The organism is Bacillus sp. 95MFCvi2.1 (assembly GCF_000374965.1).
GTDB classification, from domain to species: Bacteria; Bacillota; Bacilli; order Bacillales; family Bacillaceae_G; genus Bacillus_A; species Bacillus_A pseudomycoides.
Genome location: NZ_KB895696.1, coordinates 1 through 230,191 on the forward strand (window position 1 = coordinate 1; position 230,191 = coordinate 230,191).

At 36.8% G+C, this 230,191-nt stretch carries 226 protein-coding genes, 2 tRNA genes, 2 pseudogenes and 7 other annotated features; of the genes and pseudogenes, 181 read left to right on the forward strand and 49 right to left on the reverse strand.

All coding sequences use genetic code 11. The annotated features are described in order from the left end of the window. Positions 1 to 232, forward strand: a 232-nt coding sequence (locus C568_RS0111420) for an IS3 family transposase (protein WP_018781582.1), incomplete at its 5' end; no start/stop codon positions are given. A gap of 67 nt (positions 233 to 299) precedes the next feature. On the opposite strand, the gene C568_RS0111425 is transcribed toward C568_RS0111420, so the two are convergent. The 5 genes from C568_RS0111425 to rpsD all read right to left on the reverse strand — a co-directional run bounded on the left by C568_RS0111425 (position 300) and on the right by rpsD (position 5,049). Beyond that, positions 300 to 521: a bacteriocin immunity protein gene (locus C568_RS0111425; protein WP_018781583.1), complete on the reverse strand. Its 222-nt coding sequence runs from the start codon at positions 519 to 521 to the stop codon at positions 300 to 302. Positions 522 to 543: 22 nt separating this feature from the next. Continuing rightward, entirely contained in the window at positions 544 to 2,220 is a 1,677-nt protein-coding gene (locus C568_RS0111430) for a T7SS effector LXG polymorphic toxin (RefSeq protein WP_018781584.1), read from the reverse strand. Positions 2,221 to 2,531: 311 nt separating this feature from the next. Next, a complete protein-coding gene (locus C568_RS0111435) occupies positions 2,532 to 3,362 on the reverse strand; it encodes a hypothetical protein (RefSeq protein WP_018781585.1) in 831 nt (276 codons plus the stop codon). A 447-nt stretch (positions 3,363 to 3,809) separates the two neighbouring features. Continuing rightward, a complete protein-coding gene (locus C568_RS0111445) occupies positions 3,810 to 4,238 on the reverse strand; it encodes a GNAT family N-acetyltransferase (protein WP_018781587.1) in 429 nt (142 codons plus the stop codon). 208 nt (positions 4,239 to 4,446) lie between these two features. Further along, a complete protein-coding gene (gene rpsD / locus C568_RS0111450; RefSeq protein ID WP_003201150.1) occupies positions 4,447 to 5,049 on the reverse strand; it encodes a 30S ribosomal protein S4 in 603 nt (200 codons plus the stop codon). 352 nt (positions 5,050 to 5,401) lie between these two features. Between rpsD and megL the strand changes: the two genes are divergently transcribed. After that, complete coding sequence (gene megL / locus C568_RS0111455; protein WP_018764507.1) at positions 5,402 to 6,592, forward strand: methionine gamma-lyase; 1,191 nt, start codon at positions 5,402 to 5,404, stop codon at positions 6,590 to 6,592. 43 nt (positions 6,593 to 6,635) lie between these two features. Here the strand turns inward: megL and C568_RS0111460 are convergent, their stop codons facing one another. Beyond that, positions 6,636 to 7,115, reverse strand: coding sequence for a GAF domain-containing protein (locus tag C568_RS0111460; RefSeq protein ID WP_018781588.1), 480 nt, complete (start codon positions 7,113 to 7,115; stop codon positions 6,636 to 6,638). 149 nt (positions 7,116 to 7,264) lie between these two features. Here C568_RS0111460 and refZ point away from each other — a divergent pair, with 149 nt between their 5' ends. Next, the gene (gene refZ / locus C568_RS0111465; RefSeq protein WP_018781589.1) at positions 7,265 to 7,903 is read left to right on the forward strand and encodes a forespore capture DNA-binding protein RefZ; all 639 of its coding nucleotides are present in this window, start codon (positions 7,265 to 7,267) and stop codon (positions 7,901 to 7,903) included. A 46-nt stretch (positions 7,904 to 7,949) separates the two neighbouring features. Here the strand turns inward: refZ and C568_RS0111470 are convergent, their stop codons facing one another. After that, positions 7,950 to 8,894, reverse strand: a complete 945-nt coding sequence (locus tag C568_RS0111470; RefSeq protein ID WP_018781590.1) for a DMT family transporter — start codon at positions 8,892 to 8,894, stop codon at positions 7,950 to 7,952. 141 nt (positions 8,895 to 9,035) lie between these two features. Here C568_RS0111470 and C568_RS0111475 point away from each other — a divergent pair, with 141 nt between their 5' ends. From C568_RS0111475 to C568_RS0111515, 8 genes are all read left to right on the forward strand, one after another. Beyond that, positions 9,036 to 9,866, forward strand: a complete 831-nt coding sequence (locus C568_RS0111475) for a LysR family transcriptional regulator (protein ID WP_018781591.1) — start codon at positions 9,036 to 9,038, stop codon at positions 9,864 to 9,866. A 243-nt stretch (positions 9,867 to 10,109) separates the two neighbouring features. Continuing rightward, complete coding sequence (gene ezrA, locus C568_RS0111485; RefSeq protein WP_018781592.1) at positions 10,110 to 11,819, forward strand: septation ring formation regulator EzrA; 1,710 nt, start codon at positions 10,110 to 10,112, stop codon at positions 11,817 to 11,819. A 210-nt stretch (positions 11,820 to 12,029) separates the two neighbouring features. After that, entirely contained in the window at positions 12,030 to 13,172 is a 1,143-nt protein-coding gene (locus C568_RS0111490; RefSeq protein ID WP_018781593.1) for a cysteine desulfurase family protein, read from the forward strand. 6 nt (positions 13,173 to 13,178) lie between these two features. After that, positions 13,179 to 14,390, forward strand: coding sequence for a tRNA uracil 4-sulfurtransferase ThiI (gene thiI / locus C568_RS0111495; RefSeq protein ID WP_006096130.1), 1,212 nt, complete (start codon positions 13,179 to 13,181; stop codon positions 14,388 to 14,390). Between the two features lie 79 nt (positions 14,391 to 14,469). Further along, complete coding sequence (locus C568_RS0111500; RefSeq protein ID WP_000168892.1) at positions 14,470 to 14,664, forward strand: small, acid-soluble spore protein, alpha/beta type; 195 nt, start codon at positions 14,470 to 14,472, stop codon at positions 14,662 to 14,664. A gap of 152 nt (positions 14,665 to 14,816) precedes the next feature. Next, positions 14,817 to 16,403 carry an acyl-CoA synthetase MbcS gene (mbcS, locus tag C568_RS0111505; RefSeq protein WP_018781594.1) on the forward strand — a complete coding sequence of 529 codons (1,587 nt, stop codon included), beginning with the start codon at positions 14,817 to 14,819 and terminating at the stop codon, positions 16,401 to 16,403. A 119-nt stretch (positions 16,404 to 16,522) separates the two neighbouring features. Continuing rightward, on the forward strand, positions 16,523 to 16,954 hold the full coding sequence (locus C568_RS0111510; protein WP_018781595.1) for a VOC family protein: 432 nt from the start codon (positions 16,523 to 16,525) through the stop codon (positions 16,952 to 16,954). An 86-nt stretch (positions 16,955 to 17,040) separates the two neighbouring features. Beyond that, entirely contained in the window at positions 17,041 to 18,603 is a 1,563-nt protein-coding gene (locus C568_RS0111515) for an amidohydrolase (RefSeq protein WP_018781596.1), read from the forward strand. Between the two features lie 97 nt (positions 18,604 to 18,700). Here C568_RS0111515 and C568_RS0111520 read toward each other — a convergent pair whose 3' ends face one another. After that, positions 18,701 to 19,504, reverse strand: coding sequence for an NAD kinase (locus C568_RS0111520; RefSeq protein ID WP_018781597.1), 804 nt, complete (start codon positions 19,502 to 19,504; stop codon positions 18,701 to 18,703). Between the two features lie 194 nt (positions 19,505 to 19,698). On the opposite strand from C568_RS0111520, the gene C568_RS0111525 reads away from it, so the two are divergent. From C568_RS0111525 to C568_RS0111545, 5 genes are all read left to right on the forward strand, one after another. Then, a complete protein-coding gene (locus tag C568_RS0111525) occupies positions 19,699 to 20,337 on the forward strand; it encodes a DUF2953 domain-containing protein (protein WP_006096134.1) in 639 nt (212 codons plus the stop codon). Between the two features lie 9 nt (positions 20,338 to 20,346). Then, positions 20,347 to 20,742, forward strand: a complete 396-nt coding sequence (gene ytfJ, locus C568_RS0111530; protein ID WP_018781598.1) for a GerW family sporulation protein — start codon at positions 20,347 to 20,349, stop codon at positions 20,740 to 20,742. A gap of 135 nt (positions 20,743 to 20,877) precedes the next feature. After that, positions 20,878 to 21,378 (forward strand): thiol peroxidase, encoded by a 501-nt coding sequence (gene tpx, locus C568_RS0111535; protein WP_003201032.1) that lies wholly within the window; start codon positions 20,878 to 20,880, stop codon positions 21,376 to 21,378. A 343-nt stretch (positions 21,379 to 21,721) separates the two neighbouring features. Next, positions 21,722 to 22,711: a class I SAM-dependent methyltransferase gene (locus C568_RS0111540; RefSeq protein WP_018781599.1), complete on the forward strand. Its 990-nt coding sequence runs from the start codon at positions 21,722 to 21,724 to the stop codon at positions 22,709 to 22,711. Positions 22,712 to 23,004: 293 nt separating this feature from the next. Further along, positions 23,005 to 24,198 carry an acetate kinase gene (locus tag C568_RS0111545; protein WP_018764497.1) on the forward strand — a complete coding sequence of 398 codons (1,194 nt, stop codon included), beginning with the start codon at positions 23,005 to 23,007 and terminating at the stop codon, positions 24,196 to 24,198. Between the two features lie 22 nt (positions 24,199 to 24,220). On the opposite strand, the gene C568_RS0111550 is transcribed toward C568_RS0111545, so the two are convergent. Further along, positions 24,221 to 24,658 carry an NUDIX hydrolase gene (locus tag C568_RS0111550; protein ID WP_018781600.1) on the reverse strand — a complete coding sequence of 146 codons (438 nt, stop codon included), beginning with the start codon at positions 24,656 to 24,658 and terminating at the stop codon, positions 24,221 to 24,223. 137 nt (positions 24,659 to 24,795) lie between these two features. On the opposite strand from C568_RS0111550, the gene C568_RS0111555 reads away from it, so the two are divergent. Beyond that, positions 24,796 to 25,629 carry an EcsC family protein gene (locus C568_RS0111555; protein ID WP_018781601.1) on the forward strand — a complete coding sequence of 278 codons (834 nt, stop codon included), beginning with the start codon at positions 24,796 to 24,798 and terminating at the stop codon, positions 25,627 to 25,629. 29 nt (positions 25,630 to 25,658) lie between these two features. Here C568_RS0111555 and C568_RS0111560 read toward each other — a convergent pair whose 3' ends face one another. Continuing rightward, positions 25,659 to 26,309 (reverse strand): YitT family protein, encoded by a 651-nt coding sequence (locus C568_RS0111560; RefSeq protein ID WP_018781602.1) that lies wholly within the window; start codon positions 26,307 to 26,309, stop codon positions 25,659 to 25,661. Between the two features lie 905 nt (positions 26,310 to 27,214). On the opposite strand from C568_RS0111560, the gene C568_RS0111570 reads away from it, so the two are divergent. From C568_RS0111570 to C568_RS0111585, 4 genes are all read left to right on the forward strand, one after another. Next, positions 27,215 to 27,409 carry a hypothetical protein gene (locus C568_RS0111570; protein ID WP_006096140.1) on the forward strand — a complete coding sequence of 65 codons (195 nt, stop codon included), beginning with the start codon at positions 27,215 to 27,217 and terminating at the stop codon, positions 27,407 to 27,409. 271 nt (positions 27,410 to 27,680) lie between these two features. Next, on the forward strand, positions 27,681 to 28,307 hold the full coding sequence (locus C568_RS0111575; RefSeq protein WP_018781604.1) for a DUF4247 domain-containing protein: 627 nt from the start codon (positions 27,681 to 27,683) through the stop codon (positions 28,305 to 28,307). Between the two features lie 13 nt (positions 28,308 to 28,320). After that, a complete protein-coding gene (locus C568_RS0111580; RefSeq protein WP_006096142.1) occupies positions 28,321 to 28,734 on the forward strand; it encodes a DUF350 domain-containing protein in 414 nt (137 codons plus the stop codon). 235 nt (positions 28,735 to 28,969) lie between these two features. After that, a complete protein-coding gene (locus C568_RS0111585; RefSeq protein ID WP_003201050.1) occupies positions 28,970 to 30,517 on the forward strand; it encodes a polyamine aminopropyltransferase in 1,548 nt (515 codons plus the stop codon). Positions 30,518 to 30,555: 38 nt separating this feature from the next. On the opposite strand, the gene C568_RS0111590 is transcribed toward C568_RS0111585, so the two are convergent. Then, entirely contained in the window at positions 30,556 to 30,873 is a 318-nt protein-coding gene (locus C568_RS0111590; RefSeq protein ID WP_018781605.1) for a radical SAM protein, read from the reverse strand. 167 nt (positions 30,874 to 31,040) lie between these two features. Here C568_RS0111590 and C568_RS0111595 point away from each other — a divergent pair, with 167 nt between their 5' ends. The 3 genes from C568_RS0111595 to C568_RS35330 all read left to right on the forward strand — a co-directional run bounded on the left by C568_RS0111595 (position 31,041) and on the right by C568_RS35330 (position 35,431). Further along, on the forward strand, positions 31,041 to 32,246 hold the full coding sequence (locus tag C568_RS0111595) for an argininosuccinate synthase (RefSeq protein ID WP_018781606.1): 1,206 nt from the start codon (positions 31,041 to 31,043) through the stop codon (positions 32,244 to 32,246). Further along, positions 32,243 to 33,631 carry an argininosuccinate lyase gene (gene argH, locus C568_RS0111600; protein ID WP_018781607.1) on the forward strand — a complete coding sequence of 463 codons (1,389 nt, stop codon included), beginning with the start codon at positions 32,243 to 32,245 and terminating at the stop codon, positions 33,629 to 33,631. The genes C568_RS0111595 and argH overlap by 4 nt, the downstream gene beginning before the upstream one ends. 216 nt (positions 33,632 to 33,847) lie before the next feature. Continuing rightward, positions 33,848 to 35,431, forward strand: a complete 1,584-nt coding sequence (locus C568_RS35330) for a serine hydrolase domain-containing protein (protein WP_018781608.1) — start codon at positions 33,848 to 33,850, stop codon at positions 35,429 to 35,431. A 50-nt stretch (positions 35,432 to 35,481) separates the two neighbouring features. On the opposite strand, the gene C568_RS0111610 is transcribed toward C568_RS35330, so the two are convergent. After that, positions 35,482 to 36,051, reverse strand: a complete 570-nt coding sequence (locus C568_RS0111610; RefSeq protein WP_018781609.1) for a DinB family protein — start codon at positions 36,049 to 36,051, stop codon at positions 35,482 to 35,484. A 433-nt stretch (positions 36,052 to 36,484) separates the two neighbouring features. Here C568_RS0111610 and C568_RS0111615 point away from each other — a divergent pair, with 433 nt between their 5' ends. Next, complete coding sequence (locus tag C568_RS0111615; protein ID WP_003201064.1) at positions 36,485 to 36,826, forward strand: zinc ribbon domain-containing protein YjdM; 342 nt, start codon at positions 36,485 to 36,487, stop codon at positions 36,824 to 36,826. A gap of 135 nt (positions 36,827 to 36,961) precedes the next feature. On the opposite strand, the gene C568_RS0111620 is transcribed toward C568_RS0111615, so the two are convergent. Beyond that, complete coding sequence (locus tag C568_RS0111620) at positions 36,962 to 37,141, reverse strand: hypothetical protein (protein ID WP_000502255.1); 180 nt, start codon at positions 37,139 to 37,141, stop codon at positions 36,962 to 36,964. 340 nt (positions 37,142 to 37,481) lie between these two features. On the opposite strand from C568_RS0111620, the gene C568_RS0111625 reads away from it, so the two are divergent. Continuing rightward, positions 37,482 to 37,952 (forward strand): hypothetical protein, encoded by a 471-nt coding sequence (locus tag C568_RS0111625; RefSeq protein WP_231398708.1) that lies wholly within the window; start codon positions 37,482 to 37,484, stop codon positions 37,950 to 37,952. 43 nt (positions 37,953 to 37,995) lie between these two features. Here the strand turns inward: C568_RS0111625 and C568_RS0111630 are convergent, their stop codons facing one another. Next, positions 37,996 to 38,454 carry a universal stress protein gene (locus C568_RS0111630; RefSeq protein WP_003201067.1) on the reverse strand — a complete coding sequence of 153 codons (459 nt, stop codon included), beginning with the start codon at positions 38,452 to 38,454 and terminating at the stop codon, positions 37,996 to 37,998. Between the two features lie 148 nt (positions 38,455 to 38,602). Here C568_RS0111630 and C568_RS0111635 point away from each other — a divergent pair, with 148 nt between their 5' ends. The 10 genes from C568_RS0111635 (at position 38,603) to C568_RS0111680 (ending at position 45,139) form a co-directional block, all read left to right on the forward strand. Continuing rightward, the gene (locus C568_RS0111635; protein WP_029427204.1) at positions 38,603 to 39,400 is read left to right on the forward strand and encodes an SDR family oxidoreductase; all 798 of its coding nucleotides are present in this window, start codon (positions 38,603 to 38,605) and stop codon (positions 39,398 to 39,400) included. Between the two features lie 276 nt (positions 39,401 to 39,676). Continuing rightward, a complete protein-coding gene (gene ald / locus C568_RS0111640; protein ID WP_003201075.1) occupies positions 39,677 to 40,810 on the forward strand; it encodes an alanine dehydrogenase in 1,134 nt (377 codons plus the stop codon). 145 nt (positions 40,811 to 40,955) lie between these two features. Further along, on the forward strand, positions 40,956 to 41,390 hold the full coding sequence (locus tag C568_RS0111645; RefSeq protein ID WP_006096153.1) for a hypothetical protein: 435 nt from the start codon (positions 40,956 to 40,958) through the stop codon (positions 41,388 to 41,390). A 40-nt stretch (positions 41,391 to 41,430) separates the two neighbouring features. Continuing rightward, on the forward strand, positions 41,431 to 41,727 hold the full coding sequence (locus C568_RS0111650) for a phosphodiesterase (RefSeq protein ID WP_231398710.1): 297 nt from the start codon (positions 41,431 to 41,433) through the stop codon (positions 41,725 to 41,727). A 26-nt stretch (positions 41,728 to 41,753) separates the two neighbouring features. Further along, positions 41,754 to 42,086, forward strand: a complete 333-nt coding sequence (locus C568_RS0111655) for a cupin domain-containing protein (protein ID WP_003201081.1) — start codon at positions 41,754 to 41,756, stop codon at positions 42,084 to 42,086. After that, on the forward strand, positions 42,083 to 42,877 hold the full coding sequence (locus C568_RS0111660; protein ID WP_018781611.1) for a GNAT family N-acetyltransferase: 795 nt from the start codon (positions 42,083 to 42,085) through the stop codon (positions 42,875 to 42,877). Before C568_RS0111655 ends, C568_RS0111660 begins: the two co-directional genes overlap by 4 nt. Before the next feature lie 3 nt (positions 42,878 to 42,880). After that, entirely contained in the window at positions 42,881 to 43,225 is a 345-nt protein-coding gene (locus tag C568_RS0111665; protein ID WP_018764482.1) for a DUF6176 family protein, read from the forward strand. Positions 43,226 to 43,358: 133 nt separating this feature from the next. Next, entirely contained in the window at positions 43,359 to 43,868 is a 510-nt protein-coding gene (locus tag C568_RS0111670) for an RNA polymerase sigma factor (RefSeq protein ID WP_018764481.1), read from the forward strand. Beyond that, complete coding sequence (locus C568_RS0111675; protein WP_018781612.1) at positions 43,849 to 44,868, forward strand: anti sigma factor C-terminal domain-containing protein; 1,020 nt, start codon at positions 43,849 to 43,851, stop codon at positions 44,866 to 44,868. Before C568_RS0111670 ends, C568_RS0111675 begins: the two co-directional genes overlap by 20 nt. Before the next feature lie 64 nt (positions 44,869 to 44,932). Continuing rightward, positions 44,933 to 45,139, forward strand: a complete 207-nt coding sequence (locus C568_RS0111680; protein WP_018781613.1) for a hypothetical protein — start codon at positions 44,933 to 44,935, stop codon at positions 45,137 to 45,139. Positions 45,140 to 45,152: 13 nt separating this feature from the next. On the opposite strand, the gene C568_RS0111685 is transcribed toward C568_RS0111680, so the two are convergent. Beyond that, complete coding sequence (locus C568_RS0111685) at positions 45,153 to 45,986, reverse strand: DUF2785 domain-containing protein (RefSeq protein ID WP_018781614.1); 834 nt, start codon at positions 45,984 to 45,986, stop codon at positions 45,153 to 45,155. Positions 45,987 to 46,176: 190 nt separating this feature from the next. Between C568_RS0111685 and C568_RS0111690 the strand changes: the two genes are divergently transcribed. Then, positions 46,177 to 46,581 (forward strand): DUF3221 domain-containing protein, encoded by a 405-nt coding sequence (locus C568_RS0111690; protein ID WP_018781615.1) that lies wholly within the window; start codon positions 46,177 to 46,179, stop codon positions 46,579 to 46,581. A gap of 29 nt (positions 46,582 to 46,610) precedes the next feature. On the opposite strand, the gene pepQ is transcribed toward C568_RS0111690, so the two are convergent. Continuing rightward, positions 46,611 to 47,708 carry a Xaa-Pro dipeptidase gene (gene pepQ, locus C568_RS0111695; protein ID WP_018781616.1) on the reverse strand — a complete coding sequence of 366 codons (1,098 nt, stop codon included), beginning with the start codon at positions 47,706 to 47,708 and terminating at the stop codon, positions 46,611 to 46,613. A 147-nt stretch (positions 47,709 to 47,855) separates the two neighbouring features. Here pepQ and C568_RS0111700 point away from each other — a divergent pair, with 147 nt between their 5' ends. Further along, positions 47,856 to 48,539 (forward strand): metal-dependent hydrolase, encoded by a 684-nt coding sequence (locus C568_RS0111700; protein ID WP_018781617.1) that lies wholly within the window; start codon positions 47,856 to 47,858, stop codon positions 48,537 to 48,539. A gap of 36 nt (positions 48,540 to 48,575) precedes the next feature. Here the strand turns inward: C568_RS0111700 and C568_RS34705 are convergent, their stop codons facing one another. Continuing rightward, the gene (locus tag C568_RS34705) at positions 48,576 to 48,734 is read right to left on the reverse strand and encodes a hypothetical protein (protein ID WP_018764474.1); all 159 of its coding nucleotides are present in this window, start codon (positions 48,732 to 48,734) and stop codon (positions 48,576 to 48,578) included. Between the two features lie 247 nt (positions 48,735 to 48,981). Here C568_RS34705 and C568_RS0111710 point away from each other — a divergent pair, with 247 nt between their 5' ends. Both C568_RS0111710 and C568_RS0111715 read left to right on the forward strand, forming a co-directional pair. Beyond that, the gene (locus tag C568_RS0111710) at positions 48,982 to 50,295 is read left to right on the forward strand and encodes a DRTGG domain-containing protein (protein ID WP_018781618.1); all 1,314 of its coding nucleotides are present in this window, start codon (positions 48,982 to 48,984) and stop codon (positions 50,293 to 50,295) included. 405 nt (positions 50,296 to 50,700) lie between these two features. Beyond that, on the forward strand, positions 50,701 to 50,967 hold the full coding sequence (locus C568_RS0111715) for a DUF3949 domain-containing protein (protein ID WP_018781619.1): 267 nt from the start codon (positions 50,701 to 50,703) through the stop codon (positions 50,965 to 50,967). Between the two features lie 6 nt (positions 50,968 to 50,973). On the opposite strand, the gene C568_RS0111720 is transcribed toward C568_RS0111715, so the two are convergent. Then, positions 50,974 to 51,279, reverse strand: a complete 306-nt coding sequence (locus tag C568_RS0111720) for a YtpI family protein (RefSeq protein WP_006096165.1) — start codon at positions 51,277 to 51,279, stop codon at positions 50,974 to 50,976. Positions 51,280 to 51,718: 439 nt separating this feature from the next. Here C568_RS0111720 and C568_RS0111725 point away from each other — a divergent pair, with 439 nt between their 5' ends. Then, a complete protein-coding gene (locus C568_RS0111725) occupies positions 51,719 to 52,651 on the forward strand; it encodes a DHH family phosphoesterase (RefSeq protein WP_018781620.1) in 933 nt (310 codons plus the stop codon). A gap of 48 nt (positions 52,652 to 52,699) precedes the next feature. Here the strand turns inward: C568_RS0111725 and ytrI are convergent, their stop codons facing one another. Further along, entirely contained in the window at positions 52,700 to 53,203 is a 504-nt protein-coding gene (gene ytrI, locus C568_RS0111730; RefSeq protein WP_018764469.1) for a sporulation membrane protein YtrI, read from the reverse strand. Next, on the reverse strand, positions 53,200 to 53,535 hold the full coding sequence (locus C568_RS0111735) for a YtrH family sporulation protein (protein ID WP_026008455.1): 336 nt from the start codon (positions 53,533 to 53,535) through the stop codon (positions 53,200 to 53,202). The genes ytrI and C568_RS0111735 overlap by 4 nt, the downstream gene beginning before the upstream one ends. Positions 53,536 to 53,652: 117 nt before the next feature. Here C568_RS0111735 and dnaE point away from each other — a divergent pair, with 117 nt between their 5' ends. The 8 genes from dnaE to C568_RS0111775 all read left to right on the forward strand — a co-directional run bounded on the left by dnaE (position 53,653) and on the right by C568_RS0111775 (position 64,587). Beyond that, positions 53,653 to 56,982 (forward strand): DNA polymerase III subunit alpha, encoded by a 3,330-nt coding sequence (gene dnaE / locus C568_RS0111740; RefSeq protein ID WP_018781621.1) that lies wholly within the window; start codon positions 53,653 to 53,655, stop codon positions 56,980 to 56,982. Positions 56,983 to 57,115: 133 nt separating this feature from the next. Next, a complete protein-coding gene (locus tag C568_RS0111745; RefSeq protein WP_162473037.1) occupies positions 57,116 to 58,324 on the forward strand; it encodes an NAD(P)-dependent malic enzyme in 1,209 nt (402 codons plus the stop codon). A gap of 14 nt (positions 58,325 to 58,338) precedes the next feature. Next, a complete protein-coding gene (locus C568_RS0111750) occupies positions 58,339 to 58,983 on the forward strand; it encodes a FadR/GntR family transcriptional regulator (protein ID WP_018781622.1) in 645 nt (214 codons plus the stop codon). A gap of 254 nt (positions 58,984 to 59,237) precedes the next feature. Beyond that, positions 59,238 to 60,107 (forward strand): acetyl-CoA carboxylase, carboxyltransferase subunit beta, encoded by an 870-nt coding sequence (accD, locus tag C568_RS0111755; protein ID WP_006096170.1) that lies wholly within the window; start codon positions 59,238 to 59,240, stop codon positions 60,105 to 60,107. Beyond that, a complete protein-coding gene (accA, locus tag C568_RS0111760; RefSeq protein WP_018781623.1) occupies positions 60,095 to 61,069 on the forward strand; it encodes an acetyl-CoA carboxylase carboxyl transferase subunit alpha in 975 nt (324 codons plus the stop codon). The genes accD and accA overlap by 13 nt, the downstream gene beginning before the upstream one ends. 128 nt (positions 61,070 to 61,197) lie before the next feature. Further along, positions 61,198 to 62,157 carry a 6-phosphofructokinase gene (pfkA, locus tag C568_RS0111765; RefSeq protein WP_006096172.1) on the forward strand — a complete coding sequence of 320 codons (960 nt, stop codon included), beginning with the start codon at positions 61,198 to 61,200 and terminating at the stop codon, positions 62,155 to 62,157. A gap of 53 nt (positions 62,158 to 62,210) precedes the next feature. Next, on the forward strand, positions 62,211 to 63,968 hold the full coding sequence (gene pyk, locus C568_RS0111770; RefSeq protein WP_006096173.1) for a pyruvate kinase: 1,758 nt from the start codon (positions 62,211 to 62,213) through the stop codon (positions 63,966 to 63,968). 229 nt (positions 63,969 to 64,197) lie between these two features. Then, complete coding sequence (locus C568_RS0111775; RefSeq protein WP_018781624.1) at positions 64,198 to 64,587, forward strand: FxsA family protein; 390 nt, start codon at positions 64,198 to 64,200, stop codon at positions 64,585 to 64,587. A 232-nt stretch (positions 64,588 to 64,819) separates the two neighbouring features. On the opposite strand, the gene ytvI is transcribed toward C568_RS0111775, so the two are convergent. Then, positions 64,820 to 65,938, reverse strand: coding sequence for a sporulation integral membrane protein YtvI (gene ytvI, locus C568_RS0111780; RefSeq protein WP_018764463.1), 1,119 nt, complete (start codon positions 65,936 to 65,938; stop codon positions 64,820 to 64,822). Between the two features lie 407 nt (positions 65,939 to 66,345). Here ytvI and C568_RS0111785 point away from each other — a divergent pair, with 407 nt between their 5' ends. From C568_RS0111785 to C568_RS0111805, 5 genes are all read left to right on the forward strand, one after another. Beyond that, entirely contained in the window at positions 66,346 to 66,807 is a 462-nt protein-coding gene (locus C568_RS0111785; protein WP_003200968.1) for a DUF441 domain-containing protein, read from the forward strand. 385 nt (positions 66,808 to 67,192) lie between these two features. Next, positions 67,193 to 68,341: a citrate synthase gene (citZ, locus tag C568_RS0111790; protein WP_003200970.1), complete on the forward strand. Its 1,149-nt coding sequence runs from the start codon at positions 67,193 to 67,195 to the stop codon at positions 68,339 to 68,341. Between the two features lie 161 nt (positions 68,342 to 68,502). Next, a complete protein-coding gene (icd, locus tag C568_RS0111795; RefSeq protein ID WP_018764461.1) occupies positions 68,503 to 69,795 on the forward strand; it encodes an NADP-dependent isocitrate dehydrogenase in 1,293 nt (430 codons plus the stop codon). Between the two features lie 20 nt (positions 69,796 to 69,815). Beyond that, complete coding sequence (gene mdh / locus C568_RS0111800) at positions 69,816 to 70,754, forward strand: malate dehydrogenase (RefSeq protein WP_003200975.1); 939 nt, start codon at positions 69,816 to 69,818, stop codon at positions 70,752 to 70,754. Between the two features lie 216 nt (positions 70,755 to 70,970). Further along, complete coding sequence (locus C568_RS0111805; protein WP_006096177.1) at positions 70,971 to 71,444, forward strand: MaoC/PaaZ C-terminal domain-containing protein; 474 nt, start codon at positions 70,971 to 70,973, stop codon at positions 71,442 to 71,444. A 246-nt stretch (positions 71,445 to 71,690) separates the two neighbouring features. On the opposite strand, the gene C568_RS34710 is transcribed toward C568_RS0111805, so the two are convergent. Together C568_RS34710 and C568_RS0111815 are read right to left on the reverse strand one after the other, a co-directional pair. Continuing rightward, positions 71,691 to 71,831 (reverse strand): hypothetical protein, encoded by a 141-nt coding sequence (locus tag C568_RS34710; protein ID WP_003200980.1) that lies wholly within the window; start codon positions 71,829 to 71,831, stop codon positions 71,691 to 71,693. 97 nt (positions 71,832 to 71,928) lie between these two features. Further along, positions 71,929 to 72,252: a YnfA family protein gene (locus C568_RS0111815; protein WP_006096178.1), complete on the reverse strand. Its 324-nt coding sequence runs from the start codon at positions 72,250 to 72,252 to the stop codon at positions 71,929 to 71,931. A gap of 171 nt (positions 72,253 to 72,423) precedes the next feature. Between C568_RS0111815 and C568_RS0111820 the strand changes: the two genes are divergently transcribed. The 19 genes from C568_RS0111820 (at position 72,424) to C568_RS0111915 (ending at position 93,845) form a co-directional block, all read left to right on the forward strand. Then, positions 72,424 to 73,140, forward strand: a complete 717-nt coding sequence (locus tag C568_RS0111820; RefSeq protein ID WP_003200984.1) for a response regulator transcription factor — start codon at positions 72,424 to 72,426, stop codon at positions 73,138 to 73,140. Continuing rightward, positions 73,133 to 74,896, forward strand: a complete 1,764-nt coding sequence (gene pnpS / locus C568_RS0111825) for a two-component system histidine kinase PnpS (RefSeq protein WP_018781625.1) — start codon at positions 73,133 to 73,135, stop codon at positions 74,894 to 74,896. The genes C568_RS0111820 and pnpS overlap by 8 nt, the downstream gene beginning before the upstream one ends. 951 nt (positions 74,897 to 75,847) lie before the next feature. Next, positions 75,848 to 78,481: a DNA polymerase I gene (gene polA / locus C568_RS0111835; protein WP_018781626.1), complete on the forward strand. Its 2,634-nt coding sequence runs from the start codon at positions 75,848 to 75,850 to the stop codon at positions 78,479 to 78,481. Positions 78,482 to 78,493: 12 nt separating this feature from the next. Next, complete coding sequence (gene mutM, locus C568_RS0111840) at positions 78,494 to 79,324, forward strand: DNA-formamidopyrimidine glycosylase (protein WP_018781627.1); 831 nt, start codon at positions 78,494 to 78,496, stop codon at positions 79,322 to 79,324. An 83-nt stretch (positions 79,325 to 79,407) separates the two neighbouring features. Further along, complete coding sequence (gene ytaF, locus C568_RS0111845) at positions 79,408 to 80,040, forward strand: sporulation membrane protein YtaF (protein ID WP_003200991.1); 633 nt, start codon at positions 79,408 to 79,410, stop codon at positions 80,038 to 80,040. Between the two features lie 52 nt (positions 80,041 to 80,092). Further along, entirely contained in the window at positions 80,093 to 80,695 is a 603-nt protein-coding gene (coaE, locus tag C568_RS0111850) for a dephospho-CoA kinase (protein ID WP_018781628.1), read from the forward strand. Positions 80,696 to 80,804: 109 nt separating this feature from the next. Beyond that, positions 80,805 to 81,833, forward strand: coding sequence for a glyceraldehyde-3-phosphate dehydrogenase (locus C568_RS0111855; protein WP_018764454.1), 1,029 nt, complete (start codon positions 80,805 to 80,807; stop codon positions 81,831 to 81,833). Positions 81,834 to 82,221: 388 nt separating this feature from the next. Next, positions 82,222 to 82,605: an adenosylmethionine decarboxylase gene (gene speD / locus C568_RS0111860; RefSeq protein WP_006096185.1), complete on the forward strand. Its 384-nt coding sequence runs from the start codon at positions 82,222 to 82,224 to the stop codon at positions 82,603 to 82,605. Between the two features lie 264 nt (positions 82,606 to 82,869). After that, a complete protein-coding gene (gene nrdR / locus C568_RS0111865; RefSeq protein WP_016116577.1) occupies positions 82,870 to 83,331 on the forward strand; it encodes a transcriptional regulator NrdR in 462 nt (153 codons plus the stop codon). A gap of 111 nt (positions 83,332 to 83,442) precedes the next feature. Next, positions 83,443 to 84,849: a replication initiation and membrane attachment family protein gene (locus C568_RS0111870; RefSeq protein ID WP_006096186.1), complete on the forward strand. Its 1,407-nt coding sequence runs from the start codon at positions 83,443 to 83,445 to the stop codon at positions 84,847 to 84,849. 33 nt (positions 84,850 to 84,882) lie between these two features. Then, complete coding sequence (dnaI, locus tag C568_RS0111875; RefSeq protein ID WP_003201005.1) at positions 84,883 to 85,821, forward strand: primosomal protein DnaI; 939 nt, start codon at positions 84,883 to 84,885, stop codon at positions 85,819 to 85,821. 232 nt (positions 85,822 to 86,053) lie between these two features. Continuing rightward, complete coding sequence (gene ytxC / locus C568_RS0111880) at positions 86,054 to 86,935, forward strand: putative sporulation protein YtxC (RefSeq protein ID WP_006096188.1); 882 nt, start codon at positions 86,054 to 86,056, stop codon at positions 86,933 to 86,935. Positions 86,936 to 86,966: 31 nt separating this feature from the next. Next, positions 86,967 to 87,195: a binding site (T-box leader), on the forward strand. A 47-nt stretch (positions 87,196 to 87,242) separates the two neighbouring features. Next, positions 87,243 to 89,174 (forward strand): threonine--tRNA ligase, encoded by a 1,932-nt coding sequence (gene thrS, locus C568_RS0111885; RefSeq protein WP_018781629.1) that lies wholly within the window; start codon positions 87,243 to 87,245, stop codon positions 89,172 to 89,174. A 206-nt stretch (positions 89,175 to 89,380) separates the two neighbouring features. Then, positions 89,381 to 89,502 (forward strand) — a sequence feature (ribosomal protein L20 leader region). A gap of 61 nt (positions 89,503 to 89,563) precedes the next feature. Continuing rightward, positions 89,564 to 90,067 carry a translation initiation factor IF-3 gene (infC, locus tag C568_RS0111890; protein ID WP_000973214.1) on the forward strand — a complete coding sequence of 168 codons (504 nt, stop codon included), beginning with the start codon at positions 89,564 to 89,566 and terminating at the stop codon, positions 90,065 to 90,067. Between the two features lie 21 nt (positions 90,068 to 90,088). Beyond that, positions 90,089 to 90,289, forward strand: a complete 201-nt coding sequence (gene rpmI / locus C568_RS0111895; RefSeq protein ID WP_001125945.1) for a 50S ribosomal protein L35 — start codon at positions 90,089 to 90,091, stop codon at positions 90,287 to 90,289. A gap of 37 nt (positions 90,290 to 90,326) precedes the next feature. After that, entirely contained in the window at positions 90,327 to 90,683 is a 357-nt protein-coding gene (gene rplT, locus C568_RS0111900; protein ID WP_003201011.1) for a 50S ribosomal protein L20, read from the forward strand. Between the two features lie 198 nt (positions 90,684 to 90,881). Next, positions 90,882 to 91,898: an alcohol dehydrogenase AdhP gene (gene adhP / locus C568_RS0111905; RefSeq protein ID WP_003201014.1), complete on the forward strand. Its 1,017-nt coding sequence runs from the start codon at positions 90,882 to 90,884 to the stop codon at positions 91,896 to 91,898. 300 nt (positions 91,899 to 92,198) lie between these two features. After that, positions 92,199 to 92,690 carry a dUTP diphosphatase gene (locus C568_RS0111910; protein ID WP_003200923.1) on the forward strand — a complete coding sequence of 164 codons (492 nt, stop codon included), beginning with the start codon at positions 92,199 to 92,201 and terminating at the stop codon, positions 92,688 to 92,690. A gap of 69 nt (positions 92,691 to 92,759) precedes the next feature. Further along, positions 92,760 to 93,845, forward strand: coding sequence for a M42 family metallopeptidase (locus C568_RS0111915; RefSeq protein WP_016116571.1), 1,086 nt, complete (start codon positions 92,760 to 92,762; stop codon positions 93,843 to 93,845). A 41-nt stretch (positions 93,846 to 93,886) separates the two neighbouring features. Here the strand turns inward: C568_RS0111915 and C568_RS0111920 are convergent, their stop codons facing one another. Further along, a complete protein-coding gene (locus C568_RS0111920) occupies positions 93,887 to 94,357 on the reverse strand; it encodes a DUF2691 family protein (protein ID WP_018781630.1) in 471 nt (156 codons plus the stop codon). 82 nt (positions 94,358 to 94,439) lie between these two features. Next, positions 94,440 to 95,057 (reverse strand): TetR/AcrR family transcriptional regulator, encoded by a 618-nt coding sequence (locus C568_RS0111925; protein WP_006096191.1) that lies wholly within the window; start codon positions 95,055 to 95,057, stop codon positions 94,440 to 94,442. Positions 95,058 to 95,352: 295 nt separating this feature from the next. Between C568_RS0111925 and C568_RS0111930 the strand changes: the two genes are divergently transcribed. Both C568_RS0111930 and C568_RS0111935 read left to right on the forward strand, forming a co-directional pair. Then, a complete protein-coding gene (locus tag C568_RS0111930) occupies positions 95,353 to 96,006 on the forward strand; it encodes an HlyD family secretion protein (RefSeq protein ID WP_018764448.1) in 654 nt (217 codons plus the stop codon). A 14-nt stretch (positions 96,007 to 96,020) separates the two neighbouring features. After that, positions 96,021 to 97,799 (forward strand): DHA2 family efflux MFS transporter permease subunit, encoded by a 1,779-nt coding sequence (locus C568_RS0111935; RefSeq protein ID WP_018781631.1) that lies wholly within the window; start codon positions 96,021 to 96,023, stop codon positions 97,797 to 97,799. A gap of 37 nt (positions 97,800 to 97,836) precedes the next feature. Here the strand turns inward: C568_RS0111935 and C568_RS0111940 are convergent, their stop codons facing one another. From C568_RS0111940 to C568_RS0111945, 3 genes and pseudogenes are all read right to left on the reverse strand, one after another. Then, positions 97,837 to 98,202 (reverse strand): hypothetical protein, encoded by a 366-nt coding sequence (locus tag C568_RS0111940; protein ID WP_018781632.1) that lies wholly within the window; start codon positions 98,200 to 98,202, stop codon positions 97,837 to 97,839. Positions 98,203 to 98,253: 51 nt separating this feature from the next. After that, positions 98,254 to 98,504, reverse strand: a pseudogene (locus C568_RS32855) (CPBP family intramembrane glutamic endopeptidase); the annotation flags it as partial. A 168-nt stretch (positions 98,505 to 98,672) separates the two neighbouring features. Further along, complete coding sequence (locus tag C568_RS0111945) at positions 98,673 to 99,386, reverse strand: CPBP family intramembrane glutamic endopeptidase (protein ID WP_018781633.1); 714 nt, start codon at positions 99,384 to 99,386, stop codon at positions 98,673 to 98,675. A 287-nt stretch (positions 99,387 to 99,673) separates the two neighbouring features. Between C568_RS0111945 and C568_RS36245 the strand changes: the two are divergent. Beyond that, positions 99,674 to 99,778: pseudogene (locus C568_RS36245) on the forward strand (sigma-70 family RNA polymerase sigma factor); the annotation flags it as partial. Positions 99,779 to 99,900: 122 nt separating this feature from the next. Here C568_RS36245 and C568_RS0111950 read toward each other — a convergent pair. Further along, positions 99,901 to 100,485, reverse strand: coding sequence for an HD domain-containing protein (locus C568_RS0111950; RefSeq protein WP_018781634.1), 585 nt, complete (start codon positions 100,483 to 100,485; stop codon positions 99,901 to 99,903). Positions 100,486 to 100,713: 228 nt separating this feature from the next. After that, positions 100,714 to 100,923 (reverse strand): small acid-soluble spore protein SspI, encoded by a 210-nt coding sequence (gene sspI / locus C568_RS0111955; RefSeq protein ID WP_017153966.1) that lies wholly within the window; start codon positions 100,921 to 100,923, stop codon positions 100,714 to 100,716. Between the two features lie 114 nt (positions 100,924 to 101,037). Between sspI and C568_RS0111960 the strand changes: the two genes are divergently transcribed. The 3 genes from C568_RS0111960 to pheT all read left to right on the forward strand — a co-directional run bounded on the left by C568_RS0111960 (position 101,038) and on the right by pheT (position 105,611). Then, positions 101,038 to 101,802 (forward strand): TrmH family RNA methyltransferase, encoded by a 765-nt coding sequence (locus C568_RS0111960; protein WP_018781635.1) that lies wholly within the window; start codon positions 101,038 to 101,040, stop codon positions 101,800 to 101,802. A 63-nt stretch (positions 101,803 to 101,865) separates the two neighbouring features. Then, positions 101,866 to 102,094: a binding site (T-box leader), on the forward strand. A gap of 43 nt (positions 102,095 to 102,137) precedes the next feature. Beyond that, positions 102,138 to 103,172: a phenylalanine--tRNA ligase subunit alpha gene (gene pheS / locus C568_RS0111965; protein WP_003200942.1), complete on the forward strand. Its 1,035-nt coding sequence runs from the start codon at positions 102,138 to 102,140 to the stop codon at positions 103,170 to 103,172. An 18-nt stretch (positions 103,173 to 103,190) separates the two neighbouring features. Further along, complete coding sequence (gene pheT / locus C568_RS0111970; RefSeq protein WP_006096200.1) at positions 103,191 to 105,611, forward strand: phenylalanine--tRNA ligase subunit beta; 2,421 nt, start codon at positions 103,191 to 103,193, stop codon at positions 105,609 to 105,611. A gap of 86 nt (positions 105,612 to 105,697) precedes the next feature. Here the strand turns inward: pheT and C568_RS0111975 are convergent, their stop codons facing one another. Next, positions 105,698 to 106,384, reverse strand: coding sequence for a hypothetical protein (locus C568_RS0111975; RefSeq protein WP_018781636.1), 687 nt, complete (start codon positions 106,382 to 106,384; stop codon positions 105,698 to 105,700). A gap of 41 nt (positions 106,385 to 106,425) precedes the next feature. Continuing rightward, positions 106,426 to 106,678, forward strand: a binding site (T-box leader). A gap of 52 nt (positions 106,679 to 106,730) precedes the next feature. Here C568_RS0111975 and asnS point away from each other — a divergent pair. The 3 genes from asnS to C568_RS32860 all read left to right on the forward strand — a co-directional run bounded on the left by asnS (position 106,731) and on the right by C568_RS32860 (position 109,476). Continuing rightward, positions 106,731 to 108,122, forward strand: coding sequence for an asparagine--tRNA ligase (gene asnS, locus C568_RS0111980; protein ID WP_006096202.1), 1,392 nt, complete (start codon positions 106,731 to 106,733; stop codon positions 108,120 to 108,122). A gap of 179 nt (positions 108,123 to 108,301) precedes the next feature. Next, positions 108,302 to 109,219 carry an SDR family oxidoreductase gene (locus C568_RS0111985; protein ID WP_018781637.1) on the forward strand — a complete coding sequence of 306 codons (918 nt, stop codon included), beginning with the start codon at positions 108,302 to 108,304 and terminating at the stop codon, positions 109,217 to 109,219. A gap of 122 nt (positions 109,220 to 109,341) precedes the next feature. After that, entirely contained in the window at positions 109,342 to 109,476 is a 135-nt protein-coding gene (locus C568_RS32860) for a YuzL family protein (RefSeq protein ID WP_006096204.1), read from the forward strand. A gap of 92 nt (positions 109,477 to 109,568) precedes the next feature. Here C568_RS32860 and rnhC read toward each other — a convergent pair whose 3' ends face one another. Next, positions 109,569 to 110,507, reverse strand: a complete 939-nt coding sequence (rnhC, locus tag C568_RS0111995; protein ID WP_018781638.1) for a ribonuclease HIII — start codon at positions 110,505 to 110,507, stop codon at positions 109,569 to 109,571. A 124-nt stretch (positions 110,508 to 110,631) separates the two neighbouring features. On the opposite strand from rnhC, the gene zapA reads away from it, so the two are divergent. The 8 genes from zapA to C568_RS0112040 all read left to right on the forward strand — a co-directional run bounded on the left by zapA (position 110,632) and on the right by C568_RS0112040 (position 120,825). After that, a complete protein-coding gene (gene zapA, locus C568_RS0112000; RefSeq protein ID WP_000082702.1) occupies positions 110,632 to 110,901 on the forward strand; it encodes a cell division protein ZapA in 270 nt (89 codons plus the stop codon). 3 nt (positions 110,902 to 110,904) lie between these two features. Next, on the forward strand, positions 110,905 to 111,444 hold the full coding sequence (locus tag C568_RS0112005) for a CvpA family protein (protein ID WP_003200894.1): 540 nt from the start codon (positions 110,905 to 110,907) through the stop codon (positions 111,442 to 111,444). Positions 111,445 to 111,498: 54 nt separating this feature from the next. Next, positions 111,499 to 113,217, forward strand: a complete 1,719-nt coding sequence (gene polX, locus C568_RS0112010; protein WP_006096206.1) for a DNA polymerase/3'-5' exonuclease PolX — start codon at positions 111,499 to 111,501, stop codon at positions 113,215 to 113,217. 21 nt (positions 113,218 to 113,238) lie between these two features. After that, positions 113,239 to 115,599, forward strand: coding sequence for an endonuclease MutS2 (locus tag C568_RS0112015; protein WP_018781639.1), 2,361 nt, complete (start codon positions 113,239 to 113,241; stop codon positions 115,597 to 115,599). A gap of 209 nt (positions 115,600 to 115,808) precedes the next feature. Next, entirely contained in the window at positions 115,809 to 116,498 is a 690-nt protein-coding gene (locus tag C568_RS0112025) for a 23S rRNA pseudouridine(2604) synthase RluF (protein ID WP_018781640.1), read from the forward strand. Between the two features lie 96 nt (positions 116,499 to 116,594). Beyond that, positions 116,595 to 116,846: a binding site (T-box leader), on the forward strand. 119 nt (positions 116,847 to 116,965) lie between these two features. Then, positions 116,966 to 118,291, forward strand: a complete 1,326-nt coding sequence (gene brnQ6, locus C568_RS0112030) for a branched-chain amino acid transport system II carrier protein BrnQ6 (protein WP_018781641.1) — start codon at positions 116,966 to 116,968, stop codon at positions 118,289 to 118,291. 318 nt (positions 118,292 to 118,609) lie between these two features. Continuing rightward, complete coding sequence (locus C568_RS0112035; RefSeq protein WP_018781642.1) at positions 118,610 to 119,197, forward strand: prolyl hydroxylase family protein; 588 nt, start codon at positions 118,610 to 118,612, stop codon at positions 119,195 to 119,197. A 428-nt stretch (positions 119,198 to 119,625) separates the two neighbouring features. Further along, entirely contained in the window at positions 119,626 to 120,825 is a 1,200-nt protein-coding gene (locus tag C568_RS0112040; protein WP_018781643.1) for a class I SAM-dependent rRNA methyltransferase, read from the forward strand. 93 nt (positions 120,826 to 120,918) lie between these two features. Here the strand turns inward: C568_RS0112040 and C568_RS0112045 are convergent, their stop codons facing one another. Both C568_RS0112045 and C568_RS34715 read right to left on the reverse strand, forming a co-directional pair. Further along, positions 120,919 to 121,113 carry a YwbE family protein gene (locus C568_RS0112045; protein ID WP_006096211.1) on the reverse strand — a complete coding sequence of 65 codons (195 nt, stop codon included), beginning with the start codon at positions 121,111 to 121,113 and terminating at the stop codon, positions 120,919 to 120,921. Continuing rightward, complete coding sequence (locus C568_RS34715) at positions 121,114 to 121,287, reverse strand: hypothetical protein (RefSeq protein WP_006096212.1); 174 nt, start codon at positions 121,285 to 121,287, stop codon at positions 121,114 to 121,116. It abuts the gene before it with no gap. A gap of 169 nt (positions 121,288 to 121,456) precedes the next feature. Between C568_RS34715 and C568_RS0112055 the strand changes: the two genes are divergently transcribed. The 8 genes from C568_RS0112055 (at position 121,457) to C568_RS0112090 (ending at position 127,264) form a co-directional block, all read left to right on the forward strand. Next, positions 121,457 to 122,149 (forward strand): response regulator transcription factor, encoded by a 693-nt coding sequence (locus C568_RS0112055; RefSeq protein WP_003200910.1) that lies wholly within the window; start codon positions 121,457 to 121,459, stop codon positions 122,147 to 122,149. Position 122,150: 1 nt separating this feature from the next. Further along, positions 122,151 to 123,086, forward strand: coding sequence for a sensor histidine kinase (locus C568_RS0112060; protein WP_006096213.1), 936 nt, complete (start codon positions 122,151 to 122,153; stop codon positions 123,084 to 123,086). A gap of 254 nt (positions 123,087 to 123,340) precedes the next feature. Beyond that, on the forward strand, positions 123,341 to 124,264 hold the full coding sequence (locus C568_RS0112065) for an ABC transporter ATP-binding protein (RefSeq protein WP_026008453.1): 924 nt from the start codon (positions 123,341 to 123,343) through the stop codon (positions 124,262 to 124,264). Then, a complete protein-coding gene (locus C568_RS0112070; protein WP_018781644.1) occupies positions 124,257 to 124,940 on the forward strand; it encodes an ABC transporter permease in 684 nt (227 codons plus the stop codon). The genes C568_RS0112065 and C568_RS0112070 overlap by 8 nt, the downstream gene beginning before the upstream one ends. A gap of 95 nt (positions 124,941 to 125,035) precedes the next feature. Next, positions 125,036 to 125,740, forward strand: coding sequence for an ABC transporter permease (locus C568_RS0112075; protein WP_018781645.1), 705 nt, complete (start codon positions 125,036 to 125,038; stop codon positions 125,738 to 125,740). Between the two features lie 55 nt (positions 125,741 to 125,795). Continuing rightward, complete coding sequence (locus C568_RS0112080; protein ID WP_018781646.1) at positions 125,796 to 126,137, forward strand: DUF4097 family beta strand repeat-containing protein; 342 nt, start codon at positions 125,796 to 125,798, stop codon at positions 126,135 to 126,137. A 65-nt stretch (positions 126,138 to 126,202) separates the two neighbouring features. Continuing rightward, positions 126,203 to 126,517: a hypothetical protein gene (locus C568_RS0112085; protein ID WP_231398715.1), complete on the forward strand. Its 315-nt coding sequence runs from the start codon at positions 126,203 to 126,205 to the stop codon at positions 126,515 to 126,517. Between the two features lie 54 nt (positions 126,518 to 126,571). Continuing rightward, positions 126,572 to 127,264 (forward strand): ABC transporter permease, encoded by a 693-nt coding sequence (locus C568_RS0112090; RefSeq protein WP_018781648.1) that lies wholly within the window; start codon positions 126,572 to 126,574, stop codon positions 127,262 to 127,264. A 65-nt stretch (positions 127,265 to 127,329) separates the two neighbouring features. On the opposite strand, the gene C568_RS0112095 is transcribed toward C568_RS0112090, so the two are convergent. Beyond that, positions 127,330 to 127,833 (reverse strand): DinB family protein, encoded by a 504-nt coding sequence (locus C568_RS0112095; protein ID WP_018781649.1) that lies wholly within the window; start codon positions 127,831 to 127,833, stop codon positions 127,330 to 127,332. Between the two features lie 122 nt (positions 127,834 to 127,955). Between C568_RS0112095 and C568_RS0112100 the strand changes: the two genes are divergently transcribed. From C568_RS0112100 to uvrC, 16 genes are all read left to right on the forward strand, one after another. Next, positions 127,956 to 128,258 (forward strand): RNA polymerase sigma factor, encoded by a 303-nt coding sequence (locus tag C568_RS0112100; protein ID WP_018781650.1) that lies wholly within the window; start codon positions 127,956 to 127,958, stop codon positions 128,256 to 128,258. 245 nt (positions 128,259 to 128,503) lie between these two features. Beyond that, on the forward strand, positions 128,504 to 130,189 hold the full coding sequence (locus C568_RS0112105) for a long-chain-fatty-acid--CoA ligase (protein WP_018781651.1): 1,686 nt from the start codon (positions 128,504 to 128,506) through the stop codon (positions 130,187 to 130,189). A gap of 115 nt (positions 130,190 to 130,304) precedes the next feature. Continuing rightward, positions 130,305 to 130,892, forward strand: a complete 588-nt coding sequence (locus C568_RS0112110; protein ID WP_018764425.1) for a TetR/AcrR family transcriptional regulator — start codon at positions 130,305 to 130,307, stop codon at positions 130,890 to 130,892. 11 nt (positions 130,893 to 130,903) lie between these two features. Further along, on the forward strand, positions 130,904 to 131,680 hold the full coding sequence (locus C568_RS0112115; protein WP_029427220.1) for an enoyl-CoA hydratase: 777 nt from the start codon (positions 130,904 to 130,906) through the stop codon (positions 131,678 to 131,680). Positions 131,681 to 131,759: 79 nt separating this feature from the next. Then, a complete protein-coding gene (etfB, locus tag C568_RS0112120; RefSeq protein ID WP_018764423.1) occupies positions 131,760 to 132,533 on the forward strand; it encodes an electron transfer flavoprotein subunit beta in 774 nt (257 codons plus the stop codon). 36 nt (positions 132,534 to 132,569) lie between these two features. After that, positions 132,570 to 133,547 (forward strand): electron transfer flavoprotein subunit alpha, encoded by a 978-nt coding sequence (gene etfA / locus C568_RS0112125; RefSeq protein ID WP_018764422.1) that lies wholly within the window; start codon positions 132,570 to 132,572, stop codon positions 133,545 to 133,547. A gap of 210 nt (positions 133,548 to 133,757) precedes the next feature. Continuing rightward, a complete protein-coding gene (gene trxA / locus C568_RS0112130; protein WP_003200692.1) occupies positions 133,758 to 134,072 on the forward strand; it encodes a thioredoxin in 315 nt (104 codons plus the stop codon). A 169-nt stretch (positions 134,073 to 134,241) separates the two neighbouring features. Beyond that, positions 134,242 to 135,414, forward strand: coding sequence for a hypothetical protein (locus C568_RS0112135; protein ID WP_018781653.1), 1,173 nt, complete (start codon positions 134,242 to 134,244; stop codon positions 135,412 to 135,414). Positions 135,415 to 135,501: 87 nt separating this feature from the next. Beyond that, on the forward strand, positions 135,502 to 136,449 hold the full coding sequence (locus tag C568_RS0112140) for an SDR family NAD(P)-dependent oxidoreductase (RefSeq protein WP_018781654.1): 948 nt from the start codon (positions 135,502 to 135,504) through the stop codon (positions 136,447 to 136,449). A gap of 16 nt (positions 136,450 to 136,465) precedes the next feature. Continuing rightward, positions 136,466 to 137,344: a lysylphosphatidylglycerol synthase transmembrane domain-containing protein gene (locus C568_RS0112145; protein WP_080740072.1), complete on the forward strand. Its 879-nt coding sequence runs from the start codon at positions 136,466 to 136,468 to the stop codon at positions 137,342 to 137,344. Next, positions 137,332 to 138,807 carry an alkaline phosphatase family protein gene (locus C568_RS0112150; RefSeq protein ID WP_018781656.1) on the forward strand — a complete coding sequence of 492 codons (1,476 nt, stop codon included), beginning with the start codon at positions 137,332 to 137,334 and terminating at the stop codon, positions 138,805 to 138,807. Before C568_RS0112145 ends, C568_RS0112150 begins: the two co-directional genes overlap by 13 nt. Beyond that, on the forward strand, positions 138,804 to 139,550 hold the full coding sequence (locus C568_RS0112155) for a glycosyltransferase family 2 protein (RefSeq protein WP_018781657.1): 747 nt from the start codon (positions 138,804 to 138,806) through the stop codon (positions 139,548 to 139,550). Before C568_RS0112150 ends, C568_RS0112155 begins: the two co-directional genes overlap by 4 nt. Positions 139,551 to 139,599: 49 nt before the next feature. Next, a complete protein-coding gene (locus C568_RS0112160; RefSeq protein ID WP_003200702.1) occupies positions 139,600 to 140,361 on the forward strand; it encodes a hypothetical protein in 762 nt (253 codons plus the stop codon). 18 nt (positions 140,362 to 140,379) lie between these two features. After that, positions 140,380 to 141,285, forward strand: a complete 906-nt coding sequence (locus C568_RS0112165) for an FTR1 family iron permease (RefSeq protein WP_018781658.1) — start codon at positions 140,380 to 140,382, stop codon at positions 141,283 to 141,285. A 47-nt stretch (positions 141,286 to 141,332) separates the two neighbouring features. Next, positions 141,333 to 142,742 (forward strand): hypothetical protein, encoded by a 1,410-nt coding sequence (locus tag C568_RS0112170; protein WP_029427226.1) that lies wholly within the window; start codon positions 141,333 to 141,335, stop codon positions 142,740 to 142,742. A 15-nt stretch (positions 142,743 to 142,757) separates the two neighbouring features. Further along, positions 142,758 to 144,542 (forward strand): excinuclease ABC subunit C, encoded by a 1,785-nt coding sequence (gene uvrC, locus C568_RS0112175; RefSeq protein WP_018781660.1) that lies wholly within the window; start codon positions 142,758 to 142,760, stop codon positions 144,540 to 144,542. 312 nt (positions 144,543 to 144,854) lie between these two features. On the opposite strand, the gene C568_RS0112180 is transcribed toward uvrC, so the two are convergent. Then, on the reverse strand, positions 144,855 to 145,304 hold the full coding sequence (locus C568_RS0112180) for a YslB family protein (RefSeq protein WP_006096224.1): 450 nt from the start codon (positions 145,302 to 145,304) through the stop codon (positions 144,855 to 144,857). 312 nt (positions 145,305 to 145,616) lie between these two features. Here C568_RS0112180 and C568_RS0112190 point away from each other — a divergent pair, with 312 nt between their 5' ends. The 4 genes from C568_RS0112190 (at position 145,617) to C568_RS0112205 (ending at position 149,549) form a co-directional block, all read left to right on the forward strand. Next, positions 145,617 to 146,243: a succinate dehydrogenase cytochrome b558 subunit gene (locus C568_RS0112190; RefSeq protein WP_003200710.1), complete on the forward strand. Its 627-nt coding sequence runs from the start codon at positions 145,617 to 145,619 to the stop codon at positions 146,241 to 146,243. A 13-nt stretch (positions 146,244 to 146,256) separates the two neighbouring features. Then, on the forward strand, positions 146,257 to 148,050 hold the full coding sequence (sdhA, locus tag C568_RS0112195; RefSeq protein WP_003200712.1) for a succinate dehydrogenase flavoprotein subunit: 1,794 nt from the start codon (positions 146,257 to 146,259) through the stop codon (positions 148,048 to 148,050). Beyond that, positions 148,043 to 148,804: a succinate dehydrogenase iron-sulfur subunit gene (sdhB, locus tag C568_RS0112200; RefSeq protein ID WP_016116528.1), complete on the forward strand. Its 762-nt coding sequence runs from the start codon at positions 148,043 to 148,045 to the stop codon at positions 148,802 to 148,804. Before sdhA ends, sdhB begins: the two co-directional genes overlap by 8 nt. 298 nt (positions 148,805 to 149,102) lie before the next feature. Further along, the gene (locus tag C568_RS0112205; RefSeq protein WP_018781661.1) at positions 149,103 to 149,549 is read left to right on the forward strand and encodes an acyl-CoA thioesterase; all 447 of its coding nucleotides are present in this window, start codon (positions 149,103 to 149,105) and stop codon (positions 149,547 to 149,549) included. Positions 149,550 to 149,583: 34 nt separating this feature from the next. Here the strand turns inward: C568_RS0112205 and C568_RS0112210 are convergent, their stop codons facing one another. Continuing rightward, complete coding sequence (locus tag C568_RS0112210; protein ID WP_018781662.1) at positions 149,584 to 150,363, reverse strand: M15 family metallopeptidase; 780 nt, start codon at positions 150,361 to 150,363, stop codon at positions 149,584 to 149,586. Positions 150,364 to 150,580: 217 nt separating this feature from the next. Continuing rightward, positions 150,581 to 151,408, reverse strand: coding sequence for a 5'-nucleotidase, lipoprotein e(P4) family (locus tag C568_RS0112215; RefSeq protein ID WP_006096094.1), 828 nt, complete (start codon positions 151,406 to 151,408; stop codon positions 150,581 to 150,583). Positions 151,409 to 151,759: 351 nt separating this feature from the next. Between C568_RS0112215 and C568_RS0112220 the strand changes: the two genes are divergently transcribed. The 3 genes from C568_RS0112220 to C568_RS0112230 all read left to right on the forward strand — a co-directional run bounded on the left by C568_RS0112220 (position 151,760) and on the right by C568_RS0112230 (position 154,422). Next, the gene (locus C568_RS0112220) at positions 151,760 to 152,644 is read left to right on the forward strand and encodes an ABC transporter ATP-binding protein (protein ID WP_018781663.1); all 885 of its coding nucleotides are present in this window, start codon (positions 151,760 to 151,762) and stop codon (positions 152,642 to 152,644) included. Between the two features lie 2 nt (positions 152,645 to 152,646). After that, complete coding sequence (locus C568_RS0112225; protein ID WP_018781664.1) at positions 152,647 to 153,873, forward strand: ABC transporter permease; 1,227 nt, start codon at positions 152,647 to 152,649, stop codon at positions 153,871 to 153,873. 117 nt (positions 153,874 to 153,990) lie between these two features. After that, positions 153,991 to 154,422: an Rrf2 family transcriptional regulator gene (locus C568_RS0112230; RefSeq protein WP_016116523.1), complete on the forward strand. Its 432-nt coding sequence runs from the start codon at positions 153,991 to 153,993 to the stop codon at positions 154,420 to 154,422. Between the two features lie 59 nt (positions 154,423 to 154,481). Here C568_RS0112230 and C568_RS0112235 read toward each other — a convergent pair whose 3' ends face one another. Next, positions 154,482 to 155,147 carry an aquaporin gene (locus C568_RS0112235; RefSeq protein WP_018781665.1) on the reverse strand — a complete coding sequence of 222 codons (666 nt, stop codon included), beginning with the start codon at positions 155,145 to 155,147 and terminating at the stop codon, positions 154,482 to 154,484. Positions 155,148 to 155,330: 183 nt separating this feature from the next. Next, the gene (locus C568_RS0112240; RefSeq protein WP_018781666.1) at positions 155,331 to 156,296 is read right to left on the reverse strand and encodes a DMT family transporter; all 966 of its coding nucleotides are present in this window, start codon (positions 156,294 to 156,296) and stop codon (positions 155,331 to 155,333) included. A gap of 105 nt (positions 156,297 to 156,401) precedes the next feature. On the opposite strand from C568_RS0112240, the gene C568_RS0112245 reads away from it, so the two are divergent. The 8 genes from C568_RS0112245 to C568_RS0112280 all read left to right on the forward strand — a co-directional run bounded on the left by C568_RS0112245 (position 156,402) and on the right by C568_RS0112280 (position 168,127). Further along, positions 156,402 to 156,974: a helix-turn-helix domain-containing protein gene (locus C568_RS0112245; protein ID WP_018781667.1), complete on the forward strand. Its 573-nt coding sequence runs from the start codon at positions 156,402 to 156,404 to the stop codon at positions 156,972 to 156,974. 116 nt (positions 156,975 to 157,090) lie between these two features. Further along, entirely contained in the window at positions 157,091 to 158,800 is a 1,710-nt protein-coding gene (locus C568_RS0112250) for a sensor histidine kinase (protein WP_051091455.1), read from the forward strand. Next, the gene (locus C568_RS0112255) at positions 158,797 to 159,963 is read left to right on the forward strand and encodes a response regulator transcription factor (RefSeq protein ID WP_018781669.1); all 1,167 of its coding nucleotides are present in this window, start codon (positions 158,797 to 158,799) and stop codon (positions 159,961 to 159,963) included. Before C568_RS0112250 ends, C568_RS0112255 begins: the two co-directional genes overlap by 4 nt. A 187-nt stretch (positions 159,964 to 160,150) precedes the next feature. Further along, positions 160,151 to 161,401 (forward strand): ABC transporter substrate-binding protein, encoded by a 1,251-nt coding sequence (locus tag C568_RS0112260; RefSeq protein ID WP_080740340.1) that lies wholly within the window; start codon positions 160,151 to 160,153, stop codon positions 161,399 to 161,401. Between the two features lie 22 nt (positions 161,402 to 161,423). Further along, a complete protein-coding gene (locus C568_RS0112265; RefSeq protein ID WP_018764406.1) occupies positions 161,424 to 162,368 on the forward strand; it encodes a carbohydrate ABC transporter permease in 945 nt (314 codons plus the stop codon). Between the two features lie 23 nt (positions 162,369 to 162,391). Then, positions 162,392 to 163,219: a carbohydrate ABC transporter permease gene (locus tag C568_RS0112270; protein ID WP_018764405.1), complete on the forward strand. Its 828-nt coding sequence runs from the start codon at positions 162,392 to 162,394 to the stop codon at positions 163,217 to 163,219. A 49-nt stretch (positions 163,220 to 163,268) separates the two neighbouring features. Further along, a complete protein-coding gene (locus C568_RS0112275; protein WP_018781671.1) occupies positions 163,269 to 166,355 on the forward strand; it encodes a glycoside hydrolase family 2 TIM barrel-domain containing protein in 3,087 nt (1,028 codons plus the stop codon). 50 nt (positions 166,356 to 166,405) lie between these two features. Beyond that, entirely contained in the window at positions 166,406 to 168,127 is a 1,722-nt protein-coding gene (locus tag C568_RS0112280) for an amylo-alpha-1,6-glucosidase (protein WP_018781672.1), read from the forward strand. 32 nt (positions 168,128 to 168,159) lie between these two features. On the opposite strand, the gene C568_RS0112285 is transcribed toward C568_RS0112280, so the two are convergent. Together C568_RS0112285 and C568_RS0112290 are read right to left on the reverse strand one after the other, a co-directional pair. Then, entirely contained in the window at positions 168,160 to 168,345 is a 186-nt protein-coding gene (locus tag C568_RS0112285; protein ID WP_003200751.1) for a PspC domain-containing protein, read from the reverse strand. A 203-nt stretch (positions 168,346 to 168,548) separates the two neighbouring features. Continuing rightward, positions 168,549 to 170,372: an APC family permease gene (locus tag C568_RS0112290; RefSeq protein ID WP_018764402.1), complete on the reverse strand. Its 1,824-nt coding sequence runs from the start codon at positions 170,370 to 170,372 to the stop codon at positions 168,549 to 168,551. A gap of 354 nt (positions 170,373 to 170,726) precedes the next feature. Between C568_RS0112290 and gerE the strand changes: the two genes are divergently transcribed. The 8 genes from gerE (at position 170,727) to C568_RS0112330 (ending at position 175,422) form a co-directional block, all read left to right on the forward strand. Beyond that, positions 170,727 to 170,951 carry a spore germination transcription factor GerE gene (gene gerE, locus C568_RS0112295; RefSeq protein WP_000659494.1) on the forward strand — a complete coding sequence of 75 codons (225 nt, stop codon included), beginning with the start codon at positions 170,727 to 170,729 and terminating at the stop codon, positions 170,949 to 170,951. A gap of 190 nt (positions 170,952 to 171,141) precedes the next feature. Continuing rightward, a complete protein-coding gene (gene racE, locus C568_RS0112300; RefSeq protein ID WP_003208646.1) occupies positions 171,142 to 171,957 on the forward strand; it encodes a glutamate racemase in 816 nt (271 codons plus the stop codon). 151 nt (positions 171,958 to 172,108) lie between these two features. After that, positions 172,109 to 173,155, forward strand: coding sequence for a GerMN domain-containing protein (locus tag C568_RS0112305; RefSeq protein WP_018781673.1), 1,047 nt, complete (start codon positions 172,109 to 172,111; stop codon positions 173,153 to 173,155). Positions 173,156 to 173,291: 136 nt separating this feature from the next. After that, positions 173,292 to 174,029, forward strand: coding sequence for a ribonuclease PH (rph, locus tag C568_RS0112310; protein WP_003200759.1), 738 nt, complete (start codon positions 173,292 to 173,294; stop codon positions 174,027 to 174,029). An 11-nt stretch (positions 174,030 to 174,040) separates the two neighbouring features. Beyond that, on the forward strand, positions 174,041 to 174,652 hold the full coding sequence (locus C568_RS0112315; RefSeq protein WP_018781674.1) for an XTP/dITP diphosphatase: 612 nt from the start codon (positions 174,041 to 174,043) through the stop codon (positions 174,650 to 174,652). A gap of 13 nt (positions 174,653 to 174,665) precedes the next feature. Then, positions 174,666 to 175,172 carry a metallophosphoesterase gene (locus C568_RS0112320; RefSeq protein WP_003200763.1) on the forward strand — a complete coding sequence of 169 codons (507 nt, stop codon included), beginning with the start codon at positions 174,666 to 174,668 and terminating at the stop codon, positions 175,170 to 175,172. A gap of 101 nt (positions 175,173 to 175,273) precedes the next feature. Next, positions 175,274 to 175,347 (forward strand) — tRNA-Gly (locus C568_RS0112325). Position 175,348: 1 nt separating this feature from the next. Continuing rightward, positions 175,349 to 175,422, forward strand: a tRNA-Arg gene (locus tag C568_RS0112330). A gap of 52 nt (positions 175,423 to 175,474) precedes the next feature. On the opposite strand, the gene C568_RS0112335 is transcribed toward C568_RS0112330, so the two are convergent. Next, positions 175,475 to 176,089 carry a PH domain-containing protein gene (locus tag C568_RS0112335; RefSeq protein WP_003200781.1) on the reverse strand — a complete coding sequence of 205 codons (615 nt, stop codon included), beginning with the start codon at positions 176,087 to 176,089 and terminating at the stop codon, positions 175,475 to 175,477. Positions 176,090 to 176,609: 520 nt separating this feature from the next. Here C568_RS0112335 and C568_RS0112345 point away from each other — a divergent pair. The 7 genes from C568_RS0112345 (at position 176,610) to ysxC (ending at position 186,264) form a co-directional block, all read left to right on the forward strand. Continuing rightward, positions 176,610 to 176,858, forward strand: coding sequence for a hypothetical protein (locus C568_RS0112345; RefSeq protein ID WP_018764400.1), 249 nt, complete (start codon positions 176,610 to 176,612; stop codon positions 176,856 to 176,858). 198 nt (positions 176,859 to 177,056) lie between these two features. Then, entirely contained in the window at positions 177,057 to 178,055 is a 999-nt protein-coding gene (locus C568_RS0112350) for a hypothetical protein (RefSeq protein ID WP_018781675.1), read from the forward strand. Between the two features lie 333 nt (positions 178,056 to 178,388). Further along, the gene (gene tig, locus C568_RS0112355) at positions 178,389 to 179,672 is read left to right on the forward strand and encodes a trigger factor (protein ID WP_003200787.1); all 1,284 of its coding nucleotides are present in this window, start codon (positions 178,389 to 178,391) and stop codon (positions 179,670 to 179,672) included. 269 nt (positions 179,673 to 179,941) lie between these two features. Then, positions 179,942 to 181,201: an ATP-dependent protease ATP-binding subunit ClpX gene (gene clpX / locus C568_RS0112360; RefSeq protein ID WP_018764399.1), complete on the forward strand. Its 1,260-nt coding sequence runs from the start codon at positions 179,942 to 179,944 to the stop codon at positions 181,199 to 181,201. A gap of 106 nt (positions 181,202 to 181,307) precedes the next feature. Then, positions 181,308 to 182,978 (forward strand): ATP-dependent protease LonB, encoded by a 1,671-nt coding sequence (gene lonB / locus C568_RS0112365; RefSeq protein ID WP_003200791.1) that lies wholly within the window; start codon positions 181,308 to 181,310, stop codon positions 182,976 to 182,978. Between the two features lie 362 nt (positions 182,979 to 183,340). Further along, the gene (gene lon / locus C568_RS0112370; protein ID WP_003200793.1) at positions 183,341 to 185,671 is read left to right on the forward strand and encodes an endopeptidase La; all 2,331 of its coding nucleotides are present in this window, start codon (positions 183,341 to 183,343) and stop codon (positions 185,669 to 185,671) included. Continuing rightward, positions 185,668 to 186,264: a ribosome biogenesis GTP-binding protein YsxC gene (ysxC, locus tag C568_RS0112375; RefSeq protein WP_018764396.1), complete on the forward strand. Its 597-nt coding sequence runs from the start codon at positions 185,668 to 185,670 to the stop codon at positions 186,262 to 186,264. The genes lon and ysxC overlap by 4 nt, the downstream gene beginning before the upstream one ends. 27 nt (positions 186,265 to 186,291) lie before the next feature. Here the strand turns inward: ysxC and C568_RS0112380 are convergent, their stop codons facing one another. Further along, positions 186,292 to 186,708: an organic hydroperoxide resistance protein gene (locus C568_RS0112380; protein ID WP_003200800.1), complete on the reverse strand. Its 417-nt coding sequence runs from the start codon at positions 186,706 to 186,708 to the stop codon at positions 186,292 to 186,294. A gap of 2 nt (positions 186,709 to 186,710) precedes the next feature. Beyond that, complete coding sequence (locus tag C568_RS0112385) at positions 186,711 to 187,163, reverse strand: MarR family winged helix-turn-helix transcriptional regulator (RefSeq protein ID WP_016116496.1); 453 nt, start codon at positions 187,161 to 187,163, stop codon at positions 186,711 to 186,713. A gap of 626 nt (positions 187,164 to 187,789) precedes the next feature. On the opposite strand from C568_RS0112385, the gene hemA reads away from it, so the two are divergent. From hemA to ysxE, 8 genes are all read left to right on the forward strand, one after another. Then, positions 187,790 to 189,127, forward strand: a complete 1,338-nt coding sequence (hemA, locus tag C568_RS0112390) for a glutamyl-tRNA reductase (RefSeq protein WP_018781676.1) — start codon at positions 187,790 to 187,792, stop codon at positions 189,125 to 189,127. 16 nt (positions 189,128 to 189,143) lie between these two features. Further along, positions 189,144 to 189,977, forward strand: a complete 834-nt coding sequence (locus C568_RS0112395) for a cytochrome c biogenesis protein (protein WP_018781677.1) — start codon at positions 189,144 to 189,146, stop codon at positions 189,975 to 189,977. 15 nt (positions 189,978 to 189,992) lie between these two features. After that, complete coding sequence (hemC, locus tag C568_RS0112400) at positions 189,993 to 190,922, forward strand: hydroxymethylbilane synthase (RefSeq protein WP_003200809.1); 930 nt, start codon at positions 189,993 to 189,995, stop codon at positions 190,920 to 190,922. Between the two features lie 2 nt (positions 190,923 to 190,924). Then, a complete protein-coding gene (hemD, locus tag C568_RS0112405; RefSeq protein ID WP_018781678.1) occupies positions 190,925 to 191,683 on the forward strand; it encodes a uroporphyrinogen-III synthase in 759 nt (252 codons plus the stop codon). A 31-nt stretch (positions 191,684 to 191,714) separates the two neighbouring features. After that, positions 191,715 to 192,704: a porphobilinogen synthase gene (gene hemB, locus C568_RS0112410; protein ID WP_006096072.1), complete on the forward strand. Its 990-nt coding sequence runs from the start codon at positions 191,715 to 191,717 to the stop codon at positions 192,702 to 192,704. Continuing rightward, positions 192,704 to 193,993, forward strand: coding sequence for a glutamate-1-semialdehyde 2,1-aminomutase (hemL, locus tag C568_RS0112415; RefSeq protein ID WP_003200815.1), 1,290 nt, complete (start codon positions 192,704 to 192,706; stop codon positions 193,991 to 193,993). The genes hemB and hemL overlap by 1 nt, the downstream gene beginning before the upstream one ends. A gap of 181 nt (positions 193,994 to 194,174) precedes the next feature. Then, positions 194,175 to 195,206, forward strand: a complete 1,032-nt coding sequence (gene spoVID, locus C568_RS0112420; RefSeq protein WP_080740069.1) for a stage VI sporulation protein D — start codon at positions 194,175 to 194,177, stop codon at positions 195,204 to 195,206. 78 nt (positions 195,207 to 195,284) lie between these two features. Then, positions 195,285 to 196,310, forward strand: coding sequence for a spore coat protein YsxE (gene ysxE, locus C568_RS0112425; protein ID WP_018781679.1), 1,026 nt, complete (start codon positions 195,285 to 195,287; stop codon positions 196,308 to 196,310). Positions 196,311 to 196,337: 27 nt separating this feature from the next. Here ysxE and C568_RS0112430 read toward each other — a convergent pair whose 3' ends face one another. Beyond that, positions 196,338 to 196,532, reverse strand: a complete 195-nt coding sequence (locus C568_RS0112430) for a hypothetical protein (protein ID WP_018764391.1) — start codon at positions 196,530 to 196,532, stop codon at positions 196,338 to 196,340. A gap of 278 nt (positions 196,533 to 196,810) precedes the next feature. Continuing rightward, positions 196,811 to 197,042 (forward strand) — a binding site (T-box leader). Positions 197,043 to 197,079: 37 nt separating this feature from the next. Between C568_RS0112430 and C568_RS0112435 the strand changes: the two genes are divergently transcribed. The 25 genes from C568_RS0112435 (at position 197,080) to pheA (ending at position 222,314) form a co-directional block, all read left to right on the forward strand. Further along, positions 197,080 to 199,725 carry a valine--tRNA ligase gene (locus C568_RS0112435; RefSeq protein WP_018781680.1) on the forward strand — a complete coding sequence of 882 codons (2,646 nt, stop codon included), beginning with the start codon at positions 197,080 to 197,082 and terminating at the stop codon, positions 199,723 to 199,725. Positions 199,726 to 199,840: 115 nt separating this feature from the next. Further along, a complete protein-coding gene (locus C568_RS0112440; protein WP_018781681.1) occupies positions 199,841 to 201,142 on the forward strand; it encodes a bifunctional folylpolyglutamate synthase/dihydrofolate synthase in 1,302 nt (433 codons plus the stop codon). A gap of 322 nt (positions 201,143 to 201,464) precedes the next feature. Next, positions 201,465 to 202,424 (forward strand): hypothetical protein, encoded by a 960-nt coding sequence (locus C568_RS0112445; protein ID WP_006096067.1) that lies wholly within the window; start codon positions 201,465 to 201,467, stop codon positions 202,422 to 202,424. 198 nt (positions 202,425 to 202,622) lie between these two features. Further along, positions 202,623 to 203,198, forward strand: a complete 576-nt coding sequence (locus C568_RS0112450; RefSeq protein ID WP_003208628.1) for a Maf family protein — start codon at positions 202,623 to 202,625, stop codon at positions 203,196 to 203,198. A 47-nt stretch (positions 203,199 to 203,245) separates the two neighbouring features. Further along, entirely contained in the window at positions 203,246 to 203,923 is a 678-nt protein-coding gene (gene radC / locus C568_RS0112455; RefSeq protein ID WP_018781683.1) for a RadC family protein, read from the forward strand. Between the two features lie 159 nt (positions 203,924 to 204,082). Continuing rightward, a complete protein-coding gene (mreB, locus tag C568_RS0112460) occupies positions 204,083 to 205,099 on the forward strand; it encodes a cell shape-determining protein MreB (RefSeq protein ID WP_003200832.1) in 1,017 nt (338 codons plus the stop codon). Between the two features lie 41 nt (positions 205,100 to 205,140). Further along, on the forward strand, positions 205,141 to 205,995 hold the full coding sequence (mreC, locus tag C568_RS0112465; RefSeq protein WP_018764385.1) for a rod shape-determining protein MreC: 855 nt from the start codon (positions 205,141 to 205,143) through the stop codon (positions 205,993 to 205,995). 12 nt (positions 205,996 to 206,007) lie between these two features. Next, positions 206,008 to 206,550 (forward strand): rod shape-determining protein MreD, encoded by a 543-nt coding sequence (gene mreD / locus C568_RS0112470; protein ID WP_003200835.1) that lies wholly within the window; start codon positions 206,008 to 206,010, stop codon positions 206,548 to 206,550. A gap of 35 nt (positions 206,551 to 206,585) precedes the next feature. Next, positions 206,586 to 207,272 carry a septum site-determining protein MinC gene (gene minC, locus C568_RS0112475; protein ID WP_003200837.1) on the forward strand — a complete coding sequence of 229 codons (687 nt, stop codon included), beginning with the start codon at positions 206,586 to 206,588 and terminating at the stop codon, positions 207,270 to 207,272. 2 nt (positions 207,273 to 207,274) lie between these two features. Continuing rightward, entirely contained in the window at positions 207,275 to 208,078 is an 804-nt protein-coding gene (minD, locus tag C568_RS0112480) for a septum site-determining protein MinD (protein ID WP_003200838.1), read from the forward strand. A gap of 209 nt (positions 208,079 to 208,287) precedes the next feature. After that, positions 208,288 to 209,031: a M23 family metallopeptidase gene (locus tag C568_RS0112485; protein ID WP_006096065.1), complete on the forward strand. Its 744-nt coding sequence runs from the start codon at positions 208,288 to 208,290 to the stop codon at positions 209,029 to 209,031. Next, complete coding sequence (locus C568_RS0112490; RefSeq protein ID WP_018781684.1) at positions 209,024 to 209,884, forward strand: M50 family metallopeptidase; 861 nt, start codon at positions 209,024 to 209,026, stop codon at positions 209,882 to 209,884. The genes C568_RS0112485 and C568_RS0112490 overlap by 8 nt, the downstream gene beginning before the upstream one ends. 67 nt (positions 209,885 to 209,951) lie before the next feature. Next, positions 209,952 to 211,343, forward strand: coding sequence for an Rne/Rng family ribonuclease (locus C568_RS0112495; protein WP_018781685.1), 1,392 nt, complete (start codon positions 209,952 to 209,954; stop codon positions 211,341 to 211,343). Positions 211,344 to 211,416: 73 nt separating this feature from the next. Further along, positions 211,417 to 211,494: a sequence feature (ribosomal protein L21 leader region), on the forward strand. A 14-nt stretch (positions 211,495 to 211,508) separates the two neighbouring features. Next, complete coding sequence (rplU, locus tag C568_RS0112500; RefSeq protein ID WP_003200848.1) at positions 211,509 to 211,817, forward strand: 50S ribosomal protein L21; 309 nt, start codon at positions 211,509 to 211,511, stop codon at positions 211,815 to 211,817. An 11-nt stretch (positions 211,818 to 211,828) separates the two neighbouring features. Then, positions 211,829 to 212,173, forward strand: coding sequence for a ribosomal-processing cysteine protease Prp (locus C568_RS0112505; protein ID WP_006096063.1), 345 nt, complete (start codon positions 211,829 to 211,831; stop codon positions 212,171 to 212,173). A 3-nt stretch (positions 212,174 to 212,176) separates the two neighbouring features. Continuing rightward, positions 212,177 to 212,467, forward strand: a complete 291-nt coding sequence (gene rpmA / locus C568_RS0112510; RefSeq protein WP_000944957.1) for a 50S ribosomal protein L27 — start codon at positions 212,177 to 212,179, stop codon at positions 212,465 to 212,467. 64 nt (positions 212,468 to 212,531) lie between these two features. Continuing rightward, positions 212,532 to 213,080: a sporulation initiation phosphotransferase B gene (locus C568_RS0112515; RefSeq protein WP_018781686.1), complete on the forward strand. Its 549-nt coding sequence runs from the start codon at positions 212,532 to 212,534 to the stop codon at positions 213,078 to 213,080. Continuing rightward, positions 213,080 to 214,366 (forward strand): GTPase ObgE, encoded by a 1,287-nt coding sequence (gene obgE, locus C568_RS0112520; RefSeq protein WP_003200852.1) that lies wholly within the window; start codon positions 213,080 to 213,082, stop codon positions 214,364 to 214,366. Before C568_RS0112515 ends, obgE begins: the two co-directional genes overlap by 1 nt. A gap of 497 nt (positions 214,367 to 214,863) precedes the next feature. Then, entirely contained in the window at positions 214,864 to 215,571 is a 708-nt protein-coding gene (locus C568_RS0112530) for a response regulator transcription factor (RefSeq protein ID WP_003200854.1), read from the forward strand. Then, the gene (locus tag C568_RS0112535; protein WP_018781687.1) at positions 215,561 to 216,643 is read left to right on the forward strand and encodes a HAMP domain-containing histidine kinase; all 1,083 of its coding nucleotides are present in this window, start codon (positions 215,561 to 215,563) and stop codon (positions 216,641 to 216,643) included. The genes C568_RS0112530 and C568_RS0112535 overlap by 11 nt, the downstream gene beginning before the upstream one ends. 94 nt (positions 216,644 to 216,737) lie before the next feature. Further along, complete coding sequence (locus C568_RS0112540) at positions 216,738 to 217,514, forward strand: ABC transporter ATP-binding protein (protein ID WP_006096061.1); 777 nt, start codon at positions 216,738 to 216,740, stop codon at positions 217,512 to 217,514. Then, positions 217,489 to 219,402, forward strand: coding sequence for an ABC transporter permease (locus tag C568_RS0112545; RefSeq protein ID WP_018781688.1), 1,914 nt, complete (start codon positions 217,489 to 217,491; stop codon positions 219,400 to 219,402). Before C568_RS0112540 ends, C568_RS0112545 begins: the two co-directional genes overlap by 26 nt. Before the next feature lie 49 nt (positions 219,403 to 219,451). Beyond that, the gene (locus C568_RS35335; protein WP_231398727.1) at positions 219,452 to 220,270 is read left to right on the forward strand and encodes an FtsX-like permease family protein; all 819 of its coding nucleotides are present in this window, start codon (positions 219,452 to 219,454) and stop codon (positions 220,268 to 220,270) included. Next, positions 220,254 to 221,366 (forward strand): ABC transporter permease, encoded by a 1,113-nt coding sequence (locus C568_RS35340; protein WP_231398729.1) that lies wholly within the window; start codon positions 220,254 to 220,256, stop codon positions 221,364 to 221,366. The genes C568_RS35335 and C568_RS35340 overlap by 17 nt, the downstream gene beginning before the upstream one ends. A 96-nt stretch (positions 221,367 to 221,462) precedes the next feature. Further along, a complete protein-coding gene (gene pheA / locus C568_RS0112555) occupies positions 221,463 to 222,314 on the forward strand; it encodes a prephenate dehydratase (protein ID WP_003200865.1) in 852 nt (283 codons plus the stop codon). A 34-nt stretch (positions 222,315 to 222,348) separates the two neighbouring features. Here pheA and C568_RS0112560 read toward each other — a convergent pair whose 3' ends face one another. From C568_RS0112560 to C568_RS0112570, 3 genes are all read right to left on the reverse strand, one after another. Beyond that, on the reverse strand, positions 222,349 to 222,996 hold the full coding sequence (locus tag C568_RS0112560) for an MOSC domain-containing protein (RefSeq protein WP_018781689.1): 648 nt from the start codon (positions 222,994 to 222,996) through the stop codon (positions 222,349 to 222,351). 88 nt (positions 222,997 to 223,084) lie between these two features. Further along, positions 223,085 to 223,627 carry a transcription repressor NadR gene (locus tag C568_RS0112565; RefSeq protein ID WP_003208602.1) on the reverse strand — a complete coding sequence of 181 codons (543 nt, stop codon included), beginning with the start codon at positions 223,625 to 223,627 and terminating at the stop codon, positions 223,085 to 223,087. Further along, positions 223,627 to 224,769 carry an IscS subfamily cysteine desulfurase gene (locus C568_RS0112570; protein WP_029427232.1) on the reverse strand — a complete coding sequence of 381 codons (1,143 nt, stop codon included), beginning with the start codon at positions 224,767 to 224,769 and terminating at the stop codon, positions 223,627 to 223,629. The genes C568_RS0112565 and C568_RS0112570 overlap by 1 nt, the downstream gene beginning before the upstream one ends. Before the next feature lie 366 nt (positions 224,770 to 225,135). On the opposite strand from C568_RS0112570, the gene nadB reads away from it, so the two are divergent. The 4 genes from nadB to safA form a co-directional block, all read left to right on the forward strand. After that, the gene (gene nadB / locus C568_RS0112575) at positions 225,136 to 226,662 is read left to right on the forward strand and encodes an L-aspartate oxidase (protein WP_018781690.1); all 1,527 of its coding nucleotides are present in this window, start codon (positions 225,136 to 225,138) and stop codon (positions 226,660 to 226,662) included. A 19-nt stretch (positions 226,663 to 226,681) separates the two neighbouring features. After that, positions 226,682 to 227,515 (forward strand): carboxylating nicotinate-nucleotide diphosphorylase, encoded by an 834-nt coding sequence (nadC, locus tag C568_RS0112580; RefSeq protein WP_018781691.1) that lies wholly within the window; start codon positions 226,682 to 226,684, stop codon positions 227,513 to 227,515. 29 nt (positions 227,516 to 227,544) lie between these two features. Next, complete coding sequence (gene nadA, locus C568_RS0112585; protein WP_018781692.1) at positions 227,545 to 228,651, forward strand: quinolinate synthase NadA; 1,107 nt, start codon at positions 227,545 to 227,547, stop codon at positions 228,649 to 228,651. A 204-nt stretch (positions 228,652 to 228,855) separates the two neighbouring features. Further along, positions 228,856 to 230,191, forward strand: a 1,336-nt coding sequence (safA, locus tag C568_RS0112590) for a SafA/ExsA family spore coat assembly protein (protein WP_018781693.1), incomplete at its 3' end; no start/stop codon positions are given.

The following is a 230,191-nucleotide window of genomic DNA, read 5'->3' on the forward strand; positions in this document are numbered from 1 at the left end:
CATTACACAAAGTATGTCTCGTAAAGGAAACTGTTACGATAACGCAGTGATTGAAAACTTCTTTGGCATCATGAAGTCAGAATTTCTGTATCGAAAAGAATTTAAGAGTATAGAACATTTTAAGAAAGAACTAGCAAAATATATAAAGTACTATAATCATAAAAGAATTAAGGCAAAACTAAAAGGCATGAGCCCGGTACAATACCGGACCCATGCCCAAAAGGTTTCCTAATGAAATAACCTGTCTAACTTTATGGGGTCACTTCAAGGTGGGCGGCTTGTACTTTAATATTTTATTTTTATTTTTCTTCTTCTTCTTTGTAATTCAACGCAATCTCTACTATTTCTTTTGGTGTTAAATCCCTAAAATCCCAAAAGATTATATCACTTGGAGCGGGATGAGGCACACCACTATTATTAAATTGGTTTACATATTCATTAAGTTCTTCTTCTGGTAATTTAGGGTTACAAATCTTCGTTACAAGTTCAATAAGTTCTTCTTTCGTCATTTTGAGTGTCATACTAACCATCCTTTCATAATTATTAACCTTTTTTACCGAAATGATATGAACGATCTAAAATATTTTGATGCATATTAGGAGAAACAATTATTAAGTTATCGAGATTGTACACATCTCCACCCTGGTGAATTGGTTGTTTATGGTGCAAAATATATTGATTATGCTGACCATACTTCTCAGATAATGGAGCGAATGGAGCTTTACCCTCTTTCATAAGGTTTATATTTCTTTGGTTAAACTCTTTCGCATAGTTTGAATCAGCAACTGTTTTCCAAAACTCTCCTCTAAATTCATCAAACGATTTGAATTCTTTCCCAACTAACTTATCACGTACTTCTTTTGGAATAACACCAATAGAACCACCATTATACATTAATTTCTTTTGAGTCCCTAAGCTTCGTTCAAGATTAAAACTTGAAGTTACTGTTCCTGGGGAATTTCTTTTTTGGGCACTTGAAGTCGTAGTCTTTGCAAAATTATAATAGGCTTGCTTCAATTCGCTTTGAGGTATCTTGGTTATGATATTTCCACCAGAGAAAGCAAAAGAAACATCTTTCTTAAAAGATTGTAAAATCTCAGATGCTTGCTTCAATTCTTTTACTAGCGTTACGCCTTTAGCGAATGTACTTGCTCCACCTGCTCCTTTTATTCCTTTTGTGACCAGGCTTGCTTTACCTAGTCCCTTATCAGCAATTAGACCAATAGCTATTTGTGTTAATCCATAAGTAGTCCATTGTGTAAGGCTCTCTGCATCTCCATCTATTATATCCCGTTTCATAGTACTTGAAAATGCATGCCACATATTTTGTGCCGTTTCTTCCAAATGTAAAATTGTATATGTAACATTAATAAAAGTTTCTAAGTCCATATTCATATTACTTAAAGTTTCCATGGACTTGATTTCATCTTCAACAGCTTTCCCTGTTCCGATTACAGTACCATTCCACATCTTTTTTACTGTTTCAAACATTTTAACTACATCGTCTACCTTATCGTCCCAAGCCTTTCTAATCGGAGATTTTTCTTCTAGCCTACCGCACATTTCTCCATCTTTAATTGAATTATCAGCCTGACGCTTCCTATCTTCTGTAATCTCTTGAATAGAAGTCGTCCATTCCATATTCAATCCTTGTGTACTAAATGTACCACTTGCAGGACTAAAACCTTTCCCACTTTGGACTTCCGCCAAACCCATCGCAATGCTAGCGGCTAATTGAATTGCTGTACTATAGTTATTACTAGATGTTTGATTAAACTGATACAAATGATCTAACTTTTCTTGCAGTTTTTTTCTCATGACAGTAAAAAGATTCGCCATAGCGTCCATACTTGGTATTGGCATGGTTTGAGTGATGGCTTCCATACTTGCTTTCATTCGGTCAATTTCTTTAATTTGTTCTAGTAACTCTTGTTCAATGACATCAGTTGAAGCTACCTTGGATTCAAATTGACTTGGAAAGGCATCATTCTGAAGGATTAATTCTTCACATAAGTAAACGATTCCTTGTGCTAAAGGACGAAAGGTTTGTACAAAAAATGATTTTGCACTGCTATATGTTTGTCCTTGTAAAACAGTGTCAACTGCAAAAGCGTCAATCGACTGAATGGCTTGTTCCATACCTTGAATGGTAGCGGTACATACAGCATTCATACTTTGTGTTTGGGTATGTACTTCTCCTAGATACATGTTTAAACTCATGAATTTTCCTCCTCAATAAGTAAATCATACCAATTTAAGGAGATAACTGTAAATATTACATTGTAATGAATTTATTAGAGGTATTAAAATACCTCTAAGCGAACTTATCCATATTCAAAATTAAAGGACGAGTTTTATAACTGATATCACACCAATGTTACAGATGTACATGAAAATACAAAATCAAGAACTACTTGCATCTTAATAGAACATAAAAAAGCTTACTGAGATGTATGATCAGTAGGCTTTTTAACGAATAAAGATATCATAATTAAAGAAGAGGGACTAAATGTGTGCATTTGTTAGAAATGTTATATTGTTATTTTAAATATTTCTTGATCTAATGGAATATGGCTTGTTTTAAATGTATCTTCCTCATATGGAAGGTAGAATCGATAAGTATCTCCATGCATATAAATCCAAAATTTTAATTGTGTACCAAATAATCCATGGTTGATTTTATTGATGTTTTTAAATGTATGATGATGCACGTTACCTTTTAAATCTGCTACTAATAAAAATAAACTGTTTTGATTTAATCTAAAATAACGTAAAATGTGCTTTGATTCATCGAATGTTGACGTTTGGAAATTTGAATCAATATCAATTTCTTTATTCAAGGATAGGTAAAGTGCTTTATATAGTGTTTGTAATTCATATTTTATTTCTTTGGAGGATGTAGTAGTATGAATTGGTTTCAAGGTGACGCAGTATTCCTCATCATTTAAAATGTAAAGAAAATCAGGAACTAATCTTCTAGTTTCAATTGCTTTGTATTTAATGTTATGTTCATTGAAAATGTAGGTTGAAGGTAATATTTTTATTTTTTCCTCTAAACTTAGCAAATGTAATTCACCAATACCATTTAGGAAAGCTTTTTTGAGATGATCTAAATCAGCGTATTTTTGTAAGTGAAGGTGATAATTCTCTTCTTTTTTATCTGTATTAGGAGTGTGGATTTCAACTTGATAAGCTGTCTCTATAATGAATTGTGCAGATAGTTCATTTATGTTACGACAATAAATATTAGCAGCGGCGATATGAGAGTGATTAATATTTTCTTTAATTTCTTTTGATTTTGCTCCTTCTGGGTTTATAAAATCAATAACGTTTTTTAATGTATTAAGTAAAGTACTCCCCATTAAATACTCCCCCTTGACGTTTTTATATAGAATATTTTACCATGCTTAGCAGTCGAGGTGGTTAAGTTTGGAAATTAATATTTGATGTGAAAGGAAAAAACATTTAGCATTTGAAGATAATTTATTTTTTAGTATCTTTTTGTAAGAAATAAATAGAGTGTTCACTTAATTATGAGTAGATTTCCTTTTTTATTTCCACTAATATACATCAAAGTGAACTTATTCACATTTTTTATGAAAGGGTGAAATCTCTTATTGTGGAAAGGAAAGAACGTACTGTAGTAGATAATCTGTCTAGTGAAGAAACAGAATTAAGGATGGTTGAATTTTTTAGGGAGACGAAACGAAATCAAAGAAAGCAAAAAAGAGACTGTGAAAGAGGAAATAGTTTTAAATAAAAAAAGTGAACGAGTATGAAAAAATATTCGTTCACTTTTATTTTACTCTTTATAAATGTAGCTCATAATTTCCGTCAGTACTATCGGGCTTTCTAAATATTTCCTCGAATGGACCAACCTTTTTGGAGAAACCATTTTTTAATGCAAAGTGATAACCTTCTTCAGTTATAACTTCCTGTAATATTAATCGTTCGAATCCTTTTTCTTTAGCGAATGTTTTAAACCATTCAAGAATAATACTTCCCTTACCTTGATTACTTGGGGTAATGCTTATAGCAGTAATTGCCAAGTATGGATCTAGGAAAAACTCACTTCTAAGGTTAATGGTGACCTTATGTTCTTTAGAAGAAATATTTAAAGAATACTTAGAAAGACCTTCAATGAATATTACTTCATCTTGTACTAATTCTTCTAATAGCATTTTTAATTTTTGAAAGTCTTGTACATGAAGAGGGATCTCGGTGAATTTTTCTTTCAAAATAATTAACTCCTTTTACCATCTGTTTTGTGTACTTATCCATTTCTATACACACGCCAGCCTTTTTAATTGTGGCCCCAAACTGGCCCCAATTACATTCTTTTTTATGCCTTATTTTGCATTATTAAATAAAATAAAAAAAGCCCAGAAACCTTGATTTAACAAGATTTCTAAGACTTTTAATACTACTCTTTGCAGAGCATCGAGATTAACGAGAGTAGAACTCTACGATTAACGCTTCGTTGATTTCAGCAGCTAATTCAGCGCGCTCTGGTAAGCGAGTGAAAGTAGCTTCTAATTTATCAGCATCGAAAGTTAAGTATTCTGGTACGAAGTTGTTAACTTCGATCGCTTCTTTAACAACAACAAGGTTGTTAGATTTTTCGCGAACGCTGATAGTTTGACCAGGTTTTACACGGTAAGATGGGATGTCTACGCGAGCACCATCAACCATGATGTGACCGTGGTTTACTAATTGGCGAGCTGCACGACGAGTGCGAGCTAAGCCCATGCGGTAAACTAGGTTGTCAAGACGAGCTTCAAGAAGGATCATGAAGTTTTCGCCGTGTTTACCTGGCATTTTACCTGCTTGGTCAAATGTGCGACGGAATTGACGCTCAGTCATGCCGTACATGTGACGAAGTTTTTGTTTCTCTTGTAATTGTAAACCGTATTCTGAAAGTTTCTTACGTTGGTTAGGACCGTGAGGACCTGGTGCGTAAGGGCGTTTTTCTAATTCTTTACCTGTGCCGCTTAGAGAGATTCCAAGACGACGAGACAGTTTCCAAGCTGGACCTGTATAACGAGCCATAGTTGACTCCTCCTTTAAGTGTTTTTATTTTCGTAAAATAAAAACAGACGTAATCGACATTTATGCGCATTTTGTTTTCATGTACCTTCGCTCCAGCAGCAGGGAGTTACGAGATACACCTCAAACGTGAGGAACAAAATACAAACGATAAACTCACATCACAAGGCTGCCTTTTTATTTTACACAAACGCTATTATATCTTTTGAATCTTATTTCGTCAAGTGAGTTCGTATTTTGTTTTATACATGTAAAGTTTGGAAATTACAAGAAGGAATTTAAAACAACATGAAAGAAAGGATAGCAACAGATAGAAAACGCTTACATAAAATAGAACCATAAGGGGGATGTTTGTATGAAAAAGAAACAGATAGAAACAGCGCTGATTCATCACGGGTATGATTCCAAGATGCATAAAGGGAGTTTAACGCCACCGCTATTTCAAACTTCAACGTATACATTTGAAACAGCGCAGCAAGGAGAAGCAAGTTTCGCTGGGCAGGACCCATCTTACATTTATTCAAGACTTGGAAATCCGACTGTGGAATTGTTTGAGGAGCGTATGGCTGTTTTAGAAGGAGGAGAATCGGCGTTAGCGTTCGGTTCTGGAATGGCCGCAATCTCGGCGACACTTCTCGCATTTTTACGTGCTGGAGATCATATCATTTGTTCAAACGGTTTGTATGGATGTACGTACGGTTTTTTAGAAGTGTTAGAAGAGAAGTTTATGATTACACATTCATTATGTGATATGGAAACAGAAGAAGAGATTCAGGCAAGTATGCGTCCAAATACAAAGTTGATATTTGTTGAAACGCCCATTAATCCGACAATGAAGCTCATCGACTTAGAAAAGGTTATTAAAGTGGCAAAACAAAATGAACTGCTTGTCATTGTCGATAATACATTTTGCTCGCCTTATTTACAAACGCCTCTTACACTCGGCTGTGATGTTGTTCTTCATAGTGCTACAAAATATATTGGCGGTCACGGTGATGTTGTTGCTGGTGTGACGGTTTGTAAAACGAAGGAGCTAACTGAACAAATTCGGCCGATTCGAAAAGATATTGGCGGAATTATGGCGCCTTTTGATGCATGGCTTTTGCTGCGTGGTTTAAAGACGTTAGCTGTACGAATGGACCGGCACTGTGATAATGCGGAAAAAGTCGTGGCCTTTTTGAAAAATCACGAAAGTGTTGAGGCAGTTTGGTATCCAGAAGGAGAAATAGCATTGTCTCAAATGAAGCGCGGAGGCGGTGTGATTTCATTTACGATTAAAGGTGGAAAAGAAGAAGCACAGGCATTCATGAATGAATTGCAATTTATTACAATTGCGGTGAGTCTTGGTGACACAGAGACGCTAGTGCAACATCCAGCAACGATGACGCACGCTGTCATTCCAGCGGCAGTACGCCATGAAATGGGCATTTCTGATAATTTAATACGCTTATCTGTTGGATTAGAATCATGGGAGGATATTGTCTCGGATTTAGCGTACGCGTTCCAGAAGCAATCGAATGCATTTTCTCATGTGAATGGGGAATGAAAAAAATGAGCCATCGATTTACTAAATAGATGGCTCGCATCTTTTACATATGTTTTAGGAGCGTTTCCACAAACTTCTCTAAGTAGTGCTGATCCACTTCATCGAAACGATTTTTTTCAGGACTATCAATATCGAGTACACCGATGACGGTGCCTTCTTTTATAATCGGTACAACAATTTCGGAATTAGAAGCGCTGTCACAAGCGATATGCCCTGGAAATTGATGAACATCTGCAACAAGTTGTGTTGTTTTTGTTTCAGCTGCTACGCCGCAAACACCGCGTCCAAATGGAATACGAACGCACGCAGGCATTCCTTGAAATGGCCCGAGTACAAGTTGATTTCCTTCTGTCACATAAAAGCCAACCCAGTTAATACGCTCTAAAAATTGGTTTAAAAGAGCAGAAGCATTTGCTAAATTTGCGACCACATTTGATTCACCCGTTAACAATGCATTAAGTTGTTTGATTACTGTTTCATATTGCTGCTCACGTGATCCTGCATAACTTTCTTTTGTAAACATGGAAACGGCACCCTTTCTATCGAGAAATGTAAAATCATAGCAAAATACGCTGTATTTCATATGACTTTGTCGATAGAAAATTAAAGGAATTTGTCTTAAAAGTCAAGAAATTTACATTATAGCTGTTCAGGGTGAGAGGAAGTGAGCGCATGAAGCAGACGAAACAAAAGGTAATTGATGCGGCAATTTCATTGTTTTATACGAAAGGGTACGATGGAACATCGGTGCGAGATATTGCAAAGCGGGCGGATGTGAATGTGGCTAATATTTCATATTATTTTGCTGGAAAGCAAGGTTTATTAGAACAGCTTATAACTGATTTTTTGGAAGGATATGTCGGGGTAATTGAAAGGTCATTTGAACAAAGAGAGTATTTGCCAGCTAAAGAAGTGATGAATCAAATTGTACGAGGAATTTTACGCTATCAGTTTGAGCATAGGGAACTTACTCGGTTTTTTTACCGAGAGCTTTCAATTGATACAACGTTGATCCGGGAAGTGATGACTGTTTATTTTTCTAAAGAAAGATATTATATAGAGCAAATCATTAAGCAGGGGCAAGTGCAGCAAGAGTTTCAAAAGGTGTCTTTTACAATGTTTATGACACAATTAAAGGGCATGATAAACATGCCGTATTTATATCCACAATATATATCGGAGGTACTGCATTCGTTTCCATCAGAAACATTCTTTTTGGAAATGTATACGAAAGAAGTAGAGCAATGGATGGAACAAATATTATGTTTAACGCATATGTATTATCCGTTACCGAGAGCAGTCCATATGTAAAATACCCCCGCCATATTTTAGGTGGGGATATTTTTTGGCGTGTTTTTCAAGAAGTGATTTCTTCTTGGATACGCTCTTGCTTTCGTTGCCATAAGTTGTTGCATAGTAAAGCGATAATGGTAATCATCGCTCCAATTACTTCAATTTCTTCAATTTTATAGCCTCGAAAAATCGATCCGATAAGTGCCAGTACAGGAACTAAATTCATAAATAAAATACCGTTAATGGATGAAATATATCGATTGCCCATATTCCAACAAAAGACGGCGATAACTCCTGCGATAATCGACATATAAAATAGCTCAAAGCGAACTGTGACGATTGTATGGAGAGGCGGTACAGAAATCAAGTTTGTATACGTTAGCAAAGCCACAATAAGGACGAGTGAAATGGATCCGAATAAGCAAGTAAGTGCTGTATATCGAAGCGGTGACCAATTTTGAAAACGGGAACCACCATTTGTATAAATGACCCAACACATCACGCCGCATAACATAAATAGATTTGTGGAGACATGACTAGCGGCTCCAAATAATAGGTGAATATTACCTTTTGAAATGACAAGCATAACACCGATAAGTGCACAAAGCATACAAAGAAATGTATAGTTTTGTGGTTTTTTATTTTTTAAGATCCATTGTAATAGTAAAGCAAGCAGCGGCATAAGAGATTGAATCATGGCTGCATGAATAGCCCCTGAAGGTCCTGCTAATTGCTGTCCATAGAAAACAAGAAATCCGTATCCGGCAAAACCGACTGTACCATAAAATAACAAACGGAGAGCTTGTTTTTCTAAGTGAAAAGCGACTTTTCCTTCAATCATGAAGAGAAGAACAGTAAAAATAATAGCTGCGGATCCATAGCGGATTGTTGTGAAAAAGAATGGATCTATAAACTGCAGAGCGCTGGCCATAACAGGAAACATAAATCCCCAAGCTGTTACGGCAAGTAAGCATAAAAGGGACCCAAGTAGCATTTGTTTTTTACTCACGAGTATCTTTCTCCTTTTTATTCCGATATTATAGTAAGTTCATAAAAATAAGCATGAGATGAGTATAGCGCTCGCTTTCTATGGATAGGAAATATTGATTTTTTATAGCGGTTATAACTTTTGGTTAGAGGTGTGTATCATATGGATTTTGAAGCAGTACAATCGTTTATTGAGGTGAAACATACAAGAAGTTTATCGAAAGCGAGTAAACTTCTGCATATTTCGCAGCCAGCCCTCAGTAAACAAATTCAAAGATTAGAGGCGGACTTAGGAGTCAAGTTATTAAAACGGTCTGCACAAGGAGTGGAATTAACAGAGGCTGGGGAGCTATTTATAAAACGGATTGAGCCAATTATAGAACAAATAAATGATGTGAAAGGAGAGTTGAAAGAGTATCAAGAGAAGAAAAAGATTTCAATTGGGGTATTGCCGAGTTTAGCTGCTCATTACATATCAAAATGCAGAGGTACATTAGAACAAATATATGAAGTAGAATGGCAAATTGAACATACGAAAGTGCTAATGGAATTATTTCGGGAGCGAAAGATTGACGCAATGTTAGTTGATTCAATCGTGGAAGGAGCAAAGCTTGTAAAAGAAGTAAGAAGAGAAAATATTGTTTGTGTTGTTTCGGATGAACATGCCTATAAAGATGAACATACGATTCAAATAAAAGATTTGCAGCATGAAAAACTTATTATTTATCCGGAAATTTGCGATATTAGAAAAATGATTATGACAATGTTCAAAGGGATAGGTGTTACGCCTACTATCGCCGTAGAAACATCCTACGCTGAGCCGATGCTTGCGATGGTTCGGGCTGGCCTGGGTATTACGTTGTTGCCAAAAATTGCAGTGGAGCAGGCAGTGCAAGATGGGATTCGTATTATACATGTGGAGCCAACGTTAACGAGAGTGGTTTATTTTATATCCCATAGAGAAGATGTATCTTTATTACAGTCTTTCCAGTAAATGTTTATAAATGCAGCGGAGTATGGAAAAAAGAAAATCGAGAAATTTTTAGAAGGAATATTACAAACGCAACAAAAGAAACAAGAAATTTTAAAAAAAACTAGGTCAAAAACACGTCATTACATGGTATGATTAGTACATTGTTAGTTGTTAAATATAGGGGATTTCCTTTTTTATACATAATGCCTTCCATTTCATAAACGGAACGGACAAAAAAAGAGATATAATAGGAGGCTATTTTACATGGATTCTATTCTGACGATCGTTATCATCGTAGTAAGCTCTATTCTAGTGCTGCTCATGATAGAGCTCGTGATAAGAAATCGTTTATATAAAGATATTGAAGCACTTGAGCAGTGGAAACAAGAAGTCAAAGATAAACCTGTTGCAGATGAATTGAAACGGGTTAAGGATTTAAATATGACTGGACAAACAGAGGAACTGTTTGGAAAGTGGCGTGAAGAATGGGATGAAATTGTTGCAAACCTTCTGCCAAAAGCTGATAAAACATTAGAAAATGCCCAAAGGTCAGCCTCACAATTTTCCTTCCGAAAAGCAAAGCGTTTGATGAGTGAATCCATTCGTGATTTAGATGAAGCGGATAACCGCATTACGGAGATTTTAAATGAGCTACAGCAATTATTAGAGAGCTATGAGAAAAATAGTTCGGAAATTGAAGGTTTACGTGATACATATCGTAGTATGAAAAAGAATGTATTGGCTCATCGTCATATGTTTGGACAATCCGAACAGAAAATTGAAGAGTTACTTGATATAGAATCAGCGAAGTTTCAAGAGTTTGACGAGACAACGGCAAACGGTGATTATTTAAAGGCACGTGATATTGTAAAAAGTTTGGAAGATGGATTGGCGAACTTAGAAATTATCGTTCATGAAATTCCTGATTTATTAGTGGAGTGTCAAGCAACATTACTGGTACAATTGGATGATTTATTACAAGGTCATGATGATATGAAAAAACAAGGGTATGTATTAAATCATTTAGAAATCCCTAAAGAAGTACGGGATATGAACAAACAACTACAAACATGTCTGATTGATTTAGAAGAGCTTCATATAACAGAAGTAAACGAGAAAATAGAAGGCTTAAAAAAGCGTTTGGATATGTTGTATGATCAATTAGAACAAGAAGTACATGCGAAGCATTATGTAGAGAAAAAGTCAGTTAGTATTTACGAAGATTTAGAGGAAATTCATGAAAAAGCAATTGAGACAAAATCCGAAACGCAATTTGTGAAACAAAGCTATCAGCTGCAAGACAAAGACATTGAATCACAAAAGTTGATTGAAAAACAAATGCATATTTTAATGAAACGCTTTGAAGTATTGCAATTACGTGTTGCAGAGCAAGATATTGCATTCTCTGTTATTCGTGAAGAACTGGAAGAGATTTATGAGCAATGTGAAACATTGAAGGTACTTCATGTAGAGTATAAAGATATGTTGCAAATGATGCGTAAAGAAGAATTTGAAGCGCGTGAGAAATTAAATGAAATGCGCAATATGATCATAGAAGCTAAACGCTTTATGCAAAAGTCTAACTTACCAGGTCTTCCAGAAAGCATTATGGAAGATTTACAAAGAGGACAAGAGGCAATGCAAGGTGTATATGAACAGTTAGAATTAAAACCACTAAATATGAATGTTGTAAATAGTATGTTAGAAGAAACATATACAATGGTAAACGGTGTATATGAAAAGACGCAGGAGTTAATTGGACAAGCGTACTTAGTAGAAAAGCTAATCCAATATGGTAATCGCTACCGTAGTCATGATGTGGATTTGGCGCAAAGCTTAGAGAATGCAGAGAGATTGTTCCGCGAATATGAATATGATGCAGCTTTAGAACAAGCAGCTTCTGTTTTGGAACAACTTGAACCTGGTGTTGTACAAAAAATTGCTGAATTTGTTGATAATGAACAAACCCCTTGATGAAAAAGGGGTTTGTTTTTTTGCACTGGATCTGTGTAAATTCTAGAGCGATATTGCTATAATGAATAGCGGAATACAGCAGTGTTTTTCGTTTCAAAATATAGAAGTATACTTCTGTATTGAAAAATGGAACCTTTGAGTATGTTTAGCGTAATTGCACGTATTTGTGATATGATTATATGATGTGACAGCGCTGAAAGGGGAAGAACGATGATCTATTTTGATAATAGTGCGACGACGAAACCATATCCAGAAGTCCTTCAATCTTACGTAACGGTTGCAGGAAAATATTTTGGGAATCCTTCTTCTATTCATTCGCTCGGGGGAGAAGCGGAGCGTTTATTAACACAATCGAGAACGATTGCAGCAGGGCTTCTTCATGTTAAGCCTTCCGAGATTATTTTCACATCGGGTGGAACGGAAGGGAATAACCTTGCGATTAAAGGAATAGCGATGAAGAATCGCTCTCGTGGTAAGCATATTATTACAACAAATATTGAACACGCGTCTGTGTTTGAAGCATATAAACAATTAGAAGGGCTCGGCTTTGATGTTACCTATTTACCTGTAAACGAACATGGTATTGTATCAGTAGAAAATGTAAAACGAGCGCTTCGTGAGGATACAATCCTTGTTTCAATGATCCATGTGAATAATGAAACAGGGGCGATTCAATCTGTTTCTGAAGTTGGTGAATTGCTAGCGAACTATCCAAAAATAAGATTCCATGTGGATCATGTACAAGGAATTGGAAAAGTACCACTTGATTTATATGCTTCTCATATTGATCTTTGTTCGATATCTGGACATAAATTTCATAGCGTAAAGGGAACAGGACTTTTATATGTACGCGATGGTGTAAGATTAGATCCGATTTTATCAGGTGGTCAGCAGGAGCTGCGTTATCGCTCGGGTACAGAGAACCTACCTGGTATTGTCGCGATGGTAAAGGCACTACGTATGACAATGGAACATATGAGAGAAAAGAGTGACCACTTACAGAAATTGCAAGCAGAACTCGTACGTTTCTTAGAGGGAATGGAAGATGTAACAATTAATACATCGCTTGCGTATGCTGCGCCGCATATTTTAAATGTATCATTCGTTGGGTTGAAACCAGAAGTAGTGGTTCATGCTCTAGAAGAACGTGACGTATATGTATCAACCAAATCAGCTTGTTCCTCAAAAGCAAATGAAGTGAGTCGTGTGTTAGTATCAATGGGAATACCGCATGCTGCCGCAGCGAGTGCGATTCGCATTAGTTTAGCACCTGAAAATACGATGGAAGAAGTAACACAATTTGAAGAAATTATAAAAGAAACATTGCCAAAATTATATGAAGTGATGAGGTAAAGAAATATGATGACATATGAATATATTTTAGTTCGTTATGGAGAAATGACGACAAAAGGAAAAAACCGTTCTAAGTTTGTAAACACGTTAAAAGATAACGTTAAATTTAAATTGAAGAAATTCCCAAATATCAAAATCGATGCAACACACGACCGCATGTACATTCAGTTAAATGGTGAAGATCATGAGGCGATTGCAGAGAGATTGAAAGATGTATTTGGTATTCATAAGTTTAACTTAGCAATGAAAGTACCGTCAGAATTAGAAGACATTAAAAAAGGAGCGCTTGCTGCTTTCTTACAAGTAAAAGGCGATGTTAAAACATTTAAAATTACAGTACACCGTTCTTATAAACACTTCCCGATGCAGACGATGGAGTTGCTTCCGGAGATTGGCGGCTATATTTTAGATAATACAGAAGACATTACAGTAGATGTTCATAATCCAGATGTAAATGTTCGTGTAGAAATTCGCAGCGGTTATAGCTATATTATGTGTGATGAGCGCATGGGAGCTGGCGGATTACCAGTTGGCGTTGGCGGAAAAGTAATGGTACTTCTTTCTGGTGGGATCGATAGCCCAGTAGCTGCTTTCTTAACAATGAAGCGCGGTGTATCAGTGGAGGCAGTTCACTTCCATAGTCCGCCATTCACAAGTGAGCGTGCGAAGCAAAAAGTAATTGATTTAGCACAAGAGTTAACAAAGTATTGTAAACGTGTGACGCTTCACCTTGTTCCGTTTACTGAAGTGCAAAAAACAATTAATAAGGAAATTCCATCTAGTTATTCTATGACAGTTATGCGCCGTATGATGATGCGTATTACAGAACGTATTGCAGAGGAGCGTAATGCACTTGCGATAACAACGGGTGAAAGTCTTGGACAAGTAGCGAGCCAAACGTTAGATAGTATGCATACGATTAATGAGGTTACAAACTATCCAGTAATTCGCCCGCTTATTACGATGGATAAACTAGAAATTATTAAAGTTGCAAATGCAATTGGAACATATGATATTTCGATTCGTCCGTATGAAGACTGCTGTACAGTATTCACACCAGCAAGTCCATCGACAAAACCGAAGCGTGAAAAAGCAAATCGCTTTGAATCAAAATATGACTTTACACCACTTATTGAAGAAGCTGTTGCTAATACAGAAAAGATGGTATTACAAACAGTAGAAGTGAGTGAAGAAGAACAATTTGAAGATCTTTTCTAAAACCATAAATTACCATCATTAGATATGTATGAAGTCCTATGGTTTATCACACTCTATACTCACAAGGAGGTGATACCATATGGCAAGCACAAACAAATTAGCAGTGTCTGGTGCTCAAGCAGCATTAGATCAAATGAAATACGAAATCGCTCAAGAGTTTGGTGTTCAACTTGGAGCTGATTCAACATCTCGCGCTAACGGATCTGTTGGTGGCGAAATTACAAAACGTCTAGTTTCACTAGCTGAACAACAATTAGGCGGTTTCCATAAATAATTCCATATATGATGGCTTAGAAGGAGCGGGTTTCTCGCTCCTTCTTTTTTATGTCGACAGATCACTAAAAAATTTGTCAAAAGAAGTAGGTTTAAAATTTACTGAAAATTCTTTATTATATAAGGGAGGCGTAGATAAAGGAGGATGAGATTATGAATAGAGAAGAATTGTTAGCACCAATGTCTTATAACTTAGTTGCGGAGATAGAAAAATATACAAATGAAAAAGAGAAGCTGGCTTTAATTTGGCAAGATGACGAAGGGAATAGACGAGAGGTTACATACCTTGAATTAATACAAGGTGCGAATAAAATTGGAAACGCTTTTATAAAGAGTGGTTTGCAAAAAGGGGATAAGCTTCTCATTATGATGCCACGCTTAATTGAGGCGTATATGACGTACATTGCGGCAATTAAAGCAGGGTTTGTGGTCATTCCAAGTTCAGAAATGCTTCGAAAAAAAGATATTGAATATCGTTTGCGGCATGGAGAAGTAAAGGCAATTGTCAGTTATGAACCGTATATCGAACAATTTGAAGATGTAGAGATGATGGAGTCCCTTCGAAAATTTGTACTGAGCGAGCAGTCAGTAGATGGTTGGATTAATTTAAAAGATGCGTTAGAAACAGAAAGTGATGAATTAGAAATCGCAAAGACAGACCGAGAAGATATGGTCTTTTTATCCTATACATCAGGGACGACAGGGAATCCAAAGGGCGTTGTACATACACACGCTTGGGCATATGCACATTTGCGTACAAGCGCTCCGAATTGGCTTGGAATAGAGGAGAATGATGTTGTATGGGCAACAGCAAGTCCAGGATGGCAAAAATGGATTTGGAGCCCGTTTTTAGCAACACTCGGTTCAGGCGCAACAGGATTTGTATATCACGGTAAATTCGAACCGAAAACATATTTGCAATTATTAGATGATAATAAAGTGAATGTGCTTTGCTGTACGCCGACAGAATATCGTTTAATGGCAAAAGTAGAGAACTTACAGCAATATAATTTAACAGCTTTACATAGTGCTGTATCTGCAGGAGAGCCACTGAACCGAGAGGTAATAGAAACATTTCAAAATCATTTTAACGTTACAGTCAGGGATGGGTATGGACAAACAGAAAATACGTTGCTCGTTGGCGTTATGAAAGGAATGGAAATTAAGCCAGGATCAATGGGAAAACCGACGCCAGGTAATCATGTAGATATTGTAAATGAAGAAGGACAACCTGTATCTGTAGGAGAAGTCGGTGATATTGCTGTTCATATTGAAACGCCAGCACTTTTTAAACAATATTATAAAGATGATGAGCGGACAGCAATGCAATTTCGCGGTGATTATTATATTACAGGTGATAAAGCGAAAAAAGACGAAGAAGGCTATTTTTGGTTCGAGGGGCGCGGGGATGATATTATCATTAGCTCTGGCTATACAATTGGACCATTTGAAGTTGAAGATGCACTTGTGAAACATCCGTATGTAAGAGAGTGTGCTGTTGTGGCAAGTCCAGATGAAATTCGCGGAAGTGTCGTAAAGGCATTTATCGTTTTAAGAGAAAATGTACAAGAAAAAGAAGACACACTGATTCCTTTACTTCAAGAACATGTTAAAGAATTAACAGCACCATATAAATACCCTCGCAAAATTGAATTTATAGACGAACTACCAAAAACAATTTCCGGAAAAATTAGACGCGTCGAACTTAGAAAACAAGAAATGGGATTAGGGATAAAGTAAGAAAAAATGAAATTAGATTGTTGCAAGTACATGTAAGATTATGATATTATTTATAGGAACGTACGTTCTATTTATGGTGTGAAATGACTACTAAAAAATTGGAAAAAGAGGTGCCTTTTATGATTTTAGGTATTAATCCGTATTTAGTTTTGGATGGTAATGGACAAGAAGCAGTAAAGTTTTATGAGCATGCATTGGATGCAAAAGTTGAAGTCATTCAGACTTTTGGAGAAATGCCTGAAAATCCAGAATTCACTGTTCCAGATGAAGTGAAAGACCGCGTTTTACATGCACATTTAAAAGTCGGTAATACGGACCTTATGATTTCTGATACATTCCCAGGACAACCGTACCAAATTGGATCACAAGTAACTGTAGCTATTAGAATAAGTGATGCAGAAAAAGCAAAAGAAGTATTTGAGAAATTACAAGATGGCGGTCAAGTAATCATGCCAATCCAAGAAACTTTCTGGAGCCCAGCGTATGGGCAAGTAAAAGATAAATTTAATGTAGAATGGCAAGTTTCAACAGTTCCAGCTGATCATAATTAATTTTTGGAAAAGCACCATGTTACGTAAAGTGGTGCTTTTTTTCTACGTTTTAATTTCGTAGACTAAAAAGAAAAGGGGATGAGAAGATGGGAGAGATTTGGCACGGCGGAAATATTTACACGATGAAGGAAGAGAATGAGAAAGTAGAAGCTGTTTATATAGAAGATGGGATGATTATAGGTGTAGGGGATAAAAAGGGCTTAGAGAGTCGTTATCAGCCTGAGAAGATACACAATTTAGAAGGAAGAACGCTGATACCAGGTCTTGTTGATAGCCATATGCATCTTATTGGGCATGGAGAACGACTGCTCCGTTTAGACTTATCCGCTTGTACGTCTTATAAGGAAATGATTGAGCTTGTAGCTGAACGAGTGAAAGAAACAAGATTAGGTACATGGATTATTGGCGAAGGCTGGAATGAAAATAATTTCACAGATACCAAAAGCGTCCACGTTCGTGATTTAGATGCCATTTCTAAGGAGCATCCCATTTTATTAAAGCGTGTTTGTCGTCATGTGACATGGGTGAATTCTTACATACTCGAAAAAGCAAATATAACAGCGGAAACGTCAGACCCAAAAGGTGGAAAGATTGGGCGTGGAGTATCCGGAGAACTAACAGGCCTGTTGTATGAACAAGCGCAAGAATTAATTAAGCATGTCCAGCCGGAAATTGATGAAGCTTATTTGCAAAGAGCGCTACAAACAGCCATTCAAGATTGCTGGAAATATGGATTAGTAGGTGGGCATACAGAAGACTTAAATTATTACGGTGGTTTTCAAAAAACGTATAATGCATTTTTACACGTAATAAAGGAAATGCCTTTTAAAGCACATTTACTCGTTCATCATGAAGTGGCAGATGAACGAAAAGAATATGAAAATGAGCATTATATTGAATTTGGAGCGATGAAGATTTTTTCTGATGGTTCTTTTGGCGGACGAACAGCACTATTAAGCGAGCCATATGAAGATGCGAAGGAAACAAATGGAGTAGCTATTTTTTCTCGTGAAGAGCTCGCGGGATTAGTGAAGAAAGCACGTAATTTACGGATGCCAGTTGCGATTCATACAATCGGTGATTTATCCCTTGAATATGTAATTGATGCACTGGAGTTATATCCTCCGGCAGAGGGACTGCGTGATCGTATTATTCATTGTCAGCTTGCTCGTGAAGAGTTAATACAGCGGATGAAGCATTTGCAAGCTATTATTGATATTCAGCCTGTATTTGTCTCATCTGATTTTCCCTCAGTCATTGAAAAGTTAGGGGAGCATCGTCTTCAGTATGCCTATGCATGGAAAACATTACTCGGCGTGGGATTACATTGTTGCGGTGGATCAGACGCGCCAATTGAACAAGTAAATCCGTTTTCAGGAATCTATAGTGCAGTCACGCGGCGAAGTTTTATTGATGGAACATGTTACATACCTGAAGAGAGATTAACGGTATATGAAGCAGTTTCCTTATTTACGGCTGGAAGTGCTTATGCGATTGGTAAGGAAAATAAGCGTGGTAAAATTGTTAAAGGATATGAAGCAGATTTTACTATCATGGACCGTGACATATTTGAAGTTGAAGCAGAGGAAATAAAGGATATTCAAGTTAATGTAACTATAATAGATGGTCGAATTGTATATCAGAAATAATATTGGTGTTTCGACACAAGATATGAATGTTTCTGCAAAAAAACGACATGTGAATCATGAAAAAAGAGTGCTGGGAAACCTCTCAGCACTCTTTTTTCTATAAAAACGTTCTCTGTACTTTTTCCCAGAACGAATTATTTTTAAGTTTTACTGTTTTAATTTGTTTATCACTTAAGCGAACAACTGCTTTTTCAACTTGTTTAATGCTAAGCGCTTCGTTATCCATTCCCATAACAGGATAATCATTACCGTCCGGAGTAAGCTTTAATGTTAATGTTCGTTCATGATTTAAGATGAACGGTGATCCAAGTGTACGGTATGTGTTGTTATTTAAAGAAGCAAGTTCGCTTATTTGGAAGCATGGAATTAATGGGTCAACAACTGCACCATGCAATGACTTATTATAAGCTGTACTTCCTGTCGGTGTAGAAATAACTAGACCGTCTCCTCTAAATGTCTCGAAATATAAATCATCAACATGCACATCCACTACAAATGTTTTAATGATACTAGAGCGTAAAGAAAACTCATTTAAACAATGGAAAGATGTATCTTGATCAACATCTATTTGGATTGTTGGATATTTTCGCACTTCAATTTCATTTTGTGTAATTTCTTGAAGGGCTGTATCGACATGGTCAATATGGAAATCACAGTAGAAAGAAATTTCATCTTTCGTAGAAACTCCTGCATATAAGCAATCTTCCCTGAAGCCTGTTTTACGAACGGCTTGTAAGAAGGTGCCGTCATCTCCAACACTGACGATAGCGTTTGCATTTTTTGGATGATCTAATATGGTAAATCCATTGTCCTCTAAAATACGATATATTGGCTTCATTTTTTCGACAAGCGTAGCTTTGTCATCACCATAAAAGAAAAATAAATTGCGACGATCTGCCATTGTGTATCCCTCCATTGCAGTCAAATTTAGCGTTGTGCTCCATTAGAAAAAATTCTGATGGTATGCTCAAATAATATATTTCGATATAAAATGTCAAAATCCCTCTTTATTTTTAGAAAAATTCCTATATTCAATTTCATTGCGGATTGTTTAATCCTGTTTGAACCTGTCGATAATGGATATGGAGTGAAAGGATGGTACGTATGAAATGGCTTGTAATTGGAATTGGCATTTTTCTCTTGCTCATTTTATTTATACTATTGTCGAAACTATCGCTTAAAGTGACGTTTTTATATTCAGAAATGGAGAAACAATGTTTATTTCAAGTGAAAATATGGATGATTGGATATACATTTGATGTGCTGGAAAGAATTGAAAAACAGCAAAAAAAGACTGGACAAAAAATCGAAAAGGCAGAGAAAGATGGGGGTATGGAAAATAAAATCATGGCGCAGCTTGATAGCATCGGGGAACTGATAAAAAAGCTTCAAGAGATCCATACTATTATTAAAGGTTTTCTTAAAAAAGTGAAAATCAATAGCTGGAAATGGCATTCGCAAATTGGAACGGGTGATGCAGCTAGTACCGGAATTGTCACTGGATATGCATGGGGGATAAAAGGAATGGCAGCCGGGGTCTTGGGACAATATACGCATGTTATTGATATACCGGAATTTGAGATTACACCTGTGTTTCAAGGGAAGGGATTTGCATCGAAAGGTGAATTAACAGCCTCCTTTCGTATATATCGTGCCATAACAACAGGAGTGAAATTACTCTTGTTTATGAGAAAACAAAGATCTGGTATAACAGAAAAATCTGTACAAGCATAGGGGGATAAAATGGACCATCCAATTCAAGGTTTAATGACAACTGCAATGCAGCATTTAAAACAAATGACTGATGTAAATACAATTATTGGCGACCCAATTAAAGCAGCTGACGGAAGCGTCATTTTAACAGTTTCTAAAGTAAGTTTTGGGTTTGCTGCTGGTGGGAGCGAATTTGGAAAAATAGAGAGCTCTGGTCGTCATCCATTTGGAGGGGGGAGTGGTGGCGGTGTTTCAATTAACCCTGTCGCTTTTCTCGTTATAAATGGACAAGGCGTAAAAGTGTTACATTTAGATAAACAGACACATGTGATTGATAAGATCATTGAGTTAGCACCACAAGCTGTTGATAAAGTGAAGGAAATGATGGAGAAGCGAAAAGGCGATGAACCAGAATTTGAAATTTAACAGCGAAAAGAAGCTAATCGATTGATTAGCTTCTTTATTTTTTTTGTAAATAAAGCGATTTTGTTTGCATTCTGTATAGGGACAAACTATCATTTACAGTGTACATATTTTGTTTAAATAAGGGAGGATTTTCAAGTGGCAAACGTAACTTTTAAAGGTAACCCAATCACTTTAGTTGGAACAGAAGTTAAAGTTGGCGATCAAGCGCCAAACTTCCAAGTATTAGCAAATGACTTATCTCCAGTAAGTTTAGAAACATACAAAGGTGAAGTAAAATTAATTAGTGTTGTACCATCTATCGATACAGGTGTATGCGATGCACAAACTCGTCGTTTTAACCAAGATGCAGCTGGTATTGAGAACGCAAAAGTACTAACAATTAGTGTGGACTTACCATTCGCTCAAAAACGCTGGTGTGCAGCAAACGGCTTAGAAAACGTAGCAACACTTTCTGATCACCGTGACCTTTCATTCGGTGAAGCTTACGGCGTAGTAATGAAAGAGCTTCGTTTACTTGCTCGTGCAGTATTCGTAGTAGACAGCAACGACAAAGTAGTTTACGTAGAATACGTAAGTGAAGGTACGAGCCATCCAAATTATGAAGCAGCATTAGAAGCAGCAAAAGCTGCGAAGTAATGAAGACGATCTCTTATAGAGGTCGTTTTTTCTTGTCAGGCGTGTTGTATATTGTCGAACTGTCGATATATTTGAAAAAGCGTCGATATAATTTAGCGGTCTCATGACATAGAGGCTGCTTTTTCTTTTGGGAAAAAATTAGATTACCCCGCATTAACGGGCAGTAAATCTCCTACTTTAAGGTGCAGTAACACAAAGAAGCTAGTTGGGAGATAAACTGCCCGTAAATGCCCGATTGGTGAGGGCTAATAATCAGTGGGGATGAAGAAACCTCCCCACTGATTAAAGTTTCACTTTATGGTATGATATAAGTTATGTGTAATTGACAGAAGGAGGAGTGTATGTGAGTCAGACAGTAGAAACATTATTTTCTATTTTTGATTCTTCTACCGTAATTTTACGTAAAGAATTAGATGTAACATATTTAGAAGCGCTTGTGGAAACAGGGGATAACCTGTTTGAAGGAGCGGTTCTGCAAGAGGGATTATCTGAATCAACAATTGAACGGTTGAATCGTGAATATAGTAAGTTTAATGAAGAAAAATATAAAAGCGAGGAACTTCGCAAAGCATTTCAGCTTGCCATTTTAAAAGGAATGAAAGATGGCATACAAGCCAATCATGAAATGACGCCTGATGCAGTTGGGATGTTTATGAACTACTTGTTCCAGAAATTTATGAAGGGTCAAAAAGAAATCACGGTGTTAGATCCTGCTATTGGAACAGGAAACTTAATGACAACAATCTTTAATGGTGCTCAAGAAGGGACAACGATAAGTGGATTTGGTGTAGAAGTGGATGACTTACTCGTTAGACTTGCTTTAGTGAATGCAAATTTACAAAAGCAAGCAATTGAGTTCTTTAATCAAGATGGGTTAGCGCCGCTATATATTGATCCAGTTGATGTGGTTGTTTGTGATTTACCAATCGGGTTTTATCCAAACGAAATCGGTGCAAGTGAATATACTTTAAAAGCAGATGAAGGAATGTCTTATGCACACCATCTTTTTATTGAACAAAGTGTAAAACATACAAAAGAAGGTGGCTATTTATTCTTCTTAGTACCAAACTTCATCTTTGAAAGTGATCAAGCACCAAAACTACATGCTTTTATTAAAGAAACAAGCTATATTCAAGGATTATTACAGCTTCCTGTTTCCATGTTTAAAAACGAGAAAAATGCAAAAAGTATATTTGTTCTCCAAAAGAAAGGTCCAAATGTAGTGATGCCAAAACAAGCGTTATTAGTGGAATTACCTAAATTTTCCAATATGAAAGCAATGGAGAATATGATGGCTCAATTGAACAGTTGGTTTGCAACTCATAAATCGTAATGTGTGTAACAGAATTATTCTTAGATATAGTACAGTTTTGTATTGTGCGTAATAATTTTAAATATATACAAGATAAAACTGAATTTTTTTGAAATCTGTAATATATATTTTTTCTTGGTGTTACAATTTTTTCACTTGAAATATATGTCGTACGATGTTTAAATTAAATTCGTGAGTATAAAATTTACTGGGGATGAAACGTTTTCATCTTTGGTACATTTAATCAGATAAAATCGAGCGGTTTGTGGTCTTATCCACACAACTACCAAGAGAAAAAAGGGGCGAAAGACTAGATGTCAAAAATCATCGCGATTAATGCAGGAAGCTCTTCCTTGAAATTCCAATTATTTGAAATGCCAAGTGAAACAGTACTAACAAAAGGTTTAGTAGAACGTATCGGTTTAGAAGATAGTATCTTTACAATTACTGTGAACGGTGAAAAACAAACAGAAGTAACAAGTATACCAGATCATGGAGTAGCAGTTAATATATTACTTAACAAATTAACTGAAAACGGAATCGTAAAATCTCTTGATGAGATTAGCGGTATCGGTCACCGCGTTGTACACGGCGGTGAAAAATTTGATGATTCTGCTTTAATTACTGACGAAGTATTAGCGGAAATTGAAAATTTAAGCGAATTAGCACCACTTCATAATCCAGCACACGTTGTTGGTATTAAAGCGTTCCAAGCAGTACTTCCGAACGTACCAGCAGTTGCAGTATTCGATACAGCATTCCATCAAACAATGCCGGAAGAATCTTTCTTATACAGCTTACCATATGAATACTATGAGAAATACGGCATCCGTAAATACGGTTTCCATGGAACTTCTCATAAATATGTAACACAGCGTGCAGCTGAATTATTAGGTCGTCCACTTGAAAGCTTACGTTTACTTTCGTGCCACTTAGGTAACGGTGCAAGTATTGCAGCTGTAGAAGGTGGAAAATCTATTGATACTTCTATGGGCTTCACTCCACTTGCTGGTGTAACAATGGGTACACGTTCTGGTAACCTTGACCCTGCGTTAATTCCATACATCATGCAAAAAACAGGACAATCTGTAGAAGAAGTTCTGAACGTATTAAACAAGAAAAGTGGTATGCTAGGCCTTTCTGGATTCTCTAGTGACTTACGTGACATCGAACAAGCAGAAAAAGAAGGAAACCACCGTGCAGAAGTAGCGTTAGATGTATTCGTAGAGCGTATTCATAAATATATCGGTTCTTATGCAGCTCGTATGAAAGGTGTAGACGCAATCATCTTTACAGCTGGTATTGGAGAAAACAGTACTCTAATTCGTGAGCGTGTATTAGAAGGCCTTGAGTTTATGGGAGTATACTTCGATCCAAAACGTAACAACATTCATGGCGAAGAAGCATTCATCAGCTTCCCACACTCTCCAGTAAAAATTATCGTAATTCCAACTGACGAAGAAGTTATGATTGCTCGTGACGTATTACGTCTTGGAAACCTTGGTTAATATATGTAAAAAAGACGGGATCCTATAGGATTCCGTCTTTTCTTTTTGTGGCAACAAATTTCGTTAGTCCATTTGGATACAATACTTTTTCTTGATTCAGAAATGTTGTAATCGGAATCCACGTCGCATATGTATGGGGTTCTCCGTTTATAATAGGAATTGTTTTGATCTCATAAAGCGACGTATCTACAAAATGAAGAGAATACAATTGAATGATCTCATGGCCGATTTCTTCGTTTGCGTAAAAGATATTTTCAAGACATACTAAGTAAGTTGTAATTTCTACTTGTTCATTAAGTTCTTCCTTAAATTCACGAATCACTGTTTCATCTGATTTCTCTCCAAATTCAATAGAACCGCCGAGTGGTCTGTAATACGCTTCACTTTCCGTAAGATACTCTTGAACGAGAATTCGTTCGTTGTGAAGTACAATTCCAAATGCCTTTGCGCGTGGGTACATATAGTAACCTCCCATGTACTGGATAAATATAGTAACCTCCCATGTACTGGATAAATATATGTTTAGCTTATCAGATTTACAAAGAAAAACCGGAAATATGTTACAATAGAAAAAAATTGAGCGAGGTGGTTGTTACGATGCGATCAAAGCGAGAACAAGCCATTGTACAAGATATTAAAAATTGGGAAAGGAAATTATTAGAACAGGAGCCTACCGATTTTCAAAAGGTATTTGATAAGTGGTTGCATAGTACTGTTGCAAAGTTTCCTGAGAAAAAGCGAAAAGAGCTTTTTGCGAAAGTAGACGGATGGTTATTCCATCTCCATGCATTGATTCAAAGTTCACAATCACAGCTTGATGCAAGAAATCGTATTTTAGGAACAGCACGGTTGTTTGATGAATCGGTTGAACAGCTAGAAGAATTGAAAGCATTATCCATTGATCAATTAACATACATAGCAGAGCAGCAGACGGCGCGTCATCGTTTATATTCTTTCGTACAGGGAGGCACAACCGGAGTAGGTGGTTTGTTATTATTAACAGCTGACTTTCCTGTTATGATTGCATTAAATGTAAAGGCGGTTCAGCTTATTGCAACATCGTTTGGTCATGATGTGAACAAGCCTTATGAAATGATGCTCGCTTTAAAGGTATTCCATGCGGCATTGTTACCAACAAGGCTCCAGCAATATGCTTGGTATAACTTACTTCAAGAACTAGAACAAGAAGATTCGTTCTTTTATGAAGGGGAAGAAGAAGTATTAAAACCAGCTTCTACAGAAGTTGTGTTAAAACAAATTTTGAAGACTTTTTCTATTTATGCGCTTCGCCATAAACTATTTCAAGGCATTCCTGTGTTAGGAATTGCAATTGGTTCTACGGTGAATTATCGTTTAACACGGAATGTAACAGAGTTTGCAAACAGGTTTTATCAAGTGCGTTACATAGTAGAAAAAGAAAAAAGAGCATAAAAAAGCGAGAGGCCGGAGCCTTTCGCTTTTTAGTTTGTTGCATGTTGTTTTGACATTGGAATAGATACTGTTTTCTTTTCTTTTGCTGGATAATAAATTAAATCGAGCGTCTTTGCCTGTAGGGCAATTGAAAGAATAGTAAAAGCAATTTCTGTCCAAGTTAAATAATATAATGAAAGTGCAAGCACGATCGCATCAAAGACGAAGAAAATCTGACCAATTGTAAAGCGAGTTTTTTTACTTAGTACAATTGTTAAAATATCGTCACCGCCGGTTGCACCACCAAATCGCAATATAAAACCGAGTCCAATACCAGCTAGCACACCGCCCAATACTGCGGCTATCCATAAATGATTTGATAAATCTACCGTGAATGGAGAATAGTTTTCCATTAAAGAATAAAACACTCCGAATGAAATTGAACCCATAAATGAATAACCAACCATCTTTTTACCTAAAAATGTAGCGCATAGTAAAATGATCGGGATATCCATCAATACAGTTGAAATTGACGGTGAAATATCAAAAAAGTTTTGTATAAATAGCGCGATTCCTACAAAGCCACCTTCTGTTAAGTGGTTTTGAAAATGAATGTGATATAGTGCTGCAGATAGGATAAATGAACCGATTAAAACCATAAAAATTTCTTTAATAATTTGTCGACTTTGGATGTTCCTCATCGTTATTCCTTCTTTCCGTAGTTAGTAGTTCTTTTCGTCTTGTAAACTAACTACGAGCCTTATAGCTTTCAGTTAGTTTACATCAAACTAACTACGCTATATATCGCTGAAGAAATAACGAATAATCCTCTCGTCCATCAATTCTCCCTACTTTCGTTTTAGTTTAAGCCTAAAAACGACTAAACAAAACGTGGAGTAGGATTTGTTATTTAGCAATCCTGCCCTCTTCTTTGTTTTGTTTAGCAATGATCAATGCGACTTAAACAAAACGCTATGTGTAAGAAGAGTCTTTTCGTTGCCAAATTATCCTTCGGGCAATCATAATTTCCCCACTCTCGTATTTTTTTCGCTAGACTAAAGGATCTGAGCTGAAAAAGTACGCTACGTGTAAGATTCGTCAATTCGATGCCACATGCTCCTTCGAGCGATCATGATATCTAAATCCTTTCTGTAAAAGATTTTATATTATTATATCATACTTTCAAAAAATGTATGCGGATGGAAACCGACAATAACCGGAGAAAAACTACAGAATTTGTCGGTTTACAAGAAGCATGCTGTTATTCTTAAATGTTTTTGTAGGATAGTCCTAGTTGTTTAGAAATTGGAAAATGGTTCTAAGGGTTTGTCCAATAAGTGATGGAAAGAATCATTGAAGTTTAATCGTCCGTTTTTGGGGTATCATCTTTCTCTTTGAAGAAAGCATCCCAACTAATGACACTAAGAAGAGTTAAAATGATAATAAATAAAGCTTTCATAAGATTCTCCCTCCATTAGAGTAGTGTTTTTCTTACAAACTTTTTTCATTAGTATATGAAAAAGAGGACATGAAATGTGAATTTTTCACAAAAGTAAATCTTTATGAGATGATATTAATATAGATTGATGGGGGGGAAGAATATAGCATGTTCAAAGATATGTTTAAAAGAAAAGAATTGAAGTGTTCTGCTTGCCAGAGAAAGGTTCAATATGAAGAAGAACTTGTTGCTTTTATAAAGTTACCGAAAGAACGGAACTTGTTAGTTGGACCGTTTGATGTATGCTTGGCTAAATCAGCACAAGAAGTATATTGCAAAGCTTGTTATAAAGTGAAACTTTAATCAGTGGGAGGTTCTTCATCCCCCATTGATTATCAGCCCTCACCAATCGGGATTTTACGGGCAGTTCATCCCCCGCCTAACTTCTTTGCTTTTGCTGAATTTTGAGGTGGGGGTCTTACTGCCCGTTAATGCGGGATAAAAAATGAAATGAAACGTATTTCTCGTAAGCAGGAAGGATTTTTTGTAGCGATATCATATTTTAGTGGTTTTTCCTATATAACCCAATTATAATTGAAAACGTAATTTACTACAGGGGGTAATATCGTTCACAATGAAAAAAATTTTTTTGATTATCTCATCGTTACTATTAATTTTAACAGCTTGTAGTACAGATGGGTTTGTCTCATCTAACTATGAGCACATTGAAACAATGGAAAATGATTTAGGTGATAGTGCTCAGGTCTACACAGTGGAAAACAAAACTGTAAAAGAAGTGGCGCAAGAAATTATTGCTAATGAAAAGCCAAAGTATGTTTCGAAAGAAAGTGATACAGGAATGTTTATTCTGTATCCTCAAAGTTCCAATGAAGAATTTATCCAAATCACTCAGGATCCAATAAATTCAAATCATACAGTTGTTGAGGTAGCAAATGAAGATTTTGCTGAAAATAGTTATGATTTCTCTTTACTTGAAACAATGGGTGTATTAGGTGTTGCTGCTACGCTTTATGGTTGGAATAAAGCAGATTTTGATAATAAGAAAAAAAGAAGTGGTTACAGAGGATACGTAAGTGCTTTTAGCAATAATCCTGCTAATTTTCAAGAGGAAGAAGGCTCGAGTTCTTCAGGATCTGGCGGTAGAGGCTTTTCAGTGAACATTGAAAAAAAATCATCAGAGAGCGGCTCCATACGAAGCGGGAGTACAGTTCGTGGCGGTGGCCCAGGAACAGGGAAATAGGGGGATATGGTTTATGTTTAATGAAATTTTAGATGTACAAGAAGTATTACATACGCTTCTTTATTTTGTTGTTTTATTAGGTGTAACAATCATTTGTATGTTTATTTTTGAAATGATTACACCGTATAATGATCGGGAGCAGTTACTAAAAGGAAATAAAGCTGTTGCCATTCAGTTTTTTGGAAAAATAATAGGGATTACGTTAATTATGAAATCAGCTATTGCTACGAATGATTCTCTTCTTGGTGCGGCAATTTGGGGTGTTATTGGTTTTGTACTTATGCTAATTGGTTATTTTATCTTTGAGTTTCTCACTCCGCGCGTTCGTGTTGATAAAGAAATTGAAAGTGGAAATGTTGCGGTAGGAATTATCGCTGCAAGTATTTCCTTAGCAATAGCATTAATAACATCGGGAGCTATTTCGTAGAAGAACTTGCCAGCGCAGGTTCTTTTTTCTATGAAACAATGAAAATATATTTTATTCTGATTAAATGAAAAGAGTTTATCTCGTTTTATCGGACGGTAAGTATCTCACCTCAATATTCAGAGAGAGCGAGGAATATAGGTGGAAGATAACTGCCCGTTAAAGCCTGATTGGAGCGGACTTTCCATCAGCGGGGCCTTCACTGGTGGAAGTTCTACTTTATTAAAGGAGTGCAGGTATGACAGAAAAGGAAAAATCGATTCAGAAAAGAAGAATCTTCACTTCATCAGGGATTGTATCAATTTGTGGCATTGTATATCAGGTTTTATATGGAGCGGCAGGTGGATATTTGTTTGGGGATTCTACGCTTTTTTATTGTTTAACGATAGGGCTCTTTTTAAGTGGCATGGGTATTGGAGCGATGCATAGTGAAAAATTTCATCGTCACTTATTATCGACGTTTATTGTAACAGAATACCTTATTGCCATTATTGGTGGATTTTCTATTTTTATGGTTTTCTTTATGCAAGCTCACTTTGGTGACGGGACAGCTAAAATTATCTTATATTCCATTATTGTTGTCACAGGTTATTTAACTGGTTTAGAATTACCGCTTTTAATTCGGAAATCAGAAGAAATTAATGCTGATTTAAAGGAATCTACTGCAAAAGTGCTTTTCTTTGATTATGCGGGCAGTTTAATCGGAACCGTGACGTTTGCTTTATTATTGAGACCAATGTTAGGTCTTATTAAGACAGCCTTTTTCATTGCGCTCATCAATATCCTTGTTGCGGTATGGTTAAGCTTTGTCTTTAAAAAAGAAATGAATCATGTTTACTTACGAGTTACTGGCATGATTTTAACGATTATAATAGCACTTGGTTTTCTGTTTGGAGAAAGATATGCGTATACATTAGAAAATAAGTTATATCGAGATCCGGTTGTATTAAAAAAGCAAACAAAATATCAAAAAATTATTATGACGAAAGGCCCTGGAGATGTACGGTTATACCAAAACGGACAGCTGCAATTCTCAGAGGCTGATGAACATAGATACCATGAAGCTTTAGTACATATTCCGATGTCTCTCGCTCCTAAAAAACAAAATGTTTTAGTATTAGGCGGGGGAGATGGTTTAGCGACGAGAGAGATTTTAAAATACAAAGAGGTAAAAAGAATTACTTTAGTTGATTTAGATCCAGAGATGATTAAGCTAGCTAAAGAAAATCCTCATTTACTACGATTAAATCAAAATTCATTTCGTTCTAGCAAAATGAATTTTGTTAATGATGATGCATTCAACTTTTTAAAACAAACGAATGATTTTTATGATGTAATCATCATTGATTTACCCGATCCCAATAATGAGGCACTGAATAAACTTTACACATGGGAATTTTACAGTCTTGTTAGAAATCATTTATCTCAGGAAGGATTTGTTTCCATCCAATCTACGTCACCAGTATTTGCAACAGAAGCTTTTTGGACAATTAGTAAGACAGTAAAATCTACAGGACTATATGCAAAAAATTATCATTTAGATATCCCTTCATTTGGAAATTGGGGATTTACAATTGCGTCTAGAGAACAATTTAAAATAAATAGTATGAAGCTTACTGTAGATACGGAATATTTGGCAGAAGAAATGATTCCATCTCTATTTCAATTTGGGAAAGATGAAGATGAGATAATCACAAAGAATGGGGAGGTAATTGAATTACCGGTTAACCGTTTGAATGAGCCCAATTTATTAGACCTATATGAAAAGGGATGGAATTACTATTAAAAAAGCATCTATTTGTAGATGCTTTTTTATTTGGCTTATTATTGATGCGCTTTCCCCTCAGATACATTTTGAGTAAGGCGATACCAAAGCCATAAATCGTTAATGATGGAGGCGAGATCAGCAATTTCAGAATTGAGGCTACAGGAAATTTCAAAGTTTTCTTCGTTATTTAAACGATGTTGTTTTTGATTAATATGATATTCAAGTTTTTTTATACGATCAGGTATTTTTCCGCGAATTTGTTCCCACTTTAATAAAATAGCATGCTGCATTTTTTCAGGGATATCTTCCCATTCTTCTTGTAGTTCAGGTACTTCTATTCCTAGGTGTTCATCGTATATAAAATATTGTTCCATATAGACACCCCCATTTTCTGTTTCCATTGTACCGAAAAAAAGAAAGAAGTTCGACGGAATTGTTAGAATTTTTTTTGCTAATATCCCTTGATTCATTTTGTAAAAGGTGTTAAAGTTTGAATTAATATTAACAATAATGAATATTTATTCTTTAGGGGGATATGAAAATGGAGAAGAAAAAAGTTGTTCTAGCATATTCCGGAGGTCTTGATACTTCCGTTGCAATTAAATGGTTACAAGAGAAAAATTATGATATCATTGCACTTTGTTTAGATTTAGGGGAAGGTAAAGATTTAGAGTTTGTAAAAGAAAAAGCACTTTCAGTAGGTGCAATTAAATCTTATATGATTGATGTGCAAGAAGAATTTGCGAATGAATATGCATTGATGGCTCTGCAAGGTCATACGTTATACGAAGGAAAATATCCACTTGTTTCGGCATTATCGCGTCCATTAATTGCAAAAAAACTAGTAGAAATTGCGGAGCAAGAAGGAGCAAGTGCTGTTGCACATGGATGTACAGGAAAAGGGAACGACCAAGTTCGTTTTGAAGTTTCTATTCAAGCATTAAATCCGTATTTAGAAGTGATTGCGCCGGTACGTGAATGGAAATGGTCACGTGAAGAAGAAATTGCGTATGCAAAAGAAAATGATGTACCAATTCCAATCAATTTAGATAGTCCGTTTTCCATTGACCAAAACTTATGGGGACGTAGTAATGAATGTGGAATTTTAGAAGATCCATGGGCAGCACCTCCAGAAGATGCATATGAAATGACATTAGCATTAGAAGATACACCGAATAAACCAGAGTTTGTGGAAATTGGATTTGAATCAGGGGTACCAACAACATTAAACGGCACTTCTTATTCACTTTCAGAACTTATCAAAACGTTAAATTCGCTTGCTGGAAAACACGGTGTTGGACGTATCGACCATGTAGAAAATCGTCTTGTTGGGATTAAATCACGTGAAGTGTATGAATGCCCAGCGGCAATGACATTACTTACAGCGCATAAAGAATTAGAAGATTTAACACTTGTAAAAGAAGTCGCTCATTTTAAACCGATGATTGAACAAAAATTAACAGAATTAATTTATAACGGTTTATGGTTCTCACCTTTAAAACAAGCACTTGCTGCTTTCTTACAAGAAACACAAAAATCCGTAACAGGCACAGTACGTGTGAAATTGTTTAAAGGTCATGCAATTGTAGAAGGACGTAAATCAGAATACTCTCTATATGATGAAAAATTAGCGACATATACAGTGGATGATGAATTTAACCATGATGCAGCAGTTGGCTTTATTTCTTTATTTGGTCTTCCAACAAAAGTATACAGCCAAGTGAATCAAAAGAAGGTGAAAGCGTGAGCAAACTTTGGGGAGGTCGCTTTACAGCAGAAGCAGAAGAATGGGTCGAGGAGTTTGGAGCTTCCATCTCCTTTGACCAGCAATTAGCGAATCAAGATATTGAAGGTAGTATTGCGCATATTACGATGCTGGCGAAACAGGGAATTGTAACAAAAGAAGAAGCAGAGAAAATAAAAGAAGGTTTACAACATTTACTAGATGAAGCAAAAGAAAATAAGCTTGCGTTTTCTGTCCAAGCTGAGGATATTCATTTAAATATTGAAAAGATGTTAATTGAAAAAATCGGTGAAGTAGGAGGCAAGCTTCATACAGGCCGAAGTCGTAACGATCAAGTTGCTACAGATATGCACTTATATTTAAAGGAAAAAGTGCAGGCCATCATAAAGGCTGCGAAGAAGTTGCAGAAGGTTCTTGTTCATCAAGCAGAAGAGAATATTGAAACGATTATGCCGGGATATACACATTTACAACGTGCACAGCCAATTTCGTTCGCTCATCATGTACTTGCATATTTTTGGATGTTAGAGCGCGATGTAAATCGTTATGAGGATTCACTGGGGCGTATTAATATTTCTCCGCTTGGCGCAGGTGCTCTTGCAGGGACGACATTTCCGATTGACCGTGCGTATAGTGCGGAGCTTCTCGGCTTTGAAGGAATCTATGAAAATAGCTTAGATGCGGTAAGTGACCGTGATTTCATATTAGAGTTTCTTAGCAATTCATCCATATTAATGATGCATTTATCTCGCTTTTGTGAAGAACTCATTTTATGGAGCAGTCAGGAGTTTCAATTTATTGAAATGAGCGATCAATATGCAACAGGAAGCAGCATTATGCCGCAAAAGAAAAATCCTGATATGGCTGAACTTATTCGTGGTAAAACAGGAAGAGTATACGGCAACCTATTTAGTTTATTAACGGTAATGAAAGGTTTACCGCTTGCTTATAATAAAGATTTGCAAGAGGATAAAGAAGGAATGTTTGATACGGTGAAGACAGTGGAAGGCTGCCTGCACATTATGGCTGGTATGCTAGAAACAATGACTGTAAATAAAGAAAAAATGGGGCAAGCCGTGAAACAAGACTTCTCTAATGCAACAGAAATTGCTGATTACTTAGCAAGCAAAGGGCTTCCATTCCGTCAGGCACATGAAATTGTCGGAAAGCTTGTTCTTCATTGCACACAAAAAGGAATTTATTTATTAGATGTACCGCTAGAAACATATCAAGAGATGAGTCCGTTATTTGAAGAGGATTTATATGAAGTTCTTTCTTCTTATGCAGCAGTGAAACGTCGTAATAGTGCAGGTGGGACAGGGTTCGAACAAATTCAAAAAGCGCTGGAAAAAGCGAAGGTGCTAGTGGGAGAGACCGTGAATTTATAAGGATGAGAGGATACTAAGTTCCATACAGGAGCCAAGTATCCTCTTTTTTATTATGAGAAAAAATAATAAGTGTGTTAAAGGAAAAAGGAGTTTCGTAATCTTAGGTTGAAATTTGGATAGATGGAAAATTTAGTAATACAAGGAGCGTCCATTATGCCAACTTATTAAAGAGTTTACTTCAAAGGAAATTCAAAAAGAATAGAGAGGTAATACTCTATGTTATCTATAAAAGATATTGAATTACAGATAGAAGAACAAGTGCAGAATAAAGCAGTGCCAGGGTTTGCGCTATCAATCATAAATGAAACGGAAATTTTGTATGAAAAGGCATTCGGTTTCATGAACTGGGAAGAATCGAATCAGACGATTACGACCGACACATTGTTTCGTATTGGATCAGTTAGTAAAAGTTTAACGGGGACTTTAATAATGAAGCTCGTAGAAGAGGGGATTTTAGATTTAGATGTTCCAATTTGTACGTATATAGAAGAGTTTACCTTGCAGAATCAAGAGTACGCTCGCACCATAACTCTTCGTATGTTGCTAAGCCATACGGCGGGTTTACCTGATGGAGGAGATATAGAAGGACCTCGTGATCAGGCAGGATGGATATCTTATATAGAGGAAATTGTTCCGAATTTGAAACTAGTAACTCCACCTGGCGTCCTATATTCATATGGTAATCATGCTTATAATCTTGCGGGATATGTAGCTCAATCTGTGTGTGAAAAGCCGTTTGCAGAGCTAATGAAGGAATATGTATTTGATCCACTTGGAATGACCAGAACAATGTATGATCCGCTTGAAGCGATGACGTATCCTCTTGCTTTAGCTCATGAAAAAACAGAACAAGGCGATTGGAAGGTGCAACATAAGTTTGCGGAAAATGTAACAAATTATCCTTCCTTTTTTGGAATGTCCACTATAACAGATTTATCTCGTTTTGCTATGATGCATCTGAATAAAGGAGTTTTAAATGGAAAGACATTTTTAAATCGAGAAATAATAGAAGAAATGCATAAGAAGCAAGTCGATAACTACACTTTAAACGAGTTTGGTAGTTGTTTAGGCTTGATAGCTGAGAAAGAGCGCGGCATTGAAATGCTTTGGCATAGCGGAGCGATAAGCACTTATAAATGCTTTTTCGTGCTGTTCCCAGAGAAAAAGCTAGGATTTGTGACGATGGCGACGCAGGATTATGGGTGGAAAGTCATAGAAATGCTAATGGACAAATTCATAGGACCAATTGACGAACCTAAACTAAATCCTGTTCAAGTCGATTCAGTTTGCTGGAGAAACTATGAGGGGAATTATTTAGGTGCTAAAAGAGGATTTGTCAGTATAACAATTGAAGATGCTTCTCTTATGATGGAGTGGAATGGAGAGAAGCTAAGACTAGACCCTATTCGAAAGGAGTTCTATGTAGCACGTAATGAAGGAGAGACTATATCGGTAGGGTTTCGAGTAATAGATGAAGAAACAAAGTATGTTGTTGTAAATGGAAGTCCTTGTAAATGCACAAAATTGAAAAGAAAACATGTTCAAGCAGAAAAATGGAAGAAATATGAGGGGGTATATTCAGGAGGCATATTTGAGTTTAGCTTCTTAACAAAAGAAGATAAACCAGTGTTTGTAGATGAAGATCAGTACTATCCTTGTTTCCCTATCACCTCTTCCATATTTTATGCAGGAGAATACGGACTTCTTCGGTTTACAAAGAATTTAGATGAAACTTCAGTCTTATCTATTCAAGATGCCTGGCATTTGGAATATGTAGGAGAAGAAGTAAAGATAAAGTGAAACTTAAACTTAAATCAGTGGGGGATTCAGCCCTCACTGATTTAGTGCTTTTACACTTCTATACTACGTGCATGCATCGTTTTATAGATATTTTCAATGATTAAAAAATGATGGTTCTCATGTATCGCTAAAAGTTGAATGGCTTGAATTAGGTTTGGATACTTAGCGATTGGATCCAAAAATACAATGTGCCCCGCGATATTTTCTTCTATATTCTGAACGCATACTTCGATTGCATTTGTTTCGTTTACTAGCAATCGTTCTAGTTCTTTACCATCCATAGAATAATAGATTTTTTTTGATGGTACTAGAATCCAAGGAGCCTTCATTCCTTTACCGTTTTTTTCTTTGTATTCTGCATAGATGTCATGTATTTCAGTTGCAAACGGGGCATTTCTTCTGATCTTGGCATAGGGAAGAAGTGTCAAAGAAAACTTAATTGCAACTTTTAGCATTTTTGTAATTAAGTACAGGTGGTAGAGATGTTCCCCAATCGACCATTTCCCATTTTCATTTCGATGCCATAGTTCTTCTTGCGGAAGTGATTGTAGTTTAGGGAGAAATTGAGATCTTTGCTGATGTAATGTATGGAAATGTTTTGCGATACTTTCAGATTTCATTTATTAGACTCCTCCATTCTATTACGCGCCAAATCTTCAAGCGTATGAAAGGTGATGCTTCAGCGATACGGTGAGATGAATTTATGTATTCATTCTGATTTTCCTAATTATACCATTAGTGTGACTGTTTTGTGTTTCAGGAGGGGGAATTAATGCTAAAACAACTCTTCATATGAGGTCGTATATTTGAAAATCTACGTTAACCGTACCGACATAGGAGTAAGAAAAAGGAGAGCGCATGATACGATGTACTCTCCTTTTATTTTTTAGAAAACATGTTCATATAAAGCTGGCTTGTCAATCTGGAAATACTATGGCAGTATATAAGGAACATCCCTATTTCTTGTGAATTTCAATTTCGTAATTGTTATGTTTACGAGGATATAAGAAAGGGAATTGAAAGTAATTTTTATAATGGAGGAAATAAAAAAGTATGCAAAACTTACCAAACTGCCCGAAATGTAATTCAGAATATACTTATGAAGATGGAAGTCTTTTTGTTTGTCCAGAGTGTGCTCATGAGTGGGCTTTAGAATCAGAAACTGAAAACAGTGAAGGTAAAAAGGTTGTTAAAGATGCAAATGGAAATATTTTAAATGATGGTGATGCTGTAACAGTAATCAAAGACCTGAAAGTAAAAGGAACTTCATCAGTTATAAAAATAGGTACAAAAGTAAAAAGTATCCGTTTAGTTGATGGAGATCATGATATTGATTGCAAAATTGACGGTTTTGGAGCTATGAAATTAAAATCTGAATTTGTTAAAAAGGCATAAAGATAATCATATAAAAGTGATTGAAAAGACGTTCAGTAAGGTGATTTTGTCACGTAATGAATGTCTTTTTATTATGAAAAAAGAGGATATACGTTTGTATATCCTCTAATAAGTGTAATGTTATGTCATTTTTCCTTATTCATATTTATGTCTGTTTTCTGTAATACGAATATACTCAATATCCATCAAATCACGGAGGAGTGCACCATGGCTCAGCTCAACGCCATGTTTTTCTTTAAAATGCGAACAGATCGTATCGAGCATTTCCAGCTCTTCATCATTTACATCTAAAATAATTCGTTCGTGATCTCCCATGTAGTAGCCCTCGTTTCGTTTTTTCTTAGCGTAACCGAAATTTCCTTATTGTATAACAATACCTGTATTTTATATGTTAACATTTCGTTATTAGGACATTAAAAAAGAAGGGAAGATGAAGTTGTTTTATAGGTTTGTTATTATTTTATATACGGCTATTATACTTAAATATGCTTTTCCTGCCATTGTTACTTTACAATATATAAAACCTACGTATATCGCCCTATTTATTTTTTGTATACTTGTAATGGATTGTTGTATTTCACTCTGGATATATAGAAAAAAGCAGAAACAAAATGAACAAGAGAGGCAACGGACAAAGCGAAAAAAAACGTTTTGGATGATGACATATGTTTTTGTTTTTCCAATAGTCCTGAGTTTTGTAAGTGAACGTATAGCGGAAAAGGGATTCGATTTAAAGCTTGGAGCAACAATGTTTTTCTATTATTTCTTTTTTCACTTTATTCCTTATATGAGTGAAAAGAATGGGGAAGATGAGGATCCTTTTGAAAAAGATATAAAGGAACAAGAGGATAGAATAATAGAAGAAGAAATGGAGCAACTTGCTAAACAAAAATGGTATTTCAATTCAACACTTATCTTCATTCTTTGTTTGGTTACACCACCAATTGGTTATTTATATGTAGTTCTTTTACGAAAAAAAATGACATACTATGCGAAAATGAGTTATTTGACACTTGCAACCATTACAATGGGATTATGGGCAATGAAGTTTTTACCGTCATCCTTATATGCAATTGTCATAGTCTGTATAGCATGTTTTATATTTATTGGAAAATACATAAAATAAAAAAACACCAAGTCTGCATAAGACTTGGTGTTTTCGTTATTTATTAAATGTCACCTTGCTCTTCTTCACCACGAACAACAAGGACATCGCATTTTGCATAGCGAATAATATGTTCAGAGACGCTACCGATTAAGAATCGTTCTACAGCGTTTAAACCAGTTGCACCACACATAATTAAATCTACTTTTTGTTTTGGAGCAATTTCTTTTGAGATTTTAGATTTTGGATTACCGAATTCTAATACAGTTTCTACTTTTTCAAGGCCAGCTTCAGTTGCAGTCTTTTTGTAGTCTTCTAATAAATCTTCTGCAAAGAGATTTGCACGCTCAGCGATTGCGCGGCTATATGCCTCTACAGCAGAGTATGCTTTTACATCAACGATATGAGCGATTGTTAATATTGCGTTGTTGCGCTTTGCGACTTGAATTGCTTTTTTAAAGGCTTTTTCTGCTTCTTTGGAACCGTCCACTGCAATTAAAATATTTGTATATGTATTATTCATAGTAGATTCCTCCCAATTCGTTTTTATAAGCTTTTACAACTTAATTATAAAACAAAATATGGTAACGTGCTTGCCAGAAACGTTACAGAATTTTGAAAACTCTGTTCCAATTCTTTTTAGTTGTAATTGTAGGGAGAACTTGTTACATATGAAGTATAGCAATTTAAAAGGAGGCATGTTTGTGAGACACGCGCTCATTACGGCCGGTACGAAAGGTTTAGGAAAGCAAGTAACAGAGAATTTATTAGCTAAAGGATATTCAGTAACTGTAACATATCATAGCGATACGAGTGCTGTAGAAACAATGAAAGAAAAGTATAAAAATATAGAAGAACGTCTACAGTTTGTGCAAGCAGATGTCACGAAAAAAGAAGATTTACATAAAATAGTAGAAGAAGCAATTAGCCGTTTTGGCAAAATTGATTTTTTGATTAATAATGCAGGTCCTTATGTGTTTGAACGTAAAAAGTTAATTGATTACGAAGAAGATGAATGGAATGAAATGATACAAGGGAATTTAACAGCAGTGTTCCGTTTATTAAAACTTGTCGTTCCCATTATGAGGAAGCAGCATTTTGGTCGCATTATCAATTACGGATTTCAAGGGGCAGATAGTGCACCTGGCTGGATGTACCGTTCTGCATTTGCGGCTGCAAAGGTAGGACTTGTTTCGTTAACGAAAACAATTGCCTATGAAGAAGCGGAATATGGCATTACAGCGAATATGGTTTGTCCAGGAGATATTATTGGTGAAATGAAAGAGGCGACAATTCAGCAGGCGCGTACGATGAAAGACATTAGAACACCAATTGGTAGATCTGGAACAGGTGAAGATATTGCTCGAACAATTTCGTTTCTATGCGAAGAAGATTCCGATATGATTACAGGCACAATTATAGAAGTAACAGGGGCAGTTGATGTTATTCACCGATATCGACAAAAATAGATAAAGTGAAACTTCCATCATTGGGGAGCTTTATCCCTCAATGATGGTTAGCCCTCACCAATCGGGCATTTATGGATAGTGTATCCCCCACCTGATTTTGGGGCTTTTTCATCTTGAGAGGGAGATATTACTGTCCGTTAATGAGGGGCAAAATCTATCGGAAAACTCGCATTATTTTTTGTCAAATATTGAGATATTATGTTAGAATATAAGAGCGTAGAAAGCGCTTTAAAAAATGATTCAGGGGTCATTTCATAACTCAAGGGGGAATTAATAATGCGTATCGGTATTCCAACAGAAATTAAAAACAACGAAAACCGCGTGGCAATGACGCCAGCTGGTGCTGTACATTTGGTACACAATGGTCATGAAATTTTTGTTCAAAAGGGTGCAGGTTTAGGATCTGGCTTTACAGATGAAGAGTACGTACAAGCTGGAGCAAAACTTGTTGAAACTGCTGAGGAAGCATGGAATCAAGAGATGGTTATGAAGGTAAAAGAGCCAGTAGAAAGCGAATATGGTTATTTCCGCGAAGGTTTAATTTTATTCACATACTTACACTTAGCTCCAGAACCAGAATTAACAAAAGCATTAATTGACAACAAAGTAGTATCAATCGCTTATGAAACAGTACAATTAGACAATCGTTCTTTACCACTACTTGCACCGATGAGTGAAGTAGCTGGTCGTATGTCTGCACAAATTGGTGCGCAATTCCTTGAAAAAAATAAAGGCGGCAAAGGTATCTTACTTGCAGGCGTTCCAGGGGTAAAACGCGGTAAAGTAACAATTATCGGCGGTGGCCAAGCTGGTACAAACGCAGCGAAAATCGCAGTAGGCTTAGGTGCTGACGTAACAATTATCGACTTAAGTGCAGAACGTCTTCGCCAATTAGATGATATTTTTGGCAATCAAGTCAAAACATTAATGTCTAATCCATATAACATTGCAGAAGCTGTAAAAGAATCTGATCTTGTAATCGGTGCAGTATTAATTCCAGGTGCAAAAGCTCCAAAACTTGTAACAGAAGAAATGATTAAATCAATGGAGCCAGGTTCTGTTGTAGTAGATATCGCGATTGACCAAGGTGGTATTTTCGAAACAACTGACCGCATTACAACTCATGATAACCCAACTTATGAAAAACACGGCGTTGTTCATTATGCAGTTGCAAATATGCCTGGTGCGGTTCCACGTACATCAACTCTTGCATTAACAAACGTAACAGTACCATATGCAGTGCAAATTGCAAACAAAGGCTACAAACAAGCTTGCCTAGGCAACTCTGCATTATTAAAAGGTATTAATACATTAGATGGTTATGTAACATTTGAAGCAGTTGCAGAAGCACACGGCTTACAATACGCTGATGCGAAAGAGCTTCTTGAAAAAGCTCCTGCTTTATCATAATAAATATTAGATGAGGCCCTCCTTGTGATAAGGAGGGTTTTTTGTTTGGAAATTTATCGGAATGGAATTTTTTTCTTGTTAATACGATTCCTCTTATGATAGTTTGAAATTATATATGTGAGATAGATTTTAGAGAGGGGATAAAATGGGGAGAAAAAGTAGCAAGAAAAAACAAATAAGAAGGCAGAAATATATAAAGAAAAAGCAGGAAACGAATATATCATTTCAAAAGAAGTTGGTTCTTAGTATAGAGAAAATAGCCAGATATATTAGTATGGTCATTTATGTAATCGTATGCTTTTTTGTGTTAGGTGTATTTTATCAGATAGAGATAAGACCTGAATTTTTGGAAGACATCTTACAGGGCATTGCTTTTTTGGTACCATTCGGTATGTTTTTTGTAGTGTTTGATAAAGTATGGCCAAGCCGTGAAAGTGAAAAAGATAAGAAAAGAAAGCGGAAAAGGAAACGCTCTTCCTATTCCTCCAGCTCATCAAGTGGATTTGTAAATTACAGCGATAACGATTGTAGTAGTGCAAGTGATAGTGGGGGTGGAGATTGCGGAGGTGGTGGGGATTAAAACTGAAAGTAATTTACTTTGAAATGTTTTATTTTTCAGAATGATGAAAGGCAAAAATAGATTTGGAAAAACGAGATCATTAGAATGGAATAGAACGTCGCGAAAAGGGTGCATAGCAATGAACTTAGCAAAAGAGTCAGAAGAAAAAGTACAAGAGAACAGTGAACTGAATGAAATGAAAGAAGCAATTGTTAAATTAGAACAAAGTGTACAAGAGTTAAAAGAAGAAGTAAAAAAGGTAAGGAAGAAAAAACAGGAAAAAGATATTGATTTTGGAACAATCGGCTTTTGGGTTTGTATGATGATTATTGCACTTGGATGGTTTTGGGGAAAATAATAAATCACTAGGAGATGAGGAGAACAATGGAGAAAGTGAATCTTTTAGAACTCACAAAAGATATTACAGAAAGGCACAAAAATTTTGTTGTATCGAATGTGAATAGTCATTGTTTACGAATTGCTGTGTTTACGGGGGAATATGATTGGCATCTTCACTCGAATTCGGATGAATTATTTATAGTACTCGAGGGAGAATTACTTATCGATTTTCAAGATAAGGATACAGCTGTATTAAAACCAAACGATTCTATTTTAATTCCAGCCGGTACCGTTCACCGAACAAGGGCACTACAGCGCACTGTTAATCTTTGCTTCGAAAACTTAGATGCGGATACCGTTATTGTGGAGAACGTATGAGAAAGTTAGCGTTAGCAGAATATCATACGATTCTTCCAGTTTTAGAAGATAACAAACAGACATCTACTTTTGCTTATGCAGTATGTGATCGAATAATAGATGGTGAGATTTTTGTAAATGAGAGATTAACAACAGGAATGATTGCGACTGCTAATGGCATTTACTATCTGTTTGGAGATACACATGATCAGGAATTTCAACACACTTTGTTTTCTTATATTGAAAATGATGTTTTAACAACGGAGAAGCGATTCACATTATTTGTTTCTAGCATAGAGTGGGAAAGCATTATTGAAAATCATTTCAAGGATTCTTTTAGAAAAATCCCTCGAAAAAAATTTCTATTTCAGAGAGATATCTTTGAAGATAGAAAAAGAGAATTAGAAGATTCTACATACAAAGTTAAGCGGATTGATAAAAACATAATCGAAAAAAGTACTGAATTTACGGAACAGTATTATACAGAATATTGGGGATCAAAAGAAGTGTTTTTGAAGCGTGGTTTTGGATTTTGTATTGTACAAGATCAAAAGGTAGTGGCTGAATGTGTCTCAATTTTTAGAAGTAATGGTTTTGCTGAAATTGATATCGCAACAAATCCAGACTATCAAGGAAAAGGGCTCGCTCGATTAGTCGCAACTTATTTCATAGAACATTGTATACAAAATAGTATTACGCCGTGCTGGGATTGTAATGTGGATAATATACCCTCACAAAGACTTGCTAGTAAACTAGGTTTTGACCATCCAATGGAATATGTTTTATATGTACGTAAGAAAGTAGAGGGATAAAACATGAATGTCGAATTAACAAGATTCAAAGTGAAGCCAGGGAAAAGTCACCGTGTTGATGAATGGATGAAGATGCTAAATGATCATATGAAAGAAGTGTTATTGACATTAAACGACGAGAAAATGTATGTAGAGACAATTTTCCGGGAAATAAGAGATGGAGAAGAATATTTGTATTGGTATTCTGTCCAAGGAGAAGGCGGGATAGCTATCGAAGCTTCTCGGCACGAAGTTGATAAAAAGCATTTGGAATTTTGGTATGAATGTATTGATGAGGAAGCACCTGCTGACCATATGAAAACAGAAGTTGTCATGATTCAAGATGTTGTCAAAGAGGCGATGAAATAATAAAATAGTATTCTTTGTATATACGAAAAAGCACATCAGAATAGATGGGCTTTTTTATTTGTGAAAAATTTTCAGCAGAAACTTGTATACATTTCAAGCTCTCAAACGTTGAGTATATAGGAAGGAGAGCAGAATGAGTCATGAAACGTTTGAATCATTATTAATAGAAAAATCGAAGGCAGTTTATAGTTACTTAATTAAAATTGGCGCAGAAAGAAAAGAAGCAGAAGATATTGTACAAGATACGTTGTATAAAGCTCTTCTACTTATGGAGGAAATACCGTTAGAACGATTAACACCGTGGTTATTCCGTGTTGCGATTAATCAGCACCGCGATTTGTATCGAAAGAAACAAAGATTGAATCCAATTGCGATTGAATCAGTTGTTTTAATCGGTCAAAAGTCATTAGATGAAGTTCTTCTAACAAGTGAGCTTCAAGGAGAAGTACAAGAAATATTAGAGTCGATGACAGAAGACTATCGGCATATGTTATTGCTGAAATATGAATATGAGCTCTCTTATAAAGAAATCGCCGTTTTATTAAGTGTGAAAGAAGATACAGTGAAAACAAGTTTGTACCGAGCACGAAATCAATTTAAGAAATTGTATAGGAGGAAAGGCGATGAGCCGGAAAGATTTTGAACTTGATATGGATGAGAAGCAGATGAATGCATTGATGAAGAGGGCAAAGAGGAAACAGCTTCTGCGAAACTGGATTATTTCTATTTGTGCGTCTGTTGTAGTTATCGTAGGACTGTTTTTAGGAACAACATATTTTTCACAACAAACTTTTGAAAGGATGGAAAGACAAGTGGCTGCGTTACATACTGTCCAAGGACCGAATATACGCTTTAGTGGCAGTGTTGATTTAAGTAATAGTATGACAGGTCGAACCATCATATATAACTCTTATAAAAATATAGCGGGACAACCAGTAAAATGGGCAAATGAGATGTATGAATCAGGTTTATGGAATTATAGGATGATGCACTATGATGGTGATCTTGTTAGGTTAGATGAGGAAGAGGTGAATAAAGAGGAGGAGAATATCAAATTACCAGATTATAATGTTCAAACAATGCAAAGAGAGATGCGATTTTATTTACCTTTTGTTACGTATGAAAATTATGTGAATGATTTAGCGGATATGGGAGAGTTACAAAATAAAGTTGCGGAAGTAGCGTTATCTTTTGATAAAGCATATACAGCTGAGCAAATTGTAGAGATGTTACCTAAAAATATACAACCTGTTTGGTTTTGGACAGATACATATAATGAAAAAAATGCGGATACATATGTAGGATTAAAAGATCCGAAGAGTGGAGCGGTATTAAATACTGTAATGGCTATCGATGTATTTGGATTCGAGGGGAGTTACGCAAAAGCACAAGAAAATATTAAAAATGATGTAACAAGAAACTCAAAAGAATTTCTGTATCAAATGAAGTATTTAGCAGAGAATAGTGAAGGGATACCAAGTGATTATTTCAATCAATATTATAAAGAAATAAAAAATATCAAGCCCAAAGACTTACCGATCTACGGCGTAGTCGTAACAGGAAAAACAGAGGATTTAAAAGATTTACAAAGTTCACCGTATATAAAAGCAGCTGTAAGAGGTGTAACAGTTGAGAAATATTGATTACGAAACATTAATTAGAATAATCTGAAAATTTATGGTATAATATGGAGAAAAGGGGGCCTATATGAAGCAAATACATGGAGCAATCTACATCTACATAACAATGTTTTTCATTGGAACGTCTTATGGTTTAGGGCATTTATACTCGCACCCGATTTTAACTTTTTTGAGCGGGACATGTATGGCCATTGCGATTTGTATACACTTTTTCTCAGTTTGGATTGTAAAGTTTCAACTAAATATTAGTGAGATGGAAGAAGGCACTTTTTAAGTAGCCTTCTTTTTTAGTAGTATCTGTTTAACTCTTTTAATAATATTTCAATTTGTTTCTCCGCTTCTTCACACATGGATAAGGTTCTTAATCTAAAGAATAGGCTTCGTAAGAATGATTTTACATTTCCATACAACGTTTCATAAGACACGATAGATAATTCTGCTTTTTGAATTTGCATTTGATTAACTAAGGAATGTAAGGCTGCAATGAGTTCTTTTTCATCTAAACCATTTTTCAGCATGGCAATGATAGGAGTGATAATTCGCTCATCTTCTTCGTACTTGTAATACATTGTATGCACATTTATCTTTTCTAACAAGGTTTGTAGTATTTCAGGATAATGGAAGACTTCAAGTTTCGGGTTTATAACAAGTTCATCGAATGTATCTGAGACGTGAGCGATGCTGTGAGCCCAACCTCGGTCGTTAACATATCCGCGAAAATCATGTTCTTGGTTCATATATAAAATTAATTTGTCTTTCACATCTAATATGTCAGACGGTGATAAGAAGTTATGTTTTGTATCGGCGTTTATGATTAAAGCAATTAATAGTGTTGTAAATGATCGGGTGAACACAGCATCTTTATCTTCTGTAGTGATTTTATAAAATAAATATTGTTCGCTTATACTTTGTGATAATAAGTGCTGTAATTGAGTTTGTGTAATATGGTCATTTATGATGAGGTGCCAAAAGGTCGTATAGATTAATTTGTCTCGTAAATAGCCGTCTGGTGTGCCGATATGTTGGAGCATTTTTGAACTTAAATCCTGAATGTCTATCGTGGAATCTATGGCGTATTGGTTAGCTTTTATTTCTTCTAATTGTTTTTTAAGTTGTTGCATGTAATCTCTCCTTTTTATTTAGAAAATTCTGTATTTTAATGTTATGATAGAAACGGAGAATATACAAGAAATAAATGCCTTTCTTCAACAAGTCAATCATTTATTGAGGATTTCAAAAAAACGATTAGAGACGAACAAAAAATGTTAGAAATAGGATTGATTAATGAAGTTTCTATAATGGAGGCATGAAATGAAGAGAAACACATGGATGTTGTGTGTGTATGTTTTATGTACCGTTTCTTTCGTGATATTAACAGCATGTACACGTAATGAGCAAACTGAGAATGAGCCGGTGAATATACAACAACAAACAGAAAAAGGTGTTATGGAAGGATACGTTATAGTGAAAAATACAACTGTATATTTCATTAGTAACAAAAAGTTCAAAACGAAAAAAGGGTTGCAGGAGTATGTGGAGCTACAACAACATTTGGATACCCCAGCGGACACGATTCTACATTTTGGTGATAAAAATGCATATAAACAGTTGAAATCAGGATATAAAATAAAAGTATGGTTTTCTAAGATACTTGAAAGTTACCCAGGGAAAATGACTGTTAATCAGTTTGAAATCGTAGAGAAAAATGGTATTTAAAAAAGGTAGCGTATTCGCTACCTTTTTTCTTATTTTACAAACTGTAATTCTTTTGGGAATTTCGTTAAAATTTCTGATCCATCTTTCGTGATGTAGATATCATCTTCAATACGAACGCCACCTACGTTTGGTACGTAAATACCTGGTTCGATTGTGAAGACCATGCCTTCTTTTAATAGAGACTCGTTTCCTTCTTTTACATCTGGATATTCGTGTACGCTAATGCCAAGTCCATGACCAAGACGGTGTGGGAAGAATTCTCCGTAACCTGCATCTGCGATAACAGAGCGAGCAGCATTGTCAATTTCGCCAAGTGTAACGCCTGGTTTACAAGCTTCAACCGCTTGTAATTGTCCTGCTAGTACAGTGTTGTAAATACGTGTTTGTTCTTCTGAAAGATCGCCAAATGCGACTGTACGTGTAATGTCAGAGCAATAACCGTCAATGATTACACCTAGGTCAAATAGTACGAAGTCACCGCGCTTCATTTTGTTTCCACCTGGGATACCGTGTGGCAAGGCAGAGTTTGCACCTGCTAATACCATTGTGTCAAAGGACATTTTATGTATACCTTTTTTCTTCATTTCATGTTCGATGATTGCTAACACTTCTAATTCGCTGCGATTTTCTTCAATTGCATTTACACCGATTTCAACAGCATAGTCTGCCATGTGGGCTGCTTGACGCAAAATAGAAAGTTCTTTTTCGTCTTTAATTAAACGAAGTTCGCGTACTTTTTCTTCAGCGGATTTGAAAGATGCTTTCCGGAATAATTTTGTTAATTCTTCATAGCGCTCTACATTTAAATGTTCTTTTTCAATTGCCACTGCATTTACATCAATGCCGCGATCTGCGATTGCTTTTGCAATCATATCCCATGGCTTGTCTGTATCAGTAAATCCGATAATTTCATGTGCCCAGCCAGCGTTTCTAGCTTGACCTTCTTCCATTTTAGGACAAATTAAAATTGGTTCTTTTTCTTGGAATACAAATAGACCGAGTAGTCTTTCGTGTGGTTCGCAATGGAAGTTTGTCATATAGAAGACGTTTGGTGTAGAAGTTAAAAATGCAGCTTCCACGTTCTGTTCTTGTAGCCATTGCATTAAGTTTTCTAATCTAGTATTCATAAATTCGCACCTCCGAGATTTTAATTACATATATAACTTTACATCGGATGAAAGTGTTATGACAAGCAAATCGCTGTTTGAAAAGACAGGAAATTGTGAAATCATGTAGAATAGAAGGTGTGAATGTGAATAAGGAGGAATGTAACAATGAAAGTATCTTATCACGGGCATTCAGTTGTAAAGATTGAAACGAATGGAAAGGTTATCTTAATTGATCCGTTTTTAACAGGTAATCCGAAAACAGATTTAAAGACTGAAGATGTTAAGGTAGACGCGATTATTTTATCGCACGGCCATGGTGATCATGTCGGTGATACAGTAGCACTTGCGAAGAAAAATAATGCAGTTGTTGTAGCGCCGTTTGAACTCGCAACATTTTTAGGGTGGCAAGGTGTAAATACACATCCGATGCATATCGGCGGTTCACATGTGTTTAATTTTGGGAAAGTGAAATTTACACAAGCATTCCATGGGTCTAGTTATATTGATGAAGAAAACAAGACGATTACATATACAGGAATGCCAGCTGGAATTTTATTTACGGCAGAAGAGAAAACAGTGTACCATGCGGGAGATACTGCCTTATTTTCCGATATGAAGTTAATTGGTGCTCTTAATAACATTGATGTAGCATTTTTGCCAATTGGTGATAATTTTACAATGGGACCAGAGGATGCAGTGTTAGCTGCGGAATGGATTGGTGCTAAAACAGTTGTGCCGATGCACTATAATACGTTCCCAATTATCCAGCAAGACCCGCATCTTTTTGTCCAAAAACTAACAAGTAGTATAGGTAAGGTATTAGAAGCTGGAGAAAGTATTACACTATAAAAAACCCTTCATTTGAAAAGACAAGTGAAGGGTTTTTTATGTGTGTAAAATAGGTTTGAAAGTCTGTGCTTGTTTTGGTGTTTCTTTTATTTCCAGTAATGTTTGTTCCGGTGTTTCATTTAATTCCATTGCAATTTTTTTGCCATCAACGAAAGCTAAAAATACAGCACCTACAACTTCTAAAAATTTTTTCATTTTCATTCGCTCCTTCGTTTGATTTCTTGTCTTTATTGTATCTTGGAACTAGAAAACAAACCATCGAATGAGATGACAATAGTCTTACACTGGTGTAAGAATGTGACTGATAGAATGTAAGGGTCATTTTTGTTATAAAAAAAATAGTACAGATACATAAAAGTACAGTGTAACAGTTTCGGAAATATAGTATACTAAAAATACAACACATGAAGAATTTAGGGAAAAGAAAGTATGGTGAAACCATTTGGCTACCAAACATAATCAAATTTTAGAACATATTAATAGCCTACCGGTAGGGCATAAAATTTCTGTGCGCCAAATTGCAAAAGATTTGAGTGTAAGTGAAGGAACGGCCTATCGTGCGATTAAAGATGCAGAGAATAAAGGATATGTTAGTACAATTGAACGTGTCGGAACAATCCGAATTGAACAAAAGAAAAAGGAAAATATTGAAAAACTAACATATGCCGAAGTGGTCAATATAGTCGATGGCCAAGTGCTTGGAGGAAGAGAAGGGTTACATAAAACATTAAATAAATTCGTGATTGGGGCCATGAAATTAGAAGCGATGATGCGCTATACAGAAGCAGGGAACTTGCTAATTATCGGTAACCGTACGAATGCACATCAACTAGCATTAGAAGCAGGAGCTGCAGTATTAATTACAGGTGGATTTGATACAGAAGATCATGTGAAAAAGTTAGCAGATGAATTAAAGTTGCCGATTATTTCAAGTAGCTATGATACATTTACTGTAGCAACGCTTATTAACCGTGCCATTTATGATCAGCTTATCAAAAAGGAAATTGTACTCGTTGAAGATATTTTAACGCCAATTGAAGCAACGTTATATTTAAAACCTAGTGATAAAGTAGCGCAATGGCATGCGTATAATAAAGAAACAATGCATGGGCGTTATCCAATTGTAGATGAAAATAAAAAGGTATTAGGAATTGTTACTTCAAAAGATATGATTGGCATCGCAAAAGAAACACCAATTGAAAAAGTGATGACAAAGCAACCGATTACAGTGAATGGGAAAATGTCTGTTGCAGCGGCAGCGCGCATGATGGTATGGGAAGGGATTGAACTTCTTCCTGTTGTCGATGAAAGCAACCGATTGCAAGGGATTATTAGCCGTCAAGATGTACTTCAAGCATTGCAAATGATTCAACGTCAACCGCAAGTTGGAGAAACGATTGAGGATATCGTCACAAATCAATTTGTGACTCCGAAAGAAGCAAAGAATGAACACAGTTATCAATTTTCTGTGACACCACAAATGACGAGTTCATTTGGAACATTATCATATGGTGTATTTACAACCGTTGTCACAGAAGCAACAAATCGCGCCATCCGTGCGCAGAAAAAAAGCGATTCAATTGTTGAGAATTTAACAATTTATTTTGTAAAGCCGGTGCAGATTGATAATGTTGTTTCTGTACATCCAAAGGTATTAGAAATCGGTCGTAAATTTGGAAAGGTAGATGTAGAAGTGCGTCACGGAGGAGAGGTTGTTGGGAAAGCGCTATTAATGGTGCAGCTGATTGACCGATAAGTATGGAAAAAAGCTGAATGAAGAATCCCTTTTATGGTGAGATGTTCATTCAGCCATTTTTTTATAAAAGTGTATGAATACAGCTAATAGTAATGAAATGGTGAGGAAGATTATATTCCATGAAGTAAAGGTGATAGGAGAATCGGGATAGTAATGTTTCGTATGCCAAATTTCGTATAGAGCGTTTAGAATGAGCGTGATGATAGGAGCTAAGAAAATTTTCTTCATGATTAACGCATAAACCTAAACCAATGACGATAAAAGGAACAATGCACAATTACATAAGAAACGGGTTAATTTTGTTAATCCAAACGCTAACACCTCCCTTTATTTGGTAGTTCGATTGTAGTATAATTGAATTATCAGATAATTGATATATATAAAGAAAAAAGGATGGTGTTCACTATGTCATCAGAGTTGCTCTTTTTTGGTGGTGTTGCATTGTTTTATTTTCTTGCCATGATACCTATTCAGTATCTTTACATTGAAGGACTAAATGAGCAAAAACAACAAACAAAGCTTTCACAACAAGAGTTGTATAAAAATATGTCTTTTGAAGAAGAACAATTACATTTTCACGTGCAAGGAAATCCTTTTAATATTCCACCTGCATTTGTTGCATATATGATTTTAAAAATAAAACAATGTAAAAAGCATCAGCATAAATGCTGATGCTTTTTACATTGTTTTATACGCTTCTGCTTCTTCGACTGCAAGAGGTGAGAAATGTTTATACTGACGGAATCCATTAAAAATACTCGCACCACCAAATAAGATAAATAACACGCCAACGATAATACGTGCGGTAGAGAGTTCTAAGAAAAATTGGTTTGCACCAAATAGCGCAACGAATACACCGAGCGCCATTGCGGATTTTCCAGCAAGCCATCCTTTTTCCATCGGACGATTTGTACGAAAATATTTTGTTTTATAGAAGAGATACAACATAAATGAGATGATAATACAAAAGACTAATACTGGCATGATATGATCCTCCGTTAGTTTGTATTTAGGTAAATTTAAAAATAAACCCCCATCGTTTTAGTTGGGAGAGAGTGTCCGCCCAAGCATAGAAGCGGTTAGTGCCTGTTTTAGCCCCATGCCGAGTGAAAATAAAGGGAGGGAATGAGTGGAGAATCCCTTTTGTTTCCATAGCCGAGACTGATATGGTGGGAAAATAAACTGGATAAAACTGAACTGAAACCCCATCGTTTTAGTTGGGAGAGAGGATCCGTTCATGCATAGAGGCGGTCAGATTCTGTTTCAGCCCCATGCTAAGTGAAAACAAAAAACATTATCGAAACTTTCTAACTATTATTATAAAGCAATTGTCCACATGGATAAATTATTTTCAGTTATAATGAAGGATAAAGTGAGAAAATTGATTACAGAGGTAGAAATCAATAAAAAGGAGACTATACATATGCACGAACAAATTTTAACAGCGATTAAAGAGTTTGATACGATTATTATTCACCGTCATGTGCGCCCAGATCCAGATGCATTAGGTTCACAATGTGGGTTAGGAACCGTTCTTCAAGAATCGTTCCCAGAGAAAAAGGTTTATATGGTTGGATACAATGAACCTTCTTTATCGTATTTACGAGTAATGGATGAAATTGATGATGAGACTTATGAAAATGCGCTTGTTATCGTTTGTGATACAGCGAACCAAGAGCGTGTTTGTGATCAGCGTTATACAAAAGGAAAGAAGCTTATTAAAATTGATCATCACCCAAATGAAGATCCATACGGGGACATTACGTGGGTTGATACGACATCAAGTTCTACAAGTGAGCTTATTTATGAGTTTTACTCTTACGGAAAAGATAAAGGTTTAACAATCTCAAAAGAAGCGGCTCGTCTTATTTTAGCTGGGATTGTTGGAGATACAGGTCGCTTCTTATTCCCAAATACATCAGCAAGAACACTTCGCTATGCAGGCGAGCTTGTAGAAATGGGAGTGGACTTTCCAGCGTTATATAACGAAATGTATAAAACGAAAGAGAAAATCGCTCGTTTAAATGGATTCATTTTACAAAACTTTACGATGACAGAGGAAGGTGCAGCTTATATTAAGCTGACAAAAGAAGTACTAGAAGAATTTGATGTACTTCCTTCAGAGGCATCTGGTGTTGTTGGAGCGCTTGGCAATATTGATGGATTAAAAGCTTGGGTTCTATTTCTAGAGGAGGAAGATGTGATTCGCGTTCGTCTTCGTTCAAAGGGACCGGTAATTAATAAATTAGCGATGCAGTATAACGGCGGAGGTCATCCGATGGCTTCTGGTGCGAAAGCATCTTCTTGGGAAGAAGCAGATCGTCTTTTCGCGGACTTGTGTGAGATCTGTAAATAAAACAAGTACTTCATGTGTTAAAAACAAGAAAAGTAGGGCTCAGAAGCTCTACTTTTCTTGTTTTATATTGATGCTAATTTCGAGCACAGTATCAAAGGAAATTGTTTCGATTTTAAAGCGGTAGCTTCGGTCATAATGTTTGTATACTTTATTTTCAATTGTTTTTATTAACAATTCTTTGTTTTTTGCTACGCTTTGAACGTTTTTTGTTACGAGGTGCTGGAGGTCTTCTTGAAGAGAAGTAATCATATTTTCAAGAGTAACACGGTCTAAATCGTATTTATCATGATTCGGAATCTCAATTTTAATTTCTTGGATCGTTAAAAGGCTTTTATTTTCCTCATTTAATTTAGTACGATCTTCCGTAAGAACATGAAGATTCTTTTTTAGCCTTGTAATTTCCGTTTCCTGAAACACAATTTTTTTTGCATAATCTTCTTGAAAAACGCCGTATATGTACAAAAAAATAAACCAACTCAAAATCCCTCCAACGGCAGCGCCACCTAAAAATAAATACCACTTTTTAGCTATTGTAGCGCTTGGAACCCTCATACATGATCCTGCGTAATCCATTTAATAATAATAAGGCCGGTTTGCATGCCGCCTGTTGCGAAAAAAATAAGTAAAATTTGTTTCACAATATCTTTTGTGGCACCTTCGAAAAAGGTTCGTTCAAAGCTATAAAATGTATCAAAAGTTCCGCCAATTGCTGCAACGAGTGCCCAAATACGTAAGTTTTCTGCGAATTGTTTTATGGCAGTAAGAGCTGGTTTTCCAACAAGAAATGCTCCAATTCCTCCGATTAAAGAACCACCAAGCATTACTCCAAATGCAATAAAGTAAGTTGTAATGAGAAGAGAGAAAAAAGTTTGTCTTACATCCATCGTCATTCCCCTTTCTCCTCCATATATATGGACAAAGTATAAGAAGTATGTTTTGATTTCCGCTTTCTTCATCACCTATAATGAAAGTAGTCAAATAGATAAAGAGAGGGTACAACAGTGAAGTTTGTGCATTTACAATGTCAAACCGTTTATAGTTTGTTAAAAAGTGCTTGTAAAATTGATGAACTTGTAAGCCGTGCGAAAGAGCTTGGATTTTCATCACTTGCAATTACAGATGAAAATGTGATGTACGGAGTGATTCCATTTTATAAAGCATGTAAGAAGAATGGCGTGCGGCCAATTATCGGATTAACAGCCTCTGTTTTTAGTGAGGAAGAAGAGCAATCCTATCCGCTTGTACTGTTAGCAGAAAATGAGATGGGATACCAAAACTTATTGAAAATTTCTAGCACCATCATGACTAAGTCTAAAGACGGGATTCCGAAAAAGTGGCTTTCTCATTATGCAAAAGGGTTGATTGCGATTTCTCCAGGAAAAGATGGGGAAATTGAACAGTTATTGTTACAAGGAAGAGACGAGATTGCTGAAGAAGTAGCTCGTGCGTATCAAAATATGTTTGGAAGTTTTTATATGAGTTTGCAGCATCACGCAATTCAGGATGAACTATTCTTGCAAGAAAAATTACCACAATTTGCAAACGAAATAAACATTCCAGTCGTTGCGACAAATGATGTTCGTTATGTGAACCAAAGTGATGCGCTTGTGCAGGAATGCTTGCTATCTGTTCAGAGCGGAACAAAGATGACTGATCCAGACAGACCAAGGCTCAAAACAGACCAGTATTATTTAAAATCATCGGCTGAAATGGAAGCTTTATTTTCTCATGCAGAAGAAGCCCTTCAAAATACAGTTCGTATAGCTGAACGTTGCCACGTAGAAATTCCTTTCCACGTCAATCAATTGCCAAAGTTTCCTGTTCCATCTAACAAAACATCAGATGCTTATTTGCGCCGCATTTGTGAAGATGGGCTAAATAAGCGATATGGGGCGGTTCAAGATGTACATAGGAAACGTTTGAATCATGAACTTGAAGTTATCTCTCGCATGGGATTTAGTGATTATTTTCTCATTGTTTGGGACTTTATGAAATACGGACATGAACATGGTATTTTAACAGGACCGGGCCGTGGCTCGGCAGCAGGTTCTCTTGTTTCTTATGTGTTAGAAATTACAGATATCGATCCAATTGAGTACAACTTGCTTTTTGAACGATTTCTAAATCCTGAACGTGTTACGCTTCCAGATATTGATATTGATTTTCCGGACATTAGACGTGATGAGATGATTCGTTATGTAAAAGATAAGTATGGTCAACTTCGCGTTGCCCAAATTGTTACGTTCGGAACGCTTGCTGCAAAAGCAGCGATTCGGGATATCGCCCGCGTAATGGGGCTTCCGCCGAGAGATATTGACATATTTTCGAAACTGATTCCATCAAGGGTTGGGATTACATTAAAAGAAGCATATGAAGAATCCGGGTCCCTTCGTGAATTTGTACAAGGAAATCTCTTGCATGAGCGTGTTTTTGAAATTGCGAAGCGTGTAGAAGGTTTACCACGTCATACGTCTATTCATGCAGCAGGAGTCATCATGAGTCAGGAGCCATTAACGGGAAGTGTTGCGATTCAAGAAGGGCATAACGATGTATATGTAACGCAATATCCAGCAGAAGTGTTAGAAGAACTTGGTCTGTTAAAAATGGACTTCTTAGGCTTACGTAATTTAACGTTACTTGAAAATATTCTTACATTTATTGTGAACAAAACAGGTAAACAAATTGATATACGGAATTTACCTCTTCAAGATGAAAAGACATTCCAATTACTAGGAAGAGGAGATACAACAGGTGTATTCCAGCTCGAATCTGGGGGAATGCGGAATGTACTCCGCAGTTTAAAACCAAATGAGTTTGAAGATATTGTTGCCGTCAACGCTTTATATCGTCCAGGGCCAATGGAACAAATCCCAACCTTTATTGAGTCAAAGCACGGGAAGCGTCAAATTCATTATTTACATTCAGATTTAAAGCCAATTTTAAAAAGCACATATGGCGTTATTGTATACCAAGAACAGATTATGCAAATTGCTTCGCAGTTAGCGGGATTTTCACTCGGAGAAGCCGATTTGCTCCGCCGTGCAGTGAGTAAGAAAAACCGTGAGATTTTAGATCAAGAACGAAAGCATTTTGTACAAGGGTGTTTACGAAATGGATACGATGAAACATCTGCAGAACAAATTTATGATTTAATTGTTAGATTTGCAAATTACGGTTTTAACCGAAGCCATGCTGTAGCGTACAGTATGATTGGATATCAGCTCGCTTATTTAAAAGCGAATTATCCTTTAGAGTTTATGACGGCACTCTTATCCAGTGCGATAGGTAACGAAGATAAGATTGTGCAATATATACGTGAAACGAAGCGCAAAGGTTTTCATGTTTTACCGCCGTCTCTTCATAGAAGTAGTTATAATTTCCAAATAGAAGGGAATGCAATTCGCTATAGTTTGCTTTCGATTCGAAATATCGGGATGGCTACAGTGAATGCGGTGATCGAGGAAAGAGAAAGAAATCCATTTCAAGATTTATTTGAGTTCTGTCTTCGTATGCCAGCAAAGTTTGTTACGGAGCGTAATTTAGAGGCATTTGTTTGGGCTGGCTGTTTCGATGATTTTCAAGTTTCGAGAACAACTTTGTTTAACAGTATTAAGGGTGCTTTAGAGTATGCAAGCCTTGCGCGTGAATTGGGGGAAGAAAGTGTCCCAAAATCAGTATACGTACAAGGAGAAGAGCTATCTTTTATTGAACAATTAAATAATGAGAAAGAAGCGCTTGGCTTTTATTTATCCAGTTATCCAACGGCGCAGTATGCAAAGCTTGTAAAAGAACTAGAAATTCCGTCTCTTGCGCAAGCGATGAGGCAAAAGCGAAACGTACAGCGTGCGATTGTTTATGTAACAGGTGTAAAAGTCATTCGGACGAAAAAATTGCAAAAAATGGCGTTCGTCACTTTTTGTGATCAAAATGATGAAATGGAAGCGGTTGTCTTTCCGGAGACGTATATTCATTTTTCGGAGAGGTTAAAAGAAGGTGAAATTGTTTTAGTGGAAGGGACGATTGAACAACGAAATCATAAATTGCAATGGATTGTGAACGGTCTTTATCCATTAGAACAAATGGATGTTTACAATGAAATGAAAGAAGCATCGATTTATGTAAAACTACCGTCGCAGTATGAAAAGAAGTTGTTAAATCAAGTTACAAAAATATTGTTTCACTATTCAGGTTTTGCGAAAGTACTAATTTATTATGAAAAGGAACATAAAATGGTACAATTATCTCGTAGTTTGTCAATTCATCCAAGTGAAGAATGTTTAGGAGCACTTCGCGAAATAGTCGGTGAGGAAAATGTCGTAGTGAAAATATAATGGACAATTTCCCTATAGTTCGATTATTATAGTAATAGTGTTCGTGGTCAGACCACTTGGAGAGAATGATATCAGCAAGAATAATTTGAGGAGAGTGGATAGTTTGTCAACACTTCGTGAAGAAGCACTTCACATGCATAAAGTGCATCAAGGAAAATTAGAAACTGTATCAAAAGTAAAAGTAGAAAATGCTAAAGACTTAAGTCTTGCGTATTCTCCAGGGGTTGCAGAACCTTGTAAAGAAATTTATGACGATAAAAGTAAGGTATATGAATATACAATGAAGGGAAACATGGTAGCAGTTGTGACGGACGGAACAGCTGTACTTGGTCTTGGTAATATCGGACCAGAAGCATCTCTTCCAGTAATGGAAGGTAAAGCTGTATTATTCAAAAGCTTTGCTGGCGTAGATGCATTCCCTATTGCTTTAAATACAAACGATGTAGATAAAATTGTTGAAACTGTAAAATTAATGGAGCCGACATTTGGCGGTGTAAACTTAGAGGATATTGCAGCACCCAACTGCTTTATCATTGAAGAACGTTTGAAAAAAGAAACAAATATTCCTGTATTCCATGATGATCAACACGGAACAGCTATCGTAACAGTAGCAGGTCTTGTAAACGCACTTAAGCTAGTTGGAAAGAAAATGTCTGACATTAAAGTTGTAGCAAATGGTGCAGGTGCAGCAGGTATTGCAATCATTAAACTTTTATATCGCTATGGTGTACGCGACATTATTATGTGTGACCGAAAAGGTGCGATTTATGAAGGTCGTCCTGTTGGTATGAATCCGGTGAAAGATGAAGTTGCAAAATATACGAATAAAAATCGTGTAGAAGGTTCATTAGCGGATGTTCTGCAAGGCGCGGATGTATTTATCGGTGTATCTGTAGCGGGTGCATTGACTGAGGAAATGGTTCGTACAATGAATGACGATGCAATTATTTTTGCAATGGCAAACCCAGTTCCAGAAATTATGCCGGAACTGGCAAAAGCAGCAGGAGCAGCTGTTGTTGGAACTGGTCGTTCTGACTTCCCGAACCAAGTAAATAATGTACTAGCGTTCCCTGGTATTTTCCGTGGTGCACTTGATGTACATGCTACGCAAATCAATGAAGAAATGAAAATGGCAGCTGTACAAGCCATTGCAGAGCTTGTAGCGGCAGATGAGCTAAATGCAGACTATATCATTCCAGCTCCGTTTGACGCGCGTGTAGCGCCTCAGGTGGCGGCTTATGTTGCAAAAGCTGCGATGGAGACAGGAGTAGCTCGCCGTCAAGTAGATCCAAATGAAATCGCTGAGAAAACAAAAAATTTAGCGTTGATTGGTAAAGAGTAAGCGAGGAATTTCTATTGACATCATCAAATACAAAAGTATATCTCGAAATTGTAAAGAAAATCCGTTCCATTATGGAAGAGGATGGTTTAGTCGCAGGTGATCGTTTACCATCTGAGCGCGAGTTAAGTGCGCGTTTAAACGTTGGGCGTTCATCTGTACGGGAAGCATTGCGAGCTTTAGAACTCGTAGGATTAATTGAAACAAGACGCGGTGAAGGAACGTTTATTCGAAACTTCTATGACAATGGTCTTGTTCAATTAATCGCACCATTTTTATTACAAGATGAGAAAACAATTCGTGATTTGTTACAGACGAAACGCTTGCTTGAAAAAGATGTTATTCGAATCGTATGTGATTTACCGAAAGAAACGTTTTCTAGTGTATTAGGTATGTTGAAACAAGTTCTTAAAAAGGACGAAAGTTCAATTCAGGAGTTTCATCAAATGTTTTTCAAAACACTTATTGAACGAGTGGACAATTATTTACTATATCGAATTTGGAGAATTGTAAATGATTACGTTGCGACTCTTTCTTATGAAATTTCACTAGAATCTATAGAAATCTATAGAAAGCTTTATGAAATGTTATACGCGAAAAAAGAAGAAGAGGCGCTAAAAATTTATGATGAACTAATGGAAAACATACAGTTTCACTCGTAATGTATAAAATTTGTCGAAATGACCATGACACGTTATGACAAACAATCTATCGCATAGCGGTTAAAGTTAAACGTAAAGAGAGAGGTTATGAGTGCGTGTTCAAAAAAAGAGGATAAAGAGAGCTGAGTAGCTATCTTGACTGGACTGTTTGAACATCCTCTATTAGACAGATTGAGAAGATAAGGCTAACATCGATCTTTGGTGTTAGCCACATTTTCTTCCTAACCTTAGCTCTCAACAAAGGGGGTCAAATTGTGCTAAGAGATTTATTCGTAAAAAAGAAAAAGTACGCTGCAATTCCTTCAGAACAAGTACGAAGAGATGTACCGGACGGTGTTATGACAAAATGTCCGAAATGTAAGAAAATCATGTATACAAAAGAGCTTCTTAAAAATTTAAAAGTATGTGTAAACTGTGGCTATCATCATCCTATGAATGCATGGGAACGCCTTGATAGTGTATTGGACGAAGGTTCATTTCGTGAGTATGACAAAGAGATGGTTTCGTTAAATCCACTTGGGTTCCCAAATTATGAAGAAAAATTAGAGAGTGATCGCAAGAAAACAGAATTAAATGAAGCAGTTGTGACAGGTGAAGGAACAATTGATGAAATGCTTGTTGTGATTGCAGTAATGGATTCTCGCTTTCGAATGGGCAGCATGGGCTCTGTTGTAGGAGAAAAAATTGCACGTGCAGTTGAAAAAGCATACGAATTACAAGTTCCATTTATTATCTTTACTGCATCGGGCGGTGCGCGTATGCAAGAAGGTATTTTAAGCTTAATGCAAATGGCAAAAACGAGCGTAGCTTTGAAAAAGCATAGCAATGCTGGAGGGTTATTTATTTCTGTTATGACTCATCCGACGACAGGTGGTGTTTCAGCGAGTTTCGCTTCACTTGGTGACTATAATCTTGCAGAGCCGGGTGCACTTATCGGTTTTGCTGGTAGACGTGTAATTGAACAAACAGTGCGTGAGAAGCTGCCAGAAGACTTTCAAACGGCAGAGTTCTTACTAGAGCACGGTCAATTGGATGCGGTTGTGCATCGCGATGATATGAGAGAGTCGCTCCGTAAGATTTTAGAAGTTCATCAAGGAGGGGAAACGGCTATATGGCAGAGCTAGAATTTGAAAAACCAGTTGTTGAGCTAAGAAATAAGATTCGAGAACTGAAAGACTATACGAAAAACACCCAGATGGACTTCAGCGAGGAGATTCGTATTTTGGAAGACAAGCTAGAAAATTTAGAGGAAGAAATATACGGCAATATGAAAGTATGGGACCGCGTTCAAATTGCTCGTCATGCAGAACGACCGACAACGCTCGATTATATTGAGCACTTATTTACTGATTTTTTTGAATGTCATGGAGATCGTCTATATGGCGATGATGCAGCGATTGTCGGCGGCATAGCGAAATATGATGGCATGCCTGTAACAGTAATTGGGCACCAGCGCGGGAAAGATACGAAAGAAAATATTCGTCGTAATTTTGGAATGCCTCATCCAGAAGGATATCGAAAGGCGCTACGTTTAATGAAGCAAGCGGAGAAATTTAATCGTCCAATCATCTGCTTCATTGATACGAAAGGTGCTTATCCTGGTAAGGCTGCTGAAGAACGTGGGCAAAGTGAAGCGATTGCACGTAATTTATTCGAAATGGCAGGGCTTACTGTACCTGTGGTTTGCGTTGTTATCGGTGAAGGTGGCAGTGGTGGTGCGTTAGGTCTTGGAGTAGGAGATTACATTCATATGCTAGAAAATTCCACTTATTCTGTTATTACACCAGAGGGAGCGGCAGCGATTCTTTGGAAAGATGCAGGAAAAGCGAAAGAAGCTGCAGAAGCGATGAAAATCACGGCGGCGGATTTGAAAGAATTAGGTGTAATTGACGAAATTATTCCAGAAGCACGCGGCGGTGCGCATCGTAATATTTTAAAGCAATCAGAAAATATTGACTTAATGTTGAAAAAAACATTCGGGCAATTAAACGGTATTTCGAAAGATGAATTAATCGAAAAACGTTATGAAAAATATATGAAAATTGGGCAAGTTTCGTTTTCAAACGCTTCCATTTGGATAAAATAAGAAAAGCGTGCGTTCCATTTCGCGAATGCACGTTTTTATTGTGAAAAGACACATCTTCTCCATTGTATTTTTATATTTCTTCATGTTATTTTATTATAAGGTAAATAATCTTTATGAGGTGAGTACAAATGAAACGTATTGGTGTATTAACAAGTGGTGGAGATTCACCTGGTATGAATGCTGCCATTCGTGCAGTTGTTCGTAAAGCGATTTTCCATGATGTAGAAGTATATGGTATCTACCATGGATACGCTGGATTAATTTCTGGTCACATTGAAAAATTAGAACTTGGTTCTGTTGGCGATATTATCCACCGCGGTGGTACAAAATTATATACAGCAAGATGTCCTGAGTTTAAAGACCCAGAAGTACGACTAAAAGGTATCGAGCAATTAAAGAAATTTGGCATTGAAGGACTTGTTGTTATTGGTGGAGACGGTTCTTACCAAGGTGCTAAAAAATTAACAGAGCAAGGATTCCCATGTGTCGGTGTACCAGGTACAATTGATAATGATATTCCTGGGACAGACTTCACAATTGGTTTCGATACAGCATTAAACACTGTTATTGATGCAATTGATAAAATTCGTGATACAGCTACATCTCATGAACGTACATATGTTATCGAAGTAATGGGGCGTCACGCTGGTGATATCGCATTATGGGCTGGTTTAGCAGATGGCGCAGAAACAATCTTAATTCCAGAAGAAGAGTATGACATGGAAGATGTTATTGCTCGTTTAAAACGTGGTAGTGAGCGTGGAAAGAAACATAGTATTATCGTTGTAGCAGAAGGTGTTGGAAGCGCGATTGACATCGGTAAACACATTGAAGAAGCAACAAACTTTGATACTCGTGTAACTGTATTAGGTCACGTACAACGTGGTGGATCACCAAGTGCACAAGATCGTGTATTAGCAAGCCGTCTTGGCGCAAGAGCAGTTGAACTGTTGATTGAAGGTAGAGGTGGACGCTGCGTTGGTATCCAAAATAACAAACTTGTTGATCATGACATTATCGAAGCGTTAGCTCAAAAGCATACGATTGATAAAGATATGTATCAATTATCTAAAGAATTATCCATCTAATTGGCGTAATATCGAATATTTGGGAACGGTTTCATAATTTTCGGAGGTGCAATATGCGTAAAACTAAAATTGTATGTACTATAGGTCCTGCTAGTGAAAGTATTGAGAAATTAGAGCAATTAATCGAAGCAGGTATGAACGTTGCTCGTTTAAACTTCTCTCATGGTAGCCATGAAGAGCACGGAGCACGTATCAAAAACATTCGTGAAGCTTCAAAGAAAACTGGTAAAACAGTTGCAATCTTACTTGATACAAAAGGTCCAGAAATCCGTACACATGACTTCGTAGACGGACAAGCTGAGCTTGTAACAGGTGCAGAAGTAGTTCTCTCTACTGAGCAAGTATTAGGAACTGCAGAAAAGTTCTCTGTATCTTATGCTGGTCTTTATGAGGATGTAGACCCAGGTTCTCGTATTCTAATCGATGACGGCCTTATCGAACTAGAAGTAATCGAGAAAGCTGACGGAAACATCCGTACAAAAGTATTGAACAGCGGAACTGTGAAAAATAAAAAAGGTGTTAACGTACCAAACGTAAGCATTAAGCTTCCTGGTATCACTGAAAAAGACGTAAAAGATATCGTCTTCGGTATCGAGCAAAAAGTTGATTTCATCGCGGCATCTTTCGTTCGTAAAGCAGCTGATGTGTTAGAAATCCGTGAACTGTTAGAAGCGCATAATGCACAATTCATTCAAATCGTACCAAAAATTGAAAACCAAGAAGGTATCGATAACATCGATTCTATCTTAGAAGTTTCTGACGGTTTAATGGTAGCTCGTGGTGACATGGGTGTAGAAATTCCACCAGAAGAAGTGCCGCTAGTACAAAAACGTCTAATCAAAAAATGTAACGTATTAGGTAAACCGGTTATTACTGCAACACAAATGTTAGATTCTATGCAACGTAACCCACGTCCAACTCGTGCGGAAGCAAGTGACGTAGCGAACGCAATCTTTGATGGTACAGATGCAATCATGCTTTCTGGTGAAACTGCAGCGGGACAATACCCGGTAGAAGCGGTAACAATGATGGCGAACATCGCAGTACGTGTTGAAAAATCATTGCAATATGAAGATATGTTCAAAAAGCGTATTAAAGAGTTCACTCCAACAATTACAGATGCAATTAGTCAATCTGTTGCACACACAGCGCTTGCTCTTGATGTAGCTGCAATCGTAGCTCCAACAGAAAGTGGATATACTGCAAAAATGATCTCTAAATATCGTCCAAAATCTCCAATCGTAGCTGTAACAACTGACGAGCAAGTGGGCCGTCGTCTTGCACTTGTTTGGGGTGTACAAGCGTTTATGGCTGAAAAGCGTGCAGCATCTACTGATGAAATGTTAGATACTGCAATTCAAACAGGTATGGATGCAGGTCTAATCGGACTTGGAGATACAGTTGTAATTACTGCTGGCGTACCAGTTGCTGAAACTGGCACAACAAACTTAATGAAAATCCATGTTGTTGGTGAAGAAATCGCTAAAGGACAAGGGATTGGTCGCAAAGCTGCAAAAGGTAAAGTAGTTGTAGCAAAAACAGCTGCAGAAGCTGTAGCGAACGTAACAGAAGGTGACATCCTTGTTACAACAAGCACTGATAAAGATATGATTCCTGCAATTGAAAAAGCTGCAGCTCTAGTTGTAGAAGAAGGTGGCTTAACAAGCCATGCGGCTGTTGTAGGTGTATCAATCGGTATCCCAGTTATCGTTGGGGTAAACGGTGTAACAACGACTTTAAAAAATGGCCAAGAAGTAACAGTTGATGCAGCGCGCGGAATTGTTTATAATGGACATGCGGAAGTGCTATAAGAAGTAATATGGAGAGAAGGATCGGAGTCCTTCTCTTTTTTTTGCAATTTAAATACAAAAACCATTCTGAAAAAAGAAATCTTCGGTAGTGGGAAAGGGATTTCATTTTTTGTTTGATGTTTTGTGGGTTGTTTTGAGGGTGTGAGGAAATCGAGAGAGTCTAATTAGGCTGTTGGGTAGCATGAGTATCTTACTTCCTGTAAATAGTATGATGAAGGAGGATGAGGGAATGAAGTGGCTTCTTTTTCTTTTAATTTTAATCCCTGCTGTTGAAATAACAGTATTAATTGGATCTAGTCATTTAATTGGTATGTGGCCGACGTTTGCTATGATCGTGTTTACAGGTATACTTGGCGCTTATTTAGCAAAACGACAAGGGCTTATAGTGTTGAAGGAGATTCAATTTCGGTTAAATAGAGGTGAAATGCCAGGAGATGCTGTATTAGATGGTATTTTTGTTTTTATAGGTGGACTTCTTCTTTTGACACCAGGATATGTGACGGATGTAATCGGGTTTATTTTTATATTTTCGGTAACACGACAGCCGTTTAAGTTCATGATGATTAAATGGTTAGAGCGGAAAATAAGAAGAAACACGACAATTATTGTACAAAAATAACACTTGAAACAGAAATGTTTTAAGTGTTATTTTTTTTGTCGAAATATAAAGTGTATATTTATTCATTTGTAGAAAAAGGAAGAAAAGGGATTGATATTTATGTTGAGAATAGAATAAAAATACAAAGATATTCTCAGTCGTATTATTTTATGCAAAAAACAAGGGAATCCCCCATTTATTATAGGGAATTCCCTTGCTTATTTTATTGCGAACAACGACTATTGTGGGAAATTTATTTTAATGGTGTGCCTTTAATAAACTTCCATAAATCATGAAATACATGAGCTTTGTGCAATGTGTTTAATAATACTAATGTAACTGGGCCAATAATTAATCCTAAGAAACCATATAGCTTAAACCCAACGAATAACGCAATAAGTGTTGGTAATGGATCGAGTCCGATGTTGGAGGATAACACTTTCGGTTCCATAATTTGTCTTTGAACAATGACAACAATATATAAAATAAGTAGACCAATTGTGAAAGCTGTGTCCCCTGTGAAAAATACATATATAATCCAAGGAACAAAGACTGCTCCCGTTCCTAAATAAGGAAGTAAGTCTACAATTCCTGTAATGATTGCGATTGTGATGGCGTATGGTACGCGCAAAATTAATAGTCCAATTAGTACGATGACGGTGGTCATAGATACAAGTGTGAGTTGTGCTTTTACAAATCCAAATAATGCTTTTCGTAAATCAACAAAAATAGTCTTTCCGTATCCGTGTATGCGATTTGGAAGTAATCGCTTTACTTTATGAGCGAGTGTATGCCAATCAAAACTAATAAAGAAAGTCGCTAATAGGATGAAGACGAGGACTGTTAAAGTTGTTGGGAGTGCACTGATGAAATTTGTTAATCCACTTATAATGGCGGTTAACAGCTCTTTCATTTGCTTTGTTGCTTCCGTTCCTAGATTTTGAATGTTTTGTGTAATTGTATATTGTTGTGATTCACCAAGATGATTAAATTTAGAAATTAAATCATCATATAAAGGCATAATATTATTGAGTGCAAATTGCTGTGCATACTGTACAATTGCTGGAAACTTTTCTGTGACGATTTGTAGTAAGTAAGTTGTGGCGGAAATCGCTTCTGTCACAAGATATGTAACAAGTCCGACGATGGCACCAAACACGAGAATTAAGCTGACGAGTACCGCTAAGGCACGAGGGAATTGTAGTTTTTGATTGAGAAAATTTACGACTGGATTAATCAAATAAGCAAAAGCTAATGCGATGATAAAAGGGTATATAAGACCTGAAACATACAAAAGCGCATAAAAGCCAATTGTTGTTGCTAAAATGACAAATATAAGTCGCAATACGATATACAGTGAGTTTCGATTCAAAGGTGCTTACCTCCCATTCCAAATTGTATTTATGTTATAGTGGAATGATGGATTTATCCTGCTATTCACGGGCAGTATGAATTACTTCAAGGTGCGAAGTAATCGGCGCGTAAAAGCTTGACGGTGAAGGCTAATCAATAGTAAATGTTTTCTCTGTACTGATTGACGAGAGCTTCACTTTACCTACTTTTTATTTTACCGGTTTCTTATAAGAAAAGAAAGAAGTGTGCTTTTCTTTCTCGGTAAATATAAAAACAACTTATTTTGGTCTCGTTTAGAGCGTTTAAGGTCTGCTGTATCATCTATATTGATTGATGAATACTCTTGCCTATATCGTGTATAACGATATGTTTAACAGCGATTTACTTTGTAAACAGGTTCATTATTTTCAGAAAGGAAGTGTAATCATGATTAGTCAATCAACGTTATTTTTATTCATACTACTTATTATTGGACTTATTGCTAAAAATCAATCGCTCACTGTAGCGGTTGGCGTTTTATTTTTATTAAAGTGGACGTTTCTAGGAGAGAAAATTCTTCCATATTTACAAACGAAAGGAATTAATCTTGGTGTAACGGTTATTACGATTGCGGTTCTTGTTCCGATCGCTACGGGTGAAATTGGATTTAAGCAGCTTGGTGAAGCAGCTAAATCGTATTATGCATGGATTGCGCTCGCTTCAGGGATAGCGGTTGCTTTGTTAGCGAAGGGTGGTGTGCAGTTATTAACGAACGATCCTCATATTACAACTGCGCTTGTATTTGGAACAATTATTGCAGTTGCATTATTTAATGGAGTTGCTGTAGGACCATTAATTGGAGCTGGAATTGCCTATGCTGTGATGAACATTATACAGATGTTTAAGTGAAAAATTTTATAGTAATATAAAATTTTTGAATTCTTTCCATTCACAAAAGTCAGATAATTGTTTATAATAGAATTAGAAAACATGTAAAGGCTACATAGCAACGAAGACTTACACCAGATAAAATAAAAACAACATAAAATAATTTTCTGCTGACATTGTTTTATGTTGTTTTTATCATAAACTCTTCGAAACTAGTTTTCCTCACCATCTATTGTTCTAAGCGTGAGGATTCGGAGAGAAACTCACGCTCATGCTTTGATAAAGCAATGGAACAACGAGATGGGAACATCACAACAAATTTGCATGATCGTGCATTTTGCTTGCCTAAAGAGTGAACGGGCGTTCATAATTTAGGAGGGAAGCAAACAGATATAAGGGAGCAAGGTTGGGAGAATTTTCAGGAAAAGGAGAGAATGTCATGACTGTTATTCGAGGATTAGAAGGGGTAGTAGCAACAACATCATCTGTGAGTTCTATTATTGATGATACATTAACGTATGTTGGGTATAATATTGATGATTTAGCGGAAAATGCTACGTTTGAAGAAGTGGTATATTTATTATGGCACCGTAAACTTCCTAATGAAGAGGAATTAAATGAGTTAAAAGAAACTCTATCTGAATATTCTAAAGTTCCAAGTGAGATTTTATCATATTTAAAACAAGTAGATTTAAAGATTGCACATCCGATGTCTGTTTTACGAACTGCGATTTCCATGTTATCATTATACGATGAGAGCGCTGAATTAATGGATGAGAAGTCCAATTATTTGAAAGCGGTTAAATTACAGGCTCAAGTAGGGACTCTGGTTGCAGCGTATGCAAGAATTCGTAAAGGTTTAGAAGTGGTTGAGCCACGAAAAGATTTATCATTAGCTGCAAACTTTATTTATATGTTAAATAACCGCGAACCAAATGAAGTGGAAATTGAAGCTTTTGATAAAGCTCTTGTACTTCATGCGGATCATGAATTAAATGCTTCTACATTTACAGCTCGCGTTTGCGTTGCGACACTTTCAGACGTATATTCTGGTATTACAGCAGCGATTGGTGCTTTAAAAGGACCTCTTCACGGCGGAGCGAATGAAAATGTAATGAAGATGTTAAAAGAAATTGGCGAAGAAGAAAATGTAGAATCCTATATTCATAACGCACTTCAAAATAAGGTGAAAATTATGGGATTTGGCCATCGCGTATATGAGCACGGTGATCCTCGCGCGAAACATTTACGTGAAATGTCTAAGAAATTATGCGTGCTTTTAGGGGAAGAGAAATGGTATAATATGTCTATCAAAATCGAAGACATTGTCACAAAAGAAAAAGGTCTTCCACCAAATGTCGATTTCTATTCTGCTTCTGTTTACCATTGTTTAGGAATTGATCATGATTTATTTACACCAATCTTTGCAATCAGTCGTATGTCAGGTTGGTTAGCTCATATTCTAGAACAATATGAAAATAACCGCTTAATTCGTCCGCGTGCTGATTATAATGGACCAACGCACCAACGCTATGTTCCATTAGCACAACGATAAGTTAAAAACACTATTTAGATAGTGGAAATACACTTTCAAAAATCTGATTTTTTCGCAAAGATATAATGATTAGAATATTTTAATTTGACTAACGGTTTGAACTGAGGGTTTTATTCCCTCAGTTTCACACATATGAAATTTCAAACATGGGGGTTATCACAGTGACGACAGGAGAAAAAATTACTGTAACGAATGGTGTTATGAATGTACCAAACAATCCGATTATTCCTTTTATTGAAGGTGATGGAATTGGACCAGATATTTGGGCGGCAGCATCTCGTGTATTAGAAGCAGCTGTTGAAAAAGCTTATGATGGTGAGAAGAAAATCGTTTGGAAAGAAGTGCTTGCAGGGGAAAAAGCATTCAACCAAACAGGTGAATGGTTACCAGAAGAGACGTTAAATGAAATTCGCGAATATTTAATCGCGATTAAAGGCCCACTTACAACGCCTGTTGGTGGCGGCATTCGTTCTCTAAACGTAGCGCTTCGTCAAGAGTTAGACTTATACGTATGTTTACGTCCAGTTCGTTATTTTGAAGGTGTTCCTTCACCTGTAAAACGTCCGGAAGATACTGATATGGTGATTTTCCGTGAAAATACAGAAGACATTTATGCTGGTATTGAATATGCACAAGGATCTCCAGAAGCACAAAAAGTGCTTGAGTTCTTAAAAGAAACAATGGGTGTAAACAAAATTCGCTTCCCAGAAACATCAGGGATTGGTATTAAACCAATTTCAGAAGAAGGAACAAAGCGTCTTGTTCGTGCTGCAATTCAATATGCAATTAACGAAAAACGCTCTTCTGTTACATTAGTTCATAAAGGAAACATTATGAAATTTACAGAAGGTGCTTTCAAAAACTGGGGTTATGAAGTTGCGGAACAAGAATTCGGCGATAAAGTATTCACTTGGTCTGAATATGACCGTATTGTTGAAAAAGATGGTAAAGATGCAGCGAATAAAGCGATGACAGAGGCTGAAGCAGCTGGTAAAATCATTGTTAAAGATTCTATTGCAGATATCTTCTTACAACAAATTTTAACACGTCCACGTGAGTTTGATGTTGTTGCAACAATGAACTTAAATGGTGATTATATTTCTGATGCACTTGCAGCACAAGTAGGGGGCATTGGTATTGCACCTGGTGCAAACATTAACTATGTTACTGGACATGCTATTTTTGAAGCGACACATGGTACAGCTCCAAAATATGCAGGTTTAGATAAAGTAAATCCATCTTCTGTTCTTCTTTCAGGAGTATTATTATTAGAGCATTTAGGATGGAATGAAGCTGCGAAATTAGTAACTGCTTCAGTAGAAAAAACAATTGCTTCAAAAGTGGTAACATATGACTTCGCACGTCTTATGGATGGCGCAACTGAAGTGAAATGTTCCGAATTTGCTGATGCCCTTATTAACAATATGGACTTAGCGGTAATCAAAAACGCATAATTCAAAGTGGGGGAGAAATTATGACAATCAAACGCAAAAAAGTATCAGTCATCGGTGCAGGATTTACCGGAGCAACAACAGCGTTTTTATTAGCTCAAAAAGAGCTTGCAGATGTTGTATTAGTGGACATTCCACAACTGGAGAATCCAACAAAAGGGAAAGCGTTAGATATGTTAGAAGCAAGCCCTGTACAAGGTTTTGATGCTAACATTATCGGCACATCTGATTACGTAGATACTGCTGATTCTGACGTTGTTGTTATTACAGCAGGAATTGCACGTAAACCAGGTATGAGCCGTGATGATTTAGTAGCAACAAACTCTAAAATTATGAAAAGTATTACGAAAGATATCGCAAAACATTCACCAAACGCAATTATTGTTGTGTTAACAAATCCAGTTGATGCAATGACATATTCTGTATTTAAAGAAGCTGGATTCCCGAAAGAGCGTGTTATCGGTCAATCTGGTGTATTAGATACAGCTCGTTTCCGTACATTCATCGCACAAGAATTAAATCTTTCTGTTAAAGACATTACAGGATTCGTTCTTGGTGGCCACGGTGATGACATGGTGCCTCTTGTACGTTATTCTTATGCGGGCGGTATTCCATTAGAAACATTAATTCCTGCAGAACGCTTAGAAGAAATCGTAGAACGTACGCGTAAAGGCGGCGGCGAAATTGTAAGTTTACTAGGAAACGGTAGTGCATACTACGCGCCAGCTGCTTCTTTAGTTGAAATGACTGAAGCGATTTTAAAAGATCAACGCCGCGTATTACCAGCTATCGCATACCTTGAAGGTGAATATGGCTATAGCGACCTTTACCTAGGTGTACCAGTAATTCTAGGTGGTAACGGAATTGAAAAAATTATTGAATTAGAACTTCGTGAAGAAGAAAAAGAAGCGTTAGATCGTTCGGTAGAATCTGTACGTAACGTTATGAAAGTTCTTATTTAATACAAAATATATGTTAGAAAAAGATTCGGGGTCCCGAATCTTTTTCTACTATTTAGAGGATTATTTTTTTAAAATAATATGAAAACGCTATCATTAATTGTGTCCTACAATGGGAACATAGACTTATAATATACATTGCCCTCATTATAGTAGCGCTTCGGATAATATATTGCTTTTGGTAGGATAATAAAATAAAAATTGGAGGGGGATTGTAACATGTTAAAGAAAAAAATTCAAATTGGTCGTCGAATGGATGAGATTACAGTAGGAGAAAAGTTATCTATCACTGAAAAAATTGAGGATAAAGATCTGTTATTGTATTTAGGATTAACAAATGATTCAAATCCATTATATATTCAGCATGATTACGCATCCCAAACTCCGTATGAAAAACCAATTGTACCAAGCATTATGTTAACGGGTATGATTACAACGGCAGTTACGAAATATTTACCAGGTCCAGGCAGTCATGTTGTTAGGAAGGACCTGACTTTTGTGAAGCCTGTACATCATTATGAAACTTTGCAAATTCATTTTGAAGTTGTAGCAGTTGCGGGGGAAGAGCATACGATTGATATGCGTGTATTCGCTTATGATGAAAAAGAAGAAGTGGTTGTGAAAGGTGTACTAACAGTAGCGCCGCCTTACAAATCAGCTTCTATTTTAGAAAAAGCATTGGATAATTTTTAATAATGAGTTAGTAAGAGTGTAATGAAAAATAGTGCTAACCTATTATATGCTAGGTTAGCACTATTTTTTTATCCCGCATTAACGGACAGTAACACTCCCACCTCAAAATTCAGCGAAAGCAAAGAAGTTAGGTGGGAGATGAACTGTCCGTAAAAGCCCGATTGGTGAGGGCTAATAATCAGTGGGGGACGAAGAAAACCCCCACTGATTAAAGTTTTACTTTATAGGATCGAATGTAAGTATAACTTAACTGAAAAACCCTTCTGCAAACCCTTCTGAGAAATCAGAGATGCCAGTTTGTAATGTTTCCCAGTTTGAAAAGCCGGCAGTAAAACCAACTACAAATAATAAAGCGAAGCCAGATAATACCCAATTTTTACGATTCATTTTGAATTCGCTCCTTAATAGTTTAATCTTTATATTAAAATTTAATTATATTGATTATTACATTTTAAGGAGATATAAGTCAAATGGATACCTGTTTTTAGCCACGTGGCCAAAGAATAATAAACACACCGACAAGGCAAACAGCTGCACCAGCCCAATCGAACAAATCAGGTGTTTTCTTATCAACCATCCATCCCCATAATAAACTCATGAGAATAAATACACCGCCATAAGCTGCGTATACACGTCCGAAACTAGAAAATACTTGGAATGTGGCAATTACACCATATAAACATAAAATGATTCCTCCTATTAGACCGAACCAGATGGAACCACCTTCTCGTATCCATTTCCAGATGAGATATCCACCACCAATTTCAGCTAGTCCGGCAAGAATGAAAATAACAGCTGCTTTAAACATGAATATGTACCATCGCTTTCTATTAGATATATTTTCCTATATAACTATAGCACAATCAAACTTAGTGAATGGACAATTCTATTGAGAGGGGGATTGTTTTCTAGTATGATGGAAATAGTGGGGAAATACTAGGATGAAGAAGGTTTCAAGTCTATAACTTGGAGGAAGAGAATGAGCAATCGAATTTTAGTTGTTGATGATGAGGAGTTTATTTTAACTTTAATTGAATTCAATTTGCAGCAAGCAGGATTTGAAGTGATAACAGCGATGGATGGTGAAGTTGCGCTTCATAAAGCAACAACGGAACGTCCAGATCTGATTATATTAGATTTAATGCTTCCAAAAATGGATGGTATGGAAGTGTGTAAAGAATTACGTTTGCAGCGTATTATGACACCTATTTTAATGCTAACAGCGAAAGATGATGAGTTTGATAAAGTGTTAGGTCTTGAGCTTGGGGCAGATGATTATATGACAAAGCCATTTAGCCCAAGGGAAGTTGTTGCACGTGTGAAGGCAATTTTACGTCGTACGAAATTGCAAGATGAACCAGTTTCAGAAGTGCAGGATGAAAATAGTATCAATATCTATGATTTAAGAATTTTACCTGAATTTTATGAGGCGTATTTCCAAGGAGAAAAGCTAGAACTAACGCCAAAAGAATTTGAGTTACTTGTATATTTAGCAAGGAATAAGGGTCGTGTATTAACACGTGATCAGTTACTAAGTGCTGTATGGAATTATGATTTTGCCGGCGATACAAGAATCGTCGATGTTCATATTAGTCATTTGCGGGATAAAATTGAAAAGAATACGAAAAAACCAGCGTACATTAAAACAATTCGTGGATTAGGTTATAAATTAGAGGAGCCAAAGGGGGATGAATAAATTTCGCTCGAGGCTTCTCTTTACATTTGTTTCTCTTATTATTCTTATTTTAGTTGGACTAGGAGTACTTTTGGAAACGGTGTTTGAGAATTACTACATCGATCATGCGAAAGACAGAACGGTAAAAGAGGCAAGATATGTTGCTTCATTAGTAGAGGCGGAAGGTATTGATCATGTTCTAAAAGCGCCAAACGTATTTGAGAAATTAGAAGAACAAGTGCCGGTTTCGGTTATATTTACTGATGAAGCGAAGAAAGTCAAATATAGTAAAGGTAAGCAACCTATATTCGACCAAGCGACAATTGAGGAACTTTCCTCTGAAACAGCAAAACAAAAAAATAGAGTGATTACGAAGGAAACAGATGATAAAAATGTATTCCATCATGCGGTGTTTGTTCAAGATGCAGAGGGGAAGCAAGGGTACATCATTCTAAAAAGTACAATTGCTCCTTTGAAAGATGTTCATCAAAAAACGTGGGGATTACTCATTGTAGGGTTTGTGATTGCTTGTCTTGTTGTTGTTTTTCTTGGTGTGAAAATTACAGGTCAATATATTCGTCCGATAGAGTCTGTTACGAAAGTAGCGATTGAATTGGCGAAGGGGAATTATAAAGCGCGTGCTTATGAAAGTCATTCAGATGAAACGGGGATGTTAAGTAAGGCAATCAATATTTTAGCGCGTAATTTACAAGAAATGACGCTAGAGCAAGAAATGCAACAAGATCGTTTACATACACTGATTGAAAATATGGGAAGCGGTATGATTTTAATTGATAGCCGTGGTTATATAAGTCTTGTAAACCGTTCGTATAAAGAAATATTTCATGTAACGGATGAAGAGTATTTAGATCGTTTGTATTATGAAGCATTTCTTCATGCAGAAATCATTGAACTTGTGGAAGAAATTTTTATGACAGAAGTGAAAGTACGCAAGCAAATGCTACTGCCACTTGGTATTGAAAGAAAGCACTTTGAAGTATATGGCGCACCAATTATTGGGACAAATCATGAATGGAAAGGGATTGTTCTCGTATTCCACGATATAACAGAGCTAAAGAAACTAGAGCAAATGCGAAAAGACTTTTTAGCAAATGTTTCACATGAATTAAAGACGCCAATTACTTCTATTAAGGGATTTTCTGAAACGTTACTTGATGGTGCGATGGAAAATCAGCAGTTTTGCGAGCATTTCCTGAACATTATTTTAAAGGAAAGCGAGCGTATGCAAGGCTTAATCGAAGACTTATTGGATCTATCAAAGATTGAACAACAAGGATTTAAGTTAAATATGGGTACTGTTGAGATGAAGGAATTGCTTGAAGAAATTAAAATGGTGCTAGAGAATAAATCACAAGATAAAGAAATTTCCTTACAAGTTGATGTGTTGAGACACGTTTCAGTGATAGGAGATCCGAGCCGATTAAAACAAATCTTTATCAATTTAGTTAATAATGCAATTGTATACACACCAGCCGGCGGGACGGTTTCTGTAGAGTTGTTAGAGGATGAACATAACGCTTATATACAGGTATCTGATACAGGAATTGGGATTAGTAAAGAAGAAATCCCGCGTATTTTTGAACGTTTTTATCGTGTAGATAAAGCGAGAAGCAGAAATACAGGCGGTACAGGCCTTGGGTTATCGATTGTAAAACATTTAGTAGAAGCCCATCATGGGACAGTTACTGTAGAGAGTGAAGTAGGGGAAGGAACAACATTTACAGTTGCTTTACCGAAATCGGATTTGGAGAAGTAATGATAATGTGCAACCTTTATCCCGCTATTCGCGGGCAGTAAGACCCCCACCTCAAAGTTCAGCAAAAGCAAAGAAGGTAGGTGGAGTCGGGCTGCCCGTAAAAGCCCGATTGGTGAGGGCTAATAATCAGTGGGGTATGGAAAAACCACTAATTAAAGTTTCACTTTATTGGATGAGAGCTATATAAATCTATTTTGATTTTTCGATATATAAGTCGTTGATATGAAAAAGGTGACCTACACTCGTTTTTTCTCTCTGCTTTAACTTGGCATGGAGCAGGAAGAGGGTCTGACCGCTTCTATGCATGGCCGGATACTCTCTCTCGCCTAAAAAGAAAGGGTTTATGTCGGTTTCTTAATTTGGATTTATATAGTAAACGTTTGAACGGGATATATTTACATTATATTAACAATAGCTTCATTAAATATTAATAAAGTCCTGTTAATATAATACATGAAAACCCCTTCATCCAAGGAGTAATTTTGGACGAGAATAGGTGCTCTATTCTCGTCACTTCCCTTTTTGTGAAACTATAATATCTTTGTTTTTGAAATATCTCTATGTAACTTATATCCAAGTGTTATATCAATACGATAAGGTTATTTTAATTCATGAGATATTGTGACAGCATCTCCATTTTACATTAAATATATGTAGTAGGAAGAACCGTTATTTTTCTTCTCTCTCTTAGTCGTGTTAATATAGAGAGAAGGAAAAGACGGTTTTTTCTTTCTATATAAATCCATTTTGATTTTTCAATATATAAGTCACTGCTATGAAGAACAAAAGGTGACCTGCGCTCGTTTTCTCTTTTTGTTTTAACTTGGCATGGGGTGACCGCTTCTATGCATGGCTGGATGCTCTCTCCCTCCTAAAAAAAGGGGTTATGTCGGTTTTTTAATTTGGATTTATATATAAATCGTTTTAAATTTGTATGGGGAGGTTTCTAATTTGGAAAAAAAGGTCGTATTAGTCGATGGAAATAATATCGCGTATCGTGCTTTCTTTGCACTGCCGCTTTTAAATAACGACAAAGGTATACATACGAACGCAATTTATGGTTTTACGATGATGTTAATGAGAATATTAGAAGAAGAAAAACCAACACATATGCTTGTTGCGTTTGATGCGGGTAAAACAACATTTCGTCACAAAACATTTAGCGAATATAAAGGAGGTCGTCAAAAAACGCCACCTGAGCTATCAGAGCAATTCCCATTTATTCGTGAACTGTTAGATGCGTTTCACGTACCACGCTATGAGTTAGAGAACTATGAAGCAGATGACATTATGGGCACACTAGCGAAAGAAGCGAACGAACAAGGTGCTCACGTAAAAGTTATTTCTGGAGATAAAGATTTACTGCAGCTTGTTTCTGATACTACGCTTGTATGTATTCCGCGTAAAGGGATTACAGAAGTAGATGAATATACGAAAGAAGCGTTATTCGAAAAATATAGTTTATCACCAAAGCAAATTATTGATATGAAAGGTTTAATGGGAGATCAATCGGATAACATCCCAGGTGTACCGGGAGTTGGTGAGAAGACAGCAATCAAATTGTTAACGCAATTTGAAACAGTAGAAGCAGTATATGAGAACTTAGACAAGGTGAGCGGAAAAAAATTAAAAGAAAATCTAGAAATGAATAAAGAGCAAGCGTTTATGAGTAAAGAGCTTGCCACAATTATTACCGATGCACCAATTACAGTGCATGTAGATGATATCGAATACAAAGGATATGAAGCAAGTGACGTCATTCCAATGTTCGAGAATTTAGGATTTACTTCGCTATTAAATAAGCTCGGTGCGACTCCTGAAGAAACAGCTCCAGCTGAATTAGATGATATTTCATTTGATATTGCAGAAGAAGTGACAGAAGAAATGCTGCAGCAAGATAGTGCAATTATTGTGGAAGTACAAGAAGACAATTATCATAAAGCTGATATTCAAGGGTTCGGTATTCAAAATGAAAATGGCTGTTATTTCATTCCGAGCGATGTTGCGCTAAAATCTGAAACTTTTAAGAAGTGGCTTGCAGATGATGAAATGAGAAAGTATACGTTTGATGCGAAACGTGCCATTGTTGCACTTAAGTGGAAAGGTATAGAGATTCAAGGGATTGACTTTGATTTACTAATTGCCGCTTATTTACTTGATCCAGCAGATACAGATAAAGATTTCCGTGCCGTAGCGAAAATGAAAGAAACGCATGCTGTTAAATCTGATGAAGAAGTGTATGGAAAAGGTGCAAAACGTGCGGTTCCTGCGCAAGATATAGTCGCGGAGCACGTAGCTCGAAAAGTACATGTATTATACGATGTGCAAAAAACATTTGTAGAAGAACTACAAAAAAATGAACAATATGAACTATTTACTGAGCTTGAAATGCCGCTTGCTCGTGTGTTAGCTGAAATGGAAGTGAAAGGTGTTACGGTTGATACAGAGCGCTTACGTAGTATGGGAGATGAGCTTGCTGGAAGGCTTAAGGAAATGGAACAAGAAATTTATGAGCTTGCAGGAACGGAATTTAATATTAATTCTCCAAAGCAGCTTGGCGTGATTCTATTTGAGAATTTAAACCTACCGGTTATTAAAAAGACGAAAACAGGATATTCTACGTCAGCTGATGTGCTGGACAAGTTAATGGAGCATCATGAAATTATCCCTAAAATTTTACACTATCGTCAATTAGGAAAATTAAATTCGACATATATTGAAGGATTATTAAAAGTTGTTCATGAAGATTCATCTAAAATTCATACTCGTTTTAATCAAGTGTTAACGCAAACGGGCCGATTAAGTTCTACAGACCCAAACTTGCAAAATATCCCGATCCGTTTAGAAGAAGGAAGAAAGATTCGTCAGGCGTTCATTCCTTCAAAAGAAGGCTGGGTTATGTATGCAGCCGATTATTCACAAATTGAACTGCGTGTCTTGGCGCATATTGCAAAAGACAAAGGGTTAGTAGAAGCGTTCCAGCATGATATGGATATTCATACGAAAACTGCAATGGACGTGTTTGGCGTTGGAAAAGATGAAGTAACATCGAATATGAGACGTCAAGCAAAAGCGGTTAACTTCGGAATTGTGTATGGTATTAGTGACTATGGGCTTTCACAAAACTTAGGAATCACACGAAAAGCAGCAGGGGAATTTATTGAAAAGTATTTCGCAAGCTTCCCTGGTGTAAAAGAATATATGGATGAGATTGTACAAGAAGCGAAGCAAAAAGGATACGTTTCTACATTATTAAATCGTCGCCGTTATATTCCGGAAATTACGAGTCGTAATTTTAATTTGCGCAGCTTTGCGGAGCGTACTGCGATGAATACACCAATTCAAGGTAGTGCGGCAGATATTATTAAAAAAGCGATGATTATTATGGCGGATCGCTTAGAAGAAGAAGGCTTACAAGCGCGTCTTCTTCTGCAAGTACACGATGAATTGATCTTTGAAGTGCCAAAAGAAGAAGTAGAAAAATTAGAAAAGCTTGTACCTGAAGTGATGGAGCATGCGATTGAACTTGCTGTTCCTCTAAAAGTTGATTATTCTTCTGGTCCAACTTGGTATGACGCAAAATAAGGAAGTGATTGAATGCCTGAACTACCAGAGGTTGAAAATGTTAGAAGGACACTTAAAAACCTTGTAACGGGAAAAACAATTCAAGATGTGATTGTAACGTATCCAAAATTAGTAAAGCGACCAGATGACGCAGAGCTCTTTAAAGAAATGTTACGAGGTGAAAAGATTGAACGGATTGAGCGAAGAGGTAAGTTTTTACTTCTATATGTAACAAAGTATGTTATTGTTTCACATTTGCGTATGGAAGGGAAATATTTGCTTCATAAAGATGATGAGCCGGTAGATAAACATACGCATGTGCGTTTCCAGTTTACAGATGGTACAGAGTTACACTATAAAGATGTAAGAAAGTTCGGCACGATGCATCTCTTTAAAAAAGGTGAAGAATTTGACCAAATGCCACTTGCTGATTTAGGGCCTGAGCCATTTGACGTTGAACTGACAGTAGGGTATTTGCAAGAAAGATTGCAAAAGACAAACCGTAAAATAAAAGTTGTATTGCTCGATCAACGTCTTTTAGTCGGGCTTGGTAATATATATGTAGATGAAGTTTTATTCCGTTCCGGGATTCACCCGGAACGAGAAGCTTCATCTTTAATGAAAGCTGAAATTGAAAAGATTCATGCGGCGACCGTTGCAACATTAGCGGAGGCTGTTGAGCGCGGTGGAAGTACAATCAGAACGTATATCAATTCGCAAGGACAAATTGGCTCGTTCCAAGAGCTTCTAAATGTGTATGGAAGAAAAGGTGAACCATGCGTAACTTGTGGGAACGTGATTGAAAAGACAGTTGTTGGTGGACGAGGAACGCATTATTGTCCTATGTGCCAGCCAAAAAGCTAAGAAAGATATCGTTTTCTAATAACATCGGATAGGCATTTGTCATATACATACAGCAAAGCTATGTATAGGGAAGGAGCTTACCGATGTATCATTATTTCTCTCTTATTTTATTAGCTTTTACATTAAGTTTGGATAGCTGTAGTGTAGGGCTTACTTATGGTTTGCGGAGCGTACGGATTCCGTTAAAATCGATACTCATCATTGGAATGTGTTCAGCGGCTGTTATGCTTGTGTCGATGGGAATTGGACATATGATTGCTAAGGTGTTTTCTCCGGTGATTGCAACGCGCATTGGCGGAATCGTTTTAGTGGCTATTGGAGCGTGGGTGTTGTATCAGTTTTTTCGGAGTGATAAAAAAGACGAACCGCAGCAAGAAGAGAAAGTTTGGAAGTTAGAAATTGCTTCGCTTGGGTTAGTCATTCAAATTTTACGGAAACCGACTGTTGCCGATTTTGATAAATCAGGCACGATTTCTGGTGGGGAAGCCTTGCTTTTAGGTATCGCTCTTTCAGTAGACTCGTTTGGAGCAGGGATTGGTGCATCCTTACTAGGATATACACCCGCCATGATGGCAGTGTTAGTTGCCGTTATGAGTTCTCTGTTTTTATTTATCGGAATGAGGCTAGGAACGGTTTTATCGAATATGCGATGGTTACAAAAATTTACGTTCCTACCTGGGATTTTACTTATTATTATTGGAATTTGGAAAATGTAAGTGGGAGCGTGAAACATAAGTTTCACGCTTCTATTTGTGAGGAGGAAATAGAATGACAATTGTTATAGGTTTAACAGGAGGTATTGCAAGTGGAAAAAGTACTGTTTCACAAATGTTTCGTGAACTGCAAATACCTGTAATTGACGCGGATATTATTGCAAGAGAAGTTGTAGAACAAGGTAAAGAAGCATATAAAGAAATTATAGAGGTATTCGGTGAAGATGTATTACAAGTAGATGGCAAACTAGATCGCCAAAAGCTTGGGAGTATAGTATTTCATAATGAAGAAAAACGATTGCAGTTAAACAAAATTGTTCATCCTGCTGTTCGGAAAGAAATGAATGTTCAGAAGGATATGTACATAAAAGAAGGAGTGCAAGCGGTTGTGTTAGATATTCCGCTTCTATTTGAGAGTAAGTTAACAGCACTTGTTGATCGGATTGTAGTTGTAGCTGTATCACCTAGTATGCAATTAGAACGTTTAATGAAGCGAAATGGCTTTACAGAAGAGGATGCGAAAGCACGTATTGATTCGCAAATGCCTTTAGCGGAGAAAGCAACATTAGCTAATAAAGTTATTTATAATGATGGCACAATTGCTGAGACAAAAGCGCAATTACAGCTCATTTTAAAAGAATGGAACATTATTAACTAAAAAATTGTGAAATTAGTGAAAATGCTTAGTGACATATCTTCTTTTTGTGTTATACTATTATTGGGATTGGAGATAAATAGTATAACGCATTCAAGGGGGATAACATATTATGACTCGTGTGGCAATTAATGGATTTGGACGTATTGGGAGAATGGTATTTCGTCAAGCGATAAAAGAAAGCGCATTCGAAATTGTAGCGATTAACGCAAGCTATCCACCAGAAACATTAGCACATTTAATCAAGTATGATACAGTTCATGGCAAGTTTGACGGAACAGTGGAAGCATTTGAAGATCATTTATTAGTGGATGGGAAAATGATTCGCCTTCTAAACAACCGCGATCCAAAAGAATTGCCTTGGAAAGAACTGGATGTTGAAATTGTAATTGAAGCAACTGGTAAATTTAATGCGAAAGAAAAAGCAATTCTTCACGTAGAAGCTGGGGCGAAAAAGGTTATTTTAACAGCACCTGGTAAAAATGAAGATGTAACAATTGTAGTTGGTGTAAACGAAGAACAATTAGATATTACAAACCATACTGTGATTTCAAATGCATCTTGTACAACAAACTGTTTAGCGCCTGTTGTTAAGGTGTTAGATGAGCAATTTGGAATTGAAAACGGTTTAATGACAACTGTTCATGCTTATACAAATGACCAAAAAAATATTGATAACCCACATAAAGATTTACGAAGAGCGCGTGCTTGTGGACAGTCTATTATTCCTACAACAACAGGCGCTGCGAAAGCTCTAGCGAAAGTTCTTCCACATTTAAACGGAAAACTTCATGGGATGGCACTTCGTGTTCCGACACCAAACGTGTCTCTTGTTGACTTAGTAGTAGATGTAAAACGTGATGTAACAGTTGAGGAAATTAATGAAGCGTTTAAAACTGTTGCAAACGGTCCATTGAAAGGGATTATTGAGTTCAGTGAGGAACCTTTAGTTTCGATTGACTTTAATACAAATACACACTCAGCTATCATTGATAGTTTATCTACAATGGTAATGGGCGAACGTAAAGTGAAAGTACTTGCTTGGTATGATAACGAGTGGGGTTACTCTCGCCGCGTTGTAGATCTTGTGAAGTTAGTTGGTGCTGAATTAACAAAACAAGAAAGTGTGCAACACATTTAATGATACAAGGAAGGCAAGCGATTGCTTGTCTTCTTTTTTATGCTTTTTTCTGAAAAGGAAAAAAATTATATGAGTATATTTTTATAAATGGTACATATAAAAAAACATTGTGATTACTGCATTTGTGAATCAATTATTTTTTTTGGGGAAAAGTAAAGAAGAGAATATGACAAAAAATCGAAAAAACTGTTGTTGCAAAATGAAAATAAACAAAGTATACTAACACTCGTAAACTTAAGAGCTGAGGTACGTAGTTACTACTTAAAGGGTTAGGACCTCTCTGGACTAACTTTCCCCCGTGGTAGTAGAGCAAGCCAAATTGCAAATTAGTTTTCAATTCGAACAGTTAGATTAAATTTTTATGAGGGGGAACTGTAGAATGGATACTATGGACACGATGGGTCGTCACGTAATCGCTGAACTGTGGGATTGCGATTTCGACAAGCTTAATGATATGCCGTTTATTGAACAATTATTTGTGGATGCAGCACTAAGAGCTGGTGCTGAAGTACGTGAGGTTGCTTTTCATAAATTTGCGCCACAGGGTGTAAGTGGAGTTGTAATCATTTCGGAGTCACATTTAACAATTCATAGCTTTCCAGAGCACGGCTATGCAAGTATTGATGTTTATACTTGCGGGGATCGTATTGATCCAAATGTTGCTGCAGAGTATATTGCAGAAGGTTTAAATGCGAAAACGCGAGAGAGCATCGAGCTTCCTCGAGGCACAGGTAGCTTCGAAATTAAGCATAGAGAAACAAAAGCTCTTTAAAAAAGAACATAATTGATTTAAAATGTAAAGAGGTGTATAATGCACCTCTTTTTAGTTTATATAAATTTGAAATTGTAAAATGGTAGACTGTTTTTGACGAATGCTTGCTATAAAGTAAATTTTTAAAAAGTAATGTATTATTGAACGTGAATAGTAGGATAAGGTAGTGAGCAAATACAAATAGGTTATATAATATTGTATATATATTTTCACATGTAGATGAAGTAAAAAGAATGAAGATTAAATTGCAAGGGAGTGAATGAGTTGCGTTGTCCAGCCTGTTTTCATAATGGTACAAGAGTATTGGATTCACGTCCGGTAGATGAGGGACGCTCCATTCGAAGAAGAAGAGAGTGTGAAAGTTGTTTAAATCGATTTACCACATTTGAACGAGTAGAAGAACCACCTCTTATTGTTGTAAAAAAAGAGGGAACACGAGAAGAGTTTAATAAAGAAAAGATTTTGCGTGGATTAATTAAAGCGTGTGAAAAAAGACCTGTATCGTTAAAACAATTAGAAGAAGTAACACAAAATGTGGAGCGTGAACTTCGTAATTTAGGAATATCAGAAGTGAAAAGTGATATGATCGGTGAAATCGTAATGGAAGCACTTCGAGATATTGATGATGTTGCTTATGTACGATTTGCCTCCGTATATCGTCAATTTAAAGATTTAAATGTATTTATTGAAGAATTAAAAGATATACTGCAAAAAGAACGAGAATAAAGTGAAACTTTGAGCCCGCAAATAGTGGTGAAAAAGAGCTAGAAGCGAAAGCTATTAGCTCTTTTTCACTAAGGAATTATATACGTAGAATGGAAGAAAGGAATTGCAAGGATGGAAAAACAGTCATGGATGGAGCTATTGCCAATTGATCGTTATAAAGTAAGTGCAAAAGGGTTGCTGCATAGTTACGATCGGAAGGTATTAACGATGTTATATCAACCATTAGTGGGTAGCAAGGCTTTTAGCTTATATATGACGCTGTGGGGAGAGCTAGAGCAGGATCGTGTATTTGGAAAAGAGAATACACACCACTCTCTTATGGTGACAATGCAAATGCAGCTTCCTGAAGTATATGAAGAACGGATGAAATTAGAAGCAATTGGGCTTTTAAACGTATATATAAAAAAAGAAAAAGATATTCGAATGTTTATATACGAATTGCAGCCGCCGTTATCACCAAAACAATTTTTTGATGATATTGTCCTGAGCATCTTTTTGTATAATCGATTAAGCCGTGCGAAATATAATCAAGTTAAACAATATTTTTTAGAAGAAGAGTTTGATTTTGCTTCTTATGAAAATGTTACACATTCCTTTAATGATGTATTTGGGTCTTTTAATCCAGGGCAATTTGAACATGCGCAAGAGGAACTTCGAATTCCAAGTAGCGCAGTTATGCCGGGCAATGAAAAAGGAACTGCCCCACAACTTTGGAACGATTTCTTTGATTTTTCTTTATTTGTAGAAGGGTTATCGACTCTTGTGCCGCGAAAAGCGATTACGGACCAAGTGCGTGAATGTGTTGTTACACTCTCTTACGTGTATGGTGTGGATGTGCTGTCGATGCAAAATATTGTGCTTGGTGCAATGACAGAATTGCAAACGATTGATATGGAAAGGCTTCGGAAAGGAGCGCGTGATTGGTATCAATTTGAAAATGGTCAAGCGCTTCCAGTGTTAAGTGAACGAGTACAGCCTCATGCTGCACGTACGATGAAAGAGAAAGAGCCGTCTACGCAAGAAGAGATGCTCATTAAACAGCTAGAAGAAATTTCTCCAAAACAATTGTTAAAAGAAATTTCAGGCGGGGCAGAAGCAACGAAAGCAGATTTGCAAATTGTAGAAGAAGTAATGATGAATCAAAAACTAACGCCAGGTGTGGTCAATGTACTTATTTATTATGTGATGCTGCGTTCGGATATGAAGCTTGCCAAAACATATGTTGAGAAAATTGCGGGGCACTGGGCACGAAAAAAAGTAGGTACGGTATCAGAAGCGATGGCATTGGCGAAAGAAGAGAATCGTCAATATCAAGAATGGGCTGAAACGAAGAAAAAGGGTCATACTTCGAAGAAAACAGTGCGGAAAGAAATGGTGCCCGATTGGTTGAAAGAACAATCCGAGGAACAACCAGAAGAACAGCCTAAGGAACTTACGAATGTGGCGAAAAAATCGAGCAAGTTAGAAGAAGAACGAAAGAGATTGGAAGAAGAGTTGAAAAAATATAAGCGTGATTAATAGAAGAGAATGAACGCTCTTTGAGGTGAGAGAATGGAGCATATTCAAAATTCATTTGCAAAGTTGATGCAAAATGAGAATTTTAAAAATAGATACGAAGTGTTAAAGGCGGAAGTGATGGCACATCCGCGTGTGAAAGAGTTTATTGAAGAACATAAAGGTGAAGTGACGACTTCCATGATAGAGCGAAGTCTTGTGAAACTGTATGAATACATTGGGCAAAGTGTTGGATGTGCAGATTGTCCGAACTTAGAATCATGTAAAAATATGATTCAAGGATATGAGCCGAAACTGATTATTCAAGGTAAGATGATTGATATTCAATATGATCGCTGCGTAAGAAAAGTGGCTTATGATGAGCGGAAGAAATATGAAAAATTAGTTCAAAGTGTCTATATGCCAAGTGATATTTTACAGGCTTCTATGGAAAATTTAGATCCATCAGATTTAGAACCGCGAATTGAGGCGATTCGTGCAGCAAATGAATTTTTAAGTGCATACGAACCTGGAAAAAAAGTACAAGCGTTATATTTCTACGGTAAATTTGGTGTAGGGAAAACGTATCTCTTAGGAGCGATTGCGAATGAATTAGCCTTAAAAAAAATAAGTTCAATGATCGTATACTTACCAGAATTTTTACGAGAAATTAAAAGTTCACTGCAAAATAATACGATAGGTGAAAAAATTGATGCGGTGAAGCGTGTACAAGTATTAATGTTAGATGATATTGGGGCGGAAGCAATGTCAAGCTTTGTGCGTGATGATGTGCTTGGTGCTATACTGCAGTTCCGAATGCTTGAAAACTTACCGACGTTCTTTACGTCTAATTTTGACTTTAAACAGCTAGAACATCATTTAACCTACACACAGCGTGGAGAAGCAGAAGAAATGAAAGCGGCGCGTATTATGGAGCGTATTAAGTATTTGGCGAAGCCAGTTCCAATTGGTGGGAAAAATCGTCGTCATACGTAAAGAGTGAGCATACTGCTTGCTCTTTTTTTATGTTTCTTCAGTATATGTTTGAAATTTCATACGAGCTTGTATCATTTTTTTTCTAGTCCCTTAATATATATAAAATTAGCAAGGATTGTAGAGTGAAGCGGAAGCAGGTATTGCTACTTAGCGCCTAGCTTTCGTGAACTGGACTCTTATGGGGGCTTGAGAGGAAGTAACTCCGTAGAGCGGGATAAAAGGGGGGACAGGAGTGATTGAAATCTGCTTCGAAGAAAAAAATGATGCTGCGCACGTATATCAACAACTGATAAAGAGAACGGAAAAGCTATATAAAGAAACAAGTGTTTATTTATATGAACAAAAGGTAACGATTCATATACCAATATGCGAATCGAATTATATTGAGAAAGTTTTAACACCAGTACTTCTTTATTTTATTGTTAATATAAAACAAAACGAATGGCTTCGTACTATTTTAAAAGAGAAATTTTTTTATGAAGAACAAGAAGAGTGCCATCAAATTTTACATATGGCACATGCTATCTTAAATGGAAAGCGAAAAGGGATTGCCCGTGATCTAACACGTAATAAGATTGAAGTCCGTATTATGTCTTCTTTAAAAGGATGGCTCTGTGACCCACTTTCTTTTTCTTTTTCATCTTATATTCGTTTTCGCCTCCGCGCATATAGGGAGATGGTACACCGACTTGCGGAAGTGGCGATCGATGAATATAAAATGGAGCAAGAATATCAAGTGTTTGTAGAAATGCTAAGGCAACAAGTGAGCAGCCGAAAATCACGTTTACCATGTCTACATCTTGTATTTGATGAAAGTTTTATTTTTTATGATGAAAAAGGAATACGTTTAAAACAAGAAAAATTGGTTCAATATATAGAAGAGGATTTACTAAATAAGCAGGGCGTATATATTGACACGAAGGTAATTGCACCGCTTCTTTCTATTGCGCCGAGAATGATTTATTTGTACACGAAAGAGCAAGATCACAATATGATTGTTACCCTTCAAAATGTATTTCAAGAACGAGTTCAGTTATGTGCACTGCATGAATTTGAACACAACGTGAAAAATTTAAAAAATAAAGGGAACACCCTTGATTTTCTAAGTTTTTGAGCATATAATTACCTACATAAATGAAATATATTGAAATGTTACGATGAGGACATGAGTGATTTACTACGATTTTCAGAGAGGGAAGCCTTAGGGTGTGAGCTTCCTAGTACGGGTTTATTACTTACCACCTCTAAACTTTAGCAGTGAACACTTTTTCTAGTAATTGCTAACGGCCAACACCGTTATGTTGAACTTGAGCAATTGACAGTTTAGTTAATTGGAACAAGGGTGGAACCACGAATTCAACACTCGTCCCTTTTTACGGGATGAGTGTTTTTTATTTTGAGAAAAAAAGGAGTGACCAGTGATGGCAGATGTAGTTAAAATTATTTTCCCTGATGGAGCTGTGAAGGAGTTTCCAAAAGGAACAACAACTGAAGAAATCGCAGCTTCTATTAGCCCAGGCTTAAAGAAAAAAGCTGTGGCTGGAAAATTAAATGATGAGATGATCGATCTTCGTACACCAATTGAAGAAGATGGTGCAGTTTCAATCATTACATTAGATTCTGAAGATGGCTTATACATTTTACGCCACTCAACAGCCCATCTTTTAGCACAAGCGTTAAAACGTTTATATAAAGATGTAAAACTTGGTATTGGTCCAGTAATCGAAAATGGTTTCTACTACGATATCGATATGGAAGAAGCAATTACAGTTGAGGACTTCCCAAAAATCGAAAAAGAGATGCAAAAAATTGTGAACGAGAATTTAGAAATCGTTCGTCATGAAGTGCCACGTGCGGAAGCACTTCGCCGTTATGAAGAAATTGGCGATGAGCTAAAATTAGAATTAATTAACGATCTTCCAGAAGATGCGGTTATTTCAATTTATGAACAAGGCGAATTCTACGACCTTTGCCGTGGGGTTCACCTTCCATCTACAGGGAAAATTAAAATGTTTAAATTGTTAAGTGTTGCAGGTGCTTACTGGCGTGGCGATAGCAATAATAAAATGCTACAGCGTATTTACGGTACTGCATTCGTGAAGAAAGCAGAATTAGATGAGCATTTACGTATGCTTGAAGAAGCGAAAGAGCGTGACCACCGTAAATTAGGTAAAGAGTTGAAATTATTTACAAATAGCCAAAAAGTAGGACAAGGTTTACCGCTTTGGTTACCAAAAGGTGCAACAATCCGTCGTATTATTGAGCGTTACATTGTTGATAAAGAAGCGAGCTTAGGATATGACCACGTATATACTCCAGTATTAGGAAGCAGAGAGCTTTATGAAACTTCTGGTCACTGGAATCACTACCGAGATGGCATGTTCCCATCAATGGAAATGGATAATGAGGAATTAGTACTTCGTCCAATGAACTGCCCTCACCATATGATGGTGTATAAAAACGATATCCACAGCTATCGTGAATTACCAATTCGTATTGCAGAGCTTGGAACAATGCACCGCTATGAAATGTCGGGTGCACTATCTGGATTACAACGTGTACGTGGAATGACTTTAAATGATGCGCACATTTTCGTTCGTCCAGATCAAATTAAAGAAGAATTAAAACGCGTTGTAAACTTAACTTTAGAAGTATATAAAGACTTCGGTTTAGAAAATTATTCATTCCGCTTATCTTATCGTGATCCAGAAGATACTAAAAAGTATTATGCTGACGATGAAATGTGGGAAAAAGCACAATCTATGTTAAAAGAAGCTATGGATGAAATGGGTCTTGAGTACTATGAAGCTGAAGGTGAAGCTGCATTCTACGGTCCAAAACTTGACGTTCAAGTTCGTACTGCACTTGGAAAAGACGAAACACTTTCAACTGTACAATTAGACTTCTTACTTCCGGAGCGCTTTGAATTAACTTACGTTGGGGAAGATGGTAAACCTCATCGTCCAGTTGTTATTCACCGCGGTGTTGTATCAACTATGGAACGTTTCGTTGCTTTCTTAATCGAAGAGTACAAAGGTGCATTCCCAACATGGTTAGCGCCAGTTCAAGTACAAGTAATCCCAGTTTCTCCGCAAGTACATTTAGACTACGCGAAGAAAGTACAGGAAGACTTGCAACGTGCTGGTATCCGTGTGGAAGTGGATACTCGTGAAGAGAAAATCGGTTATAAAATCCGTGAAGCACAAATGCAAAAAATTCCGTATATGCTTGTAGTAGGTGACAATGAAGTTGCTGAAAACGGCGTAAACGTACGTAAATACGGTGAACAAAAATCAGAAACAATCGCATTAGATGCGTTTGTTGATATGATTAAAGTTGAAGGAAAACGCTAAGGAAAAGGCGCGGCATGCCGCGCCTTTGTTTTATGGGTAAGGGGAACAGAAATTAGAAATAATAACCAAACAAGACTTATCATAAAAAAGTATTGCATGTATTCGTGTTGTTTGTTACAATATTTCTTGTTGTTAGTAAAACGCGTCTTCTTGACAGACTTTATATCCTATGGTAAACTCATCAAGGATAATAGAATATTGTTTTGTAGAACAAGTAGAAGCACCCGCTTCTCACCTGATTGACGCATACGCAGTTAGCAGGTAAATGTCTTTCTTACTTAAGATTGTACAAGTGTGGGTGTCCGTATGCCCACACTTTTTTGTTTGGGTTCTATGACTACAAACGTATTCTAAGAAAACCTTGGAGGTGGCTTACTATTAGCAAGGATATGATGATTAACGAGCAAATTCGTGCACGTGAAGTACGTTTAGTTGGTGCGAATGGTGATCAACTTGGCATCAAGTCTCGTAATGACGCTTTAGACTTAGCTGCAAATCTTAATCTTGATTTAGTATTGGTTGCTCCAAATGCGAAACCGCCAGTATGCCGCATTATGGACTACGGTAAATTCCGCTTTGAGCAACAAAAGAAAGAAAAAGAACAGCGCAAAAATCAAAAAGTAATTAGCATGAAAGAAGTTCGTTTAAGTCCAACAATTGATGAACACGACTTTAACACAAAACTTCGTAATGCTATCAAGTTTTTAGAGAAAGGCGACAAGGTTAAAGCGTCAATTCGCTTTAAAGGACGTGCCATTACTCATAAAGAAATCGGTCAACGTGTTTTAGATCGCTTCTCAGAAGCTTGTGCTGAAGTTAGTACAATCGAATCTAAGCCTAAAATGGAAGGACGTAGTATGTTCTTAGTTTTAGCACCGAAAAACGATAAGTAATAGATAGAGGAGGAAATACCTATGCCTAAACAAAAAACTCATCGCGGCGCTGCAAAGCGTTTCAAAAAGACTGGATCTGGTAAACTTAAGCGTTCACACGCTTACACAAGCCATTTATTCGCTAACAAATCTACGAAAGCTAAACGTAAACTACGTAAAGCTGGTGTAGTAAGCGCTGGTGACTTCAAACGCATTCGTCAAATGCTTGACAACTTAAAATAAGTTCGGCTGATATATAGAACAAATAGGAGGTAATATTATGCCAAGAGTAAAAGGTGGTACAGTTACTCGTCAACGTCGTAAAAAAGTTATAAAATTAGCAAAAGGTTACTACGGTTCTAAAAATACATTATTTAAGGTTGCTAACCAACAGGTTATGAAATCTTTACTATATGCATTCCGTGACCGTCGTCAAAAGAAACGTGACTTCCGTAAATTATGGATCACTCGTATCAATGCAGCTGCTCGTATTAACGGTCTTTCTTACAGCCGTTTAATGCACGGTTTAAAAGTTGCTGGTATCGAAGTTAACCGCAAGATGCTTGCTGACTTAGCTGTTCATGACGAAAAAGCTTTCGCTGAATTAGCAACAGTTGCAAAAAACAACTTAAACTAATTGTTCAAAAACCTTAGAAGAATTTTCTTCTGAGGTTTTTTTTATTGTTTGGAGCTACTTTTATAATTAATATAATTGTTCAATAATTTGTGATATATTTCGCAAATTATTGTCATAATTCAACTGCCTCTCGTTTCTTCTATTATATTAAGATGAACTTGTAAGAACTTTTTGTATCTATAACTAGGAGGCGTTTACATGAAAGCAGCAGTTGTAAATGAGTTCAAAGAGAAGTTAGAAGTGAAAGAAGTTCCAAAACCAAAAGCTGAACTTGGTGAAGTTCTTGTACATATTGAAGCATGCGGCGTTTGCCATACAGATTTACATGCGGCGCACGGTGATTGGCCGGTAAAACCGAAACTCCCATTAATTCCAGGACATGAAGGTGTTGGAGTTATTGAAGAAGTAGGGGAAGGTGTTACTCACGTGAAAGTTGGTGACCGGGTTGGAGTACCATGGCTATATTCAGCGTGTGGTCATTGTGAATATTGTTTATCTGGCCGTGAAACGCTTTGCTTAGATCAACATAATGCAGGTTACTCAGTTGATGGTGGTTATGCAGAGTATTGCGTTGCGGCAGCTGATTATGTTGTGAAAGTACCGGATAACTTAGAGTTCGTTGATGCAGCACCGCTATTTTGTGCCGGTGTTACAACATATAAAGCATTAAAAGTATCAGAAGCAAAACCTGGTGATTGGGTTGCGATTTTTGGTATCGGTGGCCTTGGGCATTTAGCCGTTCAATATGCAAAAGCAATGGGGTTACATGTTGTTGCTGTTGATACCGTAGATGATAAATTAGAGCTTGCCAAAGAACTTGGTGCAGATTTAGCTGTGAATCCACTTAAAGAAGATGCGGCAGCGTGGATATTCGAGAAAGTAAAAGGTGTGCATGCATCTATTTGCACAGCTGTATCAAAGCCGGCATTTGATCAAGCGTATCGTTCTGTTAGACGAGGTGGCGCGTGTGTGGCAGTAGGGTTACCACCAGAAATGATGGAAGTACCAATCTTTGATACCGTCTTAAATGGCGTGAAAATTATTGGCTCTATCGTAGGGACAAGAAAAGACTTACAAGAAACATTGCAATTTGCCGCAGAAGGAAAAGTAAAAGCAATTATAGAAACACGTCATCTTGATGAAATTAATGAGATTTTTAGTGAAATGGAAGAAGGAAAGATTAATGGACGTGTTGTACTTGATATGACAAAATAAGTATAAAAGCTATAACAATATAGAAGAATATGTAGTAAAAAAGTCGGAGGTTTCCTCTGGCTTTTTTACTGTCGTTTAAAGGCATCTTTCCTAGTAGAAACGACACTGCTATAATGGAAAGATGATATGGAAGTTTCATCATATGTAGATGATGTCTGAAACGTATTGATGATTTAGGGACAAGCTATTTTATAAGGGGCTAGGAAGCTAACTAGATAATAAAGGGTAGGATTTTTAAAGCTTACAATAAATATGAGATGAAACAACATTGTTTTTATGCGATGTTGGAGGAGGAATAGAATGGATTTACTACAGCTATTTAAATTACAAAAAGAGTTAGATGATCGTATTGTGAAAGAACATGATTTACAACCGAAGAAATTATTAAAAGAAAAAATGCTAGCACTCCTTGTTGAAATTGGAGAACTTGCAAATGAAACACGTTGTTTTAAATATTGGAGCAAAAAACCAGCAGCTGAACGTGAAGTTATACTTGAAGAATATGTAGATGGCCTGCACTTTATTTTATCGATTGGAATTGACCTGGGAATTGATAAAAACTTCCTATTTTATAAATGTGCTCAAACGAACAAAACACAAGTTGAAATTTTCTTAGACACGTATGCGAAAGTAATTCGTTTTACGGACCAACCGTCTATTACAAATTATATTGAACTATTTACAAGCTACCTTCGTTTAGGACAAGCTCTTGAGTTTGGTCAAGAAGAAATTGAAAAAGCATATTTAGATAAAAACGAAGTCAATCATCAGCGTCAAACACAAGGGTATTGATTTGTTTTTTGAATATTTCAATTTACTTTTGTATAATGAAGTGAATGAAGAAAAAGGAGGGTGTTGGCAATGACAAAATTAGATTCGACATTGACAATGCTAAAAGAATTAACAGATGCACGCGGGATTGCAGGTAATGAGCGCGAACCACGTGAAGTTATGAAAAAATATATCGAACCATTTGCAGATGAACTTTCTACAGATAATTTAGGAAGTTTAGTTGCGAAAAAAGTTGGGGAAGAAAACGGTCCGAAAATTATGGTAGCTGGCCACTTAGATGAAGTTGGCTTTATGATTACGCAAATTGATGACAAAGGTTTCCTTCGTTTTCAAACAGTTGGTGGCTGGTGGTCACAAGTTATGCTTGCGCAGCGCGTAACAATTGTAACACGTAAAGGTGATGTAACAGGTGTAATTGGTTCAAAACCACCACACATTTTACCAGCAGAAGCTCGTAAAAAACCGGTTGAAATTAAGGACATGTTCATTGATATCGGTGCTTCTAGCAAAGAAGAAGCAATGGAATGGGGCGTACGACCAGGGGATCAAGTTGTACCATACTTTGAATTCCAAGTGATGAAAAATGAAAAGATGCTACTTGCAAAAGCATGGGATAATCGCATTGGCTGTGCTATTGCAATTGACGTGTTAAAACAATTAAAAGATGAAAAGCATCCAAACGTTGTATACGGCGTTGGAACTGTTCAAGAAGAAGTAGGTCTTCGCGGTGCGAAAACATCTGCACATTATATTAAACCAGATATCGCATTTGCTGTAGATGTTGGTATTGCCGGCGACACACCAGGAGTAACAGAAAAAGAAGCGCAAAGTAAAATGGGCGATGGACCACAAATCATTTTATATGATGCATCAGTCATTGGACATACTGGGCTTCGCAATTTCGTAGTTGATGTGGCGGATGAATTAGATATCCCTTATCAATATGATTCTGTAGCTGGTGGCGGGACTGACGCAGGTGCAATTCATATTTCTGTCAATGGTATTCCATCTATGGCGATTACGATTGCAACTCGTTATATTCACTCTCATGCAGCAATGTTACATCGTGATGATTATGAGAATGCAGTGAAGTTAATTGTAGAAGTTATCAAACGTCTTGATAAAGAGGCTGTACATAATATCACATTTAATTAATAAGAAAAAGCGAAGGGGGTTCCTTCGCTTTTTTTATGTTTTTACCATGCAGTTATTCTTGTTCTTGTATCATTTTCATCAGTAATAAATTGTATATTTTCAAATCCGAAGACTTCTGCGTTCTTATAAAGTAATTCGAGTTTTTCTTTATCTTTGCAGTAAATGACAGTGTAGTAGCTGTCCACTACGAAAAGAACAAGTTCACACTCACTTTCAACGAATTCTTCATAAGTTTCAATTTCTGAAACTTTGCCTTTCGGATATGCTTGTAAATCAGCGAAAATAATACAATAGACATTGTTTTCTAGTAGCTTTTTAAGATCAGCACCTTCCATTATTTCATTATCTGTTTCAAAAAGGTCTTTATCTATATCTAACTCATTATTAACCACTAAATAAGACTCTACGGGGATAACCCTCCAACTGAAAGTGGAAATGTCTATTGGTTTTAATACATCTCCAAGAAAAGAACCGAATTTATTTGGTATTTGAAAACTTATTCCTCTCTTCATAAAATAATACTCCCTCTGATAATTTTGTAAATATTACTAAATACTATATGAAAGATCTTTAATGCGTTATAAATATATCTTGTTAAAAAGGTCTCTCTAGTCCAGCAGCAGTATGCGCTCCTAAAATAATCAACCTTGTAAGCTGCATCGCCATAAAGTGCGGCGTATAAATCATCCCTCTTTTTAACCACGACATAATCATACCGATATGCGCACCTGTTACATAGCTAATGAGAATATCACGAGGAACCATAAGTTCGTCATCATCTGGCTGTGAAATAGAAAGACTTAATGTTAAATGTGTTTGAATGGTTTTCATCATTTTATAAGAATAGTTTCCAGCTGCTTTGTCTCCGAGCATTACGTTATAAAAGGTTGCATTCTCAGCGATGTGTTCAAATAGGGCTAGAAAAATTGGATTAGGTGAATCGAATGTAAGCTGAAAATCTTCTTTTGTTTGCTTTTTTGGTTTAATCACTTCTGATAAAGATGCTAACATCTCTTCTATACTCTTATCCAATAAATCGTATTTATCATGATAATGGCTATAAAAGGTAGCACGATTGACAGGAGCACGTTCAGCGATATGTTGCACTGTGACATTTTCAAATCCTTTTTCGCCTACTAAAGCGACAAAAGCATCCTGTATTAATTGTCTCGTTCGTTTCACACGCGGATCGTTTGTATTTTTAATAGACATTTTATTTCTCCTTGCTGAATTTTAATCACTTAAACAACAAATAGATAGCAAAGTGTTGGATAACCAACACATATGCTCGCATTGTCGGTTGTAGATTCAAAATAATTATTTATAATTATAAACGATATTCCTTTAGAAAACAGCACCGCGAGCATGCAGGTAAAGATTGTGTTGCATAGCAAAGGGTGTGATTTTTTTGTTTAATGGTTAATATAATTAACCATTAAACAGTATAAACAAAAGGGGTAGAAATAGTTTAGAAAAAAATTATATGCGATATAAGGAGAGGAAAGCAATGAATCAGTTTCGAAGAATGGTGATTATTAATATTATCACATTAATTGTATTAGTTGGCGGCGGTATTGGCGGTTATTACTACTATAATCAAGCTGAAAACTATTTAAAAACAGATAATGCGAAAATCGATGGGAAAGTGATCCCAATCGCATCACCAGTAGCAGGGAAATTAGCAGAATGGAAAGCCGAAGTAGGTAAGAGCTACAATGAAAACGATAAATTAGGTGCTGTTACTGTATCAGGACAAAATGGTGAGCAAACAATCGACGTAACAATTCCTAAAAATGCAACAGTTGTTCAATCCAATGCAACAACAAATGCGTTTGTCGGAGCAGGTAGTCCAATTGCATATGCATACGATATGAACGATTTATGGGTAACAGCAAACATTGAAGAAACAGACATTGATAGTGTACAAAAAGGTCAAGAAGTAGACGTATATGTAGATGCATATCCTGATACAACGTTAACAGGAAAAGTAGAACAAGTTGGATTAACAACAGCAAATACGTTCTCTATGTTACCATCAAGTAATGCAACAGCAAATTATACGAAAGTAACACAAGTTGTACCAGTTAAAGTTTCTTTAGATCATAGCAAATCAGTAAATATTGTTCCTGGAATGAATGTGACAGTTCGTATTCATAAGTAAGGGGGGAAGATAAAATGTCCTCAGGTTTAATTGTAGGATATGCATTATTTTGTATCATCGTCTTCTTCCTTGTAAATCGTCTTTTAAGAAAGAAAAAAACGAACGCGGGAGAAGAACAAGTCCCAGCCGTAAGTAAGATAGAAACAACGCAATCAGAACAACCAGAACCTTCCAATGTAGTAGAATTAGAAACGACAAAAAAAGAAGTAGTAGAACAAGAAATACAGAAAATGACAAAAGAAGTACCGAAAAAGCAATTGCCGGTAGAGAATGTCAATGTAAAAGCAGTTGTAGCGGTATTAATTCTCGGTATGTTCGTTTCCATTTTAAACCAAACAATCATTAATGTTGCATTGCCTCCATTAATGAATGAGTTCAATGTATCAACTTCAACAGCGCAATGGTTAATTACAGGATTTATGCTCGTGAACGGGATTTTAGTACCAATTAGCGCCTTCTTAGTTTCTCGGTTTACGTATCGAAAATTGTTTGTAGCAGCTATGTTATTCTTTACAGTCGGCTCTATGATTTGTGCGTTATCTGGAAACTTCACAATGATGATGACAGGGCGTGTAATTCAAGCGATAGGCGCTGGTATTTTAATGCCAGTTGGTATGAATATTTTCATGACTTTGTTCCCACCGCATAAGCGCGGAGCTGCAATGGGATTACTTGGGGTAGCGATGATTTTAGCGCCGGCTATCGGACCAACTGTAACAGGATGGGTGATTGAAAATTATAGCTGGAACTTAATGTTCTATGCGATGTTTGCCATTGGTTTAATCATCATATTATTATCTTTAAAATTCTTTACACTAGCTCAGCCAGTTTCTAAAACAAAGTTAGATATGTTTGGTGTTATTAGTTCAAGTATTGGACTTGGTAGCTTACTGTATGGATTTAGTGAAGCTGGAAACAACAGCTGGAGCAGTGCCGAAGTTGTTATTTCACTTGTTATTGGTGTAATTGGTTTAGCGGTGTTCATTTGGAGAGAGATGACGACGGATAACAAAATGCTGGATTTACAAGTGTTTAAATATCCAACGTTTACTTTTACATTATTAATTAACGCGATTGTAACAATGGCATTATTCGGAGGTATGTTATTACTTCCTGTATACCTGCAAAACATTCGTGGCTTTACGCCAATTGAATCAGGTCTCCTGCTTCTTCCAGGATCATTAATTATGGGGATTATGGGACCGATCGCAGGGAAACTATTTGATAAGTATGGCATTCGTCCATTAGCAGTAGTTGGATTAGCGATTACGACATATGCAACGTATGAGTTTACGCAGCTAACGATGGATACACCATATAGCGTCATTATGACGGATTATATTATACGTTCATTTGGTATGTCATTCATTATGATGCCAATTATGACAGCAGGTATGAACGCACTGCCGATGAAATTAATTTCTCACGGTACAGCAACACAAAATACATCTAGACAAGTAGCAGGTTCAATTGGTACAGCAATCTTAATTACAATTATGACGCAGCAAACAACAGCTCACGTAGCGGATTACGGAAATATGCTAACAAAAACAAACCCAATTTTAGTGGATAAAGTACACGGAATGGGACAAAGTTTAGCAGCGGTTGCCGGATCAGCACAAGCTGGGGATGCGATGAGCTCACAACTATTATTCGGACAAATTTCGAAGCTGTCTGCGATTAATGGTATTAATGATGCTTTCTTAATTGCAACAATATTAGCGGGTATTGCCTGGGTATTATCATTATTCTTGCCATCAGGTAATAAGCCGAACCGAAAAGCAGGGAATTAATTTCTCTGCTTTTTCTGTGTTCTTATATTTTAAAAAACTACATCGGCAGAGACATCAATTGATAGAAGATAGCTCCCAGTACTCCTGCCGAACAAATGATAATCCCCATATTGCGAATGCTCTTAATTTGATTACGTATCCCGCTTATACCTGCCAATAAGCCAGCTAAAGCGAAAAGAATCCAGTACAGGACAGTTGGAATTGGTAAGATCTTATCGCTATCAATCCCCATTCCCCAGAAAATAAAAGGCATAGCGACGAATGAGAAACAAATAATCCCCATTGTAATAACAAGTAGCTTTCGATACCTGACTCCTGCTATAACTAAATAAATTCCACCAACTATTCCACATGATACAAGTACGGGCATAAAGAAAACCCACAGAAAGCTTAACATTTGCATATTATAAATTCCTCCTAATTTGTAAGTTATATTTTACAATAAAAGGTTTATTTAATAAAAGAAAGAAGAAGTATTGATAATGATATGAAGTAACATAGCTGGAATGATAGATCTTGTTTATATAACAATGCGGCAAATAGTCCAGTAATAAATGCACTCACCATCACACCAACTGAATATGTATGAGCGATGCCAAATAATAGACTGGATAAAAGCGCAGCTGGCCAAAATGTAAACTCCTCTTCAAAGAAACGTAAAAGCAATCCCCTGCATACAAGTTCCTCATAAATAGGTCCAATGATCTAACTGTGTACGTATTTGCAAAGTTATACTCCTTTTTCATTTAATAGATTAAAGTTTCAATTTATCACGTTATTTGTGGGCAGTAAGACTCCCCGCCTCAAGATTCAGAGAGAAACAAGGGAGATAGGTGGGGGATGAGGAAAACCCCCACTGATTAAAGTTTCACTTTATAAAAACGCAAGCGTATTATTCATAATATGAAATAGCATGGCTGGAAGGATGGAATTTGTTCGTTTGCATAAAATCGCCATCAATAGCCCCATAAGGAAAGTAATAAGCATTACACCAAGTGAGTATGTATGAGCGACTCCGAAAATTAAGCTCGTCCCAATTGCAGCAATCCAAAATGGAAAACGTTCTGAGAAGAAACGAAGGATGATACCTCGGAAAATAATTTCTTCAAAAATAGGAATGAAAATTGCAGATCCAATAATTAATAAAATTCGATATTGCTTTAGAACATCCAAGTTTAAAGCGGATGCTTGTTGCGTTGTTGCATCGGGAAATAGATGTGTTGAGATTAGTGAATTCAAGACGATATTTAAGGCGAAGAAAAGAGTTAGGTATACGTAAGTACTTACCTTTTTGAGTGCCCTGAAATTGAAAGCAGATGATAATAGCTTTTTCACCGGTTCATACTTATAGATGAATAACAATAAAACGAGCAGTTGTAATAAAGTGCTCGCAGTATTTCCAAGCGACTCATATAGAGCAATTGTCTTTTTATTTGTAATGCCTTCACTATAAATCGTAAGCGGGAGTAATATAAATAAGCCGCTTAGTAGTCCTGTTCCAAAAAAGGCAAATAAGGAAGAACCAAAAAATTGTAACCAGGACATAGATTGTTTTGGACCGTATGTAAGTTGTGTAGTCGATTGCATATATCGAATCTCCTCTTTATATTTATATATAAAAATTATACACATTTAGTTTCAGTATGTCATTGTCTAATATTACATAATAATCAGATATCTAAAGTTGGGAATGAATGATTAAGAAACAAAATGGAAAAGTACGATATTTCGTTATTGATTGATAGGGTGGACTCATCAAAGGTATTTATTCAAAAGCATTTAATTTCTTTAGACGACGCACATGAAGAATGTATGGATGATATACAGTTAGTTATTCGGGGGAACATTGAAAAATAGAATATAGTCTGATATAAATTGTTTTTACACCCACAGTCACATCAGGTGAAGAGGGAGAGAAGAAAATAGATTACCGAAAAGTGTTAAATAAGGAAGTGTTTGAAGTTGTTGTAAAATCATAAAAGAGGTATCGCTATGTAGCGGTGCCTCTTTTTATAATTCAATTTATGATTATCCTAATTCCATTCACTTATATGTGTGATGGATGTTGTATGGATTGCCAATCCGGTATATTAAAAATATATTACTGTTTAACAAATTCGCTCTGTTCTTTTCTTTTATTTACAGAAATACGAGCAAGGGACGCTGGTTGTTGTTTTTGTAATTCACGCTCTACCATTCGATCTAATCGCTGAATTGCTTTCAATGCTTTTCCATAAGAGATTGTTCGATAGTGATGTGCTCCACCTGGTTCTTCATCGGCTTCGTCCGCCCACTTAATAATATTTTGTAACGGTGTTCTTTCAAGCGTTTGTGCTAGTAAAAAGGAATCTGTGTGCAAGAGAATCGCAACAGAAATTTCCTTTGCTTGTTTTGGATGTTCTCCTAATCGAATTAGTAATTTATGAGCTCGTTCCGCTCCTTTAATCGCATGTATATCATTCTTTTTATACAATTCATAGTCCCATTCTCCGCCTGTGTACCATGTATGATGTCCTATATCATGAAGAAAACCAGCCTTTGTTGCAACATCGACTGAGGCGTGATGCTTTTTTGCTAAGTGAAACGCATGGTAAGCGACGGCGATCGCGTGGACCATTCCGGAACGGTTTATATATTTTTGTGCGATGTGATGTTGGAAAATTTGTTCAAGCGTGATACGGCGCATAAAACATTCACTCCTTTTATTCGTTGATGTGTATGATGGAAACAAAAAGATAGACATAAATATATTTTGGATATTTTACTCCATCATGCCTGTGTTAGTAAAGTAGAAATGTTTAGGAGAAGAGGAATTTGAGAAAGGAACAGTTTCTAAGAATAGAAGAATTGAGAGGGGGGATTCATCATGAAAATAAAAATCACCCTAGCTCAAGCTAAGGTGACTTCCTATTCCTTATTTTTTTAACCCTTGCTCAAGTGTCTCTAACATCTCATGCTTTCCATTTTCGTCGGCATTTTGCCAAATTACTTCAAATAAAACACCAAGACCTGGAAGCATTTTTTCTTCACCACTTTGAATTGCTTCTACAATTGTTTCTTGTAATTCGCCTTGTGTATTTCCTGCAACGTTTGCTAAGACAGCGCCGCGTAAATTAAAGTTCATCACTTTCACCTCTTCTTCTGAATTGAAACTGACGTTAGTTTTTGTTCTTTTTTATGTAAATATGTATAAAAAATAGGCTATAATGAGAAGACAAGAAGAGAGGGAATGCATAGAATGAAAAACATTGATTCAGTACAAAATCCGCGCGTAAAGCAGTGGAAAAAGCTGCAGACGAAAAAAGAGCGCGATAAAAAAGGTTTATTCTTTGTAGAAGGATTTCATTTAGTAGAGGAAGCTTTAAAAGCAGGAGTTATAACAGAACTTATTGTCTCAGATCAGACAGATCTTCCGAAAGATTGGACGGTTACTGATGTTGAAATGTATATTGTGCCGGAAGCAATTGTAAAGGTACTTCGTGAAACAGAAACGACGCAAGGTGTATTTGCTGTTTGTGAGAAGCATGAGAAAGAAATCGCTCTTACAGATGGGAAATTTCTATTATTAGATGGCCTACAAGACCCAGGTAATTTAGGAACAATTATTCGTACAGCAGATGCAGCTGGTATTCATGCCGTTGTGCTTGGAGAAGGATGCGTGGATGCTTATAATAGTAAAGTGCTCCGCTCTACACAAGGTTCGATCTTCCATTTACCGATTGCGAAAGGAAACTTAGAAGAATGGGTAGATAAGTTAAAAGAAAAGAACGTTCCTGTATACGGAACATCTCTTGAAAACGGAATTCCATATGGTGAAGTAACGCCGACAGGAAGTTTTGCATTAATTGTAGGAAACGAAGGAAATGGTGTACGCCTAGAAATTCTTACAAAATGTAATCAAAACTTGTATATTCCGATTTATGGCGGGGCAGAATCATTAAATGTTGCGGTTGCTGCTGGAATTTTAACGTATTATTTACAAAGCCCAGTTGCGAATCGATAAAAAACTTCTTATAATAAATTGAAGTACATGTTCATGATGAACATATAATAAAAGTGAAATAATGAAAAGACGTTGATAGAGAAGAGTAGCTTGCAAAATCGCCATATAGGGAGAGAGTGCCGTAGACTGAAAGCATTCTTATGGTAGACGGAAGTGAATTCACCTCTGGAGTTGACGCCAGGACCATTGATATGTAAAGGCGTTCCGGTCTAACAAGCCGTTATAACTAATTGAGTGGGCAGACTTGTTCTGTCAATTTAGGGTGGTACCGCGAATTTACCTCGTCCCTTTTTGGGAGCGAGGTTTTTTTATTTTTAAAATTAGGAGGGTTCCAAATGGAAGCACGTTTAAAAGAGCTAAAGCAAAAAGCGTTAGAGCTGATTGAAGAAGCGAAAGAGCTAAAGGGCTTAAACGATGTACGCGTAGCGTATTTAGGAAAAAAAGGTCCGATTACAGAAGTATTACGCGGCATGGGGAAATTATCTCCAGAAGAGCGTCCACGTATGGGAGCATTAGTAAATGAAGTACGTGAAGCAATTCAAACGCGTTTAGAAGACAAAATTAACAATATCGAAAAAGCAGTAATTGAAGCGAAATTAGCATCTGAAACAATTGATGTTACATTACCAGGCCGTCCTGTAGAAACAGGTTGTCATCATCCGTTAACAGCGGTTGTTGAACAAATTGAAGATGTATTTATCGGTATGGGGTATGAAGTAGCTGAAGGAACAGAAGTAGAGAAAGACTACTACAATTTCGAAGCATTAAACTTACCGAAAGATCACCCAGCGCGTGATATGCAAGATACATTTTACATTACAGAAGAAACATTGCTACGCACACATACATCTTCTGTGCAAGCAAGAACAATGGAAAATAATAAAGAAAAAGGTCCAATTAAAATTATTTGTCCTGGTAAAGTGTATCGCCGTGATGATGACGATGCGACGCATTCACATCAGTTCATGCAAATTGAAGGTCTTGTAATTGACAAGAATATTCGTATGAGTGATTTAAAAGGTACATTGCAAGTATTCGTGAAAAAGATGTTCGGTGAAGACCGTGAAATTCGTCTTCGTCCAAGTTTCTTCCCATTCACAGAACCATCTGTTGAGATGGATATTTCTTGTATGATGTGTCACGGGAAAGGTTGCGGCACTTGTAAAGGAACAGGATGGATTGAAATTTTAGGTGCAGGTATGGTTCATCCAAACGTACTTGAAATGGCTGGCTATGATTCAAAAGAATATCAAGGTTTCGCATTCGGTATGGGTGCAGAGCGTATCGCAATGTTAAAATACGGCGTTGATGATATTCGCCATTTCTATACAAATGATGTACGTTTCTTACAACAATTCAAACGAGCGTAAGGGAAGGAGAGGGTAAATATGTTCGTATCATATCGTTGGTTACAAGAATATGTAGATATTAAAGATGTAACGGCACAAGAACTAGCAGATAAAATCACGAAAAGTGGTATCGAAGTAGAAGGCGTTGAAGTATTAAATAAAGGTGTAAAAGGTGTTGTGGTTGGTCACGTATTAGAATGTGAAAAACACCCAGAAGCTGATAAATTAAGCAAATGTCTAATCGACATCGGTGAAGAAGAACCAGTACAAATCATTTGCGGTGCTCCTAACATTGCAAAAGGTTTAAAAGTACCAGTTGCGAAAGTTGGCGCGGTTCTTCCTGGTAACTTCAAAATTAAAAAAGCAAAACTACGCGGCGAAGCTTCTCACGGTATGGTTTGTGCCCTACAAGAGCTTGGTATTGATGGTAAATTAGTTGCGAAAGATTATGCAGATGGTATCTTCATCTTCCCAAGTGACGCTGAAGTTGGTGCAGATGCACTTGAAATCTTAAACTTACATGATGAAGTACTCGAGCTTGGTTTAACACCAAATCGTGCTGATTGCTTAAATATGTTAGGTGTTGCATATGAAGTAGCTGCTATTTATGGCCGCGAAGTGAAACTACCAGCCGCTGACTTACAAGAGGTAGAAGAAAAAACTTCTGACTATATTTCTGTGAGTGTAGAAGCAACAGAGCAAAATCCATTATATATCGCAAAAATGGTGAAAAACGTAAAGGTAGGTCCATCACCAATGTGGATGCAAACGCGCCTTATGGCAGCGGGTATTCGTCCAATTAGCAACGTAGTTGATATTACAAACTACATTTTAATTGAATATGGTCAACCATTACATGCATTTGACTATGATAAATTAGGTTCAAAAGAAATCATTGTTCGTCTTGCAAAAGAAGGCGAAAAGATTCAAACATTAGACGATCAAGAGCGTACACTACAAGAGCATCACCTTGTTATTACAAACGGTACAAAAGCATTGGCTGTTGCTGGTGTAATGGGTGGGGCTGAATCTGAAGTTGACAACGATACAGTAAACGTTCTGATCGAGTCTGCATACTTTGCAGGGCAAACAGTGCGCCGCACATCAAAAGATTTAGGTCTTCGCAGTGAATCAAGTGCACGTTTTGAAAAAGGAATTGATCCAACACGTACATTTGAAGCAATTCAACATGCAGCAGCTTTAATGGCGAAATATGCTGGTGGTGAAGCACTTGAAGGTGTAGTAGAAGTTGATAACTTACAAGTACAAGAGCGTACAGTATCTGTTACAGCTGAAAAAGTAAACCGTGTATTAGGTACAGACATCTCTGCAAGTGAAATGGGTACAATCTTTACAAACTTGAAATTCCCATTTACAGAAGTAGAAGGAACATTCCATGTAAACGTACCAGTACGTCGTCCTGATATTACAATTGCAGAAGACTTAGTAGAAGAAGTAGGTCGTCTGTACGGCTACGATCATATTCCAGTTACACTACCAACTGGTACAATGACACGTGGTAAATTAACAGTAGCGCAAGCAAAACGTCGTAAAGTACGTCGTTACTTAGAAGGTGCTGGCTTATATGAAGCGATTACGTATTCATTAACAAGCGTTGATAAAGCAAAACAATATATGGTTGAGCCGAACGAAAAAGCTCCTGTTAATCTTGCGCTTCCAATGAGTGAAGAGCGCAGCCAACTTCGTTTAAGCTTAGTACCACAATTGTTAGAAGCAGTTTCATATAACAACGCTCGTAAAAACGACAGTGTTGCATTATATGAAGTAGGTTCTATCTTCCTACCAACAGCAGAAGGCGAGCTTCCGAAAGAAGAACAACATCTTGCTGGTGTTATGACAGGTCTTGCACTTCATCATGCATGGCAAGGTGAGAAGAAAGTTGTTGATTTCTTCGTTGCAAAAGGTGTATTAGAAGGATTGTTCGACGTACTTGGCGTTTCAAACAATATCACATACCTACCAACAAAACGTGAAGGTATGCACCCAGGCCGTACAGCTGATATCCTACTAGACGAAGAAGTGATAGGTTTCATCGGTCAGTTACACCCAGAAGCACAAAAACAATTAGATGTGAAAGATACGTTCGTATTCGAATTGTCTCTAGTAAAAGTATTTGCTGCTGATACAGAAGAAACTTACTACTCAGCAATTCCACGTTTCCCATCTATGACACGTGATATGGCAGTTGTAGTAAATACGGAAGTAAAAGCTGGCGAAATGAAGCAAGTAATTGCAGAAGCAGGTGGAGAACTTCTAAAAGAAGTAACACTATTCGACTTATACGAAGGTGAAAAAATGGAAGAAGGCAAGAAATCACTTGCATTCTCTATGAACTACTTCGACCCAGAGCGTACATTAACAGATGAAGAAGTGACAGAAGCACATAGCCGTGTATTAGCGGTGGTAGAAGAGAAATTTGGTGCGGAGTTACGTAAATAATAAAAAAGCAGCCATTTGGCTGCTTTTTTATTATTTTTTTCACTTGCGCAACTTGTTCAAATTCCGCTGATGGAATCTTCATTTCATCACACGCAAGATGAAGGGGTGGTTACTTCTCCGAAGAAAGGAACCCCATTTACTGTACCTGAAGCTATAAGGGTTATATCTCCAGGTCCAAAAGCAGTGACGGTAGTGTGGAAGAATCCATCTGCTTCTGTAAAAACTGTAGTTGGAGAGACAGTTGCTGCACCTTGTATTGTGAAAGAAACTGGTATTCCTGCAAATCCAATGCCATTCACTAACAAACGACCTGGTGCAACAACGGGAACGTTACAATCTGCACTTGTAAATCCTAGTCCAATAGCTACTTCAGTACCAGTTACTCCTAGTCTTCTAATGCAGACTTTGACGATCTCTTTTTCTTGGAATTTAAAAGCAACTCGCAAGTCGTTTATAAATCCAAAATTTTGTTCTTGGGCAGAAACTTGTCCAAGAATTGCTACACCCGTGACTTCGAAAAGGTCTCCTTCATTGGCATCTTCGCGGTCAATAACACATTGAAAAGGGATATCGTCGAAAACTTGAAAACCCGGTACTAGAGTGCCATTTTCTAAAACAGCAGTGTAAGTTAAAGTTTTATGAACTACCCCACAGATTACAACTTTTTCTGGGATTACGCTTTCAATATCCGCTTCAACCGTTTGTGTGAAGGTAACGGTATTTGCAAGTGCTGGGGGGACAAGCTGTGTGGTGCGCTCAACAACAACTTGCATCTTTCCCTCGAATGTAGTACATTAATTTTAGTTTAACAAAATGAAAGACGATGATAAGGAAAAGTAGTATATACTATAATCCATAGCGAGTCAGGGACGGTGAGAGCCTGATGAGGCGGTATATATGAAGAACACCTTGGAGTTGCTAACCGAAATTGAATCTTATATTCAAGAGTAGACTTAGACGGGAAGCCGGCCTGTTACAAACCGGGAAGTATGTACATACATACGAGTTAAAGTTGGTCTTTATGACAAATTGGGTGGTACCGCGAAGTTTAACCTTTCGTCCCTTTATGGATGAAAGGTTTTTTTGTATTCAAATATATCAGCAAAGGAGAATTTCACTATGGAAAACACATTAGTAAAAAGTCTGTATAGAGATACAGATAAATACGCAGATCAAACAGTACAAGTATCAGGTTGGATTCGTAACTTACGTGATTCAAAAGCATTTGGTTTCATCGAATTAAACGATGGTAGCTTCTTCAAAAGCGTTCAAATCGTTTTCGATACAGAATTAGATAACTTCAAAGAAATTGCAAAACTTCCACTTAGCTCTTCAGTTAAAGTAGAAGGTAAGCTAGTTGCAACCCCTGGAGCGAAGCAACCATTTGAAATTAAAGCAGAAAAAATTGACATCGAGGGCTTATCAGATTCTGATTACCCACTTCAAAAGAAGCGTCACACGTTTGAATACTTACGTACAATCGCTCATTTACGTCCAAGAACAAATGCATTCTCTGCAACATTCCGCGTGCGTTCTATCGCAGCGTTTGCAATCCACCAATTCTTCCAAGAGCGTGGATTCGTACATGTTCACACACCAATTATTACTGGTAGTGATACAGAAGGTGCGGGCGAAATGTTCCGCGTAACAACGCAAGATATGAACAACTTACCAAAAGGTGAAGACGGAAAAGTTGATGAATCAAAAGACTTCTTCGGAAAAGAAACAAACTTAACAGTAAGTGGACAGCTTAATGCGGAAGCTTATGCATTAGCGTTCCGTGATGTATACACATTCGGACCTACATTCCGCGCAGAAAACTCAAACACAACTCGCCACGCAGCTGAGTTCTGGATGGTGGAGCCTGAGATTGCATTCGCTGAACTTGAAGATGTAATGGATCTTACAGAAGATATGCTGAAATATGCAATGAAATATGTACTAGAGCATGCACCAGAAGAGATGGAATTCTTCAACAGCTTTGTCGATAAAACAGTTCTAGAGCGCATGAACAACGTAATTAACTCTGACTTCGGCCGTATCACATATACAGAAGCAATTAAAGTGCTTCAAGAGTCAGGTGCAGACTTCAAATATCCAGTAGAATGGGGTATTGATTTACAAACAGAGCACGAAAGATACTTGTCAGAAGAAATCTTCAAACGCCCTGTATTCGTAACTGACTATCCGAAAGACATTAAAGCATTCTACATGCGTATGAATGATGACGGTAAAACAGTAGCTGCTACTGACCTTCTAGTTCCTGGCATCGGCGAATTAATCGGCGGTAGCCAACGTGAAGAAAGAATGGATGTTTTAGTAGATAGAATTAAAGAATTAGGCATGAATGAAGAAGACTATTGGTGGTACTTAGAACTTAGAAAATATGGCGGTACAAAACACGCTGGATTCGGTCTAGGTTTCGAACGTTTCCTAATGTACATCACTGGTATGGCGAACATCCGTGACGTAATTCCATTCCCAAGAACTCCAGGTTCTTCGGAGTTTTAAGATAAAAAAGCGAGAGCAATTGCTCTCGCTTTTTTATTTAGAAGAGGATGTAACCAGAGCTCAAATCTATAAAGTATTTTGAGATAGGATAAAAAATATTGTTCATAGTTCCCTTTTCATTTCATATATAGTAAAACGAATGAAACAATTATGAAAATCGTGAGAGGGGTTTTGTGGTGATGGGGGGAATTACCAGTCGTTTAGAGTGGACGGTGCGTGACAAGTATGTAGTAATCACTGGCGCGACAAGTGGTATTGGGCTAGCGGCAGCTAAGGTACTTGCGGAGCGTGGTGCCAAGCTAGGAATCATTGCACGTAATGAAGCAAAAGTAAATGATATTGTGACTCAAATTAAGGGTTTAGCGGATGGGAATACAGTGGTAGACGTATTTCTAGCTGATATGGATTCCCAGCGGTCTATACGCCAAGTAGCTACTGATATTTTAGAAAAGTGCCCTAGAATAGATATATTAGTTAATAATGCGGGTGCTTTATTTCAAACACGGCAACTTACGGAGGACGGTTTGGAGATGACCTGGGCGGTTAACCATTTAGGTCCATTTCTACTTACTAATTTGCTGCTTGATCGTTTAAAGGAAAGTGCCCCTGCTCGCGTCATTACTACCGCATCTCATGGTCATAAAATGGCTAAAAAGGGAATTGATTTCAGTGATTTAGATGCAGAACAACTTTATCGTGGTGTTAAGAAATTAATGGGTGGTCCTACGATGCGTTATGGGCAAACAAAACTGGCTAACATTTTATTCACTTCTGAGTTGGCACGGCGGCTAGAGGGAACAGGTGTCACAGCTTACTGCTTCGACCCGGGACTGGTGGCCACGAATTTCAATCAGGATAATGGTTTTGTAGCTCGCTTAACTATGGCAGCAATGAAACCTTTCTCTCGTACTCCTGAAGAGGGCGCTGAAACTTTAGTGTGGCTGGCAGAAGCAATCGATGTTACCAAACATAGTGGCGGTTACTATGCCGATAGGCAAGTGAAAACACCATCTGAGGTTGCATTGGATATGGATGCCGCAAAGCGTCTATGGGATATTAGTGAAGAACAGACTCGTTCCTCAGGAAAGTATACTTAGCGTTAATAGAAATGAAAGTGGAAGAGCGATTTTCTATTGCTTGAGTAAGCAGTGTATATTCTGATTGTTAGGCTGCATAGTTTCTCACCTCTAAGCAAAAAGTAACGTTGGGGGTGAACAAAATGGGTAAAAAAGTAAAAAAAGATCCTTCTAGAGCAGGTCTTGGTTCTCCGCAAGTTGAAGGTCAAGGAACTACAACATACGAAACGGGTTCCTTTAAAGTACCTTCATCAAATAAGAGGCAAAAACGAAGCTAAACATATAAATAAGAGTAGTCATGTCGACTACTCTTATTTATATGTTTTTATTTTGTTTAGTTCATTTATATATTGTCGATACTAAAAAATAGCTATTTTTTCAACAAACGAAATGCTTTTTCCGTATTTGCAAAGTGAAGCTTTACAAACTCAGGAAGGTGTTCTTTTCCTAGTTTTTGAATCAATTTAGCTGCGGCAATATCAACTTGCTTGCCCGCTCCTTTCGGAAGTGGCATACCTGCTTTTTTACTTAGTTCATCAAACTGTTTTACGAATGAGTAACGAGCTAAAATGGAAGCTGCGGCAACTGCTAAATGGACACTTTCGCCTTTGGTTGCAAAATACACGTTTTCACGCTGTACTTCTTTTTGTTTTGTTAAGTATTTATAATATGTATCAGGTTGTGTAAATTGGTCAATTAGGATGCCTTCTGGCTTTGTCGGCGCAATCTTTTTTAGTAAATTTGTAAGAGCTTTATTGTGTAAGAGCGCTTTTAGTTTACCTTGATTGTTCCCTTTTTCGAACAGTTCGTTATATTTTTCATTATGCAAAACGAGAGAGCTGTAAGGAACAACGCTAAGTAGTTGCTTTGCAATTTCAGCAATTTGCGCATCGTTTAAATTTTTAGAGTCTTTTACACCAAGTTCTTTTAACAATGGAATTTGCTTTGCATCTACATATACAGCAACAACTGTCATCGGTCCGAAGTAATCTCCAGTACCTACTTCATCGGATCCTGCTATAGACATTGTTCCAATGGAAGAAGGCGGAGCATAGCGGTGTGAATTTGCTGTTTTCTTAACAGAAGATTTAGGTGCTTGAGAAACATTTTGCCAACGTGCAGCTTCTTCCTGAGCACGAATACCTTGAAACATTACTTTACCTGATTTATAGGCTGTAATTGTACAAGATGGGACTTTTGCCATAAAGACACCGCCTTGCGGAACTTTTGGGCTAATAGCTTGTTTATACTGCTGTTTCATGTCTTCAATTGCTCTAGAACTTGTTTGGATTACGATAGAATTTGACAAAGTAGTCGCTCCTTTTTTTATATTGTTATTTTTATCATATCGGATTGTTCTTTCTGTTTCCATATTATGATTGTTCATGGTATGATAAACTTTAGGATTCTGTACGTGATTGGAGGCCGGTGAGTTGTCACAACAAAAGGGAAATAAAAGTCGAATTAATGTAGAAATCTATGGTCAACAATATTCAGTTGTTGGCGATGAAAGTACAAGTCATATCCGCATGGTAGCAGCGATTGTGGATGATAAAATGCGCGAACTCAATGCCAAGAATCCTTCGCTTGATACGAGTAGACTAGCGGTATTGACGGCGGTAAACGTCATACACGATTACATAAAATTAAAAGATGAACATGAAAAATTGAAAGAAAGTATGACAAAAAAAGGAATGGAATAAAACATGATTGATATTATTATCATTTTACTGCTTGTTATGGGATTTTTCCTTGGTTTAAAAAGAGGATTTGTCCTGCAACTTGTAAAGTTAACAAGCTTTATTATCGCATACCTTGTTGCATACTGGTACTGCAAAGATTTAGCACCAACGTTTGAGAAATTTATTCCATATCCATTTGATAAGAATGTATCTGTTCCAGAATGGATTGATGCGAATAATATCGAAGCAGTATTCTATCAAGCAATTGCGTTCATTGTATTATTTATTATTACAAGAATCGCACTTTCATTGCTTGGGAATTTGCTGAATATGTTTACAGAAATCCCAGTTATAAAACAGGTGAATGCGTTTGCTGGGGCACTTCTTGGCTTTTTAGAAGTGTACATTATTTTGTTTGTCTTAATTATTATTGGAACAATTCTTCCGATTGAACAAGTACAAACGCCACTGCAAAAATCATCAATCAGCAAAATAATTGTAGACGATACACCGATTCTTTCTGAAAAGGTGAAGGAACTATGGCAGACAGGTAGCAAAGTATAACTTCTCTTTTCTCTGAAAGAGAAGTTTTTTCTATGAAAGAAAGGCGGGGCAAGAATGAAAGTAAATAAAAAACAAGTGATTAAATTACTGGAGACAATCGGCCTTTTTATGGAACTTAAGGGCGCAAATCCATTTAAAATATCCGCATTTCGTAAAGCGGCAGCAGCATTAGAAAGCGATGATCGTAGTCTTTCTGAAATTGAAGATTTTACAAAGATTCCGGGCATTGGAAAAGGAACAGCGGCAGTTATTCAAGAATATATTGAAGCGGGAACTTCAGAAGTATTGGAGGAACTTGAAAAAGAAGTGCCGAGCAGCCTATTACCATTATTAAAATTACCGGGGCTTGGTGGCAAGAAAGTAGCAAAGTTGTACAAAGAGCTTGGCATTATTGATATGGAAACATTGCAAAGGGCTTGTGAAGAAAATAAAGTACAGGTATTAGCAGGGTTCGGTAAGAAAACGGAAGAGAAAATATTAGAAGCGATTGCTCAAGTTGGATCTCGTCCAGAGCGTTTACCGATTGCAATGGTCCTACCTATTGCCGGGGAAATAGAAGAGAAATTGTCGAATATCCAGGAAATTGTTCGATTCTCTCGCGCTGGTAGTTTACGACGCGTTCGCGAAACAGTGAAAGATTTAGATTTCATCATTGCAACGACAGAGCCAGCAGCGGTACGTGAACATTTATTACAGTTTGATAATATGATTGAAGTCATTGCAAGTGGTGATACAAAAGTATCCGTTCGACTTCAATATGAATATGATATTTCGATTGATTTCCGTCTTGTAAAACCTGAGGAATTTATTACAACTCTTCATCATTTCACAGGTTCAAAAGATCATAACGTAAGAATGCGCCAAATTGCGAAAGATAAAGGTGAAAAGATTAGTGAGTACGGTGTGGAAAACTTAGAAACGGGTGAAGTGAAGACGTTTGAAACAGAAGAAGCATTTTTTGCTCATTTTGGATTGCCGTTCATTCCACCAGAAGTACGTGAAGATGGAAAAGAGGTCGAATTAATTAAAGAATATCCGAATTTAATTCAGTTCTCTGACATACAAGGTGATTTACATATGCATACAACATGGAGCGACGGTGCTTTTTCCATTGAAGAAATGGTACAAGCGTGCCGAGGGCGTGGGTATAAATTTATGGCAATTACTGATCACTCGCAATATTTGAAAGTAGCAAATGGTTTAACGAAAGAGCGTCTTCGTGAACAAGGAAAAGAGATTGAGCGCATTAACGAAAAATACCCGGATATCACAATTTTACGCGGAATCGAAATGGACATTTTACCAGATGCAACGCTAGATTTTGATGATGAAGTATTAGCAGAACTTGATTATGTAATTGGTGCAATCCACTCTAGTTTCTCACAAGACCGTGAAACGATTATGAAACGTTTGCGCACAGCAATTGAAAATAAGCATGTTACAATGATTGCCCACCCAACAGGTCGTCTCCTTGGACGACGCGAAGGGTATGATGTAGATACAGATTTACTCATTGAACTTGCGAAAGAAACAGATACAGTTTTAGAGTTAAATGCGAATCCGAACCGATTAGATTTAAGCGCAAAATTACTAAAGCAAGCGCAAGATGCTGGTGTGAAAGTAGCAATTAATACCGATGCTCATACACTTGAAATGTTAGAAGATATGGAAACAGGTGTAGCGGCAGCACGTAAAGGCTGGATTCAAAAAGATACTGTGATTAACACATGGGATATTAAACGTTTATTAGATTTTATTAAACGGAATAAGTAACACAAGGGGGACAGGCAACTTATGTTAGAACGAACGTTGCGTGTATTAGAATATAACAAAGTAAAAGAACAATTACTTGAGCATGTTGCTTCTTCACTTGGTCGTGATAAAGTGAAGAGCCTTGTGCCAAGTACAGATTTTGAAGAAATTGTAGAAATGCAAGAGACAACGGATGAAGCAGCAAAAGTCATTCGCTTAAAAGGACATGTGCCGCTCGGTGGGATTTTTGATATTCGTCCAAATGTAAAACGTGCGAAAATTGGAAGTATGTTAAGTCCACATGAACTTCTTGATATTGCAAGTACGATGTATGGTAGCCGCCAAATGAAGCGATTTATTGAAGATATGGTTGATAATGGCGTAGAGCTTCCAATCTTAGAAACCTATGTGGCGCAAATTGTGTCTCTATATGATTTAGAAAAGAAAATTACAAGCTGCATTGGTGATGGTGGCGAAGTAGTTGATAGTGCCAGTGATAAACTGCGCGGTATCCGTAACCAAATCCGTACTGCGGAAAGCCGCATTCGTGAGAAACTTGAAAATATGACGCGATCTTCTAATGCACAGAAGATGCTATCAGATGCAATCGTAACAATTCGTAATGATCGCTATGTAATTCCTGTGAAGCAAGAATACCGCGGTGTTTATGGTGGTATTGTTCATGACCAATCGGCATCTGGACAAACGTTATTTATTGAGCCACAAGTCATTGTGGAACTAAATAACGCATTGCAAGAAGCACGCGTGAAAGAAAAACAAGAAGTAGAGCGCATCTTAATGGTGTTAACAGAAGAAGTAGCACTAGAAGCAGATACTGTATTAGCAAACGTAGAGGTTATTGCGAATCTTGATTTCATTTTTGCGAAAGCATTTTATGCAAAGCGAATCAAAGCTACAAAACCAATTGTAAATAATGAACGCTATATGAATTTAAGACAAGCACGTCATCCGCTTATCGACCCGGAAATCATTGTGCCAAACGATATTATGCTTGGTAAAGACTTCACAACAATCGTTATTACAGGTCCGAATACAGGTGGTAAGACAGTTACATTAAAAACAGTCGGTATCTGTGTATTAATGGCGCAATCTGGCCTTCATATTCCAGTATTAGACGAATCTGAGATTTGTGTGTTTAAAAACATTTTTGCTGATATCGGTGATGAACAATCGATTGAACAAAGCTTAAGTACGTTCTCCTCACATATGGTGAACATTGTAGATATTTTAGAAAAAGCTGACTTTGAAAGCTTAGTATTATTCGATGAATTAGGTGCCGGAACAGACCCACAAGAAGGGGCTGCGCTTGCCATTTCAATCTTAGATGAAGTATATAACCGCGGAGCGCGCGTTGTCGCAACAACGCATTATCCAGAGCTAAAAGCATATGGTTACAATCGTGAACAAGTTATTAACGCAAGTGTTGAGTTTGATGTAAATACATTAAGCCCAACGTATAAATTATTAATCGGTGTACCAGGACGCAGTAACGCTTTTGAAATTTCCAAACGCCTTGGATTATCTGATCGCGTGATTGACCGTGCTCGTAATCATATTGGTACAGATACGAATAAAATCGAAAATATGATTGCGAAGCTAGAAGAAAGTCAAAAAAATGCAGAGCGCGAATGGAACGAAGCAGAAGAGCATCGTAAACAATCTGAAAAACTTCATCGTGAATTACAGCGTCAAATCATTGAATTTAACGATGAGCGTGATGAAAGATTATTAAAAGCGCAAAAAGAGGGCGAAGAAAAAGTAGAAGCTGCGAAAAAAGAAGCAGAAGGTATCATTCATGAACTTCGTCAACTGCGTAAAGCGCAGCTTGCAAGCGTGAAAGATCATGAGCTCATTGAAGCGAAAAGTCGTCTAGAAGGGGCAGCGCCAGAGCTTGTGAAAAAACAAAGAGTAAAAGTGAAAAACACAGCGCCAAAACAACAATTGCGAGCAGGCGACGAAGTGAAAGTATTAACATTCGGTCAAAAAGGACAGCTGCTGAAAAAAGTAAGCGATAATGAGTGGAACGTCCAAATTGGTATTCTGAAGATGAAAGTGAAAGAATCCGATATGGAGTACATTAATACGCCACAACCGGTTGAGAAGAAAGCAGTGGCGACTGTTAAGGGAAGAGACTATCACGTTTCCTTAGAGCTTGACCTTCGTGGCGAGCGTTTTGAAAATGCGATGATGCGCGTTGAAAAATATTTAGATGATGCACAGCTTGCAAACTATCCACGTGTATCCATCATTCACGGAAAAGGAACAGGAGCACTTCGCCAAGGTGTACAAGACTACTTGAAAAAACATCGCGGCGTGAAAAACTACCGTTACGGTGACATGGGCGAGGGAGGCCTAGGCGTAACAGTTGTCGAATTAAAATAACACAAAACCAAGCAAAAGGGGAAACCATTATATGTTTATGGACAAACTTGCAAAAGTATTGTTAGCTTGTTGCGGAATATTTTTGGTGATTGGGGTTATTTATTTAGTGGTTTTTGCGAAGTAAGGGAGCGTCAATCTCGGCATCAGTATACCGCCTGAGATTGATGCTTTTTCTTTTCGGATAATCTATAAGAAAAAAGGAATATGACATGAAAATTAACCAATTTATAAGCGAAGCATTATCCTGCTCAAGGCGAGAAACAGACCGCCTTATTAAAGCGGACCTCGTGGCAATTAACGGTGAAGTGTGTACGCACGGTACGATTGTTACAGAGAATGATATTGTAACGATTGATGGCAAAACGATTGAAAAAGAGGACAAAGAAAAAATCTACATTGCCTTCCATAAACCAGTTGGCATTACTTGTACAGCTGCGGATCATATTGACGGGAATATCATCGAGTATATCAATCATCCCGAAAGAATCTTTCCAGTTGGCCGCTTAGATAAAGCGTCGGAAGGATTGATTTTGTTAACGAATGATGGAAGGATTGCCAATCAAATTTTACACGGAGATTATGAGCATGAAAAAGAATATATTGTAACGGTCGATAAGCCATTTGCAGATTGGTTTATTGACGGAATGTCCCGTGGCGTGAAGATTAAAGATGGAATAACGAAGCAGTGTAAAGTGACACGAGTAAATAGTTCTACATTTCGAATTATTTTAACGCAAGGAATGAACAGACAAATTCGTCGAATGAGCCGTGCTTTTGGATATACAGTAACAAAACTGAAGCGCGTACGAATTATGAATATTAAGCTTGATGGATTAGAGGCTGGAGAGTGGCGGAATGTCACAGTGCAAGAGTTACAGGAATTATTGAAGCAGTTATAGTTGTTTTTCTGTGTTTATTTTTAAAAAAATAAAACTATTGATTTTTTTAAAAATAGCCCATATAATAAAAAACAACAATATTCGACAATATATTTTATAAAAGTAATGATGAGGACACGAGTTATTTTTTACGATTCTCAGAGAGGGGAGCCTTAGGCTGTGAGCTTCCTAATACGAAAAGATACACTTACCACCTCTAAACTTCAAGAGTGAACGGCATGATGCATTGTAATTCTTGACGGATAAAACCGTTATCAATTTACACGAGCTATAAAATGAGTTTATTTCGTTATACATTCATTTTATTAGAATAAGGGTGGAACCACGATTTCAACACTCGTCCCTTTGTTAGGGACGAGTGTTTTTTGCGTTCTTTTATAGGGGAAGTAGGATTGAAAGAGGAAATGTAACGAGTTTTTATTTCTGAATATTTTGTCTATTTATTGATTTTTAGGAGGTAAATGAAAATGAAATCATCTTTAAAGTTATCTGAGATGTTTGCAATAAGTTTAATGTTATTTGCACTATTCTTCGGCGCAGGTAATATGATTTTTCCACCAGCGTTAGGACAAGGTGCTGGAACAGATGTATGGATTGCGTTGTTTGGTTTTATCATTACAGGGGTAGGACTTCCTTTACTAGGGGTTATTGTCATTGCTTTAAAAGGAGATATCAATGAATTAGCAGGTCGCGTGCATCCGTTATTTGCACTTGTTTTTACAGTTGCGATTTATTTATGTTTAGGTGTATTTGTCAGCGTTCCGCGTACAGGAACGGTTGCTTATGAGATGGGAGTCGCTCCATTTTTATCAAGTTCAGTAGCGAGCCAAGCATATCCACTTGTTATCTTTACATTCATTTTCTTTGCAGTTACTTTCTATTTAGCATTAAACCCTTCAAAATTAGTAGGGCGCATCGGAAAAGTATTAACACCAATTTTATTAGCTGTCATTGCAATTATTGTTATTAAAGCACTTATTACACCAATTGGAGAGTTCGGTGCACCGACAGAAACATACAAAGATCCACTGTTTAAAGGATTTATTGATGGATATTTAACATTAGACGGATTAGCAGCACTTGTTTTCGGAAATGTGGTTATCAATGCTTTAAAAGGAAAAGGGATTACAAATAAGAAAAGTATTGCGAAAGTAACAATCTTTGCAGGAATTATTGCAGCACTTGGCTTACTTATCGTTTACTTAGCACTTGCTTACCTTGGGGCTTCTAGTGTATCGCTTGGAATGGGAGAAAACGGCGGTGTTATTTTAACAAACGTTGTTCATCATTTATTTGGAAATTACGGCACACTACTACTTGGGGTAGCAATTGCGGCTGCATGTTTAACAACTTCTGTTGGGATTGTCGCAGCTTGTGGAGATTTTTTCTCAGCACTACTACCAAAGCTGTCTTATCAAAAAGTTGTTTTTATCTTCTGCGTGCTAGCATTTATGGTAGCAAACCTAGGTTTAACACAATTAAATGCATTAGCATTACCAATCTTAATAGCAATCTATCCAATCGGAATCGTATTAATCATATTATCGCTAATTGAAAATTACCTTCGTATCCCGTTGGCAATGTATGTGGGTGGTATTATAGGAGCATTTGTTATTAGCTTTTTCGATGGATTAAATAATGCACACATTCAAATTGCAGCATTAGCGCCGATTTTAGAAAAAGTTCCGTTTTATAGTGTAGGGATTGGATGGTTAATTCCAGGAATGATCGGTATGTTTGTTGGGTATGTTGTTTCGGCTTTTCAGAAGCGAGAAGTTGTTGTAGGGAAATAAGGTAAAGAGGCTTTCTTTGAAAGAAAGTCTCTTTTTTTTGTAGAAAAGCTTACATATATAGAAAGTGAGATGTTGGGAAATGTACCCCGCATTACTGCCTGTAAAAGCCCGATTGGTGAGGGCCAATAATCAGTGGGGGATGAAGAAAATCCCCACCGATTAAAGTTTCACTTTATCTAAATCTATTGTTCATTGACGAAGGAGTTTTCAAGCTAAAAAAGACTGTCATTTTATTAATCCTTGTTTGTAACACCTATTCAGTTTCACCCACATAATATAATATCGTCGTTCAATAAAGTTTGAGGAGGAATACACCTTATGAATAAAAAGCCAATTGTTCTCCATGATGAGCCTTTTGTAGCCCAGTATGAACAAATAATTACACCAGCAGAATGCCAAGAGTTAATCGAACTATCTAAAAAGCACATCCAACCCGCACAAGCCTATGGACATACAGGGGAACGGAAATCAGATTTTACTTGGCTTCCACACTATTCACATGGACTTGTTAGTCAAGTATCTGAACTTATTGCTACTGCTATGCCCTTGCCGCTTAATCACGCTGAGCCATTACAAGCAGCGAGATATGAAGTTGGGGGGAAATTTGATGCTCATATTGATTGTTATGGTACCTGGCACGAAGATGGGAGGAACCGAGTTGAACAAGGGGGACAACGACTTTATACAGCTATTCTTTATTTGAATACAGTTCATGCAGGTGGAGAAACTTTTTTTCCCTCTCTGAATCTTACAGTTACTCCAAGCGAAGGGAAATTATTAGTTTTTGAAAATTGTAAAAGAGGGACAAATGAACCACATCCCCTTTCATTGCATGAAGGTTGTGCGGTACATGAAGGAGAAAAATGGATTGCTACATTATGGTTTCGTGAAAAACCACAATATTAAAAATCTATTATTTGGTTTTTGAGAGAAATGAAAGTTTTTGTTTATTCTTGTTTATGTAGAGGGTTTTTCCGTTGGACAGTGCTCTAAGACTGATCTTTAGATAAGAGTCTCATCTTTTACATCGTATAAAGTGAAACTTTAATCAGTAGGGATTTTCTTCATCCTCCACTGATTATTGGCCCTCACCAATCGGGCTTTTACGGGCAGTTGATCTCCCACCTAACTTCTTTGCTTTTGCCGAATTTTGAGATGGGAGTCTTACTGCCCGCAAATAGCGGGATAAATATATAACAGTCGTTCTAGGCAACGAGCTGGTTGTACTCGCAAAGCAATAATATGGTATAGTGAAACGAGGCTGTTTTTTCAGTCTCGTTTTTTAAATGCTTCCTATAGAATAGAAAGCATTCAAATGGAAAGGAAGACATTACATGCGATCAGAAGTAACTGTAAAGATAAAACCGAAATTTATAAAAGAAATTAAAAGTGGCTATCCACTTATTTTAAAAGATGCAATTCAAAACTTAAATGATATACGTGAAGAGGGGGCAATCATCAAAATTGTTGATGAGAAGAACCAATTTCTTGGTAAAGGATATTACGGAAAGCAAAATAAAGGATATGGCTGGATTTTAACAAGAAAAGAGCAGGAGCACATTGACCAAGCTTTCTTTGAAAGAAAAATCAAATCAGCGTTACATAAGAGAAAAGGTTTTTACAAATCGAATGACACGACTGCATTCCGCGCTGTAAATGGTGAAGGTGATGGCCTTGGTGGTTTAATCATCGATTATTACGATGGCTATTATGTAATTAGCTGGTATAGTGAAGGGATTTATTCTTTTAAAGATGAAATCATTGGGGCTCTTCAAAAAGTAGCAAACTTTAAAGGAATCTACCAGAAGAAGCGTTTTGATACAAAAGGAAAGTATATGGAAGACGATGATTTTGTTGCTGGAGAGCGCGGCGAGTTCCCAATCATCGTGAAAGAGAACGGTGTAAACTTTGCCGTGTATTTAAATGATGGTGCGATGGTTGGCGTATTCTTAGATCAGCGTAACGTTCGAAAACAAATTCGTGACACATACGCGAAAGGTAAAACAGTGTTAAATATGTTCTCTTATACAGGTGCTTTCTCTGTATTCGCAGCGCTTGGCGGAGCGACAAAAACAACAAGTGTTGATCTTGCGAATCGTAGTTTAAGTAAAACAATTGAACAATTTAGCTTGAACGGCATTGACTATGAAGCACAAGATATTATTGTAGAAGACGTTTTCCATTACTTTAAATACGCAGCGAAGAAACAGATGAAGTTTGACATGGTTGTATTAGATCCACCAAGCTTTGCACGGTCTAAAAAATATACATTTAGTGCAGCAAAAGACTATAAAAACCTATTAAAAGAAACAATCTCCATTACAGAAAACAACGGTATTATCGTTGCTTCTACAAACTGCAGTACATTTGATATGAAAAAATTTAAAGGCTTTATTGATACAGCCTTCAAAGAAATGAATGGCAAATATAAAATATTAGAAGAATATTCTTTGCCAGAAGATTTCCGTACGATTGACCAATTTAAAGAAGGCGACTATTTAAAGGTTGTTTTTATTGAAAAAATTAAAGGATAATTAAAATATATCAACATTTTGACAAAGGATATCGATTTACAGATAAAAAACGATATAAGAAAAGGAGCTCAATTTCAAAATGAGCTCCTTTTCCTATTGAACAATATGCTGCACTCTGCCAACTTGTCCGTCTTGTAAGCGCACTTTAATACCGTGCGGATGAGACGGTGAGTTTGTCAAAATATCTTTTACAATCCCTCTAGTGAGTGTACCAGTACGTTGGTCTTTTTTTAAGACAATATCAACTTCAAGACCTGGTGAAATGTTAGCTCGTTTTTGCCCGTTCATTTACACACCTGTACGTCTACGTTGGTTGTTCGTTTTCTTCGTTTGTTGGTTTTGTAGTTTTTTCGTTGCTTGACTTTGATTTGCAGTATTTGCTCCGTTTCCATTTCCTTGCTTTTTCTTTGCAAGTTGTTCGCGCATTAAATCAGCTAAGCTTACTTTTTTATTTTCTGACATGGTAAAACTCCTTTATATTAGGTTAATTGTAAACAATAGTTGTGAGTTCCATCATAACATTGTTATGAAAAGAAATGAAGTCGGATTGAATTTTCATATAATTCTTTTCACCTTTATTGACTTCAGTTACAATTAAATTGTTAATGTTTGTAAAAAAGGGGGTAGAAGCATGTCACATCATATTTTGTTAGTGGAAGATGATAGCTCTATTCAAGAAATGGTCGAGAAATATTTAACTAAAGAGGGCTTTCAAATAACAATTGCATCTGATGGAGAAGAAGGAGTTCTCACATTTCTAAAAGGCTCATTTGATTTAATCATTCTCGATATCATGATGCCAAAGCTAGACGGATTAGAAGTTGTGAGAATCATTCGCGAAAAAAGTGCTGTGCCGATTTTAATGATGTCCGCAAAAGATACGGATGTGGATAAGGCGGTCGGTTTAGGACTTGGAGCAGATGACTACATCTGTAAACCATTTTCTATGATTGAACTGGCAGCTCGGGTAAAGGCAAGCATTCGAAGATCTACAAAGTATTCAGCCACGGAGCAGAAAGAAGAAACGATTGAGATTGGTGATTTAAAAATTGATCTGATTAATTTCACTGTGCAAAAAAAAGAAAAACAGCTAAAATTGACTTTGAAAGAATTTGAGATTTTAAAACTATTTGTGAAGAATCAAAATCGTGTATTTACAAAAGCACAAATCTATAACCTGATTTGGAATGAAGAATATTATGGTGATGATAACGTGATTAATGTTCACATGAGACGGTTGCGTGAAAAGATTGAAGATGATCCTTCTAATCCAGAATATATTAAAACATTATGGGGCATTGGCTATAAGTTGGAAGTGATGTAGTATGATCTCTCTTTTAACGATCGTTATCTTCATATTATTAGGTGTTATTTATTTTCAATATAGAATACAGAAAAGTAAAAGTGCAAATGTACGCTATACATATGAAAAGTTACAGGATATTGTAAAGCAGCAAACAGGTGAGAAATTATTAGTTGTGACGGATGATAAAGAACTGCAAAAATTATTAGTAGCAATTAATCATTTATTAGATGCGAAACAAAAAACGAATGCTGATCATGCGAAGGTTGAAATTTCGATGAGAAAGATGCTTTCTAACATTTCACATGACTTAAAAACACCGCTCACTGTTATTCTTGGGTATACAGAAATGTTAAATGTGGATAAAACGATAAGTGAAGAAGAACGACAAGTATTGCTAGAAAAGGTACATTTGAAAACTTTGGAAGTAATGGAACTTATTCATAAATTTTTTGATTTGGCGAAATTAGAATCTGGAGATAAAGCAGTCGAAATGACAAAGGTGAATATGAATGAAGTATGCCGAGAAAAGATTTTAACGTTTTATGATTTAGTAACGACCAAAGGATTTGAGGTGCATATTGATATACCGGAGAAAAATGTATATGCACTTGGAAATACAGAAGTATTAGGTAGGGTGTTGAATAATTTAATATCCAATGCAATTGCGTATGGATATGATGGGAAAACACTTGGTATTACATTAAGAGATGATGATAGGTGCGTGTATGTTGATGTGTGGGACTGTGGTAAAGGAATTGATGAATCGCATATTGATAAAGTATTTGAACGCATGTATACGTTAGAAGATTCAAGGAACCGATTGTATCAAGGCAGCGGTCTTGGGCTTACGATTACAAAACGACTTGTGGAAGCGTTAGGAGGAGAAATTCATCTTTCTAGTACGCCATATAAGAAAACGGTATTTACAATTGTACTGAAAAAAATAGAGTTTTAGCTTGTAGAAAAGAGTATTCTACAAGCTTTTTTTTGAACGTAAGGAATTTGTAAGGAATGGGTAAGAAAAAAGAGATTTTCATTGTCTATGATATAAAGTGAAACTTCCATCAGTGGGGAGGCTTTATCCCCCACTGATGGTTAGTTGAATCAATCGGGCATTAACGGGCAGTTTTATCTTCCTTCGAGTTAGGGGAATCTTACTGCCCGTTAATGCGGGGGAAGTATGAAGTGGAAGCGAAAGGGGAAAATGATATGTCCTATGTATTAAAAACAAATCAGTTAACAAAAGTATTTGAGGGGAAAGAAGTAATTTCTGGGGTTAATATGCATGTGAAAAAAGGGGAGATCTACGGTTTTTTAGGGCCAAACGGTGCTGGTAAAACAACGATTATGAAGATGATTACAAATTTAATAAAACCAACGAGTGGGGATATTGAAATTTTCGGTGAGAAATTAACAGATACATCTTATGATGTGTTAAAACGTATGGGAACAATTATTGAATACCCTATTTTTTATGACAAGTTAACAGCTAAGGAAAATTTATATCTTCATTGCGAATATATGGGTTACTACGACAAGAAGGGGATCCAGCATGCATTAGACCTTGTCAATTTACATAACGTGGAGAATAAAAAGGTAAAAGATTTTTCATTAGGGATGAAACAAAGGTTAGGAATTGCCAGAGCGATTCTGACAAAGCCAGAGCTATTAATTTTAGATGAACCAATTAATGGTTTAGATCCAATTGGGATTAGAGAATTGCGTGATCTATTTAAAATGCTTTGTAAAGAATATGGAATTACTTTATTAGTATCTAGTCATATTTTAGGTGAAATGGAGCAAATGGCAGATACAATAGGGGTTATTCAAAATGGGAAATTGATAAAAGAAGTTTCAATGAACAGTATTAATGGTAAGCAAACGGAGTATATTGAAATTCACGTTCAAGATGTAAAACGAGCAGCGTATGTTTTAGAAAACAAACTACGTATAACAAATTACAAAATTCTGAGTGAGAATATCATTCGCGTGTACGAAATGACAGAGACGCAACAAGCGATTTCTAAAGCGCTCATCATGAATGACGTAGAAATTGAAAGTATAAACAAAAAGCATAGTTCATTAGAAGAATATTTCTTGAATCTCGTGAATGGAGAGGGGATCCATGCTTAATTTAATGAGACTTGAGCTTATGAAATTTAAGTTGTGGCCGGTTATTAGAGGCGCACTCATCGCAATTTGTATTCTTTCTATATGTATTCCGTTGATATTATGGGATGAAGCAGGAGTAAATGGATATAATCAAACGTTTGCAATAATTGACACGTTTTCACGAGGAGTGTTTATGATTTTTGGAGCAAGTCTAATTGCGAGATTTATTATTCAAGAGTTTCAAGAAAAGACGATGACAGTGATGTTTATGTATCCAATCAATCGTAAAAAGATGATGTTTGCAAAAATGTTTATTATCATTTGTTTTACTCTTTGCTTTATTATGATTTCAGATATTATCATTTTTAGCGTTGTTTATGTATTCAATTTGTATAAGCCAATTATTACAGGAACATTAACCGTATCAATCTTACTCCAAAATGCATTAAAGCTATTCATGAATGCATTAGCAGCAACGGGAATTAGTTTAATCCCAATATACTTTGGAATGAGAAAATATTCTGTGCGTACAACGTTTGTATCAGCGATAGTGATTGTAGCTATGTTAAATTCAGGTAGGGGGACTGAAAGTACATTGTTCGATTTTGTTGCTATTCCCATTATATTAGCTTGTATTGGTTTGTTGATTGCCTATATGGCAATAAGAAAGATTGAACAGGTAGATTTGTTTAAATAGGGCGAGTTTAAAGAATAGGAAATAGAAGATAGAAACGAAAAAGTATAACCCATTAGAAACATATTTTTAAAATCTAATGATTAGAGGAGAACAACATGCTTAAACTTATGAAACTAGAATGGAAAAAACATCGCTTATCTCGTTATTTTAAAGGAGTAGCAATTTGCATTGTAGCAATTTTCGTTGCTGTTGGTCTTATGGCATGGGGTTCTAGAGCTGAGAGTGAGCAAATGTTTCTAGATTATGCAGGATTTATGTCTTTAACAAATATTTTTATTAGAACAACATTTATGATTTTTTCAGCTGTCATTTTATCACGTTTAGTAATTGATGAATACAAAAGTAAAACGATGCAATTATTGTTTACCTATCCGTTACAACGAAAAAAACTCATGCAAGCGAAGTTAGCAATTGTTTTTGGATTTTGTTTTTGCAGCATAATCATTGCTACTTTAATCATCAATATGTTAATTTTCTTCTTAAATCCAATAATAGGATTCTTTGAAACACCTGTTAGTGTAGGTGAAATCATTGCTACAGTTCCAGCTACTTTTATTAGCGCATTTATGATGGCTGGAGTAAGTCTCATTCCTTTATATTTTGGCATGAGAAAAAAATCAACTCCTACAACGATTACCTCGTCTATATTAATAGGATTATTGATTAACTCCACTGTTTCTAATGGGGGAGGACAGCTTAGTTTGTTTGACTTCATTATAGTACCGATTGTGCTCTGTCTATTAGGTCTTGCAATTGGCTACCTTTCTTATCATAAAGTGGATAAAATAGATGTGGCTTAAATAAAAATACAATCTTGAATGAGATGTGGGCTTAAAATGAACTGGGAAATAAAACATGAAGAAAACGATATTAGCTTCTATTTTAATAATTGTAGTTGCAGGAGTAGTTTTTAGTCTCAAGGAAGTAGGGACAAAGAGTTTTGAAAAAGAAAATTCTTTTGCAGTAGATAGTGTAGAAGAAATAGAAATAAATAACGAAAATTGGGATGTTGCGTTCAAAAGTGCGGAGTCAAGCAAAGTAACAATCGCAGTTGAGGGAAAACAGGAAGATAAGAAGAATGATCCTGTAACAATGAAAAAGGATGGAAAGAAAATTGTAGTGAATCAGAAAGAGCGAAAGGAAGGTTTTGCGGGAGGATTCAGTTTTGGAAAGAAAGGCACTATATATATCAAATAATAATTAGAAGAGGTGAATATATCATGCAGAAAAAACCAACTCGTTCCGTCAGTGACGTATTTGCTATGCTGTTTTTTTACTGTACGACGGGACTATTAAGCGTTATTGTTGTTCCAGTTTTGGCAACGATTGCGTACGGTTTCGGTTTTTGCACTGTACTTATATTTATTGCCGGTATTATTCGTTCCCTTGGAGCTACATGGGTACAAATGGATATTGGCCCTGGTTTATCAATCCCTCAGGAGTGGAGCATGGTTTTGGCTCTGAGCATAGGTGGAATCGTGGGAAGTATCGCCTATTTTAGTTGGAAGTATCTCCGTATTTATTTGAATTTTCTATCTAGAAGTTATCGTAAAGTATTACCAGTGAATAAACAATAAAATCGAGCAGGAGGAATTATTTAATAAAACATATGAACTAGGGAGGGAAATAACATGCTGCAACTAATAAAGCTAGAAATAAAGAAAAGTAAGCTCGGCTGGTATATAAAAGGTGCGATTATCGCAAATATAGTGATGGTTGCGATGTTGTTTTTTGTAAGCTATGTGTCACAAATTGAAGGGGATGTAGAATTAGGAAACCCTCAAGGTATTCTTTTAATGGCGAGTGCAATGGTAAGAGGGACGTTTATTGTCTTTGCAGGAGTATTAATTGCGAAATTAGTAATTGAAGAATATAAAAATAAAACAATATTGCTCATGTTTTCGTATCCGATTAATCGAAAAAAAATCATTGCAAGTAAGTTAGTAATTACCGCAATACTAACATTCATAACAATCTTATTATCTAACATTTTTATAGTAGGTGTCTTCTTTACAGTAAATAGCTATATTTTAGTTATTCCGAATACAATAACGATAGATGAGTTGATTCAAGAAGGTATAAAAGTGGTTCCTTTTGCCGTTACAGCTGCAGGAGCAGGGTTAATTCCATTGTATTTTGGTATGCGTAAATATTCTGTTCCAACGACGATTGTTTCTTCCTTAATTGTTGTGATGATTGCATGTCAAAGTCAGCCAGAGTTCTCATTAGCAACCTTTTTGCCACTTCAATTAGCCCTTGCGGCTATTGGTATTATGATTGCTTATTATGGAATTCGAAATATTGAGAATGAAGATGCGCTGTAAAGTTTCACATGAAACAAGTTACAGAAAAAGACAAGGTGCCCAGCTACCTTGTCTTTTTTTCGTTATTACATTTTCGGAGCTTCCATCCCAGCAGCTGTCCACTCTTCCTTAGCTGGCCCATAAATACCTGGAACCTTTAATCCAGCTTGGCGCATTAAAACAGTCATTTGACCGCGGTGATGGTTTTGATGGTTAATGAGAGTCATTAAAAATATAGAATTCGGCATTGGGCGTCCAAAAAAATCGTTGCTTGTTGTTAAATCTTTATCGGTCCACTGCGTTTGAATTGCTTCAACAAAAGCTGTGTTTACTTTACGGTAATTTTCTGCAATCGTCTTTGCGGAAGTTGGAACAGGATAATCTTTTGTTTCCCCCTCAAACTGTAAACCTGTCCCTGACAGCACTACTGGAATCGCGGTGACGATATGCCAAGCAACTCTACCTAAAGTCCAATGACCAGGTGCAATCTCTTGAGTCAACGATTCATCTGTTAATGCATCCAATACCTTTTGCGTAGAATCAGCCTCGTATTTCCACGTTTTTAGAAAGCCTTCAATTGTTTGATACATGCTATCCCTCCTATGGTTACATTCATATGGTAAATTCGTGAAAGGAGGAGATTTTTCCTTTCACGAATTAGTTATATTGTTAACATAAGATGAAAGCATCCAAAACGGGGGAATTTAAAGTATTGAGTGTAAAAGAACCAGCATATTTTAAAACGTGGATTACGAAAATATTAATTAATAAGTGTAACGATATGGTACGGAAAAATAAAGTTTTATATGTGGGAGATTACGGAGAAGTGGGTAGTGGGCACGCAGTAAAAGAAAATATGGAACAAAAGCTAGAATTTGAAAATATGCTTAGTCATTTAAGTTTAGAGTATCGACTCGTGATTGTACTCTACTATGTGAATAAATTCAAAACAAAGGAAATTGCGGAGATTTTAAATGAAAAAGAAGGAACTATAAAATCAAGACAAAAGATATAAGCCGAAAGAGAAAAAAGTTGTATGTAATAAATATTAGAATGTACATCTTGGCGCCTCCTATACAATTAGAATAGATGCAAAAGATCTTGTAGGAGGGCTAGTACATATATGAGGTTATAAATGAATAGTTGTGTAAGAGTCAGAATATTATGATTGTAACACGATTATGGCTATAATATAATGAAAATAATCATCATGAATGGACATTCATTTTATTTGTGTAAGAACAGGAAGGAGGAATCGGAATGGAGAAACCTTGGTTACAAAATTATCCAAAGGAAATTCCGCATACAATTTCTAATGATATGCAGCCGCTCCATGTATATTTACAGCAGATGTCTTCTCGGTACCCAGAAAAGAAAGCGCTTCATTTTTTAGGGAAAGATATTACATTTGCAGTGTTAGATCGTAAGGTGAGACAATTTGCAAATTACCTTAAAAGACTTGGTGTGAAAAAAGGTGACCGAGTTGCGATTATGTTACCAAATTGTCCGCAAGCTGTGATTGGATATTATGGTACGTTACTTGTAGGTGGTATAGTGGTACAAACAAATCCCCTTTATACAGAGAGGGAGTTAGAATATCAGCTCCATGATTCCGGGGCGAAAGTTATTCTTTGTGTTGACCTAGTTTTTCCGAAAGTCACCAATGTTCAATCTGCTACAAAGGTGGAGCACGTTATTGTAACCCGCATTGCTGACTTTTTGCCATTTCCAAAAAATTTACTCTATCCAGTTGTACAAAAGAAGCAAAGCAACCTGGTTGTAACAGTAACGGAAAGTGATACGATTCATGTTTGGAGATCGGTAGAAAAAGAAAGTGATGAAATGGTAGAAGTGCCGTGTGATCCTGAAAATGATTTAGCACTCTTACAATATACTGGAGGTACGACAGGTTTTCCGAAAGGAGTTATGTTAACACACAAAAACCTTGTATCGAATACACTAATGGGTGTGTATTGGCTATATAACTGTACAGAGGGAGAGGAAGTCATTCTCGGTGTTCTTCCATTTTTTCATGTGTATGGAATGACTGCTGTAATGAATCTGGCTATTATGCAAGGATATAAAATGGTATTGATTCCGAAGTTTGATATGAAAATGGTGTTTGAAGCGATTAAAAAACATAAAGTTACACTATTTCCAGGAGCTCCAACAATTTATATTGCCCTTTTAAATAGTCCTCTACTTCGGGAATATGATATTTCTTCGATTCGGGCTTGTATTAGTGGCTCTGCCCCACTTCCAGTAGAGGTACAAGAGAAATTTGAAAAGATTACAGGCGGTAAGCTGGTAGAAGGATATGGACTCACAGAATCATCTCCAGTTACACACGGCAATTTTTTATGGGAAAAACGTGTGCCGGGAAGTATTGGTGTTCCGTGGCCAGATACAGATGCACGCATTATGTCACTTGAAACAGGAGAATATTTGCCACCCGGTGAGATTGGTGAAATTGTAGTGAAGGGCCCGCAAGTGATGAAAGGATACTGGAATAAGCCTGAGGAAACAGCAGCGGTATTACAGGACGGGTGGTTACACACAGGTGATATTGGGTATATGGATGAAGATGGTTTTTTCTATGTGAAAGATCGCAAGAAAGACATGATTGTTGCCAGCGGATTCAATGTTTATCCGCGCGAAGTGGAAGAAGTATTATATGAGCATGAAAAAGTGCAGGAAGTGGTTACGATTGGTGTTCCAGATCCGTATCGCGGGGAGACTGTGAAAGCTTTTGTTGTGCTAAAAGAAGGAGAAGTTTGTTCTGAAGAAGAGTTAGATCAATTTGCTCGTAAATATTTGGCTGCTTATAAAGTCCCAAAAGTATATGAGTTTCGGAGCGAGTTACCAAAAACAACAGTAGGGAAGATTTTACGCCGTGTCCTTATAGATGAAGAACAGAAGAAGAAAGAGGATGAGAAGACGGGCTAAAGGCCCTTTCTTTTTGAAAATATAGGATATAGGATTGACATTTTTTTAAATAGTCAGTATTATATGAAATATGAATGACCACTCATTCAGTCATCTTCTTGAAGGGGACAGTAAAGTGAAAAAAAATCGACCAAAATATAACCAAATTATTGATGCTGCGGTTATTGTAATTGCAGAAAATGGATACCATCAAGCGCAAGTTTCTAAAATTGCAAAGCAAGCTGGTGTTGCTGATGGAACTATTTATTTATATTTTAAAAATAAAGAAGATATATTAATATCCTTATTCCAAGAGAAGATGGGAGAATTTATAGAAAAAATTCGCCAAAAAACAGCAGGAATTGAAAGCGCTGTAGCGAAGTTATTTATGTTGGTAGAAACGCACTTCTTGCTGTTGTCACAAAATGATCCTCTTGCTATTGTCACGCAACTAGAGCTTCGTCAATCCAACCAAGAGTTACGCCTCAAAATAAATGAAGTATTAAAAGGATACTTACAAGTTATCGATGAGATTTTGGAAACAGGTATAAGACAAGGAGAATTCCAAGCGGATTTAAATGTTCGCGTAGCAAGACAAATGATCTTCGGAACAGTAGATGAAGTTGTGACCAATTGGGTAATGAGCGATCATAAATATGATTTGGTCGCACTTTCAAAAACGGTACATGGGCTGCTTATTTCAGCTTGTGGTTATCGTCAATAATGGGAGGGATCATGTTGAAATTCCTATCTGTAACAGTAGAAGACCATATTGCGGTGGCAACGTTAAATCATCCGCCAGCTAATGCGATGTCTTCACAAGTTATGCATGACGTTACTGAGCTAATTGATCAAGTCGAAAAGGATGAAAATATCCGCGTTGTTGTTCTTCATGGTGAAGGCCGCTTCTTTTCAGCAGGAGCAGATATTAAAGAGTTTACTTCTGTTGAGGAAGCGAAACAAGCAACAGAGTTAGCACAGCTTGGACAAGTTACGTTTGAGCGTGTCGAAAAGTGCTCAAAACCAATTATTGCGGCAATTCATGGAGCGGCACTTGGCGGTGGCCTTGAATTCGCTATGTCTTGCCACATGCGCTTTGCAACTGAAAGTGCAAAGCTTGGTTTACCAGAGCTAACGCTTGGACTTATTCCTGGCTTTGCAGGTACACAGCGTTTGCCACGCTATGTTGGTAAAGCGAAGGCTTGTGAAATGATGCTAACAAGTACACCAATTACAGGTACACAGGCATTAGAATGGGGACTTGTTAACGGCGTGTTCCCAGAAGAAACACTTTTAGAAGAGACTCTCAAAATCGCAAAACAAATTGCTGGCAAAAGCCCAGCGACAACTCGTGCTGTGTTAGAGCTATTACAAACAACAAAATCATCTCATTATTATGAAGGTGTACAGCGTGAGGCACAAATATTTGGTGAAGTGTTTACGGGTGAAGATGGAAGAGAAGGTGTAGCGGCATTTTTAGAAAAACGCAAACCTTCATTTAGTGGTAGGTAGTTCAAATTATTTTTTTAATATAAATTACCAGAATATTAAAATTGATAGAATCTTTCTGAAAAACAAGGGGGTAAATGGAATGAACATCTACGTACTCATGAAACGAACATTTGATACAGAAGAAAAAATCGTAATTAAAAACGGTGCAATTTATGATGGCGAAGCGGAATTCATCATCAACCCTTACGATGAATATGCGATTGAAGAAGCAATTCAAGTAAGAGATGCACAAGGCGGTGAAATTACGGTTGTAACAGTTGGCGGAGAAGATAGTGAAAAAGAACTTCGCACTGCGCTAGCGATGGGCTGTGATAAAGCGGTATTAATCAATATTGAAGATGATGTTGAGAATGGTGACCAATTTACAACAGCGAAAGTGCTTGCTGAATATTTAAAAGACAAAGAAGTAGATTTAATTTTAGGTGGAAACGTAGCGATTGATGGTGCGTCTGGACAAGTTGGACCACGCGTAGCAGAAGCGCTAAATATTCCATATGTAACAACAATTACGAAGCTTGAAATTAATGGCACAAGCGTGAAAATTGAGCGCGATGTCGAAGGTGATACTGAAGTGATTGAAACATCACTACCACTTTTAGCAACAGCGCAACAAGGTTTAAATGAACCGCGTTATCCATCGCTTCCAGGTATTATGAAAGCGAAGAAAAAACCGCTTGAAGAACTAGAATTAGATGATTTAGATTTAGAGGAAGATGATGTGGAAGCAAAAACAAAAACAATCGAAATCTATTTACCTCCTAAGAAAGATGCAGGAAAAGTGTTACAAGGCGAGCTGCAAGATCAAGTAAAAGAACTTGTATCGTTGCTCCATACAGAAGCGAAAGTAATCTAATAAAATACGAAATTATATATGCAGGAGGGAAAATCTATGGCTCGTAAAGTATTAGTAATGGGTGAAGTTCGTGACGGATCACTACGTAACGTTTCTTTTGAAGCAGTAGCAGCAGCGAAAACAATCGCAGAAGGCGGTGAAGTGGTTGGCCTTCTAGTTGGAGAGAGCGTTGCATCTTTTGCAAATGAATTGATTCATTACGGTGCAGATCGCGTTGTGACAGTTGAAAATGATAAATTAAAATCATATACATCCGATGGTTATGCACAAGCATTTTTAGCTGTGTATGGTGAAGAGAAGCCAGAAGGTATTGTCTTTGGACATACAGCACTCGGTAAAGATTTATCACCAAAGTTAGCTGCTAAGCTTGAAGCTGGCCTTGTTTCTGATGTAACTGCATTAGAAGTTACAGGTGGAAATGTTGTCTTCACACGTCCAATTTATTCTGGTAAAGCGTTTGAGAAGAAGGTTGTAACAGATGGTATTCTATTTGCGACAGTTCGTCCAAATAACATTACGCCACTTGAAAAAGATGAAGCGCGTACAGGTGATGTATCTTCTATTACAGTTGATGTAAAAGATTTACGTACAATCATTCAAGATGTTGTGCGTAAAACAGCAGAAGGTGTAGATCTTTCAGAAGCGAAAGTTATTATTGCTGGTGGACGCGGAGTGAAAAGTGAAGACGGTTTTAAACCGTTAAAAGAATTAGCAGATGTATTAGGTGGTGCTGTTGGTGCATCACGTGGTGCTTGTGACGCAGAGTATTGCGATTACTCATTACAAATTGGACAAACAGGTAAAGTTGTTACGCCAGACTTATATATTGCATGCGGTATTTCTGGCGCAATTCAGCATTTAGCTGGTATGTCTAACTCAAAAGTAATCGTTGCAATTAATAAAGATCCAGAAGCAAGTATTTTCAAAGTAGCTGATTATGGTATTGTTGGCGACTTATTTGAAGTGGTTCCTTTATTAACAGAAGAGTTTAAAAAGTTAAAAGTACATTCTTAATTTGAGTGACCCTTGAGTTCCAAGTGAAATACCCCTATATATAGAAAAACGAGAGGTCCCCTGCCTCTCGTTTTTTAGCATATACCATAGATTTTTTGTATAGTATAAAGGTACATTTTTTTGTTACAATACATAACGATACATAATATTCGCCACGTATATAACTTAATGATATACTTTTGGTAGAATATACTTGAAGGAGGAAACAAAATGGCAATTGTAAACGCAACTGACCAAAACTTCGCAGCTGAAACAAGCGAAGGTATTGTATTATTAGATTTCTGGGCACCATGGTGTGGGCCTTGTAAAATGATCGCTCCTGTATTAGAGGAAATCGATGCAGAATTAGGCGAAAAAGTAAAAGTAGTAAAAGTAGACGTTGATGAAAACCAAGAAACTGCTCGTAGTTTTGAAGTAATGAGCATTCCATCTCTTTTCGTGTTAAAAGATGGTAAAGTGGTTGACCAAGCGTTAGGATACAAACCAAAAGAAGCGTTAGTAGAATTAGTTTCTAAACACTTCTAATTCAAAAGTCCAGCATAAATGCTGGGCTTTTTTTTATTGGTTGAAATTACCTGCTAATAATATGACAACGAATATGATTTTTTTGTTGACACTTATCGTAAGCGCTTTTATAATCAATTTGATAATAATGAAAATCACTATCACTTAAGGGCGTAGGGGGAAGTAATCCATGACATTCAAGTTAAAAGTATTATCTGCAGCAGCAGTAGCATCTCTTCTTTTTGCAGGTTGTGCGAAAGAGGAAACAAAAAAATCTGAAGCACAAGATAAAAAGGCAGAACAATCTGTTAAAAAAGAAGAAACAAAACAACAAGAAGCAGACTTTGTACAGGCTTACAAAGATGGAGTAACTGAACTTGAAAAAGCGAAAGATGGCAAAGAGGTTGACTTCGATAAAGTAACAAAGTTATATAAAGAAAAGCTACAATCTCTTGTTCAACAACGTGATGGTGAATTTAACGAACAAATCGACCAAACAATTACAGCTGCATTAGAAGCAGGTAAAAAGAAAGAAATGGAACCAATGGTTGTAAAGCAACTATTTGATAAATTAATGCAAAAAGAATTCTTCCAATCAATGCGTCATGATTTCAAAGAAGTAGATGAAAAATGGGGCAAAAAAGATGATGTGAAGAAAGAAATGGAAGAAGCGCTTGCTTTTTATAAAGGTTTAGAAGGTACAGTTGGAAAGCGTGATACAGCATACGGTACACAGATGGCTTCTCAAATTAACGGCGGCTTTGATGAAATGAAAGCTACAATTGACAAAGGTGACAAACTTGCATTTGCGCTTGGTAAGCAAGTTGTAGATAAAACGTTAATGAAAACATTCTATTTTGCAACAGGTGCTCTGCCAAACGGTTATGCTACAAAAATGGTAGAAGAAGCAAAGAAAGATGAGAAAAATGCAAAGGTTGAGCAAGCAGAAGGATGGGCATTTTATCAAGCTATCTATTCATATATGAAAAAAGCAGCTCCTGAAGATGCGGACTTTATCTTAAAGCAGTTTGATTTAAAAACAGATGTGAAAACAGTTGATGCAAAAGCAGTAAATCAAGCATTTGTACGTGGATTCGCAAAAGTTGCATTAGGTGAGTATAAAGAAAGCCAAGAAAACTTTGGAAAAGACAAAGGTCCGGTTACAGCATTAGAGGGTGCATTGTTCATTAATATTATCGAAAATGATTTAAAAACAGTACTTGGTGAACAGGAAACAGTAGAGTTAACAAAAACAGCACAGTCTTATTTAGAAGCAGTAAAAGCGAAGAAGAAAGAAGATGCTGATAAATTGTTACCACAACTTGAGTCTGCCTTAAATAAAGCTGTTGAAACAGCGAAATAGTCTGCTGATACGTATGTCTTTTTTGAAGAAACCTTGTCTTGACAAGGTTTCTTCTTTTACATGATGTGATAGAGGGTAGTGAAACGAATGAAAGTATTAATTACTGGAGGGGCAGGTTTTATTGGAAGCCACCTTGCTTTGAAACTGTTAGCACAGGGAAAGCAAGTTGTACTACTCGATAATTTCCACTCCTACTACGCAAAATCAAGAAAACAGTTCCAGCTTGAGCAAGTCCAGCGCTGTGGAAATGTTCCATTTTATGAGTGCGATATTTTGCACAAGGAAGATGTGAAAGCTATTATGCAACAAGAGAAGGTTGATGCAGTTATTCATTTAGCTGGATTTCCAGGTGTGAGGCCGTCGCTCGAAATGCCTGGTGCTTATGTTGATATTAATATAAAAGGGACAAGCAACGTATTAACATGTGCAGGAGAAGAAAATGTAAAACATGTTATCGTAGCATCCTCTTCTTCTGTGTATGGAGAGCAAATGGGAATGCCCTTGAAGGAGGAAATGGCGAACGGCCGTGTCTTATCTCCTTATGCAGCATCAAAATACGGAGCAGAATCACTTTGCCATGCTTATCAATATATGTATGGATTTCAAATGAATATTTTACGTTTCTTTACTGTATATGGTCCGTGGGGGCGTCCTGATATGGCAATAGCAAGCTTTACCCGGAAATTGCTGAATGGAGAAGAAATTATTGTATATGGAAAAGGAACAGGCCGAGATTACACATATATTGATGATATTACAGAAGGAATTGCTCTTACGTTAGAGTCGAATAGAAGTGATGTATACAATCTAGGGTCGAATGCACCAATTTTAATGACGGAATTGCTTACGCAGTTAGAAAAACATTTCCCATTAATGCGTGTAAGGAGAGAAGGGCATCGTAAAGGAGATGTGACATCGACGTGGGCTGATATTTCGAAAGCGAAAGAACAGCTTGGATATGAACCTCGTGTATCATTTGCAGAAGGGTTGGAGCGAACAATTGCTTGGGCGAAACAATATCCGGATACTGTTTAATCTTTGTGGTATTTTTTTGTTATGTGTTTTTTTTGTCATATCGTGGAAATCGTTTGAAGCGTCTTCTTTGTGGAGACAACTGTATGGATTATGGAAACATCCTTATACGGTAATGTTTCTCATTATGATGTATGGCGTTGCATTTTTCTTTCGTGCCTATGCTTGGAAATTGTATCTTCATCATCATATTACAATGAAAGAGGCTTTATGTGGGTTGTTTTATAGTTTGTTTATTAATCATGTTTCTCCATTGAAAGTAGGAGATGCTGTTCGGATTGCAATTATTACAAAAGAAAAAAAAGTGACCTTAGGGGAAGGGGCACAATCAGTTGTTGTGCTCCGTATATTAGATTTGCTTATCCTTGGTATATTTGGAGCCGTAGGGATGTTTATAATGTGGGGAGATATTTTGCTGAATGCTCCCGTTATCCTCGCTTGTATATGTACTGGAATTGGTATGTTGTTTCTTATGCATAAGAAAGCACCGCAATTTGTAGAGAGTCAGTGGAAGCAATTAAAGGCAGTTTTGTTTACAGTACAAGGGATCATTATTATCTTACTGATTGTAATAAGCTGGATTTGTGAAGCTTTTGTTATATATGAAATCGCGAGTTCTCTTACATTTATACAAGCGATTTGGGTCAATAGTGTGACCATCGCGGGGCAAGTATTTCAATTAACGCCAGGCGGTATTGGGACATATGAAACGGTAATGACGTTTGCGTTAAGAGCGCTTGGGGTAGGATCAGTAGAGGCGTATGAATGGTCATTAATGAGTCATGGATTTAAGTTTATATTTTCTTATGGTGTGGGCGCACTTTTACTCGTTTTATATCCCATGGAATTGCGTTCACTTGTTAGTCAGAAGGGAGAAAACATCCGGTGGAAGAAGTAAAAAAGGCATCAAAATTTGAAAAGGTAGCAGCCCGCTGCTGGAACTTGCTGAATGAAGGGAAACCATTTACACCGATTTTTGTATTCGGTACATTTTTATTGTTTTCTATCTCACAGTTTGGACAAACTGGTTTTATTTCAGCATTTGTTAGCAGTTTTGTCCTCGTTGTACCTTTATTTGTTTTATATTATTTGTTTGATTTTCCATTGTTTTTACGAAACTATTTATGGTTTCCGTTTGTTGCCTATTTAATTGTATTTAAGATGGTTCATTTACCATTATTCTTTTTTGCATTAGGATTATATTTCTTCTTTACAATTTTATTTTGGGGAACGTTATATTATCATTTGCGGATTGGGACATCATGGTTGAACTTTACACGATTTTGGAAGCTTGTTTTGAAAAATAGTGATTCTACAAGTGGGAATGCACAGGAACAAATGCCAAAGTTTTTACTATTACTTTCGCTTTGGTATTACTACTACGAGTTCTTCCAAGAGGGTGGTACATTTAGTGGTGTAGATTGGAAAACGCTTCTTATATTTTACGGTGCTCTTCTCGTATATACACTTATATTACATCGTAATTTATTTGATTGGCAGCCGAAAGCAATTCCTACTTATACGAAGAATATGCCTGAAAATCAAAAGGCATTAAATGAAAAAGTAGTCGTGATTGTGATTGACGGTATGCGAAAAGATCGTTTTGAGGCGGCGCATACACCATATTTAGATTCACTTCGAAAACAGGGGACAGAGTTTTTAAATATGGAAACTGTATATCCGGCTCGTACAGTGGTATGTTTCTCATCTATGTTTACAGGAACGTATTCATTTGAGCATGGTATTAAATCGAATATGGTTTGGAAGCATGGAGTGAACGTAGAGAGTATTTTTGATTCTCTTCGTAAAGTAGATAAAACAGGGAAAATGTTAGCAGTTGCGCATTTAGTCGACGCGTTTGGCGATGATGTGGAAACATTTACGGCTGTAATGAAAAATGATGTTGTCGATTCGAAAATTATGGAGAAAGCAAGAAAAATTATGGATGAACAAGATCCGGATTTATTTATCGTCCAGCTTATTTCTACAGATCAAACAGGGCATAGTCGCGGCGTATTATATGATGAATATTTACAAAAAATTCATGAAGCAGATCAGCATGTGAAGCAGTTTATCGAGCATTTAGAGAAAACAGGCAAAGCAGAAAATACGACATTTATCATTTGCGCAGATCATGGACAAGCGGATGGAATTGGTGGTCACGGTCATTTAGATGAGGGCGAGCGGTTTGTACCATTCTTTATGTGCGGTCCTCATATCGCTCAAGGAATAAAAGTAGAAGAGAAGAAGAGTCTTGTTTCTATGGCACCTACAATTGCTTACTTATTAGGAGCGCCGTATCCATCTCATAGTCGTGGTCCTGTATTAGTAGAAGCGTTAAAGGAGCAGGAAAAGGAATGAAAGTAATTGTTTTTATACCAGCCCTAAATGAAGAGGATTCTATTGCACATGTCATTCAAAAGGTGCCGCGTCATTTTCATCCAAATGTAACGGTAGAAGTACTTGTCATCGATGATGGCTCAACTGATAGAACAGTAGCTGTTGCAAAAGAGGCGGGGGCTGATCACATCGTTTCATTTGCAAAAAACGGAGGACTTGGTGCAGCTGTTCGAGCAGGTTTACAGGAGAGCTATCATCTTGGGGCTGACATTAGTGTAATGATTGATGCTGATGACGAATACCCAGCTGATGAAATCCCGAATATACTTGAGCCTATCTTTGCTGGAAAAGCAGATTATACGATGGGTTCTCGTTTTCGAGGAACAATTCGAGGGATGAAATTACATCGACGTCTTGGGAATTACTGCTTTACGATGTTGCAATGTTTGTTACTACGGAAATGGATTCGTGATGGACAATCAGGCATGCGTGCCTTTTCTAGACAAGCCATGGAGCATGGGGAAATTATTCACGATTATAACTATGCCCAAGTCATTACTTTGAATTTAGTACGAAAAGGATTTCGAGTACAAGAAGTACCGATTACGTATAAAGTACGAAAAACAGGGGAGTCTTTCATATCTTTTCGTAAGTATATGACGCGTGTGTTTCCAGCGATTTGGAAAGAAATGACACGTCCGGTAGAAAAAGTTACGATTGACTATGCTGCACATGTATTAACAGAGGATAAGAAGTGCTCGTAGCGAGCATTTCTTATCTTGATAATTATCATTAATCTCGGGAGGAACGTTCATGAAAAAAATCATTACATCATTATTTGTTGTTATTTTCTTAACATTTTCAATTCAAACGAGTGCATTTGCTTATTCGTATGGAAATCCGAACGAAGAAAAAGTTGCAGAGGCATATAAGCAAATGGTTGCAAAGCTAGATGAAAATCCGGCAAACTTTAAAGAAGCGAAAAAAGCATATGAGAATGTGCAAGAAGAAATTGATCAACATATGGGAAAAGAACCTTCTAAAGCAATGATGAAGGACTTTGATAAACAAAATAAAGAAGATATCATTGCTGATATGCAAAAAATTCTTGCGCTTAATATTAATCGCCGTTTAACAAATGTTGATGAAAAATTTACAGACTATGATACAAGCAAACGTTTATTAGCTAAAGCATTTGCTACATATGAAGCGTTATCGCCAGTTGTTGGTGAGCGCAATAAAGAGTTGGATACAAAGCTAAAGGATGAATTTAATAAAGCATTAGAATCATTAGGAAACCCAGGATTATTTGGGGTAGGTCAAAAAGAAGCAAATCAAGATGCTTTCAAGAAAAGTAAAGATGTTATTTTAACAAGTTTACAAAAAGAGTTTAAAATTAAAGACTTTAAAGTGGGACACTTCAGTGCGAATAGTCAAGAAGATAAAGTAGCTTCTGATAAAACAGAAAAAGCAGAGTGGACAGATTTAAGTAGCTTGAAAAACTGGGCTCCAATTGTAGTTATTGTACTTATACTTGTTGGGGTCATTGTATATGCTGTAAGAAAACGTAAGTAAGGATGAGGGGGAAGAGCGATGCAACTTCAGGCATTTCTCATTACATTTCGTGAAGTATTAGAAGCGTTGCTTATTGTTGGGATTATTACGACATATTTAAAGCGTACAGATAGTAAGCAATTTGTGAAATATGTTTGGCTAGGAGCAGGGCTTGCGGTTGTAGCAAGTTATATTGTCGCTCTTGTCTTTCAAGTTGTATTTACTGGTTTTGCTGCTATGGGCAGCGAAATGTATTTGAAAATATCCATTATTTTCGTTTCGGCCATTCTACTTACACAAATGGTATTTTGGATGGCAGAACATAGTAAAAATATGAAAGCCAATATGGAAAGTAAAATGAGTCAGTATATTACGGCTGGAAACATAATTGGAATGGTCGTGCACTCCTTTCTTGTTGTACTTCGAGAAGGTGTTGAAACAGTGTTTTTCTTCGCAGCTATTACAGGCGGGAATATTGGTGAAGCGATGAAAGGCTGGGGAGCTATTTCAGGCCTACTCGTTGCAGTTGTTGTTAGCTACTTATTCTTTAAAGGAACGATGCGCATTTCACTTAAAGTATTCTTTAAAGTAACGGGCGCATTTATCGTCTTAATTGCAGCGGGTCTTCTTGTACAAGGCATTTCTATGCTCCAAGATTTAAAAATACTCGGCAGCGTTATGCCGCATGTATATGATATTACATGGCTACTACCAGAGCATCCAATTGATTACGCTCACTATTTGCGTGATCATGGTACTGCACCGCTTCTTTCCGGGGATATCGGTATTTTCTTAAAAGCATTTTTAGGATATTCATCGATGCCATCTCTTGAAGAAGTACTTGTGTATCTCGGATATTTTGTTGTATTGTACATGTTAATCATCTTTAAAAAACCTGTTAAAAAAAAGCAAACAATAGTCGAAGAAGATAAGTCAGTAAGCTAAAAGTACAAGGAGTTTTCCTTGTGCTTTTTTTGCAGAAAGGAAATAAGATGAAACAAATATTACGTATATGGGCAGTTATTCTATTTACTAGCGCGATTTGTATTCGGTTTTTCTATGCGAGTCCGTTTGCGGCAACGTGGGACGAAGTCGATTTTACGCTTGCATTAAAGCAATATGACATATTAGCAATGCAGCCACATTTCCCGGGCTATCCTTTTTTTATTTTAGGGGGAATGATAACGCATCTTTTTATAGAAAACCCTGTGCAATCGTTAGGGATTTTTAACGCCATTATGGCACTTAGCGCAGCTTTTCCGATGTACTGGATTGCGCGTCATTATGTAAGTAGAACGAGCGCTCTTATTGTTGTAGCTGTTTTACAAACGAGCGGCTATTTCTCTATTTTAGTAACGCAGCCTATGTCAGAAGGTGCAGCATTAGCAATCGTATGGTGGTATATATGGAGTATAGAACGTGCCTTTCGTACAAAGCGTTTTCAAACTCAATTTTGGCCCGTTCTCTTCTTTGCGCTATTAATGGGCATACGCTTATCATATGCGCCGTTTGGAATTGTGCTTATTTTGTTATTATGGCAACAATGGCATGAAGAAAAATGGCGGTTTATAATCTTATTTTGTACAACTGTCCTTTCACAGTTAGTTTGGGTCAGTGCTCTTATTTGGAACATTGGTGGAATAACGGGGTTGTGGAAAATCTCTTTCGGATTTGTAGAAGGCCATTTTACCGAATGGGGCGGAGCAGTTACAGAAACGAGTGAACCACTTATTTCACGTTTCTGCCGTTTACTTTCTGAAAACATCATCTTTGCAGGAATAGGCATGCACTCGTATTATCTGGTAGGTTTCTTTCTTTCCTTTTTGTTTCTATTTGTTTTACAATGGAAGAACATACGTTGCTATCCAAAGGTTATAATTGCTCTTGGAAGTTTCTATTTTCTTTGGAATTTACTTGGACAAAATATTGATAAACCGCGCCATTCTTATCCGATTGTAGCGATGTTCCTTTGCGTATTTGCTATCTCGTGGTTAAAAAGACATCGTGGTATTGTATTGCTGTTATTTGCTACAAGCCAACTTATAGTAAGTATACCGCTTATGAAAGAACAACAGGTGGAGGTACCGGCAACGTATCAGCTGGCATCATATTTAGAGGGAAAACAGCAGTCATTTATTGTATACACGTGGGAAGAGACGAGGGTTATGGAATACTTGCAGATGCCGTATGAACATAAACGTTTTTACACATATGACTATTTTTTACAGGACAAAAAATATCATAAAAATGATACGATATACGTTACAAATCATCTTATTGAAGGATTTGAAAAGCAAGGGATTGATATAAAAGGACAAATGGAACAAGTAGCTGTTTTTCGTTCTAATCCATTATTTGATCCTGTGTATCATAAAATAGTCTTATATAGGTGGAAAAAGTAAGAGAGGAGAAAGCGAGTGCACGAGCATTTAAAAGAAAAATTATCAATTTTACCAGATCAACCAGGCTGTTACTTAATGAAAGATAAGCAAGGAACGGTTATATATGTCGGGAAGGCAAAGGTGTTAAAAAATCGTGTGCGCTCGTATTTTACTGGTTCACATGATGGGAAGACACTCCGTCTTGTCGGAGAAATTGTTGATTTTGAATATATTGTTACCTCCTCGAATCTAGAGGCACTTATTTTAGAATTAAATTTAATCAAAAAATATGATCCAAAATATAATATCCAATTAAAAGATGATAAAACATATCCATTTATTAAAATTACAGCTGAAAAACAGCCACGTTTGCTCATTACGAGAAATGTAAAAAAGGATAAAGGGAAGTATTTTGGTCCGTATCCAAATGCGCAATCAGCTCATGAAACAAAAAAACTATTAGATCGCATGTATCCGCTTCGGAAATGTACAAATATACCAGATAAAGTTTGTTTATATTATCATATGGGACAATGCTTAGCACCTTGTGTACAAGAGGTAACGGATGAACAGAATCAAGAAATTGTAGATGGAATTGTTAAGTTTTTGAATGGTGGACATAAAGAAGTTCGTTCAGAATTAGAAGCGAAAATGTATGAAGCATCGGAAAAATTAGAGTTTGAACGTGCAAAAGAATTACGTGATCAAATTTCTCATATAGATGCGATTATGGAAAAGCAGAAGATGATTATGAGCGACTTAGTTGACCGCGATGTGTTTGGTTATGCGGTGGATAAAGGCTGGATGTGCGTGCAAGTTTTCTTTGTCCGAAAAGGTAAGTTAATCGAGCGCGATGTCTCTATGTTCCCAATTTATGATGAGCCGGAAGAAGGGTTTTTAACATTTATCGGTCAATTTTATGAACAAAACAATCATTTTAAACCAAAGGAAATTGTAGTGCCAGGCAGTATTGATCCTGAATTAGTAGAGCGTTTTTTAGAAGTGGATGTAACGCAGCCAAAACGAGGAAAGAAAAAAGACCTCGTTGAATTAGCAAACAAGAATGCGAAGATCGCTTTAGGGGAGAAGTTTTATTTAATTGAACGTGATGAAGAGCGAACAATTAAGGCTGTTGAAAATTTAGGTAAGCAGCTTGACATTGAAACACCATATCGTATTGAAGCATTTGATAACTCAAATATTCAAGGGACGAATCCAGTTTCAGCAATGATTGTCTTTATTGATGGAAAACCAGCGAAAAAAGAGTATCGAAAATATAAGATAAAGACAGTTCAAGGGCCAGATGATTATGAATCGATGCGAGAGGTTGTACGCCGGCGGTATACGCGTGCTTTAAAAGAGAATTTGCCACTACCTGATTTAATTGTGATTGATGGCGGGAAAGGACATCTTGCAGCTGCTAGTGATGTGCTTGAAAATGAACTTGGCTTATATATTCCGATGGCTGGACTTGTTAAGGATGATAAACACCGTACATCGCATTTAATGATTGGTGATCCTCCTGAGCCTGTTATGCTTGAAAGAAATAGCCAAGAATTTTATTTATTGCAGCGTATTCAAGACGAGGTACACCGATTTGCAATTACATTTCACCGTCAGCTTCACGGGAAATCAGTGATTCAATCTGCTTTAGATGGGATTCCTGGAGTTGGTGAAAAGCGAAAAAAAGTATTGTTAAAACATTTTGGCTCCCTAAAAAAGATGAAAGAAGCTTCTGTGACGGAATTTGTCGAAGCGGGAATGCCGCAAAATGTTGCAGAAACCATTTATTCCTATTTAACAGATAAGAAGACGTTGTAGTTTACAATGTCTTCTATTTTTTGATATAATTTCAGAAGATTAAAAATTATTAAAAATGAATGAATATGCAATATAAATCCATTTTGATTTTTCGACATATAAGCTGTAGCTATGAAAACAAAAACAGTTCTTCACACATTTCCTCCTTTTGTTTTCACACGGTAGGGGGAGAAAAAAGGCACTGACCGCTTCTATGCATGGCCGGATACTCTCTCCCACCTAAAAAGAAATGGTTTATGTCGTTTTTTTAATTTGGATTTATATAGAAAAGTCAACTAAACCTATATGTCTAGTTGACTGTTAATGTAGATTCTACACTTCGATAGGATCTTTTACGTCCCATTTCACAAGAAATGTGATAGAATCCGAACGTTTTTTTTGCTCTTCATATGACTCTGCAACAACATTTCGTTGCTTTTGAATTTGTTCTGCAACAAATCCAGTTTCTAATTGGTAAGAAGAATGTCTATTTTGCTTTTGACGCTCTGTAATGAGCGGGCCTGTTAGCTGAAAATGCATTTCACGGCGTTTATGCTCGATGATGTTCAAGCGACCCCAGCCAGCTTTTTCAAAAAAATAAATGACTTCTTCAATCGTCTCTAGCGGATATTTTCGTGCTAGGTTTCTGCCGGCCCAGTATAAGATGTCATCTAATTCTTTACCAATTAGGTCAGGTAGTACTTCTTCCCGCAGCAGTTCATAAGCGAAAGCGTTCAATGAAACATCTTCTAAAGATGCTATATCAATTGTATTTTTGCTCAAAATATTCCCCTCTTTCTATAGGGATTATTATATAACATTTCCCATTTATAAAAACAGCACTTTCTTTAGGAAAATCTAAATATATAGAAAGAAAAAAGGAAGTGGCAAATTATATGCAAATTATGTACAAATTATGTATACGTTTTCTTGACGCTTCGACAAAAATAGGAGTAAAATGAATTTGGTATCAAATTATGCTGAAATATTTCGAATAATTTTTTCAGTTTTTCTTATAGCAATAGTGAAAAAACATTATTGTTATAAACTAATACTGAAAGCAGCAGTTAAACACTCAAGGGGGGTAATGGGGACATGAAAGGCCGCGAGTATACGTTTCGCAAGTGGCACTCATTAATGGGGGTCATTCCGGTTGGTGTCTTTTTGACGCAACATTTAGTAGTAAACAATTTTGCAACAAGAGGGGCAGAGGCTTTTAACAAAGCTGCTCATTTTATGGAGCTCCTTCCATTCCGGTATGCGCTAGAAATTTTCGTCATCTTTTTACCGATACTGTACCATGCTATATATGGATTATATATTGCATTTACAGCTAAGAACAATGCGACATCTTATAGTTATTTCCGTAACTGGATGTTCGTCTTCCAACGAATCTCAGGTGTCGTTACGCTTATTTTCTTATCTTGGCACGTTTGGGAAACACGTATTCAGGCAGCAATGGGTAAGCAGGTAAATTATGACATGATGGCAGATATTTTAAGCAACCCAGTTATGTTTGGTTTCTACTTAGTTGGGGTTGTATCAACAATTTTCCACTTTGCGAATGGATTATGGACATTCTGCATTAGCTGGGGAATTACAGTATCGCCACGTTCACAACGTATCTCTACTTATGTAACATTAGCTATTTTCTTAGGTTTATCTTATGTAGGTGTGAGTGCATTATTAGCGTTCATCGATCCACAGCTAGCAAATCAGTAAGGAGTGGGAGAGCATGAAAGGGAAACTTATAGTAGTCGGTGGTGGCTTAGCCGGCTTAATGGCAACGATTAAGGCAGCAGAAGCAGGAGTAAACGTGGAACTGTTCTCTTTAGTACCAGTAAAACGTTCGCATTCTGTATGTGCACAGGGTGGCATGAACGGTGCTGTAAATACGAAAGGTGAAGGGGATTCTCCATGGATTCACTTTGACGATACAATATATGGTGGTGACTTCTTAGCGAACCAGCCGCCAGTTAAAGCAATGTGTGAAGCAGCGCCTGGTATTATTCATTTAATGGACCGTATGGGTGTTATGTTTAACCGTACAGAAGAAGGACTTCTTGATTTCCGTCGTTTCGGGGGAACACAACATCACCGTACAGCATTCGCTGGTGCAACAACTGGCCAACAATTATTGTACGCATTAGATGAGCAAGTACGCCGTCATGAAGTAGCAGGACTTGTAACGAAATATGAAGGTTGGGATTTCTTACGTGCTGTTGTGGATGACGAAGGCGTATGTCGCGGAATCGTTGCACAAGACTTACAATCTATGGAGATTAAGAGTTTCCAAGCTGATGCCGTAATTATGGCAACAGGGGGCCCTGGTATCATCTTCGGAAAATCAACAAACTCTATTATTAATACAGGTACAGCAGCATCTGCTGTATATCAACAAGGTGCATATTATGCGAATGGTGAGTTCATTCAAATTCACCCAACAGCAATTCCTGGGGACGATAAGTTACGTCTAATGAGTGAATCTGCACGTGGTGAAGGTGGACGCGTTTGGACGTATAAAGACGGTAAGCCATGGTACTTCTTAGAAGAGAAATATCCTGCATACGGAAACCTTGTGCCTCGTGATATCGCAACGCGTGAAATTTTTGACGTGTGTGTCGAGCAAAAACTAGGTATTAATGGTGAAAACATGGTATATCTAGATCTTTCTCATAAAGATCCGAAAGAACTAGATATTAAACTTGGTGGAATTATTGAAATCTATGAAAAGTTCACAGGTGATGATCCTCGTAAACTACCGATGAAAATCTTCCCTGCTGTTCATTATTCAATGGGCGGACTATGGGTTGATTATAAGCAAATGACAAGTATTCCAGGGTTATTTGCAGCAGGTGAGTGTGATTACTCTATGCACGGTGGTAACCGATTAGGTGCTAACTCGTTACTTTCAGCGATTTATGGCGGTATGGTAGCGGGACCAAATGCGATTGAATATATGAAAGGTCTTTCAAAATCATCTGATGCTGTTTCATCTACTTTATACGAGCAAAATGAATTAATCGAAACAGAGAAATTTAACAATATTTTAACGTTAGATGGTAATGAAAATGCATATGTTCTTCATAAAGAGCTTGGAGAATGGATGACGGATAACGTTACAGTAGTTCGTGAAAATAAAAAGTTATTAGAAACAGATGCGAAAATTCAAGAGTTAATGGAACGTTATAAACGCATTAACATTAACGATACAGCAAAATGGAGTAACCAAGGTGCTTCGTTTACACGCCAACTGGCAAATATGTTTGAATTAGCTCGTGTTATTACAATTGGTGCGTATAACCGTAATGAAAGCCGCGGTGCGCATTATAAACCAGAATTCCCAAATCGTGATGATGCGAACTTCTTAAAAACTACAATGGCGAAGTTTGAAGGAGAAGGAAATGCACCGGCATTCCATTACGAAGACGTTGATGTTTCATTAATCAAACCACGTAAACGTGATTATTCTTCAAAACATGATGTAGCTGCTAAGGGTGAAGAGAAGGGGGATAAACAACATGTCTGAGAAAACAATCCGCCTCATCATTACGAGACAAGATGGACCAGATGCACAATCGTTTGATCAGGAATTTGAAATTCCATATCGCCCAAATATGAATATTATTTCGGCTCTTATGGAAATTCGTCGTAATCCTGTTGATGCAAAAGGAAATCATACGACTCCGGTTGCATGGGATATGAACTGTTTAGAAGAAGTATGTGGTGCTTGTTCTATGGTAATTAACGGTAAACCACGTCAATCATGTACAGCTCTTATCGATAAATTAGAACAACCAGTTCGTATAAAACCGATGAAGACATTCCCGGTAGTACGTGATTTACAAGTTGATCGTAGTCGTATGTTTGATGCTTTGAAACGTGTTAAGGCTTGGGTTCCAATCGATGGTACGTATGATTTAGGACCAGGACCAAGAATGCCAGAGAAAAAGCGTCAATGGGCATATGAACTTTCAAAATGTATGACATGTGGTGTTTGCTTAGAATCATGTCCGAACGTAAACAGTAAATCTGACTTTATCGGACCAGCGCCGCTTTCACAAGCACGTTTATTTAACTCACATCCAACTGGTGAAATGCATAAAGCAGAGCGCTTACGTGCAATTATGGGTGATGGTGGCCTTGCGAACTGTGGTAACTCGCAAAACTGCGTACAATCATGTCCAAAAGGTATCCCGTTAACAACTTCAATTGCAGCATTAAACCGTGATACAACAATTCAGTCGTTTAAAGATTTCTTTGGTAGCGACAATAACTATTAATTTATATTGCCTCTTCGAATCGAAGAGGCAATATTTATATAAATACAAATGGAAAAACCGAGATGAAATTCTTCTTTTTGGGTGGGAGAGAGGATCCGATCATGCATAGAAACGGTAGCCCTATTCTGAGTGAAAACAAAGGGAGAAAATGAGTGTAGGTCACCTGTTGTTTTCCATAGCCGCGACTGATAGGTTGGAAAATCAAAATGGATATATGGTTTTTTATCGTTTTAATTTTTTGTTTATTCCGAAAGTTGTTGTGTGACTTATGAGAATGAGAGAAAAAGGAGAGAAAAACATGAAGAAGATTTCCTATATTGAAAACCTTGCTAGCTGGGAAAAAGATTTTTCATTTTACATTCCTGTGAAAGTTCGTTTTTGTGAAACAGATATGTTTGGACACATGAATAATGGTGTTGCTTTTACATATTTTGAAGAAGCACGTATTGAATTTTTTAAAGAGCTTGGTTTTATGCAAGAATGGACACATGAAGCATCAGAAACAATGATTGTTGTTGCTGACTTACAATGTGATTTTTTAAAACAAATTTTCTTCGATGAACATTTAAAGGTATATGTAAAAGCTGAAACAATTGGGAATTCTTCTTTGGATTTACACTATATGGTGAAAAATGAAGCGGGAGAAGTTTGTTTAGTAGGGCGTGGGGCAATGGTGCAAGCCTCAAAGAAAACGGGAAAAGGGGCACCTTGGCCCCAAGAATGGAAGCAAAAGCTACTGCAATAATGAATGCAAAAAAATAAGAGAGCGCTATGCTCTCTTATTTTTTTGCATCCATTGCTTCTTCTAATGTTAAGTGATGTTTATGTAAGTATGTAGCATATGGATTACCAACATAGCGAATATGCCATGGTTCGTATGCGTATTCCGTCGTATCTGTTTTATCCTCTAAATAACGAATAATGAATCCAAATTCATGGGCATGTGCTGCAACCCATTTACCTTCTTCTGTTTCACCGAAAATAGGCTCTAATTGATAATTTGCTGATTTAGAACTAATATCCATTGTAAGGCCTGTTTGATGTTCACTTGTTCCAGGGATTGCGCTTACCGAATCTGCTTCAGCTTGTCCTTGTCGTTTTATGTACATATTATGTAATGATTGTTGTCGTTTATAAGAACGGTATCCTGATACAGCAGTAAGCTCTAGTCCTTGTTCTTTTGCTGCATGGAACATTTTTTCGAGAGCTGCACCAGCATCTTTACGAAGTAATGTTTTCTCTTTATCTTTTGGATATGCAAATGGAACGTCTGGTCTTATAAGATCGTCTGGTGTATAGCCATCTGGTAATTTACGATGTTTATTTACTAATACAAGAGGTGAATCTGGATTTGTAACAAGAGAGAAATTCTCATCTATTTTTTTAGCAGTATGAGTTGCTTTTGGGAATGTTGGAATCTCTTCTTTTGGATGTTCAATATGTTTTTGTGTTTCGACAGCTTTCGCTTCATTTTGTAATGGTGATTTTGAGCTGAAATAAGCGAAGGATGTAATACCGATTACAATCGTAGTGGCAGAAATAACAATTACCTTTTTCATAACGCTGTGTAATCTCAGTCCTTTCTTATAATTTTTCTAGTATGTTAATTATAAGTCTAGTTTCTATAAAAAGAAATATAAGAGTCGTAACGTAATAGAATTGCAAAGAAAATGTCAAAAAATGTTTGATTTTGTTGAATTATATATGTAACATTCAGATATGTGTATGATTAGATTAGGATAAAATAGTAAAAGGATGGCCTATGCCATCCTTTTACTATTTTACTTCAAATGATTTTAAGTTATCACGACGAATTTTATCTTTTTCTGCATCAGATTTTTTGAAATTGTAATCATATAGAGCGCCTTCCCAATCACCATACATTGGGTTAGGGAAAATAATGAATTTCTCGCCAAATTGTGCTTTTGTTTCTTCAACTGTTTGATTGCGATCTTTTACAGATTTCCCATCAAATCCAGTGAAGTCAGATAAGTTATCACCGAAGAATAGGACGATATCGTGTGATTGTGAAACAAGTTCACGACGTTTTTCTTTCCCTTTTTCTTTCGGGTCTTGTAGTAAAATATGTTCTTTCGTTGCTTGTGGAGCGCCAACGCGTTCAAGGTTTTTAATCGTTGCATCTAATTGATTTGTTTTACGGTTTGAAATGTAGTAGATATCGACACCTTTAGATTCAGTATATTTTAAGAAGTCAATTGCACCAGGAAGAGCTGCCGCTTCTGCTTTATTAATCCACTCATCCCATTTATAAGGATAGCCCTTTCCTTCTTTCACAGTCATCGCTTGGTGGGGGCTGTTATCTAAAACGGTTTCATCTAAATCTAGTACAATTGCTGGTTTTTTACTTGTCCCTTTTGCAAGAGCAGCATCGAGTTTTAATTGTCCGATGTTATAGCCTTGATAATACAAAGCTTTTGTTTCACCAGCTGTTTGATACCATAGATCAGCCATTAGCTGTTGATCCGTTAATTTTACTTTTTCTTCTTTTGCTACAGTTTTTTCAGCTGTTCCTGAACATGCTACAAGTGATGTAGAAAGAACTGCTACAGATAATAATGTGGTAATGCCTCTTTTCATTTTCATATGTATCCTCCTTGATGTAACTAAATTCTTTAATATTATATATTAAAATATAATATTTTTTATACCTTTTTTTATGAACTTTTGTATATTGTCTTTTGTATATATAGTAGTGTGCCCTATATTAGAAAGATGAGCAAAATGATAATGAGTTATTTGACTTATTTTATTGTCAAAATGACAATTATAATTGACAAACTCCGTTCTGTTATTTACAATTTTAACTAAATGAAACAAATGATGGATCAGAGATGGTGGTACATATAAGAGAATGAAATATAATACTATATTTTATTTCAAACAATCATAGTCTTTAAGAGAGTACGAATGATATTAAAGGGGAGGCTTTATACTTTGAGTTTACAAATTCAAAACTTAACAAAAACATTTGGAGAATCAAAGGCAGTTAACGGTTTGCAAATCTCGTTACCAAAAGGTGAAGTGTTAGGTTTACTTGGCCGAAATGGTGCAGGGAAAACAACGACAATTAAAATGCTTCTTGGGTTATTAACGCCTAATGAAGGTTCTATTACGTGGGATGGAAAAACATTTGGTAATAGTGGGGTAACAATTGGATATTTGCCAGAGGAAAGAGGATTATATACAAAAAGTAGGGTAATAGATCAACTGCGATATTTTGGTAGATTAGAAGGAATGACGAAGAAAGAAGTCGATCTTGCAATCGATCACTGGTTAGGACGATTAGCAATCCCAGAATATAAATTTAAAACGGCAGGAGAGCTTTCAAAAGGGAATCAACAAAAAATCCAATTAATTGCGGCTCTTCTTCATAATCCAGAACTACTTATTTTAGATGAACCATTTAGCGGACTTGATCCAGTTAATGCTGGAATGCTAGCTAGTATTATTGAAGAACAAGTACAGAGCGGAAAGACGATTATTTTATCAAGTCATCGTATGGAACAAGTAGAGGCTTTTTGCCAACATGTATGTATTTTGAAAAAAGGTGAAGCAGTCGTAGAAGGACAGCTAAGTGATATTAAGAAAGAATACGGTTTTCGTAATTTAACTATTGAAGATACAGCAGAGAATGAAAAGGGATTAGAAGCTATACATGTTCCGTATGAAAAACAACAAGGCCTTCTTTATGTAAAAGTACAAGACGATGCAGAAGCTCTAAAGATTTTGCAACAATTGCAAGAGCAAGGTGTAAGCTTAAGGCAATTTAAAATGCTAGAGCCGACGCTAAACGAAATATTTGTAGAAAGGGCGAAATAACAATGCGTAAATTTTCTCATGTATTTTCATTTTATTTCAGGGAAGCATTTTTTTCTAAAAAATCATTGATTACGAGTGCGATTTTATTTTTAGTTGTGTTTGGAATCTTTGCATTTAACCATTTCACTTCTGATGGAGATAAAAGTAAGGAGAAAGATAAGATTGCAGTTGTAGTAGAAAGTTCTACATATAAAATACAAAAAGAAGAGTTAAATAAGTTATTACCATCAGCAAAAATAACGGTTGGTTCAAAGGGTGATTTTGATAAATTACATAAACAAGTAGAAGAAGGAGATTTAGATGGTTTATTCCATGTGAAAGAAAAGAATGGAGTTCCAGAGGTTACGTATATGTTTAATGGGTTCCCTAGTGAAACAACTTCTACAATTATGGCTAGTTATTTAAAGGAGCAATATACGGCAGTAACGGTTGCTAAACATAATGTTTCACCGGAAATTGCACAACAATTGCAAACAGAAATTTCCGTGAAACAAGAAGCGATAAAAGATCGTTCTGCCTCTTTCGGAATTGCATATTTCTTTACATTCGCTTTGTATATGTTCATTGTTGCGTTCGGAAGCACAATTGCGATGAATATTGCTTCTGAAAAAGCTTCTCGCGTTATGGAAGTCATGATTCCGAAAGTAAAACCTCTTACTATGATGTATGCAAAAATTTTGGCAGTTGTTTCAACGGCGTTATTACAACTTGTTATATTGGCATGTGGTTACCTTGTTCCTTGTGTACTAGGCTGGGTAGATTTAGAAAGTGGTTCATTATTTGGATTGCCAATTGATTTTACAAAGCTAGATGCACAAGTTATCAGTATGTTCCTAATTTATTTTGTTACAGGATATTTCCTTTATGCGATGATGTATGCAGCTGCTGGTGCGGTGGTTTCTAAGACTGAGGATTTACAAGGTGTAATGTTCCCGGTGTCGATTTTAATAATGGCAGCATTATTCATTAGTATGAAATCATTAAGTGATCCGAATAGTACTATTGTTGTTGTAAGTTCGTATGTTCCGTTCTTTACACCGATGGTCACATTCTCGCGCATTGTAGCTGGTGAGGCGGGGATGTTAGAAATTACGATAACACTTGCGATTCTTTTGGCGACGATTGGTATATTAAGTGCTGTTACGAGTCGTATTTATGTAAATGGTGTAATGAATTACTCAGACAAAGTGAAATTTAAAGATTTAGCGAAATTTATTAAACGTCAATAATAGGAAAAAGCATGATTTTCTTGTGAAATCATGCTTTTTCTTTATGTATAAATTAAAAATAGTATATAATAATAAGAGTTGTCTTTTAATAGAATGAATAAAAAGGAGGGTGTGCAGATGGGAATTAGTAGCCGTTTTACAGTAGGTGTTCATATGTTAACGTTACTTGCGATAGATCGAAACTCTCGCTGTACCTCTGAATGGATTGCTGGCAGTGTGAATACAAACCCAGTTGTGATTCGCCGCATTACAGGAATGTTAAAAAGAGCAGGTCTAGTGGATGTACAAGCAGGGAAAGGTGGTACATCACTTGCTCGTGATTTAGATGAGATTACATTACTTGATGTATATAAAGCAGTGGAAGTAGTAGAAGAAGGACATCTATTTTCTTTCCATGAGAATCCAAATATTGAATGTCCAGTAGGTGCGAATATTCAATCGGTATTAGAAATTATATTAATGCAAGCGCAAGAAGCGATGGAAAGCGTACTTGCGAATGTAACAGTTCAGCAACTTGTTACAAATTTACAATCAAAAATTAAAAAGTAAAAAAAGCGAGCCTCGTATAAGTGGGCTCGCTTCTTTTACTTTCAGAAAGATCGAAGATTCTATTTTTCAGTATTTAATACAAATTTCCCTACAATGGCAGCAACGATACCACCAAGAATTGGTGCAACAATAAATACCCACAATTGAGATACAGCTTCTCCGCCAGCAAATAAAGCTGGTGCTAGGCTACGTGCAGGGTTAACAGAAGTGCCTGTTAATGGAATACCTAATAAGTGAACTAATACCAGTGTAAAGCCAATTACTAATCCAGCTAATTGTGCGTTTCCCTTTTTACCTGTTACTGCAATAATTACTAAAATAAAGACGAATGTTAAAACAAATTCAACTAAGACAGATCCTGACAAACCAAGATTTCCAAAAGCATTTTGTCCTAAGTTATCTAAAGACATATTAGAAGATTTTAAAATTGTCACTAATGTTGCAGTTCCTAATAAACCACCTAAAACTTGAGCTAATAAATAGTAGCTAAGTTCCATAGCATTCATTCGTTTGTTTACAAACATGGCAATTGATACTGCCGGGTTTACATGACATCCAGAAATTGTTCCAATGCTATATGCCATAGCAACAATTGATAATCCGAAAGCCATTGCAATTCCTAAAGTTCCAATTCCTTCAATTCCGCCGCCTAAAACAGCTGTTCCAGTTCCAAATAATACAAGTACAAAAGTACCAATAAATTCAGCGATCCCTTTTTTTAACATAATTTCCCTCCTCATGTACACATGAATCGTAGTATAGCATAAAATTAGGTGCTTTTAAGTATAAATGGAAAATGAAATATTATTCTGATAAAAAAATAGGGAAGGATTATACAATTTTGATCAAGTAAAAAACATGATTCTCAAAGAATAATCATGTTTTTATTTATGCAGTGTTTTCATTTGTTATGCTGTTTTCTTTCGTTTAGTAACTGGAATAGATCGATTCAAAATGCTATTTGTGATCATTCCAGCTATAATTACAATCATCCCAATAAGTGAGAGTCCGATAGGGAATGAACCATTTAAGAAAAGCATTTCACCAAGAACAGTAAATACCATAGTTCCGGCTTGCGTTGCTTCTACAGCACCTAATAAGGAAAGGTTATCTTTCGCTAAATCTGTTGCAAAGAAAAATGTCATTGTGGCGATAACACCAGAACATAATGCTAATAAAAATCCTTGAAGCATTTGACCGGATGTTGGAATACCTGTTGCCCCAAAACCATATATTGCAAGAATAATTGCTATAGGCAGGCTGCCGATTGCCATTCCTAATACACGCTGGAAAGTATCAAGGCGTCCTCCTACAACTTCCATCATTTTTCGATTGCCGAATGGATATAAGAAAGCTGCAAGAACAACAGGAAGAAAACCAGATATAAATTGAGTGGTCGTAATATGCCCAGCTTCTGTTGCTTGCATACAAATGACACCAATTAAAATGAAAAGTGATACGTATAAACTGCGAAGTGGGATTTTTCCGCGTACGCGTTTTGTACCTGTTTTTGTTTCAATCGTAATAAAAAATAATGGCGATAGTAGCAAGCCAGCGAGTATTGTAACTTGCCAAGTTCCTGCAACAAGCCAAGCTGGAGAAAAGACAGCAGCAAAGCTTAATAAAGAATAAAAGCCGATCCCTGCTAAAGATCCCCACCCTAGCCATGCAAAGGGATGTTTTCGCATTTCTGACCATAAGGGCCAAAGGTTTTTGCGAAATAAAACGATAAGGAATAAAATAGGGAGAGCGAATAAAAAGCGAAAAGAAGCAGTCCAAGCCCAGCTTGTTCCAGATACATTCATTGCTCTGTTCATAATGAATGTTGCAGAGAAAAAGGCGGATGATAAAATACCTAATAATATTGCGCGCATGATACGTAAGCACTCCTTTCGAGATTCGAAACATTTATGTATAGTATAATATACTTAAAGTTAATTAAAGTAAACCATTTTATACTTAGAGGTGATTTTGTTACTATGAAAGAAAAAGAGGATATGCAAACAAAAGAAGTCATTCAGCAAGTTGGTCAGTTATTAAGACAAATTCGTAATGAACAAAAACTGAGTTTAGAAGAATTGGCGCAAAAAACAGGGGTTAGTAAATTAACATTAGGAAAAATCGAAAGAGGTGAAACGAATCCAACATTAGCCGTCATTTGGAAAATTACGAAGGGGCTGTCAATTCCATTGTCGAGGTTAATGGTAGTTGGAGAACCAGTAGCGATTGCTCGCTGTGGAGAAGGATTTGCGGTAGACGTAGGACAGGCATGGCGGTTAGAGACAATGTTCCGGTATACGAAAGAAACGGGCATGGAGATGCATCGTGCTTGTTTAAGACCGCAAAGTATGTATGAGCCAGAGTCTCACCATGAAGGGGCGATTGAACTTGTTACAGTTATGAAAGGACAAGTTGTTATTCAAGTTGAAAATGATGTATATGAATTAAATGAATTTGATTCGATTCAGTTTGAAGCGAATAAGAAGCATAGTTATAAAAATGCTGGAGATGAAATAGCTGTTTTGCATTTAACGATGAAGTATTCTTCTTAGCTATAAAAAGGAGCGCTTGCAATAAAGCGCTCTTTTTTTATAGATTTTAACTGTATTTTTGATAAAATACAGTTAAGTTGGAATATTCAGAAAAAATAAACTGAGTAGGATAAGGGATGAGGCGAATGACGAAATTTAGATTATGGAGATTGGTGCAACAAATTCGAACAAGCCTTCGTTTAAAGTTATTAACATGTTTTTTAGTGGTCGCACTTATTCCGCTCATGTTGTTTAGTTGGATGTCATATGAAAAGTCATCCAATCTTGTAAATGAACAGTTTGGGGATTATGGAAAGTTTGCTATATCGCAGCTTCAAACTCAAATTGAATTAACATTAAGCCATATGCATTTAATTGCTAGTGATATTCAAGAATATTTATCAGACCCGACATTAATTGTTTTAAAAAAAGAAGCACCGAAATCGTATTCGGAATTTATTATTGAGAAAAATTTTGAAAGGTTTTTAGAAGCGCATAAAACAGCACAAACGAAGGGGATCTTTTTAATTACACCTAGCGGTTATTATTATGGAGATCGGTATTTAGATGTGCAGAAACTAAAACAAGAAAAATTTTGGGAAGAACAAGGGAATTTATCACAAGGGTATTGGAATGGGATCTATGTTCCGAATCATTACTCTGCACTTGATAAAAGCAAAGTAATTGGATTACTTGTTCCAGTTAAAACATCATTCGGTAGCTTGAAAGATAGCCGAATATTAGTGGAAACAGATGCGACGGATTTATTTAAGTTTATTGATTCATTAGAAACAGATTTGCATGCATTGATTACCATTCGTGATGAAAAAAAACAGGTGATTTATACGACGGATGAAAATTATAAAAAAAACAAGGATGATATCATTTGGGAAAAGCCAATTCCATCAAATAAATGGAATCTAGAAATTATTATTCCAGAAAAAGAATTTTATCAATCTTCTACAATTATTTTGTTTGTTACATTAATTGGAATTGTTGTATCACTGTGCTTAGCTTTTATGCTGGCATTTTTAATCTCGGCTAAGTTAACGGAAAATATCACGAATTTGGATCATGCAATATCTCAAGTAAGTAAAGGAGATTTTTATACAAATATACCAGTAAATTCACAAGATGAAGTAGGGAGTTTAACTGTGAATTTTAATAAAATGGTTGTTAAAATTAAATCATTAGTAGAAGAAATATATCAGAAAGAAAAGTTGAAAAAAGAAGCTGAGCTCAAGGCAATTCATTATCAAATTAATCCGCACTTGCTATTTAATACATTAAATTCTATTCAATGGAAAGCAAAGCTTCAGGGGGCAAGTGATATAAGTGAAATGATTTATCATCTTGTTGCTGTGTTAGAAGGGAATTTAAATTTTGCGAATGATCTTGTCACACTCCAAAGTGAACTAACCATTATTGAGCACTATTTAAAGGTACAGGAGATTCGATTTGGAAATCATTTTTCTTATACGCAAAATGTCTCGTCTTCTATGAAAGGGGAACATATTCCAAGAATGTCGCTTCAGCCTATATTTGAAAACATATTTTTTCATGCTTTCGACGATGGACATGGAGCTATTACATTATCGGCATTTGAAAAGGATAATGGTGACTTATGTATACATATTACCGATGATGGTCGTGGTATTTCTGATAGGCGGAAACGGGATTTATTACAGGAGCCGTCTGCAGAACAAAGAGGGGGGCTTGGATTATATAATATCGATCAAAAATTTAAATTGCATTTTGGGATAGAGTACGGATTAACGATTCAATCAGAAGAAAAGAAAGGAACTATAGTTCAGATTCTTTGGCCAAAGGGAGGGATACAGAAATGAAACGCATAAAAGTGCTTATTGCGGATGACGAGACGATTGTTCGAAGGGGCTTGAAAATGGCGGTAGATTGGTCGGCGTATAATATGGAAGTAGTAGCGGACGTACCAAATGGTGAGAGGGGATGGGAGGAGTTTGTACAGCATGAACCAGAAGTAGTTATTACAGATATTGTTATGCCTGTTGTAAATGGAATTGAATTTGTGAAAAAGATTAAACAATATGCGCCGAAAACAAAGGTATTATTATTAAGTTGTCATCGTGATTTCGAATATGCACAAGAAGGAATTAAACTGGGAGTTTCAGGTTATTTATTGAAAACATCGTTTCATGATGAGGAACTGGATCAATATTTACGAGCATTTCAAACAGAGTTAACCATTCATAGGGAAACGGAAGCGATCGAACAGCAAAAATCTCTCTTTTACGAAGATTTTTTTCAATGGTTATGTGGTTTTCAAAATCAGTTCCAAGAGATACTTGTGGATTTATTTCGTAATGAATGGAAATGGATGAACGATGGGTATTATGCCTGTTTTATAAGATCAGAATCGAGATTACATCTCATATTACAAGAGATGGATCAAAAGGTATCAAATCCACATGTGAAGATCTTATGTGGAAAGAATCAATGTTTCTTATTTCTTAACGAAAAATATAAGGAAATGATGGAACAAATGTTTATGGATGTAAAGAGTAAATACGAAGAGCTATATTGGATTACGTCAGGGGAGCTGTTCAGTATAGAGCAATGGATGGATTCAGTTAAATCGATGAAGCAATTTGCAGAACTTGAGATTAAGTATAAAGTAACGATTAACAATTGGCCAAAAACAATTAAAGAGGCTATTTTGTATACAATGAATCATTTATCAGAGCCAATTGTTGTTTCAGAAGTGGCAGAGATGGTAGGGCTAAGCAGAAGTCATTTTAGTATGCTTTTTAAAAAGATAATAGGTGAAAGTTTTCATTCTTTTACAGAACGAAGAAAACTTGAACTTGCCATGCAAATGCTTCAAACAACCTCACTTACGATTCAAGAGGTAGCGGAGCATATTGGTATTTCAAATAGTAAATATTTTAGTAAATGGTTTAAAAAGTGTACAGGAACAACGCCATCAGAATATCGAGACAAACAATGTGAAACTTTATATAAAACAAATTGACACCATACTTTTATTGAACGAACAATTTGATAACAAAAATCGAACAAATCGATGTTTTTAACCGCTTTCATAAAAGGTAAAATGAAAGCGGTTAAATTATTTATTCTGAAAAATCAGAAATAAAAAAGATTTTTGGAGAAGGGGAGTGTGTGCAGTGAGAAAAATGGTACATGTATGTCTTAGTTTTATGCTCGTACTTATTGTTTTTTTAGCTGGTTGTAGCTCAAATGAGACTACAAGTAAAAAATCATCAAAGGATGATGAAAAGAAACAAACATCAAATGATGGAACAGTTTTGCGATTTGCAACTTGGGATGCTGGAAAGAATTTAAAGATTCAGCAGCAAATTGCAAAGAAATTTGAAGAGAAGAATCCGGGAGTAAAAGTACAGGTGGAGGCTTATGGTGATGGTTTTGATCAAAAGCTCGCAGCATCTTTCGGGGCGAAAAACCCACCGGATGTTATGTATATGTGGAATTTCCCAGCTTACTATAAATCTCTTGAGCCTTTAGATGAACTGGCAAAGAAAGATCCAGATATGAAATTAGATGACTTTTATCAAGGGCTATTTAACTACTCTAGTATTGACGGGAAATTATATGGTATGCCAGCAGGGTTTACAACGCGGGTTATATATTACAATAAAAAGTTATTTGATAAAGCGAATATTCCATACCCGAAAGATGGATGGACTTGGGATGAGTTTGTAGACACTGCGAAAAAGTTAACAGATGCAAGCAATAAACAATATGGCTTTGCTTTACGACCTGAACCAGATACGTATGATTTACAAGGGTTTATTTGGAGTAACGGTAGTAGTTTTGTAAGTGAAGATGGAAAACAAATAAAAGGACATATGAACAGTCCAGAAACAATTGAAGTTATGAAATCTTTCCAAAGTATGCTAAAGGATAAAACGGCTGTATTAGTAGGTGGAAAAAATCAACAGAGCGGTGATGATATTTTTAAAGCTGGGAAGTTAGCGATGTGGGAGAGTGGAATTTGGCCATTAGAAGGATTTAAAGATGCAAAAATTGATTTTGGTACAGTAGAACCTCCTGCATTTAAAGGGAAACCAGTGAAGGGACTTGTTGGTACATCAGCTGTTTCAATTGCAAAAGATGCAAAGCATAAAGAGTTAGCTTGGGAGTTTGTTAAGTTTTATTCTTCACCAGAAGCAATTAAAATGCGAACTTCTGATTTGCCAGTTCGAATTAGTGTTGTAAAAGAATTGAAGAAAGAGGAAGATGCGAATGTTAAACCGTTCTACACAATGCTAGAACGTTCAACAAATACACCAGCATTTTTACTTAACCCAAAATGGGATGAAGTAAACCGGAATTTATCAGCGGCAATAAATGCAATTATGCTTGGACAAGATCCAGAGCAATTATTAAATAAAGCTGTTCAAGATTCAGAGAAATATATGGATAAATAATTGTAAAAGCAAAGAGGTGTGGATGTTGAAATATGGAGTATCTATAGAAAGTGAAACGAATATAGCCATTAGGAAAAAGAAAATGAAATGGGAGAAACTCGTTCCTTATGCATTTATATTTCCATGGGTATTTGGCTTTGTAGCATTTACCCTTGGTCCTCTTTTATTTTCATTATTTATTAGTTTTTTTGACTGGCCGCTTATTGGAGAAGTTCAATTTGTTGGACTAAAAAACTATCAAGATATGTTTCTAAATGACCCGATGTTTTGGGACTCGTTATGGGTTACGGTGAAATTTGCAGCATTATTTGTTCCATTTAATTTAATTATTGCCCTATTTTTAGCGATTTTGCTAAATCAAAAGGTAAAAGGATATGCGTTTTTTCGAACATTTTTCTATTTGCCAAGCGTTATTTCTGGTGTGGCTTTAGCGATGATTTGGGCATGGGTGTATAACGGAGAGTATGGTATTTTGAATTATTTTCTATCGCTTGTTGGTATAAAAGGACCAAATTGGTTAAGTGATCCGAACTGGTCGCTAATTGCGATGGTAATTGCTAGTTTATGGGGACAAGGTACGCTTATGCTCATTTTTTTAGCAGGATTAAAAAATATCCCGCAAAACTTGTATGAGGCTGCTTCCATTGATGGAGCTGGAAAAGTGCAACAATTTTTCAAAATTACATTGCCGATGTTAACGCCGACGATTTTATTTAATTTAATTACAACAATTATCGGTGCGTTTCAACAATTAACATTAGCGCTTGTATTAACCGGCGGAGGTCCATTAAAGTCCACCTATTTTTACGCGATGTATGTATATGAAAATGCATTTAAGTATTTTAAAATGGGCTATTCATCAGCGAATGCTTGGTTTATGTTTTTAATCATTTTAGGGTTAACACTACTTGTTTTTAAATCATCAGCAGCTTGGGTTTATTATGAAAATGAGATGAAGTCAAAGTAGAAGATGAATAAGGAGGATGCAGTGTGAGAACGAAGAAGCGCATACATCGAATTGTAGTGTACGCACTATTAATAGGTTTTTCCATTTTATTTTTATTGCCCTTCTTTTGGATGATTACAACATCTGTGAAATCACCAGAAGAATTATATTTATATCCGCCAAAGTGGATTCCATCTGAGTTTAAATTTAGTAATTTTGCAAAGGCGTGGACGAGTCAACCATTTAATACTTTTTTATGGAATTCAATTGTTGTAACAGTATTTTCAACAATCGGACAGTTAATATCATCTTCTTTAGTAGCATACGGTTTTGCACGTTTTAAATTTAAAGGACGGGATATTTTGTTCATGATTGTGCTAGCGACGATGATGATTCCGTGGGAAGTAACGATGATTCCGCTTTATATGGAATTTAATGCTCTCGGCTGGATTAATACGTTAAAATCTTTAATTATTCCATCTTGGTTTGGCGGTGCGTTTTTTATCTTTTTAATGAGACAATTTATTATGTCTGTTCCAAAGGAGCTAGATGAGGCTGCAAGGATGGATGGTGCGAACGCTTTTCAAGTTTACTACCGTATTTATTTACCGATTATGAAACCGATTTTAATTCTTGTTGCTGTTTTTAATATTTTAGGATGTTGGAACGATTATCTAGGACCGCTTATTTTCTTAAATGACCAAAGCAAATATACATTAACGCTAGGCTTAGCACAGTTTAAAGGTATGTTTGGCGTTGATATGGAAGGGATTATGGCGGTGACATTGTTAATTAGTATTGTACCTCTTGCACTCTTCTTTTTCGCACAACGCTATATTGTGGAAGAGTCGGGGCATACGGGCCTTAAATAATAGAGCGTAGAAATGATGTGACAAAGTGAATGCAAAAAGGAGGATCGATATGGGACATAACATGTTAGAGGACTTAGAAAATGTTCAAGTAACAGGGCGGAATCGCATGGAGGGAAGAGCACATTTTATTCCATTTCAAACTGAACAAGCGGCTCTATCTTTTACGCGTGAAAGCTCTTCTTATTACAAATTGCTGAATGGAATGTGGAAGTTTTTGTACTTAGAATCCCCAAAGCAACTTCCAGAGAATTTTTTCATAAGTGAATTTGATTGTAGTGAATGGGATACGATTCATGTACCTGGGCATTGGCAATTGCAAGGATACGGAAAGCCGCATTATACCGATTTATATTATCCGTTTCCGGTTCAGCCACCCCATGTTCCATTTGAAAATCAAGTGGGTTGTTATAAAAATGAATTTTATATACCAGAAAGTTGGAACGGAGGATGTATTCGTATTCGATTTGAAGGTGTGGATAGTGCCTTTCATTTATGGATAAATGGAGAAGAAGTGGGATATAGCCAAGGAAGTCGTTTGACGGCAGAGTTTGATATTACATCGTTTGTTCATGCCGGAAAGAATACGATGACAGTATGTGTGTATAGATGGTGTGATGGATCATATATAGAAGATCAAGATATGTGGTGGCTAAGTGGTATTTTTCGTGATGTGTACATTGTGCATGAACCTGCTGTACATATTTATGATATGACGTTATGTACAACGCTTGATGAAAATTATGAAAATGGTGTATTACAACTAAGTACAAAGATTTGCAACGAACAATTACTGAATAAAAATTATGTACTAGAGTACAAGTTTTGTAATAAGAATGGGGAAGTATTAGATCAACATACATCGTATTTGGACTTACAGGGGAAAAGGGTTATAGATGATACACATTCGTTTTCTGTCAAAAAGCCGCAGAAATGGTCCGCAGAAGACCCGTATTTGTATATTGTATTGTTCACGATTCGAAACGAAAATAGTGAAGTTGTAGAAGTGATTTCACAGAAGATCGGTTTCCGGATGATTGAGATGAAGGATAGAAATCTTCTTGTCAATGGTATTCCCATTATATTTAAAGGGGTGAATCGTCACGATCACGACCCGGATACAGGAAGATATGTCACATATGAAACAATGAAACAAGATGTAATGCTTATGAAACAGCATAATATTAATGCGGTGCGAACAGCACATTATCCGAATGATCCACGTTTTTATGATCTATGCGATGAATATGGTTTATATGTAATTGATGAGGCTGATTTGGAATGCCATGGATTTGAGTTAATTGGTAATGCAAACGTATTAAGTGATGATCCTGAATGGGAAAATGCTTATGTAGATCGTGTGGAACGTATGGTGCGTCGAGATCGCAATCATTCTTCAATTATTATGTGGTCACTCGGAAATGAATCTGGGTTCGGTTGTAATTTTATTGCAATGGCGAATAAGTGTAGGGAATTGGACCAATCAAGAATCATTCATTACGAAGGGGATCGAGAAACGAAAGTCGCTGATATTTTTAGTACAATGTATTCTTCAGTCGAAAAGATTATTGGTTATGCAGAAGAAGAAAAGTGGGAAAAACCTCATATTTTATGTGAGTATGCTCATGCGATGGGAAATGGACCAGGCGGATTAAAAGAATATTGGGAAGCGATTTATAGTCATAAAAGATTACAAGGTGGCTTTGTTTGGGAATGGATTGATCACGGATTACGTCAAGTGAATGAAAATGGAGAAGAGTACTTTGCATATGGAGGTAACTTTGGAGATACTCCGCATAATAGTAATTTCTGCATTGATGGACTACTCTTGCCAGATCGAACGCCATCGCCAGCTTTGTTGCAATATAAGAAAATAATTGAACCTATTAAAGTAGGAGAGATAGACATACGAAGTGGTAGGATTTCGATACAAAATATATATGATTTTCGTTCATTGAAAGGCTATCGTGTGCAGTGGACTGTCAAAAAAGAAGGAAAAGTAATTGCGAGTGATTCTATAGATGCCCCGCCTTTGTTACCGAAAGAGAGTTGTGAGATTCAGTTGCTCTTTAAAGATGAAATAGCCCTTCTTACAGAGGAGGATTGCTATGTAACAGTATCGATTGTATTAGGAGCAGATACAAATTGGGGAGTAGCAGGACATGAAATAGCTTGGGAACAATTTTGTATTCCAGCTCTGAAAAAGATAAGAAGAAAAAGAGATTCGAAGTTATATGAGCCAGTAACTTTACATGAAACAAAGGAGGAAATTCGTGTTGCTGGTGAAAGTTTTGCAATTTCTTTTCACCCTGTAACAGGGCGTATAAAAGACTGGACCTTTAAAGGGCAATCACTTATGGAAGAAGGGCCTGAATTAAATATTTGGCGGGCAACAATTGATAATGATATGTATGTAGTTGAAAAATGGAAAGAACAATATGTACACCTTGTGAAACATGACGTAGCGAGTATAGAAGCTGTACAACTTGAAAATGGAAATGTTGAAGTTGTTGTGAAAGGATTTATTTCCCCGCTTGTCGTGAATTGGAAAATTGCTTTTACTTATACGTATGAAATTGAAAGAAGCGGAGCTATGAAAATAGAGACAAAGTTGAATCCAAGCGGTACTTTACCAGAGATGCTTCCGCGAATTGGGCTCGAAATGCGTCTGCCAAAACAATATCAAAATGTAAGTTGGTTTGGACGTGGACCAGGAGAATCATATGTGGATAGTAAAGAAGCCAACAAAATAGATTTGTATGAAATGACTGTAAAAGATTTATTTTTCCCGTATGTTTTTCCGCAAGAGACGGGAAATCGAACAGATGTAAAGTGGGTTTCGTTATATGATCAATATCATGTTGGATTTGTTGCGCATAGTACGCAAGATTTTAATTTTAGCGCCTTGCCTTACACGACAGAAGATTTAGAGAAAGCAGAGCATTTATATGAATTACAAGAAAGGGAGTTTGTTACATTCCATCTAGATTATAAGCAAAATGGTTTAGGAAGCGCGAGTTGTGGGCCAGCTCAGCTTCCGGAGTATCAGTTGAAGCCGGAGCCGTGCCAGTTTGAAGTGTACATTGTTCCTTTTAATGGGGATCATAAACGAGCTTTTGAGATCGTAAAAGAATCTTAAATTACAAGAGAGCCCTTCTATTGCTAGGGCTCTTTCCTAGGGGGATATAAATGTTTGATTTACAACAAGTTCCATTTAGTCGGTACGGTTCTTTTTTAGTTATTTCTTTAAACTATGATAACGGATTATTGATTCGAAACATTCGCGGTGGTGACGACGATTTTGGTGAAGTGTTTAAAATAGAGGTATTAAATCGGAAAGGAGAGGTTTTACCATGTGAAACAAAGATGTCGCCATCTTTACTAACGCTCCAAACTGTAGAAGGTGATGTGAAGATTTGTTTCTCTCATTCTGATACAATTCGTTTTTATTCGGATCGATTGCAGCTACGTTTTATTGGGATTACAAGTTCGTATGATTACTGTATTCCAAGTGCACAAGGTGGATGGGAAATTAATAGCTTTTCAAAAGAAATGAGATTTCATTTATCTGCTATAGAAGGGGTTATGCATATGGATGCCCCGTTTGAAGAACTTCGTTGTAAACATATTATTGTTGATATTTATGCGCAAGATGAAGAATCAGGGATTGATGTGGAACTAACGGAATACAAAACAGTATTGCAGAAGCCGAAGGAGACTAAGACATTCGCGGAGGCGGTGGATGCTGCTGAAGCGGATTTTGTAAATTGGTTACGTCATACATTGGCTGTCCCGAAAGACTTATTGAAAGGAAGAGAGTTAGCGGCTTATATTACATGGTCTTGTATGGTAGAAGCGGAAGGGTATTTACCGAGAAAAGCGATGTATATGTCAAAAAACTGGATGACAAATATATGGAGTTGGGATCATTGTTTTAATGCGATGGCATTAGCGATGCATCAGCCGACAGTGGCGTGGGATCAATTTATGATTTTTTTTGATAAGCAAGATGAGTGCGGTGTATTACCGGATTATATTAACGATAAAAGTGGGCTATGGAATTGCTGTAAACCACCTATTCATGGGTGGACGCTGAAATGGATGATGGAACATACAGATTTTATAACAGAAGAGCATTTACAAGAAGTGTATGAACCGTTATGCAAATGGACGGATTGGTGGTTTACATATCGAGATGATGATGGGGATGGGGTTCCTCAATATAATCATGGGAATGATAGCGGTTGGGATAATAGTACGATTTTTCACCGTGGTGCCCCTATTGAGAGTCCGGACTTAAGCTCATTTCTTATTTTACAAATGGAGGTATTATCGGAGATCGCAGAGAAGCTTGGATTTGAAGAAGAAGCAAAGCGATGGGAAGCGCGAGCAAATACAACGCTCAATCGTATGATTCAACATTGTTGGAGAGAAAAGCGTTTTATTGCCCCGCAATCTGGGAATCATTCATATGAAGTATCAGATAGTCTTGTGTTATATATTCCTCTCATTTTAGGAAAAAGGTTACCTGAAGAAATCATTGAAAGCTTACTTGCAGAATTGAAAAAAGAAAATCACTTTTTGACAAAGTATGGTTTTGCAACAGAGAGTATAAGGAGTCCATATTATCGTGATGATGGATATTGGCGCGGGCCAATTTGGGCACCGACAACATTTATTATGACTGAGGCTTTACAAGCAGTTGGCAAAAATGAATTTGCAAAGGATATTGCTGTTCGTTTTTGTAGGATGGCAAATAAAAGTGGGATGGCTGAAAATTTTCATGCACAAACCGGGCAAGGATTGCGTGATTTAGCGTTTACATGGACTTCTAGTGTGTTTCTTATTTTAGCAAATAAGTATTTGTTAACACAAAAAGAAAGTATGCTCTATCAAAAAGTGACAAGATGAAAGAAAGGCACCGATTGGGCACCGGTGCCTTTTTAGTAAGAACGTGGCATAAGCAACAAACAAACAAGATAGACTAAAAAACCTGTTCCGAAGCATAGAATCGCAATAACCCAAAGTATGCGAATCATACTAACGCTTATATCAAAATATTCTCCTAAACCACCGCATACACCAAATAAAACTTTATCAGTTTCAGATCTACGTAACTTTTTTTCCATTATAAACCCCTCTCCTTTTTAATCACCATTTTGTTTCTTTTATGTATTGGTGATTCTTTATACTTTTATCTTACATGGAAAAGAATATGTAAACTATCGAATTATATTACATTTTTCTGAAAGAAGATTACAGTTTTGTAAGGCAGTTGTACACATAAAAGAAAGGAGAGGATAGCCTCCTTTCTTTTATGTGTATATTGCTTTTATTTTCGGAAACGGTAAGGAACTGTTGTGACTATAACATTTTTCTTATATAGAAGATAGACACGTAGTAATACACTCGATTGGTTGTGTAAAAAGTTATGCCAGTTCTTTTTTGTAATAAATTGCGGAATTAAAACGGTAACGAAACGATTCTTTTCTTGCGCCTTATGCTGAATAATTGTAATTAATTTTGCGATAGGACGCATTAAGCTTCGGTAAGATGAGATAAAGGTAACGAGACGAATATTCGGTTGCCATTCTTTCCATTTTTCCTGCATACGTAGTTCGCTTTCTTTATCAAAAGCTACATACACAGCGATAACTTGATCGCTAATTGTTTCTGCGTAATTGATGGATTGTTCGACTACTTTTGTAATACCAGCGACGGGAACAATTACGACGTTACCAGTTACTTTTTCAGGAATTTCATTAAAATTGATGCGCAACTGTTCTCCTACTGCAACATAGTGATTGTGGATGCGATGAAAGATGAAAACAATGATAGGTAAAAAGATAAGAATGGACCATACTTGCGCAAATTTTGTAATGAAAAAAATGAGAAGCACAGTTAATGAAATAAGAGCGCCTAATAAGTTTGTTAGTAACTTAGGCATCCATCCTTTTGGCTTTTCTCGTAACCATTTTATAATCATACCTGTTTGTGACAATGTAAAAGGAATGAATACCCCGACAGCATACAACGGGATTAATTGTTCGGTTTTACCTTGGAATGCAACGATTAAAAGCATAGAACTAATACCTAACGTAATGATTCCATTTGAATACCCTAAGCGATCTCCACGCATTAAATACATACGCGGCATATATTTATCTGATGCTAAATTAAATGCTAAAAGTGGAAATGCTGAAAAACCTGTGTTTGCAGCTAGTACTAAAATAAGCGCAGTTGTTCCTTGAATAAAGTAGTATACAAAATTCCTTCCAAATATATTTGAAGCAATTTGGGACACGACAGTGTCATTATGTTTCGGAGCAATTCCATACCAATAGGCTAAAAATGTAATACCCGTAAATAAAATAGCAAGAATCGTCCCCATGATAACTAATGTTTTTGCTGCATTTTTTGCAGCCGGTTCTTTAAAATTTGGAATTGCATTGGAAATTGCTTCTACCCCTGTTAAAGCGGAACAACCAGATGAAAAAGCCTTCAACAAGAAGAAGAGTGTAATGCCAGGCACGACTGTTCCAATCGGTGTATGTAAATGAGCGGGAGCTTGCCCAGAAAAAATTTTAAAAACACCAGCAATAATTAAAATAACAAGTGCAAAGGCAAAGAGATAGACAGGATAAGCTAGAATCGATGCTGACTCCGTTACGCCTCTTAGATTCAAAATTGTAATAAATAAAACAAGTATGACCGCGATTGGAACGGTGTATGTGTGCAAAGCCGGAAAAGCAGATGTAATAGCATCGGTTCCAGCTGAAACACTTACAGCTACAGTAAGGATATAATCAACAAGTAATGATCCTCCTGCAATAAGCCCAGCATTTGTGCCTAAGTTTGTTTTGGAAACAACATAAGCACCTCCGCCATGCGGATAAGAAAAAATAATTTGTCGGTATGATAAAATGAGCGCTGTCAATAAGATTAAAACGCCAATTGCGATCGGGATGGAATACCAGAAAGCAATCGCTCCAAATGCAGCTAATACAATTAAAATTTGTTCTGTTCCGTAAGCGACAGAAGAAAGGGCGTCAGAAGAAAGGATCGCGAGTGCCTTTAGTTTATTTAATTTTTGTTCCCCGAGTGCTGTTGACTTAAGTGGTCTACCGATTAAAAATCGTTTGAAGGCCGAAAACATAATGACACCACCAATACATAAAATTTTGCGTGCAAAGCGGATTGGTATGAACACATACATCCCTGTTTGGTAGTATTGGCTGTTTATTGATGAATCTTTCTGAAAAGAAAGAGGTAATAAATGGAGTTTGGGGATTTTCGCGCTTATTATTTAATAATTTTTTTGATGAATAGCGATTATTGTTTGAAAAAGATTTTTTGGAAGTTCTTACATATATATAAATCATAAATAACGTGCCGAAATTAGCCCATTTTCATTCACCACCTGCACATTTTGTTCATACAATATCTTGACTAAATAAACACCCAACTTACACATATACAGCTCTGGCTTAAGCAAGGAGGGTTATACCAGTTGAAGGAAAAAGCATATCAATCTAAACCGTTACTCACAAAGAGAGAGAGAGAAGTCTTTGAATTATTGGTTCAAGATAAAACGACGAAAGAAATTGCAAGTGAACTATTTATTAGTGAAAAAACTGTACGCAACCACATATCAAATGCAATGCAAAAGCTAGGGGTTAAAGGACGTTCGCAAGCGGTTGTTGAGCTTCTTCGTATGGGGGAACTCGAATTATAATAGGTGAAGCCGACTTTTTATAAAAGGTCGGCTATTTTTCTGTCTTGCAAATTGCGAAGAAAAGGAGCAAAATAAAAAAGTCCTGGTCTATACAGGTACATATTTGGAAATCTATTAACAGGTATATTTTGGATCTGTAAAAATCTAAAGTATGTAAGATATAATGATATGCAAAAAAATAAGATGATGAATGAGAAAACGGGTGATTATGTTGAATAGAGCAATTGGTGTCATTGATTCGGGAGTAGGGGGATTAACGGTAGCGAAAGAGTTAATTCGTCAGCTGCCAAAAGAGCGTATTATATATTTAGGAGATACAGCACGTTGTCCTTATGGCCCGCGTTCTCGCGAGGAAGTGCGTCAATTCACATGGGAAATGACAGAGTATTTATTAGCACTTGATATTAAAATGCTAGTTATTGCTTGTAATACTGCAACTGCGGTTGTACTTGAAGAGATGCAAAAACAATTAAAAATTCCAGTAGTGGGTGTGATTCATCCTGGTTCGCGTACAGCTTTAAAAGTGACGAATACGTACCATGTTGGTATTATTGGAACAATTGGAACGGTGAAAAGTGGTGCGTATGAAGATGCGTTAAAGTCCATTAATAACCGCGTTATGGTAGAAAGCTTAGCGTGTCCGCCATTTGTTGAACTTGTTGAAAGTGGAAACTTTGAGAGTGAGATGGCGTATGAGGTTGTTAGAGAAACGTTGCAACCACTGAAAAATACTGAAATTGATACGCTGATTTTAGGATGTACACATTATCCGATTCTAGGCCCAGTTATTAAGCGAGTAATGGGAGATAAGGTGCAGTTAATTAGTTCTGGGGATGAAACAGCTCGTGAAGTAAGTACGATACTATATCATAGTAAAATGTTAAATGAAGGGGAAGAACAAAGCGACCATCTTTTCTTAACCACAGGAAAAATAGATTTATTCAAAGAAATTGCTTCTAAATGGTTTGGACAGCCGATTGAAAATGTAAAACATATTAATTTGTAAACAAGTTAATAATAGATTTGTATAAAAAACTTCTGAGAAATCAGGAGTTTTTTTGTTTAGTAAATTGTAAGATAAGTTGTTATTGCTTGTTCTAAAATGATAAAGAGCTCGTATACATATAGTACAAACTTAGATTTTAGGGGGAAATGGTATGCCTAAATCCACTTTTAAATGGCTTGTTTGTGTTACAGTAAGCGTAGCTTTATTATCAGGATGCGGTTTGTTAAATCAGGAGAAAGAAACGGAACAAATTGATCCACCGAAAAAAGTTACGTATACAGATGGTGAGAAGAAAGAGACTGCTACAAAAGAAAAACAAGGGCAAACGAAGAAATATGATTTATACCTCGTTGATAAAAATGGTTATGTTGTACCGCAAACATTTGATTTACCTGCGCCCAAAGGGAATGCAGTTGTGAAGCAAACATTGGAATATCTTGTGAAGGATGGTCCTGTAACAAATATGTTGCCAAATGGATTTCAAGCGGTTCTTCCAGCGAATACAACGCTGTCAGTTGATGTGAAAAAAGATGGGACAGCAGTTGTTGATTTCTCAAAGGAAATAAAAAATTATAAAAAAGAAGAAGAGCGTCAAATCGTGGAATCTGTAGCATGGACATTGACGCAATTTAAAGAAATTAAGCAAGTCAAATTTCAGATGAACGGTAAAAATTTAGAAACGATGCCGGTTGCTGGTACACCGATTGGTGAAGGGGTTAGCCGTGCGGATGGAATTAACTTTGATGATGAGCAAGTGGCGGATGTAACGAATACGAAGCCGGTTACACTTTATTTCCTAGCGCGAAATAATAAAAAACAGTACTATGTGCCAGTAACACGCCGCGTGGCAGAAGGAAAGGAACATGAAGTAGCAACGGTTGTGAATGAGCTTGTTAAAGGACCGTCGGGTTCAGCTTTACTTAATGATTTTAATCCAGATGTAAAGCTCGTTAGTGAACCGACAGTGCAAGATGGAAAGGTTACATTGAATTTCAATGAAAATATATATGTGAACAAAGGAAAAAGTATGATTTCAAATTATGTACTGCAATCACTCGTTCTATCTTTAACGGAAAAACAAGGTGTGAAAAATGTTTCTGTTGAAGTAAATGGAAAAGCAAATCTTGTTAACGAGAAGGGTGAGAAATTAACAAAACCTGTTGATCGTCCGCAAAACGTGAATACAGGTAGTTTTTAATCGTAAATAATTTGATATACTTATGTAGGAAAGGGGAATTTCTTTTTGAGTTCCCCTTCTTCTGTTGATATACATAATCATAAATTTAAAACGGGCTATACTAACAAGTAGCAGTTACTAGGTAGGGGGTTATTTTATGCGAGTAGATGGTAGACAAGCGGCAGAACTACGCAATATACATCTTCATACAAATTATTTAAAACATCCAGAAGGGTCTGTACTAATTGAAGTTGGAGATACAAAGGTTATTTGTTCGGCAACGATTGAAGAACGTGTGCCACCATTTATGAGAGGCGAAGGAAAAGGGTGGGTAACAGCTGAATACGCCATGATTCCACGCGCAACAGAACAACGTACAATTCGTGAGTCCAGTAAAGGGAAAGTAACTGGTCGCACAATGGAAATTCAACGTTTAATTGGACGAGCATTACGTGCGGTTGTTGATTTGGAAGCACTTGGGGAAAGAACGGTTTGGATTGATTGTGATGTAATCCAGGCAGATGGAGGAACACGAACAGCGTCTATTACGGGTGCTTATGTTGCGATGGTGTTAGCATTTGAAAAGTTATTACAAGCAGAAAAAGTATCTAAAATTCCAGTAAAAGATTATTTAGCTGCAACATCCGTTGGAATTGTTGAAGACCAAGGTGTAGTTTTAGATCTAAACTATGCAGAAGATTCTCAAGCTGATGTTGATATGAACGTTATTATGACGGGGAAAGGCCATTTTGTTGAAGTGCAAGGAACTGGAGAAGAAGCAACATTTAGCCGTGCGGAGTTAAATGAATTACTTGATGCAGCTGAAAATGGGATTTTACAACTCATTGAAAAACAAAAAGAAGCATTAGGTGACATCGTATCTCATATAGAGTAGAGGTGGGAAATATGAAACATGTTGTTGTAGCAACGAAAAATATGGGGAAAGTACGTGAATTTGCCGAGCTATTTGAGAGATTTGACTTAGAAGTAAAATCTCTTCATGACTTCCCTAATATTGAAGAAGTCGAGGAAACTGGTGAAACATTTGAAGAAAATGCACTTTTGAAAGCGGACAGTTTATGTAAACAGTTAAATTCAATTGTTATTGCGGATGATTCAGGGCTAATTGTTGATACGTTGAATGGAAATCCTGGTGTGCGCTCTGCTCGCTATGCTGGTGAGCAAAAAGATGATCAGGCAAATATCGATAAAGTTTTAACAGGATTAGATGGCGTTTCGATGGAAAAGCGTACAGCGCGTTTTTATTGTGCGTTAGCGGTTGCTTTTCCAGAAGAAAATAAAGAGTCGGTTATTGTAAATGGAACATGCGAAGGGAAAATTCTAGAGCAACGTCGTGGTGAAAATGGTTTCGGATATGATCCAATCTTTTATGTAGAAGAATACAAACGAGCGATGGCAGAGTTAACTTCAGATGAGAAAAATGAAATCAGTCACCGCGGGCGTGCTCTTCGTAAGTTGGAAGAAAAAATTTCAGCGTGGTTTTTAGAAGAAGAATAAGGGAGAGAGACCGATGAGAGCTTTAATTGTAAGCGATAGTCACGGTTCTACGAAAGAATTACAGCAATTAAAAGATACATATGAGGGAAATGTAGATGTTATGATTCATTGCGGTGATTCAGAACTAACGCCAGATCATCCAGATTTACGAGGGTTCCAAGTAGTAAAAGGGAATTGCGATCTTTATAATGGTTTTGAAGAAGAAATCATTACTGATGTAGATGAAATGCGCTTTTTTGCTACACACGGTCATCGATACAATATTAAAATGACTTTGCAAACACTTTTATATCGTGCAAAAGAAGTGGGAGCGAATATTGTATGTTTTGGACATTCTCATATGTTGGGAGCGGAATTTATTGATGGTATTTTATTCATCAATCCAGGAAGCATTTTACTGCCACGTTCCCGTAAAGAAAAAACATTTACTTTGTTAGAAGTAAATGAAAAGGACATTGAAATTCGATTTGAAACATTAGCTGGAAAAGTTGTCGCACATAAAACTTTTCAAAGAGGATAAGAAAAATTATCCTCTTTGAAAAAAGGTGTTGACTTTATCTGCGTGTGCAAATATAATAAACCTTGTCGATAAGATATCAGACGGAAATGAAAACAAAATATGCGGGTGTAGTTTAGTGGTAAAACAAGAGCCTTCCAAGCTCTGGTCGAGAGTTCGATTCTCTTCACCCGCTCCATGTCCCAGTAGCTCAGCAGGATAGAGCAACGGCCTTCTAAGCCGTCGGTCGGGAGTTCGAATCTCTCCTGGGACGCTAAAAAAACCTTGTTATCTTTTGATGACAAGGTTTTTTGTTTATTCAAAAATTAATCGTTAATAAATTTTTCAAAAACAAACCCATAATCTTTCACGTTATATTGCTTCTTCGTATCCACAAGCCAATTAAACGCAATTTGATTCATTTCTTTAAATTGCTCTGCTAAATTAACTTGTGCATTCGTAATACGACTAAATGTGTTAGAAGCCATATCTAAACTTTTATGAGCATATTGTAATGTAATATCATTTTCGTATGAAATTTCCTCAATTTTGAGAAGAGCTTTATATAAGTCTTTTAATTCCTCGATATGTTTTTTATGAACGTCAATTGAGTAATATTCATCTCCCATATGGAATTTAATTTCTACATCTAAATCGATTGTACCAGCAGTTTCTAACGCTACATTTTTAATTTGATGTTTGCTGTAGCTGAAGCGGCGTAATGTACGTTTTTTACTTGCTGCACTCGTACCATCTAAGTGAATTAACCCTTTGTTTGTAAAACAATATTCATCTGATTTTGATTTAATTAGAAAATAAATTTTTTCTCCATCTTCATGCATCACATAATCATCAGCATCCACTTTATCATAATCTTTCGGTGTGATTACAGAACCTACATCGCTTAGCCCGAGAACATCAGCAGCTACTTTTTTGAACATATGGATCATCCCCTTTAATTTCTGGATTTTGAATTACATAAAAATATTTTAACATTTTTCAACAAGGGAATTAGGCTGTATTTAAAAATTTATAAGAAGGTGAAGGAGAGAAATATCTCGAATGTGATGTAATAAATAATTACAAAAGTGTTTCGTAAATCAATTAGTTTAAGAATAAATTCACCAAATAAGTACTAAGAAAAGAATGTTAATTTTGCAGACGATTATAGAGAACTCCCGTAAAACCACTTTCAAATATGTTAGGTGGTTTTTTTCTTTTGAAATCTTACAATTCTGTAAGGTAAGTGTAAGAAAGTTCGATGGTAACAAAATGCCAGTTCTTTATAATTAAGGTAACGAAGATGACACGAGGAGGAAGAAAAACATGAAAGGATTAGTCGTAACGGCTTTAACAGTAGCTTTCGGGTTTGTTGCATATGAGAAATTAACAGATGTAATTGAGGTTGTAAAACATTTAGTAGCATAGAGAGAATTGTTATGAGAGGGAAAGGGTAAATGAATGGAATGGTTACTCGGAATTATAGGTGTTTGTAGTGTTATATTATTGTCATTTGTCCCTAGCGGAATACTAAGTCCTACTACAAGTTTATTTTTTATGTGTTTACTTGCCTGCATTATGCTTATTATTATGTTTTTGATGAAACGAAGTAAGCCAATCTTCTTTTTTAGCATGGTTGTTGTTACAATTATTGTTCTCCAAATGATTACTCTTTTCGTATATCCTACAATTATAAAAGCTGCCCATTAATGAGGAAATCCTCTGCGTTATTTGCTGAGGGTTTTTTATATGTATAAAGAGGATTTTCTGATATGATTTTTTCGTTTTAATTATAAAAGTCGAATATTTTCATATTTCAAATAAATGTATTTGGAATGTTGTTTTCTTAACAGCCATTTGTTATATTTACTTTGAAGATATTTAAAATCTAAAAAAAGAGGCGGACGTATGGATAAAAAAGAAAATACGGTCGTATTGTTTCCGCAGTTGTCAGAGCATTATATTGATCAAGGGTTTATGGCGCTGCGGGAGCGGAAGTTCGAAGATGCATTGCGCTGTTTTGAAATATTACGCCAGTATAATGGAGAAACAGAGCAAACAGAATTAGCTTCAGTTATTTGTTTATTAGAATTAAAGCGAATGGAAGAATCAAAAGACCGATGTGAGAAGTTGCTTGAAACAGGAACAGTCTTGTTTGGGGATATTCTTGAAACATACGTGACTATTTTAGTTCAAACAAATGATTATGTAGGTGTAATTGAGACTGTTGAAGAGGTTTTGCAGAAGAAAGAATTGACTGTAGAGCAAAGAGAAAAGTTAGCGCAGCTTGCCCAATTTGCGGAGAATATGCTAAATGGTGAGGGAACGACGCTAGTAGAATCAGATTTTGATCTGGAAGAATTTTCGAAAAAACTATTTGTAGAAAATTTTGGGCAGCAGCTACAGGTAATTCATGCTCTTTTAATTAAAAACCTCGAAAAAGCTTTGCCAGCTTTACGGAAATTTCTCGTTGATAGCACGCGACATCCATATTTAAAAACTTCTATTATATACAAAATGGTAGAGAAGCGTATGAAAGAAGAAATAGAAGTAGAGAAATTTGGCGAAAGAATAATGATTATTCCAGCTCATTTGGATCATAATGATGAGTACTCGAAGAAAGTTATACATATATTATCTAATCGTTTAGAAAGTGATAATCCAAATATGTTTGAGGCGATTATTACATATTGGAGAGAAATGCAAGCAAGTATTTTCCCGTTCCCATTACTAATAGATAAAGTAGAAGTATGGGCAGCGGTTTTAGAGCGAATCGGGAGAAAGCGTTTCGGATTGATCATCGATGAAGAGGAACTTATGGAGGCGTATAATATTACCGTTGAAGAGTTTCATATTGCCTATCAATGGTTTTTACGCGTGGAGAGAGAAGGGCATTTACCTGTATAATTATGAAAAAGAATCGTTCAGTTATTGAAACGAGAATATTCTATGTTATAATGTAAGGGTTGCAAAAGGCTGAATTATGCCTGCTTGTAAGAGGAGAGAAGTATAATTCTCTTACTTAATATGTTTCATATTATTCTCGAACAAAATATACCGTGTTTGTCTTATAGACAAATAATAGATTGAGAATCGCGTGTCTTAAGGCTTATTGCTAGAAGATTAGAAAGCTTAAATAAATTGGCTTTCATGCTTTTGTTGTTTCTAAAAAAGAAATAATGAAAATCTCAATCTGTAGAGGTATGTGCATACATTATTATAGTTGGAGGGAAAGAATAAATGGCTGCAAAATGGGAAAAATTAGAAGGTAACGTTGGCGTTTTAACAATCGAAGTTGATGCTAAAGAAGTAAACAACTCTATCGACGCTGCGTTCAAAAAAGTAGTAAAAACAATTAACGTACCTGGTTTCCGTAAAGGAAAAATGCCTCGTCCGTTATTCGAACAACGCTTTGGTATTGAATCTTTATACCAAGATGCTTTAGATATTATCTTACCAAAAGCATACGGTGAAGCAATCGATGAAACTGGTATCTTCCCAGTTGCTCATCCTGAAATCGACATCGAGAAGTTCGAGAAAAATGAAAACTTAATCTTCACTGCAAAAGTTACTGTAAAACCTGAAGTTAAATTAGGTGAATACAAAGGACTAGCAGTAGAAAAAGTTGAAACAACTGTAACTGACGAAGATGTAGAGAACGAATTACAATCTTTACAAGAGCGTCAAGCTGAACTAGTTGTTAAAGAAGAAGGTACTGCTGAAAACGGCGATACAGCTGTAATCGACTTTGAAGGTTTCGTTGATGGCGAAGCATTCGAAGGCGGAAAAGGCGAGAACTACTCTCTAGCAATCGGTTCTGGTACATTCATCCCAGGTTTTGAAGAGCAATTAATTGGTCTAAAAGCTGGCGAGTCAAAAGACGTTGAAGTATCATTCCCAGAAGAGTACCATGCAGAAGAACTTGCTGGTAAACCAGCAACATTTAAAGTAACAGTTCATGAAATTAAAGCAAAAGAACTTCCAGCTTTAGATGACGAGTTCGCTAAAGATGCAGACGAAGAAGTTGCAACTCTTGAAGAGTTAAAAGCAAAACTTCGTACAAACTTAGAAGAAGGCAAAAAGCACGAAGCTGAGCACAAAGTTCGTGACGAAGTAGTAGAAAAAGCTGCTGATAACGCTGAAATCGAAATTCCAGAAGCTATGATCGAAACTGAGTTAGATCGTATGATTCGTGAATTCGAACAACGCTTAAGCCAACAAGGTATGAACCTTGAGCTTTACTACCAATTCACAGGTACTGACGCTGACAAGTTAAAAGAACAAATGAAAGAAGATGCACAAAAACGTGTAAGAATCAACCTTGTTCTTGAAGCGATCATTGAAGCTGAAAACATCGAAGTTACTGAAGAAGAAGTAACTGCAGAAGTTGAAAAAATGGCTGCAATGTACAATATGCCAGTTGACGCTATCACACAAGCTCTTGGAAGCTTAGATGCTTTATCTGAAGACATTAAAGTTCGTAAAGCTGTAGACTTCTTAGTAGACAACAGCAAAGCTGCATAATAAAATAACAAGGCGCGATTTTGGATCGTGCCTTGTTTTATAAATATAGATATAAATATATTTATAAAACTTTTCGATGAAGAAGGAAATGATCCTTCTAAAGTCGAATATACATATTTCAAAAGTTTTAAAAATTTTTTATTTGTACATAACTAGTCATATTATTTGTATTTCTCGCCACGTAGTGACATAATATGTATTTACATACGATACATTTATCGTGTACATACGAAGGCAAGATATTAGCACTTTGTAAGGGGTGTGAAAATATGTTTAAATTTAATGATGAAAAAGGGCAATTAAAATGTTCTTTCTGTGGTAAAACACAAACGCAAGTCCGAAAGCTTGTTGCTGGTCCTGGTGTTTACATTTGTGATGAGTGCATTGAGCTTTGTACAGAGATTGTGCAAGAGGAGCTTGCGAAGGACGAAGAAGTAGAATTCAAAGATGTACCGAAACCGGTAGAAATTCGTGAAATCTTAGATGAGTATGTAATCGGACAAGATAATGCGAAGAAAGCATTAGCGGTAGCGGTATATAATCATTACAAACGCATCAATTCTAACAGCAAAATTGATGATGTAGAATTGGCGAAAAGTAATATCGCACTTATCGGGCCAACAGGTAGTGGTAAAACATTATTGGCACAAACATTAGCGCGTATTTTAAATGTTCCATTTGCAATCGCGGACGCAACATCTTTAACAGAAGCTGGATATGTAGGGGAAGATGTAGAAAACATCTTACTAAAACTTATTCAAGCAGCTGATTACGATGTAGAGAAAGCTGAAAAAGGAATCATTTATATTGATGAGATTGATAAAGTGGCGCGTAAGTCAGAAAATCCATCAATTACACGTGATGTATCTGGTGAGGGTGTACAGCAGGCCCTTCTGAAAATTTTAGAGGGTACTGTAGCAAGCGTTCCGCCTCAAGGTGGTCGTAAACATCCGCATCAAGAGTTTATTCAAATTGATACAACGAACATCTTATTCATTTGTGGTGGTGCGTTTGATGGTATTGAGCCAATTATTAAACGTCGCCTTGGTGAAAAAGTAATTGGATTTGGTTCAGAGAAGAAAAATGCTGATGTAAATGAAAAGCATGTTTTATCTCACGTATTACCAGAAGACCTTTTACGATTTGGTTTAATTCCAGAGTTTATTGGTCGTCTTCCGGTTATTGCGAACCTAGAACCACTTGATGAAGGTGCTCTTGTTGATATTTTAACAAAACCGAAAAATGCGCTTGTAAAACAGTTCCAAAAATTATTGGAGCTTGACGATGTTGAGTTGGAATTTGAAGAAGGAGCACTGATTGAAATTGCGAAAAAAGCAATTGAACGTAAAACAGGTGCTCGTGGACTTCGCTCTATTATTGAAGGCTTAATGCTAGATGTAATGTTCGAGCTTCCATCTCGTAAAGATATCGAGAAGTGTATTCTTTCAAAAGAAACAGTAGCAGACAATGCACCGCCAAAATTGGTGTTACAAGACGGTACTGTACTCGATACAAAAACATCTGCATAGTGTAAAAATGAAACAGCAATTTTTATAATTGCTGTTTCTTATTATGTTTAGCACTATTCCTCCCAGGAAATACTAAATGGTAAAACATAGCGGGAGGAAATGAATTATGAGCTGGACAAACATATTCTTACTTGTTCAACTTGTTTTTGGTGTAATTGTCGGATTGTATTTTTGGCATTTGCTCCGAAACCAGCGAACACAAAAAGTTTCAATTGATCGAGAATCGAAAAAAGAATTAGAACAACTTCGCAAAATGCGCGAGATTTCTTTGACAGAACCACTTGCCGAGAAGGTACGTCCTACATCTTTTTTAGATATTGTTGGCCAAGAGGACGGAATTAGATCATTAAAGGCAGCACTGTGTGGACCGAACCCGCAGCATGTCATTATATATGGACCTCCTGGGGTAGGGAAAACAGCGGCAGCACGTCTTGTGTTAGAAGAAGCGAAGAAAAATCAAAAATCACCATTTCGTATGAATGCAACATTTATTGAACTAGATGCAACAACTGCCCGCTTTGATGAGCGTGGCATTGCTGATCCTTTAATTGGCTCGGTACATGATCCGATTTATCAAGGTGCAGGTGCAATGGGGCAAGCAGGAATTCCACAACCGAAAAAAGGTGCCGTAACGGATGCACATGGTGGCATTTTATTTATTGATGAAATTGGTGAATTGCATCCAATCCAGATGAATAAAATGTTAAAAGTATTAGAAGATCGCAAAGTATTTTTGGAAAGTGCATACTACAGTGAAGAAAATTCAATGATTCCAACATACATACATGATATTTTTCAAAAAGGCTTACCAGCAGATTTCCGCTTAGTCGGAGCGACAACTCGTTCTCCAGATGAAATTCCTCCTGCTATTCGTTCTCGTTGTTTAGAAGTTTTCTTCCGTGAACTTGATACAGAAGAAATTCAAAAAGTAGCGAAGAATGCAGCTGAAAAAGTGAAAATGGAAATTGGAAAACAAGGTGTTGAAATGATCGGCATGTATGCAAGAAATGGAAGAGAAGCCATTAATCTTGTGCAAATTTCTGCAGGAATGGCGATTAATGAGGGACGTTCTTTTATTAAAGATGAGGATATTGAATGGGTTGTACATTCTAGTCAGCTTACTCCAAAATATGAAAAGCGTATTTATCCAATTCCGAAGATCGGTCTTGTAAACGGTCTTGCAGTATATGGACCGAATACAGGGGCGCTATTAGAAATTGAAGTAATGGCAATTCCAGCTGCGGAAAAAGGTACGATAAATGTTACAGGAATTGTGGAAGAAGAGAGTATTGGTAGTCAAACAAAATCGATTCGCCGTAAAAGTATGGCAAAAGGATCCGTTGATAATGTATTAACCGTGCTCCGCTCCCTAGACTTGTTACCAGAAGGATATGATATACATATTAATTTCCCAGGTGGTATTCCAATTGATGGTCCTTCAGCAGGCATTGCAATGGCAACAGGTGTATATTCAGCGCTTCACCAAGTGTATGTGAATAACGAAATAGCGATGACCGGAGAAATAAGTATTCATGGAGAAGTAAAACCAGTAGGCGGCGTATATGCAAAAGTAAAAGCAGCAAAAAAGGCAGGAGCGAAAAAGGTTATTATTCCTGCTGAAAACATGCAGCCATTTTTATATACGATAAAGGGTATCGAGATTATTCCTGTTCGAAAATTAAAAGAAGTTTTTGCGTTAACATTCGTCCAGGAAAAATTGCATCGTGAAATTGATGTGCATCGCGAGCTAGATGAAGGCGATGTACAATCGATGTGAATTAAATCGGGTTCTAAGAAGTGATTTCCTTTTAGGTAAATGGGAAATAGAACATGTAATGTTTGCCAGACTTCGTTTAAGTTTGTATGCTTAAGCGAGGTCCCTTTTTCTTTTATCCCGCTATTCGTGGGCAATAAGCCCCTACTTCAAAGCTCAGAGAGAAGAGGAGGAAATAGGTAGGGCAACTTACCTGTAAAAGCCCGATTGGTGATGGTTAACTAAGGCCCCTACGGCTGGAAGTTTCACTTTATAGAGAAAGAAAAAGTAGGAGATTTGCAATTGCAAGGAATCTCTGCAATTGCATCCAAGTGTATTGTAATATAAAATAGTTGAACAGGAGTTTAATTTATTATGGAGGTGCTATGTCTAGTATGAATACGAACGAAAGAATTGTGCCCCTCCTACCATTAAGAGGCGTTCTCGTATATCCAACGATGGTTCTGCATCTTGATGTAGGACGTGATAAATCAATACAAGCACTAGAGCAGGCAGCAATGGATGAAAATATCATCTTTTTAGCGATGCAAAAAGAAATGAATATCGATGATCCAAAAGAAGATGACATATATAGTGTGGGTACAGTAGCGAAAGTAAAGCAGATGTTAAAACTGCCGAACGGTACGCTTCGTGTCCTTGTAGAAGGTTTACATAGAGCAGAAATTGTAGAATTTATTGAAGAAGAAAATGTAATACAGGTTTCTATTCAAACAGTAACAGAGGAAGAAGAAGGCGATCTAGAAGAAAAGGCTCTAATGCGCACGTTACTTGAACATTTCGAGCAATATATTAAAGTTTCGAAAAAAGTATCGAATGAAACGTTTGCGACAGTAGTAGATGTTGAAGAACCTGGCCGCCTAGCTGATTTAATTTCTTCTCATCTACCAATTAAAACAAAACAAAAGCAAGAAATTTTGGAGATTAGATCAGCGAAAGAAAGATTACATACGCTCATTTCCATTATTCAAGATGAACAGGAACTACTTAGTTTAGAAAAGAAAATTGGACAAAAGGTGAAACGTTCGATGGAACGTACGCAAAAAGAATATTTCTTGCGTGAACAAATGAAGGCGATTCAAACAGAACTTGGTGATAAAGAAGGTAAAGGCGGCGAAGTAGAGGAACTTCGCGAAAAAATCGAAGAGGCTGGAATGCCAGAAGAAACGAAGAAAGCTGCCCTAAAAGAATTAGATCGTTATGAAAAGTTGCCAGTAAGTTCTGCAGAGAGTGGTGTCATTCGCAATTATCTGGATTGGTTATTAGCACTTCCGTGGACAGAAGCGACAGAGGATATGATCGATTTAGCACATTCTGAAACGATTTTAAATAGAGATCATTATGGTCTTGAGAAAGTGAAAGAACGTGTACTGGAATATTTAGCTGTACAAAAGCTAACAAATTCTTTAAAAGGACCAATTCTTTGTCTAGTAGGCCCTCCGGGTGTTGGGAAAACATCTTTAGCTCGTTCGATTGCCACATCGTTAAATCGTAATTTTGTCCGTGTTTCTCTTGGTGGTGTTCGTGATGAATCTGAAATTCGTGGTCACCGTCGTACATATGTGGGAGCAATGCCAGGGCGTATTATTCAAGGGATGAAGAAGGCAAAAACAATCAACCCAGTCTTTTTATTAGATGAGATTGATAAGATGTCCAATGATTTCCGCGGCGATCCGTCTGCTGCATTATTAGAAGTATTAGACCCGGAGCAAAACCATAATTTTAGCGATCATTATATTGAAGAGCCGTACGACCTATCAAAAGTAATGTTTGTTGCAACTGCAAATACGCTTGCAAGCATTCCAGGTCCACTCCTTGATCGTATGGAAATTATTTCGATTGCTGGTTATACAGAGATTGAAAAAGTACATATTGCTCGTGAACATTTATTGCCGAAGCAATTAAAAGAACATGGCTTACGAAAAGGGAATTTACAAATTCGTGATGAAGCCCTGCTTGAAATTATTCGCTACTATACGCGCGAGGCTGGTGTTCGAACGTTAGAACGTCAAATTGCAAAGATTTGTCGTAAAGCAGCAAAGATTATTGTAACAGAAGAGCGTAAACGTATTATTGTAACGGAAAAAAATATTACAGACCTACTTGGTAAACATATATTCCGTTATGGGCAAGCTGAAACGAAAGATCAAGTTGGAATGGCAACTGGTTTAGCGTATACAGCTGCTGGCGGTGATACACTCGCAATTGAAGTATCTGTATCACCAGGAAAAGGAAAATTAATTTTAACAGGGAAACTTGGGGATGTTATGAAAGAATCCGCACAAGCTGCATTTAGTTATATTCGCTCTCGTGCAGAAGAACTTCATATCGATTCAAATTTCCATGAAAAGAATGACATCCATATTCATGTTCCAGAAGGAGCAGTGCCAAAGGATGGTCCATCAGCTGGTATTACGATGGCAACGGCGCTTATTTCCGCATTGACAGGTGTACCTGTCAGTAAAGAAGTAGGGATGACAGGTGAAATTACCCTTCGTGGTCGTGTATTACCAATCGGTGGTTTAAAAGAAAAAACATTAAGTGCTCATCGCGCAGGCTTAACAAAAATTATTTTGCCAGCCGAAAATGAAAAGGATTTAGATGATATTCCAGAAAGCGTAAAAGAAAACCTTACGTTTGTGCTTGTGTCTCATTTAGACGAAGTATTGGAGCACGCATTAGTAGGAGTGAAACAATGAAAGTAACAAAAGCAGATATTGTCATTAGTGCTGTTAAACCAGAACAATATCCAGATGGTGACTTACCAGAAATTGCATTAGCAGGTCGTTCTAATGTTGGGAAGTCTTCCTTTATTAATAAAATTTTAAATCGTAAAAAGTTAGTGCGTATTTCTTCTAAACCAGGAAAAACGCAGACACTCAACTTTTTCTTAATTAATGAAATGATGCATTTTGTCGATGTTCCAGGTTATGGATATGCGAAAGTATCGAAAACAGAGCGAGCGGCATGGGGCAGAATGATTGAAACCTATTTTACAACGCGTGAGCAATTAGATGCGGCTGTATTAGTAGTTGATCTACGTCACCCGCCAACAAACGATGATGTTATGATGTATGATTTCTTAAAGCATTATGAAATTCCAACAATCATCATTGCAACAAAAGCCGATAAAATTCCGAAAGGGAAATGGCAAAAGCATTTGAAGGTTGTGAAAGAAACGCTTGATATTGAACAAGGTGATGAAGTTGTTCTATTTTCATCGGAAACAGGGCTTGGAAAAGAAGAAGCGTGGAAAGCCATTCATAAGTTTACAAAAACAAAAAACGTGTGACGATTCGTCGCACGTTTTTTTGTTTACTTATAGTACGTTTAATGTAACCTCAATATTTCCTCTAGTCGCTTTTGAATATGGACATACGCCATGTGCAGCTTCTACAAGCTCTCGTGCTTCAGCATGAGAAACGCCAGCTACACGTACATCAAGTACAGCAGATAATCCAAAACCACCGTCCGTATCTTTCCCAATTGAAATATGAGCTGTCACTTCTGTACTTTCTACTTTTACACGTTTTGTACGAATAACAAGTTGTAATGCACTATCAAAGCATGCTGCATAACCAGCTGCAAATAATTGTTCTGGGTTCGTTGCTTCGCCGCCCATACCGCCTAATGCTTTTGGCATCTTCACATCAAGGTTTAGAATGCCGTCTTCAGAAACAACTTTCCCGTTTCTTCCACCTGTTGCAGTTACAGTTGCTGTGTATAATTTTTCCATCCTTATTCCCCTTTTCTATCATTTATTGGTTTCATGGTTTCAATTAATTTATTTAATTGAACTAATAATGATCGGTATTCTTGCTCTGTAATTCCTAAATTGGTAGCAATGGTTTTTGGCAATGAACATGCTTTTTCTTTTAAAGCGTGTCCTTGTTCTGTTAGTTCAATGCACACCTTGCGTTCATCTTCCTTAGAACGAACACGTTTAACTAATCCTAATGTTTCCATGCGTTTTAACATAGGGGTTAAAGTGCCGGAATCTAAAAATAGACGTTCACCAATTTCTTTTACAGTTAATCCATCTTGCTCCCAAAGTACTAATAATGTAATGTACTGTGGATACGTAATACCCATTTCTTCTAAATAAGGTCGATAAAAGCGTGTTACTTCCCTAGAGCAAGCATAAATAGAAAAGCAAAGCTGATTATCAAGATGCAAAGGATTATCTTTCATGAGCATCCCTCCTTTTTAATTGTGCACAATTAAATTTTGTAAAATAAATATAACGAAAAAGAAATGAGATGTCAAATACATTGCAACGAAAAAATTTTGAGTAATGTGTCACATGAAAGAAGTTGTTACATTTTGGAACAATCATACATATTTTTCTGTATGATGAAAGAAGATAGAGAAAGAGAGTATTTCAATTCGTATGGAATAGTTTCCATCACTTGATTCTGATAGATTTTTTTGGTAACGTACAAATAGAGTTATTATTTTATAATGATTATAAAGTAAGGTATATATACATTTTGATTTTCTAACATATAAGTCGCTGTTATGAAGAACAAAAGGTGACATGTACTCGTTTTCTCTCTTTGTTTTAACTTGGCATGGGGCAGGGAGAGGATCTGACCGCTTCTATGCGTGGCTGGGTGCTCTCTCCCACCTAAAGATTAGGTTTTATGTCGTTTTTTCAATTTGCATTTATATAGTCAGATGAGTAATGTATTTCCTGCTAGGTGTGAAAAGCAGAAAAAATAATTTGTTGATGTTCACACGATTGTCAGATTCATAACAGGAAAGTTGTATTATGATAGTAGATAAGGTGATAAAACGGTTGAAGGGGGACATGCTGCGTGCATATTCTTGTTGTTGGTGTAAATTATCGAACAGCCCCTGTAGAATTTCGTGAGAAACTAACATTTCAGGCAGCGGAGTTAGAGCAGGCAATGACAACGTTACAAAATCAAAAGAGCGTGTTAGAAAATGTCATTGTATCAACGTGTAACCGCACAGAAATCTATGCTGTCGTCGATCAATTACACACGGGACGATATTACATTAAGAAATTTTTAGCTGATTGGTTTCAGCTTGGTATAGAAGAGGTTTCACCATATTTGTCTATTTTTGAACAAGATGGTGCCGTGGAACATTTATTCCGTGTAACGTGCGGATTAGATTCTATGGTAGTGGGTGAAACACAAATCTTAGGACAAATTCGAAATAGCTTCTTAGAGGCGCAAAAAGTGAAAGCAACAGGGACAATTTTTAATGAATTGTTCAAACAAGTCATTACGTTAGCAAAGCGTGCGCATTCAGAAACAACAATTGGTGAAAGTGCCATGTCTGTTAGCTATGCTGCTGTTGAACTTGGAAAGAAAATTTTCGGCGATTTAACAGACTGTCATGTTTTGATTCTTGGCGCTGGAAAGATGGGTGAACTTGCCCTGCAAAACTTATATGGAAGCGGAGCTCGTAAAGTGACCGTTATGAACCGTACGTTTACGAAAGCGGAAACAATGGCCGAGAAATATATGGGGCATGCAAAACCGTTAAGTGAATTGCAGTGTGCGCTTTTAGAAGCGGATATTTTAATTAGTTCAACTGGTGCTTCAGATTACGTGATTACGAAAGAAATGATGACAAGAGTGGAGCGTATACGCTGTGGTCGTCCATTATTTATGGTAGATATTGCAGTGCCGCGTGATATTGATCCGACAATCGATGAGCTAGAAGGTTCTTTCTTGTACGATATTGATGATTTACAAGGTGTAGTAGAAGCCAATCGTGCTGAACGTTTGAAAGAGGCGGAAAAAATTCAGCTTATGATTGAAGAGGAAATCGTTATATTTAAAGCTTGGTTAAATACGCTTGGCGTTGTTCCTTTAATATCAGCTTTACGTGATAAAGCATTAGCGATTCAAGGTGATACGATGCAAAGTCTTGAACGAAAAATTCCAACGCTTAGTGATCGTGAAAGAAAAGTGATTAGTAAGCATACGAAAAGTATTATCAATCAACTGCTAAAGGATCCAATTTTAGTAGCGAAAGAGTTAGCGGCCGAAGAGGGAGCTACGGAAAAGCTCGCTTTATTTGCGAAAATTTTTGATTTAGAAGTGCAAGAAGCGGCCATGGAACATATTGAAGAACCAGAGCATAAACGAGTGTGGACAGCATCCGTTCCATCTTTATAACTGGAAGGATGATCGGATGGTTTTTTTAAATAATAGTATTATTTATCATATCGCAATTATTTTATATGCTTGTAGCATTAGTTTATATTTTATAGATTATTTCCAAAGTAACCGAAAGGCGAATCGAATTGCTTTTTGGTTACTTGCGATTGTATGGGTATTACAGTCTATTTTTATGTTACTTCGAGCTACGGAATCAGAGACGAATCCGATTTTGACATTATTGTCAGGGATTTATTTTTATGTGTGGCTATTAATTACAATGTCACTCGTAATCAATCGATTTATGCGCATTGACTTTTTAGTCTTTTTTACAAATGTCATTGCTTTTGGCGTAAGCGCTTTTTCTATTTTCACTCCGCTCGGAAAAATGTCGCCTGTACTCGCACATCAATTAGTTTCAGAGCTTGTATACGTGCATGTAGGAATGGCGATTATTTCCTATGCGGCGTTTACAGTATCGTTTATTTTTTCCATTATGTACTTGTTGCAATATCGATTATTAAAACAAAAAAAATGGAATGCAAGATTAAGAAGGTTAGGAAACTTACCGAAGCTTGAGTCGATGTCATATGGATTAAATTTATTTTCTGTTCCGTTTTTCCTATTAGCTATTTTGCTTGGATGTATATGGGGATATACAAAACTAGATAATTTCCATTGGTATGACACGAAAGTAATCGGGTCTTTTGTTGTTTTGTTTGTCTATTGCATGGGTCTATATTTACGAGGGTCAGATATATTGCAAGGTAAGAAAATTATAAACTGGAACATTGGAGCCTTTCTCGTTATGTTAATCAATATTTTTCTATTAAGCAGTTTATCCAACTTCCACTTTTGGTATTTATAATGAGGAGAGAACATTATGCGCAAAATTATTGTAGGTTCAAGAAAGAGTAAGCTAGCATTAACACAAACAAATTGGTTTATTGATCAATTAAAAGCGCTTGGTTTACCATATGAATTTGAAGTGAAAGAAATTGTTACAAAAGGTGATGTTATTTTAGATGTGACGCTTTCTAAAGTAGGTGGGAAAGGCTTGTTTGTAAAAGAAATTGAACACGCACTACTTATGAAAGAAATCGATATGGCTGTACATAGTATGAAGGATATGCCAGCTGTACTTCCAGATGGATTAACAATTGGGTGTATACCAAAGCGTGTCGATCCGCGTGATGCGTTCATCTCAAAAAACGGGGAATCATTTGAGGACTTAGCAGAAGGTGCAATTCTTGGTACGAGTAGTCTACGACGTAGTGCGCAGTTACTCGCTGCTAGACCAGATTTACAAGTGAAGTGGATTCGTGGAAATATTGATACGAGATTACGTAAATTAAAAGAAGAAGATTATGATGCAATCATTTTAGCAACGGCTGGATTGCAGAGAATGGGCTGGGATGATGATGTAATTACAGAACACTTAGATGAAACATTATGTGTACCAGCTGTAGGACAAGGTGCCTTAGCGATTGAATGTCGTGAGGATGATGCAGATCTATTGCAATTATTATCACATATGAATGATGCTGTAACAGAACGAACAGTAGCGGCTGAACGAGTATTCCTTCATAAACTTGAAGGTGGTTGCCAAGTACCGATCGCTGGTTATGCAACGCTTCAGAAGAATGATGAAATTGAATTAACAGCTCTTGTCGGTTCTATGGATGGTTCAGTCTTGTTAAAAGAAATTGTCACAGGTGTGAATCCAGAGCAAGTTGGCTTAGAGGCAGCGGATCGTTTAATTAAGCAAGGAGCAAAAGAGCTCATTCTTGCTGCGAATAAGGAGCAACATTAATCATGGATGCTCTTGCTGGCAAAACAGTACTGATTACGCGTGCCCAGCATCAAGCAAAACAAATGAGTGTAGCGGTGAAAAAACAGGGCGGAATTCCATTGGAAATTCCGCTTTTGCATATAGAAGGTGTATCTCAGCAGGAATTTCAAGGTATATCTCAGCAGCTTCACACATATGACTGGGTTATTTTTACGAGTAAAAATGGTGTGAGTTTTTTTTTAGATGGTTTGTGTCAGGAAATACCCCCTACTGTTCGCATTGCTGCAGTAGGGGTGAAAACAGGACAAGAATTAGAAAAGCGGGGTTATGAGGTTCATTTTGTCCCAAAGACTTTTGTCGCGGAAGCTTTCATTTTAGAATTTGTAAGAGAGTTAAACGGGACAGAACGCATTTTATTTCCAAAAGGGAATTTAGCTAGAGATATTATTCCAAATAAACTCCGCGATCTTGATGTGTTTTTAGAAGAATTTGTCGTGTATGAAACGAAAACAAATCATGAGAAGCAGCTAGACCTTATCGCAGCTCTAGAGTTAGGTAAGGTAGATGTTGTTACATTTACGAGTCCCTCTACTGTTACAAGCTTTGTGAAATTACTTGAGGGCACAAACTGGAGAGAATGGACAAAAAAATGTACAATTGCTTGTATAGGACCGATAACAGAGCAAGAGGCAAGGCGTTATTTTGCTGGTGTAATCGTTCCAAAAGAATATACAGTAGAAGCATTAATACAGTGCATTTCAAAATATAATCAAAATGCATAGTCTAAATAAAAAGAATGGGAGATAGAAATCTATGAATTCTTTACAATTTAATCGTCATCGTCGTTTAAGACAAAGCAAAAATATGCGTGCGCTTGTACGTGAAACATTTTTACATACAGAAGATTTTATTTATCCTATTTTTGTATTAGAAGGAGAGAATGTTCGTAACGAAGTTCCTTCTATGCCGGATGTATATCAAATTTCTTTAGATCTTCTGCAAGCTGAAATGCAAGAAGTGGTAGATTTAGGTATTCGTTCTGTTATCGTATTTGGTTTGCCTGCTGAAAAAGATGAAGTTGGATCTTCTGCATTTTGTGAACACGGCATTGTACAACGTGCGATCAAACAAATTAAAGAGCAGTTTCCAGAGTTAGTAGTAGTGGCGGATACATGTTTATGCCAATATACAAGCCATGGGCATTGCGGGGTTATTGAGGATGGAATCATTTTAAATGATGAATCACTTGAAGTTCTTGCAAAAACAGCAGTGAGCCAAGCAAAAGCAGGAGCAGATATTATCGCACCATCTAACATGATGGATGGATTTGTAACGGCGATTCGCCATGCGTTAGATGAGAACGGTTTTGCACACGTACCGGTTATGTCATACGCTGTGAAATACTCGTCTGCATTTTACGGTCCATTCCGCGATGCTGCGCACGGTGCACCGCAATTTGGTGATCGTAAAACGTATCAAATGGATCCAGCAAACCGTATGGAAGCATTCCGTGAGGCTGAATCAGATGTAATGGAAGGAGCGGATTTCTTAATTGTAAAACCGGCCCTTTCTTACTTAGATATCATTCGCGATGTGAAAAACAATTTCAATTTACCAATCGTGGCTTATAATGTGAGCGGAGAATACTCAATGATTAAAGCGGCAGCGCAAAATGGTTGGATTAATGAAAAAGAGATTGTACTTGAGAAACTATTGAGCATGAAACGTGCAGGAGCAGATTTAATTATTACGTATCATGCGAAAGACGCAGCACGATGGTTACAAGAAGGAGGAATACAATAATGAAAAAGTTTGATAAATCGATTGAAGCGTTTGAAACAGCGCAAGATTTAATGCCTGGCGGCGTAAATAGCCCAGTTCGTGCATTTAAGTCCGTTGGTATGAATCCGCTTTTTATGGAGCGCGGAAAAGGCTCTAAAGTGTATGATATTGACGGGAACGAATATATCGACTACGTATTATCATGGGGACCGCTTATTCACGGACATGCAAATGAACGTGTTGTGGAATCATTAAAAGCTGTTGCTGAAAAAGGAACGAGCTTTGGTGCGCCAACAGAGATTGAAAATAAATTAGCGCAGCTTGTAATTGAGCGTGTGCCATCGATTGAAATTGTACGTATGGTAAATTCAGGAACAGAAGCGACGATGAGTGCCCTTCGTCTAGCACGTGGTTATACAGGTCGTAATAAAATTTTGAAATTTATTGGTTGTTACCATGGTCATGGTGATTCGCTATTAATTAAAGCAGGTTCAGGTGTTGCGACGCTTGGTTTACCAGATAGCCCAGGTGTACCTGAAGGTGTAGCGAAAAATACGATTACAGTAGCGTATAACGATTTGGAGAGTGTAAAATATGCGTTCGAGCAATTCGGTGACGATATTGCTTGTGTTATCGTAGAGCCAGTGGCAGGAAATATGGGAGTAGTTCCACCACAACAAGGATTTTTAGAAGGACTTCGTGAAGTGACAGAGCAAAATGGTGCATTGCTTATTTTTGATGAAGTGATGACAGGATTCCGCGTTGCTTACAACTGTGGACAAGGTTATTACGGTGTAACACCTGATTTAACTTGTTTAGGAAAAGTAATCGGTGGCGGCCTACCAGTAGGAGCATACGGTGGTAAAGCGGAAATTATGCGCCAAGTTGCACCGAGCGGACCGATTTACCAAGCAGGTACATTATCTGGTAATCCTTTAGCAATGACTGCAGGTTATGAAACATTAGTACAATTAACGCCAGAGTGTTATCAAGAGTTTGAGCGTAAAGCTGAAATGTTAGAAAATGGCCTGCGTAAAGCGGCTGAAAAACACGGTATTCCGCATCATATAAACCGCGCAGGTTCAATGATAGGTATATTCTTCACGAATGAACCAGTTATTAACTACGATGCAGCAAAAACGTCTAACTTAGAGTTCTTCGCAGCTTACTATCGTGAAATGGTAGAGCAAGGTGTATTCTTACCACCTTCTCAATTTGAAGGATTATTCTTATCAACAGCACATAGTGATGCAGATATTGAAGCGACAATTGCAGCGGCAGAAATTGCGATGTCGAAATTAAAAGCGTAAATAAAAAGGTTGCCGGGATCGTCCTGGCAACCTTTTTTATTAATGACTAGAGATCATGTCGCATATTGTCGGAATGCCGATATATTTTAAAAAGCGTCGATATATGAAAAATGAATAGGAAGATCACATGTGCAGTTCGATTTTTTACTCATAAAATGATTCCGAGACACATAAACCTGTAATGACATACAGTTTGGGAGGGGGAAAAGAAGTGGCAACAGATCATTCATTACGTTTTTCATTAAAAGAATCGGTTTGGTTCCAAAAAGGACAGGAAGTCGAAGAACTTTTGTCAATTTCGTTAGATCCAGACGTTGAGATAGAAGAGCTTGAATACGAAGTAATTGTGAGAGGTCAATTGGATTTAACGGGAGAATATGTTGCAAGGCAAGATGATTCTGCGTTTTCATTACGAGATTTATCTCCAGCGAAATCCATTGATTATGTAGAAACGCGAGAAGATGGTGTAAACGAACTTGTGCACTCTTTTCCGTTAGAAATTTCGATTCCACGAAACCGAGTGAAACAAGTTGAAGAATTGTATGTTTCCATTGAGGAATTCGATTATGAATTAAAGGAAAATGGTTGTTTACAGCTATTAGCGGACATATCGATATCTGGATTATGCGAGGATGAGAGAATACAGAATGAAGTGCAAGAGGAAGAGATAGAGAATGTGGAAGTTGATAGAACCGAGGAAATAAAACTGGTGGATGAGGATACATTGCCGGTAGAAGTGGAAGAAGTAACAGTTCATACAGAATCAAACGGATGGGAAGATTATGCATTTGAGCCTTTCCAATTAGAGGAGCGCAAAGAACAAGAATTAGAAGAAGAGGTAGAAGATCTAGAAGAACATGAAGAGGAAGAACGAGAAGAGGAAGCAAAAGAAACTACACCACAGTTTGAATTCTTTGGCCGGAAGGATTTTCAGAAAAAGAAGGAAAAGGAATTACAGGAAGAAGCAGAAACGGCATACTCACAACGGGATGAAAATGCATTATATTTAACAAAATTGTTTACGAAAGAGCCGGAAGAAGAATTTACGAAATTACGTATGTATTTTGTGCAAGAAGGGGATACAATTGAATCGGTTGCGGATCGATATGAAACGTCGGTCCAGCATTTACATCGTGTGAATCAAACAGATGATGTATATTTAACTGCAGGGCAAATTATATATATACCTGTGTCAAAAGCAAAGACAAAGTGAGTGGAGAATTTTCTCCACTCATCTCTTTTCTTTTACCATAGTTCATCTTACGTTTTTGAATGAGAAAGGATTATTCGTATGGATATAGAATTGCGAGATCGTTATGCGCCGATCGTACAGCGGTATCAATTGGATGCCCACCATATGGAAGAGCATGGGAGTGTAATAAAAATTTATACGAATCAAGGTCCATATGCATTGAAAAAATTACCATCTCATCGATTGAAGCGAAATAATTTAATGTATTATGTTCAATTTTTACGTGAAAAGGGATTTACACATTATGTACCGATTTACCATGCGACAGATGGAAATCATATTTTGAGTGACGAAACATATAGTTATTATTTAATGCCTTGGCTTGAGCGAGCAGAAGGGAACGGAGAGGACAATGATCAATATCATAAAATGTTTCAGACGCTAGCGCTGCTTCATCAAAGGACGGTAAAAGAAGAAACGTATACTGAAGAAGCGTTAGAGGAGCATTATACAAATGTCTCTGATCGTTGGGAGAAAGATGGAGAATTCTTAGAGCAATTCCTCGTAGAATCTGAGGCGAAATGGTATATGTCACCGTTTGAATTGCAGTATTGTACGTATTTTCATCATGTGATGAGGGCGCGTGAATTTGCAACGAAACAGCTTTCGGAGTGGAATGAAGCGATGAAAGAAAAAGAAAAAACACGAGTTTCTTTTATTCATGGCAATGTATCGATGAATCATTTTTTATTCGATTATGAACGAAATGGTTATTTTATTAGTTTAGAAAGGTCTCAATTTGCAACACCAGTTCAAGATCTTGTTCGCTTTTATTCCCGCTCATTGAACACATATCCAATTACGAGAAGCGATCGCTTTGAATGGTATCAGGTGTATCAAAAGAATTTTCCGTTTACGAAAGAAGAACAACTCCTTATGTTTGCGTATCTAACATATCCGTCCCCATTTATTCGACAAATCCAATCTTATACAAGCAAACAGCAGAGCCGTAGTGAAAAGCAAGAACTTCAAGGTGTGAAAATGTTACAACAAGCGCATTGGCTTGTAAGTAATATAGAGTATTTTATTTCACAATTTCAAGCAGCGCAGCAAGGGAATGAGTAACAGCCGTAGTCTCAAGTGTCCTTGAGGCTACGGCTGAAAATGCAAGCGAATCGTTGCTACAACAAAGATGATAAGGATGATGAAATCTAAGAAAGTTGGAAGTAGTAATGTACGAATCCCTTGGAAAATCGTAAGGGGAATTGCAAAATCAGCAAACATCGTTTGTAAATTTCTAACCCATGAAGGGGCCGAAAAATTGTAGGTGCGTCGGTATCGTCGCATAATCATTCCTCCGTATAGAAAGGCTATTGCTGCACATGAACCTTAAAAGATGAAAGGGTAATATTACAGTATGCGGGGTAAGTACCTAAGGTGCTTGTGCTGCATACCTTCATTTTCCGTGTATATATTACAGGGAATTTAGTTAAGCTGATTGGTAATTGTATGTTGTTTTTATCAAAATAGAATTTATTAATTGTAGAAACTTGCTGAAAAATATTTTTATCTTGACGAATATGGTTTCGTTTTTTACACTATTGTATATAATAAATAACAATTATATAAATGCGTTGAAGGGGAAGAGTATAACATTAAACGTCTGCAGAGAGGAGAATTATTAGCTGTGAGATTCTCTAGATAGTCATGTTAGAAGGTAGCTCTGGAGCATCTTTTCTGAACGGAGTCATTCTCATTAGGAAAAGACGGATCTGTCCGTTATCAAATTAAGAGTATAAGCAAATTTTGAATTTGTTTGTAAATAAAGGTGGTACCACGATGTCCCTCGTCCTTTTTGGATGAGGGGCATTTTTTATTTTAAGGAGGGAAAATAATGTCAAATACGGAAAAGAATTTACCGACTAAATATGATCATATGTCCGTTGAAGAAGGCCTTTATAAATGGTGGCTAGACGGCAAATATTTCGAAGCAAAAGGAGATGCGGAAAAGCAGCCGTATACAATTGTAATCCCGCCTCCAAACGTAACAGGTAAACTGCACTTAGGGCACGCTTGGGATACGACGCTTCAAGATATTTTGACGCGTACAAAGCGTATGCAAGGTTACGATGTATTATGGCTTCCAGGAATGGACCATGCTGGTATCGCAACACAGGCAAAAGTAGAAGGAAAACTTCGTGAAGAAGGTATTTCACGTTACGATCTTGGCCGTGAGAAATTCCTTGAGAAAGCATGGGAATGGAAAGAAGAATATGCTTCTCACATTCGTCAGCAATGGGGAAAAGTTGGTTTAGGATTAGATTACTCTCGTGAGCGCTTTACATTAGACGAAGGTTTATCTGATGCGGTTAATAAAGTATTCGTTCAATTATACGAAAAAGGTTTAATTTACCGCGGTGAATATATTATTAACTGGGATCCAGCAACACGCACAGCTCTTTCTGATATTGAAGTAATTCATAAAGAGATTCAAGGTGCATTCTACCATATGAACTACCCATTGACAGATGGATCTGGTCACATTCGACTTGCGACAACTCGTCCAGAAACAATGCTTGGCGATACAGCAGTAGCAGTTCATCCAGAAGATGATCGTTACAAGCATTTAATCGGAAAAACAGTTACACTTCCAATCGTAGGCCGTGAAATTCCGATTATTGCTGATGAGTACGTAGAAAAAGATTTCGGAACAGGCGTTGTGAAAATTACACCAGCTCATGATCCGAATGACTTTGAAGTAGGTAACCGACATGACTTACCTCGTATTTTAGTAATGAACGAAGATGGAACGATGAACGAAAAAGCTGGTAAGTATAACGGTATGGATCGTTTCGAATGCCGTAAAGAGTTAGTAAAAGACTTACAAGATGCTGGCGTATTAGTAGAAATCGAGCCTCATATGCATTCAGTAGGACATAGTGAGCGTAGCGGTGCAGTTGTTGAGCCTTACTTATCAACACAATGGTTCGTAAAAATGGGACCACTTGCAGAAAAGGCAGTAGAACTTCAACAAAAAGAAGAAGAAAAAGTAACGTTCGTACCAGAGCGTTTCGAGAACACATACTTACGCTGGATGGAAAACATTCACGACTGGTGTATTTCTCGTCAATTATGGTGGGGACACCGCATTCCAGCTTGGTATCATAAAGAAACTGGTGAAGTATACGTAGGTACGGAAGCACCAGCAGATATTGAAAACTGGAATCAAGATAACGACGTACTTGATACATGGTTTAGCTCAGCGTTATGGCCATTCTCAACACTTGGTTGGCCGAATGAAGATGCAGAAGACTTCAAACGTTACTATTCAACAGATGCTCTAGTAACTGGTTATGATATCATCTTCTTCTGGGTATCTCGTATGATTTTCCAAGGTTTAGAGTTTACAGGAGAGCGCCCATTTAAAGACGTATTAATTCACGGTTTAGTTCGTGATGAGCAAGGACGTAAAATGAGTAAATCTCTTGGTAACGGTATTGATCCAATGGATGTTATTGATAAGTACGGTGCAGATGCAATGCGCTTCTTCTTATCAACAGGAAGTGCACCAGGACAAGATTTACGCTTCAGCATGGAGAAAGTAGAATCTACTTGGAACTTCATTAATAAAATTTGGAATGCATCCCGTTTCGTATTAATGAACATGGATGACATGAAATATGAAGATATCGATTTAACTGGTGAAAAATCAGTTGCAGATAAGTGGATTTTAACCCGCTTAAATGAAACGATTGAAAGTGTAACACGTAACATGGATAAATATGAGTTCGGTGAAGCTGGCCGTTCATTATACAACTTCATTTGGGATGATTTCTGTGATTGGTATATTGAAATGGCGAAACTTCCATTATATGGTGAAGATGAAGTGGCTAAGAAAACAACTCGTTCAATTCTAGCATACGTACTAGACCAAACGATGCGTCTACTACACCCATTCATGCCATTCGTAACAGAGAAGATTTGGCAACACTTACCGCATGAAGGTGAATCTATTACAGTAGCAGCATGGCCGACAATTCGCGAAGATTTACAAGATAAAGAAGCGGCAGCAGAAATGCACCTTCTAGTTGATATCATTCGCTCTGTTCGAAACATTCGTGCTGAAGTAAATACGCCAATGAGCAAAAAAGTTCAAATGCAAATTAAAGCAAAAGACGAAGCAGTACTAGCACAGCTTATGAAAAACAGCTCTTACATTGAGCGTTTCTGTAATCCAAGTGAATTAACAATTAAGACTGATTTACAAGCGCCAGAAAAAGCGATGACTGCAATCGTATCAGGTGCAGAGTTATTCTTACCGTTAGCTGATCTTATCAATCTTGATGAAGAGAAAGCGCGTCTTGAAAAAGAACTTGAGAAGTTCGATAAAGAAGTAGAACGTGTACAGAAGAAACTTGCAAACCAAGGTTTCGTAGCAAAAGCACCAGCGGCAGTTATTGAAGGAGAGCGTGCAAAAGAGCAAGATTATCTAGAAAAACGCGAAGCAGTTCGTCAACGTCTAGCTGATCTTCAAAAATAAAGTCATTCGAAAGAGACTCGCCATATTGGTGAGTCTCTTTTATTTGCGTATAATAGAGCTAGAATAATTCTTTGTTTTAGTTCTTTTTTATTGATTTGAAAGGGGAATGGCAAGCGTGGTACATACATACGAAGAAGCGATAGATTGGATTCATAGCCGATTAAAGTTTGGAATTAAACCAGGATTAGAGAGAATGCAGTGGATGCTAGGGGAGCTTGGAAATCCTGAACGTCACATAAAATGCGTTCATCTTGCAGGAACAAATGGAAAAGGTTCAACTTTAACATATATGCGTTATATGCTAGAGGCGGGAAAATATAAAGTTGGTACATTTACGTCTCCATACATTGAAACATTTAATGAGCGAATTAGTGTTAACGGTACACCGATTGCAGATAAAGAAATTACTGAGCTTGTAAATATGGTAAAACCGGTTGTTGAAAAATTAGATGAAACAGATTTAGGAGAAGCAACGGAGTTTGAAATTATTACAGTAATGGCAATCTGCTATTTTGGTAAAATAAACTTCTGTGACATCGTCTTGTTTGAAACAGGGCTTGGAGGTCGTTTTGATTCTACAAATGTAGTTCATCCAGTTCTTACAATGATTACAAATATCGGCCATGATCATATGCATATTTTAGGGAATACATTAGCTGAAATTGCGTACGAAAAAGCAGGAATTATTAAATCAGGAGTTCCTGTTATTACTGGTGTGCAGGATGAAGAAGCACTTGAGGCTATCCAAAAGGTTGCTCAGGAAAAGAATGCAAATCTTTATGAGTTTGGAAAGCAATTTACAGCTGTTCATCAACGTTCCGATGAAGATGGAGAGCATTTTGATTTTTCTTGCCCGTTTGCTTCATTTGAGGAAGTTCAGATTTCGATGAAAGGAAGTCATCAAGTCGGAAATGCAGCATTGGCGTTGATGGGGATTATGTATCTTAAAACATACCTATCATTCTTAATGGAGGAAGAGCATATTGGCGTAGGATTAAGTGAAGCATATTGGATTGGCCGATTTGAACGACTGCAAAGCAATCCGGACGTAATTATAGATGGCGCTCATAATCCAGAAGGAATTGCAAGCCTTGTGAAAACAGTAAAGGCTCATTATAACGATAAAAACATCCTTGTTTTATTTACCGCTTTAGGTGATAAACAGCTAGACAATATGGTAGGGCAATTAGAAACAATTGCAGATGAAATGACTTTTACAACATTCACATTTGATCGTGCGATTTCTGCTGAGGAGCTTGCAGCTTACTCACGTAAGGAAACAAAACAAGTTTTTGAGAATTGGAAAGAAGCTATTGATGCGAAAATGAACAACCTCCAAGAAAATGATGTTTTCATCATAACAGGCTCTCTTTACTTTATTTCAGAAGTTAGAAAATACATTCGTGAAAAAAACTAGGACAGCAACTTGCTGCCCTAGTTTTTTGTTCTACAAATGAAGTCAAATACATACATATAAAGTGAAACTTCCATCAGTGGAGGTTTTTTTATTTCCCACTGATGGTTAGCCTTCACCAATCGGGCTTTTAGGGGCAGTTTATCCCCTAGCAACCTTCATAATTTTTATCCGCAATTTTGAGGTGGGGGATATTACTGCCTATTAATGCGGGATAAGATAACTATATGGGAAAATTTGACGAATCCCTCCGACAGATATCTCGTTTTTTTGTGAAGTGAATATGATATGATGCGGACAATGATAAGAGGTGAGGTGTGAGGGTATGGACAAGCAATCACGAACAATCTCGGTTAAAGTAAACGGAACGGAAGCAAAGTATGAAGAAAAGCAGAAAGAAAAGGAAGAATTTGATTGGATGGTAGTTGATAGTGAAACGTCGCAAAATGTAGTGCCCTTTCAAAAAAACAAGTTACCATCTATCCGGCAGCACCGAAAGAAATGGAATAATGTGCTTATTTTTACAGTTGCTACTGCGGTTATCATTGGCACAGTGTTAGGGATGGGAATGCTTCACTTGTTAACGGGACAAGGTACAGTTCGGGAAGCTACGATAACAAGTGGAGAAAAGAATAATGGAGCAGAGCAAAAAGAAGTAACAGCTGGGGAGAAAAAAGAAGAAAAACAAAAGGTGGGGAATGCAGCTGCTTTAGAACCAATCACTTTATATTTCGTTCAGGGAGGTCTCTATTCTTCTGAAGAAAAAGGACAGGCAGCTACTCAGGAATGGAAAGACAATGGGGGCATAGCAGCGATTAAACCGACTGATGATAAGTATTCACTTGTAGTTGGAATTGCTAGTGATGAGCAATCGTTAGATAAATTAATCGGACAATATAAGAAAGACGGCGTATCAGTTTTGAAAAAGAAATGGGAAATTACAGATCGGGCATTGCTGAAAAGCGATAAAGAATCTGGTCCATTGTTAAGTAAGTTACAACTCTTATACGTCCATTTTGTAAAATACGCGACTAGTATACAACCTGGAAGTAAAAGTAATTCAAAAGAAATAGAAGCGATTGAAAAGGAATGGAAGGCAATTGAAAAAGAGGGGAAATCAATTAAGCGTGAGGATGTAAAAAAAATATATACGTATGCATCAGTAGCTGTGCAAACAATAAAAGAAGGAAAGACTGATAAAGAAGCAGTAGCTAAATTGAATCAAGTTATCATTGATGGTTTGCTTTCTTATGAAAAAGTGGTTTCGCAAAAAGCCAAAGAGTAGGATAATGGAATAAGAGGAAAGAAGTATGCATACTTCTTTCTTTTCTTTTGAATTATATAGCTATAGAAATGTTTTCACCTTATAGTGAGAAAACATCATTTCTTAAAAAGAAAATGATGTTTTTGCAATTTGTAGGAAAGGTATTTGTTTGATACGATCAAGCTATATTTTTCTGCTTTATGTAAGAAAGGAGCATATATGAAAAAACTTATTTTAGCATCTGGGTCACCGCGCCGGAAGGAATTACTTGAACTAGCGGGTGTACCATTTGAAATTGTTGTGAGTGAAATAGAAGAAACAATCGGTGCGTATTCATCGCCCGCTGATATTGTGATGTCACTTGCTTTGCAAAAAGCGTCTGCTGTAGTAGAAAATCACGAAGATAGTGTGGTATTAGGTGCAGATACAATTGTTACATATGAATCGCGTATTCTTGGAAAGCCTAAAGATGAAGCGGAAGCGAAAGAAATACTGCAACTATTATCAGGAAAAACACATGAAGTATATACAGGCGTTGCGCTCATTTCAAAAGAAAAAACAGTAACTTTCTACGAACGTACAGAAGTTACGTTTTGGGAGTTAACAGAAGAAGAGGTTGATGCGTATATTGCGACGAAAGAACCACTTGATAAGGCTGGAAGTTACGGTATTCAAGGAAAAGGTTCTATCTTTGTTCAACATATTCAGGGAGATTACTACAGTGTAGTGGGATTACCAATTGCACGACTTGTTCGTGAATTAAAACAGTTCGATAATGATGCATCCCATGCGTAAAATTGCATGGGGTTTTCTTTGCGAAAAATTGAAAAAGGAGTGAAAATATGAACGGTATTCGTGATGTTTTGAAAGAAGAACAACCACGGGAGCGTTTATTAGTAGAAGGAGCAAGCAGTTTATCGAATCGGGAACTTCTCGCAGTGCTACTTAGAACTGGTTCTAAAGAAGAATCAGTTCTAACATTAGCGGATCAAATTTTATATCATTTTGACGGATTACGAATGTTAAAAGATGCTACAATAGAAGAGATGACGAGTATTCATGGTGTAGGAATAGCAAAGGCCTCTCAGTTAATCGCTGCTTTTGAACTAGGGAGAAGGATGGTGCGTTTAGAGTACCAAAATCGATATAGTATTCGGAGTCCAGAAGATTGCGCTAGTTATATGATGGAAGAGATGCGTTTTTTACAACAAGAGCACTTTGTCTGTTTATACTTGAATACGAAAAATCAAGTTATGCATCGGCAGACTGTGTTTATTGGGAGTTTAAATGCCTCAATTGTGCATCCTCGCGAGGTTTTCAAAGAAGCGTTTCGTCGCGCAGCAGCCTCTATTATATGTCTGCATAACCACCCTTCAGGAGATCCTACGCCGAGTCGGGAAGATATTGAAGTGACAAAACGATTGGTAGAATGTGGAAGGGTCATTGGGATTGAAGTCCTTGATCACATTATTATAGGCGACCATAAATTCGTGAGTTTAAAAGAAAAAGGTCATATTTAAGACTATTCTTTTTACCTATTTTGTTTTATAATGTGATTTATGAGTTTTTTGTAGGCATTCGCTTACAATAAAGGATAGAAAATATAAAAACGTACTGTTTTATTATAAATATAAAGTAAGAAAATGAGTCCGTGAAAATGAGAAAGGAAGATAGATGATATGTTTGGATTTGGTGGTTTTACTCGTGATCTTGGAATTGATTTAGGAACAGCAAACACGCTTGTATACGTGAAAGGAAAAGGTGTAGTTTTACGTGAACCTTCAGTTGTAGCATTGCAAACTGATTCGAAACAAATCGTTGCAGTTGGTAGCGATGCAAAACAAATGATTGGTCGTACACCAGGAAACGTAGTGGCTCTTCGCCCTATGAAAGATGGTGTAATCGCTGATTATGAAACAACAGCGACAATGATGAAATACTATATTCAACAAGCGCAAAAATCAAATGGATTTTTCTCTCGTAAGCCATATGTAATGGTATGTGTGCCATCTGGTATTACTGCTGTAGAAAGACGTGCAGTAATCGATGCAACTCGCCAAGCAGGTGCGCGTGATGCATATCCAATTGAAGAACCATTTGCAGCAGCAATCGGTGCAAACTTACCTGTTTGGGAACCAACTGGTAGTATGGTTGTTGATATTGGCGGCGGAACAACAGAAGTTGCGATCATTTCTTTAGGCGGGATTGTAACAAGTCAATCTGTTCGTGTTGCTGGTGATGATATGGACGATTCAATCATTCAATACATTAAGAAAAGCTACAACTTAATGATCGGTGAAAGAACAGCAGAAGCATTAAAATTAGAAATCGGTTCTGCAGGCGAGCCAGAAGGTATTGAGCCAATGGAAATTCGTGGCCGTGATTTAGTAAGTGGTTTACCAAAAACAGTATTAATCAAGCCAGAAGAGATTGCAGATGCGTTAAAAGATACAGTAGATGCAATTGTAGAATCAGTGAAAAACACATTAGAAAAAACGCCACCTGAATTAGCAGCGGATATTATGGACCGTGGAATTGTATTAACAGGAGGCGGTGCATTACTTCGCAACTTGGACAAAGTAATTAGTGAAGAAACGAAAATGCCAGTTCTTGTTGCAGAAAATCCACTTGACTGTGTAGCAATTGGAACAGGTAAAGCTTTAGATAATATCGACCTTTTCAAAACTGCTCGATAATATTCCAAAATAAAAATCAATGAAATTAAGAGGGTGTGAACGTGCCACAGTTTTTCTTAAACAAAAGATTAATTGTTTTGCTAGTTAGTATTATTCTTCTCGTGGCATTGATTGGAATCTCACTGAAAGAACGGAAAAATCTAACATGGCCAGAGCAGTTTGTAAAAGATACTGTCGGTGTTGTAGAACGTGTATTCCAAAAGCCAGCGAATTATGTTGCCGGGTTCTTTGAGAACGTAGAAGATGTAAAGCGCACGTATGAAGAAAATAAAACATTAAAAGAAAAATTAGATAAGTATGCGGAATTATCCGTGAAAGTAAAAGATTTGGAAAAAGATAATGCGAAGCTTCGTGAAACGATTGATAAAAAAGATTCTCTTCGTGACTATAAGCCAATCCAAGCTACAGTGATTGCACGCAATCCGGACAAGTGGTATGACTTAATCGGAATTGATAGAGGTGCACAGCAAGGAATCCAGAAGGATATGGCTGTTATGACTTCAAAAGGGTTAGTCGGACGAGTGAAAAGTGTGTCTCAATTTACATCAACTGTAGAATTATTGAGTTCACTGAATCGAACAAATCGTATTTCTGCTGTAGTAGAAGGGCAAGAGCGTATTTTTGGATTGATTGAAGGATACGACAAGGAAAAACAATCTCTTGTTTTCACAAAGATTCCATCTGATGTAAAAGTAGAAAAAGATCAAACGGTTGTAACATCAGGATTAAGTGATATTTTCCCGAAAGGGTTAGTAATTGGGAAAATTGTAGATGTTGCACCAGATGAATATGGATTAACACAAACAGCTTACGTAAAACCTGCTGCGGATTTAAATGATGTAGACCATATTATGGTTACAAAAAGAGTTATGCCCTCAGCAGCGTTAGAACAGTAAGGGGGAGAAGATATGGCTATTTTGAAAAGAGCAATTCTTCCTCTGCTGCTTCTTTTTGTGTTTTTATTCGAAAATATGTTTTCTACTGTAGTTCCAACAGCATTGTTTTGGAAAGACAGTATTGCAGCTCCGCATTTCTTTATGATTGTGCTATGTTTTATTACCGTTTATTTTAGTCCTTTACAAGGTATTTACTATGGGCTATTATTTGGTTTTTTATTTGATACTGTATATACAGAACTTGTTGGTGTATATATATTTGCTTATCCAATTTTGGCGTATCTTGTGTATAGTACGATGAGAGTATTGCAATTGAATTTATTTATTGTTTCTTTTATCGTATTAACGGGAATTGCAGCATTAGAGTATTATGTATATGGATTTTTAACGCTACTAGGACGTATTCATGTACCGGCGCATATCTTTTTCTCAGATCGTCTCCTTGCTACTTTATTGTTAAATGGCATTTTCTTATTACTAGTTTGTTTCCCACTGAGACGATATCTTGTGCGTCTTTCAAAAGCGATGGAAGAAAAAGAAAAAAGGATTTTCTAATTTTATGTCGAATTGAATCGTTGGGGTGAACTTTAGTGGAAGAAAAAAAGCAACAAAATATAACGATAAAAGGGACAAAAGATGGACTGACATTACATTTAGATGATTGCTGTTCATTCTCTGAATTACTGCAAGAACTGGACGAAAAGCTTTCCACTCACTATTACGATGGTGATGGACGTTCATTAATCGAAGTACATGTTAAAGTTGGTAATCGCTATTTGACAGATGTACAGCAAGAAGAAATTCGCACTTTGATTCGTAATAAAAAAAATCTTGTTGTGGATTCCATTGAGAGTGATGTCATAACAAAAGCTGAAGCAATAGCGTGGAAAGAAGAAACAGAAATTGTCCCTGTTTCCAAAATTGTTCGCTCAGGTCAAGTATTGCATGTAAAAGGAAATCTATTGTTAATTGGAGATGTCAATCCAGGCGGAACGGTTATCGCTGGGGGAAATATTTTTGTCGTTGGATCATTACGAGGAATTGCGCATGCTGGATATTATGGGGATACAGATGCTGTCATTGCAGCATCTGTTATGAATCCAATGCAACTTCGAATTAGTGATGTGACAATGCGGGCTCCGGAAGAGAAAGAAGACGGAGCAGAGGCGGCGGAATGTGCGTATATTGATGAGAACAATCACATTGTTGTCGATCGCCTGCAACTTCTCACTCATCTTAGACCTAATTTAACAAAGTTAGAAAGGGGAATTGTATAGCTGTGGGAGAGGCAATAGTAATTACATCTGGAAAAGGCGGGGTAGGAAAGACTACAACGTCTGCAAACATTGGTACAGCCTTAGCATTATCCGGGAAAAAAGTATGTTTAATTGATACGGATATTGGTCTAAGAAACTTAGACGTAGTAATGGGGCTAGAAAATCGTATTGTATTTGATCTTGTTGATGTCGTCGAAGGTCGTTGTCGTTTACCTCAGGCTCTTATAAAAGATAAGCGCTTTGATGAACTTTATTTATTACCTGCAGCACAAACGAGCGATAAGTCAGCGGTAACACCTGAACAAATGGATGAGTTAATACAACTATTACGTCAAGATTATGATTATGATTACATATTAATTGATTGTCCTGCTGGTATTGAGCAGGGATTCAAAAACGCGGTGGCAGGTGCGGACAAAGCGATTGTTGTAACGACGCCTGAAGTATCTTCTATGCGTGATGCAGACCGTATTATTGGGCTTTTAGAAAAAGAAGATATCGAACCACCAAAACTTGTTATTAACCGTGTGCGTAGCCATATGCTACATGAGCAAGATATGCTAGATGTAGATGAAATTGTACGTACACTTTCGATTGAGTTGCTCGGAGTTGTCGAGGATGATGATGAAGTTATTCGTGCTACAAATACAGGTGAACCTGTAGCATTGCAGCCGAATGGAAAAGCATCATTAGCTTATCGGAATATTGCAAGACGTTTGCTAGGTGAATCTGTCCCTTTACAAGCGTTTGGGCAAGAAAAAGTATCTGTTTTTACAAAGATGAAAAATTTCTTTGGAATTCGTTAAAAGCACTTCGCATGTATGCGAGGTGCTTTCTTTTTTATTCTCATGAATATCTTCCTCTTAGGGTTCATACATATGTACAAACTGTATAAAGTTTGGAAAATAGAGAACTTTTATTTTCCCTGCTATTTGCGGGGGAAATAATCAGTAGGGAAGATAGTTTCACTTTACTTGCCTCTTGCAAGAAGAGGTGGCAAAAGGAAGGGGACAGGATGAAGAATAGACGTGTAGAAGAGATTAAAAAACGGATTGCAAAGAGAAAAGAAGAACAAGAGAGACTCGAGGAAGAACAGTATTTTTCTGAAGGAAACTTTGATGGAGAAACGATGTTCATTGAAGAAGGTGAAAAAGAGGTGCATCCTCTTTTTCGAAAGGAAGTATTTTTATTTAAATTTTTATTAGCGGCGATTCTCGTTCTCTCGGTAGCCATTTTATTTAAAAATGCACCAGCTTCTTTTGATGGAGCAAGAACGGTTGTAAAACAAGTTATGCAAGAGGAATTTCAGTTTGCTACTGTATCCAAGTGGTACGAAAATCAATTTGGAAAACCGCTCGCTTTTCTACCTGCAAATGAAAAGAAGCAAGGCATACAGCAAAAAGATTATGCAGTTCCGGCTTCAGGGAAAGTTATGCAAAGTTTTCAAAAAGATGGCCAAGGTGTATTTGTACAAACAGCCGCGAATACAACTGTTGAATCGGTAAATGAAGGGGTTGTTATTTTCGCTGGTAAGAAAGAGGGGTTTGGGAATATAGTTGAGATCCAGCATGCAGATGGTACGGAATCATGGTATGGAAATTTAGGTGAGGCATCTGTAAAATTATATGATTATGTTGAAAAGAAACAAAAGGTTGGAACAGTTGGGACCAATGCGGATAACAAGAATGGCAAGTTCTATTTTGCAATTAAAAAGAATGAAAAATTTATCGATCCGATTCAGGTGATTTCATTTGAATAAATATAGTGAAGTATTGTCAAAAATTACAGTGCATCCACTGTTTTGGGGAATTATAGCTATTGGGATTTTTACGGCGCGTTTTAAAGAATTACTACTTTTATTTTGTATCGTTTTGATTCATGAGCTTGGGCACGCCTTCGCAGCTGCTCATTATAAATGGAGAATCAAGCAAATACAACTTTTGCCGTTTGGCGGGGTGGCAGAGCTTGAGGAACATGGGAATAAGCCGTTAAAGGAAGAATTAATCGTTGTAATAGCAGGACCTATTCAACATGTATGGATGATTGGGCTAGCTTATGCTTTGGCTAGGGCAGGATGGTTTAGTGAGGAACTTTATCATTTCTTTGTATGGAACAATTTAATGATTCTAGGGTTTAATTTACTACCAATTTGGCCACTAGATGGTGGAAAAGTATTGTTTAATGTTTTATCACATCAATTTCCTTATTTACAAGCGCATGAGAAAATGATGAAAATATCATGTGTTTTTTTTAGTGTAATATTAGGTTGGCAACTGTTTTGGAATAGTAATAGTATTATGATGTGGGTGCTGCTTCTGTTTTTAGCTATTTCTTTATATCAAGAATGGAAGCAACGGCGCTATGCGTTTATGCGTTTTTTACTAGAACGTTATTATGGAAACAAGCGAGATATTGAAAAGATTGCTCCAATTGAAGTGCGAACTGAGGATCGATTATACACGATTTTCACAAAGTTTCGGAGAGGGTATAAGCACTCGATTATCGTTCATGGTAAATATAAAGAGCATTATACATTAGACGAAAACGAATTGCTTTATGCTTATTTTACCGAAAAACGAACTACTTCATCTGTGGAAGAGTTAATCGGTTAGTGTTGACGAGGACACTAACCTTTTATATTGTAAGAGGAAAAGAAAATGAAAAAGTGAGGAAAGTATTTTGAAGACGTTATACATCAACTATACTGGTTCGGAAAAACGGGTTGCTGTAGAAGAAAAACAAAAGATTGTTGAGCTTTTATGGCAACGAAATCAAGAGCAAGAGATTATTGGGCATATTTATGTGGGACGTGTCGTACGAACGATTGCTGGGATGAATGCAGCGTTTGTAAATATCGGTTTAGAAAAACATGCCTATCTTTCATATGACGATGTTCCATCATCATATCGAGTGCACGAAGGACAAGCATTGCTCGTGCAAGTGGTAAAAGAAGCGATTGATACAAAAGGGCCAAAATTAACAGCGAATGTAGAATTTACCGGGAAATATGTCGTTTATATGCCTTATGATGAAATGCGCGCTGTTTCCCGGAAAATAAAAAATAATAAAAAACGGCAACAATTGCTTGAAATTCAAGTAGAGGGAACCGGAGGCTATATTTTCCGTTCAGCTTGTGACAAAGGTGCAATTGATGAAGTGCAGATTGAAATGCAACATTTTCAAGATCTGTATAAAGAATTAAAAAGAAAAGAAGAGCATGGAAAGGCACCGTTATTACTCCATCGTCCAGCAACCTTTTTAGATCGTGTATTTAAAGAAAATCCGATTGAAACAATTGAAAAAGTAATTGTAGATACACGCAGTATAGTACCGGAATTGCAAGATAAAGTAGGAAAAGAAAAGGTTTCGTTTTACAATGAAACAACTTCTATGTTCATTCACTATGGTGTGGAGCGTGAGATTGAAAAAGCACTGCAAAAAATAGTGTGGTTATCAAACGGTTCTTATTTAATTATTGAGCAAATGGAGACAATGACGGTAATTGATGTGAACACCGGTAAATTTACTGGAAAGCAGAACTTGCAAGATACGGTATTACGGACGAATGAAATAGCTGCGGAAGAAATTGCTCGTCAATTAAGACTGCGTGATATTGGTGGTATGATTTTAATTGACTTCATTAATATGAAAAAAGAAGAAAATAAAGAAAAAGTAAGAGAGAGGCTCATTTCCTCATTACAAAGGGATCGTACATATACACGTGTTCTTAGATTTACAGAGCTCGGTATTTTAGAAATGACACGTAAGCGAAAAAAACACTCGCTCCGTGATGTATTATTAGACGATTGCTCAGCGTGCCAGGCGACAGGATATGTAATGTCTCATGAATCAATTGCATACGAGCTAGAAAGAGAACTTGTTACATATAGTAGTTCGGAGGACGAGGCGGTATTAATTGCAGCTTCAAAAGAAGTACAAAAAATATTTTTACAAAAAGAATTGCAAAAAAATATACCGTTCCAAGTTTATTTCACAGATGAAGAAGCTGAGAAATATGCAATTATTCGATTTGGAACGAGGCAAGAAATGATGCTGCGTAAAAATAGTTAGCAGAACATTTATTGACAATAGTCAACGTTTCGTGATAACATCTTTATGTTATAGTTTATAGCACCTAAACTGCTATATGCTACAACCGCACAAGACAGGTTCCAAAAAGGCATTTTATGTCTACCTCGTTTTGGCGAGTCTTAGTAATTATGAGGAGGTGCAAGTATGTACGCAATTATCGAAACAGGTGGAAAACAAATTAAAGTTGAAGCTGGTCAAGAAATCTACATTGAAAAATTAGATGCTGAAGCTGGTGAAACTGTTACTTTTGACAAAGTTCTTTTCGTTGGTGGCGAAAACGTGAAAGTTGGTAGCCCAGTTGTAGAAGGTGCAACAGTTACTGCGAAAGTTGAAAAACAAGGTCGCGCTAAGAAAATCATCGTTTTCAAATACAAAGCGAAAAAGAACAATCGTAAGAAACAAGGTCATCGTCAACCTTACACTAAGCTAGTGATTGAAGCAATCAACGCTTAATTCTGGTTAAGATGATTAAAATTACGATAAGTCGCACGAAATTAGGAAGTATCCAATCATTTAAAATGACTGGGCATGCCGATTATGCACCACATGGACAAGACCTTGTCTGTGCTGGAACAACTGCGGTCGTGTTTGGATCTATAAATGCAGTGGAAGTACTTTGTAATGTGCAAGCAACTATTGAGCTCGGAAGTGATGGTGGATTCTTAACGTATGAGTTGCCTAATGATTTAGATGCTCATACAGCAGAGAAAGCTCAAACGCTTTTAGAAGGATTGGTTGTTTCGCTTAAGACGATTGAACTTGATTACGGAAAGTATATCCGTTTAATAGAAAAAATGCAGGAGGTGTAACGTATGTTAAGATTAGATCTTCAGTTTTTCGCATCTAAGAAAGGTGTAGGTAGTACAAAGAACGGTCGTGACTCTCAGTCAAAACGTCTTGGTGCTAAACGCGCAGATGGTCAAACGGTTTCAGGTGGTTCAATTCTTTACCGTCAACGCGGTACAAAAATTTATCCAGGTGTTAACGTTGGTCGTGGTGGCGATGACACTTTATACGCGAAAGTTGACGGCGTAGTACGCTTCGAGCGTCTTGGCCGTGACCGCAAACAAGTGAGCGTATATCCTGTTGCTCAAGAAGCATAAGAAACTCACGGAAAACTCTAACCTGAGTGCAGGTTAGAGTTTTTCTATATTAAGGGGTATCTGGATGAATAAAAAATGGACAATTATAGATGCGTTGAGTCATTCTAGGCATGATTGGCTCAATCGTATGCAGATGATTAAAGGAAACCTCTCCCTTGGAAGAGTGGAAGAGATTCATGGGCTCATCGATCGTTTTGTCCAAGAAGCGAGACAAGAATCCAATCTGATGGGGCTATCGATGCCTTTATTTTCAGAATGGATTTTAACATATAATTGGAAACAGCAGCCGTGCTTATTGGAGTACGAAGTATTAGGGAAATTACATAACTTATCTTATTACGATGAAGAAGTGTGTACGTGGACGAATGAATTTTTCTCAATGCTTCAGCATAGTTTAGACGTTTATGTTGAAAATTATGTTTGTATCACAATTGAATGTGACGCGGAGAATGCTCGTTTCTTTTTTGATTTTCGTGGCAAGCTAACGAATGTAGAAGAACTACAAACGTGGCTTACAAACCAAAACAATGAATCGTATTTCATTTCTTATACAGTGCGAGATGATGAAATCTCGGTTATATTACAACCAATCGAAAAAAGTGTGGTGAAATAATGTTTGTAGATCAGGTCAAGATATATGTAAAAGGCGGCGACGGTGGAAACGGAATGGTTGCGTATCGTCGTGAGAAGTATGTTCCAAAGGGTGGCCCAGCAGGTGGCGATGGCGGTAAAGGTGCAGATGTTGTTTTCGTTGTTGACGAAGGCTTACGTACATTAATGGACTTCCGCTACCAACGTCATTTCAAAGCTGATCGCGGTCAACACGGGATGAGCAAAGGGCAACATGGCCGTAAAGCTGACGATTTAATCGTAAAGGTTCCACCAGGAACAGTTGTAAAAGATGAGGAAACTGGTCAAATTCTTGCGGATTTAGTAACGCATGAGCAATCAGCTGTTATTGCAAGAGGTGGTCGTGGTGGCCGTGGTAACTCACGTTTTGCAACACCGACGAACCCAGCACCAGAAATCGCTGAGAACGGGGAACCAGGTCAAGAACGTGATGTAATCTTAGAATTAAAAGTATTAGCGGATGTTGGACTTGTTGGATTCCCAAGCGTAGGTAAATCAACATTATTATCCGTTGTATCATCAGCACGTCCGAAAATTGCAGAATATCACTTTACAACAATTGTTCCAAACCTTGGTGTTGTTGAAACTGGTGATAACCGCAGCTTCGTTATGGCTGACCTTCCTGGATTAATCGAAGGAGCACATGCGGGCGTGGGACTTGGACACCAATTCTTACGTCATATCGAACGTACACGTGTTATCGTGCATGTTATTGATATGTCTGGTTTAGAAGGCCGTGATCCATATGAGGATTATGTTACAATCAATGCTGAATTAAAAGAGTACAATCTGCGTTTAACGGAGCGTCCACAAGTTGTTGTTGCAAACAAAATGGATATGCCAGATGCAGAGGAAAACTTACAAGCATTTAAAGAGAAAGTAGGAGACGAAGTTCAAATCTTCCCAATCTCTGCCGTAACAAAACAAGGTGTTCGTGATCTATTATTTGAAGTAGCAAACTTAGTGGAAACAACACCAGAATTCCCAGTACATGATGTTGTAGACGAATCTGAAGCAAGTGTAATGTACAAATTTGAATCTGAAGGATCTAAGTTTGAAATTACACGCGAAAGTGACGGTACATTTGTTATTTCTGGTTATGATATTGAGAAAACATTCAAGATGACAGACTTCTCACGTGATGAATCTGTACGTCGTTTCGCTCGTCAAATGCGCGGAATGGGTATTGATGAAGCTCTTCGTGCACGCGGTGCAAAAGATGGTGACATTGTAAAAATTCTTGAATATCAATTCGAATTTATCGATTAAGACTGCCAAAATACGGCAGTCTTTTTTATAATCGAGAAAGGAGTGTAAATAAAGCGATAGAAATACAGATTGGAAAACCGATAGAAAGCTTAATTTTTAGGTGGGAGAGAGGATCTGGTCGAGCGTAGAAGCGGTCAGTGCCTTTTTGAGCCCCATGCCATGTGAGAACAGAGGGAGAAAAAGAGTGGGGATTTCCTCTTGTTTTCAAGGCCGCAATTTGTATGTTAGAAGTCAAAGCGATAGAAATACAGATTGAAAAACCGTTAGAAAGCCTAATCTTTAGGTGGGAGAGAGGATCTGGTCGAGCGTAGAAACGGTCAGATCCTTTTTCTGCCCCATGCCAAGTTAAAACAAAAGGAGAAAGCAAGTAGAGGTCATCTTTTGTTTTTCATAGCCATGACTTATACGTTGGAAAATCAAAATAGATATTCATTTTTAAATTCAGAAGAATGAAAGAAATAGTCACTCCGTAGTAAGAAACAAGGGAGAGGGAGTATATGTATAAAATATTAATTGTAGAAGATGACGAAAAGATTGCTGGGATATTAGAAGAACATTTAGAGAAGTATGGCTATCAATCATTTCGAGTGGCAGATTTACGCCATATAAAAGATGAATTTGTGAAAGTGAATCCACATTTAGTTTTACTCGATATTAATCTCCCGTACTTTGATGGTTTTTACTGGTGTCGTCAAATTCGAACTGTATCTAATGCACCAATCATTTTTGTCTCTGCACGAACCGGAGAAATGGATCAGGTCATGGCAATTGAAAACGGTGGTGACGATTATATTGCAAAGCCATTCCATTTAGATATTGTTATGGCGAAAGTAAAAAGCGCCTTGCGTCGTGGATACGGTGAGTATGCTTCATCGGCAGAAAGCGATTGCTTTGGTGTGAGGGGATTGCTGCTATTTCCATCACAACATACAGTTGAGTGGCAAGGGAAACAAATAGAGCTCACAAAAAATGAATTTTATTTATTAGAGTGTTTAATGAAGCAGGCAAATCAATATGTAACGCGTGAGGAGCTCTTAGAGGCATTATGGGATGAACTAGCATTCGTTGATGATAATACATTAACAGTGAACGTAAAGCGTGTCCGAAAGAAGCTAGAGGAGCTTGGGATTGTAAATGCAATCGTAACAAAGCGGGGATACGGTTACGCACTTCTTACAGAGTGGGGAGATGGGCATGAAGCTTAAGGGTTACCTCATTGATCGTTTTCCTTTAATTGTTTCATATATTGTGAGCCTTTGCTTATTTGGACTTGTATTACAACTACAAGGACTTTTAGAGAAACGATCGATACAGTGGAGTACATGGTTGTATGGCCTTTTACTAGCGACTATCGTATTTATTATATACCTGATTTATGATTATCGAAAACGCAGCGTGTTTTTAAACAGAATCGAACAATACATTGCTGGAGGACATACGTTACATGACTCTTTATTAATTGATGCTTCCTATACGGCTGAACAAGAAATGATTGTAGAAGCATTCATTTTGCTTAGACAGCAATATATGAATGAGGTTCACCAGCAGCATGCGAAAGATCAACAGCAAATGATCTTTATGAACCAATGGATTCACCAAATGAAAACACCAGTTTCAGTGATTGAATTACTGTTGCAGAAATTTGGTAAAGCGCATCGCGAAGCAAGAGAAACGGTTGAAAGTATTCGTGAAGAAAATAATCGTATTTTACATGGTTTAGATTTAGCGTTACATATGGCAAGGTTAGAACAGTTTGCAAAAGATTACAAAGTGGAGGTAGTAAATGTACTAGAGGTTGTTCGAGAGGTTATTAACCAAAATCGAAAATCTTTCATTCAATCTTCTGTATATCCGAAAGTAATGTTTGAAGAAGAAACGTGTACGATCGCTTCCGATCGAAAATGGATTAGTATTGCAATCAATCAAATTGTTATGAATGCAATTAAATACACAAAAATCTCGCAAGTGGATAAGAAAGAAATTCAGTTTCAAATAGAGGAGAAGGAACAGACAGTTTTATTACATATTTGTGATACTGGAATTGGTATTCCAAAGCAAGACATCAAACGAGTTTTTGAACCATTCTTTACAGGAACAAATGGAAGAAAAACAAGAGAAGCAACAGGAATGGGATTATATATTACAAAGGAAATTTGTGATAATCTTCATCACGGAATTTACGTGCAATCAACCGAAGGAGAAAGTACAACATTTACATTCCAATTTGCAAAAGATGAAGAATATCATGCATTGATGAGAAAAATGACAAAATTGTAAGATAACAAACGGTTTTGTAAGGAAAATCACTCGTTTCTTTTTCTTATTTTTCTTATAGTAAATGTAAGAAGAAAGCACATAGGGGGATTTAGAAATGAGTGTTCTTGAAGTAAAAGGTTTAACGAAGGTGTATCAATCAAAAGGATCAGTGGCAACGACTGCTTTACACGATATAAATTTTAAAATTGAAGAAGGCGAATTTGTAGGTATTATGGGTCCTTCAGGAAGTGGGAAAACAACACTTCTAAATTTATTAGCAACAATTGATAAGCAAACTTCAGGCCATGTTTATGTGAATGGTGAAGAGATTAGTCAAATGCGTGCTACAAAACTAGCGGAATTTCGCCGTACACATTTAGGGTTCATCTTCCAAGACTTTAACTTACTTGATACGTTATCGATTAAAGAAAATATTATTTTGCCATTAGTTATGGCGAAGCGCCCTGTAAAAGAAATTGATACGAAAGTACTTGAAATTGCGAAGTTTTTAAATATCGAAGGAATTTTAAATAAAAAAGTATATGAAGTATCGGGTGGACAACAACAACGTGCGGCAGCTGCACGAGCAATTATTCATGAACCGACATTAATTTTAGCAGATGAGCCAACTGGGAATTTAGATTCTAAGTCTGCGAAATCTTTAATGGGCGCACTGCAAGATTTACATGAACAGAAAAAAGTAACAATTGCCATGGTAACACATGATCCAGTAGCAGCTAGTTATTGCGAACGTATTCTCTTTATACGCGATGGAGAAATTTTCTCAGAAATTCATAAAGGAAAAACAAAGCAAGCCTTTTTCCAAGAAATTTTAGATGTACTTGCGATGCTAGGGGGGGAATATCATGAACTTTCGCCAGCTCGCGCTTAATAATGTAAAAGGAAATTGGCGTAATTATAAAGCTTTTCTTATTAGTAGTTGTTTATCAATCTTAGTATTTTTCATGTACGCTTCCTTCATTTATCATCCAGATGTAGTGAGCGGAAACATTAGCATGAAGACGATGGTTACAAAAGGGCTAGAATCAATGAACTATATCATTGTCATCTTTTCAGCACTATTTATTTTATATGCTAACTCAACGTTTTTACGAGCGAGAAAAAAGGAGTTTGGTTTATTAACATTAATAGGTGGAACAAAAGCGCAGCTTGGTCGTATGATTATACTAGAGCAAATGATTTTAGGTGTAATCGCAATTGTAGTAGGGATCGCTCTTGGTATGCTTTGTTCAAAGCTCTTCTTTCAAGCTTTAAGTGTATTACTTGGTGTAGATAAAACACTTCCACTTGTATGGAATGGAAAAGCAGTTCTGATTACAGCTAGTGTATACTTCGTTCTCTTTTTCATCCTATCATTATTCGGTCTTTGGACGGTCGGTCGTTTGCAAATTATTGATTTATTAAGAGAAGCAAGAAAACAAAAAGTAGAGCCTTTCGCATTTACATGGCTATGTGTAGTCGGGATATTATGTATTATTGTCGCGTATGTACTTTGTTTCCAAGTTACGCTTATGAATTTCGTTATGCTATTTTTACCGATTGTAGGACTGACAATTGGAGGAACGTACTTACTATTTACGCAAGGTAGCACTGTTGTATTAAAGGTGTTACAAAAACGAAAAAAATCTTTTTATACATATCCCAATATGTTTGTACTTAGTAATCTTATTTATAAAATGAAAGATAATGCTCGTTTTCTCTTTGTTATATCCATTATTACAGCTGTTGTTTCTTCCGCGGTTGGTACACTGTATGTATTCTTTGAAGATATGAGTTATAAAACAGTAGCTAGTACGCCGCATGCTATTTCATATGAGGAAAAGGGAGTAAATACACATAACATCATTAGTGAAGAGAAAATGCAAGAGTTATTGAAAAATCATGGGTTTGAAGATGCACGAAAAGTAACATATGTAAAACTTCCAGCAACACAGAAAATAGAGGGGTTGAATGGCAATCATGAGATGCCTTTAGGTATTATCTCAGAAAAAGAATATAATGCAGAAGCACGTAAGCAAAAGAAAGAGGAAGTTCATAATGCACCAGGAAGCGCAACGATGGTTTTAATTGATATGATGAATGACTTTGTGAAGTTAGATCGTACAAAACCATTTGAGTTCACGCTGAACGGACAAAAACAGTCTATTAAGCTAAATGATCCAATTTCACAATCTGTTTTTAACGATGAAGGGTACCTTATTGTTAATGATCAAGACTTTGTGAAATATGCAAAGGTTGTATCAGATGAAGAAAAGACAAAATATTACGGATATTATATTGGAGACTGGAAAGGAACAGAGAATCTTGTAGTAGACTTGAAAAAAGAAATTGCACAAGAACAACAACAGAATTTCCATAATTCAGTTCTTACTTATAAAGCAATAAAGGAACAAGGGGCAATTACAATGTTCATCGGTTTCTTTGTAGCAGTACTATTTTTCTTCTTTGCTTGCAGCATGACATACTTTAAATGGTTTAATGATAAAGAACAAGATCGTATTCAATTTAAGTCATTAAAGAGAATCGGTATGACAGATAAAGAAATTCATAAAATTGCTATTCGCCAAATGGGAGTCATTTTCTTTATTCCAATTCTCATTGGTACATTGCATAGCGGATTTGCTCTTCATACATTAGGGAAAATGCTTTATTTAGATTTATGGAAATCAGGTGCGATTGTTATTGGAGCATATATTGTAGCTTCGGCAATTTACTTTATGATTGCACAAAGAGGATATTTAAAACACGTAAAAAGCTAGGGAAACCTCTAGCTTTTTACGTGTGTAACAGGTTACAGGGGGAATGCAGATGAATGTCAGGCAGCTAGCGATACAAAATATAAGGGGGAATTGGCGGAGTTATAAAGCATTTGTATTAAGTAGCTCTTTTTCTGTAGCAGTTTTTTATATGTATACATCTTTTGTTCATCATCCGGAAGTTGTACACAGTAATGTCCACATTGGAATTCGATCAGGTTTACAAGGGTGTAGTTATCTTATTCTTATGTTCTCGGCACTGTTTATGTTAAGTTCTAATGCTACTTTTCTTGATGCGAGAAAGAAAGAATTAGGATTGCTTAAATTAATGGGATCTACAAATGCTAGAATCTCAATTCTACTATTCTTAGAACAGGCTGTAGTGGGCTTGGTATCAACTTGTATTGGGATTGGGGTTGGGATGTTATTTTCAAATTTATTTTTAATGACATTAAGTGTACTCTTAGATTTAGAGAATAGGATTTATTTCATCTTTCAAATAAAACCATTCTTGATTACCGTTGTTGTATATGCAATTCTGTTTTTTTCTTTAGCACTATTTGGTTTGTGGAATGTGCGGAGGTTAGAAATTGTTGATTTATTATTGGATAAGAGGAAAGGACGTAGAGTTTTTAAAGTAGGGAAATGGCGATTTGGTTTAGGGATTATTTTACTTTTATGTGGATATACCTTTGCGGTAAAAGTAACGCTAGGAGAGTTATTTCTCTACTTTTATCCAATCCTTAGTACTGTAATTATAGGAACTTATTTTTTTATTTACTCAAGGCAGTTTATTTGTTTTGAAAGGACTTCAAAAACAGAAGAATATCTATTATACATATCCAAATCTATTTGTGCTTCGCAGCCTTGAGCATAAATTGAAAGATCATGCGAAGTTTTTATTTTCCATTTCTATTTTGACAGCAACAGTTATTACAGCAACAGGAACTGCATATGCATATTTTTCTGACCTTCCCAAAAGCGCTATGTTTTCATTTCCTCATGAAATTTCCTATACAGAAAAAGGAATAGAATCTCATGAGGTGATTTCTCCTGATGAGCTCTTAGTACTATTTGAAAAATATGGTTATGAAAATGTAGAGAAAGTACAGTTTATCGGATTACCAGGAAAGTTTATTACAACACATGACGGACGTCTGTTTCCGATTACAGTTATTTCACAAACGGATTATAACAAAGAAGCAAAGAAGCAAGGAAAAAGCATGGTAAACAATAAAAAAGGTTATGGCACATTTATAAACCCAATGGCTTTTGATGGTCAGGATGTGTATAACAAGGAAATATTCTATTTTCAAATGTTAGGAGTACCATATCAAATTAAATTGCATGAATCTAAATCAGATATGGTTTTTAATGGAGATGGCGCTGGGCACCATAATCAATTATTAGTTGTACGGGATGAACAGTTTAAACAATGGGAAAGTGTCATTCCTAATCATGAAAAATATGTATATTATGGTTATAATATTCCAAATTGGCAGGAGCAAAAAAAATTCGCGTTAGAAGTGAGGGGAAAAGTGTCTCCAGATTATTCTTCTTCGATGAGAAATAAGATCAGTATATATATCCAATTTAAGGAAGGGGGAGCAGTGTTATTATTTATCGGATCATTTATTAGTATTCTCTTTTTCTTAGCAACTTGCAGTATGACATATTTTAAATGGTTTTCAGATATTGAGCAGGATCGTAAAGAGTATCAGTCTTTAATGAAAATAGGGATGGAGAAAGGAGAAATAAAACGGATTGTTAGACGGCAAATGGGGAGTTTATTTTTTATTCCTATTGTGGTCGGTATAGTGCATAGTATATTTGCTTTCTATGCATTGAGTAATTTAATGGAAATGAATGTGCTATTTACAAGTATAAAGATCATCGGTATATATTGTGCAGCAACAGCTATCTATTTCTTCTTCGCTCAAAAAGAATATATGAAACATATAGACTAGCAAACGCTAGTCTTTTTAAAATATTCAAAATTCACATAGAAAAATAAAAATATTCATGGTATAACAGTAAGAAAACGAAAAAGAGGGGAAAAGACGATGATTCGAGTTGGCTATTTAGGACCAGAAGCAACATTTACAAATATGGCGGTGAGTCGTTTTTTTCCGGAGGCAGAGCATGTGCCATATCGCACGATTCCTGATTGTATGGATGCTGCAGCAAATGGAAATGTAGACTTTGCAGTTGTACCGTTAGAGAATGCGATTGAAGGTTCTGTTAATATTACTGTTGATTATCTTGTGCATGAGCAGCCGCTCTTCATTGTAGGAGAAATTACAGTGCCTATTCAGCAACATTTACTTGTGCATCCAGATTATGAAGAGGTGTGGAAAGAAGTATATGCAGTTCATTCTCATCCGCATGCGATTGCGCAATGTCATAGGTTTTTAAATGAAGAATTAAAAGGTGTAACGGTTCGGGATATGACTTCCACAAGTGCAGCGGCGCAATATGTGAAAGAACATCCGGAAGAAAGGATCGCTGCAATTGCAAATGAAGCGGCAGCAGAGAAGTATGATTTAGCAATTGTGCAGCGTAATATTCATACGCATAAAAATAACCATACACGTTTCCTCGTGTTACATAAAAAACAGCGGGCACTACTACCGAAAAATGGTGAGAACCGCGGGGAGAAAACGACACTTATGATAACGTTACCTGCTGATTATGCAGGAGCACTTTATCAAGTATTATCAGCTTTCGCATGGAGAAAATTAAATTTATCAAAAATCGAATCTCGTCCAATGAAAACGGGACTTGGTAATTACTTTTTCTTAATTGATGTGGATAAGGCATATGATGATGTGTTGTTGCCAGGAGTAACCATGGAGCTTGAGGCACTTGGTTTTTCTGTGACGGTGCTGGGGAGTTATTCGTCTTATTGGTTGTAAACAAAAATAAACCTCATTGCATATGCAGTGAGGTTTATTTCAATTTTGCTAAGCGATCTACTAATTGCTCGCGCCAAGCTTCTGCTAGTTCTGGAACAGCAATAATTTTCTCCATTGCCTCTGTATCTTTCCGTCTATGAAAATATACTTCGTTAGAAAACAGAATAGAAACTTGATTTGGATGGCGCTCTATTAGTTTCATTTGTGAGTCTTTGCGAACAACGCCTTCTTGAAGAACACGGCATAAATAGCCGGTATAACCGGTTTCTACAATGCGCGGTAAAATACCGGGGATGCCAACTCTTTTTGAGATGGTACTACACGGTATCCGGCCTTGTGTAATTTGAATGACAGCCTCACCTAATTGATATGTATCGCCGATGAAAATATCATGTTCTAACATATTTGTTACGGTAATATTTTCGCCAAATGCAGAGGGTGGGAGTGTTGTTTGAAATTCTTGTTCCCATAGCGCGTAATGTTCATACGGATAGACACAAACAGCGCGATCAGGTCCGCCGTGAAACCTTTGGTCAGCTACACCATCTCCAAGAAATCCGTCTTTTGATAGAAAGGCTTCTTCTGTAAGGTCTTTACAGATGCCTGTTGTCATTTCTTTATTTTCTCCATATTGCATTTGTTTTGGTTTGCCAATGCTAAAGTGAATGAGTTTGATTCCCATATCATCTCTCCTTTACCAATTGATTTCAATATTATATCATTTCATAAATAAAAGCACAGAGAAGAATGAAACTCTCTGTGCTTTTATTTTAATAAACAAGAAATCCAGCGCGATCTAGCGCATCACAAGCAGCGTTTAATTTTTCTGTGGAATCTGCTTCAATTGTATGTAAGTGGATGCCATCTGTTAATTGAGATAGATAGGAAGCATTTGTATCTTCAATTTTTTGCAAATATTGTTCAACATCAAAACGATTGCTCACCATAATAGAAGCTGTTATGTCGCCGTATACAGGATGTTCTACTTTTACATCTTTAATTGTAACACCGTGGTCGACTAGCAATGTTAATTCTTGGCGTACTTCATCTGGTTTATGCTGGCAGACGATAACACGTTCAAATGTATTTTTCTTTGCTTGTGGTTTTAAATATAAATATCCTTGTGCAGTTGCGATAATTGGTTCGTTTCGCGCTTTTAGTAAGGAAATATCTTGTACGATGACTTGCCTGCTGACATTTGTTTTCTTAGATAATTCACTCCCGGATAACGGTTCGTTAGCAGCAAGGAGCCATTGTAAGATGAACTGTCTTCTTTCTTCTCCTAAAATCTTTTTCTGGTCATTTTGTTTCATTATAATTTAACACCTCTATAAAATTGATTTCCAATTGTGCATAGTGCATGAATGGTTGTATCAATATGTTCTTCCGTTGTATGACGTCCAAATGAAAAGCGGACATACTGTTTTGCCTCTTCATACGTTTTTCCAATTGCAAGCATTGTTTTTGAAGGTTCTTGTTTGCCGACTTGACATGCGCTTCCTGTTGAAATGGCAATGCCATGGCGATTGCATTCTAACATCGTGTACTGACCTTCTATTCCCTTTATTGTAACCCCAATAATATGAGGTAAACAAGAAGTAGAATGTCCTTCTACTTGAATTTCAAGGGGAATTGCTTGTAATTGTTCTGTAAAATAGGATCGTAATTGCTCAAAACGAGCGCGTTCTTCTTCACGATCGTCCAATATATGCTCTGCTGCTGTCAGAAACGAAGCGATACCGGGAGCGTTAACTGTACCAGGGCGAAATCCTTTTTCGTGAGATGTCCCTGGGAAGACTGGTTCCCAGCGAACTTTTGGGTTTATATAGCAAGCTCCGACACCCTTTGGTCCGTAAATTTTATGTGCGGAAACAGAAAGGCTATCAATTTGCATCGTTGTGACATCAATTGGGAGTTTACCAAATGTTTGTACACAATCTGTATGAAATAAAATATGGTGTTTTTTTAGTAGTGCTCCAATTTCTGAGATAGGTTGAACGGTTCCAATTTCAGAATTACCGTGCTGAATACTTGCTAAAACTGTATCGTCTGTAATTGCTGCTTCTAAAGCCTTAAGGTTAATAAGCCCGCATGAATCCACAGGAATTTCCGTGATTGTATATCCTTGCTTTGTTAATGACTGAAAGTAGCTGCGAATCGATGCGTGCTCCATCGGTGTTGTAAGTATGTGCTTGCCGCTTTTTGCATTTAAGAGCGACTGGATTGCAAGATAATTAGATTCAGAACCACCGCTTGTGAAAAATACGCCTTGTTCTTTTCCTCTAATCATTTGTGCAAATGCTCCCCTGCAAACTTGTAGTAAAGAAGAAGCTGTCCCTCCGATATCGTGTAAACTTTGTTCATTACCGAAGTATTGCTGTGCTGCTTTCGTATATGTGTCAATCGCTTCTTTGCTCATTGGTGTTGTAGCTGCATAGTCAAGATATATCATAATGTATAGTCCTCTCTATAGTAGAGTTACATTCGTTTTTTTATTTTAAAGTATATAAATTCAAATTAAAAAACCGACATAAACCCTTTCTTTTTAGGTGGGAGAGAGCATCCGGCCATGCGTAGAAGCGGTCAGATCCTCTTCCTGCCTCAAGTAAAAACAGAGAGAGAAAATGAGTGTAAGTCCCCTTTTCTCCTTCATAGCAGCGATTTATATGTCGAAAAAATAAAATGGATTTATATAGTATGAGAATTTCGTTAAACTCCTTGGTGAAAATATTACTTTCTAAAAAACTCTTGTCATTATTTTAAAACTATGTAAATATAGGTGTCAAGACAGTTGAAAAGTGTAAACTAGGAGGCAATGATCATGCCAAGTGCAGATGTCTTAATTATCGGAAGTGGTGTTGCAGCACTTAGTGTTGCGAAAGAGATTTGTCACGAAAAGAATGTGATGATTATCACAAAGAAAACAGGCCGCAATAACAATACGCATTTAGCGCAGGGCGGAATTGCAGCAGCTGTAGCTACATATGACAATGCGAATGATCATTACGAAGATACAATAGCGGCCGGCTGTGGCTATAACAATGAAGAAGCAGTTCGATATTTAGTGGAAGAAGGGCCGAAAGAGATTCGTAAGCTCATTGCAAATGGGATGGAATTTGATGGAGATGAAAACAGACCCCATCTTGGAAAAGAAGGTGCGCATCGAAAACGACGTATTTTACATGCTGGTGGAGATGCAACAGGACGAATTTTATTAGAGCATTTGGTTCAGGAAGTCGCTCCGTACGTTACAGTAGTGGAGCGAGAAATGGTGCTCGATTTAATTATAGAAAATGATACATGTAAGGGCGTTTTGACCCGTGATAGTGAAGGAAATATACATCGTTACTATGCTGAACATATTGTATTAGCTACAGGCGGTGTTGGAGGGGTGTATGCATTTACGTCTAACGACGAGACGATTACAGGTGACGGACTCGCGATGGTATACAGAGCTGGTGGCGAACTTGTTGATTTAGAATTTGTGCAATTTCATCCAACGATGCTATATGTAGGCGGACGTTGCTGTGGACTTGTTTCAGAAGCGGTACGGGGTGAAGGAGCTGTTCTGTTAAATGAAAAAGGACAGCGTTTTATGCTGGATGTACATCCGCAACATGATCTTGCACCGCGTGACGTAGTGGCACGTGCGATTCATGAACAGCTTCTTGCAGGTGAAAGTGTATACTTGGATATTTCTTCTATTCAAAACTTTGAAGAACGTTTTCCTACTGTATCGGCATTATGCAAAAAGAATGGTATAGATGTAAAAAAAAATAGAATTCCAGTTGTTCCTGGTGCTCATTTTCATATGGGTGGCATTAAAACGAATTGTGATGGAGAAACATCTATTCCGCATTTATATGCTATAGGTGAAGTAGCTTGTAACGGTGTGCATGGTGCAAACCGATTAGCGAGCAACTCATTGTTAGAAGGGCTTGTGTTTGGAAAACGAATGGGAACACATATTTTAGCTCATCCGGTACAAGAAAAGATAAATAATAGCGAAGAAATACATGGAATATCAAAAGTTCCTCAGTTACCTACGAAAAAAGAAATACAAAAACATATGATGACGTACGTAGGAATTGTACGAACAGAAAAGAGTTTATTATATGCGAAGCAATGGTTTGAACATTATCGTATACAAAGTGTTCGAATGCAATATGAAGCTTTTACAAATGAAGATATAACAATTATAAATATGCTAACAGTTTGTCAGCTCATTACAGAAGCGGCACTGCAAAGAAAAGAGAGCATAGGTGGTCATTATCGTGGTGATTATCCAAGACGAAATCAAGTAACGAAAAAAATTATTCTTGCTAATAGAAATTTACAACTTGTGTAATGAGGGGAAGAGGGATTGTATGAACGCGTTAAAGGTAAGAAAAGCATTAGAAAGATTTATTCTGGAAGATATTGGAGAAAAAGATGTAACATCTCAGCTTATTTTTCCTGATAATTTAAGGGCAAAGGGAACGTTCCTTGCGAAAGAAACGGGGGTATTCGTAGGGACAGCAGTAATTGAACAAGGATTTCGATTATTAGATGACGGCATTCAAATTACACTTTATAAAAAAGACGGAGATTTCGTAGAAAAAGGTGAGATTTTAGCAAGTGTCGAAGGACCAATTGCATCTTTATTAACAGCGGAGCGTGTAATTTTAAATATTATTCAACGCATGAGTGGTATAGCAACGATGACGCGCAAAGCTGTTCTGGCGCTAGAAAGTGATCATACACGTATTTGTGATACGAGAAAAACGATGCCAGGGCTTCGCATGTTTGATAAATATGCGGTTGTTTGCGGAGGCGGATATAACCATCGCTTCGGATTATACGATGGTGTCATGATTAAAGATAACCATATTGCTTTTGTAGGGTCTATTACAAAAGCTGTTACATCTGTGAAAGAAAAGCTTGGGCATATGGTGAAAGTTGAAGTGGAAACGGAGACAGAAGAACAAGTGCGCGAAGCGATTGCCGCAGGAGCGGATATTATTATGTTTGATAACCGTACACCAGAAGAAGTTCATGAGTTTTCTAAAATTGTTCCAAGTACAATTGTGACAGAAGCATCCGGCGGCATTACAATTGAAAATTTATCGAACTATGGTGGAACAGGGGTAGATTACATTTCACTTGGATTATTAACACATTCTGTAAAGGCGTTAGATATTAGCTTTAATATTGAAGTTTAAGGTGAGAGGGTTAGAGGGGGAGATTACAAATGAGTATTTTAGAGAAAGTTCAGCTAATTGAAACGATGTTACCAGAGCGTTATCAAACGATGTCAGTACAAGAAATGGAAGAGCGCGTTCGTGAAATTAAAGAAAAATTAGGGGAAGCATTATTTATTCCAGGGCATCATTATCAAAAGGATGAAGTTGTTCAATTTTCAGATGCTGCGGGAGATTCATTGCAACTTGCGCAAGTAGCGGCTAGCAATAAAGCAGCGAAATATATTGTCTTTTGCGGTGTGCATTTTATGGCTGAAACAGCAGATATGTTAACGGCCGATGAACAGGTCGTTATTTTACCAGATATGCGTGCTGGCTGTTCCATGGCGGATATGGCAGATATCGAACAAACAGAACGAGCTTGGAACGAACTTACGCAGTTATTTGGGGATACGATGATTCCATTAACATATGTCAATTCTACGGCAGCTATTAAGGCATTTTGTGGACGAAATGGCGGGGCGACAGTAACATCTTCAAATGCAAAAAAAATGGTATCTTGGGCATTTACGCAAAAAGAGCGTCTTGTTTTTTTACCAGATCAACATTTAGGAAGAAATACAGCGTATGACCTAGGTATTTCATTAGATAAAATGGCGGTTTGGGATCCGCATACAGATTCATTAGAATATGATGGGAATATAGAAGATGTGAAGGTGATTTTATGGAAAGGTCATTGTTCGGTTCATCAAAATTTTACTGTGGAAAATATTGGAAGCGTACGAAAAAATAATCCTGATATGAATATTATTGTTCATCCAGAATGCTGTTATGAAGTGGTAACAGCTTCTGACTATGCAGGGTCAACAAAGTATATTATTGATATGATCGAACAAGCACCATCTGGAAGCAAATGGGCAATTGGTACAGAGATGAATTTAGTAAACCGGATTATTCATCAACACCCGGATAAAGAAATTATTTCATTAAACCCTTTTATGTGTCCTTGTTTAACGATGAATCGTATTGATTTACCACATTTATTGTGGGTGTTAGAAACGATAGAGCGTGGAGAAGAAGTCAATGTTATTCAAGTAGATAAGCAGGTGACAAAAGAAGCAGTTCTTGCCTTAAATCGTATGTTAGAGCGTGTGTAAAAGCGACGGATTTCCGTCGCTTTTTTATTAAACATAATTAGCTAATTGCAGTCATACATTGTGTTGAGGGAATCATTGTATTTTTTCATATTCGTGCAATATTGTGTATGACTAAATGGTAAGAGCAAGAGTGTTAAATTATAGAGGACAGTTTCACTTTACATTATTTTGGCTTATAGATAAGTAATACAGGAGGGGGAAAATTTGAAAATTCATATCGTGCAAAAAGGGGATACCCTTTGGAAAATTGCGAAAAAGTACGGAGTAGATTTTGAAACGTTAAAAAAGGCGAATACGCAGCTTACTAATCCCGATCTGATTATGCCAGGTATGAAAATAAAAGTGCCATCTAGCAGTGTGCATGTGAAAAAAAATATGGGTGCTGGTTCAGCTCCTCCAAAAGAATATGTAAAAGAGGTACAACAAAAAGAATTTGCAGCGACACCTACGCCGCTTGGAATAGAAGATGAAGAAGAAGCACCATATCAATCTGCGCCGATTACGCAGCAACCGGCTATGCAGCAAACGCAAAAAGAAATGCAAATGAAGCCGCAAAAAGAAATGCCCATTCAAAAAGAAAAGCCGATTCAGAAAGAAGTACCAATCCAAAAAGAAAAACCGATTCAGAAAGAAATACCTATTCAAAAAGAAGTACCTATTCAAAAGCCGCCTGTCGTTGAAAAACCAGCTGTAATTGAAAAGCCACCAGTTGTAGAAAAGGTAGAGAAACCTGTGGGAAAAGAAAGCACAAAGTTTTCAGTGAATATATTACCACAGCCGCCACAACCACCGATTAAGCCTGCAAAAGACTATAAAATTTCAGATGTAATAAAAAAAGGAAGCGAGTTAATTGCCCCGCAAATTATTAATAAGATGAAACCGAACAATATAGTGTCACCACAAACGAAAAAAGAAAATGTAAGTAATATAGTTGCGCCGCAAATGAAAAAAGAAAATGTAAGTAATATAGTGTCACCACAAACGAAAAAAGAAAATGTAAGTAATATAGTTGCGCCGCAAATGAAAAAAGAAAATGTAAGTAATATAGTGTCACCACAAACGAAAAAAGAAAATGTAAGTAATATAGTTGCGCCGCAAATGAAAAAAGAAAATGTAAGTAATATAGTGTCACCACAAACGAAAAAAGAAAATGTAAGTAATATAGTTGCGCCGCAAATGAAAAAAGAAAATGTAAGTAATATAGTGGTGCCGCAAACGAAAAAGGAAAATGTAGGTAATATAGTTGCGCCGCAAACGAAAAAAGAAAACGTCAGTAATGTTGTTTCGCCACAAGTGCAAAAAGAAAATGTGGGTAATATAGTTGCACCGGATGTGACAAAAGAAAGTCTTATTATTCCACAAGTAACACCACCGAATATCATGCCAATGATGGATAATAATCAAATGCCGAATATCATGCCGATGATGGATAATAACCAAATGCCGAATATCATGCCGATGATGGATAATAATCAAAAGCCGAATATCATGCCAATGATGGATAGTAACCAAATGCCGAATATCATGCCAATGATGGATA

Excerpts from the sequence above, each read along its gene's own strand:
- spoVID (WP_080740069.1), top strand. The coding sequence starts at position 194,175 with ATGACATACAGTTTGGGAGGGGGAAAAGAAGTGGCAACAGATCATTCA.
- infC (WP_000973214.1), top strand. The coding sequence starts at position 89,564 with ATGATGATTAACGAGCAAATTCGTGCACGTGAAGTACGTTTAGTTGGT.
- C568_RS0112540 (WP_006096061.1), top strand. The coding sequence starts at position 216,738 with ATGAGTGTTCTTGAAGTAAAAGGTTTAACGAAGGTGTATCAATCAAAA.
- C568_RS0111500 (WP_000168892.1), top strand. The coding sequence starts at position 14,470 with ATGGCAAGCACAAACAAATTAGCAGTGTCTGGTGCTCAAGCAGCATTA.
- C568_RS34710 (WP_003200980.1), bottom strand. The coding sequence starts at position 71,831 with ATGAATCGTAAAAATTGGGTATTATCTGGCTTCGCTTTATTATTTGTA.
- C568_RS0112095 (WP_018781649.1), bottom strand. The coding sequence starts at position 127,833 with ATGTATCAAACAATTGAAGGCTTTCTAAAAACGTGGAAATACGAGGCT.
- pyk (WP_006096173.1), top strand. The coding sequence starts at position 62,211 with ATGCGTAAAACTAAAATTGTATGTACTATAGGTCCTGCTAGTGAAAGT.
- C568_RS0111670 (WP_018764481.1), top strand. The coding sequence starts at position 43,359 with ATGAGTCATGAAACGTTTGAATCATTATTAATAGAAAAATCGAAGGCA.
- C568_RS0111855 (WP_018764454.1), top strand. The coding sequence starts at position 80,805 with ATGACTCGTGTGGCAATTAATGGATTTGGACGTATTGGGAGAATGGTA.
- C568_RS0112315 (WP_018781674.1), top strand. The coding sequence starts at position 174,041 with ATGAAACATGTTGTTGTAGCAACGAAAAATATGGGGAAAGTACGTGAA.
- sdhB (WP_016116528.1), top strand. The coding sequence starts at position 148,043 with ATGTCTGAGAAAACAATCCGCCTCATCATTACGAGACAAGATGGACCA.
- C568_RS0112245 (WP_018781667.1), top strand. The coding sequence starts at position 156,402 with ATGAAAGAAAAAGAGGATATGCAAACAAAAGAAGTCATTCAGCAAGTT.
- C568_RS0111870 (WP_006096186.1), top strand. The coding sequence starts at position 83,443 with ATGGAAAAACAGTCATGGATGGAGCTATTGCCAATTGATCGTTATAAA.
- C568_RS0111940 (WP_018781632.1), bottom strand. The coding sequence starts at position 98,202 with ATGCAAATGTTAAGCTTTCTGTGGGTTTTCTTTATGCCCGTACTTGTA.
- ysxE (WP_018781679.1), top strand. The coding sequence starts at position 195,285 with ATGGATATAGAATTGCGAGATCGTTATGCGCCGATCGTACAGCGGTAT.
- C568_RS0111630 (WP_003201067.1), bottom strand. The coding sequence starts at position 38,454 with ATGAATAATACATATACAAATATTTTAATTGCAGTGGACGGTTCCAAA.
- C568_RS0112320 (WP_003200763.1), top strand. The coding sequence starts at position 174,666 with ATGAGAGCTTTAATTGTAAGCGATAGTCACGGTTCTACGAAAGAATTA.
- megL (WP_018764507.1), top strand. The coding sequence starts at position 5,402 with ATGAAAAAGAAACAGATAGAAACAGCGCTGATTCATCACGGGTATGAT.
- polX (WP_006096206.1), top strand. The coding sequence starts at position 111,499 with ATGAAAGTAAATAAAAAACAAGTGATTAAATTACTGGAGACAATCGGC.
- brnQ6 (WP_018781641.1), top strand. The coding sequence starts at position 116,966 with ATGAAATCATCTTTAAAGTTATCTGAGATGTTTGCAATAAGTTTAATG.
- C568_RS0111680 (WP_018781613.1), top strand. The coding sequence starts at position 44,933 with ATGAAGCAAATACATGGAGCAATCTACATCTACATAACAATGTTTTTC.
- tig (WP_003200787.1), top strand. The coding sequence starts at position 178,389 with ATGGCTGCAAAATGGGAAAAATTAGAAGGTAACGTTGGCGTTTTAACA.
- C568_RS0112285 (WP_003200751.1), bottom strand. The coding sequence starts at position 168,345 with ATGGAAAAAAAGTTACGTAGATCTGAAACTGATAAAGTTTTATTTGGT.
- C568_RS0112530 (WP_003200854.1), top strand. The coding sequence starts at position 214,864 with ATGTATAAAATATTAATTGTAGAAGATGACGAAAAGATTGCTGGGATA.
- C568_RS0111580 (WP_006096142.1), top strand. The coding sequence starts at position 28,321 with ATGTTTAATGAAATTTTAGATGTACAAGAAGTATTACATACGCTTCTT.
- mutM (WP_018781627.1), top strand. The coding sequence starts at position 78,494 with ATGCCTGAACTACCAGAGGTTGAAAATGTTAGAAGGACACTTAAAAAC.
- C568_RS0111555 (WP_018781601.1), top strand. The coding sequence starts at position 24,796 with ATGCGATCAAAGCGAGAACAAGCCATTGTACAAGATATTAAAAATTGG.
- C568_RS0112385 (WP_016116496.1), bottom strand. The coding sequence starts at position 187,163 with ATGAAAGATAATCCTTTGCATCTTGATAATCAGCTTTGCTTTTCTATT.
- C568_RS0112155 (WP_018781657.1), top strand. The coding sequence starts at position 138,804 with ATGAAAGTAATTGTTTTTATACCAGCCCTAAATGAAGAGGATTCTATT.
- C568_RS0111435 (WP_018781585.1), bottom strand. The coding sequence starts at position 3,362 with ATGGGGAGTACTTTACTTAATACATTAAAAAACGTTATTGATTTTATA.
- C568_RS0111655 (WP_003201081.1), top strand. The coding sequence starts at position 41,754 with ATGGAGAAAGTGAATCTTTTAGAACTCACAAAAGATATTACAGAAAGG.
- C568_RS35330 (WP_018781608.1), top strand. The coding sequence starts at position 33,848 with ATGTTATCTATAAAAGATATTGAATTACAGATAGAAGAACAAGTGCAG.
- C568_RS0112205 (WP_018781661.1), top strand. The coding sequence starts at position 149,103 with ATGAAGAAGATTTCCTATATTGAAAACCTTGCTAGCTGGGAAAAAGAT.
- C568_RS0112265 (WP_018764406.1), top strand. The coding sequence starts at position 161,424 with ATGTTGAAATATGGAGTATCTATAGAAAGTGAAACGAATATAGCCATT.
- C568_RS0111585 (WP_003201050.1), top strand. The coding sequence starts at position 28,970 with ATGACAGAAAAGGAAAAATCGATTCAGAAAAGAAGAATCTTCACTTCA.
- C568_RS0112025 (WP_018781640.1), top strand. The coding sequence starts at position 115,809 with ATGAAAATTAACCAATTTATAAGCGAAGCATTATCCTGCTCAAGGCGA.
- C568_RS0111660 (WP_018781611.1), top strand. The coding sequence starts at position 42,083 with ATGAGAAAGTTAGCGTTAGCAGAATATCATACGATTCTTCCAGTTTTA.
- C568_RS0112075 (WP_018781645.1), top strand. The coding sequence starts at position 125,036 with ATGCTTAAACTTATGAAACTAGAATGGAAAAAACATCGCTTATCTCGT.
- etfB (WP_018764423.1), top strand. The coding sequence starts at position 131,760 with ATGAACATCTACGTACTCATGAAACGAACATTTGATACAGAAGAAAAA.
- C568_RS0111475 (WP_018781591.1), top strand. The coding sequence starts at position 9,036 with ATGGATTTTGAAGCAGTACAATCGTTTATTGAGGTGAAACATACAAGA.
- C568_RS0112225 (WP_018781664.1), top strand. The coding sequence starts at position 152,647 with ATGCGTAAATTTTCTCATGTATTTTCATTTTATTTCAGGGAAGCATTT.
- mbcS (WP_018781594.1), top strand. The coding sequence starts at position 14,817 with ATGAATAGAGAAGAATTGTTAGCACCAATGTCTTATAACTTAGTTGCG.
- C568_RS0112430 (WP_018764391.1), bottom strand. The coding sequence starts at position 196,532 with ATGCGACGATACCGACGCACCTACAATTTTTCGGCCCCTTCATGGGTT.
- pheA (WP_003200865.1), top strand. The coding sequence starts at position 221,463 with ATGATTCGAGTTGGCTATTTAGGACCAGAAGCAACATTTACAAATATG.
- sdhA (WP_003200712.1), top strand. The coding sequence starts at position 146,257 with ATGAAAGGGAAACTTATAGTAGTCGGTGGTGGCTTAGCCGGCTTAATG.
- obgE (WP_003200852.1), top strand. The coding sequence starts at position 213,080 with ATGTTTGTAGATCAGGTCAAGATATATGTAAAAGGCGGCGACGGTGGA.
- C568_RS0112170 (WP_029427226.1), top strand. The coding sequence starts at position 141,333 with ATGAAACAAATATTACGTATATGGGCAGTTATTCTATTTACTAGCGCG.
- C568_RS0112135 (WP_018781653.1), top strand. The coding sequence starts at position 134,242 with ATGACATTCAAGTTAAAAGTATTATCTGCAGCAGCAGTAGCATCTCTT.
- C568_RS34705 (WP_018764474.1), bottom strand. The coding sequence starts at position 48,734 with ATGAAAAAATTTTTAGAAGTTGTAGGTGCTGTATTTTTAGCTTTCGTT.
- C568_RS0111570 (WP_006096140.1), top strand. The coding sequence starts at position 27,215 with ATGTTCAAAGATATGTTTAAAAGAAAAGAATTGAAGTGTTCTGCTTGC.
- C568_RS0111985 (WP_018781637.1), top strand. The coding sequence starts at position 108,302 with ATGGGGGGAATTACCAGTCGTTTAGAGTGGACGGTGCGTGACAAGTAT.
- C568_RS0112090 (WP_018781648.1), top strand. The coding sequence starts at position 126,572 with ATGCTGCAACTAATAAAGCTAGAAATAAAGAAAAGTAAGCTCGGCTGG.
- C568_RS0112035 (WP_018781642.1), top strand. The coding sequence starts at position 118,610 with ATGAATAAAAAGCCAATTGTTCTCCATGATGAGCCTTTTGTAGCCCAG.
- pheT (WP_006096200.1), top strand. The coding sequence starts at position 103,191 with ATGTTCGTATCATATCGTTGGTTACAAGAATATGTAGATATTAAAGAT.
- C568_RS0111490 (WP_018781593.1), top strand. The coding sequence starts at position 12,030 with ATGATCTATTTTGATAATAGTGCGACGACGAAACCATATCCAGAAGTC.
- speD (WP_006096185.1), top strand. The coding sequence starts at position 82,222 with ATGGACACGATGGGTCGTCACGTAATCGCTGAACTGTGGGATTGCGAT.
- C568_RS0112070 (WP_018781644.1), top strand. The coding sequence starts at position 124,257 with ATGCTTAATTTAATGAGACTTGAGCTTATGAAATTTAAGTTGTGGCCG.
- C568_RS0112230 (WP_016116523.1), top strand. The coding sequence starts at position 153,991 with ATGGGAATTAGTAGCCGTTTTACAGTAGGTGTTCATATGTTAACGTTA.
- C568_RS0112255 (WP_018781669.1), top strand. The coding sequence starts at position 158,797 with ATGAAACGCATAAAAGTGCTTATTGCGGATGACGAGACGATTGTTCGA.
- mdh (WP_003200975.1), top strand. The coding sequence starts at position 69,816 with ATGACAATCAAACGCAAAAAAGTATCAGTCATCGGTGCAGGATTTACC.
- pfkA (WP_006096172.1), top strand. The coding sequence starts at position 61,198 with ATGAAACGTATTGGTGTATTAACAAGTGGTGGAGATTCACCTGGTATG.
- C568_RS0112280 (WP_018781672.1), top strand. The coding sequence starts at position 166,406 with ATGTTTGATTTACAACAAGTTCCATTTAGTCGGTACGGTTCTTTTTTA.
- thiI (WP_006096130.1), top strand. The coding sequence starts at position 13,179 with ATGATGACATATGAATATATTTTAGTTCGTTATGGAGAAATGACGACA.
- rpmI (WP_001125945.1), top strand. The coding sequence starts at position 90,089 with ATGCCTAAACAAAAAACTCATCGCGGCGCTGCAAAGCGTTTCAAAAAG.
- C568_RS0112290 (WP_018764402.1), bottom strand. The coding sequence starts at position 170,372 with ATGTTTTCGGCCTTCAAACGATTTTTAATCGGTAGACCACTTAAGTCA.
- C568_RS0111915 (WP_016116571.1), top strand. The coding sequence starts at position 92,760 with ATGACAAAATTAGATTCGACATTGACAATGCTAAAAGAATTAACAGAT.
- C568_RS0111715 (WP_018781619.1), top strand. The coding sequence starts at position 50,701 with ATGTCATCAGAGTTGCTCTTTTTTGGTGGTGTTGCATTGTTTTATTTT.
- dnaI (WP_003201005.1), top strand. The coding sequence starts at position 84,883 with ATGGAGCATATTCAAAATTCATTTGCAAAGTTGATGCAAAATGAGAAT.
- C568_RS0112435 (WP_018781680.1), top strand. The coding sequence starts at position 197,080 with ATGTCAAATACGGAAAAGAATTTACCGACTAAATATGATCATATGTCC.
- C568_RS0112055 (WP_003200910.1), top strand. The coding sequence starts at position 121,457 with ATGTCACATCATATTTTGTTAGTGGAAGATGATAGCTCTATTCAAGAA.
- C568_RS0112350 (WP_018781675.1), top strand. The coding sequence starts at position 177,057 with ATGGATAAAAAAGAAAATACGGTCGTATTGTTTCCGCAGTTGTCAGAG.
- rpmA (WP_000944957.1), top strand. The coding sequence starts at position 212,177 with ATGTTAAGATTAGATCTTCAGTTTTTCGCATCTAAGAAAGGTGTAGGT.
- mreB (WP_003200832.1), top strand. The coding sequence starts at position 204,083 with ATGTTTGGATTTGGTGGTTTTACTCGTGATCTTGGAATTGATTTAGGA.
- C568_RS0111510 (WP_018781595.1), top strand. The coding sequence starts at position 16,523 with ATGATTTTAGGTATTAATCCGTATTTAGTTTTGGATGGTAATGGACAA.
- C568_RS0112215 (WP_006096094.1), bottom strand. The coding sequence starts at position 151,408 with ATGAAAATGAAAAGAGGCATTACCACATTATTATCTGTAGCAGTTCTT.
- hemC (WP_003200809.1), top strand. The coding sequence starts at position 189,993 with ATGCGCAAAATTATTGTAGGTTCAAGAAAGAGTAAGCTAGCATTAACA.
- C568_RS0111545 (WP_018764497.1), top strand. The coding sequence starts at position 23,005 with ATGTCAAAAATCATCGCGATTAATGCAGGAAGCTCTTCCTTGAAATTC.
- nadB (WP_018781690.1), top strand. The coding sequence starts at position 225,136 with ATGCCAAGTGCAGATGTCTTAATTATCGGAAGTGGTGTTGCAGCACTT.
- C568_RS0111960 (WP_018781635.1), top strand. The coding sequence starts at position 101,038 with ATGAAAAACATTGATTCAGTACAAAATCCGCGCGTAAAGCAGTGGAAA.
- asnS (WP_006096202.1), top strand. The coding sequence starts at position 106,731 with ATGGAAAACACATTAGTAAAAAGTCTGTATAGAGATACAGATAAATAC.
- hemB (WP_006096072.1), top strand. The coding sequence starts at position 191,715 with ATGAATTCTTTACAATTTAATCGTCATCGTCGTTTAAGACAAAGCAAA.
- ezrA (WP_018781592.1), top strand. The coding sequence starts at position 10,110 with ATGGATTCTATTCTGACGATCGTTATCATCGTAGTAAGCTCTATTCTA.
- C568_RS0112160 (WP_003200702.1), top strand. The coding sequence starts at position 139,600 with ATGAAAAAAATCATTACATCATTATTTGTTGTTATTTTCTTAACATTT.
- C568_RS0112345 (WP_018764400.1), top strand. The coding sequence starts at position 176,610 with ATGGAATGGTTACTCGGAATTATAGGTGTTTGTAGTGTTATATTATTG.
- C568_RS0111460 (WP_018781588.1), bottom strand. The coding sequence starts at position 7,115 with ATGTTTACAAAAGAAAGTTATGCAGGATCACGTGAGCAGCAATATGAA.
- C568_RS0112060 (WP_006096213.1), top strand. The coding sequence starts at position 122,151 with ATGATCTCTCTTTTAACGATCGTTATCTTCATATTATTAGGTGTTATT.
- C568_RS0112545 (WP_018781688.1), top strand. The coding sequence starts at position 217,489 with ATGAACTTTCGCCAGCTCGCGCTTAATAATGTAAAAGGAAATTGGCGT.
- C568_RS0112250 (WP_051091455.1), top strand. The coding sequence starts at position 157,091 with ATGAGGCGAATGACGAAATTTAGATTATGGAGATTGGTGCAACAAATT.
- racE (WP_003208646.1), top strand. The coding sequence starts at position 171,142 with ATGAGAAAACGGGTGATTATGTTGAATAGAGCAATTGGTGTCATTGAT.
- C568_RS0112560 (WP_018781689.1), bottom strand. The coding sequence starts at position 222,996 with ATGGGAATCAAACTCATTCACTTTAGCATTGGCAAACCAAAACAAATG.
- C568_RS0111920 (WP_018781630.1), bottom strand. The coding sequence starts at position 94,357 with ATGAAGAGAGGAATAAGTTTTCAAATACCAAATAAATTCGGTTCTTTT.
- thrS (WP_018781629.1), top strand. The coding sequence starts at position 87,243 with ATGGCAGATGTAGTTAAAATTATTTTCCCTGATGGAGCTGTGAAGGAG.
- C568_RS0112565 (WP_003208602.1), bottom strand. The coding sequence starts at position 223,627 with ATGAAACAAAATGACCAGAAAAAGATTTTAGGAGAAGAAAGAAGACAG.
- pepQ (WP_018781616.1), bottom strand. The coding sequence starts at position 47,708 with ATGAATACTAGATTAGAAAACTTAATGCAATGGCTACAAGAACAGAAC.
- C568_RS0111645 (WP_006096153.1), top strand. The coding sequence starts at position 40,956 with ATGGGGAGAAAAAGTAGCAAGAAAAAACAAATAAGAAGGCAGAAATAT.
- rph (WP_003200759.1), top strand. The coding sequence starts at position 173,292 with ATGCGAGTAGATGGTAGACAAGCGGCAGAACTACGCAATATACATCTT.
- C568_RS0112235 (WP_018781665.1), bottom strand. The coding sequence starts at position 155,147 with ATGTTAAAAAAAGGGATCGCTGAATTTATTGGTACTTTTGTACTTGTA.
- C568_RS0112380 (WP_003200800.1), bottom strand. The coding sequence starts at position 186,708 with ATGGAAAAATTATACACAGCAACTGTAACTGCAACAGGTGGAAGAAAC.
- C568_RS0111520 (WP_018781597.1), bottom strand. The coding sequence starts at position 19,504 with ATGGCAGATCGTCGCAATTTATTTTTCTTTTATGGTGATGACAAAGCT.
- pheS (WP_003200942.1), top strand. The coding sequence starts at position 102,138 with ATGGAAGCACGTTTAAAAGAGCTAAAGCAAAAAGCGTTAGAGCTGATT.
- etfA (WP_018764422.1), top strand. The coding sequence starts at position 132,570 with ATGGCTCGTAAAGTATTAGTAATGGGTGAAGTTCGTGACGGATCACTA.
- C568_RS0112275 (WP_018781671.1), top strand. The coding sequence starts at position 163,269 with ATGGGACATAACATGTTAGAGGACTTAGAAAATGTTCAAGTAACAGGG.
- C568_RS0111625 (WP_231398708.1), top strand. The coding sequence starts at position 37,482 with ATGATGACATATGTTTTTGTTTTTCCAATAGTCCTGAGTTTTGTAAGT.
- C568_RS0111725 (WP_018781620.1), top strand. The coding sequence starts at position 51,719 with ATGCACGAACAAATTTTAACAGCGATTAAAGAGTTTGATACGATTATT.
- C568_RS0112165 (WP_018781658.1), top strand. The coding sequence starts at position 140,380 with ATGCAACTTCAGGCATTTCTCATTACATTTCGTGAAGTATTAGAAGCG.
- rpsD (WP_003201150.1), bottom strand. The coding sequence starts at position 5,049 with ATGGCTCGTTATACAGGTCCAGCTTGGAAACTGTCTCGTCGTCTTGGA.
- C568_RS0111595 (WP_018781606.1), top strand. The coding sequence starts at position 31,041 with ATGGAGAAGAAAAAAGTTGTTCTAGCATATTCCGGAGGTCTTGATACT.
- C568_RS0111775 (WP_018781624.1), top strand. The coding sequence starts at position 64,198 with ATGAAGTGGCTTCTTTTTCTTTTAATTTTAATCCCTGCTGTTGAAATA.
- hemD (WP_018781678.1), top strand. The coding sequence starts at position 190,925 with ATGGATGCTCTTGCTGGCAAAACAGTACTGATTACGCGTGCCCAGCAT.
- C568_RS0111945 (WP_018781633.1), bottom strand. The coding sequence starts at position 99,386 with ATGCAATCGACTACACAACTTACATACGGTCCAAAACAATCTATGTCC.
- C568_RS0111720 (WP_006096165.1), bottom strand. The coding sequence starts at position 51,279 with ATGCCAGTATTAGTCTTTTGTATTATCATCTCATTTATGTTGTATCTC.
- pnpS (WP_018781625.1), top strand. The coding sequence starts at position 73,133 with ATGAATAAATTTCGCTCGAGGCTTCTCTTTACATTTGTTTCTCTTATT.
- C568_RS0111950 (WP_018781634.1), bottom strand. The coding sequence starts at position 100,485 with ATGCGCCGTATCACGCTTGAACAAATTTTCCAACATCACATCGCACAA.
- accA (WP_018781623.1), top strand. The coding sequence starts at position 60,095 with ATGGCAGAGCTAGAATTTGAAAAACCAGTTGTTGAGCTAAGAAATAAG.
- rplU (WP_003200848.1), top strand. The coding sequence starts at position 211,509 with ATGTACGCAATTATCGAAACAGGTGGAAAACAAATTAAAGTTGAAGCT.
- sspI (WP_017153966.1), bottom strand. The coding sequence starts at position 100,923 with ATGAACTTTAATTTACGCGGCGCTGTCTTAGCAAACGTTGCAGGAAAT.
- C568_RS0111685 (WP_018781614.1), bottom strand. The coding sequence starts at position 45,986 with ATGCAACAACTTAAAAAACAATTAGAAGAAATAAAAGCTAACCAATAC.
- C568_RS0111610 (WP_018781609.1), bottom strand. The coding sequence starts at position 36,051 with ATGAAATCTGAAAGTATCGCAAAACATTTCCATACATTACATCAGCAA.
- lonB (WP_003200791.1), top strand. The coding sequence starts at position 181,308 with ATGAGCTGGACAAACATATTCTTACTTGTTCAACTTGTTTTTGGTGTA.
- coaE (WP_018781628.1), top strand. The coding sequence starts at position 80,093 with ATGACAATTGTTATAGGTTTAACAGGAGGTATTGCAAGTGGAAAAAGT.
- C568_RS0112305 (WP_018781673.1), top strand. The coding sequence starts at position 172,109 with ATGCCTAAATCCACTTTTAAATGGCTTGTTTGTGTTACAGTAAGCGTA.
- C568_RS0111785 (WP_003200968.1), top strand. The coding sequence starts at position 66,346 with ATGATTAGTCAATCAACGTTATTTTTATTCATACTACTTATTATTGGA.
- adhP (WP_003201014.1), top strand. The coding sequence starts at position 90,882 with ATGAAAGCAGCAGTTGTAAATGAGTTCAAAGAGAAGTTAGAAGTGAAA.
- C568_RS0111935 (WP_018781631.1), top strand. The coding sequence starts at position 96,021 with ATGTCCTCAGGTTTAATTGTAGGATATGCATTATTTTGTATCATCGTC.
- rplT (WP_003201011.1), top strand. The coding sequence starts at position 90,327 with ATGCCAAGAGTAAAAGGTGGTACAGTTACTCGTCAACGTCGTAAAAAA.
- C568_RS35335 (WP_231398727.1), top strand. The coding sequence starts at position 219,452 with ATGAATGTCAGGCAGCTAGCGATACAAAATATAAGGGGGAATTGGCGG.
- C568_RS0111635 (WP_029427204.1), top strand. The coding sequence starts at position 38,603 with ATGAAGTATAGCAATTTAAAAGGAGGCATGTTTGTGAGACACGCGCTC.
- ytfJ (WP_018781598.1), top strand. The coding sequence starts at position 20,347 with ATGGACCATCCAATTCAAGGTTTAATGACAACTGCAATGCAGCATTTA.
- C568_RS0111690 (WP_018781615.1), top strand. The coding sequence starts at position 46,177 with ATGAAGAGAAACACATGGATGTTGTGTGTGTATGTTTTATGTACCGTT.
- C568_RS0112040 (WP_018781643.1), top strand. The coding sequence starts at position 119,626 with ATGCGATCAGAAGTAACTGTAAAGATAAAACCGAAATTTATAAAAGAA.
- C568_RS0111805 (WP_006096177.1), top strand. The coding sequence starts at position 70,971 with ATGTTAAAGAAAAAAATTCAAATTGGTCGTCGAATGGATGAGATTACA.
- C568_RS0112240 (WP_018781666.1), bottom strand. The coding sequence starts at position 156,296 with ATGCGCGCAATATTATTAGGTATTTTATCATCCGCCTTTTTCTCTGCA.
- C568_RS0112080 (WP_018781646.1), top strand. The coding sequence starts at position 125,796 with ATGAAGAAAACGATATTAGCTTCTATTTTAATAATTGTAGTTGCAGGA.
- ysxC (WP_018764396.1), top strand. The coding sequence starts at position 185,668 with ATGAAAGTAACAAAAGCAGATATTGTCATTAGTGCTGTTAAACCAGAA.
- trxA (WP_003200692.1), top strand. The coding sequence starts at position 133,758 with ATGGCAATTGTAAACGCAACTGACCAAAACTTCGCAGCTGAAACAAGC.
- C568_RS0112015 (WP_018781639.1), top strand. The coding sequence starts at position 113,239 with ATGTTAGAACGAACGTTGCGTGTATTAGAATATAACAAAGTAAAAGAA.
- C568_RS0111525 (WP_006096134.1), top strand. The coding sequence starts at position 19,699 with ATGGTACGTATGAAATGGCTTGTAATTGGAATTGGCATTTTTCTCTTG.
- C568_RS0111620 (WP_000502255.1), bottom strand. The coding sequence starts at position 37,141 with ATGGGAGATCACGAACGAATTATTTTAGATGTAAATGATGAAGAGCTG.
- C568_RS0112395 (WP_018781677.1), top strand. The coding sequence starts at position 189,144 with ATGGTTTTTTTAAATAATAGTATTATTTATCATATCGCAATTATTTTA.
- C568_RS0112485 (WP_006096065.1), top strand. The coding sequence starts at position 208,288 with ATGAAGAATAGACGTGTAGAAGAGATTAAAAAACGGATTGCAAAGAGA.
- C568_RS0112005 (WP_003200894.1), top strand. The coding sequence starts at position 110,905 with ATGATTGATATTATTATCATTTTACTGCTTGTTATGGGATTTTTCCTT.
- ytaF (WP_003200991.1), top strand. The coding sequence starts at position 79,408 with ATGTATCATTATTTCTCTCTTATTTTATTAGCTTTTACATTAAGTTTG.
- C568_RS0111665 (WP_018764482.1), top strand. The coding sequence starts at position 42,881 with ATGAATGTCGAATTAACAAGATTCAAAGTGAAGCCAGGGAAAAGTCAC.
- nadA (WP_018781692.1), top strand. The coding sequence starts at position 227,545 with ATGAGTATTTTAGAGAAAGTTCAGCTAATTGAAACGATGTTACCAGAG.
- hemL (WP_003200815.1), top strand. The coding sequence starts at position 192,704 with ATGAAAAAGTTTGATAAATCGATTGAAGCGTTTGAAACAGCGCAAGAT.
- ald (WP_003201075.1), top strand. The coding sequence starts at position 39,677 with ATGCGTATCGGTATTCCAACAGAAATTAAAAACAACGAAAACCGCGTG.
- C568_RS0111975 (WP_018781636.1), bottom strand. The coding sequence starts at position 106,384 with ATGCAAGTTGTTGTTGAGCGCACCACACAGCTTGTCCCCCCAGCACTT.
- C568_RS0111925 (WP_006096191.1), bottom strand. The coding sequence starts at position 95,057 with ATGTCTATTAAAAATACAAACGATCCGCGTGTGAAACGAACGAGACAA.
- lon (WP_003200793.1), top strand. The coding sequence starts at position 183,341 with ATGTCTAGTATGAATACGAACGAAAGAATTGTGCCCCTCCTACCATTA.
- C568_RS0111550 (WP_018781600.1), bottom strand. The coding sequence starts at position 24,658 with ATGTACCCACGCGCAAAGGCATTTGGAATTGTACTTCACAACGAACGA.
- clpX (WP_018764399.1), top strand. The coding sequence starts at position 179,942 with ATGTTTAAATTTAATGATGAAAAAGGGCAATTAAAATGTTCTTTCTGT.
- C568_RS0111815 (WP_006096178.1), bottom strand. The coding sequence starts at position 72,252 with ATGTTTAAAGCAGCTGTTATTTTCATTCTTGCCGGACTAGCTGAAATT.
- mreD (WP_003200835.1), top strand. The coding sequence starts at position 206,008 with ATGGCTATTTTGAAAAGAGCAATTCTTCCTCTGCTGCTTCTTTTTGTG.
- C568_RS0112450 (WP_003208628.1), top strand. The coding sequence starts at position 202,623 with ATGAAAAAACTTATTTTAGCATCTGGGTCACCGCGCCGGAAGGAATTA.
- C568_RS0111590 (WP_018781605.1), bottom strand. The coding sequence starts at position 30,873 with ATGGAACAATATTTTATATACGATGAACACCTAGGAATAGAAGTACCT.
- C568_RS0111930 (WP_018764448.1), top strand. The coding sequence starts at position 95,353 with ATGAATCAGTTTCGAAGAATGGTGATTATTAATATTATCACATTAATT.
- C568_RS0112210 (WP_018781662.1), bottom strand. The coding sequence starts at position 150,363 with ATGAAAAAGGTAATTGTTATTTCTGCCACTACGATTGTAATCGGTATT.
- ytrI (WP_018764469.1), bottom strand. The coding sequence starts at position 53,203 with ATGAGGGTTCCAAGCGCTACAATAGCTAAAAAGTGGTATTTATTTTTA.
- nadC (WP_018781691.1), top strand. The coding sequence starts at position 226,682 with ATGAACGCGTTAAAGGTAAGAAAAGCATTAGAAAGATTTATTCTGGAA.
- C568_RS0111560 (WP_018781602.1), bottom strand. The coding sequence starts at position 26,309 with ATGAGGAACATCCAAAGTCGACAAATTATTAAAGAAATTTTTATGGTT.
- C568_RS0112505 (WP_006096063.1), top strand. The coding sequence starts at position 211,829 with ATGATTAAAATTACGATAAGTCGCACGAAATTAGGAAGTATCCAATCA.
- C568_RS0111425 (WP_018781583.1), bottom strand. The coding sequence starts at position 521 with ATGACACTCAAAATGACGAAAGAAGAACTTATTGAACTTGTAACGAAG.
- refZ (WP_018781589.1), top strand. The coding sequence starts at position 7,265 with ATGAAGCAGACGAAACAAAAGGTAATTGATGCGGCAATTTCATTGTTT.
- C568_RS0112445 (WP_006096067.1), top strand. The coding sequence starts at position 201,465 with ATGGACAAGCAATCACGAACAATCTCGGTTAAAGTAAACGGAACGGAA.
- C568_RS34715 (WP_006096212.1), bottom strand. The coding sequence starts at position 121,287 with ATGTCAGAAAATAAAAAAGTAAGCTTAGCTGATTTAATGCGCGAACAA.
- C568_RS0111430 (WP_018781584.1), bottom strand. The coding sequence starts at position 2,220 with ATGAGTTTAAACATGTATCTAGGAGAAGTACATACCCAAACACAAAGT.
- C568_RS0112260 (WP_080740340.1), top strand. The coding sequence starts at position 160,151 with ATGCTCGTACTTATTGTTTTTTTAGCTGGTTGTAGCTCAAATGAGACT.
- C568_RS0112335 (WP_003200781.1), bottom strand. The coding sequence starts at position 176,089 with ATGTTCAAAAAAGTAGCTGCTGATGTTCTCGGGCTAAGCGATGTAGGT.
- C568_RS0111910 (WP_003200923.1), top strand. The coding sequence starts at position 92,199 with ATGGATTTACTACAGCTATTTAAATTACAAAAAGAGTTAGATGATCGT.
- C568_RS0112140 (WP_018781654.1), top strand. The coding sequence starts at position 135,502 with ATGAAAGTATTAATTACTGGAGGGGCAGGTTTTATTGGAAGCCACCTT.
- C568_RS0112045 (WP_006096211.1), bottom strand. The coding sequence starts at position 121,113 with ATGAACGGGCAAAAACGAGCTAACATTTCACCAGGTCTTGAAGTTGAT.
- C568_RS0111820 (WP_003200984.1), top strand. The coding sequence starts at position 72,424 with ATGAGCAATCGAATTTTAGTTGTTGATGATGAGGAGTTTATTTTAACT.
- C568_RS0111735 (WP_026008455.1), bottom strand. The coding sequence starts at position 53,535 with ATGGATGTAAGACAAACTTTTTTCTCTCTTCTCATTACAACTTACTTT.
- C568_RS0111575 (WP_018781604.1), top strand. The coding sequence starts at position 27,681 with ATGAAAAAAATTTTTTTGATTATCTCATCGTTACTATTAATTTTAACA.
- C568_RS0112515 (WP_018781686.1), top strand. The coding sequence starts at position 212,532 with ATGAATAAAAAATGGACAATTATAGATGCGTTGAGTCATTCTAGGCAT.
- C568_RS0112190 (WP_003200710.1), top strand. The coding sequence starts at position 145,617 with ATGAAAGGCCGCGAGTATACGTTTCGCAAGTGGCACTCATTAATGGGG.
- C568_RS0111700 (WP_018781617.1), top strand. The coding sequence starts at position 47,856 with ATGAAAGTATCTTATCACGGGCATTCAGTTGTAAAGATTGAAACGAAT.
- C568_RS0111650 (WP_231398710.1), top strand. The coding sequence starts at position 41,431 with ATGATGAAAGGCAAAAATAGATTTGGAAAAACGAGATCATTAGAATGG.
- C568_RS0112065 (WP_026008453.1), top strand. The coding sequence starts at position 123,341 with ATGTCCTATGTATTAAAAACAAATCAGTTAACAAAAGTATTTGAGGGG.
- C568_RS0112085 (WP_231398715.1), top strand. The coding sequence starts at position 126,203 with ATGCTGTTTTTTTACTGTACGACGGGACTATTAAGCGTTATTGTTGTT.
- C568_RS0111615 (WP_003201064.1), top strand. The coding sequence starts at position 36,485 with ATGCAAAACTTACCAAACTGCCCGAAATGTAATTCAGAATATACTTAT.
- C568_RS0111515 (WP_018781596.1), top strand. The coding sequence starts at position 17,041 with ATGGGAGAGATTTGGCACGGCGGAAATATTTACACGATGAAGGAAGAG.
- C568_RS0112105 (WP_018781651.1), top strand. The coding sequence starts at position 128,504 with ATGGAGAAACCTTGGTTACAAAATTATCCAAAGGAAATTCCGCATACA.
- C568_RS0112535 (WP_018781687.1), top strand. The coding sequence starts at position 215,561 with ATGAAGCTTAAGGGTTACCTCATTGATCGTTTTCCTTTAATTGTTTCA.
- C568_RS0111745 (WP_162473037.1), top strand. The coding sequence starts at position 57,116 with ATGCATAAAGTGCATCAAGGAAAATTAGAAACTGTATCAAAAGTAAAA.
- C568_RS0112115 (WP_029427220.1), top strand. The coding sequence starts at position 130,904 with ATGTTGAAATTCCTATCTGTAACAGTAGAAGACCATATTGCGGTGGCA.
- C568_RS0111675 (WP_018781612.1), top strand. The coding sequence starts at position 43,849 with ATGAGCCGGAAAGATTTTGAACTTGATATGGATGAGAAGCAGATGAAT.
- C568_RS32860 (WP_006096204.1), top strand. The coding sequence starts at position 109,342 with ATGGGTAAAAAAGTAAAAAAAGATCCTTCTAGAGCAGGTCTTGGTTCT.
- radC (WP_018781683.1), top strand. The coding sequence starts at position 203,246 with ATGAACGGTATTCGTGATGTTTTGAAAGAAGAACAACCACGGGAGCGT.